Source organism: Yimella sp. NH-Cas1 (assembly GCF_022359705.1).
GTDB classification, from domain to species: domain Bacteria; phylum Actinomycetota; class Actinomycetes; order Actinomycetales; family Dermatophilaceae; genus Yimella; species Yimella lutea.
In genome coordinates this window covers 2746321-2975403 of sequence record NZ_JAKSGG010000003.1, presented here as the reverse complement: position 1 = coordinate 2975403, position 229083 = coordinate 2746321, and the positions used below count along the sequence as shown (strand labels likewise).

Sequence of the window (229083 nt, the reverse complement as noted above, 5' to 3'; positions counted from 1 at the left end):
GACCGGGACGGTTGCCGTCGTCGCTCCGGTCCAGCCCCGCTCGAAGTTGACCGCGGACGTCCACGGCTTTGCCTGTCCGGTGGCGTACGCGGTGATCCAGCCGGTGGCCGAGGTGTCGATGGCGGTGATGTTGACGACGGCAGCCTTCACACCGACCGCCGGAACACCCGATGTCCCAGCGACCGGGACACGCAGCGATCCGCCCTTGGCGACCGGACCGGAGGACAGGCGGGTGTCGATCAGCCGGGTGGCGGCGGTCTTGTGGAACCGACCCTCGTTGGTCTGGGTGTCGGCTGACGCGTGCGTCATCGGAGCAGAGACGGAGAACGCGAGCGCGCAGGCAGCTGCGACCGTGAGGAGTGTGCGAGGCATACCTGGAGCATGAGGCCGTCTCAGCACCCGGTCAAGCGGTTGCGGAAAACCCGTCACTGCGATCGCAGTTGAACGACTGACTCAGTCAAAAAGGTCCCGCGGACAGAGAGCTTCAGGCGACCGACACGACCACGCACACCACGAGAAGCGGACTGTGTGAGACGTCGCGCAGTCAAGGTGCAGGCGAGCGGACGAACGAAGTGAGTCGCTCCGCCAGCGAACTGACGGAGCGACTCGAGCAATCAATATGTGGAGGTAAGGGGACTCGAACCCCTAACCCCCTGCTTGCAAAGCAGGGAGGATAGTCAAGTTTTGCCTGTTCGAGGGTTCCTGAAAGCCTCGGGGCGCACACGGGGCGCACATCCCTTCTTGCTCCCGAAGACGGGTTCGATCGACGGCGTCCTCGTTCCTCCGTCAACGCTTCCGATCACACGGCAAACGCCGACCCGCAGATGAGGCAGTAGAGAGTCCCGGTGTGATCTTCAGGGACCTTCACCGGCTCGAAGTCATGGCAGGGCGAGGTCACGATGACCATGTCGTCGGGTTCAACGAGTGGTTCGGCCGGCTCCGTCACCTCATCCCGCCCGCGCTGGTACGTGAATCCCTTCGTCCTGCGGAACATCGACTCAAGCTCGTCCTGCACGGCCTCGAGCACCACAGGCATGGCCGCCCGTTCGAACAACTCGACCTGCTCTGGGGTGTTCCACGAGTCATCGGCGGCCGGCTGACCGCACAGTGGGCAACTGTAGGCCGCTGGCCGGGCATGGTTCTCTGCCTCCTCATTGGCAGGCCCGTTGTGCCATTTGAACTGCCGCCCGCAGTGCGGGCACTCTCGACGCAGGAAGCCGTCTGCGTCGAGCGGGACCGACACCTGGATCGTGTACTCATCGTCCACTTACGAACTCCTCAGCTCTGATCTCCACACCATCGGCTGTCTTCCCGGTAAGCACCACTGTGAAGTAGGCAGGCGATGACGACGCCATCGAAAGGAACCGGGCAGCACTTACGGACTTCCCAGCTGGCAGCCTCGGTACCGGGAACCCCTCCTCGCGCCACTCGCGCGTGCTTTCTCGGTCGTCGGCCAGAGCGAAGTCGAGGTCATACACATCGCCGGGCCCGTGGTTGGTGATGGTCATGCGCTCCTGGCTCTTGCCTGACTTGCTAAGGGTCACCTCAAGGCGCGGCTGGCCCGACGTCTGGGATGAAGGAAGCTTGCGACCGAGCGGCAGCCCGCCGCCTGGCGGGGCCGGCGGTGTCAGGTCACCCTCGGTGTGCCAATCGGTTCCCCCTAGGTTGACGGCGCATCCGGCGGTCCCCAGGCGCTGGGCAAGTTGCTGGCGCTTCGCCGTGCTGTTGTCGAGACGAACCACGTGGCGACCGTGAATGTCGCTGAAGCTCTTGATCTGACCGAGCTCGACGATGATGGTCCGGTCCGCATCGCGCGCCAACGCCATGCCCGCCTCGAAGAGGACATTCGGACGAGGCTGCATCTGCGGGCTTGTCTCTGGGTCGCCAGGGTAGGTCAGCGACTCATGAAGGTGCGCGACGTCGTCTGGCGTCTGAAGCACAACCACAGCCTGGGCCGCTCCGAAGGCGACGTTGAGGACGTCCCCGATGTACGGCGATCCCTGTCCGGTCATCGAGATTGCCTCGGACCACTCAATAGGCTCCAGCCCAATCGAGCGAAGAAAGGCGAATAGGCCCTTTCGCGCGGGCTCATTCCGCCCGTGGATGACGAAGACCGCTCGACGGTCGGCCTCCGGTCGTGCTTCTGTCACTGGCAGTCCCTCTCGTCCGACTTGTGTCCAAGCCTAGATGGCCGCACCGACAACGATGGCTACTCGGGGAACGCATCCCGGTCGGGTCAGCCCGATCAAGACATGGTCGCGACGATCGCGTCGATCTTCCCCATGAGCGGCGCGAGACCCTTCTTCGAGAGGTGCCCGTACCGGTCGAGCGTGATCGACGGGCGGGCGTGACCCATCGCCTGCGAGACGCTCAGGAGGTCGGCACCGGCCTCGGAGAGGGAGATGGCGGCGAAGGTGTGCCTCAGCCCGTGGACGGTCAGCCGAGGGATCGGTTCCTGCCGACTCTCGTTTGCCTTCGTGATCGCTCGAGTCAGGGCCTGGTTGGGGAACTGCATGGCGATCGCGCAACCTGCCTTGCGGGGGCTCGGAAACAGCCAGTCGGACTTAGGGCGATCGCCTGCGAGGTCGACCAGCCAGGGAAGCACTGTCATCGGGATGGGGAGCACCCGCCGTGAAGCTCTCGTCTTCGTGGTATCGGTGCCGGCCCCGCCGTTCTTCACGCTCAGGTGTCCCTCCCTCAGGTCGCCAACGAGCAGGGATCGTGCTTCCTCCGATCGCAGGCCCATGAGCCCGAGGACGCCCAGGAGCGCCCGCTCCAGATCGGACGATGCCGCACGCAGGATCGCCATGAGCTGGTCCGACGAGTACGACGGCAACTCCCGGTGTCCGAGGGACACAACGATCCCCTCGGTCGGATCAGTATCGACGAGTCGGTCGCGGATGCCGCGCTTGAGGGCCGCCCGGAGGATCTCGACCTGCTTCTTCCTCGACTCAGCGGCGACGCCAGGCCGCACCGACCAGATCTCAATCTGGGTGGTGTCGAGCGTCGAGACATTCCGGTCCCCGAAGACGGTGCGGACGTGGCCGGCGTGCCTGGTGTCGGCTTCGATGGTCTTTGGCGCTCGGTCGGCCTTGGCGGACAGGTGTCGGTCTAACAACGTAGAGGCCGTGACCGATCCTCGAACGACGGCACGCGCCCTCGGCGTGTGCATCTGGCTGCCGTCATCGATTAGGGCCTGCGCGCGCTGGGCCTCACGATGGGACTGCTTCCGCTGCGTGGCGTTGCGCCCTGTGCCATCTCGCCAGCGGCGTTGCCACCGTGGCGCGTTCCGGGCGCGCAGGTCGGCGATCTCGCTCTTGGTCTTGCCCTCCCACAGATCCTTGACCGTCACGGCTGACCCGCGTCGGCTCGCAGGTCGGCAAGCAGCTCAGCCTGCACCTCGCGGTCGTTTGCCTCGTTCTCGGCACGCTCCCGGCGCTCCAGCTCCTCGCGCAGGTCGTCGGTCGCGAACGCCGCCAGGACAGCGCGGGCCAGAGCGCTGCGGGCAGCCGCCGCGGAGCGCTGGGTCGTCGACCTCGACGCCCAGACGATCGAGTTTTCGAAGTACAACCGCCTCGGGCGGAAGCTGGCGTCGGTGAAGTCAGTGTCGGTCGAGCCGACCAAGGTCGCGCAGCCGCAGCCGGGTGCGACGACCGTGACCGCGACCTGGCCGGGTGGGAACTCGAACCCCCTCTATCCGTTGTCGGCGAGCCCAACCACCGACTTCGAGATCCGCGACAGCTACCTCGCGCCGCGTCACTCGCTCGACACGGCGACCACCAGCACGGAGGTCGCCACCAGCGCATTCCTATCGGACTAGAAGGACGTCGCGGGTGCCATCGCCGGCTTCGTGCTCTGATGAGGGACACGTCAGTGAACACCACTCGTGAGAGCACCGTCGAACGTCACCTGCTGATGAGGTGCCGCGAGCGGGGACTGCTGAGCCTCAAGCTGATCTCGCCCGGCAGGGCCGGGGTCCCCGACCGCGTCATCGTCGCGCCGGGCGGCACCGTCTTCGTAGAACTGAAGCGACCCGGCGGCCGACTGCGCCGACTCCAACACCTGACCATCACAAAGCTGCGTCGCGACGGCGGCGAGGTATTCGTCGTGGAGACCACGACTGCCGCCGACGAGCTGGTGGAAGCGCTGGCGAGCAGGGTGGCGGCGGAATGATTTTCGGCTACACCCGCACCTCAACCCGGGACAAGCAGACCGACGATCTGCAGCGTCGGGCGCTCGTCGACGCCGGGGTGCCGGAGGCGCAGATCTACTTCGACCAGGTGTCTGGCTCCAAGGCGACCAGCAGCCGACCCGGATGGTCTGCGCTGGAGGCGAGGTTGCGCGCTGGCGACGAGCTCATCGTGTGGCGCATCGACCGGATCGGACGGTCGATGATCGACGTCATCACCACCGTGCACGAACTCGTTGAGCGGGGCATCATCGTCCGGTCACTGTCCGACGGGATCACGCCCACCACCAAGGAAGGGCGGCTACTGCTCGCTCAGATGTCCGCATTCGCTGAGTTCGAGCGGGATCTCGTCAGGGAACGTGTCCAGGGCGGCGTTGACGCCGCCAAGGCCCGCGGCGTGCGCTTCGGACGGCCCGAGGTCGACCCAGCCGACGTGGCGCGGAAGGTGCGGGCCGTCGAGCACCTTGTCGACACCGAGGGAATGACAGTCGAAGCCGCCGCCAAGCTGGTCGGCTGGTCACGCGCGACCTACTACAGGCACCGGACTAGTACGGGTCGTCAAGACGCCTGAGCAGCTCCTCGGTCTCGTCGTGGGTCAGGCGCATGTCGTAGCGCCGACCGTCGATGTGCAGGCTGACCACAGCGGCTTCATCGTCTCCGTGACCTTCGTCGTCAGAAGGCTCGCGGAGTTGATGCCGGCGTCCTCGATGCCGACGACGACCCGCCCGATCCGCCACACGAGGTTGTGGACACGCAGGTCGCGAACACGCAGCTCGAGCACCTTCCTCGCCTGCCCCTCAGGCACCTCGTCCCACGCGGACCACATCTGCTCGAACTCCTCGGCGATCGCGGCGTACAGCCGCGTATCGGGGTCGAGCCATCGGTCGGCGGCTTCCTCGCCGTCGCGGGCCTCGACCAAGACCTGCGCGACGGCCCGCCGGGAGAGATGTGTGCGCGGGCGACGACGCTTGGCCCGTGCTCCCCTGGCCCGTCATCGACGAGAACGACCTCGAACTCGCAGGAGAGCATCGACGCGTACGGCAGCTCGTCGCCCTCGGTCAACTTGGCCTCCACTCGTTCGAGCTCGGTTTGCAGAAGGGCATCCATATCCGTCATCTCGCCACCGTGTCACGGCGGCGCGTCTCATAAAGTCGGTCAGGCTGATCAGCCGGTCGTGAGACACCCGGAAGCCCTGTGCCGATTGCCCCGAAGGTGCCGAATACGGCGTCTCGTATAGGAGATGTATATGAAACACACTCTGTGTAGCTACACCGCTAGTTGGTGGACTTGTTTGGCACCAATGAGTGAGGGCCGATCAGTCCGACGTGAACTTTTCCGGTCGACCCACCTGTGTCATCGTGAAAGTAGATTCGCGGAGCCAGCGGACCGCCTCCCTCAGACACCTTCAAATGAGACAGCATCGTGATCTCACCGGCGGCCTCTACTGCGGGATCGACCTTGAATACACGTGCGCGACGCAACTTATCGTTGTTCTGGACCGTTTCCCCTTCTGTCATCGCAAGCTTCTTAGGCGTTGCCGGCCAGCCGAGAAGGGGCCCGGAAGCGCACCACTCCCAGAACCCCCCGTGATCCCAACCGCCTGCCCGGTCTTGTGCGTATGCCGCAAGAGCGCGAAGACCACCCCACGTGCGGTTCCCCCAGGCAAAGGCCGTTGGTGCCGTGTCGACATCTTCCAACTCGCGTATCGCAGAATCGGGCACGGTCAACCATTCAGACAAGTAGGTTTGGGCCGCCAGCGCAGCCTCAGATGCGTCCTGCACCTCGTCGGGTATCGAGGTCCCTGGCTCGTGCTGCGTACCCCACAACAGATTCGTGAGTCCGTGAGCGATCAGCTCTTCCTTCAACCGAGCCAGATGACCGTTCGCGTGCGCGAGCTCCTCTCGACCTCGCTTCGCTCCTCGAGGGCTAGGTCCGTCGCGAACTCCCACTGCTCCCGTTCCTCATCCAACCGCTCTGCCGGGACAATATGGCTCTGAGCATGCACAGAAAGGCCCGCCTGTTCGGTGAACACAGCGAAGACCTCAGGGACGCGACGGCGAGCCGAGAGCTGGGCGACCGAATACACGATGCGGTCGGTAGTTGCTTGGGGCGCGTCCTCAAGGCGTTGGTTCAGGAAGTACCTGTGCCGCCAACCGTCGGACTCCGCGACGACCGTCCCCGGCGCGTAGATCCTTATGCCACCGCCCCAGATAGCCAACAGATCGAGGGCCCTTTTAAACTCAGTCACGGCTGCCTCGTCCAACGTGACGACAATCGCCACACCTTCGGTGCGCGTAGCTATCCGGTTCGCCCGGTCGAGCCATTCGCCCTTGTGAGCACCTGGAGGCTCGGAGCAGACGATCACCGGTAGCGTTCGATTTGGATCGGCCAACAGGTCCGTGAGGATGGGGACGCGTTCCGCCGGGATTGCCTGCGACCCGGTTAGGATCACGCTGCCTCTCAGACAAGGCTTTTCAGAACCTGCCAGAAGGTCGTGCACGATCCGAGGGCGTCCAATGGAAACGCGCTTGGTCACATCGTCTGACTCCATGCCGTTCTCGACGAGCGAGTAGATGTAACCGTCGGACGCGCGAACGCGGATCGTGGTCGTCCACTGAGTATCATCGCCGGGCGCTTGGTCAGTCACCGAAACTTCGAAAGCGTCGGTGCCGAGCCGTCGAAAATATATGGTGCGGTCGCGCCCCGAGACGGTGAGGCGACTCTCCCCCTCGGTGAGCGGTTCATGGGTTGGCGAGCCATGAATCCATGAAGCAACCTGTCGGAGTTGGCTAGCAACAATCATCTCCGCCTTACCGTTCACCCTGTCCGACCAGACGGCCCGATAAAGAACGCTCATTACGACACCCCTCCACCACGATGGCCGGAACCGAGACCCGGCCTGACGACTACTCCACTCGACACCGCACATGCGATCCCGCGTGCATTGGCGACAGCATTGCAGACGAGTCCGACAACCTCACGAATTCGAGGTGACCGGTCCCTGCCGCTAGGAGAGTGAGCGGAATCTACCGACGAGTGACCTTCGGCACCCGGTCCCAGGTGACGGTACTGACGGGCAGGCCGAGGTGAGCGTCGCCGTCCGACCTAGGCGAGCACGATCTGGTCGATCGCGATGACGAGTAGGTCCACCCGCGGCGCGGTTCCTGGACCAGCCAACCGTCTACCTCGAGCTCCTCCTCGAACATGGCCTCGTCCTGCTCCTCGCCAGGCCGAGGAGGTCGGCCAGCTGACAGCCAGCGTCCAAACGACTCCGCGCGATTCGGAACAGCTGGAACATCGAGGCGCGGTGGTGGGCCCAGTTGTGCGGCGTCCGCCCCAGATCGATGATGGAACAGATCGTGAGGAGGTGAAGGTCCATGACGATCAAGGTGACCCGGACCAGGTCGACAACGCGAAGCTCCTGTTGGCGCTCGACAAGGCCCGTGGCCGGACCAGCGCTGAATGGCTCATCCGCCTGGCGAACGCTAAGCAGGCACAGCCTCCCACTGACGAAGATGTCTCGACGCTGTCTGCTCAAGCGGTCGTGAAACCCGCTGACTGACCTGCGCCCAGTTGGACCAACCTCAATTGGCACAGCAACTTGAAGCCCCATTCGACGACCCCTCCAGTCAGGATGGCGAGTCATGGACATGCCTGCTGCCCTGTTCGCCGCCCGATCCCTCGACAGCGACCACGACCTCGTGCCGTTGGTTGCGGTGTTCAACGCACTCGGCCACAAGCACCGGTTGAGCATCCTGCGCGCGTTGCTGCAGGCGGCCGAGCCGCTGTCGGTGCCGGAACTGCGGGTGCTGGTCTCGGGTCCGGCGACGGTGCTCGAACACCTCAAGACGCTGAAAGCGGCCGGCTTCGTCGAGATCGTCGGCCAGGGTCGGGCATCGAAGTGGCAGGTGGTGCCGGGCAGCCTGGACCGTGCCGCGACGTTGATTGCATCAGACGGTCGCCAGATCCCGGAAACAGCTGTGTAGCAACGATTTCAGCAGTCCTCGGGCGCAGGGTTCTATAGCGCTGCACACTGGACGTTCTTTCCCCCTGGACGTCTCCTGGTTCTGTTTCGTCGGTCGTTGTCGGCAGCAATGCGTAGCCTGCGTCCGTGATCGAAAACCAGGGCGTGGCACCGACCGCAACGCAGCAGGCTGCGATCCACCGCGGCATCGAAACCATGGGCCTAGAGCCGCGGCACGTTGCCGTCGTGTTCGCGCGTGACTTCGATGCGACGGTTCGTCAGATCCTTGCTTCGACGACCTACTCCGCGGACCGCGGAACCGGAACCGTAGCCGCCAAGACGATCCGCACCGGCAGCGAATCTGTCATCGTCATGAACGCAGCCACGGTGGACTCAATGGACGATGCCGGTGTCGAGCGGCTCGCGGCCCATGAGAGCGGGCATGTCCTGTTGCACAACCGTGACGAGTACTTCGGCGGCCCGCCGTACACCGAGGTCAGCGAGTGGCGGTATGCGCTGGCCGCGATGGGCGCGCTTGCCCTCGAGGAGTTTCGCATCGAGAAAAGTCTCGCCGTACGTGGCTACCCGGCGTCGCCGTCGTGCGCCCCAGACCACGTGGCGACGCTCCTGCACTGGACCAACGTCGACCTGATCAACGTCTCGACGGACGCCGCGTCTACTGACGTTCGGTACTTGTATAACGGCGTGTTGGCGATCGCCGATTGCCTCACCAAGGTCCTCGCGTACTCAGTCGCCTTCGACGCCGACGGTGGCGAACCGTCAGGCTTGGTGCAGGAGGGCAAGTACGCCGTCGAGGGGTGGCACGATTTCGTGGCACCCTCCTGGGGGTCACGGTGCCGGGCCTATCGACGGTTGCCGTCGGCGGACCATCCCCTGTCGCGAACGAAGTGGCGAACGGCTGTCGCTGCGTGTGCCGAGGTCGAGCGTTCACTCGTGCGGAGCATGGGTTATGAGTTCCGCGACAGTGCGGACGGCGGCTGGGGCTTCCATGCACGATTGGGCGACGCAGCCTGGCAAGCACACGTGGAACGTGCTCTTGCCCAGGACGCGATGTACACCGACTCCGACCCGCTTCCATAGCGTCCACAGCATGTTCGCCATCACAGGGCAGGCGGTCGCGACGGGGTTCAGTGTCGGCGACTGGCTGATGTCACCGGGCTTTGGCGGGGCGGCCGCGGTTGTGGCGGCATCACTGGCATTTACCGGGGCCTGGCTGAGCCGGCGGAGCGAGAACAACCGCGCCCGTGAAGAGCGGTGGTGGGCAAAGGCCCGCTGGGCCACCGAGTTGGTCAACACCTCTGGCACCGAGGCACTCGGGATCGCAGCACTCGACCAACTCGTTGACGAGGCGTCGGATGTGGAGGCTGCAAAGTTCGCTTCGATTGCTCTGGAAGAGATCCTGTTCCCGGATGACGAGGTCGAGATCGTAGACGGAGCCCCCGACCACGAGGCAGAATCGATGAGTACTGAGAGTGAGGACTCGTGATGGCGAAGATCAAGAGGAGTACGGCTGCGCCAGCCGCGGTGCGTACCGAGCGGACGATCTCCAAGCACGAGGCCAACCGCATCGCCGCCGCCAAGGTGTACGTCAAGGCCCGCCGCAAGGCCGGGCTGGCTGTGCCCGCCTCGATCGAGGAACTGGCTGCTCAGTCCCGGTGATACCCGCCGGGTGCTCTGCCTGCTCTGCCCGGCTTCTTGCGTGCCACGACCATCCGATCAAAAAGTCGTTTCTGCCTGGCGCAGCGTGACCAGGGAGCCCTGACTTCCGTGCCTACCAACTCGGCCCATGGTCGCCGGTCGGGCCGCACGCGTCGTGCTCGCTGCAACCACTGGGGCCTGCGGCCCGTCCGGCACTACCTCTGCGTCAACGTCGACGTCGGGAGCCGAGTCTCGACCACGCAGTCGTCGCCTCGTGCGAGCACTTGATGCAGCAGACCTAGTCAGCCCAGTCCGATTGACTTTGGGAACGCCTGACACTCAGTGGATTGCGGGTCGGCACAGGCAGCGACATTGAACGGTGCCTCCACCTGATGCGACTGCCCATCGGAGCGGTCATGGACGACGAACCCGCGAGCGGTTTCCACCGCGCGCCGCGGCGACATTTGCATGCGGAGCTCATACGACCCGGCCACTCCCTGTGCGCAGGTGTGCGTCAGCGCCGGCCGTTCAGCGAGGTGATGAGCGTCGAGCGATCCGTCGGCATCGCCCATGCCCGTTCGCCCACGCGCCAGCTGGTTCTCCCGGTAGGCGAAGTCGGTCACCGCGAGGGTGCCGCCCTCGGCGGTCACCGAGGTGATCGTGACCCCGGGCCTCGTCACACAGAAGTAGATGTCGCCCACGACATGCGGTGAGCCTGTTCTCGCAAGGAAACCCGTGGCGGACCTATCCGCGTGAGCGCGGTCGACGAGAGGACGCAGCACGGCCGCCGGAGACGGTGTTGGCTCGACAGACTCCGAAGCGCAGCCCGCCGCAGATAGGACAAGGCCAGCGAGGAAGGCTCCGCGAAGGATCACGCGACTATTTTGCACTGAAGTGAGTGGAGTCGGCGCTCCGGCAGGTGATCCAGTCGAGCGAGGGCCTGACTCGGGCGAGGTGCCCGTTCAATCCTGGCGGGCAGCCTGGTCAGCTGGGTGGGTAAATCTCAAGACTCAGGCTTGTGGGCTCTTCGTCGAGGTGGTCGATCAGCCTTCAGTGTCCCACTCGTTCGGTGAGATCTTCTGCATCGAGCAACCGGTCGACGTAATCGCTCACGCGAGTTTTAACAGCGGACCACGCGTTGGGGTCGGCCGGGAACGCGGTGTTGCGGGCGATCGGCCACAAGAGGCTGGAGACATCAACGGCTTCTGTTGCGCTCGAGGCTTTCCAGAGCAGATGGAACGCACCACCGGTTCGCCACTCCCCGTCGGTGGCAAGGAGGTACCCGGCCCCGGTGTCGAGGTTGAACCATTCGATGTGACCGATGCCGCCGTGTGGCCTGAAGCGCTCCGTGTCTTGCGGATTCCATCGATCGGTGGTCTTGCTGGTGCCGGTGCGGATCCAGGTCATCGGTGTGTCCCCTTGCGGTTGTTGGTGGGCGAGCAGTTCTCCCCTGACTCGAGGGTAATCAGACCAGGGTCTTGAGTGGGGTCTCGGCTGCCGGCTGCTCACGCGACGGTCCATTCGTCCATGGCCGGATAATGGCACTTATCAGAAACCTACGGTGTCCTTCGATGAGCAATGCTGGTCTCATGAGCACCGTGTCACCGTGGGTGAGGGCTCGAGGGATAGGTCGCCTCCTCGCCCAGGAAACGAACATCTCTGACCTCATTCAGTACCTCAGCGACCGCGACCCATCACCATGGGCGGACCTCGTCGGCTTTGTCCCCGACCGGGTCAACCGCGAGGCTCGCGAGGCGAACCATGCCGACCTGCTGTTGTCGAGCACCGCACGATCTGCGGTCATCGAGGTCAAGCTCGGGCATGTCATGGGTGCCGAGCAGCAGCAGAAGTACGAGGCTCTGACCGCCCGTCCCGATCTCTACCTGGCGGCGCTGAGCTTTGACGCCGGGAGGGTTGATGCCGACGCCGACCGCTGGCGCTTCCTCGGTTTGAGCGATCTCGTAGCCGCGTGGCAGGACAACAGCGACGAGCCAGCTCGCGTGCTCGCACGAGAGATGGCAGCCGTCCTTCGCAGCTGGGACAACTCAATCGCCAGCGTGTTCGCCGACAGCAGCACCGAGGACTCGCTGCCACTCGCGACGCTTGACCAGAAATTCCTTGCGCGCGTCGTGACGCGTCGGATCGCCTCCGACATCGCCAGCCGAGGACGACTTTCCTGGGCTGGCGTCACCAGCGGTGGTGGGCTGCCGATCGTGCAGGCGTGGACTCCGGTCCGCAACGAGACAAGCGACAGGGCGTTCATCGCGGAGGTTCGCTGGTGGGAGGCCAAACCTGGTGGCGAACTCCGCTTCGGCGTCGACTTCGACCCACGGCCCGAGGGGGTCGAGGACGAAGAGGTTCGCCGCGCTGCCTACGACCTCGCGATGAGCATGGATGCCGATATCAACTCCACGAGTCTGAAGGCTGCGATCGCCGAGTCACGACCTGACCTCGGCGAACTCCTCCGGCGCGACCGTCCGAGTCGGCCGAAGACGAAGGGCGACTGGGAGCCGGTCATCACCCACGGATTTGCCAACGCCCCACTGCCCGACGGACGCAAGAACAACCGTCAGCGCACTGGGCCTGGGTTCTACGGCGACGGAGCGCTGCGTTTCCAAGCCATCGCCGAGATCGACTTCGGGACAGCCACAGCGCGCGATCTGGTCGATCTCCTTGATGTGACGCTGACGTACCTGACAGAGCGCCAACCAGGGGCCTGATGAGCTCGCCGCCGCCCCCGGGGATGCGGAGCACGGCGTACAACGGCAAACGGACGAGTCTGCAGGCACCCCGCGAGCCGACGGCTTCACCAAGATACTCGTACACTTGTTCGATGGGACAGTCGAAGGCAGAGCGCACCTGGCGCACTCCTCGCTCGACCCGGCACGTCTGGGTGCGCCTGCACACGACCCATCCGCACGAGCCACCGCGCCAAGGGCTGGTCGTCGCCTGGCGCAGGCAGTCGTATGAATGGTCATGTTTGGTCGTGCTGATCGACGATGCTGTCGCGCCCGGCGAGGACCCCTTTGTCGTGATGCGGTGGGTCCCAGCCGCGATCGTCAGGCCGCTGCCAGCCGACCCGAATCGGGCGTTCGGTCTGCGGTGAGCCTCGCGCGCGGCTTGTCCCCCTGCCGAACGCGCTTCGGCGATCACGCCCAATGTGCAGGTCTAGCAGCGGTATTCGGCCGCAACCCAGTGATGTGCGCGATCACCTCGGGCATGGCCGCCGCGTAGGTGATGCTGCCGCATGCGACGCCTGGACCAGTTCCGGCGAGCGACACCACGGACAGGTTCACGCCGCCGTCCAGTTGCTTGGCCAGCTGGCGGGCCTTGGCCTTGTCGATGAAGCCGATCACCTCGTTCGAGCCAGCAGCGGTAACCGCCACCGCGTGAGCGTCGTGCGGGTTGTCGGACTGCCGGACGAGCACGAGCCGGCGGCCTGGCCGGAGGTCTGCTCGTCGAGCGGCGTCGGCGTAGTGATTCCTCCCGCGCAGCTTGCCGGCCCAGATCCCGGCAGCAGTGAGCCGCCGCGCCTCAGCAGTCATTAGCTCCCCGCTGGCGTCATCACAGAACCGCAGGACCACCTCGCCGTCGTACACCTGCTCGACCAGGTGCACCTGCGGCAGCCCATCCGGGCCGATCAGGTCGGTGCGTTCTCCCTCGCCCAGATAGATATCGCTGGACGGGCGGTCGTTCTGCGGGTGCGGCATGGAATCGACCTAGAGCGTGTTCGTTCCATGCCGCATCCCTTGTCCCGGAGGCCGCAATCCACCGATGATGGTTGGGGACGACGTGGGAGGCAGAGCGGGTGACGATTCGGGTGACCCAGGACCAGGTGGACAATGCCCAGTTGCTTGAAAGAGGTCGCCTGAACCCGGGTCGTGAGAGCCGCCGAGTATCCCGTTGGCGGCCATACTTGCGATCATGAATGTTGCTGCCGACGAGGACACCGACGACACCTGGCTGTGTTTCGGGTGCGGGGACTGTCAGGTCCCGGATGACCAGGACGAGTGTCCTGAATGCGGGTTCGACCGGACGGCCCTCGACCCCGACGACCCCCATGCCGGCGAGAACGCTGGGTTCCAGTTCGACTGACCCGCTACCCGGCGTGGTGACTCGACGTCCACCTCGAACTCGCGGGCCTCAAGCTCGTTGGTCGTCGGCTTCCGGGCTTGTTCCGCCGCTTCGCGCTTGCGGCGACGACTGAGGGGCCGCGCGTGAGGCTGCCGGTCGAGTGCGTGATTGTGGCTTTTGCCGGGACGCACGGGCGCACATGGTCGGATCGCCGGTTCACCACCCGCGTCATCCCGCGGATCTCAGGACGCACGAGACGCAGCCGACCCAACACAGACTCATACCGATATTCGACCAATCTAGTACCAATGCGCATCGGTCACCGAACCTCGGGGACGACGACACGGGTGCAGCAAAGTGCCGCTGACCTGCACCGATGCTTACGCCGAAGGCCCGCACCATCCCTGGTGCGGGCCTTCGGTTTCGGGTGGAGGTAAGGGGACTCGAACCCCTAACCCCCTGCTTGCAAAGCAGGTGCGCTACCAATTGCGCCATACCCCCAGGGTGGGCCACCCGCGTCCGAAAACCCGCGTGACCCGGGACGTCAGCTGGCGGTGCCAGTGGCGTCGAAGCTCTTCTCGCCGGGCTTGTCGGAAGCCTTGGACCACATGTCCTTACCGACCTGACCCTGCTTGTACTTCTGGCTCGCGAACGCGGCTGCGCCGGCAGCTGCGATGACCATCAGTGCTTTCCTCATGGGTTTCTCCTTGAGTTGTTCGAACGGTGGTGGGCCTAACAGGACTTGAACCTGTGACCTCTTCCTTATCAGGGAAGCGCTCTAACCGACTGAGCTATAGGCCCGTCCGCCATTCGGCGAGTTGCCCGTTAGGGCAACGCCGAATGAGGTTACCCCATGCGTGCGCAGGGCTCCAAAACGGTGCCTAGTCGTCCGTCAGCGTGAGCTGCAAACCACCGACAAGGGAGGCACAGATGTTGTACAAGAACGCCATCAGTGTCGCGATCGCCGTCATCAAGATGACGTCGATCACCCCGATCAATACTGACAGAGACAGCACCTTGCCGAAGCCGATGTAGTCCATCAAATCGAAGTTCGACCCCTCGCTGTCGAGGGTGCGCAGCAACTCGTTGAGGTTGTCGAAGACACCCATGCCGGCCAACACCGTCCACAGCACGCCGACCATCACGACGGTGGCGATACCGATCGCGACCGACAGTAGGAAGCTGATCTTGAACACCGAGAACGGGTCGATCCGCGAGACCGTAAGGCGGACGCGCCGGGGAGTCGCACGTCCCGGCCGCTGCGCCGGACGACCGGTTGCAGCAGGACGCTGACCCGGCCGTTGCGCGGGTCGCTGACCGGCCGCAGCCGGGCGCCGCTGACCGGTGCCGCGCTGTTCGCTGCGCGAGCCGGCCGGCAACCTCTTCGCCGCGTCGGCCGGGGTGGTCCGGCGACCGCCGGTGGGGGTGCTCACTCCTGGTCTCCAGTTCCGTCGGTCTCAGGTGTTGCGTCGTCGGCCACGTCATTCATGGCCTCGTCCGCGGGCTCGTCCGTCGGTGCGACGGCGAGGTCCTGCGTCGTCCCGTCGACCAGAGCTTCTTCCTCCGGCGACTCGGTCGAACCTACAACTTCCTCGGCGACAACGTCGGTCTCGGCGTTGCGCGCCACGGCAACAATCGCATCACCCTTGTCGGGAGTCGCGAACTGCACCCCCTGCGTGGAGCGGCCGGTGCGGCGCACCTCGTCCGCGCGCGAGCGGACGATCTTGCCCTTCTCCATGACCACGAGCACCTCGTCGCCCTCCTCGACGGTGAGTGCGCCGACGAGTTCACCGCCGCGCTCGGAGATGTTGGCGACCTTCACACCGAGCGTCGCGCGTCCCTTGACCGGGTACTCCGACGCCGCGGTGCGCTTGGCGAGACCGTTGACGAAGACCACGAACAAGTCGGGATCGGTGCCCTCGTCGACGACCGAGATCGACAGCAGTTCGTCGCCCGCGCGGAACTTCATGCCCGTGACTCCGGACGTGGAGCGTCCCATCGGACGGATCGTCTCGTCGGTCGCGTGGAAGCGGACCGACTGACCCTTGCGCGAGACCAGCAGGATGTCGTCCCTGGACGAGCACAGGCCCGCGCCGACGAGTTCGTCGCCGTCTCGCAGGTTGACCGCGATCAGACCACCCGAACGCGGGGAGTCGTACTCGGTGAGGCGGGTCTTCTTGACCAGTCCGCGACGGGTGGCCAGCACGAGGTAGTCGGACGCCTCGTAGTTGGTCAGCGCCATCACGCCGGCGATCTTCTCGTCGGGCTGGAACGCGAGCATGTTCGCCACGTGCTGGCCCTTGGAGTCGCGGCTGCCCTCGGGCAACTCGTACGCCTTGATCCGGTAGACCCGGCCCTTGTTGGTGAAGAACAGCAGCCAGTTGTGCGTGCTGGTGATGAAGAAGTGACTGACGACGTCGTCGCCGCGCAGGGTGGCCCCGCGCACTCCCTTGCCGCCGCGACGCTGCGCACGGTACTCGCTGACCTTCGTCCGCTTGGCGTAACCACCCCGGGTGATGGTGACGACGACGTCCTCGGCCGGGATCAGATCTTCCATCGACATGTCGCCGTCGAAGGGGACGATCTGGGTACGGCGGTCGTCGCCGTACTTGCCGACGATGTCGGCAAGTTCGTCACTGACGATCTGCCGCTGGCGCTCCGGCTTGGCCAGGATGTCGTTGTAGTCGTCGATCTTGGTCTGCAACTCGTCGTGCTCGTCGATGATGCGCTGACGCTCCAGTGCGGCCAGCTGACGCAACTGCATCGCCAGGATCGCGTTGGCCTGGATCTCGTCGACATCGAGCAACTCGATCAAGCCACTGCGTGCGGCATCGGCCGACGCCGAGCGCCGGATGAGGGCGATGACCTCGTCCAGCATGTCGAGCGCCTTGAGCAGACCACGCAGAATGTGGATGCGCTCCTCGGCACGCGCCAGACGCCACTTGGTACGGCGGACGATGACGTCGATCTGGTGGTCGACCCAGTGCCGGATGAACGCCGAGATCGGCAGCGTGCGCGGCACCCCGTCGACCAGGGCGAGCATGTTGGCGCCGAAGTTCTGTTGCAGCTGGGTGTGCTTGTAGAGGTTGTTCAGCACCACCTTCGCCACCGCGTCGCGCTTGAGGACGACGACCAGGCGCTGGCCGGTGCGCCCGGAGGTCTCGTCGCGCAGGTCGGCGATGCCGGCGATCTTGCCTTCCTTGACCAGCAGCGCGATCTTCTCGGCGAGGGCATCGGGGTTGACCTGGTAGGGCAGTTCGGTGATCACCAGGCATTGGCGGCCCTGGATCTCCTCGACGTTGACGACCGCGCGCATCGTGATCGACCCGCGGCCGGTGCGGTAGGCGTCCTCGATGCCCTTCTTGCCCAGGATCAGCGCGCCGGTCGGGAAATCGGGGCCGGGGATGATCTCGAGCAGCTTCTCCAGCAGTTCCTCGCGGTCGGCCTCGGGGTTGTCGAGCAACCACTGGGCACCGGCGGCGACCTCACGCAGGTTGTGCGGCGGGATCTGGGTGGCCATACCGACCGCGATACCGGCCGAGCCGTTGACCAGCAGGTTCGGGAAGCGCGCGGGCAGCACGGTCGGCTGCAGCGTCTTGCCGTCGTAGTTGGGCTCGAAATCGACGGTGTCCTGGTCGATGTCGCGCACCAGTTCCATCGCGAGCGGCGCCATCTTGCACTCGGTGTATCGCGGGGCGGCCGCACCGTCGTTGCCCGGCGAACCGAAGTTGCCCTGGCCGTCGATCAGCGGGTAGCGAAGCGACCACGGCTGGACCAGGCGCACCATCGCGTCGTAGATCGCCGAGTCACCGTGCGGGTGGTACTGACCCATCACGTCACCGACCACGCGCGAACACTTGTTGTAACCGCGGTCGGGGCGGTAACCACCGTCGTACATCGCGTAGATGATCCGGCGGTGCACCGGCTTCAGGCCGTCGCGGACGTCGGGCAGCGCGCGGCTGACGATCACGCTCATCGCGTACTCGATGTAGCTGCGCTGCATCTCGGTGTTCAGGTCGACGGGGTCGACCCGGTTGCCGGTCACGACGCCGTTCTCGTCCATCGTGTTGTTTCCGGTGCCGTCATTGTCAGTCATTGAATTCCCATGTCAGAGAAGCGAAATGCGTTGAGGTTTGCGTGGCGCGTCACCGTGGTTTCGGCACCTGCGGAGTTGGTCAGTTCTCGCTGGTCCGCGGCGGAACCGCAGTGCATGAACTCAGATGTCGAGGAAGCGGACGTCCTTGGCGTTGCGCTGGATGAACCCGCGCCGGCTCTCGACGTCCTCGCCCATCAGGATCGAGAAGATCTCGTCGGCCGCGGCGGCGTCGTCGAGCGTGACCTGCAGCAGGGTGCGGTGGTCGGGGTCCATGGTGGTCTCCCAGAGTTCCTGGTAGTTCATCTCGCCGAGACCCTTGTAGCGCTGCACCCCGTTGTCCTTCGGCATCCGCCAGCCCTGCGACAGGCCCTCGCGCACCGCAGCGTCGCGCTCCTTGTCGGAGAACACGAACTGGTGCTCGTGGTTGCTCCACTTGATGCGGTACAACGGCGGCTGAGCGAGGTAGACGTAACCGGCCTCGATCAGCGGACGCATGAACCGGAACAGCAGGGTCAGCAGCAGGGTGCGGATGTGCATGCCGTCGACGTCGGCATCGGCCATCAGCACGATCTTGTGGTAGCGCGCCTTGCTGATGTCGAAGTCCTCGCCGATGCCCGTGCCGAAGCCGGAGATCAACGCCTGCACCTCGTTGTTGGCCAACACCTTGTCGATGCGGGCCTTCTCGACGTTGAGGATCTTGCCGCGGATAGGCAGGATCGCCTGGTTGTAGGGGTTGCGCCCCTGCACCGCCGAGCCGCCGGCGGAGTCGCCCTCCACGATGTAGACCTCGGAGATCGTGGGGTCGTTGCTCTGGCAGTCCTTGAGTTTGCCCGGCAGACCACCGGACTCCAGCAGGCCTTTGCGGCGGGTGGCCTCACGCGCCTTTCGGGCAGCCATCCGGGCGGCGGACGCCTGGATCGCCTTGCGGACGATGTTCCTGCCGTCGTTGGGGTGCGCTTGCAGCCAGTGCCCGAACTCGTCGCGCACAGCGGCCTGGACGAAACCCTTGACCTCGGAGTTGCCGAGCTTGGTCTTGGTCTGTCCCTCGAACTGCGGCTCGCCGAGCTTCACCGAGATGACCGCGGTCAGACCCTCACGGATGTCGTCACCGGTGAGGTTGTCGTCCTTCTCCTTGAGCAGCTTCTGGTCGCGGGCGAAATCGTTGACCAGCTTGGTCATCGCCGCGCGGAAGCCTTCCTCGTGGGTGCCGCCCTCGTGGGTGTTCACCGCGTTGGCGTAGGTGTGCACCGACTCGCTGAACGAGGTCGTCCACTGCATCGCGATCTCGACCGACAGCATGCGCGAGGTGTCCTCGGTCTCGAACGCGATGATCTCGTCGTTGACCGGCTCGTTGCGCTTGGAGCTGTTGAGGTGCCTGACGTAGTCGAGCAGACCGTTGTCGTAGCGGTAGGTGACCGTGCGCTTCTTGTCCTTGGCGGAGGCCTGCTCCTCGGAGGCGTCGGACGCCTCCTCGCCGATCTCCTTCAGGTCGTCCAGACCCTCGTCGTCCCCGGCGTCGGCCTGCACCCGGGCGTCGGTGAGCGAGATCGTCAGCCCCTTGTTCAGGAAGGCCGTCTGCTGGAAGCGGGAGCGGATCGTCTCGAAGTCGTAGTCGGTGGTGTCGAAGATCTCCTCGCTCGCCCAGAAGGTGAGCGTGGTGCCGGACGGTTCGTCCTTCTCCATCGCGCGGACGTCGGCCAGCGGCGCGTCGGGCTCACCCTTGGTGAACGACATCTCGAAGACGCGGCCGTTCTGGCGCACCTGCACATCGAGCCGGGACGACAGCGCGTTGACAACCGAGGAACCCACACCGTGCAGGCCACCGGAGACCTTGTATCCGCCGCCGCCGAACTTGCCGCCCGCGTGCAACTGAGTGAGCACGAGCTCGACGGTGCTGATGCCGTACTGCTCGTTCATGCCGGTGGGGATACCGCGACCGTGGTCGGTGACCTCGACACCGCCGTCCTCACGCAGGGTGACCAGCACGCGGTCGTTGTGCCCGGCGAGCGCCTCGTCGACCGCGTTGTCGACGATCTCCCAGACCAGGTGGTGCAGGCCACGCGCACCGGTCGAGCCGATGTACATGCCCGGACGTTTGCGGACAGCCTCCAGCCCCTCGAGCACCTGGATCGCGGACGCGTCGTAGACGACTTCGCCGTCGGGCCCCACGTGAACGACAGCCTCTTCGACCGTGTTCTGCGGAAGGTCCTCCGGATCGTCCTGCTTGCCATTGCCCTGCTGCGAACTGTCGGTCACAGTGCTCCTCGAATAGACCTGACCCAAACCTTGGAAAGTCTACCTTGTCGCCATCCCCAGGACACCCTCTGACGCGCTGCAGGGCACCCAGAAGCCATTTTCAGGACCGTCTCCAACTCCCGATACGTCGACCGGGGGTTCAGAACGCTCTGGGCGAGTTCTGTGCGATCGGTGCTCGATCGGTGGTCGTTGAAGCAAACCTCATGTTTGCGGCCCGGCCGTTGACAGCGCCGACCGAAGGACCATATCTTCCGTAGTGCGAACATTGATTCCACGATACGGAATGAGGCTGGGATGCAGGGAAGGGTACAAGTCGGTGGGCTGAGCGTCGCGGAGCCGCTGCACCGCTTCATCACCGAGGAGGCACTGCCGGGCTCCGGCGTCGAGCCGTCGGCATTCTGGTCGGGCGCGGACGCGCTCATCCACGACCTCACCCCTCGCAACCGCGCTCTCCTCGCGCGCCGCGACGAGCTGCAGGCGCAGATCGACGAGTTCCACCGGTCGCGTCCGGGCGTGCCCGACCCGCAGGTGTACACCTCCTTCCTGCGCGAGATCGGGTACCTGGCCGACGAGCCCGCCGACGTCCAGGTCACCACCTCGGGCGTCGACACCGAGATCACCGGCCAGGCCGGCCCGCAGCTGGTGGTCCCACTCCTGAACGCCAGGTTCGCGGCGAACGCCGCCAATGCCCGGTGGGGCTCGCTCTACGACGCCCTGTACGGGACCGACGTGATCCCCGACGAGGGCGAGCTGGCGCGCGGGTCGTCGTCGTACAACCCTGCTCGCGGCGCCGAGGTCATCGCCCGCGGCCGCGCGCTGCTCGATGAGCACTTTCCCCTCGAGGGTGGCTCGCACGCGGACGCCACGGGGTACGCCGTCGACCCGGACGGCCTGGTCGTCCAGGTCGGGGACCAGACGCTGCGGCTGGCGTCCCCGGGCCAGCTCGTCGGCTACCGCGGTGCGCCGGAGACGGTGGACGCGGTGGTCCTGGTCCACCACGGGCTGCACGTCGAGATCCTCATCGACCGAGACCACCCGATCGGGTCGCAGGACGCCGCAGGCGTCAAGGACGTGGTGCTGGAGGCGGCCGTCTCCACGATCATGGACCTCGAGGACTCCGTCGCCGCCGTCGACGCCGGCGACAAGGTGGTCGGCTACCGCAACTGGCTCGGGCTGATGCAGGGCACGCTGCAGGCCGAGGTCGCGAAGGACGGGGCGAGGTTCGTCCGCGAGATGAGCCCGGACCGCTCCTGCGTGTCCCCGTCGGGCGAATCCGTCACCCTGCACGGCCGCGCCCTGCTGTTCATCCGGCAGGTCGGTCACCTAATGACCACGGACGCGGTGCTGGACCGGGACGGCAACGCGGTCCCCGAGGGGATCCTCGACGCGCTCGTCACGGCTCTCGGCAGCGCCCACGACCTGCGCGGCAACACCCGGCTGCGCAACTCCCGCACCGGCTCCATGTACGCCGTCAAGCCGAAGATGCACGGCCCGGACGAGGTCGCCTTCACCTGCGAGCTCTTCACTCGGGTGGAGCAGACTCTCGGGCTCCCCCGCAGACGATCAAGGTCGGGATCATGGACGAGGAGCGGCGCACGACGCTGAACCTCAAGGCGTGCATCGCAGCCGCCCGGGATCGCGTGGTCTTCATCAATACCGGATTCCTCGACCGGACCGGCGACGAGATCCACACCTCCATGCACGCCGGGCCGATGGTGCGCAAGAACGACATGCGTAACGAGGCGTGGATCCGCGCCTACGAGGCGAACAACGTCGACGTCGGCATCGCCTGCGGTCTGCGGGGGCGGGCCCAGATCGGCAAGGGCATGTGGGCGGCGCCGGACAACATGGCAGACATGCTCGCCAAGAAGGGCGAGCACCCGCGCGCCGGCGCCACCTGCGCCTGGGTACCGTCACCGACGGCCGCCACGCTGCACGCGATCCACTACCACGAGACCGACGTCTTCGAGGTTCAGCAGCGGGTCGCCCGCCGTGAGCCGGCAAGCAGGACTGATCTGCTCACGATCCCGCTGGGCGACCCGGCGTCGTGGTCGGAGCAAGAGCGTCGCGCCGAGCTGGACAACAACGTCCAGAGCACGCTGGGCTACGTCGTGCGCTGGATCGACGCCGGCGTCGGGTGCTCCAAGGTCCCCGATCTCAGCGGCACTCCGCTCATGGAGGATCGCGCCACCTGCCGCATCTCCTCGCAGCACGTCGCCAACTGGCTCCTCCACGGCGTCGTCACCACCGAGGAGGTCGACGAGTCCCTGCGGCGAATGGCCCGCGTCGTCGACACTCAGAACGAGGGCGACCCGACCTACCAGCCGATGGCACCGGCGTTCGACGGGGCCGCCTTCCTCGCGGCGCGCGAACTGTTGCTCGCGGGCGGCAGCCAGCCCAGCGGCTACACCGAACCGATCCTCCACCGCCACCGTCTCGCCCACAAGGCCACCACCAGGAGCACCCGATGAACATCGACCTCGAGACCGCCCGGACGATCATCATGCAGGGTCGCAAGTACGCCCGCGACCTGGACTGCAAGCCCATGACGGTCGTCGTCATCGACGCGGGCGGCCACGTCGTCGCCGTCGAGCGTGAGGACGGGTCGTCGAACAAGCGCTTCGAGGTCGCCCTTGGCAAGGCGCACGGGGCGCTGTCCCTGGGCATGGGCTCGCGGGCGCTGATGGAGCGGGCCGAGCAGCAGCCCTACTTCATCGCCGCCGTCACGTCGGCGATCGGCGGCTCGCTGGTGCCCGTCCCCGGCGGGGTGCTGGTCCGCGATGCCGACGGGCGCGTCCTCGGCGCCGTCGGCGTCTCGGGTGACACCTCGGACCGTGACGAGGCCGTCGCCGTCGCCGGCATCGAGGCGGTCGACCTCACTCCCGACCCGGGGTGACCCCGGGGTGATTGGGCTTGGGCGCCGCGACCGATGCCCGGCGCCTGGGTGATCTGGGCGGTCGGGCTGTCGGCCTATCTGGTCGCGGTCTTCCACCGCTCCTCCTTGGCCGTCGCCAGCATCTTTTCGCCGGTACCTCGACCTGGGATGCCGGGAGGCGCTCTCAGCCAGGCACGACGTAGACCGTCGGACGGCGTCCGTCGTCGGGCTTGGAGGTGCCCACACAGGTGATGAAGGAGCCGTCCGGATGGTTACAGTCGAAGACGTACTGCTTGCCGGTGGCGGACGAACTGGCGCCGATCTGTTGCGAACTGCCGGCCTGGATGGCGCGGGCCTGCGATGCCACTCCGGAAGCGAAGGCACAGGTGACCCCGGGGCTGGTGGAGAAGGCGGCATCGCCACAACCGGTGTCGCTGCCGGCCGGAAGGGCGATCGGCGTGCTGGGGCTGGACGTCGGGCTGCTGGGTTGCGAACTCGTACGCGGGTCCGTGCTCGGTGAACTCGGCCGGTCGGTCGTCGGGGCGCCCGTACCCTCCGGGGTGCTGCTGGTGGCGGCAGGTGCAGAATTCTGGTTTCCGGACGCGTCGCTCTTGTCGTTGTTGACCAGCAACAGGTAGCCGACGAAGGACAGAACGCCGAGCGAGGCCAGCAGGATCATGAGTGGCAGCAACAAGGCTGCCTTGCGACCGGGTCCCTGCTGCGCAGCGGGCGGTTGCTCGAGGTAACCCGAACCCTGGTCAGGCTGCTGGTAATACTGTGCGCCCGCCGCCGGAGCCTGCTGAGTGCGTTGATCGGCGTACGGCGCGGACGGGACGCCGGGGTCGGTGGCGTCGTCGTAGCCGCGTCCGTCATTCGAGCCGTCATCGAAGCTGTCGTCGCGGCGCGGGCGGAAGAACTTGTCGAAGGTGTCGTCCGGTCGGCTGTTGGCGTCGTTCGGGTCGGTCACGATCGCGGTCCTGCTTTCTCCTCGATTCGCCGACTGCTGGAGCCGGCGTTCCCCGGGGCTACATCCTTTCGAGTCTACCCACCAAGGCCCGATCAGCCATATGTGTCGCGAGGGCCACGTCCGCCGTGCACCTTGCGCGGCCCCTTGCTCCAGGACGGCGCGGACGGGCCCAGGAAACGCAGCTCGGTGACGATGTTCGGACCGATCGTCTCCTCGATACGGCCCAGGATGGTCGAGGTCATGTAACCGAGTTGGGTGCGCCAGGCGGTGGAGTCGGCGCGGACGGTCAGCACGCCGTCCTCGAACCCGGTCGCCTGCGCGTGCGCGGCCACTTCGTCGCCGACGATCTCGGGCCACTTCGCGAGTACCGAACCTGCCGCGACGTCGACCTTCCACCCGCGCTCGGACAGCATCCGCTCCATCTGGTCACCCAGTGCGGACGGGTCACGGCCGTCGTCCTTGGTGCGCGCGGCTTCGCCGAACGGACGCCGACGCACCGGCTGCTGCCCCGGACGCAACCCCTTCTCCCGTGCCGATCGACGGGCGCGGGCCAGCGCCTCGCGGGCCGCGTCACGCCAGTCGACGTCGTCCGGCTCGTCGCCGGTGACGTCCTCCTGCTGCGCATCGCTCGCCTCGGTCACCTGCCCAGCGTACGACCGTCCCCCGATCGGGCCATGTCAACCAAGGGTTGACACTTGGACGGTGGACGCGCACAGTGGAAGTCATGACGGCACGAGGCGAGAAGACTGTTACGACGAATCCCACCGTCCCCAACCTGCTGGTCGGCACTGCGATCGCAGCGGTCACCGGCATCGCGATGTTCGTGATCAACGGCGGCGACGGTGACATGTGGTGGGCCTACCCACTGATCGGGGCGATCCTGGCGCTCGCGCTGTGGGGGATGCTCCTCGCCGGCAGCTATGGCCACAAGGAGCGGCGCGGCATCGTGGAACCGAGGTCCTACGCGATCGCCGGTCTGCTCGGCGTGGTCGCCGGATCGATCGTCGGAGCACTCACCGGCGAGAACTCCTTCTGGGCTGTCGGATTCATCATCGCCGGCGTCCTCCTGCCGGCCGCCTCGGCTTCCACCGGGAAGGACCGTTCCTGACCGTGCCAGATGCCGACCGGTCGCTTGACCGGGTCCTGGTGGCCGACCAACGTCTCAACCACGCGCGGATCGCACTGGACGAGGCGGTTGCCGCGGCCCGGGCGGACGGTGCCTCCTGGCAGGCGATCGGGCAGGTACTCGGGATGTCGCGCCAGGCGGTCTTCAAACGCTTCGGGCGGCCCGACCCACACACCGGCGCAGCTCCGGTGCGGGCTGTGCAACCACTCATCGCCGCCACCGAAGCGGTGTTCACCGACCTGGCGAACGGTCGGGCCGCGTCGCTGGTCGAAAGGATGACGCCGGTCGCGGCCGCCGTCCTCGCGGTGCGCGACATGGAAGCGACCTGGGCCGCGGTTGAACGAGCCGACGGCCCGCTGGTGCGCTGCCGGGACCTTGCGGTCCGGACGCCCGCCGACACTGGTACCGAACTCGCAGGGGGCGTCGTCGTCGCGACGACCCTGGAGTGTGAATCAGGCTCCTGGCACGGACGCGTCGCCTGGGACGGGTGGGATCGCATCGCCGGCATCCTCATCGTTCCCGACGACCGGCCCGGTCTGCCCTTCTGAGCTCCTGTCCGCAGCCGAGACCTTGCCCCTCACGACGTCGAACCGCTTGCCGCTCAAGGCTTTCGGGACGTCGTCCGCGACAGCCGCGGTGATCAGCACCTGTTCGGCGTCGCCGACCATCGCCGCCAGCCGGGCCCGGCGGCCGGCGTCCAACTCGGCGAAGACGTCGTCGAGCACCAGCACCGGGTCGGTGCCGAGATCGGTGCGCAACAACTGGAACGCGGCCAGCCGCATACCGAGCGCGAACGACCAGGACTCGCCGTGCGAGGCGTACCCCTTCGCGGGCAGGTCTCCCAGACCGAGCACCACCTCGTCGCGGTGCGGGCCCACGAGCGTGACTCCACGCTCGACCTCGGCACGACGCATCTGACCGAACGTCTCGTGCATGCCGGCCGCAATCTCCTCGACCGGCGGCACCTCACCCGACCCCAGTTCATCGGACAGTTTCACGTGCAACGAACTGCGGTAGGTCAACCGCGCATCGCCCTGCCCGGCGCTGACCTCGTCGTACGCGTCCGCGATGAACGGACGCAGGTCGCGCAGCAGGCGCAGACGCGCGTACGTGAGGTTGGCGCCGACCGTGGCGAGGTGTTCGTCCCAGACCGGGAGGGTCGCGTCGAGTGCGCCGCGGTCCTGGCCGGTGCGCGCCGCCTTCAGCAGCGCATTGCGTTGCTTGAGGATCTTCTCGTAATCGCTGCGCGCGCCCGCCCACTTCGGCTGACGGGCAACCAGCAGATCATCCAGGAACTGACGGCGGGTCGACGGGTCACCCTTCACCAACGCCAGATCCTCCGGCGCGAACAGCACCGTCCGGATCGTTCCCAGGATGTCGCGCGGACGCGTGGACGCCGCCCGACCCAGACGGGCCCGGTTGGCCCGTCCCGGGTTGATCTCGAGTTCGAGTTGCTGCTCGTGGGTCTCACGAACGACCGCCGCCCGGATGTACGCCTTCTCCGCGCCGGCCCGGACCAGGGGCGCGTCGTTGGAGACACGGTGCGAGCCGAGCGTCGCCAGGTAGCCGACCGCCTCGACCAGGTTCGTCTTGCCCTGGCCGTTGAGTCCGACGAATGTCGTGATGCCGGGTGCCAACGCCACCTCGGCTTCCGGATAGGACCGGAAGTCGATCAGGGACAGATGGCGTACATGCACTGCGTCAGAGTAATCGCGGGCGGGTCGCCTGGACGATCACGACGAAGCAGCGGGCGCCGAGTACTCGATCGGTCGCCCATGCGTCTGCGTTGTTCGACCGGCGTCGGGCGAGTGCTCCGTCGAGCGAACCCGGTTTCGGCCCTACGGATTCGTTCCTCATCCGTAGGGCTCAACCAGCCACAGGATCAACAGCGCTGCTTCGCAGCGGCGTCGTTCAGTTGTCCGACTTCTTCGCGCCGGGGGTCGCCTCGCCGGACGTGTCCTTCTTCTCCGCGGCGGGGCTGACCTCGGCCTGGCCCTCCTTGGCGGCCTTGCGGTACGGCTCGTCGCCGAACTGCATGACCTCGTGACCGCCGAACTGTCCGCGCAACGCGGCGATCGCCTGCATCTGCGGGGAGTTCTCCTGACGCGAGGTGAAGCGCGCGAACAGTGCAGAAGCCAGGACGGGCATCGGGACCGCGAGGTTGATGGCCTCCTCCAGCGTCCAGCGTCCTTCACCGGAGTCGGTGGAGTACTCGCTGATGCCCTCGAGGTGCGGGGTCTCCTCCAGCGCCTTGACCATGAGGTCGAGCAACCAGGAGCGCACGACGGTGCCGCGGCTCCAGGCGCGGAAGCAGCCCTCGACGTCCTTGACGATGTCCTTGGCCTCGAGCAGTTCGAAGCCTTCGGCGTAGGCGTGCATCATGCCGTACTCGATGCCGTTGTGGACCATCTTCGCGTAGTGGCCCGCGCCGACCTCGCCGGCGTGCACGAAACCTTCCTCGCGGGGACCCTCGGGGCGCAGCGCGTCGAAGATCGGCATGAGGCGCTCGACGTTCTTCTCCGCGCCGCCGCACATCAGGCCGTAGCCGTTGTCCTTGCCCCAGATACCACCGGAGACGCCGCAGTCGACGAACTCGACGCCGTGCTCCTTGAGCATGTCGGCGTTCGCCTGGTCGTCGGTGAACTTGGAGTTGCCGCCGTCGACGATGATGTCGCCCTCGTCCAACAGCTCGGCCAGCGACTTGATCGTGTCGCGGGTCGGGTCACCGGCCGGCACCATCACCCAGACGGCGCGCGGGGCGTCCAGCTTGGAGACGAGGTCACGAAGATCCGTGGCGTCGCTGATGTCGGGGTTGCGGTCGTACCCGACGATGTCGTGACCGGCGGCCTTGAGGCGGTCACGCATGTTGCCGCCCATCTTGCCCAGACCGATGAGACCCATCTGCATGTTCTTGGCTCCTTGCTTGTGGTCGACGTCGTGGTCGGTTTGGTGCGGTGCGTCGTGCGGCTGCGTCAGCTGGCGAAGCGGACCGGCATCAGCACGTAGCGGAAGCTCTCATCGGCCTCGCCGTCCTGCTCGGCCTGGCCCGACATCACGGCCGGACGGCTGGGCTGGGTGAACGACAGGCGGACGAAGTCGGTGCCGACGGCGCCGAGGCCGTCGAGCAGGAACTGCGGGTTGAACGCGATCTCGATGTCCGGGCCGGTGAGCGTGGCCTCGACGGCCTCGCTGGCCTGGGCGTCGTCGCCCTGACCTGCCTCGATGACCAGTTGTGCCTCGCTGAAGCGCAGGCGCACCGGAGTGTTGCGCTCGGCGACCAGCGAGACGCGCTTGACCGCCTCGGCCAGTTCACTGGTCTTGATGACGGCGCTGGTGTCGACGCTGGTGGGGAAGATCGAGGTGACCTTCGGGTACTCACCGTCCAGCAGCCGGGTGGTGGTCTGGCGCTGACCGGCCTCGAACCCGACCAGCCCCTCGCCACCGGCGGCGGTGCCGAGCGCGAGGTTGACCGAGCCGGAGGCTCCGAGTGCGCGGGCGGTGTCGTGCAGCGTGCGGGCCGGGATGAGTGCGACGTGCGAGGCGTCGGTGGCGGCCGGCTGCCAGGTGAACTCGCGCATCGCGAGGCGGTAGCGGTCGGTGGCCAGCAGCGTGACCTTCTCACCCTCGATCTCCATCCGGACGCCGGTGAGGATCGGCAGCGTGTCGGAGCGGTCGGCCGCGATTGCGACCTGCGACACGGCGCTGGTGAACACGTCACCGGCGATCGTGCCGGAGGGCTCGGGCGAGGTCGGCAACGTCGGGTAGTCGGCGACCGGCATCTGCGGAAGCGCAAACCGGCTCGTGCCACACACCACTTCGACCTTGTTGCCATCGGCGGTGAGCGTGACCGGCTTGTTCTTGAACGAGCGCGAGATGTCGCCGAGCAGCTTGCCGGGCACGAGCACGGTGCCGGGCTCGTCGACGGACGCCGCCACGGTGACCTTCGCGGACACCTCGTAGTCGAACGCCGACAGGGTCAGGCCGTCCTGCGTCGCTTCCAGCAGCACACCGGACAGCACCGGCACCGGCGGACGCGGGGACAGGCCACGGACGGCCCAGGTAACGGCTTCGGCCAGGACGTCGCGTTCGACCTGCAGCTTCACGTCATTCCTTCGATCGGGGTTGGGTGCCCGGGTATCCGGGTTCGGGCGATCTCGTCGATGGCTCGAACCGAGCGCGGGCACCACACAAACTGGGCGCCGATGGTAGTCACATCGTCGCAGGCCGAGACTAGCCCTTCCGGCTCGTGCGGACACCACTGCGGGATGACTTCGGATCTGCGCTGATCGCATCCCGGACCTGTCGTTTGTGCACAGCCGATCGCAGTTCGCGGAGCACGGATCGATGGTTGGTAGAAGGTTGGTCGTAGTAGTAGCACCTGTGAAACCTGGGGATGAAGCCCGTTTGTGCAGGTCAGCGGCTCTGTCGGGGTGTTGGTAGTCGTGTGGAAACTTCGTCGGTGAACCACCATCGGCTGTGGACGACGATTTCGGCTCCACACCGAGTCTGCCGATTCTGTGGATAACCTGGGCCGCTTTCCACAGTTTCACGTGGTTATCCACAGGTTGGGTGTGGAACAACGCAGTTCTATCCATGCGGCTGAGTGCCGGTGGAGCGGATCCGGTTCTCCACAGGGTGTTGATGACGCGGTGAGTGGTTACTCGGATATGGCACGTCGGACGCGTCCTGTTGCCCGGCCGTTCAGTGTTCTGCGCTGCGGACGATGATCCGCACCGTTTCGGGAGTTTCGCCGCCCCGACGCGGGTGGGAACCGAGAACTTCGCGACTGGTGGCCATGGTGACCCACGGGTACCCCCACCTGGGGATAACTGTGTGCACAACTCGGGAAAGAACCCCGGCGACCGGATGCGAGCGCGGTTCGGGTGTTGCCCTGGGCTGCGGGTTCAGCGGCGTCCGAGCTCGTTCGCGGCGCGACGGATGTTGGACGTCAGCTCGGTGATCTGGTCGAACAGGTGCGGCTTGGTGCCGATCAACTGACGGATCTTCCGGTCGGCGTAGAGCACGGTGGTGTGGTCGCGTCCGCCGAAATACCGGCCGATCGCCGGCAGCGTCTCGTCGGTGAGCTCGCGACACAGGTACATCGCGATCTGGCGAGCGTTCGCGAGCGTGCGCGAGCGGGAGGAGCCGCACAGGTCGTCGATCGTGACGTCGAAGAACTCCGCGGTCTTGTCCATGATCAGCGACATCGTGATCTGACCGGCGGCGTTGCCGACCATGAGGTCCTTCAACACCTGCGAGGCGCTCTCGACCGTGACCGGCTGTTTGGAGACCGACGCGTACGCGGTCACCCGGATCAGCGCGCCCTCGAGCTCACGGATGTTGGTCGCCACCTTGTCGGCGATCAACGTCAGCACATCAGCCGGCAACTGCATCTTCTCCGCGTCGGCCTTGCGGCGCAGGATCGCGATACGGGTCTCCAGATCGGGCGGGGTGACGTCGGTGGTCAGGCCCCACTCGAAACGTGACCGCAGCCGGTCCTCCAAACCATTGAGCTTCTTGGGCGGCTGGTCGCTGGACAGCACGATCTGCTTCTGGCTGTTGTGCAACGCGTTGAAGGTGTGGAAGAACTCCTCCTGCGTGGACTCCTTGCCCTGCAGGAACTGCACGTCGTCGATCAGCAGGACGTCGACGTTGTCGCGATACCGCTTCTGGAAGGAGCGGCCCGCCTCGTCACGGATCGAGTTGATGAAGTCGTTGGTGAACTCCTCGGAGTTCACGTACAGCACCCGAAGCTGCGGGTAGTAGCTGCGGACGTAGTTGCCGATCGCGTGCAGCAGGTGCGTCTTGCCCAGACCGGAGGACCCATAGACGAACAACGGGTTGTACGACCGTGCCGGCGTTTCGGCAACCGCCTGCGCGGCGGCGCACGCGAACCGGTTGCCGTGCCCGACCACGAACGTCTCGAAGGTGTAGCGGGGGTTCAGGCGGGCGTCGTCCAACTGGTTGACGGTGACGTTCTGGCGGGGCGCGGAGGTGGAGACCTGGAGTTCGGTCTGACCGATGTGCTCGTCGTCCTGCTCCGGTTCGACCAGGCTCGGGCCGTCCGGTTCGTCCTCGGGCTCGAGGGTCGCGAGCGAGGTGTCGACGGTCACGGCAAGGCGCACCGGGTGGCCGAGTTCGGCCCCCATCGCCTCGCAGACGGGGTCGTTCAGCGTCTGTTCGACGAAGACCTTCGTGTGGTCGTACGGAACCGCCAGCAGCGCGGTCTCACCGACGATGCCGACCAGACGGGCGATGCGAAGAAAGGCGCGATCGCGAGCCGGAATTCCTGAATCTTCAAGTCCCAGCAGTGTGGCGTGCCATACGTGGGCCAGGTCGACATCAGGTTCGGTCAAGGCCGGACTCCCCTTCGATTCAGGTGTCTCGTGACGTGCCGAAACCTGGGCTTCTTCGCTGCTTGCACAGGCGGAACATCGGTGACCGGATCTCGGCCGGCAGCCATGGTACGACGATTATCCACAGAGTTATGCACAGAGTGTGAGTAAACCGTGACCTGGGCCGGAAGCGCCGACGCTAACAACTCGGACCGGCACCCTGCAACCCGTTCCGGAAGATTCGCGGGAAGTTCACGGCGTGTCGGTTTTGTCGACATGTCGCGAGGTGCTCCGATGGTTCGTTCGGCTCTGATTCCGGACCGGCGCAACTCGGTTTGACCGGCGTGCCGGGCGGGCCGTAAAGTTGTCGACTGACCTTTTGTGTCGTCCCCACATCGCAGTTTCGGCGGTGGCTGACCGCGGTCAGTGTGCGACGGAACGGCACACCACAAGCCAGTAAGACGGGCCCCGGCCCGACCCATGTGACGGAGTAATGACGTGAGCAAGCGCACCTTCCAGCCGAACACCCGCCGCCGGTCCAAGACCCACGGCTTCCGCCTGCGCATGCGCACCCGCGCCGGCCGCTCGATCCTCGCCTCGCGCCGTCGCAAGGGCCGCGAGAAGCTGTCGGCCTGAGCCACATCAGCCTCGGCTGTTCGCCGGCCCGGCTCGTATCGGCCGCCTGATCGTGCTGCCGGCCGCGCACCGGATGCGCTCCAGCGCCGACTTCGCAGCTGTCCTGCGGTCACGCACCAGCGGACGCGCCGGTAGCAAGCTGCTGGTCGTGCACCTGCGGATGCCTGAGACCTCACTCAACACCGATGTTGCCGACACGGTCCCGTGCCGTGTCGGCTTCGTCGTGTCCAAAGCGGTCGGTAACTCAGTGGTGCGGCACCGCACGCAGCGTCGGCTGCGCCATCTGATGAACGCTCGACTGGACCGGCTGCCTGCCGGGTCACTGATCGTGGTCCGTGCTCAATCGGGTGCCGCGACGGCGACGAGCGCCGAACTGGGCGCTGAACTCGACCGCCTGCTGCCGCGAGTCCTGGCCGGTGTGCGATGAACCTCAACAAGATCCTTGCCGCACCACTCATTGGGTTGGTACAGATCTACCGCAAGCTGATCTCGCCGATGCTGCCACCGACCTGCCGGTTCACCCCGTCCTGTTCGGAGTACGGCTTGGTGGCACTGCAGCGATTCGGACCGATCAAAGGCAGCTGGTTGACGATTCGCCGGCTCGGTCGTTGTAACCCGTGGAACCCCGGTGGGGTCGATCACGTGCCCGAAAAGCCCGCCAAGGGCGTACCGCATACTTCATGACATCCGCTGACTGAAGGACATCATGCTCGACACTCTGCTCTTCCCGCTCGAATGGTTCGTCGCCTTCGTCATGGTGAGCTTTCACAACCTGTTCACCGCCATCGGAATGCGGGCGGAGTCCGGCTGGACCTGGGCGCTGTCCATCGCCGGTCTCGTGGTCGTGCTGCGAATCCTGCTGATTCCGCTGTTCGTCAAGCAGATCAAGAGCTCGCGCCGGATGCAGCTGATCCAGCCCGAGCTGCAGAAGATCCAGAAGAAGTACAAGGGCAAGAAGGATCCGGAGTCCCGTCAGAAGATGACGGAAGAGACGATGGAACTCTACAAGCGCACGGGCACCAACCCGTTCAGCTCTTGTATGCCGATCCTGCTGCAGTCGCCGTTCTTCTTCGCGTTGTTCCGCGTGCTGAACAACCTGGACGAGATGGCGGCCGGTAAGCGTGAGCCGATCGGTCTGCTGACCAAGGAACTCGCCAGCCAGGCCGAGACGTCGACGTTGTTCGGCGCGTCCCTGAGCTCGACCTTCCTCGGTTCGGACCAGCTGTCGGTGAAGATCCTCACGGTCGTGATGATCATCCTGATGTCGGTGTCGGTGTTCATCACCCAGCACCAGCTGATGCGGCGCAACATGCCTGCTGCGGCCCTCGACAACCCGATGGCCAAGCAGCAGAAATACATCATGTACATCATGCCGGTGTTCTTCGCTATCACCGGTGTGAACTTCCCCATCGGTGTCCTCATCTACTGGGTGATCACCAACCTGTGGACGATGGGCCAGCAGTTCTACGTGATCCGCCGCATGCCCACCCCTGGTTCGGACGCCGAGAAGGCCCTCGAGGCGCGTCGCCGCGCCAAGGGCAAGGAGATCAAGAAGCTGTCGATCCCGGGCCTCAACTCCTCCCCGGACGACGATGACGATGCGGTGGAACCGGACGGCGAGAAGGTGTCGCTGACCAAGACCGGCGCCGGATCGTCGGCTGCGAAGAAGAGCGGCCAGCGTGTGCAGCCGGCCAGCAACAAACGTGGCAAGAACCAGAAGCGCCGAAAGCGCTGACCCGATCGACCCCCGGTGGGCGCGTCGGCGTCCGCCCTCATTCCTGATGTTGGAGCGAGTGATCAACGATGATCACCGGCAGAATGCGAGCTGACCATGAGTGACCAGAAGACCCAGACGGACAACCCCGCCGAGATCCTGGAGCGTGAGGGCGAGATCGCCGCCGACTTCCTGGAGAACCTTCTCGACATCGCCGACCTGGACGGCGACATCGACGTCGACGTCGACGGCGACCGCGCGATGGTCTCGATCGTCGACTCCGAGGAGGGACGCGTGCCGCGTCGCCTGGTCGGCAGTGACGGCAAGGTGCTCGACGCGCTGCAGGAACTGGCTCGCCTCGCGGTCCAGGCCGAGACCGGCAACCGCAGCCGGCTGATGTTGGACATCGCGGGCTACCGCGCACAGAAGCGTGAGGAACTGGTCTCACTCGCCAAGGATGCGGTGGCGAAGGCGAAGGACTCCGGAGAGAAGCAGTCACTCGATCCGATGAGCGCCTTCGAGCGCAAGGTGGTGCACGATGCCGTGCTGGCCGAGGGCCTGTCCTCGGAGTCCGAGGGTGCCGAGCCGCGTCGCTACGTCGTGGTGCTCCCCGCCTGATTCACGTGAAACCCGATCGCGAGGTTGAACCCCTCCCCGAGGCGCCGGCCACTGCGGCTGCGTACCTCGGCGATCGTTTCGCGCTCATGCAACGGTTCGCCGAGCATCTGGCTGACACCGGCGTATCGCACGGATTGATCGGTCCACGCGAGGTACCGCGTCTGTGGGAGCGGCACGTACTCAATTGTGTGGGCGTGCAGGAACTCATCGAGCCCGACGCCCACGTGGCCGACGTCGGCTCGGGTGCCGGGTTGCCGGGGTTGGTCATCGCGATCGCGCGACCGGATCTGCAGGTGACGCTCGTCGAACCGATGCTGCGCCGCGTGAACTGGCTGGACGCTGTGCGCTCTGATCTGCGCCTGGACAATGTCACCATCGTCCGGTCGCGAGCCGAGCAGTGCACCGACCTGGAAGTCGACGTCGTGACCTCCCGTGCTGTCGCCCGACTGGAGACCTTGTCCCAGTGGTCCCTACCGCTGCTGCGCTCAGGTGGTCGGATGCTCGCACTCAAAGGCAGCTCAGCCCAGGAGGAGGTCGACGAGGCACGCTCGCAGATCGAGTCCATGGGAGGCTCGGATGTCGAGGTGCTGACCTGCGGAGCTGCGGTGGTCGACCCACCGACCTCGATCGTCAGTGTTCGAGTACTCCACCGCCTGGAGCGACGGCCGGCCCCATCCAGGAAGTCCCGGGCGGGCAAGCAGTCGGCCAAGCGAGGTCCCGACCGACAGAACAGGCGGAAGTGAGATGACGGTGCAGAGGCAGACCCCGACCGGATGGCAGGGATCGACTGCTCCCGCTTCACCGACACCGACCGGGTGGCAGGCGCCCGTCGTCACCGACGACGTCCACCACGTTCCTTCCGCTGCGCCGACGCACGACGTTCCACGTGAAACGCCGTTGGCGGACGAGCAGGCCTCCGAGGATCCGTCCGAATCGGTCGAGCCGACCCGCGCGGCCCTCTCATCGGACGACTCCACGTCCGTCCCCGAGGTGCCTGAGACTCCGGTGACGGACGAGGCCGCCGACTCCCCCATCCTCGCCGCGATGGCCGACCAGTCGGTCAGGCGGCAGAAGGTCCTGGCAACAGACGTCCCCCGTCCCGCATCGACCCGGATCATGACGGTGGCGAACCAGAAGGGTGGCGTCGGCAAGACAACGACCACGGTCAACATCGCCGCCGGCCTCGCGCAGAAGGGTCTGCAGGTACTGGTCATCGACATCGACCCGCAGGGCAATGCCTCCACCGCGCTCGGTATCGATCACCACGCTGAAGTGCCGAGCATCTACGACGTGGTCGTGGAGGGCGAAGAATTGGCCTCCGTGATCCAGCCGTGCCCCGATGTCACGAACCTGTGGTGTGCACCGGCGACGATCGATCTCGCCGGCGCGGAGATCGAACTCGTCTCCTTGGTCGCACGGGAGAGCAGACTGAAGACTGCCATTGCTCGTCACTTGGAGTCGATGTCCGACGAGCAGCGATTCGACTACGTGCTCATCGACTGTCCTCCCAGTTTGGGTCTGCTGACGGTGAACGCGTTCGTGGCGGCGACCGAGGTGTTCATTCCGATTCAGTGCGAGTACTACGCGCTGGAGGGTCTGTCACAGCTGCTCAACAACATCGAGCTGATTCGTAAACACCTCAATCCGGCGCTGACGGTCAGCACGATCCTGATGACGATGTACGACGCACGGACCCGACTGTCCGCCCAGGTGGCGGCCGAGGTGCGCGAGCACTTCCCGGAGCAGGTGCTCAAGACGCGCATCCCCCGCTCGGTCCGTATCTCCGAGGCCCCCAGCTTCGGACAGACGGTCATCACCTACGACCCCGCTTCGACCGGCGCCCTGTCCTACCTCGAGGCTGCCACCGAACTCGCTCAGGCCGGAGTCGCACCCGCCTGACCAACCGCTGCTTGTTCTTACGTGAAACAGGACAGTTCTGTAGCGCCGACAACTGAGAATCTGACACCCAGCTGATCCCTCCGACAGACATCGCAAGGGTTCGCACAGATAGCGTGTACGCAGCGAGGACGCGCCGGTGTCCGGCGGAATCGTGCGGCGAAAGTGCTGCGTTCCTGTCGCGGCGCCCTTGCTCGTGGTCCGGTTTCACGTGGAACGGGCCGGAGGAGCGCCGTCGACGACGCCGCGTAAACTTGCTCCTCATGAGTGACAAGCGGCAGCGCGGACTAGGTCGAGGGCTCGGAGCCCTCATCCCCACCAGCGACGGAAGTCCGGCGCCGGCTCGGCCGAGTGACGTGTTCTACGGCTCTGGTTTCACGGGAAACCATGCGTCGAACCACTCGTCCGAAGAAAGAACCGCCGAGAGACCGGCTCCTGAAGAACGATCGGACGGCCTCCAGCAGGTGCCCGGCGCCAGTTTTGCCGAGGTACCCGTCGCGGCGGTTCGTCCCAACCCGCGCCAGCCGCGTGAGGTGTTCGACGAGGACGACCTGGCCGAACTGACCCACAGCATCCGTGAGATCGGTGTGCTCCAGCCGATCGTGGTGCGTCCGCTCGCCGAACCCGAGGGTTCGATCACCCATGAACTGATCATGGGTGAGCGCCGACTGCGTGCTTCGAAGGCAGCCGGTAAGGAGACGGTGCCGGCGATCATCCGCAGCACCGGCGACGACGATCTGCTGCGTGACGCGCTGTTGGAGAACTTGCACCGCAGCCAACTCAATCCGTTGGAAGAGGCGGCCGCGTACCAGCAGCTGTTGGACGACTTCTCCTGCACCCACGACGAGCTCGCCAGTCGAATCGGCCGTTCCCGTCCGCAGATCTCGAACACCATCCGGTTGTTGAAGCTGCCCCCGCTCGTCGCCCGAAGGGTGGCGGCCGGTGTGCTCTCCGCCGGGCACGCCCGGGCACTGCTCGCGCTGCCGGATGCTGCGGCCATGGAGCGTCTGGCCCAGCGCATCGTCGCCGAAGGCCTGTCTGTGCGTAGCACCGAGGAGATCGTGTCGCTCGGTGGTCAGCAGGAGAAGGCCAAGCGTGCATCGTCGACGCGTAAGGATGTGCCGGAGTATGACGACATCGCTTCGGGACTTGCGGACAAGCTGGACACGCGGGTGACCATCACTTCGGGCCGCTCCCGGGGCAAGCTCACCGTCGAGTTCGCCGGAGCGGACGACCTGCACCGCATCCTGGACGCACTGGGCGTCAAGACCGACTGAGCGTCCGACCAGTTCGTCCCGAGAAACACCGAAGGCCGCTGTCCCCCAGTGGGATTCAGCGGCCTTCAGTGTTCGGTTGGTCGAGTTCAGCCGAGGTAGTCGCCGAGTTCCTTGACGAGCTTAGGTTTCGGCAGCGCGCCGACGAGGGTCTTCACGACCTCACCGTTGACGTACACATTCATCGTCGGGATGCCGGTGATGCCGTACTTCGCCGACACCTTCGGGTTCTCGTCGGTGTTCAGCTTCACGATCTGGATACCGTCGTGGTCCTTGGCGATCTCCTCCAGAATCGGGGCAACCTGGCGGCACGGGCCGCACCACGGCGCCCAGAAGTCGACGAGAACCGGCTTGTCGTTCTTCAGCACGTCCGCGTCGAAGGTCGCGTCCGAGGTCTGCTTGATAGCACCCATGGGTGAATCTCCAATCAGTTGGTCAGTGAAAACAGTTGTGGATGAATGGAATTGGGAAGATCAGTGGCCGACTGTGTCGGCGAGGTAACGCTCTGCGTCCAGCGAGGCGGCGCAACCGGAACCGGCGGCGGTGATCGCCTGACGATAGGTGTGGTCGACCAGGTCGCCGCACGCGAAAACGCCGGGGATGTTCGTATGGGTGGAACGGCCCTGCACCAACACGTAGCCCTCGCCGTCGGTTTCGACCTGTCCGACGACCAACTCGCTGCGCGGGATGTGCCCGATGGCGACGAACAGGCCGCTCACCTCGAGTTCACTGGTGTCGCCGGTGACGGTGTCGCGCAGGGCGAGCTTCTCGACCTTGGAGTCGCCGGTGATGCCAACGACCTCGCTGTTCCACGCGAACCGGATATTGTCGTTGGACAGGGCTCGCTCGGCCATGATCTTGGACGCGCGCAGTTCGTCGCGACGGTGGATCATCGTCACCGACTTGCCGAAGCGGGTCAGGAAGGTCGCTTCCTCGACTGCGGAGTCACCGCCGCCGACCACTGCGATGTCCTTGTCACGGAAGAACGCACCGTCGCAGGTGGCGCACCAGGAGACGCCGTGGCCGGACAGGCGCTTCTCGTCCTCGAGCCCGAGCTCTCGGTAGGCCGACCCCATTGCGAGGATCACCGCGTGTGCCTTGTGGACGTTGCCCTCACCGTCGGTGACGGTCTTGATGTCACCGGTGAGTTCCATGGCGGTGACGTCGTCACGCACGAGTTCGGCGCCGAAGCGCTCGGCCTGCGCACGCATCTGTTCCATCAGGTCGGGGCCCATGATCCCGTCGCGGAATCCCGGGAAGTTCTCGACCTCTGTGGTGTTCATCAGCGCGCCGCCGGCAGTCACCGAACCCTCGAAGACGAGGGGTTCGAGGTTGGCGCGGGCGGCGTAGACCGCGGCGGTGTAACCGGCCGGCCCTGATCCGACGATGATGAGGTTGCGCACCAGGTCGTTGCTCACGGAAGAAATGCCCCTGTCGGATCGGCTGAAGACGGCGATGTGCTCAACCGATGGTAGGCGCGAATCATTCCCCCACCGATCACCGGGTGAGCACCCGCGAGCAGGTCAGACCTGGGTGGGACCGGCGACCGGCGCCTGGTTGGAATCGCAGTTGCGGTTGAGCACCCAACCGGTCGACTTTCCGTCCTTGGTGACGACGACGACCAGGGCCGGCTTGCTCTCGTACCGGGCGATGTCGACGGTGATGCGAGAGGACTCGTCCAGCACTCCCTTGCCGATGGCGGACGCGCAGCTGAGCGCGCCGTCCTTGGTTGCCACCGACCCCAGCTTGTTCGCGTCCGCGGGCGCCAGGCCGGGCCCGACGTCCGCCTCGGCGAGCGCGGCCGCGTCGGTCCGGAACGACGCCGCGGTGTAGTTCTTCTCCGAACTGGTGACGTGCACCTTGTCGGCGACGTTGGTGCCGTCGACCGACTTGGTGGGCACAGCCTGGGTGGGCGGAGCGTCGTTGTCCATCGACTGGAAGGCACCGAAGGCGATCACACCCGCGACAGCGGCCGCAGCCGCGCCACCGACCAGCCGCAGCATGCCGGTGCGTCGAGTCGCCGGCGGTGTGGACGCCGCCCGGGAACCACCGGTACGGCTGCGCAGCGGGGTCACGTTGTCCGGGCGCTCGTCGCGTCGGCCGGCTTCATGGGCCAGCGCAGCCTCGACGCGGTCGGCGACCGAACTCGGCATGGGCCCGGGGTCGGGCAACTCGCGCAGCAGATCGCGCATTCCGGTCGGGTCGGCGTCGTGCGCAGTCGCGCGCTCGTCGGCCAGTGCGAACTCGATGCGCTTGGACACCGCAGTCGGCATCGGACCCGGGTCGGGCAGTTCACGCAGCAGGTCGCGGATTCCACTGGGATCGGCGTTCTCGTCCGTGCTGTCGTCGGTCGACCGGTGGCCCGATCGCTGCGCGGCGAACGCGGCGAGGATGCTGTTGGTGACGCCTGCGGGCATGGGGCCGGGGTCGGGCAACTCGCGCAGCAGTTCACGGACGCGCTCGTCATCGGACGGTGCGCCGTAGTGGTCGATGTCGACGCCATGCAACTCGCCATCGGCAGGAGTGCGCTCCTGGGCGAGCGCGTCACGAATACGGTCGGACACGTCGGCGGGCATCGGGCCGGGAGCAGGCAGGCCGCGCAGCAGTTCGCGGACGCCGTGCGGGTCGTCCTCGAACGCAGCGTCAAGCCCCTGAGGTGGCTTCATGCTCACGTCGTTCCTTCCGTGATGTCCGTCGTCCCGGCGCGTTCACCGGTCCGAGTGACTGCAGCACAAGGGTGTGCTCCAGGCCTGTCAGGTGGTCCGACGTTCCCAGGTTCCGGTTCGGTTCCGTGCGGGTTCAACTTTTTTGTCGTCCGATGTCATCGGCCCGCCCGCGACGATCCGCCCGGGGCCGTCAACTCCGATGCGTCAAGCCGGCAATGGTTCCCGTAACGCCGATCACCAAGTCTTCACGATCGCCTTCTTCGACGTTTCCTACCTGCCCGAGGTGCGCGATGTGACGGTCGGGGCAATGCCGGACCTGGTCACCTTCACCCGTCCGGCGACCGCGTGCTGGTGGCCCACGAAGGCGAGCCGTAGGGCTACTGCGCAGGTCAGACCGGTCAGCGGACGTAACCCTCGCCGTGCTTGTCGACCAGCAGTTCGGCCAGTGCGGCACGTCCGCGCGCACAGCGTGACTTGATCGTGCCCTCGGCGACCTCGAGCACCTCGGCCGCCTCGGCGACCGACATGCCCTGCATGTCGACGAGCGTGAGCGCCAGCCGTTGCGCCTCCGGGATCTTGCCCAGAGCTTCCTGGACGTCCAGTCGGACGACCGTGCTGGAGTGCTCGTCGCGGCGGTCGGCGAGCTCGTACTCCGGCAGTTCGGAGGTCGGCTTCACCCGGCGCAACCGGTCGAGGCAGGCGTTGACGATGATCCGGTGCAGCCAGGTGGTCACCTGCGCGTCGCCACGGAAGGAGTCGGCCCGCCGGAAGGCGGAGATGAAGCCGTCCTGGACGGCGTCCGCCGCCAGTTCCGGGTCGCGGCAGGTGCGTACGGCGACAGCCCACATGCGGTCCTTGTGCCGCTTGAACAGCTCGCCGAAGGCGTCTGCGTCACCGGCACAGTGAGCCGCGAGCAGGTCACGGTCCGTCCGCTGCGCCAGATCCTCCAGGTGCGTCACGAAAGAACCTCCACCTCTGCGATGCGCTCCCGGAAACCACCAAGGTTGCCGGCGGCCAGTTTGGTCACCCAAAGGATGACGTACCGGCCGGTCACCGGGGTCTTTCCCGTGACCGTGTATTCGCCGACCTTGTCCGTCATCTCACCGAACGGCTGCAGCCCTTCGACGGAATCCTTCCGGTCGGTCACGAAGACCTGGATGGTCGACGGGTTGTTGACGGTGTGGATCTTCACCGATCCGACCTGTGTCGGCTTGCCCAGGTCGAGCAGCAGTCCGGCGCCCTTCTTGCGCCCGCCCTGGTAGTCGGCGCGGCCGTAGACCTGGGACATCCACACCGTGTCGACGTTGCCGTCGAGGACGTTCCTTGCCAGTTCGTTGCGCTCGTCACCATCGCCCTGCGGGTCGAAGCTGGTGACCGACTGAACGGGAAGCTTCTGACCACGGGGAGTCGACGGAGTCGAGGGTGACCCAGCGCCGGACGTGCCGGATCCGGACGGCGCGGACGTGGTGACGCCGGGACGCTGTGAGGCACTGTCGGCGTCGTCCCCACCACCGGTGAACAGGCCTCTGATACCGATGATGCCGAGCACCAGCGCAGCCACCAGGAATGCCGCGACGATCGCCAGAGCCAGCTTGCTGGTGTCGTGGTCGGGGTCGTCGTGGCCGGTGTTGAGCATCGGCAGCGGCGGGTCGAGTTCACTGAACGACGGGTCGTAGTCGTCGTCCTCACGGCGCCGGTCGGCCATCGCCGTCGCGTCGAACGTGTGGGTCGCGTCCGGGTCGGTCGGCGCGGGGGTGAAGTGCGCGGTGTCGTCGCTGCTGTCGTCGCTGCTGTCGTCGTCGCTGCCGTCGCGGTCGGAGCCACCTGCCACCGAGGACGGGCGACCCGTGGCGGCGCTCGCACCCAGCGCAACCGCACCGGCCGCACCGGCGGCGCCCGTCTTGCCGGCGCCGGTCTTGCCGGCACCAGCCTTGGACAGTTCGTCGGTGTTGTCGGGTTTTGCCGCGACGCTTTTTTCCTGGGGTTCGTCGCGCACGATCTCCGACGACCACGGCGCCAGTTGTGCGGCGAGTTCGCCCGGCGTCCGCGGACCCGCGTCGTCGCCGAGCACCGCGAGGCACAGGGAATTCATGTCCTTGGGGACGTTGCGGCGTAGCGAGGTCGCCGGCGCGACGTCGCCGTCGGAGTTTCGGGCCGCGGACGGCACTCCGCGAACCTCGTCCTCGCCCGGCCACTTACCCGTCAGGGCCGCGTACAACACCTGGACGAGCCCGACGGTGTCCTGGCGGGACGCGTCGGCCGACGGCACGTCATCCGCACCGGCGAGCGCGGACTCGGTGGCGGTACCGAGCACGTAGACCGAACCGTCGCGTCCGCGGACGATCTCGTGCGGTGTGAGTGCGAGGTGGTGCAGACCGCGACCGGCGGCAACGTGCAGACCGGTCGCTGCCTCGCCGACCATGCGGCGTGCCTCCTCCGCCGGCAGCGGCTCGAACTGGAGCATCGACGCGATCGATTCCGAACCACCGAGCGCTTCGGACACGACGTAGGAGATGTCGTCCTGGGTGCCGACGTCGAGAACTCGCGGCAGGTGGCGGTCCTCCACGGCGGCTGCGCGGCGCGCGGAGTCGAGTGCTGCGGCAGCGTGTTCGCCGTTCGCGTCGAACACAGTGACCGTGACGTCGCGGCTCAGCGTCTGGTCCGTCGCGGTCCAGACCTGCTTCAGATCGGTGGACGCGAAGACCTGACGCACGAGGTAGCGGCCGGCCAGTTCCTGGCCGGACTCGATGCCCTGCACGTGTTCTCCCTCATTCGTGGACCGGTTGGTCGCAGCCGTCTCGTGAGCACCTGTCGGCGTCTCCCCTGCCGCAGCCTGGCCCATCCTAAGGTTCGTCGGCGCGTCCGCCGCGGACCGTGGGTTCTCCGGAGAGCCGTTCCGGGTGTGGCTCGGAGTGTGATCGTCGGAGTTCGGCCGGTCGACGCGGGCAGTCACCCGCGGCAACGGCATCCGCAGGTCGAGCGGACGGGCCGAACCCGAGTAGTCCTGGCCGCCCACGGGGACGGTCTGCGTGGAGTCGGCGTCGGGGGCGAAGTAGCGCCGTTCCGGTGGAATGGCCGCCGCAGCGACCGTTTCACCGGTCGCAGCCTCGTCCAGCATCTGTTCTGTCTGTTCGTTCTGCTCGGGCGTACCGGACTGCGGTTCGGCCGGTGTGGCGGCGGGTGTGGAGGCGGGTCGTGCGCGGCCGGGGATTCGGGACAGCACCGGGTCGAGCAGCTGGTTGATCTCGCTCACCCCGAACCGGCGGCCGAGGGTCATGTAGACCAGCAGGAACAGCCCGCCGCCTACCAGGACGGTGACCATGTTGCCGGTGCGTCCGTCGCCCAGCACCGACTCGATACCGAAACGGGCGATCGCGGCCACCAACGCCGCCACGATCGCGGCGACCGTCAGACGCAGGTAGGTGCGTACGGCCCCGGTGATCGGGATGTGTCCGATGCGGCGCTGCAGCAGGAACCAGCCCATCACCGCCTGCACCAGGTAGCTGACCGATTGCGCGAACGCGACGCCCGGGCCCATCCAGGCGTTCGGCAGCAGGAGCGCGAACATGGTCAGCACCACGGCCACCGCGGTGCAGCCGAGCTGCATCCAGAACGGCGTCTTCGCGTCCTCGTAGGCGTAGAACACGCGCTGCACCAGCACGCACACGGTGAACGGCACCAGACCCAGCATCATCGCGATGGTCATGGTGCCGATCGCGCCGCCGTCGACCGGACCCCAGACAGCCTCGGTGAGCGGACGCACCAACACCAGCGAGCCGACGGTGACCGCGATGCTGGCCAGCGACGACAGTCGCAGCCCGGTGTCGAGGTCGTCCTTGACCGCCGTCGTGCGTCCTTCGGCGGCCGCGTGGGACAACCGCGTGTACAGCGCGGTGACCAGGCTGATCGTCACGATCGAGTGCGGCAGCATGAACAGCAGGAAGGCCGTCTGCTGGGCCAGGGTTCCGCCGAACCCCTCCGGCACGGCGTTGAGCACGTTCGTGCTGACGATCAGACCGAACTGTTGGACGATGACCGCGGCGAACGCCCAGATCGCGATGGTCGAGGCCGTGCGCAGCCCGACACCGCGGAAGTGGAAGTTGGGTCGGAAGGTGTACCCGGCACGGCGCAGCGGGATGATCAGCACGAGCGCCTGGGCCACGATGCCGAGCGTGGCGCTACCCGCCAGGACCGCGATCATCTTCCAGGTCCACCGCTCGGGGTCGGCGACCTCGTCCGGGTGCGTGCCCAACCAGAACCAGACCAGGCCCGCGATCGCGACGACGTTCGCCAGCACCGGCGACCACATGAACGCACCGAACCGGCCGCGCGCGTTGAGGTTCTCGCCCAGCAGCGTGTAGATCCCGTAGAACATGATCTGCGGAATGCAGATGTAGGCGAACGCGATACCGAGCGTCGTCGGTGTGGCGCCCGAGAAGTCCATGACGAAGTACGCCAGCGGGGCTGAGACCGTGAAGACGATCGTCACCACGAGCAGGATCGACATCGCCAACGTGAGCAGCTTGTCGGTGTAACCCTGGCCGCCGTCGTCGTGCTTGAGCGCCCGCGCCATCTGCGGCACGAGCACGGCGTTGAGCACCCCGCCCGCGAGCAGGATGTAGATCATGTTCGGCAGCGTGTTCGCGGTCGCGAAGGCGTTACCGACCGGCGTGGTCGCGCCGAGGACGCCGGCCAGGAGGATCGTGCGGACCAGACCCAGAACTCTGGAGACCATCGTCCCCGCGGCCATCACCGCGCTCGAACGCAGAACGGACGGTCTGGATGCCTCAGCGCTCATCGGGTGGTGATGCCTTCGTGGTCGGGGACTCGTCGTCGGGGTCCAGCTGCCCGATGCGACTCGGCGCGGTCGCGACGATCGCGTCCGGCGGGGTCGCCTTGGTGCTGGTCGGATCGAGCGTGGTGCGTCGCGGGCCCTGGCGCAGGCTGCGCCACAGTCCGAAGATCAGCACCAGCCCGCCCACGATACCCAGCACCCAGTAGATCCAGGTGGACGTCGGGCGCACGTTGATCTCGAGTTGGGTCACCTCGTTCGCGTTGCCTATCGGTGCACCGTCGGCGTTCGTCAATTGGGCGTCGACCTGGACGCGTCCGGGCGAGATCGCCTCTACCTCGCTGCGGACGGCGATCCGGGAGTTTGCCGGCAGGTCCAGCGGCGCGGGCTGACTGCCGATGCGCAGCAGGTACTTGCGGGGTTGGAGTCGTAGGACGACGTCGTGCACGTCGCGATTGAGATCGTTCACGATCGTGATCGCCAGGCGTCCTGAATCGGCGAAGAAGTTCACCGTCGAGGGGTTGACGCTGACCTTGCCCGAGATCGCTCGCAGCGAATCGGACTGGGTGCGGCTGACGATCTGCAGGGCGCCCGGGTGGCCGCGCCACCGTGTCGAGCCGATGACATCGAGGGCACGGTGACGGGCGTCGACCACATCACCGGAGTCGACCAGGATGGTGCCGAGGGTGTTGACTCGCCGGCGCTGACGCCCCAGGCGGTCGATCAACTCCGGGCTGAGGGCACTCGCAGCCACGGGTGGGTAAGCGGGCCCTCTAGCCGGTGCAGGAAGCAGTGCGGTCGGGCGGGCCTTGGGATCCGTGCCGTTCATGGCACCACCGGCCAGGTCGAAGATCCATGCCGAACTGCGGATCGCCCCGATCGTCGCCTTGATCGCCGCCGGGGACGTCGTGCCCTGCCTCGGGACGGCGACGGTAAGGCTCCGGTCGCTGCCGGGCGCCTGCTGGTAGATCGCGATCGACGACGCAAGGAACTTCGCCGCCCGCAGTCCGGGGTCGCCGCCGGCCGAGCTCACGGTGGCGCTGAGGTCCTCGTGGTACAGCACGACGCCTCCGGTTCCCGCCACCTTCCGGACGCTGCCCGTGACCGGTGCGCTCGGGTCCGCCGCGGCCCGACGCGGCAGCACCACGATCGGGGTCGCCTGTCCGGCCGACGTCCATGCGCCGGCGATCCGGCGCACGTCGCCGGCGCCGACCTCACCCTGGGGCCACACAGCGCGCTGCGTGCTCAGTGCCCGCAGGGCGGGGGGCAGCGGACGACGCAGATCCCGTTGCAGCAAAGCGGGATCGCGCTGGAGCAAGGTCAGCACGTCCGGGTCGTCGTAGCCGCTCCACCAGATCGTCTGGTCCGACGGCAGGCCACGCAGCTTGGTCAGCAGCTCGGCGGTGAGGGTCTCGACGGTGTTGGACGGGATGGGGTCCGCCGGCGGCGGGTCGGTCGGGTCCGAGGTCGGTGTGGACTCGCTCGGATCCGGTTCGCCGCTCGACGCCGTCGCAGAGGCACTCGTGGACGGGCTCGGGTCCGCCGACGCAGCGGGCGACGAGGTGGGCGACGAGGTGGCGGACGGTGTGGTCGACGAGCCGGCGGACGGCGTACTGGAAGCAGTGGCGGAGGGCGTGGGGGATGCGTCATCACGCCGGGCCTGGTCGGATCCCACCGAGGTGTCGGTGGACGTGGCCGGGTCGTCGATGGTGCCGGCCGGGACGTTGTCGTCGGCTGCGGCCGGTGGGTCGAGCAGGATCGGGTCGATGAGCCAGGTGACCGGTTGGTCGGCCAGCCCGGTGATCAGCTGATCGATCCTGGAGCCCGGCCCGATCGCGCGGGCCCAGGCCTGGTCACGATCCGGTCCGCTCGGGCCGAACAGCGCGGGATCGGCGGGCAGGGTCAGCGGGATCACCCAGCCGATGTTCAGCGGAGAATCGACTGCGCCGCGCTGCATCTGCAGGGTGGTGCGGGTGAAGGAACGGGTGGACGCGGAGGTGACCGTGCGGCCCTCGGTCAGCCGTAGGGTCATCGGCAGTGCTGCCAACTGGTACTTCCACGGGATGCGTGCCGCCGCAATCTTCACCCGGAACTGACGGACGGCGCCCGGTGCGATCGCGCCCACCGACACGCTGGCCACCGTCTCGGGTTTTGCCTGGGAGCGTCCGGCCTCCCATGTCGAGACGGCCCCTGGTGTGTCGAGCAGAGCTCCGGACAGAGCCACGTGCACAGTGCCGTCGTCGATCGCGGTGTCGGAGTCGTTGCTGATCGACCCGACGACGTCGACACCGTCGTCCCCGGTGACGATCGGCACGGCGGTCGGATCGAGTCCGATGCGGATGTCGGTCTGGGCCGCCGCCGTCGCAGGTTTCGTGGCCGCGAGCGTCGGCGGGACGGACAGCGCGCCGAGCACCACAAGACACATGACGAGCAGGGACAACGTCCGTGCCCGTCGCGGGAACGAGGAGGGGTGCACGGTCTCCGCTCGCGGGTCGATCGGCCGGTCAACCGGCAAGCCGGCGCCAGGCCATGTGGGCGATACGGCGCTCGTTGGCGAAGGTCAGCCGGGAATCGACCTCGTCCAGCCGGAACCAGGCCGCGTCGACGGCTTCCTGGTCGGGGTCGTTCTCGACCGTGATCTCGCCGTCGAGTGCCTCGAGAAGATAGTGGTGCACTCGCTTGTGGATCCGAAATCGAGGGGTGCTGAACCAGTAGTCGATGGTGCCGAGCGTGACCAGGGCGCGACCGTAAATGCCGGTTTCCTCGGCGACCTCGCGCACTGCTGTCTCGACCAGCGTCTCGCCGGGCTCGACGTGACCCTTGGGCAGGCACCATTCCAGGCGTCCGGCTCGGTTGTAGCGGGCAATCAGCGCCAGCCAGGCGGCTCCGGAGCGGACGTCGATCACCACTCCACCCGCGGAAATCTCCTCCAACGACGGCAGTCGCCGCTGCGGGCGACTGGCTCGAGGAACTTGGAGGGTCATTTGTTCACTGTAACCAGGCGATGCGGCCCGGTAGAAGACTTCGACCTAACCTTTGGAGGTGCCCGATCAGCAGTCCCCCTCCCCGACCCCAGAGTCCGCCGCGCCGTCCGCAGCACAGTCAGCGGCGTCGTTGCGCGTTCTTCGCGAGCGTGCGGTCACCCACCTCGCGCCCCATCTGAAGGTGCTCACCGAACTCGGTGAGATCTTCACCGGTGCCGGCCACGAACTGGCGCTCGTCGGTGGTCCGGTGCGCGATGCGTTCCTGGGGCGCGGAAGCGTCGACATCGACCTCACCACGTCTGCCTCGCCGCAGCAGACCGAGGCCTTGCTGAAACCGTGGGCGTCCACCACCTGGGACGTCGGCCGTGACTTCGGCACGATCGGTGCGCAGAAGGGGCAGTGGAAGGTCGAGATCACGACCTACCGCGCGGACGCGTACGACGGCGTGACTCGCAAGCCGATCGTCGCGTTCGGCGACAACCTGAACGACGATCTGATCCGCCGGGACTTCACGGTGAACGCGATGGCGATGCGGCTGCCGTCGCTGGAGTTCATCGACCCCTACGACGGACTCGGTGCGCTGGCCCGCAAGGAGTTGGTCACGCCTGCGCCGGCCGAGGTGTCCTTCGGCGACGACCCCCTGCGGATGATGCGCGCAGCTCGGTTCGTCGCACAGCTCGGCTTCACCGCCGCGCCGTCAGTGGTCGAGGCCATGACCGAGCGTGCGGCCACGATCAACATCGTGTCGCCCGAGCGGGTTCACGACGAGCTGGTGAAGCTGATAGTGGCGCCCGACCCGCGCGCCGGCCTCGAACTGCTGGTCGACACCGGTCTGGCCGAGCAGGTGCTCCCCGAACTGCCCGCGTTGAAGCTCGAGATCGACGAACACCACCGTCACAAGGACGTGTACGAACACTCGCTCACCGTGCTTGACCGGGCGATCGCGCTGGAAGGTCCGCGGTCGGTCGAGGCTCTGGAGTCACCCGCGGTCGTCGATGGACCCGACCTGGTACTGCGGTTGGCCGCGTTGCTGCACGACATTGGCAAGCCGGCGACGCGCAGGTTCGAGTCCGGTGGCGGGGTGTCCTTCCATCATCACGAGATCGTCGGCGCCAAGCTCGCCCGTAAGCGGATGCGGGAACTGCGTTTCGACAAGGACACCATCCGCGATGTCACCAAGTTGATCGAGTTGCACCTGCGTTTCCACGGCTACGGCGGCGGCGAATGGACCGACTCCGCGGTGCGCCGTTACGTCACCGACGCCGGGTCGCAGCTGGCGCGCCTGCACCTGCTGACCCGCTCCGACTGCACCACCCGCAACCGGCGCAAGGCCGCCACCCTCGCGGCGACGTACGACGATCTTGAGCGCCGCATCGCCCGCCTGCTCGAGCAGGAGGAACTGGGCAAGGTGCGTCCGGAGCTGGACGGCAACCAGATCGCGTCCGTGTTGGGGATCCCGCCCGGCCCAGTGCTGGGCCGCGCGTACAAGCACCTGCTGGCCTACCGCCTGGACGCCGGCCCGGTCGGCGAGGACGCTGCGCGCGAGGAGTTGTTGCGCTGGTGGGCCGAGCAGCCCGAGTCCTCGCGAACCTCCTAGTTCCGCGCGGGGTTGTCACTCCAGGACGACGAGGATGTCGCCCTCCTGGACGACGTCGCCCGGCACCACGCGGACATCGGTGACTGTGCCCTCCCATTCGGGCACCACCGGAATCTCCATCTTCATCGACTCCAGCAGCACCAGTTCCTGACCGGCCTCCACCTTGTCGCCGATGGCGACCTGCACCTGGGCGACGTTGGCGACCAGATCGCTGACGATGTCCTGGCGGGCGGGGCGTTTGAACGGGGCCATGCCGGCCATCGTGGCACGACGGGAGCTTTACCCGCCGGTATCAGTCATTGATCCGGGACGGCGGTCGATGCTCAATTGTTCTGACAAATCCTTGACACCCTTCCGGACGGCCGAAAAGCTTGGGAGTGCGGCGCCGCCGGGCGCTCCACTGCTTCGAACGGCTCGGAAGGACACCCCATGCGCATCGGCCTGACGGGAGTGGGACGCATCGGTGCGTTCCATGCCGCCACGCTCCACTCCCTTGCATCCGTCGACGAACTCGTGCTCTACGACTTCGTCGGCGACCAGGCGCGCAAGGCCGCCGATGGGATAGGCGCCGAGGTGGTCGACAGCGAGGACGCGTTGCTCGCTGCCGGTCTGGACGGGTTGGTGATCGCGACCCCGACGCCGGGGCACGCGCCGATGCTGCGCAAGGCGATCGCGGCCGGCGTCCCGACCTTCTGTGAGAAACCGGTCGCCGCCACGCTGGACGAGACGATCGACCTGACCCGCTTGGCGGAGGCGTCCGACACCCCGGTGCACGTCGGTTTCCAGCGCCGCTTCGACCACGGCTACCAGCGGGTGCAGCAGGCCGTCGCCGCCGGCGAACTCGGGTTCATCCACACGATCCGCAGCCACACCCTCGACCAGAACCCGCCGCACGCGTCCTACATCCCGACATCCGGTGGCATCTTCCGCGACTGCAACATCCACGACTTCGACGTGGTGCGCTTCGTGTCCGGACGCGAGGTCGCCACCGTCTACGCGACCGGCGGTAACCAGGGGGCCGAGTTCTTCAAGGAGTCCGGCGACTACGACACCGGCGGCGCGATGCTCACGCTCGACTCCGGGACCGTCGTCCAGATCTCCTCCACCCGCTACAACGGCCAGGGTCACGACGTGCGCACGGAGGTCTTCGGCAGCAAGGGTTCGATGTGCGTCGGGCTCGACGACACCCTCGCGATGGTCTCGGCCGAGGACGGCGTCGACTTCCCCAAGGGGCCGGTGCACACCAACTTCATGGACCGCTTCCTGCCCGCCTACCAGGCCGAACTCACCGCGTTCTTCGACGTCGCGTCCGGGCTGCGGGAGAGCCCGTGCACGGTGCGGGACGCGTTGGAGGCGTTCCGGATCGCCGAGGCCTGCGAACTGTCGCGGATGCGTGGACGTCCGGTGTCGATGGACGAGGTCGCCACGGCATGAGCGCCCTCGCCTCCCGCATCGCCGGCGCCCCGATCAGCTGGGGTGTGTGCGAGGTGCCCGGCTGGGGCTACCAGTTGCCGCCCGAAGTGGTGCTCGAACAGATGCGTGGAATCGGGCTGCAGGCAACGGAGTTCGGCCCAGACAGTTTCCTGCCGCAGAACCCGGACGCGAAGGTCGAGACGCTGGTCTCCTACGACCTGCGGGCGGTCGGCCAGTTCGTGCCGGTCGTGCTGCATGACCCGGACCACGACCCGCTGCCGGAAGTGCTCAGCGCGATCGACTCGCTGGTGTTGGCGCAGGCGTCGACCGTCGTCATCGCCGCCTCCACCGGCCAGGACGGTTACGACGCCCGTCCGGTGCTGGAGCAGGAGCAGTGGGGATCGTTGCTGCACAATCTCGATCGCATCGACGCCGCCGCGACCGAGAACGGTCTGTGCGCGACGCTGCACCCGCACGTCGGCACGATGATCGAGAGCGGGCAGGAAGCGCTGCGGGTGATCGAGGGTTCCTCGATCGCGCTCTGCCTCGACACCGGGCACCTGCTGATCGGTGGAGGCGACCCGGTGGCGATCGCCGAACAACACCCCGACCGCATCGGGCACGTCCACCTCAAGGACGTGCGCCTCGACCTCGCCCGGCAGGCGCAGGACGGCTCGCTGACCTACATGCAGGCGGTCGCGCAGGGGATGTATGTGCCGCTCGGCGACGGTGATGTGCCGATCGATCGCATCGTGCGCAGTCTGGAGGCGTCCGGCTACACCGGTTGGTACGTGCTCGAACAGGACACGATCCTGGACGTCGATCCGGTCGGGTCGGATCTGGAACCCATCGGCGACGTCAGCCGGTCGGTCGGTTACCTGATGTCGATCGCGCTGGACTGATACGGAAGGGGAGGGCGCCACAACGTTCACGCAACGGTCGGTTATCTTCCCGTGTCGATTCGACCGCCGGAACGCGGCGACTGAGATAGTCGCCAGCAGACAAAGTCCCACTTCTTCATCGCCGTCCCAAGGACGTGACGGAAAGGAACAGCCATGACTGGCAAGGCTGCAATCAAACTGGCGGCCGTCGGTGCCGCCGCAGCGCTCGCGATCACCGGGTGCAGCAGCGACTCCGGTGGCAAGAAGGCCACCGAGTCGGCGTCCTCCAAGGCGGCCGGTGGCAACGGTGGCGTCGACACCCCGTCGATGACCGTCGCCCTGGTCACCCACTCCGGTCCCGGCGACACCTTCTGGGACATCGTCCGCAAGGGTGCCGAGACGGCCGCGAAGACGTACAATATCAAGCTCGAGTACTCCGCCGACCCCGACGGCACCAAGCAGGCATCGCTGGTGCAGGCCGCCGTCGACAAGAAGGTCGCCGGGGTTGCCACGACCCTGGGCAAGCCGGACGCCATGAAGGGCGCCGTCGGCAACGCCACCAAGGCGAAGATCCCGGTCGTCGGCGTGAACTCCGGCAGCGACAAGGCCAAGGAGTTCGGTCTCATCGGGTTCTTCGGTCAGCCGGAGAAGACCGCCGGTGAAGCGGTGGGCGACAAGCTCAAGGCCGCCGGCGCGACCACCCCGCTGTGCATCATCCACGAGCAGGGCAACGTCGGCCTCGAGGACCGCTGCGCCGGTGTGAAGGCGAAGGTGCCCTCGACCCAGACGCTGTACGTCGACGGCAAGAACCTGCCGAACATCGTCACCAGCGTCCAGGCCAAGCTCTCGCAGGCCAAGAACATCGACTGGATCATCGGACTCAACGCCGACGTGTCGCTGAACGCGCTGAAGGGCCGCGACGGGGCGTCGTCGAAGGCGAAGGTCGGCACGTTCGACACCAATGCCGAGCTGGTGAAGGCGATCAAGGACGGCAAGATCGAGTTCGCGATCGACCAGCAGCCGTGGCTGCAGGGTTACCTCGCGATCCAGTCGATCTGGCTCTACAAGTACAACGGCAGCACGGTCGGCGGCGGTCAGCCGACGCTCACCGGGCCGGCGTTCATCGACAAGAGCAACGTCGACGCGGTCGAGAAGTACGCCTCGCAGGGCATCCGCTGATTCATGAGTTCCACACCGACGACGAAGGGTGACGACCGGGTCAAGGCCCGGTCGCCGCTCAGCGGTCTGCTCAGCACGCCCGAGGTCGGAGCGCTCATCGGAGCGGTCGCCGTCCTCGTCCTCTTCCTGACCGTCGCGCCCCCGTTCCGTTCGGTGGCGGCGATCGGCACGATCGGGTACCTCGCGTCCACCATCGGGATGATGGCGGTGCCGGTGGCGTTGCTGATGATCGGCGGCGAGTTCGACCTGTCCGCCGGTGTGGCCATGACGACATCGGCGCTGGTCGCGTCGATGTTCGCCTGGCAGTTCAGTACCAACCTGTGGGTCGGGGTGATCGTGGCGCTCGCGGTCGCGTTGCTCGTCGGCTTCCTCAACGGGCTGTTGTTGGTGCGGACGAAGCTGCCGAGCTTCCTGGTGACGCTCGGCACCTTCTTCATCCTGCAGGGTTTCAACCTGGCGATGACCAAGAAGATCACCGGCGGGGTCACCTCGCCGCGGATCTCGGACATGGACGGGTTCGACGCGGCGCAGAACATCTTCGCGGCCTCGCTGACCATCGGCCGGGTGAACCTGAAGATCACCGTCCTGTTCTGGATCCTGCTCACCGCGCTCGGTGCGCTGGTGCTCGCCAAGACCCGGCTCGGCAACTGGATCCTCGCCTCGGGTGGCGACGCGGACGCGGCCCGCGCGGTCGGCGTCCCGGTCACCAAGGTGAAGATCGGGCTGTTCATGTTCGTCGGGTTCTGCGCCTGGCTGCTGGGCATGCACACGCTGTTCAACTACGGCAGCGTGCAGTCGAACATCGGTGTCGGCGACGAGTTCATCTTCATCATCGCCGCGGTCGTCGGCGGGTGTCTGTTGACCGGCGGTTACGGCTCGGTGATCGGTGCCTCGCTCGGCGCGCTGATCTACGGCATGACCAACCTCGGCATCACCTACGCCGGCTGGAACCCCGACTGGTTGAAGACCTTCCTCGGCATCATGCTGGTGCTCGCCACTCTGGTGAACACCTACATCCGGCGACAGGCGGAGAAGCGATGACCGACATCGGTGCCCCTCTGGAGGAGAAGACGCCGGACGCGTCCGGACGCGGCCCGGTGGTCGAGCTGAAGGACGTCGGCAAGTCCTATGGCAACGTCGAGGCGCTCGCCGGCGTCGACCTGGTCGTGCGGCAGGGCGAGGTCACCTGCGTGCTAGGCGACAACGGCGCCGGCAAGTCGACGCTGATCAAGATCATGGCCGGACTGCACGAGCACACGTCCGGCGAGATGCTGGTCAACGGCGAGCCGACCCGGTTCAAGTCGCCGCGGGAGGCGCTGGACGCCGGAATCGCGACCGTCTACCAGGACCTCGCGCTCGCACCGTTGATGTCGGTGTGGCGCAACTTCTTCCTCGGCAAGGAGATCCGTGGCCCGCTCGGGTTGATGAAGATCGCCGAGATGAAGAAGATCACCGGCGCCGAACTGTCGAAGATGGGCATCCGGATCCCCGACCTCGACCGACCCGTCGGTGCGCTGTCCGGTGGCCAGAAGCAATGTGTGGCCATCGCCCGCGCGATCTACTTCGGCGCCAAGGTGATCATCCTCGACGAGCCGACCGCCGCCCTCGGTGTGAAGCAGTCGGGCGTGGTGTTGAAGTACATCATCAAGGCTCGGGACGCCGGCCTCGGCGTCGTGTTCATCACCCACAACCCGCACCACGCCTACCTCGTCGGCAGTCACTTCGTCGTGCTGAAGCTCGGCGGTGTGGCGCTGGATCGAGAGCGTTCGCAGATCACGCTGGACGAGCTGACGGCGCAGATGGCCGGCGGCGAGGAGCTGGAGCAGTTGTCGCACGAGCTCGAGCAGTTGGAGTCCTCGCCGCGCGACTGACCGCCCGTCCGTCCTGCCCCCGCAGTTCGCAACTGTTGCGAGCCGGGCTCCACCAACTCGATCAGTGGGGCCTCACCGGATTCGGTCCGATCACCTCCATGCGGACGTGGTCGTCGCGGTACTGCACGACGACGCGCCGCCCTTCTCCGCTCAGGCGCTCGATCGCGGCGTTGTGCACGACCTCGCCGTCCATCGGCCATCCGTCCGGCTGCGGGAGCCAGTGACACAACAGCACCTCGCCGCCCTCGGTCAGACTTTCGCGAACGCGGTCCAGCAAGGCGTCCCAGCGGCGCGGGCTCAGGAAGTAGCCGACCTCGGACAGCACGACCAGGTCGAACCTGCCGTCCGGCCAGTCCTCGGGTGCATCGCGCTGCTGGATTTCGGCATTCACCGGTACGCGTGCGGTTGCGGCGCGAACCGCGTGGGCGCTCGCGTCGATACCGAGTACGCGGTCGCAGCGTTCGGCCAGATCAGTGGTCAGTGCACCGATCGAGCAGCCGACCTCGAGCGCCGACTCGTACCGAGCACGCGTCAGCAGACCGAGCGTCACCGCTCGCTTGCGCCGTTCGTACCAGGACTCGTCGACGTTCCACGGGTCCGCCTGCTCGTCGTGCAGGTCGTCAAGAGCTTGATCCTGAATCACGTTCTGCGACAGCAGGATCTCCTGAGCACGTGCGAAATGCTGCAGCACGTGATCTGGCAGGAGCGCCTCGTCGCCTGGGGCGTCCGACAGCGGCTCGACCTGACTGGTGTGCGCCGCGATCGCCGTCCGCTTCCATTCGACGGTCGACGGGGTCAGATCGATGGAAACGGCTGACTTCCAGGCGAACTCGTCGACCGAATTCCAATGCCAGGCCCAGATCGGGTAGCCGAGGTGGGTTGCGTCCGTGCGGTGGGCGGCCAGCGCGGCCGCCTGCGCCGCCGCAGCGTGGTCGGGGTGCCGGTCGGCGTGCCAGGGTGACAGCAACAGCGTGGACGCGCCGTCCAGACCGATCGTCTCGACGATCGCGTTCACCGGCTTGTCGCCCTGCTCGGCCAGCGCGCCGTCGGGCAGGCCGAGCGTGACGACCGACGCGTCCGGAGCCAGCGACGACACGGCGTGACGCACCTCGGCCTCCCGGATGCGGCGCAGTTCTTGCGGAGAGTGTGTCGGTGAGTTCGGATGTGACGCAGCGCCATCGGTCAGAACGACGACCGTGATCCTCAGCCCGAGAGCGGCTGCAGTAGCCATCAATCCGCCGGCGCCGAGGGTCTCGTCGTCCGGATGCGCGGCCACGACGACGAGGTGCTCGAAGGCCCTCAGATCGAGCGTCGGAAGGTCGCGCGACGCGAGAGCGGCGAGCCAGTCCCGCTCGGGAGTGCCCGGGTCGGCGAGGTCGAACGTCTGCGTCATTCCTGCACCACGGACGAACCGATCGCGGCGAGGTCCCGCTCGGCATGCCACTGACGCACGTACAGGTGCAGGTCGGCGACCCGGGCGGCGTGCTCCTCGTTCCCGACGAGGGGCCCGGGGCCGAGGCCGTGGTCGACGGCGGTCATCACCGTCTCGCAGGTCTGAGCCACGATCGTGCGCACCCGCGCCGCGAGCAGACCGGGGTCGTCCACGGAGCCCGCATCGATGTCGGCCGCAGCTTGCCGCAGGGTGCACCGGGCCGCGTGCAGCGCGGCGTCGCAGCGCCCGATGTGCATGAGGGCGATCTGGTCGGGCTTACGTTTCCCGGCGGCGGTCGTCAGCGCGGACGCAAGCGCCACCGCGGCGCCGAACCACACGGCTGCGACACCGATGCCGCCCCACGCGAACCCCGGCCGGCGCAGGTACCAGCCCGCGTCACCGACGGGCGTGGCCGCAACCCCGGCGAACTCGACGGACTCACTCGTCACCTGCGGCAGACCGCGGGCGACCCAAGTGCCGCTGGTGGCGGTCACTGCGTCCTGTTGCAGGTCGACGGCGAACAAGCCGCGTTGCGAGTCGTCGACCCACGCGGTGACCAGCGCATGGTCGAGGTGTGCAGCCAGCGAGCACCACGGCTTGACCCCGTCGAGTCTCCACGCGTCCCCGTCCGGCGACGCGGTGAGCCGGACGCCGGGACCTTCCGCAGCGAACACACCCCAGGTGCCGGAGGGCGCGTCGTCGCCGGACTCGGCGAGGATCGCCCGCGCGTCCAGCTGCGGCTCGATGGTGCGTGCCACGGTCAGATCGATCATGCCCAGACGGGCGAGGCCCTCCCACAGTTCGATGGTCGATCCCGACCCGGGCAACGGCAGCGCCTCGGCGATGCGGGGCGCTAGCGCCAGAGCCTCAGCCGCGTCCCCTGCTGACCGCCGGGCCTGCTCGTAGAGATCATCCGGTCCGGCGTCCGGCGCCAGTCCTGCGCGAGCCTGCGGGTCACTCATCGGGGTCTCCCTCGTCTACGTCCACCCCTGCGGGCGAAAGTGCATGCATCATTGGGTTCGGCGGCAAACTTCGCGCGCTGCCAACGGCCATTTGACCACTGCGAGGTGGCACCGTGTGCCCAAACGCATTGTCCTCCGAAACGAGAATCGACATCGAAACCTGTCCCCGCAACATCCTTGTCGTCGTGCCGGCGCGCGACGAGGAGGCGCTGCTGCCTGCCTGCCTCGACGGCCTCGAAGCTGCGATCGAGCGGTTGAGCGTCGAACGGCCCGAAACCCGGGTGACCTGCGTGGTCGTGCTCGATCGGTGTACCGACTCCTCCGCCGACATCGTCGCCTCTCGGCATTGGGCGCACGCGTTGGTCAGTGCCTTCGGCCAAGTCGGGGCAGCCCGTCGCGCCGGTGTCGAGCACGCCGCGGCGCTCGCCGGCGTGCAGGACGCCCGTGCCGCCTGGGTGGCCAACACCGACGCCGACAGCGTCGTCCCGGACCACTGGCTCACCCGGCAACTCGAACTCGCCTGTGGAGGGGCCGATCTGGTGCTAGGGACGGTGGTGCCCGATACGCTCGGCGTCGATCCGCGCGTCATCGAGGCATGGCATGCGCGACATGTCCTGGCGGAGGATCACCCGTACGTGCACGGAGCGAATCTCGGCGTCCGGCTCAGCACCTACCGCCGCGCGGGCGAGTTCCCGGAGCTGCCGGTGCATGAGGACGTCCGACTCGTTGACGCGATCCGGCGCGATGGTGCGGCGGTCGTCGCCACCGCGACGGCGCCCGTGGTGACGTCCGGACGATTCGTTGCACGAACGCCGGAAGGTTTCGCGGGCTACCTGCGCGGCCTCGCCGAACCGCCGGACAAGATCGTCTCGGCTTAACGCAGCATACGGACATCGAGAGCTCTCTCGAGCGCCTCGTCGCCGCGCCGTTCGACCCGGAATGCCGGGTGACCGTCCTGCTCACCGATGGCTTCGAGGAACTCGCCGTCGCGGAAGACCAGGGCGGTGTGATCGTCGACCGCCCACCCGTCCTTCAACGCGCCGGAGGCGACCCAGCCGAGGTACTGATCTCGGCGCTCGGACTCCCCGAGATAGTGCGGGCACGCGCTCCCGGGCAGAAAACCGAGATCGTCGTCCAAGGGCGCGAGCGGTCCGAAGGAGTCGGTCGACGACTGCTCGAACCAGCAGTTCATCCCCGCGCTGATACCGGCCAGCACAGTGCCGTGCGCCGCCGCGCGCCGCAGGATGTCGGGGAGTCCGTGCAGGCGCCACACCGCGAGCAGGTTCGCGGTCGACCCGCCGCCGACATAGATGAGGTGCTGGTCGAGCAGCATCTCCGGGTCGAGGTACCCCCACGGATCGTGGCAGAACAGCGACAGCACGGACGTCGTCGCGCGGCCCGCGAAAGCCTCCTCGAAGCGCTGCGAGTACCCGTCCGCGTCCCCGCTCGCGGTCGGCACGAAGCAGACCTTCGGCGTCGAGGCTCCCGTCAGGTCGAGCAGGAAGTTGTCGATCGCGGAGTCGCGGTGTGCATCCGAGAACCCGCCGCCGCCCAGAGTCACGATCGTCCCGTTCATGTTTCGACCCTTTCGGTCGTGGAGTCCCGGCGCAACTCGGTGTCTGCCGCGGCATGCAGCTGGCCGAGCATCCCTGGTCGGACGTGCCGCCGAACTCGGGTTCACCGACGTCATCACCCACTGGCCGCGACAGGACACGGTCTACGTGGGTTCACGTGAAACCCTCGAGACGGTTGCGACGGATGTGATTCCGCGGCTGCGGTGAAGCTTCGGCGAACCGTCACCTGCGGTTGGCCCGCCCGCAACCCGGGGGCACGAGAGTGAAATGTCCCCAATGACGTCCCTTCCCCCGGGAGTTCTCGTGCTGCGTACCCGTTCCGTCCTCGCCGGCTCACTCGCCCTGGCTGCCACCGTCACCGTGCCCGGTGTGGCCGCGGCCGATCGGGGCGGCGTGCCGGACGACCGATCCGCTTACACCTTCGCGCTGATCGGCGACGTGCCCTACGGCGCGACGCAGATCGCGAAGTTCCCCAGCTGGATCAAGCAGATCAACGACGACCGCGGGGTGAGCTCCGTGGTGCACGTCGGCGACATCAAGAACGGTTCGAGCGTCTGTTCCGATGAGTACTTCGCGATGATCAAGCAGAACTTCGACGCCTTTCGGATGCCGCTGATCTACACCCCCGGCGACAACGAGTGGACCGACTGCCACCGCCAGAACAACGGCGCCTACAACCCGCTCGAACGCCTAGCCAAGCTGCGCTCGGTTTTCTTCGCCGAGCCGGGCAAGAGTCTCGGGCAGAAGCAGATGAACCTCACCTCCCAGGCGTCCCAAGGGTTGCCGGAGAACGTGCAGTACCGCATCAAGGACGTCTCGTTCGCGGCGATCAACGTGCCGGGCTCCAACGACGGCATGCAACCGTGGAGTGGACTGGGGTACACCGCGCCGACACCAGAGCAGACAGCGGGCTACAAGCAGCGCACCGCCGGTGCAATTTCGTTGCTCCGCAGCACGTTCGCCGACGCCAAGCGCCGTGGTGACCGAGCCGTGGTGGTGATGCAGCAGGCCGACATGTTCGACCCGACCTACACCCCGACCCCCGATGACATCAGCGCGTTCACGCCGTACGTGCAGGAGTTGGCCAAGCAGGCTCAGGGTTTCGACGGCCAGGTGTACCTCTTCAACGGCGACAGCCACATCTACGACTACGACGAGCCGCTGGCAGCCGGGTCCAAGTGGCTGAATACCTACGGCGTCGCGGGTTCGGTCGACAACCTGCAGCGTGTCACCTGCGACGGTTCCAACAACAACAAGGACTGGTTGCGGGTCACGATCACCAAGAAGGGCTCGCCGAACACACTGACCTGGCAGCGGGTCGCCTACGCCGGCTGAACCCGATGGAGGATCGGTGCCGTTCAGGCGGCACCGATCCTCCGTCGACGGGGCGCCCGTGCGCCATAGGGTCGAACCATGCGTTTCGGCATCACGATCCTCCCCGAGCACCCCTGGTCCGAAGCCAAAGAACTGTGGCAGCAGGCCGAGGGCTACGGCTTCGACCACGCCTGGACCTACGACCACATCACCTGGAGCGGGCTGCCCGACGGGCCGTGGTACTCGGCGACCACGACCCTCACGGCGGCGTCGACCGTCACCGCGCTGATGCGGCTGGGCATGTTCGTCGCCTCGCCGAACTTCCGCCACCCCGGCGCGTTCCTGCGGGAGATCACCGCTCTCGACGACATTTCCGGCGGACGCTTCCTACTGGGTCTCGGCACGGGCGGCGATATCGATGCGCGCATCCTGGGCGGGCCCGAGCTGACGATGAAGCAGCGAGTCGACCGCTTCGAGGAATTCGCGCAGGTGCTCGACGTGCTGCTGACCAACGACAAGGTGAGCCACGAGGGGGAGTTCTTCACGATCGACGGCCTGGCGACCGCCCCCGGGCCCCGGCAACGGCCGCGCACCCCGTTCATCATGGCGGGTAACGGGCCACGCTCGATCCGCATGGCCGTTTCGCTCGGGGCCGGGTGGGTGACCACCGGCATCAAGGGCGAAGACCAGGACGACTGGTGGGCCTCTCTGAAGGACCTCAGCGGCAAACTCGACGCGGCGATGGAGAAGGCCGGGCGCGACCCGTCGGGTTTCGGGCGCTTCTTGAATCTCGATGCGGGACATCGGTATTCGTTGGAGAGCGCGGCGCTGTTCGAAGACACGGTGGGCCGGGCGGCGGAGCTCGGCTTCACCGATGTCATCACCCATTGGCCGCGTGAGGACACCGTCTACGTGGGTTCACGTGAAACTCTGGAGACGGTTGTGACAGACGTCATCCCTCGGCTTCGTTGAGACTCAGGTCGGCGTTTCACCCGCAACCGTCGGCGTCTTACCGGGCGGGTAGGTGCCGAAGCCGGACGGGGGCGCCTCACCGTCCTTCACGCATACGGAGCCACCGGTATTGGTGCCCGTGCCGGTCACCGGATACTCGCCGTCCGAGCAGGGCCTCTCGGTCCAACAACCCGTCAGCACACTCGACCCCAACAACGCAGCGGCGATCGCCACGAACACTTGACGCATGGTTTCCTCCTGCTCCCCGAGATGCGCCGATCATGTCGCATCCGCGTCGATTTTCAAGGCAGCCCCGCGCCGCTGGCACCATGGACGCCGTGAACATCCCCGAGTCCGGCGTGCACATCGCCTTCATCGGATCGGCGTTGTGGGGACTGGTCGCGGGCTTCGTGCTGTACGCCGTCCTGCGGCACCGCTGAGAAGAGAACATGTGGAAACAGGTGGGTCGGCGCGCAATCGCGCCGACCCACCTGCTCAGGACCAGAAGACCGGCTTGCCGCCCTCCGACGAGTACGGACTCTTGTCCTGGCCGTCGTAGCGCACCTTGGTCAGCTTCTTGCCGGGGAAGAGCACGAAGACCAGGCACGAGCTCGCGGTTGTGCCGTTCTGGACAGTTTCGGGCAGCTCGGCCATGGCGCACTTGTCGAAGGCGTAGCTCTTGTCTCCCCAACCGACCTTCGCCGACGCGGAGCTGTCGTAGCCGGTCTGGTCGATCGAATCCAGCGAGAGGCGCTCGGGCACCGAGTTCTCATCGCCCAGATTCTTGGCGGCCGCCGCGTCGACCGCGTCGTACCGCACGGTGTACCGCACGAAGTACGCGGTGGCCCCCGACGGGTAGTCGAAGTCCTCGATCTCACGGATCTTCGCCAGGTCGTCTTCGCTGCCCTGTTCCGGCTGCTGCACCGTAATGGTCGAGCGGTACTTGCCTTTGTCGATCGTCGTGCGCTCGAAGGTGCCGGCCGTGCCGAAACGTAACTGCGACCCCGGTGGGGTGGTGCCGTCACTGTTGTGTGACGCCTGGGTGCTCGAACCGGTCGACGTGCCCGATTTGATGGAGTTCGACGTGGTGGAGCTGGACCCGATCGTCTCGCTCGACCCGCCGCAGGCGGCGAGAACGAGGCTGGAGGTGAGTGCGATGCCGAGCGCTGCCGTCCGCAGTGGTGTGTTCATTGGTTGTTTCTCCTTTGAGTGGTGTGAGCGAAGTACCTCGACACTCACCAGACGGTGACCGTGAGTCCGACGACCCGGTCGCCGCATGGGCAGGTCTTCCCATGCCACGGCGGGAACCGATGACCACCCGACACCGTCGTCGGCCACGCTCACAATGGCTCGCTCGCGTCTGGACCAGGGCTGGCCAGAAAGAGATCGAGATTTCGCGCAGCCTGCGGCCGCTGGCACCATGACCGGGTGAGTTCCGGCGTCCACATCGCGTTCTACCGCTTCGTCCGCATTGACGACGTTGATGCGGTGTGTGCCCGTCTGCGCGCGCTGGCCGACGGTCTGCTCGGCACGATCCTGGTCGCCGGCGAGGGAGTCAACGGGATGCTGGCCGCGTCGGCCGAGCAGATCGCGACCTTCCAGCAACGCGCCGCCGCCGACGAGGTGCTCTCGAGCGCGTTCGCCGCAATGACCTACAAGCAGACCGCCTCCGAGCGAATCCCGTTCTCGCGCATGATGGTCAAGGCCAAGCGGGAGATCGTCCCGCTGGGCGTCGACGGGCTGGACATGCCGGCCAGGGTCGATGACGTCGCCGCGACCGATGTCCCGCCGCAGCAGTGGCGAGAACTCATTCGGCGCGACGACGTCGTCGTCCTCGACAACCGCAACTCCTTCGAGTTCGAGGTCGGTCGTTTCCGCGGAGCGGTCGACCCCGGAGTGGTGAACTTCCGCGATTTCCGCGACTTCGTCGAACGACACGCTCCGGAGTGGAAGGCCGAGGGCAAGCAGGTCGCGATGTACTGCACCGGCGGCATCCGCTGCGAGAAGTCGAGCCCCTGGATGCAGGACCTCGGCCTGAAGGTGCACCAGCTGCAAGGCGGAATTCTCAACTATTTCAAGGAGATTCCGGACGCGGACGCCGACTTCGACGGTGAGTGCTTCGTCTTCGACAACCGGGTCACCCTCGACACCAACCTGCGCGACGTCGGTCGCCAACGCTCCGACATCGACGGCTGAGCGTGCCCACCCGTCGAAGCGTGTTGGCTTCGTCCGCGGCTGCTTCGCTTCTGAGGGCGCCCCACTCGCCGACCCCGGAACGTTTCGCCGCCGGGTTTCGTCGCAGGCCCGGGCATCAGCCAGGATGGTGCCGACCAGGGAGGGTGAAATGGCAGAACTCGTCGCGCGTTCGTCGCGCGTCATCGAGGCCAGGTTGCAGAAGTCGTCGGTGCGTGCGATCAGCGGGTCGATGGTTTCCTACCAGGGCCAGGTGCAGTTCAAGAACGCCGGATTCGGCGGTGGCGCAGGCGTATTGGCCGGCCTCAAGCAGAAGGCGACCGGTGAGTCGCTGACCTTGATGGAGTGCGCCGGCGACGGCGTCGTCCAGTTCGCCGTCAACGCGCAGTACGTCACCGTGCTGCCGCTGAACAACGAGACGATGCAGGTCGAGAGTCGCCAGATCCTGGCGCTCGCGGGCAACCTCAACACCAACGTCCAGTTCGCCGGAGTCGGTGGGATGAGCAGTGGGCAGGGCTTGTTCACCACGACCGTCAGCGGCACCGGTCAGGTCGCGCTGCTGAGCGCGGGCGGCCCGCTGATCCACCTTGAGGTCAACCCAAACCTGCCGCTGGTCGTCGACCCGGACGCGTTCGTCGCGGCCAAGGGACAACTGCAGCAGTCGTTCGTCACCGACGTCTCCTGGCGATCCGCGGTCGGGCAGGGCGGCGGCGAGGCGTTCTCGCTGCGCTGGCAGGGCCAGGGCGTCGTCTCCATCCAGCCGGCGGAACGGTGATCGGCATGTTCGAGAAGATCAACAGCAAGGTCGTGAAGGCCGACCTTGGGCGTACCGGTCCGATCGTGTCGCGCCGCGGTTCGATGCTCTTCTACTCCGGCCAGGTGCACTTCGCGCCGCACCAGATCCCGGGCGCCGGCGGCGCACCCGGGGGCATGGGCGCGATGGTCGGCTCCATGATGCGCAGTGAGCACGAGCGGACGATGATCGCTCAGGGCAACGGCCAGGTGCACTACGGATTCCAGGGGCTGGCACTGCACGTCATCGACCTGCCGCAGGGCGGACAGGTCACTGCCGACATGTCCCGGATGCTCGGTTACACCGCCGGGATGCAGGCGTCCATCGTTTCGACCCAGTCCCAGCAGGGCGGCGGAGGCGGGCTCCGCGGAGCACTTCGCGGGGCAGCCACCGGTGCGCTCACCGGCAACGGGATGTTCACCACCCAACTCAGCGGCGTCGGTGCGGTCGTGCTGGTCGCTCACGGCGAACTCATCGAGATCCCGGTCGGCAACGGCCCGGTGGTCGTCGATCCGCAGGCGTTCGTCGGCACGGTCGGCAACGTCCAGACCCAGCTGCAGTCGGCGATGAGCTGGCGGGACGCGGTGGGTCGTGGTTCGGGTGAGGCGATGCAGTTGCAGTGCAACGGTCAGGGAGTCGTGCTGGTGCAGGCATCGGAGGAGAAGCTGTGAGCAATGTTCTGAATCCCGGTGTGCTGCAAGGCAACGACAACATCCCGGGCAACGAGTACGCGTACTACTTCACGCTCGACCGTCCCTGGTTCATGAGCAAGGGCGCGATGATCGCCTACTACGGTCAGGCGAGCTTCCACGCGCTGACCGCGGGCATCGGAGCGGGCCTGCAGCAGATGGTCGCCGGCACTTTCAGCGCCCCGATGTACCAACAGGACTTCGTCGTCGTCGAGGGCCAGGGCACGCTGATCATCGGCGACCGTGGCTACACGATCAACAGCTACGACCTGGACGAGGGCAACCTCACCGTCCGCGCGTCCAACCTGCTCGCGTTCGAGCCGGGTATCCAGCTCAACCAGTCGATCGTGCCCGGCTTCCTCACCCTCATCGGCACCGGCAAGTTCCTCGCGTCCTCCAACGGACCGGTGATGTTCGTCGAGCCGCCGCTGCGCGTCGACCCGGAGGCACTCGTGGGCTGGGCCGACTGCCCGTCCCCGTCGCTGCACTACGACCAGAACTGGGTCAACAGCTTCATGTCGTCGGGCGCGGCGATGCTCGGCATCAACTCCGGTGAGGAGCGGCAGTACGACTTCACCGGCGCCGGCACCGTCCTGATCCAGAGCAGCGAGAAGGTCGTTGACGACCACCACGTGGTGCGCAACATCGAGCAGCAACTGCCGCTCGTCTCGCCGGCTGGCTTGGCGATGTTGCAGCAGCGGATCACGGCGCAGCAACAGCAGCAACACCGCTGACGTCGGTGCGGAAAGGGCTCGACGTACCCTGACGGGTGACCGACCGCACCCGTTTCGGCATCGCGCAGCGCCTCGTCGCGCTGGTGACGATCGTCCTTGCGGCCGGGCTCATCGCCGCCGGTGCGACCACCGGACGGTGGTCGAGCAGGCGTCACAACGGTGGTCGAGTAGGCGTCGGAACGGTGGTCGAGCAGGCGTCGGAACGGTGGTCGAGCAGGCGTCGGAACGGTGGTCGAGCAGGCGTCGGAACGGTGGTCGAGCAGGCGCCAGAACGGTGGTCGAGCAGGCGTCACAACGGTGGTCGAGTAGGTGCGGAGCGTTAGCGGAGTGCCGCGATCGAGACCACGTGAGTTGTCCTCGGGCGCAACTTCTTCGTGGCACGCCGCTGCAGGATCTTGCTCAGGTCGGCCGACGGACGGTCGATGATCACCGTTGATCTTTCGTGCCCCCCGGGTCCCGGATCTGGTGCGTGCGCAGCTGGGGGACTTCGCGGCGGGCGCGGGCTCTCGACCGCAGTGGCGGCAGACTCTCACCGCAGGTCGAAGGAGTGCCCGTGGCTTTGAGCGTGGGCAGTCTCTGCGTGGCAGTCGACACCACCACCGGTCGCCGGTTCGACCTGTACCGCGTCGAACGACGCTGAGCACCGGGCGGTCGTCATTGCGGCCACTTTCCTCCCACCACGGGTGTAGTGGAGGCTGAGCTGGACGGGACCTCGAGCGTCGGGGAGCGACTCCTACGCTGACGTCCCATGAGTTCGAGCACGACGCAGCCGGTGACGGCCTCGGTCATGCCCACGGTCATGGCTGGCATCGTCTGTGGGCTCGTCGGTTTCACCTCCTCGTTCGCCGTCGTGCTGACCGGGCTTCGCGCGGTCGGTGCATCGCAGGCGCAGGCAGCCTCCGGACTCATGGCGCTCTGCCTGACGATGGGTCTGGGATGCGTGCTGTTCAGCTGGCGCCTGAAGATGCCGGTCACCATGGCGTGGTCCACGCCGGGTGCCGCGCTGCTCGCGGCTGCGGCCGCACCGCACGGCGGATTCGCTTCTGCTGTGGGCGCATTCATGGTCTGCGGCATCCTGCTCGCGCTCTGCGGGCTCATCCGCCCGCTCGGTCGGCTGGTCGAGTCGATCCCGGCCCCGCTCGCGTCCGCGATGCTCGCCGGGGTGCTGTTGCAACTGGTCATCGAACCGGTGTCCGCCGTCCAGGCGGACCCCTGGGCGATCGGACCGGTGATCCTCACCTGGTTGGTGCTCACCGCGCTCGCTCGCCGATGGGCGGTCATCGGTGCGCTGCTCGCCGCGTTCGTGGTGATGGCGGTGCGCGGCGTGTTCGGACATCTCGATCTGTCCAACGCCGCACCCAGCCTGAGTTTCGTTGCACCGCAATGGGACACGGGAGCCATGTTCGCGATCGCGATCCCGCTGTGGATCGTGACGATGAGTTCGCAGAACATCCCGGGCATCGCGGTGCTGTCGTCCTTCGGTTACAAGCCGGGTATGCGAGGTCCGCTGCTGTACACCGGCGGTGCATCGGCGGTCGGTGCGCTCGCGGGAGGTCACGCGATCAACCTCGCCGCGATCTCCGCCGCGCTCGCGGCGGGCCCCGAGGCGGGACCGGACCCGAAGCGCCGGTGGGTCGCCGGAATCTCCTGTGGGCTCACCTACCTCGCGTTCGGCCCGCTTGCCGGACTGGTGTCCGCCGTCGCCGTCGCGGCCCCGAAGGGGATCGTCGAGACCATCGCCGGACTCGCGCTGATCGCCACCTTCGCCGCTGCTGCCTGGTCCGCCCTGGCCCAGGAGAGCGCACGGGAAGCCGGTGCGATCGCGCTCGTAGTGGCGGCGTCCGGCATCACGATCGCCGGGATCGGTTCGGCGTTCTGGGGGTTGGTCGCGGGGCTGGTGTTGTACGTCGTGCTGCGTCGCCGGCCGGCCTGACTACCCTCGGGTGAGTGAGCCGAACCGTCGAACTTGCCCAGCAGATGAGCGACGACCTTCGTTCGTTGCGCCGCGACTTGCACCGCATCCCGGAGATCGGCCTGCGGTTGCCGCTGACCAAGGCGCGGTTGCTCGAAGCGCTCGACGGTCTGCCGATCGAGATCCACCTGAGCGACAACCTCGACTCGGTCGTGGGCGTGATCCGTGGCGGTGCCCGCACCGACGGACCCGTGGTGCTGCTGCGCGGCGACATGGACGCGTTGCCGGTGCAGGAACTTCACGAATCCGATTACTGCTCAACGCATCCCGGGGCCATGCACGCGTGCGGGCACGACATGCACATCGCCGGTCTCGTCGGTGCAGCCCGCATCCTGTGCCAGCTGAAGGACGAACTGGCCGGTGACGTCGTCCTCATGTTCCAGCCCGCCGAGGAAGGCCCGGGCGGTGCCGAGCCGATGCTCAATGAGGGTCTGCTCGACATCGCCGGACGACCTGTCGAGGCGGCGTACGCGATGCATGTCGCCTCCGCCACCTTCCCCAAGGGCACCTGGTGGACGACCCGCGGCGCCTGCATGGCGGCGGCGGAAGACGTCCACATCGTCGTCCGGGGCGCGGGTGGTCACGGCTCCCAGCCGCAGGTCGCCCTCGACCCGGTGCCGGTCGCCTGCGAGATCGCGCTTGCGATCCAGACCGCCGTCACGCGCCGGTTCGACGTCTTCGACCCGGTCGTGGCGACCATCGGACGCATCGCGGCGGGCACGAAGTCGAACATCATCCCCGACACCGCCGAGCTCGACATCACCTTGCGGTCGCTGTCCCAGGAGTCGCGAAAGCGTTTGCGCGAGACGGTGATCCGTCTGGCCGAGGGAATCTCGCAGGCGCACGGTCTGAGTGCCGAACATCAGGTGGTCGAGTCCTACCCGCCCACCGTGAACACCGATGCCGACTACGACCTGGGGCGGCAGGTGGTCACCGACCTGTTCGGCGCGGACGCCTACGTCGAGCGCGAGGAGCCCGAGATGGGCGCCGAGGACTTCTCGTTCGTGCTCGAACGCGTCCCGGGCGCCTACTTCTTCCTCGGCTGCTGCCCGACGGACGACCCGAAGACGGCCGCCGACAATCACTCCCCACGGGCAGCGTTCGACGACGACGTCCTGTGGCAGGCGTCCGCCTGGCTCGCCGAGATGGCCCTGCGCCGCACTCAGCAACTACGCCCTTGGTCAAGGAAACGGGTTGCTACCGCGACCAGTTCTCGAGCCTCGACAAGTGGTCGCTGTGACGATCGGAAACTTTGACTACGGGGGTAGAGGTGTTCGGTCGGGAACGCGGGCCAATGGGCAGAGCGTTCCGCCTAGAGTGGGGAACCAAATGGGGGAAGCCCCGCACGCAAGCGTGACGAGAGAGGCAATCCATGTCCGACCTTGACCTCGGCGGCCAGCCGACCAAGCCCACCCAGACCGCGACGAGCGCACCCGGCGGTGAGGGACTCGTCCTCGAAGCGCCCGCTGCGGTCGCCGTCGTCGAGGAGAGCCAGGCGGTGCAGGCCGTCCCGGTGAACGCCGAGGCGCAGTCCGAACTGGACAAGAAGGCGCAGGCGTACGTCGAAGACCTCACCAGCATGGACATGAAGTCGCCGGCCTTCACCGAGAAGGTCAACTCCATCGTTCTCATGGGTGACAGCGAGATCCGCAAGAGCTCCGAGGTCTCCAACCGGATGCTGCAGCGCCCGGCCGCCCAGGGCGGCAAGGACTCCGCGCAGGGCAAGGTGTCGGGAACGCTGGTCGACCTGCGTCGCACGATCACCGATCTCGACCCGAACCGTGCGGACCTCAAGGGCGCCAAGAAGATCCTGAAGTGGATGCCGGGCGGCAACAAGATCGAGAACTACTTCATGAAGTACCAGTCGGCGCAGAGCCACCTGGACTCCATCATCCGCAGCCTCGCCAGCGGCCAGGACGAACTGCGCAAGGACAACGCGTCCATCGACGTCGAGCGCACGAACATGTGGAACGCCATGCAGAAGCTGGGCGAGTACAACCAGCTCGCAACGGCGCTCGACAAGGCCGTTGAGAGCAAGATCGCCGGACTCGAGGCCGAGGGCCGCACCGAGGACGCGCAGATCATGAAGTCGGACGTGTTGTTCGCGGTGCGCCAGCGCCGGCAGGACATCATGACCCAGATGGCCGTGGCGGTTCAGGGCTACCTGGCGCTCGACCTCGTCCGCAAGAACAACGTCGAGCTCATCCGCGGCGTCGACCGCGCCCAGACCACCACGGTCGCGGCGCTGCGCACGGCGGTCATCGTCAGCCAGGCGCTCAGCCAGCAGAAGATCGTCCTCGACCAGATCACCGCGCTGAACTCCACCACGTCCAGCCTGATCGAGAAGACCAGCGAGCAGCTGAAGACGCAGGGCGTCGAGATCCACGAGCAGGCGGCGTCCAGCACGATCGAGATCGACAAGCTGCAGCGCGCGTTCGACAACGTCTTCCAGACGATGGACGCGATCGACACCTTCCGCTCGCAGGCCACGCAGAACATGGCGACCACCGTCCAAGCGCTCGAGGGTCAGGTGCAGCGCGCCAAGCCGTACCTGGAGCGTTCGTTGCGCAACCAGGGTGTGGACGCGACGACCTCGGCGCAGTTCCAGCCGCCGCAGCAGCGCCCCGGAATCCCGAACAACATCCAGCAGCAGGGTCCGCGGCAGGGCGAGCAGCCGCCGTACCCGCACCAGGGCGGAAACCAGTAAGTGGGGCTCCTGTCACGACTGTTCGAGCCCGGCCAGAACGGTCAGGCTCAAGGCGGTCAGGCCGCGCGCGGTTCGGTGATGTCGGACCGCGCGCGGGCGCAGTCCCAGCGAGGTGGCCGGGCGGTCGACACCACCGCGCCCGCGCCGCCGCCCAAGCCGGAAGGGGATGACGTCCCCTCATTGCTGCGGCACAACCAATCGCTGGTGCTCGAGATCAACCGGAGCGCTGCGCACCTGCCCGGGCTCGGCGTCGTGCTCGCGCGCTCGGTCACCGACACCGTCCGTACCGTGCTCACCTCGCCCGAAGCGAACATGCTCGACATCTCGGTGCGGGTCGCGATCTTCGGCGTGCTGACCGACTACCTGCCCAGCACCATCCGGACGTACGTCGGCGCGTCACGCGCGGCGGCCCCGGGTTCGCCGGAGATGGCCGCCGCCGACGATCAGTTGGTAGAGCAACTCACCGCGCTGCGCCGCTCCGTGGGTGAGTTGGCCGAGGCGAGTCGGATGCGCGATGTGCAGGCGTTGCAGGTGCACGGGCGCTTCCTGGAGTCCAAGTTCGGTCAGTCCGACCTCGACCTCTGACCCGAAAGTCCGCAGGACGCGCGGGTCAACTCACCGATCCTGCGGACTTACGGGGGTCAGGTGGTCCAGGGCGCGAGGGCGTCTGCCTCGGCCCGCAGTCGTTCGGCCCGCTCATGCTGTCCGAGGCGCTCGCACGATGCGGCCTCTGCTTCGCGCAGATCGACCTCGGTCTCGATGATGAACTGCACTTCGTGCGGAGTGAGCTCGTGCCGTGGGACGTCGGTGGCGCCGGCCCCGCTCGGTGATTCCTCGATCGACCCACCGCGATCGTCCGCAGGCACCGCTGCGGCGTTCTGCAGCGCGGAGATGGCGGCCCGTAACGCCATCACGGCGGGCTGATCGCGGTCGTGCATCGCCTCGTTCAGTGCGGCTCGTAGCTGGGCCAACGTCTCCTCGAGTTCCATGCACCCATGGTGTCGCCTCGGCGCTTGTTCGTTGCGCAAACGAGTCACGTGGACTTGCGAACGGGCACCCATGTCTGTCTTGAATAGATGCTTCAGGCACGACAACTGCATCGACGGACGACGGGGGCACTTTGTGCTACCGCCGACGAGGAGACCGATTCATGAGTTCATCGACACCGCCATCGACCACCACCGACAGTCCGCCGGGGGACGGCAAGAAGCGCTTGGTGGAGGCGCCACGGGTCTTCTGGCCGGCCGCGATCATTCTGCTGTTGTTCGTAGCTGCCGCGCTCATCATGCCGAGCCAGATGAACGACGTGCTGACCAAGGCGAACGACACGGTCGTCCGCGATCTCGGTTGGTTCTACGTCATCACCGTGACCGGGTTCGTGTTCTGGGCACTCTGGCTGGTGTTCTCGCCGATGGGCAACATCGTCCTGGGTAAGCCCGAGGACGATCCGGAGTTCTCGCTGCCGTCATGGTTCGCAATGCTGTTCGCCGCCGGCATGGGCATCGGCCTGGTCTTCTGGGGCGTCGCCGAACCGCTCAACCACTTCTCGTCACCGCCGCCCGGCACCGGCACCTCCGAGCCCGCCAGGGCGCGCGCCGCGATGGACACCACCTTCCTGCACTGGGGCCTGCACGCCTGGGCCATCTACGTGGTGGTCGGTCTGTCCGTCGCCTACGCGGTGCACCGCAAGGGACGCAGCATCTCCATCCGTTGGGCGCTCGAACCGCTGCTCGGTGACCGGGTGAAGGGCTGGCTGGGTGACGTCATCGACGTCCTCGCCGTCGTCGGCACCCTGTTCGGCGTCGCCACCTCGCTCGGGTTCGGCGTCTCGCAGGTCGGCGCCGGCCTGGGACACCTCGGCGTCGCTGAGACCGACGACTCCGGCACGGTCAGCACCTGGCTGCTGGTCGCGCTCATCATCGGCATCACCGCCGTCGCGACGATCTCGGTGGTCACCGGCGTCGACAAGGGCATCAAATTCCTGTCGAACCTCAACATGGGCGTCGCGGGACTGCTGATGCTCATCGTCCTGGTGTTCGGACCCTCGATGTTCCTGATGGCTGACTTCGTGCAGCAGCTGGGCTCCTACCTGCAGAACTTCCTCTCACTCAGCTTCCGCACGCTCGCCTTCGAGGGCGACGCCGGCAAGGACTGGCTGTCCGGTTGGACGACGTTCTACTGGGGTTGGTGGATCAGCTGGTCACCGTTCGTGGGCGTGTTCATCGCCCGCATCTCGCGCGGACGCACGGTGCGCGAGTTCGTAGCCGGCGTCCTGCTCGTCCCGACCCTGCTCGGGTGCCTGTGGTTCGCGATCTTCGGCGGCTCCGGTCTGCACCGCGAGATCTTCGGCGATAAGGGTCTGATCAAGGACGGCAAGGTCTCGACCGACCTGGCCATGTTCCAGTTGCTCGACGGACTGCCCGCTTCGACGCTGCTCAGCGTCATCGCGATCGTCCTCGTGGTGGTCTTCTTCGTGACCAGCTCCGACTCCGGTTCGTTCGTGGTCGACATGATCGCCTCGGGCGGCAACCCGAACCCGCCGGTGTGGAGCCGGGTGATGTGGGCCTCGCTCGAGGGCGGCATCGCCGCAGCCCTGATCCTCACCGGTGGAGCGGGAGGCGAGGGCCTCGCCGCACTGCAGACGATGGCGATCCTGGTCGCGCTGCCGTTCAGCATCGTGCTGATCCTGATGGCGATCTCGACCGGCAAGGAGCTTGTCGGCAAGCACGCCGAACTCGTGCACGGTCGCCGTCGCCGGTTCGAGAAATCGATCCGCGACGAGATCCGCAGCGAGTTCGATGCCATCCGGCAAAACCCCAACCGGGGAAGCGACGCCGGCCGTCGCTGAGCGACTCACCACGACGGACGCGTCACCGGTAGGTGGCGCGTCCGTCGCTTTCCCAACCACCCGCGCAGGCCACCGACGACCCATCGTCCGCGTCTCCCGATTAGGGTGGCGAGCGTGAGTCCGATGGCGAAGGGGGCCAATGTCGCCCTCACCCGTGAAGTGCCCGGCCTGAAGGGCCTGGTCGTCGGCGTCGACTGGGACGCCGGAGCCGAGCGTTTCCTGCACGACAGTCTCACCCTGCTCACCGTGCTCTGCGGCAGCGACCGCAAGGCACTCAGCCAGGAGCACGTCGTCCACTTCAACCAGATGGTCTCGGCCGATCTGTCCACTGGACACGTCGCCGACACGATGGGCGACGACGACGAGCAGGTCGAGGTCGATCTCAGCGGCGTGCCGGACGAGGTGCAGCGCATCGTCTTCGTTCTCTACGTCAACGAGGGCGGCGGCGGACGCCGGACGCTCGGCCAGTTGCGGCGCCTGGTCGTCCGAGTGCTCAACCTCGACGGCGGAGCATCCGTGGTGACCACGAACGATTTGGTCCCCGGCCTGCGCGGCGAGACCGCGCTGTCGCTCGTCGAGCTCTACCGCCACTCGGGCGACTGGAAACTGCGGGTGCTCGGCGCCGGCTACTCCGACGGGCTCAAGGGAGTCGCGCGCGACTTCGGGGTCAACCTGTGAGCGACTTCGGTTTCCTTCGGGCCCGTCGCCGCGAGCAACCGCAGGCGGCGCCGCGACCGGCATCGAACGGTTCGAGCGCCTCACCGGTCGCCGACTTCCTGACCGGACGCGCGGCGCGCCCGGGCCGTGATGCCCCTTCAGTCCAGTCACCGGTCGCCGATCGGCCTGCAGCGCAGTCGAATCCGCTCGACCTGTCCCGCCCCGAAACTCCCGCACCCGCACCGTCGCCCCCTCAGCCACAGGCCTCGTCCGCCGGAAGGAACCCGCTCGACCTCGGCGGATCGGACCCCACCCCGCCGAGCCGGCCGTCTGCGCCGCGCTCCAACCCGCTGGACCTCGGCGGATCCGAGCAGCGGGTTGAGCAGAGGGTCGAGCCGCCGAGCAGAAACGCGCCCGTCCCGACGAGCAACAACCTGCTCGACCTGTCCGGTCCGTCCGGATCGGCGCCGGTGCGGGCTTCCACCGGAAGGTTCGCCCCCTTGGTCAACCACGAACTCGGCCTCCCCACCCTCGACGAAGGAGAACGACGCATCCTCACGGTCGAGGACCCCGTCGTCCACCTCACCCGTATGCAGTCGTCCGCAGGCGCGTTGGAGTTCACCGCTGCGACCGCGCAGCCGAACCAGTTGCTGCTGGGCTGCCTGTTCGAGACCGTCGACCAACGTGAGTCGATCGTGCTGCCGGGCATGCGTCCGCAGGGTCCCGACCCGCACAGTCCGATCTTCCGCTCGACCACCCAGGGCGTCACGATCAACCTGCGCGGGATCAAACGTGCCGCGAGATTCTTCGTCATCGGGCTGCCGCAGACGTCCGACCGGTCGATGCCCGGCGGTACCTTGGTGGTGCAGACCTACGGGGGGTCGCGGTTGGAGGTCGTTCTCGACCGTTCGGCCACCTTCGGGGCCAAGGCGCTGATCACCGGTTACGTCGTGGAAGGAAGAATCGTGCTCCGAGCGGAACACGACCCCTTCAGCGGAACGTTGCAGCAGGTGGCCGGCGTCTACGGATACGACCAGATGACTTGGCGCGATCCGTTCACGCCACTGTTCTGAAGACTTCAGGACCGTTCGAACGACCATCAGGCATCCGCGCCTGAGCAGAAAGGGAAGAAACATGGCAGTCAGCCTCAGCAAGGGCGGCAACATCTCGCTGGCCAAGGCCGCACCCGGCATGACGACGGCGATCGTCGGTCTCGGCTGGAACCCGCGCACCACCGACGGTGCCCCCTTCGACCTCGACGCGTCCGCGCTGCTGTGCGGCGCCGACGGCAAGGTCCGCAGCGACGCCGACTTCGTCTTCTACAACAACCTGCAGGCCGACAACGGCGCCGTCACCCACCAGGGTGACAACCGCACCGGTGAGGGCGACGGCGACGACGAGCAGATCCAGGTCGACCTGACCCGTGTGTCCGCAGACGTCGAGAAGGTCGTCTTCATCGCCTCGATCGACCAGGCCGACCAGCGCGGCCAGAACTTCGGTCAGGTCGCTGACGCCTACATCCGCGTCTTCGACGCCGACGACCCCACGAACGCCGAGAAGGGCGTTCGCTTCGACCTCGGCGAGGACGCCTCGACCGAGACCGCGCTGATCTTCGGCGAGCTGTACCGCAACGGTGGCGAGTGGAAGTTCCGCGCCATCGCCCAGGGCTACTCGAGCGGCCTCGGTGGCGTCATCACCGACTTCGGCCTCTCGGTGGGCTGATCCACCGCTTGAACCACCACTGATCGCAGCCGCCTCAGTCACGCTGAGGCGGCTGCGTCGTGCCTGAACCCCCGTCACGAAAGCAGAAATGAAAGCTCTTCGGCACTTCACTCCGGACCTGATCGTCGCGGCGATCGTCCTGATCGTCGCCTTCTTCTACGACGGCTGGGCAGCCGTCGTCCTCACCGCCATCCTGATCCTCGTCGAGATCGTGTTCTCGTTCGACAACGCGGCGGTCAACGCCAAGTACCTCGTGCGACTGAACGAGTTCTGGCAGAAGATCTTCCTGACGATCGGCGTCCTGATCGCCGTCTTCGGTATGCGGCTGGTCTTCCCGTTCCTCATTGTCACCCTCACCGGTGGCATCGGCCCGATCGAGGCGGTCAATCTCGCGCTGGAGAAGGGCAACCCGGAAACCCCGGGCACCTACGGCTACATCCTGAACGAGGCACATCCGAGCATCGCCGCCTTCGGTGGAATGTTCCTGCTGCTGCTGTTCCTGGACTTCCTGTTCGACGAGCGCGACATCCTGTGGCTGAAGTGGATCGAGCGTCCGCTGCAGAAGCTGGGCAAGCTCGATGTGCTGTCGGTGATCATCGCCGGTATCGTGTTGCTGCTTGCCGCGGAGTACCTCGCCGAGACCACCGAGATCCGCAACCAGGTGTTGTTCGCCGGCCTGCTCGGCATCGTCCTGTACCTCTCGGTCAACGGCCTGTCGTCGATGATGGAGGCCCGCGAGGAGGAGAAGGACCACGAGTTCGAGGAAGCCGAGTCGCGTGGTGAGGTCGTCAAGCTCGCGGGTAAGGCCGCGTTCTCGATGTTCATGTTCCTGGAGGTCCTGGACGCCACGTTCAGCTTCGACGGAGTCATCGGCGCCTTCGCCATCACGCCCGACCCGCTGATCATCATGATGGGTCTCGGTGTCGGTGCGCTCTGCGTCCGTTCGATGACCATCTACTTGGTGCGCGAAGGCACACTCGCGGAGTACCGCTACCTCGAGCACGGCGCCCACTGGGCCATCGGTGCGCTCGCGATCATGCTGATCCTGACCATCCAGGCGCACCTGAGCGAGTTCATCATCGGCGGAGTCGGCATCGCGTTCATCGCGGGAGCGTGGATCTCCTCGGTCGTCGCCAACAAGAGGGACGATGAAACCGACGACTCCGGCCACCCGTTGGCTGAGAAGACAGCAACAACCAACAGCTAGGAGAAGCACGATGAGCATCAACCTGAGCAAGGGTCACACCGTCAACCTGGCCAAGCAGGACGGCGGCCAGTTGTCCCGCGTACGGATGGGCCTGGGCTGGGACACCAAGATCGTCACCAAGAAGGGTCTGTTCGGTGGCAGCAAGCAGGTGCAGAAGGACATCGACCTGGACGCGTCCGCGCTCCTGATCGGTGGGGGACGCGTGCTCGACACCGTCTACTTCGGCAATCTGCGCAGTCAGGACGGTTCGATCCAGCACACCGGTGACAACCTCACCGGTGCCGGCGACGGCGACGACGAGTCGATCGTGGTCGACCTGACCGCCGTCTCGGGCTCGGTCGAGCACATCGTGTTCGTCGTGAACTCCTTCTCGGGTGAGAACTTCTCCGAGGTCGACAACGCGTTCGTCCGGGTCGTCGACTCGAACGCGAACGACACCGAGTTGGCCCGCTTCCAGCTGTCGGGTTCGGGCACGCACACCGCGCTGGTGATGGCGAAGGTGTCGCGTCAGGGCGGCGGCTGGACCTTCACCGCCGTCGGCCACCCCGGCAACGGACGCATCGCCCGCGAGTTGGAGCCCCTGGCTCTGCAGGTCGTCTGACCCGCGAACCTACTGTTCACGTCGAACCCACCAGGCCCGCCTGGTGGGTTCGACGTTTGTTAGTAGGTTCGGGGGTGCGTGCCGAAGCAATCAGCCTGGACATCTGGGGGACGCTGCTTCGCAGCGACCCCGACTTCAAACCTGCCCGCAACGAGATGCTGCGTCATGCTCTCGCCGCGGACGTCGACCCCGACTGCTTCGACGAGGCGATGCGGACGATGGACCGCGAGGCCGACGAGATCTGCATGGCCCGCGGCACGGACGTCGGGTTCGCCGAACGCGTCCAGCTGACCCTCGCCCACCTGGCCCGACCAGCCGCAGAACACGCGGATCAGGTCGTCCATCTCGCTGACATTCGCGAGGACGTCGTCCGGGAGCTGATGGAGCAGCAGGCGCAGATGGCCCGCGAACACCACCCGATAGCCCTCGACGACCGCATCCCCGCGCTGGTCGCCGAGCTGGCCGAGACGCGTCCGGTGATCCTGACCAGCAACACCGGGATGCTGCCGGGCGTCCTGATGCGTGACCTGCTGGCGCTGGCCGGATTCACCGGGAATCTCGGCATGGTCTTCTCCAACGAGGTCGGTTGGGCCAAGCCGGACCGGCGAATCTTCGAGAAGACTCTCACCCTCGCGGAAGCAACCAACGGGGAACGTATTGCGTCATCCTGCGTTGTACACGTCGGCGACAATCCGCTCGCCGACGAGCAGGGTGCACGTGACGCCGGAATGACAGCCGTGCTGGTCGTGCCTGACGGCAAGAGCACCGTGGACGCGTTGGAAGCGTTGCGGTGAACTGACAGCAGTCGCGCGGGGGCGCGGCCGACGTGAGGGGACACGATGAATTCGACCTGCGTCACCACCGCGCGCCTGATCGGCCCGGTCGACGCCGTCCGCACCAGTGACGGCGCACCGTTCGACACAGACACCTACTCCCGGATGAAGCACGGTGACGCGGACGCGATCCGCGCGCTGGGCGACCTGCTCGCCGACGCGCTCATCGAGCAGTGTCCGCACCTGATCACCGACGACGCCGTGCCCACCTTGCCGGTGGCGTACCTGGCGGTCCGCCCGTCCTGCTGGTTCCTCGCCTACGCTGTGCTCGACCGCCTGAACGCCGAGCGGGCGAACCGCGGTTTGCCCGGTGGGCGCATCGTGCAGGTGCACAAGGACTCTGTCACCCACACCGACTACGCCGCCTCCACGCAGGCCGAGCGTGAGGCCGAGTTGGCTCGTATCGGGTTCGTGCTGGCCGAGCCGATCGACGGCACGAACTGCGTCGTGATCGACGACGTCCGCGTCACCGGGCTGGCCGAACGCACCGTGCTGACTGCCCTCGAGGCGTCCGAGCCGAAGAGCCTGGTCACCGGGTACGTCGCGATCTGCGAACCCGAACTGGCTGCGTCCCCACACGTCGAGTCGGCACTCAACCACGCCAGCATCACCTCGATCCTGCAGATGGTGCCGGCCGCGCAGGCCGGACGCTTCCACCTCACGATCCGCTTCCTCAAACGCGCACTCGCCTCGCCCGAACTGGAGCCCTTCCTCGTTCAGGTGCCGCAGGCGCTCGTGCAGGAGATGTACGACGGCGCGGTCGCCACCGGCGAGATCTTCATGGCCGGTTACCCCGAGGGCATGGCCACGCTGCGAGCCGCCCTCGAACGGGAGGTCGTCCATGTCTGACCGAATCGCGCTGCACACGCTCGCCGCCGACGCCTGCGTCCTGCCGTCGGACGGCGTTGTCCCGGCCATCGACTACAGCCGGTTCAAGTACGGCGACGGCGTCGCGTCCATCGCGTTCGGCCGGGCGCTCGCCGACCGTTTTCACGCGATCGTCGCGCCGCGCGACGGTGAACGGATCTTCGTCACCTCCTCCGGGTACGGAGCGGTCCCGCCGGCAGCCCGGTCCCTGGTGTCGCCGTTCGTCGCGCGCATGCGCCGTCTGGCACCCGGTGTGGAGCTGAAGCCGCTGCGGGTGCACCGTCTCGGTGTCTCGCCCGGCGACTACGCCACGATGGACGCGGCCGCGCGTGAACTCGCGGTCGGCGCGAAGTCGATGCACGTCGACCCACGCATCGACGTCTCCGGCGCCCGGGTGATCGCCCTCGACGACATCCGCGTCACCGGCACGCACGAGCTGGCGATGGACGGCTGCCTCAACGAGGCCGGTGCGTCCTGGATCGACCATCTGTACATCGTCGACGCGCACAGTGCTGCCGGGCGTCCGTCGCTGGAGTCCGACCTCAACGGGGTCGCCGCGTCGAGCGTCGAGGATCTGCTCGTGATCGTCGACTCGCCCCGCTTCGTCCCGAACGCCCGGTTGGCGAAGAAGATCACCACCCTCGGCCGGTTCGACCAGGAGCGCTTCCTGGCCGCTGTGCCGCCGACCGTCGCGGCGTGGATCCTGGACGCCGTCGAGCGCGACGGCCTGAGCCACGTGCCCGCGTACGCCACCGGCTTCCGCCGCCTGCAGCTCACGGCGGAAGCCCTGGCGAAGACCACCGCCACCGCGTGATGCCCGCCGGCACCTGACCTCGCGGCGATTCAGCGGCGCATGATCTTGCGCGACAACGCGTTTCCGCTGAACTGCGCGACCTGCACGATCACCACGATGATCGCGACCGCGACCCAGGTGACGGTCCAGTCGAAGCGCTGGTATCCGTACGTGATCGCGAACTGACCCAAACCGCCACCGCCGATGGCGCCGGCGATCGCGGTCATGTCGACCACCGCGACGAGGGCGAAGGTGTAACCGAGCACCAGCGGGCCGAGCGCCTCGGGGATCAGCACCGTCCGGATGGTCCGCCACGGTGACGCACCCATCGCCTCGGCCGCCTCGATCACGCCGGGGTCGACGGAGACGAGGTTCTGCTCGACGATGCGCGAGATGCCGAACGTGGCAGCCAGCGCGAGTGGGAACAGCACGGCACGCGTCCCGACCGTCGTCCCCATCACGTTGAGCGTCAGCGGACCGACCGCGGTGATGAAGATGATGAACGGGATCGGCCGGACGATGTTCACCAGCAGGTTGAGCACGGTGTAGACGGCGCGGTTGGCCAGGATGCCGCCGGCGCGGGTCGTGTAGAGCAGCACGCCGAGGACCAACCCGAGCCCGCCGCCGACGACCACGGTCACCGCGACCATCAGCAGCGTTTGCCAGATCGACTCCTGCAGAATCGGCGACAGTACGCCCCAGTCGGTGTCGTTACCCATCAGGCGACCTCCCTCACGGTGGCGATGCGGGCGAGTTCGTCGACGACGGTCTGGACGTCGGACTCCTGCCCGGTCAGGTTGAGCGTGAACGTGGTGAGGTCGTCGCCCTTGATCCGGGTGACACCTCCGTGGACGAACTCCAGCCCGACACCGCGCTCACCGACGCGTCCGATGACTGCGCCGAGGTTCTCGCCCGGGTTCGCGGTGACGGTGATCAGACGTCCGCGGTAGGAGGCTTCGAGTTCGTCGATCTCCTGCTCGTCCGGTTGGGTGTCCAGCGTCGCGCCGACGATGCGGCGGGTGGCGTCGGCCTTCGGTGCGGAGAAGATCTCTCGGACGCTGCCGTGCTCGACCATGCGTCCGGCGTCCAGCACCGCGACGCGGTCGGCGAGCGAGCGGACGACCTCCATCTCGTGGGTGATGACGACGACGGTGGTGCCGAGCTCCTCGTTGGCCTTGCGCAACAGCGCGAGGACGTCGCGGGTCGTGTCCGGGTCGAGGGCACTGGTCGCCTCGTCGGCGAGCAGGATGGACGGCCTGGTGGCGAGTGCGCGGGCGATGCCGACCCGCTGCTTCTGCCCACCGGACAGTTCCTCGGGATAGGACCAGGCGCGCTCGGTGAGACCGACGAAGTGCAGCAGTTCGGTGATGCGCTCGTAGATGTCGCGCTTGCTCCACCCCGCGAGTTCGAGCGGATAGGCGACATTGCCGTAGACGGTGCGCGAACGCAGCAGGTTGAACTGCTGGAAGACCATCCCGATATCGCCGCGAACTTCGCGGATCTTCTTGGGGGACAAACGGTTCAACGTATCTCCGTGCACGGTGACGGTGCCGTCCGTCGGTGCTTCGAGACCGTTGATCAGGCGCACCAGGGTGCTCTTGCCCGCACCGGAGAAGCCGATGAACGCGAAGATCTCACCGGCCTCGATGTCGAGAGTGATGTCGTCGAGAGCGCGCACGGACGACTTGCCACGCTTGAAGGTCTTGCCGACGCCTTCGAAGCGGATGATGGACTCGGTCATTTCGCCGCGATGTCCTTCTCGAGCCGCTGCAGGATCTTGCTCAGGTCGGCCGCCGGACGGTCGATGATCACCGCGGTGTTCTTGGTTTCCTTCTTCTTCGCAGCGAGGACCTCGGGGTTGTGCCAGATCTTCACGACCTTGGCGTAGGTCGCGTTGTCCTTGTCCTCGGCACGGGAGACGACCACGTTGATGTACGGCTCGGCGTTGCGCGACTTCGGGTCGTCCTGGAACAGCGCCTTGTTCGGATCGAGGTCGGCATCGAGCGCGAAGTTGTTGTTGATGATCGCGCCGTCCACGGAAGGCAGGGACGCGACGGTCTGTGCGGCGTCCACGGGCACGACGGTCACCTTCGAGGCGGCCTTGTCGATGTCGGCCGGTGTGGACAGGGCGTTGCCGCCGTCCTTGAGGGTCAGCAGTTTTGCCGCCTGCAGCACCAGCAGCGCTCGTGCCTGGTTGGTGGCGTCGTTCGGGATGGCGATCTTGCCGCCGGCCGGGATCTGGTTCAGCTTCTGGTGCTTCTTGGAGTACAGCGGGAGCGGAGTGATGACGGTCGCGCCGATGGGCGTGAGGTTCTGCTTCGCCTCGACGTTGTAGCTGCCCAGGAACTGCAGGTGCTGGAACAGGTTGAGATCGATCTGTCCCTGGGACAGGGCCGGGTTCGCCTGCGTGTAGTCGCTGAAGCTGACCGGCTCGATGTTGAGGCCCTCGGCCTTGCCCAGGCGCTGCATGATCGGCCAGATGTCACTGTTCGCCTCGGTGGTGCCGACCTTGACGGTGGTCAGCTTCGGGCCGCTGCCGTCGTCACCCGCGGTGGCTCGGCCGATGCCGAACCCGGCGGCGAGGGCGAGTGCGCTGGCACCCGCGATGAGGCCGAGCCATCTGCCGCGGTCGTGGCCCGGGTACGGCGGCAGAGGCGGGATGGCGGAGTCGGACGCAGGCACAGCGAAACCCTTCGAACATAGATAACTCTTAACTATGCAATGAATAACAGAACGCTATGGAAGAGCCAGGCCATTGGTCAAATTTTTGGGCTGTGAGGGCGGTCACGGCGGGCGGGCCAGGTCTTGCTGTTGACGGGAAGGCGATTAACGACGCGGAACGCCGTGGCTACTGCATAGTAGGGAGGCATGGGACAGCGAGTTCATGCCTTCACCGACGACGCCCTTGGCGGCCTGGACGCGACCGGGGTCGCCGAAGCGATCGCGTCCGGATCGATCTCGGCGAACGAGGCGGTCGAGGCCGCCATCGCGCGCGCCGAAAAGCTGAACCCCACGCTGGACGCATTGATGCGCGATGACTTCGCACGAGCCCGTCGACGGGCCGGGGAGAGCCGAACCGGCGCGTTCGCGGGGGTGCCGGCGGCGTTCAAGGACAACATCCCGGTGGCCGGCCTTCCGATGACCGAGGGATCGGCGGCGTTCCCGCGCACCCCGCACCAGAAGAACGGCGCTGTCGCGGCGCAATACCTGGCCACCGGCCTGATCCCGATTGCGACCACGACCATGCCCGAGTTCGGGTGGACCTGTTCGACGGAGTCGCGCACGTTCACCACCCGAAACCCCTGGGACACAGATGTTTCCGCAGGCGGGTCGTCCGGTGGGTCGGCCGCGCTCGTGGCGTCCGGCGTCGTGCCCATCGCCCACGGGAATGACGGCGGAGGGTCTGTGCGCATCCCCGCAGCAGCCTGCGGACTCGTCGGGCTCAAGCCGACGCGTGGACGTCTGCGCCTCGGTGACGCCGGCAAGATGCCGGTGCGCATCGTCAGCGACTCGGTGCTCGCCCGGTCGGTGCGCGATGTCGCCCGCTTCTACGCCGAGGCTGAGAAGACCTACAAGAACCGCACGCTGCCGGCCATTGGCCGCATCGAGCGCCCACTCGAGCGGCCACTGCGGATCGGCCTGATGCTCGACTCGCCGGTCGCCCCGGCGACCGACCCCCAGGTGCGGACTGTGGTGGAGACCTTCGCCGCGTCCCTCGAAGCGCTCGGGCACACTGTCGAGCCCTATGCGGTGAACGTGCCGCAGTTCTTCGCCGACGACTTCTCGCGCTATTGGCAGTTCCTGGCGTTCATGGGTTCGAGCCAGGGGGAGAAGTTGTTCGGCAAGGGATTCGACGCGTCCAAACTCGAGCCGCTTACCGTCGAACTTGCCCGCCGAGGCAAGGCCTCGTTGCCGAAGGCGCCGCTCTACATTGCGCGCCTGCTTGCCTCGAGTGCTGCGAGCCGCCGGGAGTTCCGGCGCGGCCCGGACGTCGTGCTCACTCCGGTGCTCACGGCGCCCACTCCCGAGTTGGGTTTCCTCGGACCGGAGGTCGACCCGTCGGTGCACTTCGATCGTCTGCTCGACCTCGTCGGCTTCACCCCACTCGCCAATGCGTCTGGAGCTCCTGCGATTTCGTTGCCGGCGGGGGTCGACGACCGGGGTTTGCCGGTGGGCGCGATGCTGTCGGCCACCCACGGCGCCGAGCGGTTGCTGCTCGAGCTCGCACTGCAGGTGGAGCAGGCGCATCCTTTCGAGCGGATCCAGGATGCATTCCCGGGCGCCGAGCAGTAGCCGGGGCCGGCGCGCCGGTGCGGCACTGTGCAGCGACCGGTAGAACTGTCTGCGTGACCGTGTTGATTCTTGGCGGGACGGCCGAGGCGAGAGCGCTCGCCGACGGCCTGGTGGCCGCCGGCGTGCCGCTGATCTCCTCGCTCGCCGGACGCGTCCAGCACCCGCGCCTGCCGGCCGGACCGGTGCGTTCGGGCGGGTTCGGCGGGGCCGAAGGGCTCGCCCGTTACCTGCAGACGGAGCAGATCGAGTTGCTCGTCGATGCGACCCATCCCTACGCCACGGCGATGACGGCCAATGCGGCGCAGGCGTCGCGGCTCGCCGACGTGCCGGCGGTGCGGTTGGCGCGGCCCGGGTGGGCGCACCACCCTGACGCCGACTCGTGGACGTGGGTCGACGACCACCAGGAGGCGTTGCAGGCAGCCGAGGACCACCTGCGGCACACCGGCGGCGTGCCGTTCCTCAGCACCGGTCGGCAGACCTTGCCGCACTACGCCGCTTGGCGTGAGATGCCGGTGCTGGTGCGGGTGGTCGAGCCGCTCGACGACGCGCCGCCGGCATGGACGGTGGTGCTCGACCGTGGCCCCTACACGCTCGACTCAGAGCGAGAACTCTTGCAGCGCAACAACATCGGCGTGCTGCTCAGCAAGGACTCCGGCGGTGCCTACACCGCCGCCAAACTCACCGCGGCCGGCGAACTCGGCGTGCGGGTGGTCGTCGTCCGGCGCCCGGACGTGCCGTCGGGGCTGGTCGAGGAGCCGAGCGTCGAGGCCGTGCTCGGGCGGATCGTCGCCGGACGCTCAGCCACGGACTGACCGTCATCGAGCAACCGCGGTGCATTCCGCGTGGTCCTTGTTGTGTCATGTGCTCTTATGGCAACAATGGTGGCACCCGATCGTTCTAGGGAGTTCCAACGTGGAGGTCCACGTGAGCGAGGAACTTGAATGGCGGCCCGAAACCTGTCCGAACCGAAGCCGCTGCCGCTGTACTTTCCTTCGGGATCGGTCTCTTGTTCGAGGCGGCCGGGAGGATTTCCTTTCTTTGTGGGAGTCTCTCTCGGAAGAGGAAAAGGAGAAGTATCGGCAGCGCGCGCGGATCGGTGGGTAGGGCTACTCGCAATAGCTCACGGATCAACGAGCGCAGCCCGGCGCCGGCGCCGAAGGGTGTCACGTGGCCCAAGCTTCAACTGAAAATGTGATCTTCGGCGACCGGCGGCAGAGGTTTCCGGGTTACCTGGAAAGCCAATGCCAACTCGTACTATCGGGCACGACAGATTGAGTACGGCTATATCTACGGTTACACCAAGCGCTGGGGACACTGTCCTCCCGGACAGATCCGTTCATGCAAGTAAGGAGGGGAAATTAAAGGGCTCTTCGCGCTTGAGCGGGGTGCCCGGTAGTTGATGGGGCTCGTGGCCCCGACATGCTGTTGGTCTCTCACAACGCGACAACAGCGAGGCCACGAGCATGAACGAGGGTACGTCAGTGCTGCTCGGGCTGGAGGACGAGTTCACCGTCCTGCAGCTCGAACGAATCGATGCCGACACGGTGCGTGTCGTCATCGAGGTCATCGACCCGGAGGGCGCCTGCCCCGAGTGCGGGGTGCTCACCTCAAGGATCAAGGAGCGGCCACTGGTTCGAGTCAAGGACTTGCCTGCCTCCGGCCAAAGAACCGATCTGTGGTGGCTAAAACGGCGCTTGGTGTGCCGCGAACCGGCCTGTGGGACAGCGACATTCACGCAGCAGTCCCGCGCTGTGCCGGCACGGTCGCGGCTCACGACCCGGCTACGAGAGAAGATCGGTTCGGCGATCGCGTCGGGCAACCGCGCCGTCAGCGAGGTCGCTAGCGATTACCAGGTGGCGTGGTCGACCGCGCACCCGGCGCTCATCGCACTGGCCAACCAGTGGCTGCCCGAGCCGGAACCCACCCGCGTGCTCGGCATCGACGAGACCCGCGCCCGGTCGGTGCGCTGGGTGCTCGAAGAGGCCGGCTGGACACGGTCGAACCCGTGGATGACCTCGTTCGTCAACGCCGACCCACCCTGCCCGGGCACCTTCTCGGGCTGACCCCGGGACGCTCCGGGGCGTGCGTGATCGACTGGCTCGCGCTGCAGACACCCGCGTTCCGGGCCGGCATCGACCTGGTCGTGATCGACCCGTCCGCGCCGTACGCGGGCGGGATCCGCACCGCCCTGCCGGACGCGCGGATCGCAGTCGACAAGTGGCATCTCGTCGCCCTCGCCAACCTCATGGTCACCCAGGTCCGTCAACGGATCACCCGGCAACTGCACGGCCGCCGCGGCACCGCCACCGACAAAGTCTGGGCCAGCCGGCAACTGCTGCTCACCGGCTACGAGCACCTCACCGTGAAGCAAAAGGCCCGGTTCAACGCCGCCCTCGCCGCCGAGGATCCGACCAACGAGATCGCCGCCGCGCATGCCGTCAAGGAACGCCTGCGCCTGCTGCTGGCCGAACACCAGCCGCACCAGATCCGGCGCAGGCTGTACGACTTCTACGACGCCGCCGCCCGCGCCGACATGGAGGAAACCAGCCGCCTAGCGACCACGAGCGACACCTGGTGGCCAGCGGTGCTCGTCGCGCTCACCGAGGACGTGACCAACGCCCGCACCGAGGGCTTCAACCGGATCATCAAGCAAACCAAGCGTGTCGGATGCGGCTTCACCAACATGGACAACTACCGAAGGCGCATCATGGTCCACATCGCCCTCACCCGAGGGCAGAGACCAGCAGCATGAAATCAGCACACGCCCCGCTCAAATGCGGAGAGCCATTTATCTCTGCAGTAGACGCCCGGCCCGTCTTCGGCGCCTCGTGCCACACATGCCTTCCCGCTCGGGTTGCGGCGGGCCATAATTCGCCTTTCACGTGCCCGGCTTGCCGTCTTCGGAGCTGGGCCTTGACACCCCTGCACCGGGTACCCCCGCATCAGTACCGCACCTGCCGCTGGGCAGTCGATGCATCACCTGTCCGAACGGAATCGACCGGCCCCACGCTGATCACTGCTCTCACACCGCCGAAGCACTTCAACCGATCCGTCACTGCAGCATCATCGAGAAGCCGTCCTCGACACCGGCAGGTCCCGGGCCCGCTGGCTGTGATGTCTTCGCGCTGGCGGCGTCGGCGGGGAGAGGATTTCGCAGTGAGCAGCACCGCTCTTTCCGGGATCGAGGCGACCACCGAATCCGGCCCGCGGTGCTGCACGAAACCTTGGGGGCTCCATCGAGCCAGTGGCAATCCGGCCCGTGGTTGCCTCATCATGGAGCGGTGACTGCTGAGCGTTGCCGATCCACCGCCGATCCTGCCGAACCCCTTTCCGATGCCGAGCTGCTCATCGGCCTGGCGGTCTCACCATCCCTGAGTGCGGTGCTCGGCCCCGAGGTCACCACCTCGGTGCGCAAGATCTTGGTGCAGCGGTATCCGGGAGTGCGCTGGCAACTGAAGATGGCCGAAGACCGGCTGGTCGATCCACCCACCGAGACCTTGGACCTGCTGGAGGCGGCCCGAAACCGCGTGCTGGAGGACAACTGGGATTTGGCCGTGGTGCTCACCGAGATCCCCCTGAAGACCGGCCGACGTCCGGTGCTCACCCAGCTCAGCCCCGTGCACGGGGTAGGACTGGTCTCCGTCCCAGCCCTGGGAGCCGTGCACGTGCGGCAGAAGGTGCAAGAGACCACCGTGCACGTGGTCGGGCAGCTCCTGGGCTACGACGCCGAAGACCTCAACGCCCAGCGGGATCTTGCTCGAAGAGCCCACCAGCTGTCCACCGATCTCGACGAACGCCCGGACGACAACGTCGTGCAGTTCACGGCCCGAGTGCTGAGCGGCAACGTGCGGTTGCTGCTGGGCATGATCCGCGCCAACCAGCCTTGGGCCTTCGTGGCCCGGCTCTCCCGGGCGCTGGTCGTGGCAGCGGCCACCGGCATGCTGACATTGGTGGCCTCGGACCTATGGGTACTGGCCATGGCCTACGGGCCGGTGCGCCTGGTCCTGCTGGCGGTGATGGCGATCGGGGCGGTGAGTGCCACCCTGATCCTGGGAGCCGACTTGTGGGAGCGCCCACGGCGGCGAGCCCAACGTGAGCAGGTGATCCTGTTCAATTTGGCCACCACCGCGACCGTGGCCATCGGGGTTGTGGTGTTCTACCTCGTCTTATTCATCCTGTCCTGGGTCGGCGCGCTGCTGCTCATCGACGAGCAGGTACTGGCCGGTGTCGCCGGTCACCCAGTGAACGCTTTGGACTACGCGAAGATCAGCTGGCTCACCGCCAGCCTGGCCACCGTGGGCGGAGCACTAGGAGCTGGACTGGAGGACGAAGATGTGGTGCGCGCCGCTGCCTACACCCGGTCCAGCACCTGACACAGCCCCAGCACAGAAGAACTGAAACATCTACGCGTTGATGCCACGTCTATGCAGGTGTCATTGCCGGTCGCGATGACTTGGTGGGCTCAGCGCAGTGCGCTGCCTCGTACTCGGCGGGTGGGGCGTTGCCGAGGCGGGTGTGCGGGCGGGCGCTGTTGTACCTGTCGATCCGGGATCCGCACCGCCCTGCCGGACGCGCGGATCGCAGTCGACAAGTGGCATCTCGTCGCCCTCGCCAACCTCATGGTCACCCAGGTCCGTCAACGGATCACCCGGCAACTGCACGGCCGCCGCGGCACCGCCACCGACAAAGTCTGGGCCAGCCGGCAACTGCTGCTCACCGGCTACGAGCACCTCACCGTGAAGCAAAAGGCCCGGTTCAACGCCGCCCGCGCCGACATGGAGGAAACCAGCCGCCTAGCGACCACGAGCGACACCTGGTGGCCAGCGGTGCTCGTCGCGCTCACCGAGGACGTGACCAACGCCCGCACCGAGGGCTTCAACCGGATCATCAAGCAAACCAAGCGTGTCGGATGCGGCTTCACCAACATGGACAACTACCGAAGGCGCATCATGGTCCACATCGCCCTCACCCGAGGGCAGAGACCAGCAGCATGAAATCAGCACACGCCCCACTCAAATGCGGAGAGCCAATTAAAGTGCCCATGCTCCAGGAGTTACAAATATGGCCCGATGCTCCAATAGCCATGACTGACGCAAAGTGGGGAGAATTACTCAACAGCGATGGGAACATGAGCCAGTTCGGTATAGACGGAATGCTTTCGGCCGGAAACCTAACTTTATGGGCCCGGTCAAACCCAGTCAGATGCGTGAAGCGGGGGTCATCTCGGTTGATCCTGAACAGAAGCTCGCTTGTTCCCCTAAAGGAGTGGGATCCGGAAAAGCATCAGCCTATGGCACCTGATGGGAGTGTTGGGACACTCTTTTTCCCAACCGATTATTCCGCCCTACAAGACGCGCAAAAAAAGTCTTTTTTTCGCGCCGCATGGCTTAGAGCACTAGGGGCCATTGGAGCCGATTCCACACCCGATAATTTCCCGAATGGGATTTTTGATCCCATTTGCATTTCGGTTCCGCTACGGAACATATCTCCTCGCCACGGGATCAGAGCTGTGGGCCGCTTGGATGCTAGCGGAAGGGCGGCGATAACTTTTTTCAAAACGCATAAGCATGGAGGCGATGAGTTCGTCATATTCGGGCAGGAAATGGGTCCGACTGTCACCGATTGGCTGAGCTTCGGGCGGCTGTTGAAGCTCCGTAACGGAGCTGCTGTAATCGACGCTCCTTACGCCGATTCTATTCAGCTATTCGATGTTTAGAGGATCTTCAAAATTGAGGGATCTCCTATATTGCGGCGCGCCAGCGCTCAATTGCCCACGGTGATCGACCCGACGGCCGCGCATTGCACGGGATAATGTATGGAATGCCGTGTAATAGGCCGTGGGAGTGCGTCATGCACGCGCTGACCAACTCACCTCCGACGCCCTCAACGCACTCTGTCTCGGGGACGGTCGCACGGGCACCAGCGGCCACGGATGCGGTGCAGTTCACGGCACCGAAGCTGAATTTGTGGCCTTCCACGTTCCGGTAACCCTCACCGGTGCCCGGCCACCGCGCTGAGCGTCTGTCTCGAGCCCGCGGCATCACCAGCGGGCCTTTTCCAAGGAGTGACCAAAGGGAACAAGCCGACTGGTCGGCCCTTGCACCCGGAATCGATCAGCACCCTCGTCCAGGGGTACGGCAGAGGAGTGATCGCAGCTCCAGCGAGATCGAAAACAGTGAGGCGTTGTCCCAGCGGCCGCCGCAGAGACGGTCCGCGCGTCGCCATCAGCTTCGCAGCGCTGAGACGCCGAGCGACGCGGCAACGCTCAGCGCAAGAGCTGCGCCGCACACTCGGCGGTGCAGCCGGACGACGCGCAGCAGGTCATCGGGCGCGACGGCCCGTCCGTCGCCGAGCACACCGCGGTGCTCGACCGCGCCGTGATAACTGTTCGTGCCGCCGAGTCGCACCCCGAGGGCGGCAGCGTATGCCGACTCCACCGGGCCGGCGTTCGGGCTGGGGTGGGCGGGCGCGTCGCGCCGCACCGTGGCCACGATCGAGCGCGCGCGGCGGGGGTGCACCAGCATGGTGCACAGCACGCTCACCCGCGCCGCCGGCCAGTTGACGAGATCATCGAGTTTGGCTGCGGCCCAACCGAACTGCTCGTAACGTGGACTGTGGTGGCCGATCATCGCGTCGAGCGTGTTGATCGCGCGATGGGCAAGCAACCCCGGCGTGCCGGCCAACGCACCCCAGAACAGCGGCGCGACGACGGCGTCCGAACCGTTTTCGGCCACCGACTCCACCGCGGCGCGCGCCACCTGGGCTGCGTCGAGGCCGCTGGTGTCGCGACCGACCAGGTTGCGCACCCGCACCCGCGCGCCGTCGAGGTCGCCGCGGGCCAGCAGGTCGTGCACCGCGAGCGCCTCACGCTCCAACGATCGGCCGCCGAGCACCGTCCAGGTGGCCGCCGCGACCACCACCGTGTGCCGCGGCAGCAACCGTCCGGCGAACGCCACGGCACCGACCAGCACGCACACGTGCACTGCTCCGGCCACCCGCGTCGGTCGGTAGGTGAGCTTCTCCAAGGCGGCTGCGGTGCAGCCGAATCCGGCCACCGGGTGCAGCCGCCGCGGATCGCCGAGCACGCGGTCGGCGAGGTAGCCGGCGAGCAGACCAGCGGCACGTCGCGTATAGGGGCGCGTGCTCACTTGATCACCAGCGACTGTCCGGCGACCACCAACACCACGCGGTCGCAGACGGCCGCCACTCGTTGATTGAGCCGGCCCAGGCTGTCGGCGAAGATGCGTCCCGACCGGTGCGGGGCCACCAACCCCAGCCCCACCTCGTTGGTCACGAGCACCGCGGGTTGCGGCGGGCGGCGAGCGCGTCGGCCACCGCGTCGAACTCTGCGTCGAGCGCCCTCGCCCACTCGGCGGACGGCGCGTCCCACACCGCGAGGGCGTCGAGCCGGGCGGTGAGCCAGGTGCCGAGGCAGTCGACGAGCAACGCCTCGGTGCGGTCGGTGAGCACGGCGGCCAGGTCGGTGGTCTCGAGCACGGGCCACTCCGTGGGACGCCGCTCGCGGTGCGCGGCGATGCGATCGGCCCAGTCGGGGTCGTCGGTGGTGGGTCCGGTGGCCACGTAGACGACGGCACGATCGGCCGACATCGCGGATACGGCCGCCTCGGCCGCGGCGCTCTTGCCCGAGCGCACCCCGCCGGTGACGAGCGTCTTCATCGCAGTGCGCCCGCTGCTAGCACGAGCAGCGCGATGGTGGTGGCCAGCTCGATCGCGGCGCCCATGACGTCGCCGCTCACCCCGCCAAACCGGCGGCAACACACCCACAGCAGCCACAGCACGCCGAGCGCCGCGAACACTCCCGTCAGCGCTGCCTGCCACCAGGGCAGACCGGCCATCGTGGCCGCGCCGGCGAGCAGCGCCACGGAGACCGACTGCACCGCCGCGGCGACCGGCCACGCCACCGTGCCGGCGACCGTCGCACCCATGCCGGTCGGGCGGGCTGAAGGGATGCCGCGCAGACAAGTGAGCACCGTCGAGGCCCGCCCGACCACGACCCCCGCGGCGATGAGCAGAGCGCCCCACGGGAGTAACGCGAGACTGCCGATGAGGGCCGCCTGTAGACCCAGCGCGAGCACGAGCGCAACGACGCCCATGGGTCCGATGTCGCCGGAGTGCATGATCTCCAGCGCGCGTTCGCGGGTCCATCCGCCGCCGAGGCCGTCGACCGTGTCGGCGAGTCCGTCGAGGTGCATCGCACGGGTGGCGAGCGAAGTGGTCGCCACGGTGCACAGGCCCACCGCCAGTGGCGGCAGGTCGAGCCAGGTGCCGGCCCACGTCACCGCGGCGGCGCCGAGGGCCACCGGCAGCGCGGCGACCGGAGCAAGGGCCATCGCCCACCCTGCGGTGCGGCGGTCGATGGGGCCGATGTCGCCGGTCGGCACCACGGTCAGGGTGCCGACGGCAAGCCGGAGACCGGCCCCGGCCGGCGAACGCCTCGCCCTCATCGGGCCGCTGCGAACCGGACGACGCTCGCGGCGTCGAGCGCATCCACTGTCGCCCCGATGACGGTGACGGCGGGGGCGCGGATGTCGGCGGCCTCGGCGTCGGCCGCAATCGAAGCGAGCGTGCCGCGCACCGACTGCTGACTGGGCAGGCCGCCGTCGCTGATCGACGCCGCCGGGGTGTGGGGGTCGAGCCCCGCATCGATCAGACGACGACAGATCGCGGGCAGGGTCGCCACGCCCATGAGCACCACCAGGGTCAGGCCGCTGCGGGCGATGCCGTCCCAGTCGACGGTGCTGCGCGGATCGTCGGGCGGCACGTGGCCGCTGACCACGGCGAAACCCTGCGTGATGTCGCGATGGGTCACCGGCACACCAGCGAGAGCCGGCGCCGCGAGGGCGCTGCTCACCCCGGGCACGACACGCACCTCGATGCCTGCCGCACTGCAGGCGTTCCACTCCTCACCGCCACGCCCGAACACGAAGTTGTCACCGCCCTTGAGCCGCACCACATTTCGTCCGCGGCGAGCGTGCTCGATGAGCAGCCAGTTGATCTGCTCCTGCGGGGTGAACTCGCCGCGCGGGATCTTGCCGACGTGCACGATCTCGGCGCTGATGCCGGCCAACGCACCGAGCGGGGCGAGCCGGTCGCACACGACGACGTCGGCCTCCCTCACGGCGGCGAGTCCGGCGACGGTGAGCAGCTCGGTGGGTCCGGGGCCGCCGCCGACGAGGGTCACCCGTCCGGGCCCGGTGCTGCCGGTGGGCGCGTCGGTGGGCACGTCAGCGCGGCGGACGTCGTCGCGCAGCACCACCGCGTAGTCGTCGAGGTCCGGGTGCGGCACGATCCCGACGAGTCCACGCGACTGCAGGTCGAGCAGCCGGGGATCGGGTGTCTGCGTCTCGACGTCGACGAACAAGCCGGCCTCGAGCAGACGGTGCACGGCGTAGTCGGCATCGGCGCCCGGCCGGCGCAACAGGGCACGGTCACCCGGCTTCCAGAAGGTCATGCGGGCACCTCTTCGGGAGTGGCTGCAGCGGGGCGAGAGGTACGCGCGAGGGTCTCGTCGAGCGCCCTCAGGAAGGTGTCGATGGTGTGCGGGTCGCGCACGGCAATGCGGATCCACCGATCGGACAGGCCGGCGAAGGTGTCGCAGCGCCGCACGGCGAAACTGCTGTGTCGCAACGCTTCCCGCACCCCTTCGCCGACTTCGACGAGCACGAAGGGTGCCACCCCGGGCACCGGACGCAGCCCGCGGCGCTCCAGGGCGCCGACGAGATGCTCACGGGCGGAGGTGAGGTCACGGGCGGCCTGCGCCGACTCGCGCAGCGCACGGTCGGACGTCGTCGCGAGCATCACGGTGAGAGCGGGCGACGACACCGACCAATGCGGCTGTTGGCGGCGCACCAGCTCGATGAGTTGTGGGTCGCCGATCACGTAGCCGGCACGCAGTCCGGCCACGCCCCAGGTCTTGGTGAGCGAGCGCACGACGAGCATCGACTGCAGCTGCTCCGGGTCGGGCGAGATGCACGACTCGGTCTCGCCGGGCACGGCGTCGGCGAACGCCTCGTCGATCACCAGCACGCGTCCGCGGCGGCGCAGTGCGTGCAGGGTGGCGCGTGGGTGGAGCACACCGGTGGGGTTGGTCGGATTGCCCACGAACACCAGGTCGGCCGCGGGGTCGACAGCGGCCGGGTCGAGCACGAACCCGTGTTCGGCGCGCAGCACGAGCCGGTCGGCGGTGCGCCCGGCGGCCGCGAGCGCCTGGGCGGGCTCGGTGAACTGCGGTTCGACGATCAGCGGAGTGCGGCCCTCGATCGCGCGGGCGATGAGGGTGAACGCCTCGGCACCCCCGGCGGTCGGCAGCACCATCGACGGGTCGACCCCGTGTCGGCGGGCGATCGCGTCGCGGGCCGCCGTCGCGTCGGGATAGGCGCCGAGCCCGGCGATGCCGTCGGCGAGTTCGCCGGCCAACCAGGCGGGCGGCGCGGGCAGGCGCACGTTGACCGCGAGGTCGACGAGGTCGGGGCGGTCGCGGATGTCGTCGTCGCCGTGGTGTGCGTCGCCGTGGTGTGCGCCATGGGCGTCGGGCAACTCGAGAGCATCGGCCGCCGGACGCGGATCGACGGGGCGCGGGCCGCCGGCGGACACGTCGCGCATCGGTCGGGCGTCGGCGACCGGTGCGAACTCGTGCACCGCATCGGCGAACGCCGCCGCAAGCTGCGGGGCTCCCGCCCAGTGCGTGTGCAGGTAGGAGGCGTGCACGGTGGCGCGACCGGTGCGGGCCGGGTCGAGGGCGAAACCTTCGGGACCGCTGGGGAAGTGCCAGGCCGCCGCGGTGCCGTGACCGGGGTCGGTGCGGGTGCGGTGGAACTCGTGGCCGCGCGCGGTGGTGCCGGCCGGTCCGAGCAGGCTGTCGACGGTGAGTGTGGCGTCGCGGTAGCCGAGGGTGAGGCGCGGCTGCATGGCGGCGCGCGCGGGCAACACCCCGACCATCGGCCGGCCGTCGAGCGATTCGCACAGGTAGAGCAGGCCGGCGCATTCGGCCACCGTCGGCAGTCCCGACGACACCGCGTCGCGCACCTGGGTGAGCAACGGGGTGTTGGTGGCGAGCGCGCCGAGGTGTGCCTCGGGAAACCCGCCGCCGAGGTAGAGCCCGGTGGTGCCGGACGGCAGCTCGCGGTCGGTGGCGGGGTCGAAGCGCACCGGCTCGCAGCCGGCGGCCGCCAACATCTCGGCGGTCTCGGCGTAGTGGAAGGTGAACGCCCTTCCGCCCGCGACGGCCACTCGTCGGGCGGGTCGGTCGACGACCGGCGGAGCCCAGGGTTCGGCGTCCAACTGCTTTGCGGTGCAAGCGATCTCGAAGACCGCGTCGATGTCGATGTGCCGTGCGGTCTGCTCCGCGAGTCGGTCGAGCGAGGCCTGCGCGTCGTGCCGCTCCGACGCCGGCACCAGCCCGAGGTGGCGCGACGGTGCGCTGATGCCGGCATCGCGCGGGAGCACACCGAGCACCGGATATCCCTGCTGCTCGACGGCGCGGCGCACCTCGGCGGCGTGTCGGTCGCTGCCGGCCTTGTTGAGCACCACGCCCGCCACCCGCACCGCCGGGTCGTGGGTGGCGAGGCCGCGCACCAGCGCGCCGACCGTGCGCGCGGCCGAGGAGATGTCGACGACGAGCAGCACCGGCGAGTCGGTGAGCGCCGCGACGTGGGCGGTGGAGGCGAACCCGTCGGCTCCGAGCCGTCCGTCGAACAGCCCCATGACGCCCTCGATCACCGCGACGTCGGCAGGCGTCGGGTGCAGGCACCCGCGCAGGAACAGCGGCGCGACGAGCTCGGGCGAGGTGAGCCACGGGTCGAGGTTGCGGCTCGGCCGACCGGTGGCGAGTTCGTGGTAGCCGGGGTCGATGTAGTCGGGGCCGCACTTGGCGGGGGCGACGGCCTGACCGTGCGCCCGCAATGCGCCCATGAGGCCGACCGACACGGTCGTCTTGCCCTGGCCCGACGCCGCGGCGGCCACCACCAACCGCGGCTGGGTCACCATTCGATGCCCTTCTGGCCCTTCTGACCCTGGTCGAACGGGTGCGCGATCTTGGTCATCTCGGTGGCCAGGTCGGCGATCTCGAGCAGCTTCGGGTGGGGGTCGCGTCCGGTGATGACGACGTGCTGAAAACCGTTGCGGTCGTTGAGAGTTCGCACCACGTCTTCGACGTCGACCCACCCCCACTTGAGCACGTACGTGAATTCGTCGAGCACGTACAGGCCGTGGGTCTGCTCCTGCAGTCGCCGCTTGATCTCGGCCCAGCCCTCGCGGGCCGCGGCGGCGTGGTCGTCCTCGCTGCCGGTCTTGCGCGACCACGACCAACCCGAGCCCATCTTGTGCCACTCGATCGGCCCGCCCTCGCCGGTCTCGCGGTGCACCCGGTCGAGCGCCTCGAGCGCGGCCTGCTCGCCGATGCGCCACTTGGCCGACTTCACGAACTGGAACACCCCGATCGACCAGCCCTGGTTCCACCCGCGCAGCGCGAGCCCGAAGGCCGCCGTCGACTTTCCCTTGCCGGCCCCGCTGTGCACGATCACCAGCGGACGGTTGCGCCGCTGCCGGGTGGTGAGGCCGTCGTTGGCCTCGACGGGCGTCTGTCCTTGCACCATCAGGCGGCCTTCCCGGCGCCGGTCGACCGGCGCACCATATCGACGATCTCGGTTGCGGCCACCCGCTCCAGCGGCACGTATTCGGCGCCCATCCGGGCCGCGAGGTCGACCGCGAGCCCCATCCGGAAGCGTCCCGATTCGCAGTCGACGACCACGGTCTGCAGGCCGAGGGTCGGCCAGGCCGTCGCGATCTCACGAGCGCGGACGAGGGCGTCGGGCCCTGCGGTCGCCCTGCCGTCGGTGAGCACGACCACCAAGGGGCGCCGGTGCGGGTCGCGCAGCCGCTCGACCTGCACCGTGGCGAGAGTGCGCAGCAGCCCCTCGGCCAGCGGGGTGCGACCGCCGTGGGGCAGGTCGCTGAGGCAGCGCGCCGCCGCCTCGACCGATCCGGTGGGCGGCAGCACCAGGTTGGCGCCGGCGCCCGCGAAGCTGATCACGCCCACCCGGTCACGACGCTGGTAGGCGTCGACCAACAGGCTCATCACGGCGGTCTTCACCTCGCTCATCCGCTGCCGTGCGCCCATCGACCCGGAGGCGTCGACGGCGAAGAGCACGAGGTTCGACTCCTTGCCCTGGGTGATGCGCAGGCGCACGTCGTCGGTGGCGAACCGCAGCCGACCGTCGCGGCGTCCGCGTTCGTGTTGTCGGGGGGCCGCGGCGGTGATCGTGGCCGGGAGGTGGAGGCGCTGCGCACCGTCGGCGCGGCGGGTCGACCCGATGGTGCGACCCGCCGACGTGATGGCGGCGCTGCGGCGTCCGGCAGACCCGGTGCCGATGCCGTGCACGGTGAACGTGCGGGCTCGGAACGCCGAGTTCGGAGCGGCGACGCCGACGGCGCTGGGGCGTTCGGTGGGTGCGGCGTTGTCGCTCGCGTCGTCTCCTGCTGGGCTGTCGGCCCGGTTGTCGGAGTTGTCGCCGGCAGGGCCGGACGCGGAGGGCGTGGTCGACCGGTCGTCGGCGGGCTTTCCCGGCGAGCCGCCGTCGCCGGCGTCCCCGCTCTCGGAGGACTCGTCGCCGGATTCGTCGGCGGATTCGTCGCCGGACTCGTCCGGTTGCGGGCCGTCGGGCTCCGGGTCATCTGGGCCGTCCGGCTCCGGGCCGTCCGGGTCGGGGTCTTCATCGAGCAACCGGTCGAGCAGTTCCTCGTCGAGGCCCGGTGCGTCGAAGGGGTTGCGCCGACGCCGGTGCGGCAGCGCCAGCCGGGCGGCCACGCGGATGTCGTCCTTGGTCACCTCGTCGCGCCCGCACCAGGCGGCGTGGGCGCGGGCTGCGCGGGCGGTGACGATGTCGGCGCGCATGCCGTCGACGTCGAACCCGGCGCACACCCGGGCGATGGTGGCCAGCGCGCGGTCGCCGAGGCGCACCGAGGCGACCCGGGCCGACGCGTCGTGCAGTCGGCTGCGCAGCTTCTGCTGCTCGGGGCGGAAGCGGTCGGTGAAGGCGATCGGGTCGGCGTCGAACGCCAGCCGCCGGCGCACCACCTCAGCGCGGTGCTGCGGGTCGCGGGAGGCGCGCACCTCGACGGTGAGCCCGAAGCGGTCGAGCAGTTGCGGGCGCAGCTCACCCTCCTCCGGGTTCATCGTGCCGACGAGGGTCACGCGGGCGGCGTGAGAAACCGAAACTCCATCGCGCTCAACGGTGTTGCGGCCCATCGCGGCGGCGTCGAGGAGGAGATCGACGAGGTGGTCGTGCAGCAGGTTGACCTCGTCGACGTACAGCAGGCCGCGATGCGCCTGCGCCAGCAGACCGGGCTCGAAGCTGGTCTCACCGGCAGCGAGCGCCTTGCCCAGATCGAGCGAGCCGACCACGCGGTCCTCGGTCGCGCCGACCGGGAGTTCGACCAGTCGCGCCGGGCGCATCCGGGTGGGCGCGTCGTCGTGCGGGCCGTCGGGGCAGCGCTCGTCGCGGCGCGGGTCGCAGCCGAAGCGGCAGCGCTCGACCACCTCGACGTCGGGCAGCACCTCGGCGAGGGCGCGCACCATGGTCGACTTCGCGGTGCCCTTCTCGCCGCGCACCAGCACACCACCGACCTCGGGCGAGACGGTGGTGAGCACGAGAGCAAGCGCCATGTCGTCGGCACCGACGATGGCCGCAAAAGGAAACTGCGACAACGAGATCGAACCTCCTGACGAGTTACCACGCTCGTCATAGCGGTGGACCCACGCCGGGTTCGGCCGGGCCGACACCGCTGACGTCCTGGCTTGCTGTCGGCGTTGACCGACGGCTCACAGTGGCGGGACCGCTCCGGATTTGCACCGGATTCCTCGTTGGTGTCCGGGTCATCATGGCACAGCGACCCTGACCTAGGGTGAGGCCCCATGATCGACGTCGTGGGGGTCACCGATGCGGGTTTCGCCGACCTTCCGCAGCGGTTGCAGCGTCTTGTGAGTGACGCCGCCGTCGTGCTCGGCGGACGCCGCCAACTGGCTTCCCTGCCCGCTGCCGAAGGCCAGGTCAGACGGGTGTGGCCGTTGCCGCTCCGGGCCGAATTGCCTTGTCTCCTCGACGAATTACCGGCGGGGCGAGTGGTCGCGCTGGCCAGCGGCGACCCCACGCTCTCGGGCATCGGCAGCACCCTGATCGACTTGCTCGGCGCCGATACGGTGCGGTTGCATCCGGCCGTCTCGTCGGTGGCGTTGGCCCGGGCGCGGGCAGGCTGGTCGGCCGAGTCGTGCGAGGTGGTGACTGTCGTCGGTCGGTCGCTGCACCGGGTGCGGCGGCGCCTCGCGCCGGGCGCCCGATTGATCGTGCTCTGCTCCGACGGCACCACCCCGGCGGCGCTCGCCGACCTGCTCGTCGACGCCGGTTGTCCCGACGCGGCGATGACCGCGTGGTGGCATCTCGGTGGCGCCGACGAGGGGTGCCGGACGGCGACCGCCGGCCGTTGGGACGGCGAACGCACCCCCGATCTGGTGCTGTGCACGGTGGCGGTGCCGACCGACGCCGTCCTCGACGGGCCGGCGCCGGGGCGCGCCGAGGTCTGCTTCGAGCACGACGGCCAGATCACCAAACGCGACCTGCGGGCCTCGGCCGTCGGCCACCTGCGACCGACGCCCGGCGCGCTGTTGTGGGATCTCGGTGCCGGTTCGGGCAGCGTGGGCATCGAATGGTGCCTCGCCGGCCGCGACGCCCGGTGTGTCAGCGTCGAGCAGCACCCCGAGCGCGCAGAACGGCTGCGCCGCAACAGTGTTCGCCTCGGCGTCGACGATCTGCTGGAGGTGGTGGAGGCCCGGTCGGCCGACGCACTCGACGAGCTCGAGACGCCCGATGCGATCTTCGTCGGCGGCGGACTCACCGCCGACCTTCTCGAACGAGGATGGCGGCGGCTGCGCGGAGGGGGCCGCTTCGTGGCCCATGCGGTCACCCTCGACACCGAGCAGATCCTCGTCGCGGCCGCCGGCAACTACGGCGGCGAACTCACCCGCATCAGCGTTGAACTCGCCCGCCCCCTCGGCCGCCACCTGTCGTGGACGCCGGCCCGGCCGGTCGTGCAATGGAGCGCCGGCAAGCCCAAGGAGACCCCATGACCGTCCACTTCATCGGCGCCGGCCCCGGCGCCGCCGACCTCATCACGCTGCGTGCTGCGAACCTGCTCGGGCAGTGCACGGTGTGCCTGTACGCCGGCACGTACCTCGACGACGAGGTGCTCTCGCACTGCCCGCCGGATGCCGAGCTGGTCGACACCCAACACCTCGACCTCGACGACATCATCGCGGTGATGGTGCGGGCGCATGCCGCGGGCAAGGACGTCGCGCGGTTGTGTTCGGGCGACCCCACGATCTACTCGGCCGTCGCCGAGCAGACCCGCCGGCTCGATGCGGCGGGGGTGCCTTGGCAGATCACGCCGGGCGTCTCGGCGTACGCCGCAACGGCAGCCGTGGTCGGCCGCGAACTCACCGTGCCCGAGGTGGCGCAGTCGGTGGTGCTGACTCGGGCACAACGGGATTCGACGAAGATGCCCGAGGGGGAGGCGCTCGCGAACTTCGCCGCCACCGGCGCCACCCTGGTGCTGCACCTCGCGATCCGACACGTGCGCCGGCTGGCCGACGAACTCGTGCCGCACTACGGCGCCGATTGCCCGGTGGTCGTCGGCTCGCAGGTGAGCGGTCCGCACGAACTGGTGCTGCGAGGCACGCTCGCTGATATCGCCGACCAGGTGGAGGCCCACGGGCTGCGGCAGGCCGCCGTCATCATCGTCGGGCGGGCGCTCGCCGCGCAGGAGTTCGTCGAGTCGCACCTCTACTCCAGTCGCCGCACCCGACCCGCCGTCGGGTAGCCTCCGGAACGTCCATTGCCGGACGGATCGAGGAACCCCGTGGAAGTCGGGGACGGTCGCGCCACTGTGAGCAGCCAACGCTGCGAGTCAGGAACTCCCCGCCGGCAGTTCTTCGTCGGGACGCGTCATCCCGAGAGAGGTGCGGTGCTTTGCACATCGCCGACGGCTTCCTGCCACCCCTTCACTGTCTTGCGTGGACCGCTGCGTCCGCGCCCTTCGTCGTGCACGGCGTCCGCCGGATCAGACAGATCGTCGACGACGACCCCGAATCGAAACTGCTGCTCGCGGCGTCGGGCGCGTTCACCTTCCTGATGTCGGCGATCAAGCTGCCATCGGTGACCGGCAGCTCGTCGCACCCCACCGGCACCGGTGTCGGCGCGATCATCTTCCGGCCGCCGGTGATGGCCGCGCTCGGCACGGTCGTGCTGATCTTCCAGGCGCTGCTGCTGTCGCACGGCGGCATCACCACGCTCGGCGCGAACGTCTTCTCGATGGCCATCGCAGGACCCTGGATCGGCTACCTGTGCTTCCGGGTGCTGCGCCGCGTGCACCCGTGGATCGCGATCTTCACCGGTGTGGCGCTCGCCAACCTGTCGACGTACGTCGTCACCTCGGCGCAGCTCGCGCTGGCCCACCCCGACCCGGGGTCGGGCATCGTCGGCGCGTTCGGTCGCTTCCTCGCGATCTTCGCGCTCACCCAGGTGCCGCTCGCGGTGATCGAAGGACTCGTGGGCGTGCTGTTGTTCCGGGCGCTGCGCGACTGGGCGCCCGAGCAGCTGCGGACGGTGTTCGCGCCGGCCGCCGAACAGCCCGCGGCCGAGCCGGAGGTGGCGGGTCGTGCGTAAGCATCTGGTGACGGTGGCGATCGTGCTCACCGTGGTGGCGATCTTCGTCGTCGCACTCATGCTCGGAGCCGGCCACGGCGACCAGGGCGGCACCGACGCCGCGGCCGGTGCCGCGATCGAGAGCAGCGGTTACCGACCGTGGTTCGAGCTGCCGTTCCGCATCCCCGGCGGCGAGGTGGAATCGGGGCTGTTCGCGATGCAGGCCGCCCTCGGCGGCATCGTGCTCGGGTTCGTCGTGGGCAAGCTGCACGAGCGGCGCAAGGGCAAACGCGCGTGACGAGGTTCGCCCTCGACGACGCGGCCTGGACCAACCGCTGGCGTGCGCGCTCGGTGGCGGAAAAGGCCGTTTTGTCGGGCGGGCTGCTGCTGGTGGCGGTGTCGGCCACGGCACCCGTCGTGCCGATCGGCATCGGGTTGTTCGCGCTGCTTGCCGCGGTGGCCTGGGCGCGGGTGCCGTGGCGTACCTTCGTGGCGGCCTGGACCGGCCCGCTGATCTTCACCCTCATCGGGCTGGTCGGCGTGGTCGTGTCGGTCGGCACGGTGCCGCACCCGGTGCTCACCGCCGGGCCGTTGGCCGTCGACGAACGCAGCGTGTCGTCGGCCGTGCTCATCGGATCACGCGCATTCGGTTGCAGCGCAGCGGTGTTGCTGCTCGCCTCGACCACCCCGATCGTCGACGTCTTCGAATCGTTGCGGCGGTTGCGGGTGCCGGAGGTGATGCTCGATCTGGCCGGCGCGATGTACCGGCTGATCTTCGTGCTCGGGGCCACGCTCACCCGCACCCGAGAGGCGCAGGCGGCCCGACTCGGCTACGCCCGTGGTGCCTGCGCGCGCCGGTCGGTCGCGGCACTGTTCGTGCGCACGCTGGTGCACGGGTGGGACCGCGCCGCACGACTCGAACGCGGCCTGGCCGGTCGCGGCTACAGCGGGTCGCTGCGCATGCTGGCGCCCGAGCGGCCCGTGTCGTGGCCCTTCGTCGGCTCGTCGGCGGCGGTCGTCGCCGTGGCCGCGGCGGCGTCGGTGGTGCTGCGATGAGCGACCGATCGCAGCCACCGGTGCTGGCGTTGCACGGGGTCGACGTCGGTTACCCCGGCGCGCCGGAGGTGCTCGACCACGCCACCGTCGAGGTGTACGCCGGCCGTCGGATCGCGGTGCTCGGCGCCAACGGTTCGGGCAAGACGACGCTGCTGCGCACGCTCGCCGGAGCACTGCGCCCGACCGCAGGGCAGGTGCTCTGGCGCGGAACGGCGTTGCAGCACAGTCGATCTCGACTGAACGATCATCGGCAGCGGGTGCAGTTCGTGGGGCAAGACCCCGACGACCAATTGGTGAGCGCCGACGTGCGGCGCGATGTCTCCTTCGGCCCGACGAACCTCGGCCTGCCGGCGCCGGAGGTGCGTGCCCGGGTGGAGGAGGCGCTCGCGCTGCTCGACCTGCTGCCGCTCGCCGACCGCCCGGTGCATCACCTGTCCTACGGGCAACGCAAACGGGTGGCGCTCGCCGGGGCGATGGCGATGTTGCCGGCGGTGATGCTGCTCGACGAGCCAACGGCGGGGGTCGACGACGTCGGGGTGCGTGACGCCCTCGACGCACTCGCCCGGCTCGAACGAGCCGGCACCACCGTGGTGGTGTCGACCCACGACAGCGACCTCGCTTGGGCGTGGGCCGACGACGTGGTGCTACTGCAGCAGGGCGGAATTCGACAGGGTTCGTGCGCCGAGGTGATGTCGGACGCCGACGCCCTCACCGCCTCGCGGGTGGCCGTGCCGGCCGTTGTGCGGGTGGGCGCCGCGTTGGGGCTCGACCTGCTCGCCGACAACCGTCCGCGCACCGCCGACGACCTGGTCGGGTTGGTGCACGCCCGCGGCTGAACTCACTCCACGTAGCGCGGGGTCCACACGTGGCCGGTGGGCGACACGCGGGTGCTCGAGGAGCCGATGATCACCAGGCACTTCATGTCGACGGTGGCGGGGTCGAAGTCGCCGAGCGTGGTGACGGTGGCCGACTGCTCCGCTCGGCCGACGTCGCGCGCGACCACGACGACGGTCGACGGGTCTTTCACCTCGAGCAGCACATCGCGGGCTGCGAACAACTGCTCCGGACGGCTGAGCGAGCGCGGGTTGTAGAGCGCGATGACCAGGTCGACGGACGCCGCGGCGCGCAACCGGTCGGCCACCACCTGCCACGGCTTCAGCCGGTCGGACAGCGACATGATCGCGAAGTCGGCGCCGAGCGGGGCGCCCACGAGCGCCGCGGCGGCCTGCGCGGCCGAGACGCCGGGGGATACCTGCACCGGCACCTGGGCGTAGAGCGGGTCGTTGGCCACCGCGTGTTCGGCGGCCTCGAACACCGCCGACGCCATGCCGAACACCCCGGCGTCGCCGCCGGACACCACGGCCACCTCGTCGCCGCGGGCGGCGAGATCGAGTGCCAGCCGGCCCCGCTCGACCTCCACCGTGTTGCCGCTGGCGTGGCGGGTGAGGCCCTCTCGCTGCGGCACGCGATCGACGTACGGCGCGTAGCCCACCACGTGATCGACCCGTCCGAGCAGCTCGGCCACCTCTGGAGTGAGCCAGCGGTCGGGACCGGGGCCGAGACCGACGACGTGCACGGTGCCGGGTGTGCTGCCGGTTGCTGTGTCGGGATCGGGCTCGTGTCCCTCGTCGGGCCGGGCGTGTTCACCGATCTGTCCGAGCATGCCTAGACCCTATGCGGGTGCGTCCGGACCGAACGGCATGGGTTCGGTCGGACGCGTTGTCGCGCGAAACCAGCGTCCTGGCGCCGCGTCTGCTTGCGAAATTTGCGGTCCTTCGTCTCGGCGTGTCGCGTGTCTCAGTGATTTCACAGGCTGTTTGATGCCGTCAGTCTGCACCGTTCGGGCGTTTCTGCCGTGACCGTTTCTGGTTCGGAAGGATGTAGGTATGCCACGAAAGTTTGATCCTGCGTTGAAGGAACGAGCGGTGCGGATGGTCGCCGAGCAGGTCCACGAGGTCGGGACGGTGACCAAGGCCTGCGAGGTCGTCGGTGCCCGTCTGGGCGTCGGTAAGGAAACCGTCCGGGGGTGGGTGCGGAAGGCGCCATCACCCGGCGACAGTGACCCGACGGTTCTGCGCAAGCCGGACACTCCTGAAGTCAAGCAGTTGAAGCGGCGGATCCGGGACCTCGAGGAAGACCTCGAGATCGCGAAGAAGGCCGCAACTTTTTTTGCGGGGGAGGTCAAGTCCCGGGTAGTTGTGTATCGGTGCGTGTTCCTTCGATGGGTTGGTTCAGGCGGTGAGTGCGGGCAGGGTGTCGGCTCCGATCTCGGGGTCGGTGGTGGTGAGGTTGGCGCGGCAGCGGCTCAGGACTTCGAGGCCGAGGTAACGGCGGCCTTCGGCCCATTCGTCGGTTTGCTCGGCCAGGACCGCTCCGACGAGGCGGATGATCGCGGCCCGGTTGGGGAAGATCCCGACCGAGTCGGTACGACGGCGGATCTCGCGGTTGAGGCGTTCGGTGGGGTTGTTCGACCAGATCTGGGACCACACGTCTTTGGGGAACTTGGTGAACGCGAGGATGTCCGCGCGGGCGGCATCAAGATGGTCGTGGACCTCGGGCAGCTTCGCTACGACATAGTCCAGGAGCCGGTCGAACTGAGCCTGCACACTGACCGCGTCAGGCTGGTCGTACACGCTGTGCAGCATCGCTTTGACCGCCGGCCACATGCTCTTCGGCGTCGCGGACATCAGGTTCGCGGCGTAGTGGGTGCGGCAGCGTTGCCAGGACGCACCAGGCAGGTTCGCCGTGATCGCCTCGACCAAACCGGCGTGGGCGTCGGAGGTGACCAGCCGCACCCCGGTCAGGCCGCGGGCGACCAGATCGGCGAAGAACCCGTTCCACGCCGTGTCCATGCTGGCCCGGTTTCGCTGGTGGCCACGCGCATGCCGAGGACCTCGCGGTGCCCGTCGCCGTTGACGCCGGTGGCCAGGAGCACGACCGCGTTGATGACCCGGCCGCCCTCGCGGACTTTCATCGTCAACGCGTCCGCGGTCACGAACGTGAACGGGCCCGCATCACCCAACGGGCGGTGGCGGAACTCCTCGACGAGCTGGTCCAGGTCGGTTGCCATCGGGCTCACCTGTGACTTTGACAAGGAGTCGATGCCGAGCTGCTTGACCAGCTTGTCCATCCGGCGGGTACTGACGCCGGCCAGGTAGCAGTCGGCCACGACGGTGATCAGCGCGGACTCGGCCCGTTTACGGCGTTCCAGGAGCCATCCGGGAAAGTAGGTCCCGGTACGGAGTTTGGGGACGGCGACGTCGAGGGTGCCGACCCGGGTGTCCAGGGGTCGGTGGCGGTATCCGTTGCGTTGGCCGGTGCGGCTGGGGGTCGGTCGCCCGTACTCGGCGCCGACGACAGCGTCGGCGTCCGCGGACAGCAACGCATTGATCACTGACTGCAGCAACGAACGCATCAAGTCAGGACTGGCCTCAGCGAGGGCTTCACCGAGCAGGCCGGCAGGGTCGACAATGTGTGGTGCGGTCATCGTGATGACTCCATTCGAGAGTGCTGTGAGAGGTTCACTCGAAGGATCACGCGGTGGCCGCGCTCACGTCCACAACCAGGACGATCACAGCGACCGCGCTACACCACTATGCGGGACTCAACTTTCCAGTGACGAGGCGTAACCGGTCTTGAGCCGGCAGGAGCCTCAGGGTGGCGCCGGGGGAGAGGGTTGTGAGGCGTTCGCGGACATCGCGCAGCGCGACCCCGTTGACGAGGACGGCGGCGACAAGGGCGAGTTTCAGATCGGTGAGGGCACTAGCTAGGTCCGGTTTGAGGAGGGACCCGGTGACGATGAGGCCGGTGAGGCCAAGCCATATGAGCGATTCGAGGCCACCGGCAACGCCGGGCCGCAACTTCCGGTAGTCGCTGGCGTCCGGTGAGCCACGCGAGCCCGTACCAGTCGACGCTGAGGACTGCGCCGAGTCCAACAGTCAGGCTGATGACGTGGAGGGCGACGACACCGGGACGGAGATAGTCGCTGACGGGAATGAACCAGCACCATTGGTCGCCATTGGCCGCGGCCCGCCCCGTAGCAGGCACGGGCGTCGTCTCGCTTGCCTAGCGCGTCATCGCGGGCGCAACCGCGCCCGGCTCCACGACCCGGCCTCAAAAAACCGACCAGTGCGTATACTTCCGCCACGGTCAGGAGCCACAAGGGGAAATCATGCGCGAAGCGCATCAGGCAGGCGGCTGGCATGGGGTGGACCGTCGACTGGTCCACCGCAGCGCCAACGCGGAAGTGTTCGTCACCGGCACGCGGGCGAGTGAGGACCACATCATCGTCACCGCGCAATGGCCGAGAACACATTCACTGTTCATCGGCGACGGCGAGTACGACCTGTCGATCCTGATGGAGACATTCCGGCAGGCGGCGATCTTCGCAACGCACACCCACCTCGGCGCACCCGCGGCGTCATCGTTCGTGATGGCCGCCATCCGCGTCGACCTACACGCTCGGGATGCGCTGGCGGTCGGGGTTGCCCCGGCCGAGATCGACATGGTGATGCGGGTTGACGGCGCCCGCACGGGCGACCGGTGGCGACGGTGGGTCGACTGGGAGGTGAGCTACCTGCGTGACGGGGCACCGTTTGCGACGGCTTGGGGACGGTGTCGAGCGCATCGAACGGAGGACTTCCGACGACTCCGCCAACGGATGGCGTGCATGTGGAGCTCGGATCTTCCAATACCCGCCGGTGATCCGACCCGGTGCATCGTCGCTGCTGGTAATCGGTACCGCCTGCGGGTCGACCCGGCGGACCCGGTCCTTTTCGACCATCCCTTGGATCACGTGCCCGGGATGCTGCTGATCGAGGCGGCGTTGCAGATTGCGGCCGACCGTGGGCTCAACCGGCGCACCGTGGGGCACGTCGCCGCGGACTTTTCCGGTTTCGTGGAACTATCCGACGTGTGCGAAGCGAGCGTCACAGCGACCGACCCAGGCATCACCGTGCACTTCGAGCAAGCAGGGGTTGTCCGTGCGGAGATCGCTGTCCGGACGATGACCGCAGGCGATGGACTGCGTGATGGGTAGGTGTTAGAACCTCAGGGCAGCGAAAGCGTCGGCGGTGAACAGGTTCGGCCCGATCATCGTCCAGAACGACCGGAGCCGATCGGTCATGTCGACGTAATTGCTGTAGATCAGTGACGACAACTGGATCCCGTTGGCGCACGCGGTGAGGGTCGCGGCGACTGCGTCTGTCGTCCACGTCGGTTGCGCGCTGCCGTCGGCGACCGCTCCCGTTGCCAGCATCTTGACGGTGCGCAGCCATGCGTCGAATGCTGCGCGTTGTTCGGCGTCGAAGCCGTGTCCTTCAGTGGTCATCCGGACGGAGGCGCGGACGAGCTTGTCGTGTTGGAGGGCTTGCGCGAAGGTGTTGCCAAGGTCGACGAGTTGTTGTGCGCCACTCGTGGTGGGGTCGAACGTCACGGTCTCCAACCAGTTCGTCTGCAGGACGAGGATGGTGCGCCCGAGGTCCTCTTTGGATTCGAAGTGGAAGTACAACGCTCCACGGGTGACGCCGGCCGCTTTGAGGATGTCGTTGATGCTGGCCCCTTCGTAGCCGGTTTCGGCGAAGACGTCGGCCGCACCATGGAGGATTCGATCACGCGTTTCGATTGCGCGGGCCTGCTGTGCCATGTGAGGTGGCGGCTCCTTCGGGCTGGTCGACTGGCTCGTTCGGGCTCGCTGGCGAAGGCATCACAGACCGCGTGGTCGCTATGTTCGAGCCCTACGGGTGCCGTTTGGAGCAAAGCCGTAGGAACACCTTGCCATAGGCCGGGACCCGCCGGACCACCTTGGTCCTGTGCTCGAAGATGCCGGGTGACCGCCCAGGATGCGTTCGATGACGCGCTGGCACGGAAGGATGGCGACGCGACCTGTTTTCACTGGCCGGTGATTCGCACGGTGGACAGTCGACGATGGATTGGGCGGCTCCGATTCGACAATGTGGGCGGTTCCCTGGCTGGCGCCGCGGATCCACGCGGGGCAAGGGGAGTTCGCCCGTCGGCGTCGGGTCGCGAGGGTACGCGCGCTTCTCTGAGGGGCTTGGTCGGTGGGCCCCAGCGGGACACGCGGTCCTGACCGTAAACTCGTAGTCGTTAGTGAAAATCTCCCATCGCACAATAAAGACCGATCGGTATTATTTAAGGTAGGTTTGCGTCGCTGAACCGCACGCCTGGGTCACCCGGACGGATGCGGACCGGCACACGAGGGGACGCACTCGGCGGACCTCAACACAGGGAGGACAACACGACCATAAAGGCAGTACGACTCGCGATCGCGACAACCATGATCGCCGCTGCAACCGGTGTCACCGCAATTACGGCGGCCGACGCATCCGATGCGTGCGGTGCAAACCGGGCGTGCTTGTACGGTAACAACGACTACAAGTGGAAGCTCAGCGAGCGTGCCCCCGGGTACGGTCTGTACAACCTGACCTCAGGGGTGAATGACGAAATGGACTCCTGGATCAACCTGACCCGCACCAACGCTGCAGGCTACGAGCACGCCAACGGTGGCGGCGACTGCCAGACGTTCGCTTGGGGCTCGCGTGACAACAACGTGAACTTCGCCAATTCGGACGAAGTGTCCTCGTGGCGCACGAACCGGGGCTGCTGAACCAGTAATGAGCGACGCGCCCGACCCGTTGTCGACCGACGTTGTCCACGCCGTCGAACTGACGAGACGATTTTCGTCCGGACCCGATGTGGTCACCGCAGCGGACGGCATTAACTTCGTCGGGAAACGCGGAGAGTTCGTGTGCATCCTCGGAGCCAGCGGGTCGGGCAAGTCAACCTTCATCAACCTCATCGCTGGGCTGGAACAACCTGACCACGGCGCCATCACCGTTCATGGTGAGCGTGTCGATCGCATGGACGAAGCCGGACGAGCCCGGTTGCGGATGGAGACGGTCGGTGTTGTCTTCCAGGAGCACAACCTCATCGAGGAGTTCACCACCCTCGAGAATGTTGCGCTCCCTTTGGAGATTCAAGGGATCAGTGAGACCGACGCGCAGGACCGTGCGGCGAGCGAACTGGCGCGGGTCGGCCTGTCCGCCCAACGCAACCGCTTCCCACGTGAACTGTCGGGTGGGCAGCGGCAACGCGTCGGGATAGCCCGCGCACTGGTGGGAGACCGGAGCGTCCTGCTCGCCGACGAGCCCACGGGTGCCCTCGACACCACCAACTCTCGAGCGATTTTCCAACTGCTGCGCGACCTCGCCGACTCCGGCGTTCTCGTTGTCGTCTGTACCCACGACCTTGACTGCACCACCTACGCCGACCGTGTTCACGAAATCCGCGACGGTCACCTCGTGGTGGCGGACCGTGCCGCGCTGCGATGAACCTTCCTCTGCGCCTTGCCCGCCGTTTCAGCCGGGCAGCGTTCATCCGGTGGGTCCCGACGATCGTCGCAGCGGCCATGGTTTTCATCGTCACCATCACCCTGGTCGTCCAGGCGTTGACTCTGACCGGAGAGCAACGCACCCAGCGCGATCACGGTCGCATGGGCTGGCGAACGGACTTGAGTCAGATCGAGCAGAAGGGTCATCTGCCACGGCAGTTCGCTTCGATGGCGGCCGCGCTGCGGCACAACGGGGTTTCCGACTACGACATCGAATGGGCGACGTTCGACATCAAACCGTCGGGTGCTCCGACCGAGTTCACCGAGTTCCTCGAACGGGACTGGAGGTCGAACCCGCTGCCGGGCCGATTCGTCCTGACCAGTGGCCGGATGCCACAGGCGCCGGGTGAAGTGGTCGTCACACATGCCACCAGCGGACACGTCGCCAACGGGACGTTAAGTGTCCTGTCCGGGACGGCGCGCCTGTCGGTTGTCGGGATCGTGGATGACAGGTACACGCGAAAATCACAGATCCTTGCAGCACCCGGCACGGCCGCGCGGTTCAGCGACGCAACCTTGGCGGCGTTCCCAACACTCAGCGGCCTCACCGCCGTCTACTGGGACGGTGATTCGATCGATCGGGTCACCTCAGCCCTCGCACCGATCGTCGCCCGCGTGACCGGCCAACAGCGCCCGGCTGTGGTTCGTAACTTGTCGGCAGCAACAACATCACGGGCCGAGTCCGTGGCTAGGCCAGCGCCAACGTTCACACACCGCTTCCCCCTGATCGGGTGGGTCCTGGTAGCCGGGTTGCCGCTCGTCGCCGGGATCGCAGCCGCCGGTTCAGCGCGCCGACACCTCCACCGGCGAACCCTCACCCTCCGATCGGTCGGGGTCGACCGGCGCACCGCGATCACCGGCCTAGGTGTTGCGCTCACCCTCAGCACCCTGCTGTGGGTCACCGTCGGAACAATCATCGGCGTTGCACTCGCAGCGTTGCTGCGGGTCGTGATCGCACAGACCTGGGCCTACCAACCGCTCGCGCCGCTGCGTTTGCCGACCGGGTCGGTCCTGGTCGCGGCGAGTTGCGCCGTCGCAGGCGTAGTCATGACCGCACTGCCCGGGTTGGGTGCCACACCCGCGCGTCGAGCGAGTTCGGCCGGTGCCTCGTGGCTGACTTTCCTGCGGCGAGTCACGGCGGCAGCAGGGTGCGCCGCGGTGATCGCGTTAGCGGTGTCGACGAACACGACGAAAGAGTCGATGATCCTGGTCGGTGCGTGTCTGGGGGTGGCAGTGTTGGTGATGCCGGACCTCGTACCACTCATTCTCCGACGGGTACCCGAAGGTGCCCCCAGTCAACGCCTCGCGGTGCGACAACTACGCGCGGACAGCAGCCGCGCCCAAGCCGCAATCCTCACGTTGGTCGTCGCTGTCGCTGTCCCGGTCGCGTTCTTCACCCTCGTATCGACCGTCACCCACGCCGGCAACGACGCTCGTGTTGCGACTGTGCCCCGCGGGCAAATCATGGTGAGCGACGGTCAGAGCGGCATCGGCGCACCGAGCACCGACGTCGTCAACGTGGTCAGGGCGAACCTGCCGGCCGCGCGGACCGTGGTCCTTGGCGCCGCGTCCGGCGCGGCGGGACCAGTCGCGATCGAGAACGCACCCGCAATGGGTGTGTGGACGGTGAACGGGCCCGCAGACGCGGAACGGCTCATTGGTTCGCCCTTGACCGAGGCGCAACGCGTCACTCTGGACCGGGGCGGGATACTCGTGTGGGACGACAAACCGGCCGGAACCCGCCGCCTCACATCTTGGGCGCAAACCACTTCGGGTCCGGACGGTGCGCATGTCGCGGCTGTCGTGGACGCGACACCGGCGGTCATCGACCCGTCGTGGCAGCGAAACGCGTCCGGGCTCATCACCCGTGCGGGCCTTGAGCGGCATGGGCTGCGTAGCGACGGTGGGCTGGTCGTGTTCACCGGTGTGTCAGACGGTGACGCGCAAGCGGTCGCGCGGGATGTGGTGGCCCGCGGGATCGACATCAGCCAGGTCGTTGTGCACGAGGAACCGAACAGTGTCGTCGTGCCGTTGGCGTTCACTCTCGCGGCCATCATGCTCGCTGCGGTCGTCGGGTTCACCGCCTTGGTGCTGTTCCGGGGCCAAGCCCGCACGATGAGCCGGTACCTCGCGAGTCTGGTTGCGATCGGTTTGACGCCGGTGTGGGTTGGCAGGGTGCTGCTGCGACAAGCGGTGATCATCTGCGTCGTCGGCACCCTCATCGGCGCTGCGATCGGTGTCGCCAGCGTCATCGCATTCAGCCGAGCCCACCAAGGCCTTCCACTTGTCGTCCCGTGGGTCCCGATCATCGCGACGACAGGGTTGGGTGTGAGCGCCGCATTGCTGTCCTCGGTGCTGTCCGGACGGCGCGTCCGTGCCACCGATCGGTTCACCGACTGATCTAGCCCTGCACGTGCACCGCGCACTGCGCCGCGCATCAACATCACGCACCAACAACGTCTGCTCGGGGAATGGAGACACATGCACCGCCGGATCGTCGCGACCTGCTCAATCGTTCTTTCGGTCTCGTCGCGGTCATCGGCAGCGTCCTCACTGTCTTCAACGACCGGTCGTTCCCGACGAGCCTCGGCGCGACCACCAGCGTCCGACTCGACTTCGCCCGTTCATCACTCAGCGACGGCGACGCGTTCCACCAGCTGCAAACCATGGACCGGCAGAGCCACCTCGGACTGATGCGCGTGGCACCCGACCTCGCCGGGCGCGGACAAGACCGGGTTTACATCACCGTCGGAACCCGACACGCGCCGCGGACCATCACCGCGTTCGACCCGAACGTCCGCAGCCAAGTCCTGAAGCGCCCCAGGTTTGATGCCGCATCTTTCTGAGTTGGAAGGATGTTGTTCATGCCGAAGAAGGTTGATCCCAAGTTGAAGGCTCGGGCTGTGCGGTTGGTGCTGGAGCACCGCCGGGAGTACCCGTCGTTGACTGCCGCGGTAGCGGCGGTCGCTGGGCAGCAGGGCGTGGGCCAGTCCCTACGCCGGTGGGTCGCCCAGGCCCAGGTCGATACCGGCGACCGGCCCGGGGTTACCACGCACGAAGCCGACGAGATCCGACGGTTGCGTGCCGAGAACCGGCGGTTACGGGAGGACGTCGCGGTCTTGAAGGCGGCCACGACTTTCTTCGCGGGGGAACTCGACCCCCGCAGTCGATGATCATGAGGTTCATCGAGGACATGCGCGATCAGGGCTACGCGGTCGAGTCGGTCTGTCGAGTGCTGCGTGAGCAGGGCTGTCAGATCGCCGCACGCACCTACCGTGCCTGGATCACGCGGCAGGCACCGTCGCGACGGACGGTCGGGGACGCGTTCGTGATCGACGCGATCCGATCGATCGTATGGACCACGGACGAGGACACCGGGAGTGTGCGGATGACTCCCGAGGGGTTGTACGGGCGCCGCAAGATGCTGGTCGAGGTGCGTAAGACTTATCCGTGGGCCACGCCCGGCTCGGTTGATCGTGCGATGAAGTCGTTGGGACTCAACGGTGTTCGCCGCTCGAAGGGAGTACGAACCACGATCCCCGCCGCCGATGGAGTGCGTGCAGGAGACCTGCTGAACCGGGACTGGGACTGCTGAAGGTTCGGTTGACACCTAATCTGTGGGGACATGAGGTCCCCGCTGGAAGGATATCGACATGCCTGCCAGTTCCGTGCTCGGCCCTACGTCGCCGCTTTGCACCGGGCCGGACTGGTCGGGTCGATGGGACGGGTGGCCTCCAGCGCGGACAACGCCGCGATGGAGTCCTTTTTCGCGCTCCTGCAGAAGAACGTCCTGAACAGCCGCCGGTGGAGCAGCCGCGCTGAGTTGCGGCTGGCGATCGTCACCTGGATCGAACGGACCTACCACCGCCGACGCCGGCAGCGCGCCCTCGGCAAGACGACACCGGTCGAGTTTGAGACCATCTACTGGCCGACGAAAGCGGCCTGAACCACCACACCGTGTCAACCGAACCTTCAGCAGTCCCCTGTGACTCTGGAAGAGAATGACTTCGCGTGCCTCACGCCATGCCCACAGGGGCGGCAAGCCAGATCAGGCGTCCCTCATCCGGGCAGCCGGTTTCGCGCCGACGGCCCGCCCCGCAGAGTCGGCTCGACGGTCGAGCCCGGGCACCACGATCAGCGACATGTACGGCACGGTCGCCGGGTCGACGTCGGCCACGGGCAACACCCGCTGACCCTCGCGGGAAGCGCGTTCGACGTAGACGGCGCGATCGAGCACGCCCGCCTGGCGCAGCGCTTCGCGCACTCCGGTGAAGGTGCGGCCGAGCTTCATCACCACGGCTGCGTCGCTGTCGGCCAAGCGGCGCGCAAGCTCCGGCACGGGGAGGGTGCCGGGCAGCACGGTGAGCACGTCCTCGTGGCGCGAGATCGCCTCGGCGGCAACGGCCGTCGCGGCGGCGAAGGCGGGAACGCCGGCTACCACCTCGGTCGGGTAGCGGTCGGCCAGCCGCTCGTGCAGGTAGGTGTAGGAGCCGTAGAGCATCGGGTCGCCCTCGGCGAGCACGACCACCGACCGGCCGGCGTCCAGATGAACAGCGAGGCGCTCGGCGCATTCGTTGTAAAACTCGGCGAGCTGCGCGTGGTAGCCGTCCGGGTGGGTGGCCGCGCCGGTGGTGACCGGGTAGCGCAACTCCTCCTCGATCGCCGCGGCCGGGATGAGCTCGGCGGCGATGGCGCGCGCGTTGGAGGTGCGGCCGGTGCCGGCGTGATAGACGACCACCTCGGCCGACGCGATGAGCTCGGCCGCGCGGCGGGTGATGAGACCGGGGTCGCCCGGCCCGACGCCGACGCCGTACAGGCGGCCGGATTCAGCTGTGGCGGAACGCATGTCAGATCTCCGAGGTCGAGGCGAGCGCGTTGACGGCGGCTGCGGCCATGGCCGATCCGCCACGATGACCGTGCACGGTGATCCAGGGCACGACGTGACCGTCGGCCAGCCGGTGTTCGGCGAGCGCCACCTTCGACTCGGCCGACCCGACGAACCCGACCGGCATGCCGACGATCGCTGCCGGTCGCGGCCCGCCGTCGTGCAGCCACTCGAGCACGTGGAACAACGCGGTCGGCGCATTGCCGATGGCGACGACGGCGCCGTCGAGTCGGTTGCCCCACAGCGACACCGCAGCGGCCGCGCGGGTGGTGCTCCACCGCCCCGCGAGAGCCGGCACCCGCTCGTCACGCAGGGTGCACACCACCTCGTTGTCGGCGGGCAGGCGGGTGCGGGTGATGCCGGAGGCGAGCATCACGGAGTCGGTGAAGATCGGTGCGCCGGCGCGCAGCGCGTCGCGGGCGGCGCGCACGACGTCGTCGTGGGCGGCCACGCACTCGGCCACCGCGGGGTCACCGGCCGCGTGCACCACCCGCGCGACGACCGGCTCGGTCTGCGCCGGGAACGCCGACAGGTCGGCGAGGTCGCGGATCATCGCGAACGACCGGCGGTAGATCTCCGGTCCGTCGGTGAGGTAGTCATACCGGCGCGCCGGCGGAAGTGACTGCGGATCAGGCAAATCGAGGTTCACGGCAGGATCTCCTGGACGGTTCGGGGCGCGATCACGAGGCGGTGCTCACCGGCGGGTCGGCCACAGGCGCGCTCGCACCCGACGACGTGGGTGCGCGGACTGTCGATCGGCAGCGAGCGCGCCGCGGCGGTAGTGAGCGCGATGGTGGGTGTGTCGGTGCGACGGCACCACGGCGCGCCGACGCATGCGGACAGGGTGGCCCACGGTGAGTGCGCCGCGACCGCGAAACCACCGGCCTCGAACACGTCGAGATCGATGTCGTCGGTGCGCACGACGATCGACCGCCACGGCGTCACCACAACTTCCTCGGCAGCGCTTTGCAGCAGATCAATCTGCTCGATCGTGAGCATTCCCAAGGGAACTCCGAGCACGAAGGCGCCGTGACGTGCACCGTCCGGCGTGTGGCGACCAGGGGTCGGTGGCGGCGCGGCGTCGATGTTCATGGGGGCAAGGCCGGCGAACACCGGCGACTCGGGCGGCAGGTCGCGCACGTTCCAGTGCGATTCGTCGTCGCGGGCCCGCAGGAAGCACCGAGCACGGTCGAGCATGGCTGCGACGGCGTCCTCGGGTGCGCAGTCGACGCCCATGCCTCCGACGAGTAGCCGGCCGCTGGTCTCCGACAGCCGCTGGAACGCGACGTCGTAGGGCTCGCCGAGCACCTGCCCCTCGCGACCGGCCACGGCGAACAGCCAGCGCCCGGAAAGCCCGGCGAGCAGCGGGTCGGCGATCAGCGCCGCATCGAGTGCGGCGACCAGTGGCGGCAGCGTCTCGTCGAACGGGTCGGCGATGACGTTGCGCACCCGCTCGTGACTCGCCGATGGCAACAAACCGGTCGCCTCGATCTGCGAAATCAGCTGAGGTATCAACGGATTCGGCAACGAACGCAACTGCAGGTTGCCTCGTGACGTGAGCTGCACGAAGGGCGCGCCGTGCTGCTTGCTGATGTCGCCAAGCCGATGCAGCGTGGCGGTCGACAGCCGTCCACCGGGCAGGCGGAGACGTACCAGGGCGCCGTCGTCGGCGAGGTGCGGACGCAGCAGGCCGGGGCAGCGGTCGGCGCCGGAGCGATCGGTGGGCACGGTCACGCGGTGGAGGATACGCAGGTCGACCGCCGCGACCGTCGGGGTAGGGTCGTCTCGGCCCCAGCAGACGGAACCCGGTGCGAATCCGGGACGGTCCCGCCACTGTGAACCCCGAAGGGTGAGTCAGGAACGCCTGCGGAGCCGGCCGATCCGATCGTGATCGGTCCCGATCGTTCCGGGGCGCGGACCCCGCGAAGGAGTTTCGCCGATGGCGCGTATCGCCCTGCTGTCCACGTCCGACACCGATCTGCTGAGCGCGCGCGCCAGCGGCTCCGAGTTCGCCTGGGCCAACCCCGCCCGCACCCCGATCGGCCCCGCGGTCGAGGGCGCCGACATCGTGATCGCCCGCATCCTCGGCAGTCCCGACGACGTCGCCGACGAGATCCGGGCGCTCGGCGAACGGGTGCCGCTGATCGTGCTCGGCGGCGAACTCACCCCGAACGCCGCGATGATGCAGCTGTCGCGCCGGGTGCCCGCCGGAGTCGTCAACGAGGTGCACCGCTACCTGGTCAACGGCGGCCCCGACAACCTCACCAACCTGCACGCGTTCCTGTCCGACACCCTGCTGCTCACCGGCGACGAGTTCGCCGCGCCGCAGGAGCTGCCGACCTGGGGTGTGCTCGATCGCCTTGCGGCACGGGAGGATTCGGGCGCTCCGCGGGTAGGGGTGCTCTTCTACCGGGCGCAGTACGCCGCCGGAAACACCGACTACGCCCACGCGCTCTGCGACGCCATCGACGCCGCGGGCGGGGTGGGGGTGCCGATCCACGCCGCGTCGTTGCGCGACGCACCGGACGATCTGCTCGCCGAGCTCGGCACGCTCGACGCCCTGGTCACGACGGTGCTGGCGGCCGGAGGCACCAAGCCGGCGCACGCCCAGGCGGGCGGCGAGGACGAGACCTGGGACGTGCGTCCGCTGGCCGCTCTCGACATCCCGATCATCCAAGGGCTGTGCCTCACCTGGAGCCGCGAGGTGTGGGCGGCCTCCGACGACGGCATGTCGCCGCTCGACGTCGCCACCCAGGTGGCCGTGCCCGAGTTCGACGGACGCCTGATCACGGTTCCGTTCTCGTTCAAGGAGATCGACGCCGACGGGCTGCCCGCCTACGTCGCCGACCCGGAGCGCTGCGCACGGGTGGCCGGCATCGCGGTGAAGCACGCGCGCCTGCGGCACACCCCACCGGAGCAGCGCCGCATCGCGGTCATGCTGTCGGCCTACCCGACCAAGCACTCCCGCATCGGCAACGCGGTCGGGCTCGACACCCCGGTGTCGACGATCCGGTTGCTGAGGGCCATGCGCGAGGCGGGTTACGACCTCGGCCCGCGCGGCGCGCTGCCCGGGCTCGACGACGTGGACCCGGTCGACGGCGAAGCGCTCGACACCACCGCCGGCAACGCGCTCATCCACGCGCTGATCGCGGCCGGCGGACAAGACCCCGACTGGCTCACCCAGGAGCAGGTGAGCAGCGCACAGGTGCGCATCCCGGCCACTCGCTACCGCAGCTGGTTCGAGACGCTTCCGGCCGCCCTGCGGGAGTCGATGACGGACACCTGGGGCGAGGCGCCCGGCGAGCTCTACGTCGACACCTCGCGCGACCCCGACGGCGAGATCGTCTGCGCCGCGATCCAGGCGGGCAACGTCGTGCTGATGGTGCAGCCGCCGCGCGGCTTCGGCGAAAACCCGATCGCGATCTACCACGACCCCGACCTGCCGCCGACCCACCACTACCTGGCCACCTACCGCTGGATCGAGCAGGAGTTCGGCGCCCACGCGGTGGTGCACGTGGGCAAGCACGGCAACCTCGAGTGGCTGTCGGGCAAGAACCTCGCGATGTCGGCGTCGTGCGGCACCGACGCCGCGCTCGGCTCGCTGCCGCTGATCTACCCGTTCCTGGTGAACGACCCGGGCGAGGGCACCCAGGCCAAGCGTCGCGCCCACGCCACCGTCGTCGACCATCTCGTGCCGCCGATGGCGCGCGCCGAGAGCTACGGCGACATCGCCCGACTCGAGCAGTTGCTCGACGAGTACGGCAACGTATCGGTGATGGACCCGGCGAAGGCGCCGGCGCTGCGCGGCGAGATCTGGACGCTGCTGCAGGCGGCCCGGATGGACCAGGACCTGGGAGTGAGCGAACGCCCCGACGACGACAGCTTCGACGACTTCGTGATGCACCTCGACGGCTGGCTGTGCGAGATCAAGGACGTGCAGATCCGCGACGGCCTGCACGTGCTCGGACAGGCGCCCGAAGGCGACGAACTGATCAACCTGGTGCTCGCGATCCTGCGCGCCGGGCAGGTCTTCGGCGGACGCGGCGACGGCATCCCCGGGCTACGGCACGCGCTCGGGCTCACCGACGACGCGACGTCGCAGCAGACCGACCGCGTCGAAGAGCTGGCCCGCACCCTCGTCACCCGGGTCGCCGAGGCCGGCTGGAACGCCGCGGACGTCGAGCGGATCGTCGCCGAGGTGACCAGTGAGCCGAACCCGGCGGCGACCGCGTCCCTGCGGTTCGGGTGCGAGGAGGTCGTGCCCCGGCTGCAGCAGACGACGCGCGAGATCGCGATGGTGCTGCATGCCCTCGACGGCGGATACGTGCCGGCGGGCCCGTCGGGTTCGCCGCTGCGCGGACTGGTGAACGTGCTGCCCACCGGCCGCAACTTCTACTCGGTCGACCCGAAGGCGATCCCGTCGCGCCTGGCCTACCAGACCGGGTCGGCGATGGCGGAGTCGCTCGTGCGGCGCTACCGCGACGAACACGGCGAGGTGCCGGAGTCGGTGGGCCTGTCGGTGTGGGGCACCTCCGCCATGCGCACCAGCGGCGACGACATCGGTGAGGTGCTCGCGCTGCTCGGCGTCGTGCCGGTGTGGGACGAGCAGTCGCGTCGGGTGGTGGGCCTGGAGGCACTGCCGCTGCCGGAACTCGGCCGCCCGCGCATCGACGTCACCGTGCGCATCTCCGGCTTCTTCCGCGACGCCTTCCCGCACGTGATCTCGATGCTCGACGACGCGGTGGCGCTGGTGGCCGGCCTCGACGAACCCCACGACCAGAACTTCGTGCGCAAGCACGCGTCCGCCGACCTCGCCGAGCACGGCGACGAACGTCGTTCCCGCATAAGGATCTTCGGCTCCAAGCCGGGCTCCTATGGGGCGGGCATCCTGCAGGTGGTCGAGTCGGGCACCTGGCGCGACGACAAGGACCTCGCCGAGGTCTACGCCACCTGGGGCGGTTACGCCTACGGCCGCGGACTCGACGGTGCACCGGCCCGCGGCGACATGGAGCGCAACTACCGGCGCATCCGGGTGGCGGCCAAGAACGTAGACAACCGTGAGTCGGACATCCTCGACTCCGACGACTACTTCCAGTACCACGGCGGCATGGTCGCCACCGTCCGCGCGCTCACCGGCGCCGATCCCGAGGCGTACGTGGGCGATTCGACCTCACCCGACAACGTGCGCACCCGCACGCTGCAGGAGGAGACCAACCGGGTGTTCCGGTCGCGGGTGGTCAACCCGCGGTGGATCAAGGCGATGCAGCGGCACGGCTACAAGGGCGCCTTCGAGCTCGCCGCGACCGTCGATTACCTGTTCGGCTTCGACGCCACGGCCTCGGTCGTGCCTGACTGGATGTACGAGTCGGTGGCCACCGAGTACGTGCTCGACGACACCAACCAGGCCTTCATGCGGCACGCCAACCCGTGGGCGTTGCAGTCGATCGTGGAGAAGCTCGCCGAGGCCGCCGATCGCGGGCTGTGGCAGGAGCCCGACCCCGAGCTCATGGCGCAACTGCAGCAGGTCTACCTCGAGGTCGAAGGTGACCTCGAGGAATGAGCGAGCAGCCAGCGCCGCAGCGCCCGGTGCCGCTGGTCGGCGACACGACCTCGGCGCAGCAGCGCCGCGACGACCCCGCCGGCTGGGCGATGCCGCCCGAGGTGGTCGACGCACTCGCCGCAGTGGTCGCCGGACGGCGCGACATCCGACGGTTTCGGCCCGACCCGGTGCCCGACGAGCTGCTGCGGCAGGTGCTCGAGGCCGCGCACAGCGCGCCGTCGGTGGGCCATTCGCAGCCTTGGCGCTTCATCGTCGTGCGCTCGCCGGCCACCCGAGATCGGGCCGCCCATCTCGCTGACCGGGCTCGGCTCGAGCAGGCGTCGGAGCTGACCTCGGAGCGGGCCGCGCGGCTGCTCGACCTCAAACTCGAAGGGCTGCGCGAGGCGCCGGTGGGCGTGGTCGTCACCTGTGACCGGCGTACCCCCGCGGCCGGGGTGCTCGGGCGCGCCACCTTCCCCGACGCCGACCTGTGGTCGTGCGCCTGCGCGGTGCAGAACCTCTGGCTCACCGCCCGCGCGCTCGGCCTCGGCGTGGGCTGGGTGACGCTGTTCGACCAGGCCGAACTCGCCGACCTGCTGCACCTGCCCGACGGCGTGGTGACCCTCGGTTGGCTGTGTGTGGGGTGGCCCGACGAGCGTCCGCCCGCGCCCGGGCTCGAACGCGCGGCGTGGTCGCGCAAGGCCCCGCTCGACGACGTGGTGTTGCAGGAGCGCTGGCCCGACGATTCAGCCCCGCCGGCGCCACCGACCTCGCATCTGCGCGGGCCCGAGCCGGGGCGCCGGGTCGACGGCACCGACGACACCGACCGGCTGCTCAGCCCGCCGGAGGCGCTCGGCGCGCTCGATCGCGCGCTCCACCTGGTGCGTGCCGCGGCCGGACCCGACCTCGACACGGGCACGCTCGTGCTCGTCGGCGCCGATCATCCGGTGACCGCCCACGCCGTCAGTGCCTACGACCGGTCGGTGACCCGTGACGTGCTCACCAGTGCGGTCGGGGGCATTTCGCTGGGCGCCGCTCATGCCCGCGCCGCCGGGCTCGACGTCGTGGTGGTCGACGCCGGAGTGGGTGAGGCGCACGTCGAGGGCGCTGTCGACGTGCGGCCGCACGACCCGCGTGGAGACCTGGTGACGACCGACGCGATGACGGCCGCCGACGTCCGCCGATTGATGGACGCCGGACGCCGGCTCGGTGCCGGTGTCCCCGGAATCGCCCCCGGACTCGTCGCACTCGGCGAGGTGGGGGTGGGCAACACGACGGTGGCCGCTGCGCTCACCTGCGCGCTCACCGGCACACCCGCGGCCGACGTGGCGGGGCTCGGATCGGGCGCCGACGCCGACATCGTGGCCCGCAAGACGGAGGTGGTGGCCGCGGCGATCGACCGCCTGGGCCACACGGACGACGTGCACCGGATGCTCGCCGCGGTCGGCGGACCGGAGTTCGCGGTGCTGACCGGGGTGGTGCTGGGCGCAGCCCGCGCCGGACGACCGGTCGTGCTCGACGGTCTCGCCACCAGCGTCGCCGCGCTCGCCGCGGTCGGCATCGAACCCTCGGTGCAGGCGTATCTCATTGCGGGACAACGCAGCCGGGAGAAGGCGCACGGACTCGTGCTGCGGCGGCTCGGCCTCGAACCGTTGCTGCAACTGCGGCTGCGCGCCGGCGAAGGGGTGGGTGCCTGCCTCACGGCGGGGATGGTGCTGCAGGGCATGGCCGCCCGGCGGACGACGGTGCGAACCAGCGCGCGAACGGCTCAGCGCAACGCGTAGACGTCCATGATCCAGCCGTGCTGCTCGCGCAGCCGCGTCCTCGTGGCGACCAACTCGTCGATCACATCGGTCAGTCGGCCCGAGCGCAGCTCCTGCTGCGGCATCCCCAGGTAGGCGCCCCAATGGATCTGCAGGTCGGGTGCCCGCTCGACCAGCTCACGGCAGGCGAGCGCGCCGTCCAGCATCACCACGACGGTGCCGAGGTCGGGCGACCACTCGCCCGCCAGACGGCGTCCGGTGGTGATGTGCACCGGCTCGCCGATCTCGTGCAGCACGATGCGGTGCGCGGCAGCCAACTCCTGGATGGCGCTGATTCCGGCGAACACGCTGACCTGCAACGGCATTCGGGTGGCGACGGCGTCGACCACGCGGATCGTGCTGTCGTAGAACGCCGGGTCGCCCCACACCAGGAACCCGACCACGGTGCCCTCGGGCAACTCGCCCAGCACGGCGGCGTACGCGTCGGCGCGGGCGGCGTGCCAGTCGCGCACCGCGGCGCCGTACTGGACGCGATCGCGGCCGGCGTCGGGGCCGCGCTTCGGGTCGGGCACCGCGACGAACCGGTAGCCACCCTCGGGCACGAACCGGTCGAGGATCGCGCGTCGCACCTGCAGCAACTCGTCAGCGGCGGCGCCCTTGTCGGCCACGACGAACACGTCGACGCAGCGCAGGGCGTCGGCGGCGTCGGCGGTGACGTGGCCGGGCGAGCCCGCACCGATGCCGATGATCTTGACCTGCAACGGAATCGGGTCAGTGCTCATGAGATTCCCGTCGGGCGAGGTCGAGCAGCCGGTCGAGGTCAAGGTGTTGCTCCACGGCGTCGGCGAGCGTGTCGATCATCGCCGTCCGGCGGTCGGCGAACCCCGGGCCGGGCTGCGGGCTCCAGGTGGAGCCCGCCTGCTGCGCGACCACGGTGAGCCAGGCCTGGCGGAAGGCATCATTCTCCAGGGTGCCGTGCCAGATCGTGCCCCACACCGGGCCGCGGACGCCGCCGCCCGGGAACGACCCGTCGTCGACCACGCCCTCGACGATGCCGTGGTGAATCTCGTAGCCGGACACCGCATTTCCCTGCCAGGTGGAGTGCGGCCGGGCGAGCACCTTGTCGGCTGCGAAGTGCACCACACCAGGCAGATGCCCGAGTCCGGGAGTGACGCCTTCGCCGCTCTCCAGCGAGTCGTCGATCGACTCCAGCAACATCTCGTAGCCGCCGCAGATGCCGAGCACCGGACGTCCCTCGCGCACCCGCTCATCGACCACCGCGTCGAGCCCACGCGAACGCAACCAGGCGAGATCGCTGACCGTCGCCCGTGAGCCGGGCAGCACCAACAGGTCGGCTTCGCGGCACCATGACGGGTCGGTGGTCACGCGCACCTCGACACCGGGTTCGGCGGCCAGTGCGTCGACGTCGGTCGCGTTCGAGGTGCGCGGCAGGCGGACGACCGCCACGGTGAGCGAATGTTTTTGTGGCGCAGCGGGTTTCCAACGGCCGATGGAAAGGGCGTCTTCACCGTCGAGCCACACGTCGTCGAGCCAAGGCAGCACGCCGACACACGGCATGCCGGTGCGTTCGACGATCGTGTCGAGGCCGGGGTCGAGCACCGAGCGGTCACCACGGAACTTGTTGACGCACCACGCCCGCAGCACCGCCCGGTCGGCGTTGTCGAGCAACGCCCAGGTGCCGTAGGTGGCGGCCAGCGCGCCGCCGCGGTCGATGTCGGCCACCAGCAACGCCGGTAGGCCGAACTGCCGTGCCAGACCGAGGTTGACGTAGTCGCCGGCGCGCAGGTTGATCTCCGCCGGTGACCCGGCTCCCTCGCACACCACCACGTCGACGGACGCGGCCAACTCCTCGTACGCGGCGAACGCCGCCTCGCGCAGGTGGGCGCGTCCGGTGGCGTACTCGCCCGCCCGTAACTCGCCGGCCGGGCGGCCGCGCACGACGACGAACGCGCGCCGGTCGGACCCCGGTTTCAGCAGCACCGGGTTGTGCAGCGAGGTGGCCTCGACGCCGGCCGCCTCGGCCTGCAGGTATTGCGCGCGGCCGATCTCGCTGCCGTCGGCACAGACCATCGAGTTGTTCGACATGTTCTGCGCCTTGAACGGGGCGACGCGCACTCCGCGTCGGGCCCAGGCACGCAGAATTCCGGTGACCAGCAACGATTTTCCGGCGTCCGAGCTCGTTCCCGTCACCAGCAGCCCCGACATGGGGCACGAGTCTACGATCGGCCTCATGCCCTCCGTCCACCTCGTCCGCCACGGCCGGTCGACGTGGAACGAGCAGGGGCGCATTCAAGGGCAGACGCCGCACCCGCCGCTCACCGAACTCGGCCGCACCCAGGCGCTCGCGGCAGCCCGAACGCTGCGCGCAGCGATCGGCGCGCAGTCGGCGCAGATGCTCAGCAGCGACCTGGTGCGCGCGCAGCAGACGGCCCAGATCATCGGCGCCGCGCTCGACCTGCCGGTGCGCACCGATGTGCGGCTGCGGGAGCAGGCCCTGGGGGAGATGGAAGGGCGGCTCGCCCGCGAACTGACCGCGCAACCCGCACCTGAAGGCGTGCCGGTCGAGGAGGTGCGCTGGGGCGGGGGCGAGAGCCTGCTCGACGTGCACCGCCGGCTGAGCGCGCTGATGGCCGAACTGGCGACGGCGCCCATCGAACACCTCGTGCTGGTCACCCACGGCGACACGCTGCGGATGGCCCTCGCGGTGCTCGCCGGCCGCACTCACCGGCAACTCGACTGGCGCCTCACGATCGACAACGGCAGCGTGCACACCACCGAACTCGACCCCGCGGCCGCTGCGCTCAGCCGCTGAACCGCACCTGGCCGCCGACGACCGTCGTCAGCGCCCGCGCTTCGTGTGCGCGCTCGGGCGTCGCGATGAGATCGGTGTCGACCGCGACGAAGTCGGCGAGCATGCCGGGGGTGAGCGTGCCCACGTCGTCCCAACCGGCTGCGTAGGCGGCCCCGCGCGAGTGGGCGGCCAGCGCCTCGATCATGCTCACCCGCTCGTGCGGCTGCCAGCCGCCGGCGGGAGTGCCGTCGACGCGCTGTCGGGTGACCGCCGCGTGCAGGGCAACGAACGGATTCGGGTCTTCGACGGGGGCGTCCGACCCGAACGCCAGCGGCACCCCGGCGTCGAGCGCCGACCGCCAGCCGTACGACACGATGTCGTGGCCGTCGAGCAACGCATCCACGAGCTCGAAGTCGGTGGTGCAGTGCACCGGCTGCATCGAGCCGACCACACCCAGCCGCGCCATGCGGGCCAGATCGGCCCGGCGCAGGTGCTGGGCGTGTTCGATGCGCAGCCGAAGGTCTGAGCCGGTCGCCCCGAGCACGTGCTCGTACGCGTCAAGCACCTCGGTCGCCGCACGGTCACCGATCGCGTGGGTCGCCACCGCGATGCCGGCCCGCACCGCGAGCTCGGTGTAGACCTTCAGCTGCTCCTGGGTGAGCGTCGGCACGCCATGCCCGCCGTCGTGCCCGTCCTCACCGGCGAACGCCTCGGTCATGTGGCAGGTGTGCGAACCGAGCGCGCCGTCGGCGAACAGCTTCAGCGGCCCCACCCGGATCCAGTCGTCGCCCTCGCCGGTGCGGCGCCCCTGCTGCATCGCCAGCGGGAGGTCTTCGTGTCGAATCGCCTTGCTGACCCGCATCTTCAGGGCACCTTGCTCGTGCAGCGCGCGCAGCGCCACATGGGCGTCCTCGTGATCGATCTCGGTGATGCCGGTCAGCCCCACCGCGAGCAGGTCGTCGATCGTCTGCGCCATCAGCCCGGGCAGGGCGTCGGCGTCGTCGATCGGCAGGTCGTCAAAGGCGGTGCAGGCCGTCTCTCGCAGCACCCCGGTGAGCTCACCGTCGGCGTCGCGTTCGAGGCGTCCGCCGGCCGGGTCGGTGGTCTCCGGGCCGTAACCCACCAGCCGCAACGCGGCGGAATTCGCCCACAGCGAGTGGTAGTCGGCGCTCGCCAACACCACCGGACGCGGCCCCGTCACGACATCGAGGGTGCGCCGGTGGGGCTGCCGACCGCCCCACTGGTTCGCGTCCCACGCGCCGCCCCACACCAGACCGGTGCCCGGATTCGCCGCGAGAAAGCGCGCCACCCGCTCGGCCGCTTCGAACTCGTCGGCACAGCCACGCACGTCGACCTCGGTGCGCACCCGCGCCAGCGACGCGGCATGGATGTGCGCGTCGTGCAGACCCGGCACCACGAGCGCACCCGGCAATGTCTCGATCTGCGAAACAGTCTGTGCGGCAAGGGATTCGGCGTCGCCGGTCGCGACCACGCGCCCAGCCTCGACCAACACGCCGGTGACGAATTCGGTTCCGGTCCAGATCTTCTCGCCACGCCACAGGGTGCTCACCCGCACAATGTAGTGCGGGCCTCCAACCCTGCGGACGGCGCGGGCAGGCGGCCGGCACCGGCGCCGGCGACCGTCCGGACGCTGGTTCACCGGGTAGGTTCAGGACGGCCCGATCCGAACAGGAGCAGCACGAAGTGACATCGACAACCGGCGCGCGCGTGCGCCGCACCCCGGCGCCGTGGTGGATCGCCGCGTTGTGCGGCATCCCGTTGATCTTCGGGTTCGTCGGAGCCCAGGCGAGCAAGGGCGCGATCCAGGACGACCTCACCGAACGCGCCCAGCAGGTGCTGCAGGGAGTCGGAGCGAGCGACGCCACGGTGAGGTTCGACGGACGCGACGCGACGCTGCGCACCGCCGACGGCGCCGACACCACCCGGGCACGCGACGCCTTGGCAAAGATGTCCGGAGTGCGCACGGTCGTGGTGCAGGGGAGCGCGCAGTGACCTGGTTGACGATCCAGACCATCGCTTGGTGCCTCGTCGGGTTCGCGGTCGGTGCGCTCGCGGCCTGGTTGGTCGCGGTGATGTTGTTCCCACATGAGGCGCAGGTCGCGGCGCCGGGTGCCGGCGAATCGCAGGTCGACGGGTCGTCCGCGGCCGACGGCGCCCCCGCCGGCGAAGCGGGAGACGGCGCATGACCTGGCTGTTCCCGCACATCTGGTTGTGGGTGCTGATCAGCACGCTTCTCGGGTTCGCGATCACGCTCTACGCGACGATCGGCGGTTCGTCGCGCCCGCAAACTCCCCGTGCGTCCAGGGCCACTCGCCGGAACCGGGCCGACGCGCCGACGCCGGACGAACCGGTCGGCGAACGTACCCGCCATCGCGCCGCGATCGCCGACCAGGCGAGCCCTGCGGCCCCCGCTGGCAGTGCGGCTGCGGCTGGCAGCGGTGCTCGCCGGCGTCGGCGCTACGAAGTCGAAGACGTCGAGGTCGAGGAGTGGGGGCCTGGGCAGGTGTTCCCGGTCGAGCCGTCGGTCCCGTTGCGTGACGCGGCGGCGCGGGGGTCCGAACCGAAATCCGGCACCGCATCCGGCGGCACGTCCGAGATCGCACCGGACACCCCCACGGGCACCGGCCAGCGCTGATGCGCCTGCCTGCCTACGACGTGCCGGTGACGCCACTGCGTCGTCGCGCGCTCGTGCACGAGACCGTCCTCGTCCTGCTCCTGAGTCTCGGCGCGTCGGCGATCTACTCAGTGCTGTCGATCATGCGCAGCCTGTCGACCGACGTCGCGCTCAACAAGCAGACGACCACGATGAACCGCAGCCAGGCGAGCGCGTCATGGCTCGACCTGGTCTACCAACTCGTCGGCGTCGGTCTCGCAATCGTGCCGGTGCTCCTGGTGATCCATCTGCTCAACCGTGAAATGTCCTCTGCGACAACGTGGCTGGGGCTCGACGGGAGACGCAAAGGACCCGATCTCGCGCTCGGCGCAGCCCTTGCTGCGGTGATCGGCATTCCGGGTCTGCTGCTGTACCTCGCGGCTCGAGCTTTCGGACTCAATACGACACTCGCCGCGTCGGGTCTTGGCGAGCACTGGTGGGCGATCCCTGTGCTGGTGCTGGCAGCACTGCAGAACGGACTGCTCGAAGAGGTCATCATGATCGGCTACCTCTTCACCCGCTGGACGCAAGCCGGCTGGTCGTGGATCCAGGTGCTCGTCGTGTCGGCGCTGATCCGGGGCACCTACCACCTTTATCAGGGCTTCGGCGGGTTCGTCGGAAACGTCGTCATGGGGCTGGTGTTCGGGCTCGTCTACCGCCGCACCAAGCGGGTGATGCCCCTGGTCATCGCGCACACGATCCTCGACATCGTCGCGTTCGTGGGTTACGCGCTGCTGAAGTCGCACGTCTCCTGGCTCTGAAGGGTCGCACCACCGTGAAGTCGTGGTCGGTTTCGACCGCACCGCCCCGAACGCCGGGAACGCGAACTAATCTCGGCTTATGACCAATCTCGCCTGCAATCTGCAGAACACCGCTGCCCAGCACCCCGACAACGTCGCACTGCGGATGGGCGAGCACTCGATGACCTTCGCCCAGCTGGCCGACGCGGCCGGACGCGTGGCGAACCTGTTGAAGGACAAGGGGATCCAGCCGGGCGATCGGGTTGCCATTTCGCTGCCGAACGTCTTCGACTTCCCGGTCATCCTCTACGGTGCGCTCCAGGCCGGCGCCGTGGTCATCCCGATGAACCCGCTGTTCCGTCCGCGCGAGGTGGAGTACTACCTGTCCGACTCCGGCGCCAAGCTGATGTTCGGCATGCCGGGCGACGCCGCCGCAGGGGCGGAGGAGGCCGGTGTCCCGTTCATCGAGGTGCCGTTGCCCGCCGGCATCGGTGAGTCGATCAAGCAGTACGAGCCGAGCACCGAGTTCGTCGACCGCGACGACAGCGACACCGCCGTGATCCTCTACACCTCCGGCACCACCGGTCGTCCGAAGGGCGCCGAGCTGACCCACTTCTCGCTGAACAAGAACCAGGAGGTCGTCGCCCGCACGCTGATGGCGATCACCGCGGACGACGTGATCGCCGGCTGCCTGCCGTTGTTCCACGTCTTCGGCCTGACCTGTGGCCTCAACACCTCCGTCGCCACCGGCGCGACGCTGGCCATGGTCCCTCGTTTCGAGCCCGGCGCGGTGCTGGAGATGCTCGACAAGGCCGGCGTCACGATCTTCCAGGGCGTGCCGACGATGTACCAGGCGTTGCTGGCTGCGACCGCCGATCGGGAGGTCAACTTCCCCAAGCTGCGGGTCTGCGCCAGCGGCGGATCGGCGATGCCGGTCGAGGTGATGAAGAAGTTCGAGCAGAAGTTCGGCTGCGTCGTGCTCGAGGGTTACGGCCTGTCCGAGACCTCGCCCGTCGCGTCGTTCAACCACCCGAACGCCGAGCGCAAGGCCGGCTCGATCGGCACCCCGCTCGAGGGCGTCGAGATGCGCCTGGCCGAGCCGGACGGTTCGGACACCGCCAAGGGCGAGATCGGCGAGATCGCGATCCGTGGCCACCTGTTGATGAAGGGCTACTGGAAGCGTCCGGACGCCACTGCCGAGGCGATCCGCGACGGCTGGTTCTTCTCCGGCGACCTGGCGCAGATGGACGACGACGGTTACTTCTTCATCGTCGACCGCAGCAAGGACATGATCATCCGCGGCGGTTACAACGTGTACCCGCGCGAGGTCGAGGAAGTGCTGTACGAGCACCCGGATGTCGCCGAGGCCGCCGTCATCGGCGTCCCGCACGAGCACTACGGCGAGGAAGTGATCGCCTACGTCGTCCGTACCGGCGACTCGCAGCTGACCGAGCAGGAGATCCAGGACTTCGCCAAGGAGCGCCTGGCCGCCTACAAGTACCCGCGCGAGGTGCGGTTCATCGGCGAGCTGCCCAAGGGAGCGACCGGCAAGATCCTGAAGCGTGAACTGCGGGATTCCTCAGAGGGCTGAGCGATGAGCGACATACCCGCGGACGACCTCGGTGCTCAGTTGTTGTCGGCGGTGGCCAAACTCAACCGCTGGGCGACCAAGCATTCGGAGTTGCCGATCCCGACCGGTCAGGCACGTCTGTTGAGCCTGGTCGAGGCGCACGACAAGGCCCGGGTGGGTGAGCTCGCCGCGGCCGACCACTGCAGTCAGCCGACGATGACCGCTCAGGTGAAAAGGCTCGAGCAACAAGGGTTGTTGGTCCGTGCGAGCGACGAGGACGACGCCCGTGCGAGCCTGATCTCGCTGACGGACGCCGGACGCCGGGTGCTCGACGAAGCGCGGCGGGCGCGGTCGGCGACGATCACTCCGGTGCTCGCCGGACTGTCCGAGCAGGATCGCGAAGTGCTGGTGCGGGCGAACGAGTTGTTGCGACAGATCGCGTCCGAGCGTCCCTGACAACCGGTCGCGATAACGACCACCTCCCTTGAATACGCCAGTAATAAGGAGACCGGCCGTTATGACGACCGTCGGGCGAGGCGTCGTGACATCTGTCATCGAGGCTGGACTCCACCCTTGACAGGGTGTGATGTGCGTCCCTACGGTTCCATCAGTCGGTATCCAAATTTCGCATTGCGAAATGCACCTCAAAACCGAGTCTTTGGGTGTCCTGGCCGCGGAGGGCGCCCCTACCAAGGAGCAGAACCGATGGCGATCTCTCTCGGAAGCAACCAGTACGGCAAGGCGGAGAACCGTGTGATGCGGGTCTACCGCGACACCGACCGTCACTCGATCCGTGACCTCAATGTCTCGACCTCGCTGCGTGGCGACTTCACCGCCGCCCACCTCGAGGGCAACCAGGGCGACGTCCTGCCGACCGACACCCAGAAGAACACGTCCTTCGCGTTCGCCAAGGAGGTCGGCATCGAGTCGCCGGAGGCGTACGGCGTCGCGCTCGGCAAGCACTTCCTGACCGCCGCTGCGAAGGCGACCGGATCGCAGATCCGCATCGAGGAGTACGCCTGGGACCGCATCCAGGTCGACGGCCAGGGTCACGACCACTCGTTCGTGCGCCGCGGCACCGAGACCCGCACTGCGATCATCACGGTCGAAGGTCGCGGCGCCGACCAGAAGGTGTGGGTCGTCTCCGGCCTGGAGGACCTCATCGTCCTGAAGTCGACCGGCTCGGAGTTCAAGGGCTTCCTCAAGGACAAGTACACGACGCTCGAGGAGGCCGACGACCGCATCATGGCGACCAGCCTCACCGCGCGCTGGCGCTTCAACACGATCGACGGCGTGAACTTCGACGAGGTCTACGATGACGTCAAGAAGCTCTGCCTGGCCGCGTTCGCGACCACGTACAGCCGCGCGCTGCAGGAAACCCTCTACGCGATGGGCCGCGACGTGCTCGAGGCGCACCCGGAGATCGACGAGATCAAGTTCTCCGCGCCCAACAAGCATCACTTCCTCTACGACCTCGACCGGTTCGGCCTTGAGAACAACGGCGAGGTCTTCATTGCCGCCGACCGCCCGTACGGCCTCATCGAAGCGACCGTCCTCCGCGACGGTGCCGGCGAGCCCGGCGAGGCGTGGACCGCGGTTCCGTCCTTCATCTGAGTTCCGACACGACTGCACCGCTCGCCGAAAGGTCTGCGGCACAGTCGTTTTGGTTTCACCCGTGACATGAAGGCGCGACAGTCGTCCGTTACGCCGCGGTACGGACGTGCACCAGGGCGTAACGCGCGACTGTCGCGCTTTCGTCGTCCCAGAGCTGTTCGCCGGGAAGTGGGAAGTCAACCCTCGAGCGCCTGAATCGCGAGCAGCACCGCAGCCCCGGTCCAAGCGAGCGGCGCCACCGCGGCAGGCTCACCCGTCTCCAGCACCTTCTCCGGGTACGAACCACCGATCGTGCGATGTTCACCGAGCCACTGCACCATGTCCCTGGCCCGCTGCGTCTGACCAGATGCACCCAGAACAGCTGCGACAGTAGCGGTTTCGGGCGTCCAGCTGATCCCGTCCCGGTGCCAACTCGAACCCGGTGCCAACCCGCCGGCCGGTCGTTTCAGCCGGGGCAACAGCGAGACCAGACCTTGCAGCGCATGCTCGTTCACCGCGTGCCGGAAGGGTGGAAGCAGGAAGGCAGCGCCGATGTCAGGGTCGCTGCGTCCGGGGTGGCGCGGGTAGCCGTACCGGCCGTAGGCGCTCATGATCGTGGCGTCCAACCGAGTCAGCGCACGGCTGGCTCGCTCGGCTCGCGCAGTGTCGCCGAGTGCGGTCAGCAGACGCACCGACGCTTCGAGGCCGGCGGCGAGCACCGCGCACGTGGCCAGAGTCGGTGACCGTTCGGTCACCTCCCAGTAGTCCGGGGTCGCCGGCGGCAACCCGGACGAGGTGTTCGTCGCGGAGATGATCCGGTCGGTGCTGCGCACGATCAGCGATCTCCAGGACGCGACCTCGACGCGAGCCCGGTCCGCCGGCAGACGCGCTCGTACCTGGTCGGCCGCCCACAGAGCCCATCCCGAACCGTCCAACTGCCGTGCCCGGCGGTCGGGGCTGCGTGAGGTGCCGGGCACGTATCGAGCCTCGAACCAGCCGTCGTCCGATTGCGCCGACCGCAGGAAGCGGATGACTCGCACGGCGGCATCGGGCTGACCGGTCATCGCCTGAGCCACCGCGACGAACGCGCTGTCGCGAGGCCAGCTGAACCGCCAGTACGGCGTCCACGCGGCGACCGGACTCGGCAGACCGTCGGAGAGCACGAACACGTCCTGCAACGCCGAGCGCGCGAACTCCTTGAAATCACCGGTGCGCGACCACTCCGGAGCGGCAGCGAGCATGATGTTCTCGGTGGTGAGCAGGGCGGACGCGTCCGGTGCCGTCTGCAGGACTCGGCTGTCCCGGATCAACAGGCTCACTTCCCCGGACTGGACGAGCGTGCGGTCTTCGCCGGGCACCGGATCGCCTTGCGGTGCAGGCCCTTTGGCAACGGTTGCGGAGTACAGCGGCACGTGGCGGGGGTACTCGCGGCGGGGCCAGGCCTGGTAGCCGAGCAGGCCGCCGGCGCCGGCGGTGGTGGCGACGGCCGCGGCCACGAAGGTGCGCCGGGTCGGACGCGCTCGCTCGCCGTTCACCACGCGTCCAGACTAGGCGGGACGGTTCGCCTAGGGTGTTGCCCATGGGTTCGATGCACCCCGCCGCCCGCGCCGAGGACGCGTTCAACAGTGTGCTGGGCAGGTTGCTGTCGCGACGTGGATTCGTCACGCGCGTGTTGGCCTATTCCGGCTACGCCAGCAGTACCCAGGCACGGGTCATGGGACGCATCGTGCTCTCACGCGTCGACGCCGCCGACCAACCGATCGACCCGATGTACGCCAGTGTGCGGCGCGGCATCCGGGTCTTCATGGCCGCCCCGCAATCCCGGCAGCCGGTACAGGTGCGACTCGGAGATGCGGTCGTGGACACCCACTCCGATCGCGGTGGCTACTTCGACGTCACTCTGCAGGGCCACGGACTCGAGCCGGGTTGGCACCACGCCCGGGTGCGCTGCGGAACGGTCGAGAGCACTGCCCCGGTGCAGGTGATCGGCGACGACATCCGGTTCGGGATCATCAGCGACATCGACGACACCTGCGTCGTCACCTCGCTCCCGCGTCCGATGCTCGCCGCGTACAACACGTTCGTGCTGCCGGAGACGGCCCGCCGAGTCGTGCCCGGGATGTCGGCGCTGTATCGGTCGCTGCTCGCGCACAATCCCGGATCGCCGATGTTGTACCTGTCGACCGGAGCCTGGAACACCCAGCCCATCATCAATCGCTTCCTGCAACGCCACGGGTTCCCGACCGGCGCGTTGCTGATGACCGACTGGGGTGCCACCGAGACCGCCGTCTTCCGGAGCGGACGCGAACACAAGCGTTCGCAATTGCGCCGACTGGCAGTCGAATTCCCGAACATCCGGTGGCTGCTGGTGGGCGACGACGGGCAGCACGATCCGGAGATCCACGACGAGTTCGCCGCCGAGATGCCCGACAACGTCCGGGCGATCGCGATCCGACAGTTGACCGTCACCCAGCAGATGCTGTCGCACGGTCACCCACTGTCGCGCGACGACGGACGCGAGTCGCCGACCTTCAAGGTCGAGGGCGGCGACGGGTACGCCCTCTTCCAGGAACTCTCCTGCCTGCGCACCCTCGATACCGGCGTCTCCCATGCCTGAGTTGCCCGAGATCGAGTCCCTCGTGCGCTTCCTGCGCTCGCGGGTCGAAGGCGTCGCGGTGGCCGACGTCGAGCTCGCCTCGTTCAGCGTGCTCAAGACCTATTCACCTGCGCCGCAGGCACTCTGCGGACTTTTCGTCACCGACGTGCGCCGGTTCGGCAAGTGGATCGACCTCGACGTCGACGGCATCCACCTCGTCTTCCACCTGTCCCGCGCGGGCTGGTTGCGTTGGTATGAGAAGGCACCGGCCACCCGGCTACGTCCGGGCGGCAAGTCCCCGGTGGCGCTGCGGGTCTCGTTCGAGGACGGCTCGGCGTTCGACCTGACCGAGCAGGGCACGCAGAAGCGTCTGGCCGCGTACATCGTCAAGGACCCCACCACCGAGGTGCCGCAGATCGCCTCCCTCGGGCCGGACGCGTTGTCCGACGAGTTCACGCTCGAGGTGTTCGCGCAGTTGCTCGCCGCGAAGAAGGGGCAGATCAAGGGCGTGCTGCGCGACCAGTCGGTGATCGCCGGCGTCGGCAACGCCTACTCGGACGAGGTGCTGCACGTCGCGAAACTGTCGCCGTACGCGAAGGCGGATTCCCTTGATCCCGAAGCGGTTTCGCGGCTCTACAATGCGATGCGGGATACCCTCAACGGCGCGATCGAAGCCTCCGCAGGCAAGCCCGCCGCCGAACTCAAGGACGCCAAGCGCTCCGGGATGCGGGTGCACGGACGCGCGGGCGAGAAGTGCCCGGAGTGCGGCGACGTGGTGCGCGAGGTGTCCTTCGCGGACCGCTCGATGCAGTACTGCGCGACCTGCCAGACCGGCGGCAAGACGCTCGCCGACCGGCGCATGTCCCGCCTGCTCAAATGATGCTCACCTGACGCCGAGTGGCCGGGCTGTGAACCAGCGTCCGGGCTATAGCCCGTCCACCAGTTCACAGCCCGGCCACTCGGTGAAGGTCTGTGTGTCAGATGACCGTGGGTTCGACGTTGTGCTGGGTGACGACGGGCTTGCCGTCGAACTCCCACTGCTTCATCCCGCCGACGACGTTCGCGACCTCGAAGCCCTGCGCCTCCAGCCACTGAACGGCGCGGCTCGACCGGTTGCCCGAACGGCAGACCACGGGCAGCGGCTCGCCCTCGGGCAGGTCACCCAGGCGCTCCGGAATCTCTGCGAGTGGAATGTGTACCGAGTTGGGTGCGTGGCCCGCGTCCCATTCGTCCTGCTCGCGGACGTCGAGAATGACCGCGTCGTCGGCGATGTCCTTCGGCTGCAGTTCTTCGCTCATGGTGACCAGCGTAGGGATCGTCGTACACCCGTGCTGCAGTTCGGCGCGGCCCAGAATCCTGGGTCCGGGATTGCACGGGTGTGACGCCTGCGCACCGACGAACTGCAGCACAGGTGTACGGCACGGCCGTACTAGCATCGCGGGAATGAAGATCCTGTCGATCCAGAGCTCGGTCGCCTACGGCTACGCCGGTAACTCCTCCGCCGTCTTCCCGTTGCAGCGCCTGGGGCACGAGGTCTGGCCGGTCTACACCGTGCACTTCTCCAACCACACCGGTTACGGCGAGTGGCGGGGACCGGTCTTCGAACCCGAGACCGTGCGTGACGTGATCACCGGCATCGAGGAGCGCGGCGTCCTGCCCGAATGCGACGCCGTGTTGTCGGGCTACATGGGCGCCGACCCGATCGGCACCGTGATTCTGGACGCCGTCGCACGGGTGAAGGCGGCGAACCCGAAGGCGATCTACTGCGCCGACCCGGTCATGGGCGACGTCGGACGCGGGTTCTTCGTGCGTCCGGGGATCCCCGAGTTCATGCGTGACAAGGTCGTGCCGGCCGCCGACGTGATCACCCCGAACCAGTGGGAGTTGCAGTACCTCACCGGTGAGCGCGAGATCCACTCCGTCGCCGAACTGCTGGACGCCGCGCGCTCCATCCGTGAACGCGGCCCGGAGACTGTGCTGGTCACCTCGGTGCAGACCGACGAGACCCCGGCCGACTCCGTCCAGCTGGCCGTCGTCAACGGGGACGGCGCCTGGATCGTCACCACCCCGTTGCTGCCGATGTACGTGGTCGGTGCCGGCGACGCGACCACAGCGATCTTCCTGGCGCACCTGCTCACCGAACCCGCCGAGCAGGCGCTCGCCGCGACCGCCGACTCCGTGTTCGGCGTCATGGAGACCACCCACACCGCGGCCACGCGTGAGATCCAGATCGTCGGCGCTCAGGAACTCATCGCCCACCCGACGGGGCGGTTCGAGGTCACCCGGCTCGACTGACGGATTCGCCGAAGCCCCTCCCGCATTCGCTCGGCCACTGCCACCATGGACAGTACGCGTCCACCATCGCCATGAAGGGCCTGGGCGCGTTGCCGCTCATCGACGTTGTGATCCCGGTTGCGACGTACTACCTGTTCCGGGCGTTCGACCAGAGCCAGACGGTCGCGCTGCTTGTGGCGACGATCGCATCCGCCTGCGCAACATCCAGGTCATCGTCAAGCATCGTGAGGTGGACGGATTCGCGGCCTTCATGTTCGTGATTCTCAGCGGCTGTTCCCACCGCGGCCTGATGTCTTCCGCTAGCGGCGTCTAGTCGAATTGCTAGATAGGCAGATAAGACCCGATCAGAGGCGTCGAGCCATCGCCACGTCGTCGACCTCGCCCCAGCTGAACCGCAGACCTCCCGGCAGGCGCCCGGTCTCGACGTAGCCCAGTTGTTCGTAGAACTTCTCCAGTCCGGTGCCCCCGCGGTAGCTGATCTCGCAGATCTCGACGCCGTCCCGGCGTGCCTGCCCGTGCAGGGCGCCCATCAGGATGCGTCCGAGATTCCGCCCGCGCTCCTGCGGGTCCGTCATCACGCGGTAGAGCGTGGCGCGGTGCGCGGTCGAGAACCACGTCGCGCGCTGGATGAAGCCGAACCCGAGCAGCGGGCCGACCTGGGACGGGTCGTTCCAGGTCTCCTCGTTCGGCGCGTGTAGGCGCAGAAGTGTGCTTGCTTCGGCGGACAGGTGACGGTCGAGCACCGTCGCCACCTCGTCGCGGGGTGCGGCACCCTCCCAACCGACCGCACCACCGTCCGCGTTCACCCGGCACCACAGGTCGAGCACCTCGTCGTAGGCCTCGCCGATGCCGATCCGCGCGGTGGGCGACTCGAAGAGCAGGTTGTCGGGGAGGTGCTCCGGGTCTTGGGGCATCCGGAATGGGCCGAGGTCTTCCATTCCGGCGCGCTCGGCGATGCGCAGGGACGGCTCGTTGGCCGGTGCGATGCGGGTGATGACCGGTCCCGCCGTATAGAACTCCTGCGCGTATGCCGTTGCCGCACAGGCTATCTCGCTGCCGAAGCCGCGGCGCCACGACTGCGGGTCGAGCCGGTAGTAGAGATTGAGGTGCGGGTGGCTCTGGTAGTTCATAGCGCGCACCCCGCCGATGCCGACCGGCGTGCCCTCGTGCTCGGCGATCCAGTAACTGATGCCGTCGGCGTCCCACCCCTCCCGCCAGGTCTGCAGCGACTCGACCGCGTCGTCACGGGTGCGCGGCGCCTCCGACATGAGCTCGTACCCGGCCGGGTCGGTGTGCCAGCCGATGATCCGTTCGTCGGCGACATCGGCGTCGGTGATCGGCCGCAGGGTGAGGCGGGCGGTGTGGATCGTGGTCACCGCACCATCTAATCCCGTCGCCGCGCGAGTCGGCGACGGGATTACGGCGTCAGACGACGGGCAGGCGCGGCACGCAGGGCACGTAGACGTTGCCGGCCGGGTTGAGCGCTTTCTTTGTGAGGCCGATCAGGCGCCACGAGTAGAGCATCGACAGGTGGTCGCTGAGGTCGACCGCGCAGCCGTCCTGCAGGGTGATGTTGTTGACCGTCGCGCCAGGTCCGGCGGTGAGGAAAGTGCGGGTGTAAGGCGTGGTGACCTCGTCGTACTTCGTGCCGATCACCGTGTAGTTGACGCCGGGCACGGTGTCGCCGTTGGCGTTGAGCTGCTGCTGGAACGGCGAGTCGATGGTCTGGTCGACGGCGGCCTGGCCGAGTGCGGCCGGCGTGAGGTTGAGGATCCCGAGCTGATCGGCGGGCGTCGCCAGACCACTGAGGGTGGTGCCGTGGTTGGTCGCGCCGTACTGGATGAGGTTCTTCACCTTGTTGGCGGCGGGATTCGAGGCGTTGGCGCCGCCGTAGAACTGCAGGTAAGAGCGGGCCGCGATGCCACCCTGCGACCAGCCGACCATGTCGACTTGCGCCGCACCCGTGCTGCCGAGCACCTGGTCGACGAACTGCGAGATCTCGGCGCCGGACGGCTTGATCGCGGCAGTTGCGTAGACGCCGGGCAGTTTGCCGGCGATCGAGTCGTTCTCGTCGCCGTAGTTGAGGCCGAACACGCAGTAGCCGGCGCGCTTGAGTTCGGGCGACAGAAGCGCGAACGAGGCGTAGCGGTTCGCCCAGGTGCCGTGCACCAGCACCACCGGACGCGGGTGTGCGGCGCTGGGCTTGCAGTCCCAGTCGTTCATGCCGGGCGCTACGGCGTTGGGGGAGAAGGCCGACCATGCGAGGGCGGCGGGGAAAGACAGCTGGGTCGGTCCGACCGGGTCGGACGCGGCCTCGGCCTGCTGCGGAAGGGTGATCGAGAGAGCGAGGGTGGCGGCCACGGCGGCGCTCACGGACAGCATGCGCTTGGACATCGGAGCACTTCTTGTCGGCGGCAGCAGGGGGCGTGCCGGCTGCGGCAGACCGTTGCGTACTCTCGGTAATGTGTCAAGGGTCACATTCATCAGGTGAACAAGCATGCACGTTGTCACTGCGCGCCAGTGCTGTGATGAGGTCGACTAGGCGACTATCGCAATTGCAATAGATTTGATGAGACTTCCTGATCGCGGGATTGCGACCAGCTCCGGTGGATCCATCGGACTCGCTAGCGAAATATCGGGTGTTCGGTAGAGATGCGCATACAGTCCTCGCATGGACCCGATCCGTAATCCGTACGCGCCGGGCGCCGGCCAACGTCCGCCCGAGCTCGCCGGCCGTGACGAGCAACTCGACCAGTTCAAGGTGGTGCTCCAGCGCATCGCGCGCGGTCGTCCGGAGCGGTCGATCGTGCTCACCGGACTGCGTGGCGTGGGAAAGACGGTATTGCTGAACGCACTTCGCTCCGAGGCGGTACGGGCGAAGTGGGGCACCGGCAAGTTCGAGGCTCGGCCCGACCAACGGCTGCGCCGACCGATTTCGAGTGCGCTGCATCAGGCGGTCCGCGAACTGGGACACCCACAGAGCGAGGACGTCGACCACGTCCTGGGCGTCATCAAGGCCTTCGCCCAGCGCGACGCGGCACCCAACGCGAAGCTGCGGGACAAGTGGAGCCCGGGCATCGACGCGCCGGCCGTGAGTGGGCGCGCCGACTCCGGCGATATCGAGATCGATCTGGTCGAACTGCTCTCGGACGCAGGCGGATTGGCTGCCGACATGGGACGCGGTATCGGCATCTTCATCGACGAGATGCAGGACCTGCACCCCGAGGACATCTCTGCATTGTGCGCGGCGTGCCACGAGATCAGCCAGTCCGGTCTGCCGGTCATCGTCGTCGGCGCCGGCCTGCCGCACCTGCCGGCCGTGCTGTCGGCGTCCAAGTCTTACTCCGAGCGGTTGTTCCGTTACGCACGGATCGATCGCCTTCCCCGCGAGGCGGCCGACCGTGCACTCCAGGGTCCGGCGCAGGACGAGGACGCCGAGTTCGAGCAGGGCGCTCTCGATGCGATGTACGAGGTGACCGGCGGCTACCCGTACTTCATCCAGGCGTACGGCCAGGTGGTGTGGGAGTTGGCCCCCAAGTCGCCGATCACCGCGTCCGATGTGGCCGTCGCTGCCCCACAGGCCGAGGCCGACCTCGCTGTCGGATTCTTCGGTTCACGCTACGAACGTGCGACGCCGGGGGAGCGGGAGTACCTACGCGCGATGGCGGAGGCCGGCGGCCGGCTGCCCGATTCGGAGAAGGACGAGGTCGGCTCGGTGCTCACGTCCGATGTCGCCGACGTCCTCGGCCGCAAACCCCAGTCCCTGTCTCCCGCAAGGGATGCACTGTTGAAGAAGGGGCTCGTCTACTCCAACGAACGCGGACGTGTCGCGTTCACCGTCCCGCACTTCGGCAAGTACCTGCGCAGCGTGAGCTGAGACCAAACCAAATCGGCGTGAGTTTCTGCCCTTCGCCAGGGACGGCCAAGGGCAGAAACTCACGCCGATTCGACAGATGCTTGATCGGCGACGAAGACGGCGGTTGGCGCCCCCACGCCTCCGACGAGCGTTGCGGCCAGTGCGAATTTGGCGATCTTCTTCATGATCTCGCCTGAATCTCTGTGTGTGACAACGCCTTTTGCGTTGCCCCGAGGGGTCCGGCGAACCAGTGCCGAACCGGGGGAGTGACGTCGATCCTGCCCGCCTCCGTTCCGTAATGGCGATGAAGTCCGGACAAATTACATCGTTGTAGTTTTATCCACAGGTGTGAACAACGCTGTGGATGAAGCGGATTCGCGGTGCAGACAGCGGTGCCCACAAACCGAGGTCCGTGGGCACCGTGCGTGGAACGACCAGGTCAGCCGGCGTCGGGGGCCACGAACTGCGGCAGCTTCGCGTCGAATGCTCGCGCGAAGTCCATCGACGGCATCACGTTGGACCGCGGCTTGGTCGCCAGAGCGAGGTCGGACGCCCAGTTCGCAGCGCGCAGACGCTGGTTCGGGGTGCCGTGGTGGCCGTCGGAGGTGAACTGGCAGTCGCCGACGTTGTAGAACGCCATAGCGTCCTGCACGACGAGGTGCTTGTTCAGCGCTTGACCCTTCTTGTGGGTCATGAAGTACGAGCCGTAGCCGTCGGCCATCAACTCGGTGCGACGAGTCGCCTCCGGTCCGGTCAGCGGTGAGTCGAACAGGTTGTTCTCGTACTGCACGTGGTGCCCGAACTCGTGCGCGAGGATCGAGCGGGGCGCGGTGCGGCCCAGGCCGATCGCTGCCATGCCGGCGAAAACGCCGTCGCCCATCACGATGCGGTCGGAGATGCCGAGCTGCTCATTCGCAGGCGCACCGTCCTCGGTGTACGCGAACGCGTTGAAGGTGAAGATGGGGTGGTCGCCGCCCTTCAGTGCCGGGTCGGCGGCGAACAGGATCGGGTAGAGCGCGGCGATCGCGTCGCCTGTGGCGGGCGAGATGCCGAAGGCCAACTGCAGGGTAAGCGACACCTGCTTTTGGTCGGTGAACGAGGCCGCGCCGTGCATCGGCATCAGCGAGATGTCGTCGCTCTTGATGTCCCAGAAGCTGCGCAGGTCGCGCATCGTGCGGTTCATCTCGTTGGTGTACTCGCCGCTGTAGCCGAACCGGTCGCCCTTGCTGGCCTGACCGAAGATCAGCGTGCGGTACGCCGGGATGTCGAGCGCACCGAGCCGGTTGAGCGCGATCAAGTTCGGCATGTTGACGTTCGCGAGCTGACCGTCGAGCCAGCCGCTCACCGGGGTGTCGGCACACTCGTACTGGGACGGGTCGATCGCGCCGTTACGCGCGTTGTTCCACTCCGAGTCGGTGGCGGCCGCAGCAGCGCCACGTGGCGTCAGGGTGAGGCCGGCGGGAAGCTTCGCAGCGAGCGCACGGGCCTGGGTCTTCTGCGCCGGCGACAGCGAGGACGCGGCAAGGTGGGCCTCGATCGCGCTCCGCAGGTCGGTGGTCCGGACCGACGAAGGGGCGGACGTGGCGGCCTCGGCCGACACCGCCGGCGCGGCCAAACCGATGGCGAACGCGGCTGCGGTGGCGACGGACATGAGCTTGTGCATGGGATTCCCCGGGTGTCGTGGATGTCGATGCGACCGTGAAACGAACAGTGGTCGCGACGTGGTCGACTTTAGGCGCACGCGCCGACAACGGGAGGAATGTCACGAACGTACGTCCGAGACGTAACCGTCCGGGTGCTCAGCTCAGCTTCGAGGGCCACCACACCTTCGGACCGACGATGCTCCACAACGCGGGGATCACGACCGTGCGCACCAGGAAGGTGTCGAGCAGGATGCCCAGGCCGACCACGATGCCGAGCTGGGTGAGCACGATGAGTGGCAGCACCCCGAGCACCGCGAACACTGCGGCGAGCACGACGCCCGCACTGGTGATCACCGCACCGGTTGCCGATACGGCACGCACCATCGACTCCCTGGTGCCGTGGTTCGCGTTCTCCTCACGCGCCCGCGTGACCAGGAAGATCGTGTAGTCGACACCGAGTGCCACCAGGAACAGGAACGCGAACAAGGGGACGCCGTCGTCCAGCGCCGGGAATCCCGCGACATTGGTGCTGATCCAGCTGCCGAGACCGATCGCTGCGACAGCGCTGAGCACCGTCGACAACATCAGCAGGACGGGTGCCACGAGCGCTCGCAGCAGCACCACCAGCACGATGAACACGACCAGCAGGATCAGCGGGACGATCAGCTTCAGGTCACGTTCGGCACCGGTCGACTGGTCGAGCGCTTCGGCGTCCGGACCGCCGACCATCGCCTCGGCCTGCGGAACACCCTTCAGCGCACCCCGGATTCCGCGGACGCTGCCGGTGGCTCCGTCCGTGCCGGGAGGCGCATCCAGCACCACCGTCCAGGAGGAGAGTCCCGCCTCGGAACGACCGCTCGGACGCACCGAGCGGACTCCATCGACGCCCTGAACACGCTGCTGAACCTGCTGCGCTGCAGCGGTTTTCGCAACGATCCGGGTGGGGTTCGCCTCACCGGCGGGGTAGTGCTTCGCCATCGTCTCGACCCCGTCGGCGGACTCGGCCGCGACACGGAACTGCTCGGTCTGCGACAGGCCGACCTTCACCCCGAACAGACCGGCGGCGCAGATCAGCAGGACGAGCACACCGGCTCCGCCGTAGATCCACGGTTTGCTCGAGACGCCGTCGGCGAGACGGTGCCATACGCCTTCCTTCTCGTCCTTGTGGTCGCCCGGTTTCGGAACGAACGGCCAGAACAGCTTGCGTCCGCACAGCGCGAGCGCCGGCGGCAACATCAGCATCACGAAGACCAGTGCGACCAACAGGCCGACGGCAGCGCTCAGACCGAGGACGCGGTTGCTGGGCAGGATCGCGAACAACAAGGCACCCAGGGCCAGCACGACGGTGAGGTTGGAGGCCAGGATCGCCGGACCGGCATGTCGGACGGCGGTGCGCAGGGCGACTCGGTGGTCGGTCTCGTGACGCAGTTCCTCGCGGTATCGCGAGACGAGCAGCAACGCGTAGTTCGTGCCCGCTCCGAACACCAGGACGCTGGTGATGCCGGACGTGGAGCCGTCGCTGACCAGTCCGAACGCTTCGACGACACGGCCGGAGACGATGGATGCGACCCGGTCGGCGAGCGCGACCACGATCAGCGGCACCAGCCACAGGATCGGGGAACGGTAGGTGATCAGCAGCAGCACGGCGACGACGAGCGCGGTGATCAGGATGAGCCGAAGGTCAGCTCCGGCGAATGCGTTGGCGGTGTCGGCGCCGAAGCCCGGGCCGCCAGTGAACTCCATCTTCAGTGCCTGGGGCAGACCGGAATTGGCGGCCTCACGCACCCCCTTGACCGAGTCGACCAGGGGGAAACCGGTGACCGAACCGTCGAACGGGACGAAGGCGATCGCGGCCTTGCCGTCCGGCGAAGGCACGACCGGCGGGCCCGAGGATGGTGCGTTCTTGACCGCGTCCCCCCGGTCGACGGCGAGCATCCGCTCACGCATCTGGCCGATCGCCGAGAGGTCCTGGGGGGACAGCTTGGCGCCGTCCTCGCGGGTCACGACGGCGACGCCTTGGGACAGTTCACCGCCGGGAAAGCTCTTCAGGGTCTCGCGAACCATGGCCGACTCTGCTCCGGCGGGCAGCGACACCGGAGCACTCGAACTCGAGGTAGCGCCCATCGCGAAGGCGAGACCCGCCAGCAGAACGGCCAGGATCAAGGACCACCAGGACCGACGACCGGAAAGTGCGGAGGCGATGCGATCCAAGAGGGGTCCCATCGCGCGATTCTTTCACGATGCAAGTATTCGGCGGCGACGGGTGTTCAAGGTGGGACGCCCTCAAAGCCGGACGTGCGGGTCGCCGGTCGCCGGACCGAAAACCCCCACCGGCAGATTCGCGACCAGTACGTTGAACGGATGGGACACCAGGACGTCAGTTACGACCAGGGGGACGACGAGCGCGGCGAGTCACCCGGCGAACGGCTCGATCGCAACTGGAACGAACTGCTGCAGGAACTGCGTGTCACCCAGACCGGCATCCAGATCCTGTTCGCCTTCTTGCTGACCCTCCCGTTCCAGGCGCGGTTCGACATCCTGCAGGGGCAGCAGATCCATCTTTACGTCGCGATCGTCGGCCTGATCACGGCGTCCACGTTCTGCATCATCAGCCCCGTCGTCATCCACCGCATCCTGTTCCGGCGCCGGGCGAAGGATGAACTCGTCAAGGCCGCGAACAAGCTCACGATGGCCGGCCTGATGATGCTCGGGCTCGCGCTGGTGTGTGCGACCGCATTGATCGTCGACGTAGTGATCGGCCGCACAGCCGGCTACATCGCGGCCGTGCTGTGCGTCCTGCTCGTCATCGCGTTGTGGGTGGTGCTGCCACGAATCCTGTTGCGCCGCAGCGACGACCAGTACGAGTGAGGTGATTCAGGCGCGGAAGCCGGCCAGGTCGATAGTCGCCCAGTAGCCGGTGAATTGATGTGCATGCCGGGCCCCCGCCCCTTGAACCTGAACCCTGATCACTGCGCTGGAGGCTCGGTCGATCCGCGCAGTTGGGCCGACGGTGATCACGCTGTGATTACGGTTGTCCCCGGCGCAAACGGTTACTCTCGAGGAATGAGCCGATTCCCGGACGTCCCTGTCACCGACCTTCCCGACGATGCGGTGTTCCTCGACATCCGTGAACAGCACGAGTGGGACGCCGGGCACGCACCCAACGCCGTCCACATCCCGCTCGGTGAGTTGTCACAGAACCTCGACCACATCCGCGACCTCGCCGGCGACCGCCAGCTGATCGTCACCTGCAAGGGCGGCGGACGCGTCCGGCGCACGTTGCCCTCGCTCGCCGAGTTCGGTCTCGATGTCGCCAACCTCGAGGGCGGCATGAAGGCCTGGCACGAGGCGGGCAAGCCGATGGTCTCCTCGGACGGATCGGAACCCACCGTCGCCTGAGCGGGGTGTTGCTCAGAGCGTTCCTGGACCGCCTGACCCGCTGAGCCCACGCGAATCCGCGCGTTCCGCTGGTCGAGCTATGCGGATGAGGAACGAATCCGCATGCGCCGAAACCGCGGGACCTTGAACGCAATCGCGGGCACAAGCCGGTGTGGTTCAGCTGTCGCTGGACCGCTTCCAGATGTTGATGCCCGAATCGACCGCGTGTTTGTCGATCGCGCTCAGCTCCTTGTCGGTGAAGTCGAGGTTGTCGAGTGCCCTGAGGCTGTCCTCCAACTGCCGGACGCTGGACGCACCGATCAGCGCCGAGGTGACCCGCAGGTCGCGCAGCACCCACGAGAGTGCCATCTGAGCGAGGGTCTGGCCACGCTTGCCGGCGATGCGGTTCAGCTGCAGGATCTTGACCGCCTCACGCGTCTGCTGCCCGCTGTAGGAGGAGATGCCGACGTACAGCGCCTTGCCCGACCGGACGATCAAGTCCAGCGCGCCCATCGTCTCTTCCAGCGGCGTGGTGTCGTCGAACCGGTGGCTGTAGAAGATGTCGCCGTACTCGACGCCCATGCGCTTCAGCCACTGGTCGAGTGAGGAGATCAGGTACTTCCGGCTGCCGCCGCCCTGGCCGTAGGGCCCGGGCCACATGTCGTACCCGGCCTTGCTGGACAGGCTTGGTAATCGTCCGCGTGCATCGTCATTGCTCCATCCTGCTCTTCGCCTAGGCTCGAATGCATGACTGCACCCGATTTCTTGAAGCAGGCGTGAGCGCGCGGATGTTCGTGGCGGTGGTGCCGCCGGAACCGATCAAGGAAGAACTCAGCGAGTTTCTCGCGCCCCGCGACGGCATGCCGTGGATCGACCCCGAGCAGTGGCACCTCACGCTCGCCTTCCTTCCGCAGGTGGCGCAGCACAGGGCCGACGATCTGGTCGAGGCGCTGGAACGCACTGCCGCCAAACACGAGTCCTTCGAGCTGTCACTGGCCGGAGCGGGCGCCTTCCCGGACGAGTTCACCGCCAAGGTGCTGTGGCTGGCACCTGCTGCCGACATGAGTCGCCTCGCCGCCGGCGTCCGCAACGCGTGCAACAGCGCCGGTGCGACCCCGGACGGTCAGCGCTTCGTCGGTCACCTCACGATCGCACGGCTGAAGCGATCGCTGGACGCGCGCAAGTGGCTGCAGGTGCTCGACACCTTCCGGTCCGCGCCGTGGCTGGTCGAGGAGGTCGAACTGGTGCATTCCCACCTGCGGGAAGGCCAGTCGGGCAGGCCGCGCTACGAGACGGTCGCGTCCGTTGCGCTCGGCAGCGCGTAGTCCCATTGCCGCCATGCCTCGTACACAGCGATCGCCGCGGTGTTGCTGAGGTTCAAGGATCGGCGTCCCGGCATCATCGGTACCCGCACCTGCGCGGTGATGCGCGAGTGCGACAGGACCTCCTCGGGCAGGCCGTCGGCCTCTCGTCCGAACAGCAGCACATCACCGGTCTCGTAAGCGATCGAGCTGAAGACGGTGTCGCCGCGTCCGGTGTAGGCAAAAACCCGAGCGCCGGGCAGATGCGACCAGAAGGCATCCAAGTCGGGATGGACGGTGACGGTCGCCAGGTCGTGATAGTCCAGACCGGCGCGGCGCAACCGGGCCGACTCCATCGAGAAGCCCAGCGGCTCGATCAGGTGCAAATGCACCGGCGTGCACGCAGACAGGCGAATCGCGTTTCCGGTGTTGGGCGGGATCTGCGGCTCGAAGAAGGCGACGTGCAACATGCTCGTGAGTCTGACGCACCGAATGGTTCATCGGCGAATTGGATATGGCGACTCCCCAGAATTGCGCGTCTTCGCGTGACTGGACGACTGTCCAAATCGGGCGCTCGACTATCCGATGAAGAAGGTAAAGGTATCCCATGAAGAAGGTCAAGACTTTTTATAGAACGCTCGCGCGATCTAAAAAAAGAAGGCGGATCTGGCTAGCTTGGTGGCGTGAACCTGGACTACATCTTCCACCGGCGACTGCGGATGTCGGTCAGCGATGTCGTCGTTGCATGGACTGACCCCCGCGTCATGAGTGAGTGGTTCTGGCCCCACATCGACGACGTCAGCTACGACCTTCCGCGCCGCGGACGCGGTGACGCCTACCGCATCTCCAGTGCGTCCACCGGTGTCACGATCTCCGGCACCTGTCTGCACTGGGATCAGCACGGTTTCGACCTGACCTGGCGCGTCGACGGTGCCGACTTCGTCCAGGAGGGCCTCGACACGCTGTCGGTACGACTGCTGCCCATCGAGGGCGGAGGGTGCGAGCTCGTGCTCACCTACGCCGTCAACAGCAACGTCGCGGAGCACCTGACCCGCATGTGGGACCCGACCCTCGACCGGCTCGCGGCGCTGCAGATCACGACGAAGCGGGTCGCCTGATCACTGCGTGCTGATCACTGCGTGCTGATCACTGCGTGGGCCCGGCCTCGCTGAGCTCCTTCTTCTCGGCCTTCTTGCGCGAAGCGATCAGAGATGCGACGACGGTGATCACGAGGACGCCGACGATCACGCCGAGCGAGACCGGTGTGGTGAGTTCGATGACGTCCACTGGCTTGCCGTCGTTGATGAACCCGAGCGAGTTCTTGTGCAGGGCGTGCAGGAGCAACTTCACGCCGATGAAGCCGAGGATGACGGCCAGGCCGTAGCTGAGGTAGATCAGGCGGTCGAGCAGTTCGTCGATCAGGAAGTACAGCTGCCGCAGACCGAGCAGGGAGAACGCCGTCGCGGTGAACACGATGTACGGCACCTCGGTCAGACCGTAGATCGCCGGGATCGCGTCGAGGGCGAACAGGATGTCGGTGCCGCCGATGACGATCATCACCAGCAGCATCGGGGTCATGACCCGCCTGCCGTCGATCCGGGTGAACAACTTGTCGCCGTCGTACTCATCGGACGCCTTGAAGAACTTCTTGGCGATCCGGCTGACGATGTTGTCGGCGGAGTGCTCCTCCTCGCCTTCGGGCTTGAGCATGTGGCCGGCGGTGACCAACAGGACGAGGCCGAAGAAGTAGAACGTCCAGCTGAACGTGTTGATCATCGCGGCGCCGACGAAGACGAAGGCGGCACGGGCCACCAATGCGATCGCGATACCGACGAGCAACACCTTCTGCTGGTAGGCCCGTGGCACCTTGAAGCTGGCCATGATCACCAGGAACACGAACAGGTTGTCGACGCTCAGCGCCTTCTCGGTGATGTAGCCCGCGAAGTAGTCGCCGCCGTGGCCGCTGCCTGCGACGAACCAGAGGCCGGCGCCGAACACCAGGGCGACGCCGACGTACAGCGCCGACCAGGTGGCCGATTCGCGCAGCGTGGGTTCGTGCGCCTTGCGCACGTGGAAGAAGAAGTCGAACAGCAGCAGACCGATGATGCCGGTGATGGTCAGGGTCCAGACGAGCGGGGTGACGTTCAAGCGGGGTCCTTGTTCGGGGGTGGGCCTCGGGTGACGGTTGTGGTTTCAACGTCCCGGACGCGCAGCATTCTCCCCGATGTGAGGTGGCCGGCGTCACACGGCCCGGCACGCACTGACCGACACGAAGGGTCCCGTCCGATCGGACGGGACCCTTCGTCGTGCTGCGAATCCTCAGTCGGTGAAGACCTGCAGCTCCTCGATCGAGTAGCCGTAGTTCGTCGCGCGCTCGGTGGCGTGCACCCGGATGTACCGTGCCGCCGGCATGGTCTTGCCCGGTTCGTTGAACACATGGACGTCCAGTGCGCCGTCACCGTCCGTCACGGTCGAGACCGTGCGCCAGGTGGCGCCGTCGTCCGACACCTGCACCTGGTAGCCCTTGGCGTAGGCCTTTTCCCAGTCGATCGCGACCCGGCCGATCTGCCGGCGCGAGCCGAGGTCGACGCGCAGCCACTGCGGCGCGGTGCCCCAGTTGCCGCTGGCCCAGCGGGTGTCGATGCGTCCGTCGGTGGCCTTGGCCGCGGCCAGGCCGTTGAACAGCGCCCGCTCGTTCGAGCTTGCGGTGGTCGGCTTGTTCAAGGCCAGGTTGGCGGTGCCGGAGTAGCTCTGCGCGCCGGCGTAGGTGCGCAGGTAGGACTCGGCGCCCTTTGCCAACTCGTCCTGGATGCCGGAACCGCCGATGCCCTTCACGTCCTCCAGCCAGTCCGGAACCTGCCCGTATTGCGCGACGCCGTCCTTGTTGTAGTCCCAGACGCGCTCGCCGCTGACCTGGCGGTCCATCACCGTGCCGCCAAGCGCGACGAACGGGTAGCTGATGCCCCTGCCGGCGGTCGTCGTGAGCGACTTGCCGAGGTTGGAGGTGGAGTCGGCCGAGGGTGTCGCGCGAGCCATGAGCGGCGGACGCGGGGTGCCGCCGAAGCCGTTCATGTCCATGCCGTACCCGGCGCCGACGTTGTACTTCGCCCGCAGCGCGGCCGTGGCCGGGTCGTGCAGGTCGGCCGCGTACTCACCGGCCGAGTGACCGTACGGGGTGACGAATCCGCCCAGGCGGTAAAGGCGCTCGGTGAACGTGCGGTCCATCCAGGAGTGCGACGACACGACCCCGGGGTAGTTCTGCTGCTCGAGGATGTCGAGCGCGCTGTTCGCCGACTTCACGCTCATGTGATCGACCTCGACGATCATGCCGCGCTTGATCATGCCCTTGAGTGCGTACTCACCCAGATCGGTCAGACCCTTGGTGTTGCAGTGCGGACCCTTGGGGTAGACCGGCAGCGCGGTGCCTGCAGGCAGGTACTTCAGCACCTCGTTCGGGATGTCGGTGTTGGCGATCGTGTTGTCGTGCTGCGGGCCGGTGCAGACGGTCGGCTTCCACCACTGGCCGGTGTTGATGAAGTTGCCGACGTTGACCAGCACGCCCTGCGTGCCCTCGTCGTAACGCACCCCGCACAGGGCGTTGTCGAACTTGTGACACAGGAACATCGAGCTGACACCGAGGCTCTTGAACTCGTCCAGCCCGCGGTCGATGTCGCCCTTGCTGCACCGCGCAATGCCGAGCGTGGTGGTGCACCCGAACGGGTTCGACACCTCGACGCCGATGATCACGGCCATCTTTCCCTGCGCGACGAACTGACGGGCCTGCGCCGGGGTCGCCGCGATGCGGAACCAGCCCTTGCCCGGACCGCCGTACTGGTTGTCGATGAAGGTCTGCAGATTCTTCGTCTCGCTGATCTGGCGGCGGACGGTGTCCATGTCGTCACAGCTGTACTTGTTCGCCTGCAGCGGCAGACCGCACAGCACGTTGTTGTTGACCGCGTCGGCGACCATGATGCGTTGGCCGCCGCGCCAGGCCCGTTCCACCCACTTGTGGTACATCTGCTGGTGGGTGAGGGAGGACCACTTCGGCCAGTCCTTGAAGGTCGGCCAGCCCGTGGTGTCGTGCTTGTCGAACGGGCCATTGCCCTCGAGATTGGTGAGGTTCTCCAGCACTCCGGTCGAGCCGTCCGTGCCGTGGCTGCCGCAGTCCTTCAGCGCTTGCGCCGGTCCGTGCTCGTGGTGGGTCGCGCCGCAGACGATCGAGCCACCGAAGCCGACATTGCTCATCAAGTGGGTGTGCGAGTCGATGTAGCCGCGGACGGTGCCGTCGGCCTGCGTGCCCCGGAACGGGGCACCCGTGGCGTTCACCTCGGAATCAGGAGTTTGCGGGTTGGTGGCTTCGTACCACTGCGCAACTGCGGTGACGGATGTCTCGGCGCCCGCCGCCGGGAGTGACAGCGCGACGACGGCCGCGGTCACCGCGGCGAGCACGGTGCCGGTGCGCGCGGTGGCTCGGATTGCTCTTCGGGTGGGGCGACGGCGTACCGACATGGCTGCTCCTCGGGGGCGATGAAGTGCAAATGTGACCCAGGGCACATCGAGATTTCAGCAGCGTAGCGAGGAACCAGCCAGAGTTGAACAAGTGATCAAGTAAATTTTCGACAGGTGGTCAGACGCGTTCGGCCAGACCTGCGACGGCCGCGTCCATGGTCTGTTCCACAACGATGTCCTTCAGCGTCGCCTCGTGGACGAAGTCGTTCGCGACCATCGCCCGCAACACTTCGAGCATCGGCTGCCAGAAGCCGCCGGTGTCCAGGAAGCCCACCGGCTTGTCGTGATAGCCGAGCGTGCGCCAGGTCCAGACCTCGAAGATCTCCTCGAGGGTGCCCAGCCCGCCGGGCAGGCACAGGAACGCGTCTGCATGGTCCGCCATCAAGGCCTTGCGCTCATGCATGGTCTGGACGACGTCGAGTCGGGTGAGGTCGTGCCGACCCCATTCGCGGTCGATCATCGACTGCGGGATGACGCCGATCACTTCGCCACCGGCGTCCAGTGCGCCACTGGAGACCGCGCCCATGAGACCGCTGCCCCCACCGCCGTACACCAGGCCGATGTCGTTGCGGGCCAGCCAGTTTCCGGCGTCGTATGCAGCCTTCATCAGCGAGTCGTCGATCCCGGGTCGGGATGCGCAGAACACGGCGATGCGTCGCAGCGGTGAAGTCATCCGGCAATTGTTCCAGGCGCCGGTTGCCGGTCGGGGACGGCGAACAGCCGTCTGCGTGACGGGTATCACGCGGTGAAAATCCAGTACAGGTAGCGGGCAGTACTACTAGGAGTAGTATCTGACTCGGCGACACGGGGACCACCTGTGTCCGGACCCGGGAATTTCAGGAGTACGCCCAGTGGATGCGCTTGATCTGGCGAGATGGCAGTTCGCCATCACGACCGTCTACCACTTCTTCTTCGTGCCGATCACGATCGGCATGTCCGCCGTCGTCGCCGGCTTCCACACCGCGTGGTTGCGCACCCGCAACCCGGAGTGGCTGCGCTTGGCGAAGTTCTTCGGCAAGCTGTTCACGATCAACTTCGCGCTCGGCCTGGTCACCGGCATCGTGCAGGAGTTCCAGTTCGGGATGAACTGGTCGGCCTACAGCCGGTTCGTCGGGGACATCTTCGGCGCCCCGCTCGCGTTCGAGGCGCTGCTGGCCTTCTTCCTGGAGTCGACCTTCCTCGGCCTGTGGATCTTCGGTTGGGGGCGCATACCCGAGAAGCTGCACGTGATGTGCATCTGGCTGGTGCACATCGGCACCGTCCTGTCGGCGTACTTCATCCTGGCCGCGAACTCGTTCATGCAGAACCCGGTCGGGTTCAAGTACAACGAGTCGAAGAACCGCGCAGAACTCACCGACTTCGTCGCCGTCCTCACCAACAAGGTGCAGCTGGTCACCTTCCCGCACGTCGTGTCCGCCGCCTACATGACCGGTGGCGCGATGGTCATGGGAGTCGGTCTGTGGAAGTTGATGAAGGGACGCGCGGAAGTCGACCGCGGCATGTACCGCAAGAGCGCCCGCGTGGGTGCCTGGGTGACCCTGGTCGCCAGCGTCGCGATGCTCATCTCCGGCGACATCCAGGGCAAAATCATGACCGACGTCCAGCCGATGAAGATGGCTGCCGCCGAGGCGCTGTACGACACCGAGCAGCCGGCGAGCTTCTCGGTGTTCACCATCGGATCTCTGGACGGCAGCAAGGAGGAGTTCGCCGTCACCGTCCCCAAGGTGTTGTCGTTCCTGGCCACCGGTGACATGAACGGCGAGGTCGCCGGCATCAACGATCTGCGTCGTGAACTGCCGGCTGCCATCGCGGAGAAGAACAAGGAATACGGCGTCCCCGAGCACTACATCAGCCCCTCCAGCTACGTGCCGAACATCCCCGGCTCCTACTGGTCCTTCCGGTTCATGATCGGCCTGGGCATGGCGGCGATGGCCGGCGCAGCGCTGGTGCTGTGGAAGACCCGCAAGGGCGGTACTCCGACGAGCAAGCTCTTCATCTGGATCGCGGTGCTGACCCCGTTCGCGCCGGTGTTCGCCAACAGCTTCGGCTGGATCTTCACCGAGATCGGTCGTCAACCGTGGTTGGTCTACGGCGTCATGACCACCGAGACGGGTCTGTCCACGGCCGCCTCGACCGCCGACGTCGCGATCTCGCTGATCGTCTACACCCTGCTGTACGCGGTGCTCGCCGTGATCGAGGTGAAGCTCTTCCTCGACTACATCAAGAAGGGTGCCGAGCCCTTCGAAGAACCCAAGATGCTCGAGGACGACGACCAGTTGGCGTTCGCCTACTGACCGCCGGACATTCGCGAAAAGGACTGAGAACACATGTCTCTCGAAACACTCTGGTTCATCATCATCGGCGTCCTGTGGACCGGCTACTTCGTGCTCGAAGGCTTCGACTTCGGGGTCGGGATGTCGCTACCGATCCTCGGCAAGGGCTCGGACAAGGCCGACACCGACAAGCGTCGCCGCGTCCTGCTCAACACCATCGGCCCGTTCTGGGACGGCAACGAGGTCTGGCTGCTCACCGCCGGCGGTGCGATGTTCGCGGCGTTCCCGGCTTGGTACGGCACGCTCTTCAGTGGTTTCTACCTGGCGCTGCTGCTGATCCTGGTCGCCCTGATCGTGCGCAACATGGGCTTCGAGTACCGCCACAAGCGTGACTCGGACGCGTGGCGCAAGGGCTGGGATCTGTGCATCATGATCGGCTCGTTGCTGCCGCCGCTGCTGCTCGGTGTGGCGCTGACCAACATCGTCGCCGGTGTGCCGATCACCCAGGACCGGCACCAGGAGTTCATCTTCACCGGCAACCTGTTCACGCTGCTGAACCCGCTGTCGCTGCTCGGTGGCCTGGTGTTCGTCGGCCTGTCGCTCACCCACGGCGGCCACTTCATCGCGCTGAAGACCGCCGGTCAGATCCGCCACGACGCCCGGGCCTTCGCCACCAAGGCCGGCCTGGTGACGGCGGTACTGGCCGTCGTGCTGCTGCTGTGGGTCGGCCTCAAGACCGGCAACGTCGGCTCCTGGATCACCACGGCGATCGCGGCGGTGTCGCTGCTCGCGGCGATCTTCTTCAACACCAAGGGTGCGGAGGGCAAGGCGTTCATCGGCACCACCATCACCTGGGCGATGGCCGTCGCGACCTACTTCCTGGCGATCTTCCCGAACGTCATGCCGAGCACGACGGACGATCGGTTCAACCTGACGGTCGAGAACGCGTCCAGCTCGCACCTGACGCTGCAGATCATGACCGGAGCAGCGCTGATCTTCACCCCGATCGCGCTGGCGTACACCGCGTGGAACTACTGGGTGTTCCGTCGCCGGATCAGTGTCGAGCACATCCCCGGCGCCGTCGACCCGCTGAAGATCCAGGACGAGGTGGACGCCTGACATGAAGCCGTTCGACCCCCGACTGGTCAAGGAAGTACCCGCCACCCGAGTGCCCGTTGTGGTGCTCGGTGTGCTGGGTGGCCTGTCGGGGGTCGCGGCCATCTCCGGTGCGTTCGCGATCGCGGCGCTGGTGGTGGCTCTGGTCCGCGGGCACTCGCTGACGGGCCCGGCGGTCGCGGTTGTTGTCGTCTTCGTAATCCGCGGTCTGCTGTCCTTGCTCACCGAGCAGGTCGCGTCCTGGGCGGCGACCCGCATCTCGGGTGCACTGCGTCGCGACTACCTGCGACGGATGCTCGCGGCGCCTGCGGACGAGCGTCCGGACGCCGCCCGTCTGATGACGGTCTCGACCCACGGGGCGAGCGCGGTCGAGCCGTATGTCGCCCGCTACCTGCCCTCCTTGGTGGCGGCTGCCGTCGTGCCACCGCTCGCCGTCCTCTGCCTGCTCTTCGTCGACTGGAGCAGCGCGCTCATCGTGGTGCTGACGTTGCCGCTGCTGCCGGTGTTCGCGGCTCTGATCGGACGCTTCACGCAGGACGCCACCGAGAAGCGGTGGAAGACACAGACCCGCTTGTCCGGTCACTTCCTCGACGTGATGCGCGGACTGCCGACGCTGGTCTCCTACGGCCGCGCCGAGCACCAGGCCGAACAGGTTTCCGCGGTCGGCGACCGGCACCGGGTCGCCACCGTCCGCACGCTGCGGATCGCGTTCATGTCGTCCGCAGCCCTGGAACTGCTGGCCACCATCTCGGTCGCGATCGTCGCGGTCTGGACCGGCATGCGTCTGGCATGGGACGAACTGGAACTCGGTGTCGCGCTGACCGCGATCCTGCTCGCGCCGGAGGCGTACTGGCCGATCCGTCGGGTGGGGCAGGAGTTCCACGCCGCCGCCGACGGTGTCGAGGCGATCGATTCGTTGCTTCCGAGCGCGCCGCCCGACCGCTGGTCGTGCCGTTCGGATGAGGAACGAAACCGCACGCGCCGAAACCAAGGTGCTGCGGACGCAGGAGCCGCAAGGAGAGCGCTGGTGCTGGACGGCGTCCGCTATCGCTACCCGGGCACCGACCACGACGTGCTGGACGACGTCTCGTTCACGGTCGAGCCGGGCCTCACCGTGCTGGCCGGACCCTCCGGATGCGGCAAGACCACGCTGCTCGAACTGCTCGCCGGACTGCGCACACCGACGGCCGGCACCATCGAGCGTCCGACCACCCACCTGGTCACCCAGACCCCGTTCATCGCGCCGATGAGCGTGCGCGACAACCTGCTCTTCGGTGTCAGCGACACCTCACGTCTCGACGAGGCGATGTCTGCCACCGGCTTCGAGCGCATCCTCGGCACCCTCCCCGTCGGTTTGGAGACTGCGTTGGGAGACAACGGCTTCGGCCTGTCCGCCGGCCAGCGCGCCCGTCTCGTTCTCACCCGAGCCTGGCTGAGCGACGCCGACGTGCTGCTCGTCGACGAACCCACGGCGCACCTCGACCCCGAGGCGGCGGACGACGTCCGCGACCTGATCGTCGATCTCGCCGCGCGGCGTCCGGTGGTGGTCGTCAGCCACGACGACGAACTCATCGACCGCGCCGATCACACCATCCGCCTCACCCACCGGGCGGTGGCCCGATGAACCAGTGGACCCCGTACGGACCATCGATCAAGAAGCAGTCGGCTCCGTCACGCGCCAAGATCGTGATCGCCGGAGTCATCGGCGGCCTCGCCGTCGGATGCGGGGTCTTCCTGACCGCCACCTCGGGCTGGCTGATCGTGCAGGCGAGCAAGCACCCGGTGATTCTCACCCTGCTCACCGCGGTCGTCGGCGTTCGCGCGTTCGGCATGGGACGCCCGGCGTTCCGTTACGTCGAGCGGGTCATCTCGCACGACGCCGCGTTGAACTCGTTGCGGCACGAGCGCACCGAGGTCTACCGGCGACTCATCCCGCTGACCCCGGCCAGGCTCGGACGCCGGCGTCGCGCCGATCTGCTCACCGGCGTCGTCCGCGACCTCGACGATGTCGTCGATCTACAGGTGCGCACCGTCGTGCCGTTGATCGCCACGCTGGTCGCGTCGGCCGCTGCGGTGATCGTCGCATTCGTGCTGAACGCAACAGCCGGGTGCGTGCTGGTGGTGTTCTGTGCTTCAGCCGTGCTCGTGGGGGCGCTCGACCTCGCGCTGGAACGCCGTGGGCAGGCGCAGGTGCTCGAAGCACGCGCGGCGGTGCAGCGCGCGGCGCACCTCGTGTCGGCCAACCCCGCCGAGCTCCAGGCGATCGGGGCATCCGACGAAGCGCTGCGCTGGATCGACGAGGCGCAGGCCGAGCTCGAAGGCGCGAGTCGCCGGCAGGCCCGCGGGCGCTCGGTCGGTCTCGGACTCTCGTTGGCGCTCACCGGGACTGCCACCGTCGCACTCGGCTACCTGTTGTTCGACCCGGTGCGTAGCGGTGACCTGGACACGCCCCTGGCAGCCCTGCTCGTGTTCATGCCGTTGGCGCTCGGCGACGTGCTCGGCCTGATCCCGGACGCCGTCGGCGCGCTCGCCCGCGGCCGAGCTGCCACGAAGCGGCTGAGCGTCCTGCTCGACCAGGCCCCGGCGGTCGTCGCGACTGCTCACGACGAACCGGGCACGCACACGACTGTCGAGCTACGCGATGTCAGCGCCGCGTGGACCGACGATGCGGTGCACCTGGCGCCGCTCGATCTGGTGATCACTCCGGGCGAGCACGTGACGATCACCGGCCCGAACGGCTCCGGCAAGTCCACGTTGCTCGCGGTGCTCGCTCGTCACCTCGACCCGGCGTCCGGGTCGTACCTGATCGGCGGACGCGACGTCCGCAGCCTGTCGCTCGACGCCGTCCGTGACCTGTTCGCCGTCGTCGACGACGAACCCCACATCTTCGTCGGCACCGTGCGCGCCAACATGCTGCTCGCTCGTCCGGGAGCGTCCGACCAGCAGGTCGCGGGAGCCCTGGTGCAGTCCGGGCTCGGACACTGGCTCGCCGCCCTGCCCGCCGGCCTCGACACCGAACTCGGCGACGGCAACCGAGGCGTCTCCGGCGGAGAACGAGCCCGACTGGGGATCGCACGCGCCGTGCTGTCGGGTCGGCCGATCGTGTTGCTCGACGAGCCGGTCGCTCACCTGGACACCCCGACCGCACGCGAGGTGCTCGCCGACCTGCACAGCGCGACCAGCGGCCGCACCGTGATCCTCGTCGCGCACCAGCCGGTGGGAACCATCGGTGCCCAGCGCGTCGTAAAATTGAATGATCACTGCTCTTACGAGCCCGCACCACCGGGATGGACCTCATGAATCGTGACAACGTCAGCGCCAACGGCCTCGGCGACCTCGAACGCGCGATCATGGAGTGCCTGTGGGCCACCGAGACTCCACTCATCGTGCGTGAGATCGCCGAACGCCTCGAACAGACCGACGGCAAGAAGCGCGCCTACACGACGGTGATGACGGTTGCCGACCGTCTGGCCAAGAAGGGCCTGACCGAGCGCGTCCGGGACGGGCGTGCCTGGCGCTACAGCGCGGCGTCCAGCCGTGAGGAGCTCACCGCCCAGGCGTTGCGCGAAACGCTCGCCGACTGGGGCGGCTCGGCCGAGTCGGACGCCGTGCTGCACTTCCTGCAGGACATGCCCGACCGCGATCTCGCCCGCGTCCGCAAGGCGCTGGAGGCGCTTTGATCAGCTGACGAGAGTCGCAACGATGAGCAGCCCGGGCAGCTGCAGCACGAACATCGCGGTCAACACCGTCCCGAGAGCCAGTCGCCGGCGGTAGGTGCCGTACGCCAGCTGCTCGACGCGGATCACCGCATCGTCCGTCGCGCCCAGCGCCGACGCCGGGTGTTGTCCTTCGGCGAGCGCCAGCATCGCGGTGGCGACCGGCCGCTTGCCGGTCACACCGACGGCCCAGCGGTCGGCGAGTAACTCGATCAGCAACTTCACCTCGCGCAGCCCGGCAGTGCTGCGCACCGCCACGGGCACGGCGGTGTGCAACACCGTGAAGAACTCCAGGACGAGGTCGTGCCGCTGTCGCAGATGCGAACGCTCATGTGCCAGAACGGCCTCCAGTTGATCCGCGTCGAGAGCGTCGAGCGTTCCCTGGGTCAGGACCACCCGCCGGCTGGAGCCGGGAACGCAGTACGCCGTCGGTGTCGGGTGAGCCAACACCCGGACGTTCTCCCCGAGGGCCGCGTCATCGATGCCGATGAGGTCCACCAGTTCGGTGTGCTCACGGCGTCCGCGGCGTAGGTCCGTGCCGATCCGGTGGCCCTGCAGCAGCAGGCGAGCCAGCAGGAAGCCGGTGACCGCGAGACCGGCCAGCAGGAGTGTCACGTGCTTGCCGGGGTCGGGATCGTGATGTCCGGAGGTCGCTCGGGCGTACAGAAGGACGGCCAGCGGGGCTGCGAGCAGTCCGGAGGCGACGGCGGCGAGCGATACGCTCTGCCACAGCAGCAGGGCGGCCGCGGGCACCGAACGCAGTGCGTTGAGCCGGGGGAGAAGACGGGGCATCGGCCAAGCCAGCAGCACCGCCAGCAGGATCAACGCCACGACGAACACGCGTCCCATTATCGCCAGGACGGCTCCTCGCCACGAAGGTCGGTCGGCAAGCGCGTCGAAGGCGGGTCGGGCGCCCGTTGCTAGGCTCGTCGGGTGAGGCTGAACTCCGCTGCAATTGCAACCGTTCTGAGCACCGAGGTGCCGGTCGAGGGCGACTTCACTGCCGTGACCAATGCATCGAACCAGGTGCAGCCCGGCGGGGTTTTCGTCGCGATCAAGGGGTTCACCAGCGACGGTGCCAAGTACGCGCCGGACGCGATCTCCCGCGGCGCACGACTGGTCGTGGCGCAGGAACCGATCGACGGCGTGCCGACGGCTGTTGTGCCGGACGCCCGGGTGGCCCTGGCACAGTTGGCGTGTGCGTTCGCCGGGGATCCGTCACATGAACTGACCGTCTACGGCGTCACCGGAACGAACGGCAAGACGACGAGTTCGTATGTGCTGCACGGGATTCTGTCGGCCGCGTACGGCGAGGACGCGACTGGCCTGCTCACCACTGCCGAGATCGTGGTCGGCAGACACCGCGAACCGGCGGTGCGGACGACGGGCGAGGCACCTGTCGTCCAGGGCAACCTGCGTCGCATGCTCGACGGCGGTGCGAAGCATGTCGTGCTGGAGACCAGTTCGCACGGTCTCGCGCTGCACCGAGTGCTCGGCACCCGTTACGCGGCAGCCCTTTTCACCAATCTCACGCGGGATCACCTCGACTTTCATCCCGATATGGAGGACTACTACCGCACCAAGCGCAGGCTGTTCGAGCGCACCGACGGACCCAAGCTGGTCAATGCCGACGACGAGTACGGTCGCCGCATCGCGGGCGAGGTAGACGGCACGCTCACGTACGGCGCTTCCGCGGACGCCGATTACCGCATTTCGGACGTGCGGCTTGAGGGGGCCGGGACGGCGTTCACGCTGAAAACCCCCGCCGGGCAGTCACTCTCGTTCCGTACTCCGCTACTGGGTGACTACAACGTGCACAATGTCGCGGGCGCGTCGGCGTTGCTGCTGGAGATGGGCATGGACGCCGACACGCTCGTCGCGGCGGCGCAGACCATCCCGCAGGTGCCCGGCCGGTTCGAGCGGGTCCCGGCCGCTGCGGATCGCGGGTTCGAGGTGATCGTCGACTACGCCCACACCGACGATGCACTCCGCGCCCTGCTCGAGGTGGCCCGTGAGGTGACCTCGACGCGAGGTGATGATGCCCGGTTGATCGTGGTGTACGGCGCTGCGGGAGAACGGGATCCGGCCAAGCGTGCACCGATGGGGACGGTGGCCTCCCGACTGGGCGACATCAACATCATCACCACCGACGACGCGTACTCCGAGGACCCGCAGGCCATCGCCGACGAGGTGATGAGCGGTGCCGACAGTTCGAACACGGCGGTCGTGCTCGAACGCCGCGAAGCTATCCGTCAAGCCCTTGACGAGGCGCGTCCGGGCGATGTCGTGGTCGTCGCCGGCAAGGGTCACGAACGCGTCCAGCACCTGCCCATAGGTGACATCGACTTCCACGACCCGACCGTCGTCACCGAGCTGCTCTCCGACCGTTGATCGGGTGCTTCGTTGGTGCGGGCGGTTTCGGCGCACGCTGATTCGTTCCTCATCGGCGTGGCTCAACCAACGGGAGTTGTGTGGGTCAGCGTCCTGCCGCCGGTCGAGCCCATACCCTCTCGCTGGTTGAGCCCTACGCATGAGGAACGAATGCGTAGGCGCCGAAACCGCTCGCATTCGTCGGTGTTCCGGCACAGCGGAGGGCAGCGGGCGGCGCACGGTGGAATCCCGATCAACGCTGTGGTGTTGGTGTGGTCATGAACGTGAGCCAGATCCTTCCCCGCGGCGTCGAGTTGCCGGCCGCGGGCACCGTCACGCTGTTCTCCACTGGGTGGTGTGGCTACTGCCGCCGGTTGAAGGCCGGCCTCGACCGCGAGGGCATCGGTTACACCGAGATCGACATCGAGCGCTCACCCGCCGCGGCCGAACTCGTCGAGGTGATCAACCACGGCAACCGCACTGTGCCGACCGTGGTCTTCCCGGACGGGGACTGCGAGACCAATCCCTCGCCGGCACAGGTGCGTTCACGCCTCGACGGAAACTGAGTCGTGACGAGAGTCCTGGTGCTGGCCGACACGCATGCGCCTCGCTTCTGGAAGACGGTGCCGCCGGCGCTCGTTCCGCTGCTCGAGCAGGCCGACCTGATCCTGCATGCCGGTGACGTGTGCGTCCCGTCGGTGCTCGACGAACTGGCCGCTTACGCGCCGGTGCGAGTGGTACTCGGCAACAACGACGGGCCGGACGTGGCGGCGTGGAACGACGGGGTGCCAGAGACGCTGGAGTGGGAGATCGACGGTCTGCGGGTGGCGATGATCCATAACTCCGGTGCGCGCCAGGGTCGTGGCCGCCGGATGCGGCGTCGTTTCCCGGACGCGGAGCTGGTCGTCTACGGGCATTCGCACATCCCGATGGACGTGGTCGACGACGGGTGCCATCTGTTCAATCCCGGATCGCCGACCGACAAACGCCGGCAGCCGCGTCCGACTGCAGGGATGCTGGAGATCGAGGCCGGCGCACTGGTGCGCCACGACCTGATCACCCTCTGAACTGCACCGGGGCATCGGCCTCAGTCGAACGCTGCGTCGACCTCGTCCTTCGGAACGTCGTCGAGCGAGGCGTGCGTCCACTTCGGGGCACGGTCCTTGTCGACCAACTGCGCACGCACGCCCTCGGCGAAGTCGGCGTGGTGTGACACGACGCGGGCCAGTCGCAGGTCCTGGGCCAGCACCTCGTCGACCGTTTCCATCGAGGCCGCCCGGCGCAGAGCCGCGAGCGTGACCGAGACCGACCAGGGCGAACGCTGCGCAATCAGTTCGGCGGCCACCCGGGCCTGCTCGACGGACGAGGTGCGAAGGCGTTCCAGAATGACGAACGCGTCATCCCCCGCGTAACACTCGTCGATCCAATCCTGTTGTCCAGCAAGTTCGCTGCGCACGTGCTGAGCCTCATAGTCAGGTGCGCGTCCGTCGGCGAGCGAGGAGACGACGGCCGGCCACGACGCCGAGTCGATGACGGCGTCCGAGAGTCCGGCGTAAACCGCGTCCGCACCGGAGATCATCTGCCCGGTCAGTGCCAGGTGGGTGCCGATCTCGCCGGGCGCCGAGGCGAGCAGGTGCATCGCGCCCACGTCCGGGAAGAAGCCGATGATCGTTTCCGGCATCGCGACCTTGGTGCGTTCGGTCGCCAGCCGCAACGAGCAATGTGCCGACACCCCCACGCCGCCACCGAGCACGAACCCGTCCTGGAAGACCACGATCGGTTTGGGGTAGGCGGCCAGGCGGGCGTTCATCGCGTACTCGGCCCCGAAGAAGTGCTGACCGTCCTGGCCGTCGAGGATCTCCGTGCGCACTGCGACGACATCGCCGCCTGCGCACAGCCCACGCTCGCCGGCGCCCTCGATCGTGAGCGAGCTGATCGCTTCGTCGCGCTCCCACTGCTGCAGTTGCGCATCGACGGCCTCGACCATGGGCAACGTCAGTGCGTTGAGTGCCTTCGGCCGGTCGAGCACGATGCGGCCGAGACGCCCCTCCACCTGGAACTCCACGTCAGTCATAACGCCACCTTCTCAGACGGACGCGTCCGCTAGGCGTAAGGAGCGACGATCACGCCTTACGCCCGGGCACGAGTCCGTACCACGGCGTAAGGCGCGACGGTCGCGCCTTGGTGCGGGGTGGCTGTTGAGTGCGGCAGGATTGCAGTCGTGCGTGAGACACCGCCCCTGGTGATTGCCCATCGCGGATCGAGCGAGGCTCACCCCGAGCACACACTGAGGGCGTACGAACAAGCCTTCGAGGACGGCGCGGACGGCGTCGAGTGCGACGTCCGGCTGACGTCCGACGAGCAGCTCGTGTGCGTCCACGACCGCACACTCCACCGCACCAGCAGCGGCACCGGCGTCGTCTCCCAGTTGACGCTGGAACAGTTGCAGGAGTTCGAGTGGGGCTCCTGGAAGGGCGAGGGTCACACCGGCTCGCTGCTCACCCTCCGGGAACTGATCGAGACGCTGCTCGACGGGCCGCGCAAGCTGCAACTGGTGATCGAGACCAAGCACCCGTTCTGGCAACCGGCTCGCATCGAGGAAGTGCTCGCCGAGGTGCTGGAGGAGTACGGACTGCTCGATACGGCGACTGCCGATCTGCAGGTGCGACTCATGTCGTTCTCGTCCCGGGCAGTCGCGCGCTTCGTACGGTTGGCGCCAGAACTCGAGCGGGTGCAGTTGGTCGAGACCGTGCAACTGCTTCGCTACCGCACCTGCGTCGGTCCGAATGCCTCGATCGCCGGTCCCGGTATCGGGTTGCTGCGCCGGGACCGCAAGTTCGTGGCCCGCCATCACGCGGTCGGCAACCACGTGCACGCCTGGACCGTCGACTCGCCCGAGGACATCCAGTTGTGCCTCGACCTCGGCGTCGACGCGATCATCACCAACCGACCCGCTGCAGTTCGAGAGGCTGTCGAGCGCGCCTACTCCTGAGATGACAAACTTGCGCGCATGACCGAAGACGGCTCGACCAACGACTCCTGGGTGCGCACCGTGCGCCTTGCCTTCACCAGCGACTCCGTGCCGGAGGTGCGGCGTGTGTTCACCGAGGACCTCGCCGGTTCACTCGTACCCATCGAGGTCATCGAGGAGACCGAGACCGTCGTCTCCGAACTCGTCGCCAACGCGTTGCTGCACGGCCGCCCGCTGCCCGACGGCACCATCCGAGTGCACTGGAAGGTGCGGCCGCCGCGCATCGAGATCGAGGTCAGCGACGGCGGTGGTGAGCGTTCGCCCCAGCCCAAGCCCCAGACCCCCTGGGCCAACAGCGGCCGCGGCCTGCGCATCGTGCGTTCCCTCGCCCACGAGTGGGGCGTCGCGGACGAGGACAGCCGCACCACCGTCTGGGCTGCCATGGGTGGCCCGAGTCGTCGCCGGGTCTGACCGGTAGCTCACCTGCGGGCCACCCACCTGCGCTGGTTGAGCCCTACGCCTGACGAAGGAAGGCGTAGGCGCCGAAACCAAGGTGACGCGAGGAGCGCATTGAGCCCGGGACCGATTCGGTGCCACGGGTAGGTACGCTGACCCACCATGGGCAAGGCTTCGCGACGTAAAGCACAGAACAAGGCCGCCGGCATCAAGCCGGCGAAAGTACAACCGGCACCGTACGTCGCCCGACCCTTCGAAGGCCTGCCGAACCAGGCCCAGTGGGTCGCCATGCGCGAGATCGTGCCGGCCGCGTCCGCCCCGGTGACCGTCGAGGTCGACGGCACCAGCCACGACATCACGCTCGCCACCGTCCTGCCGATGGGTTGGCCGGCGATGAAGCGCGACACCGGCGAGATCTTCGTCGCCCTGCAGTCGCTCACCGGCTCCGGTGATGCCAGCCGCGACCTGGCCGAAGTCGTCCGCGCCGCAATCGAACTCGAGGCCGGCATGCCGCTCGAGGACGCTCCGCGCACCACCGCCGACAGCCCCCGGATGCAGGACTTCGTCAAGAGCGACGACCTCGAGGTCACCGTGCACGACGGGTTCGACTTCTGGGTCGAGGGCCAGGACCTCGACGAGGCCGGTCGTGCGTCGATGGACCGTGCGAACGAGTCCGTGTCGCCGACGGTTCGGATGAAGGACGTCCCGTCCGCGTACTGGTGTCAGATCGGTCAGCGCACCTATGTGCGTTGGATCCTCGAGGTCGACGAGGACAAGGCGACGGATGCCCTCGCGCGTCTGCACGCTGCCGGTGAGAGCGGCCTCGGCGAGGGACGTCTGCTCGGTGCATTCCGTGCGTACGGCCTGCTCGTCCCGGTGTGGGAGGTGGACGCGTCCGTGGAAGCGTCCGCGCACGACGCCGAGATGAAGGCGCTCGCCGCCCGTTTCGACAAGGCTGTGAAGAACGACGCCGCGCTCACGCCGCAGGAGCGTCGCGCCCGTAACGGCGTCGTGAGTCGCCAGATCACGCTGCGCTGATGCCGGTCCGGCAAGGGGTCATCGCGATCGTCCCGGCCAAGGACGAAGCGGCAAGGATCGAAGCCACGGTGCAGGCGGTGTTGAGCCTGCCCGAGGTGCTGAGCGTCATCGTCGTCGACGACGGGTCCGGCGACGGAACACACCAATTGGCAGCGGACGCAGGCGCTTACGTGTTGCGGCACCCGCGCACGCTCGGCAAGGCGACCGCGATGGACAGCGGTGTCGTCTACGCCGAGCAGCTCGGTTACGGCAGGAGCCCCGTGCTGTTCGTCGACGCCGATCTGGAGGACTCCGCTCACGAGATCACCCCGCTCATTGGGCCGATCCTTGCGGAGGAGGCTGACATGACCATCGCCACGTTGCCTGCGCAGAAGACCTCCGGTGGTGGCACCGGACGCGTCGTCCGACTGGCTCGTGATGGCATCCAGGAGGCCACCGGGCGACGTTTCGAGCAGCCGCTCTCCGGACAGCGCTGTCTGAACCGGGAGGCCCTCGACGAAGCTCTGCCGTTCGCCACCGGCTGGGGTGTCGAGGTCGGGATGACGATCGATGTCCTGCGGGCCGGTCTGCGCGTGCAAGAGGTGCCGGTCGCCCTGCACCACCGGGTCACCGGCACCGATCTGGGCGCGCGGTTGCATCGTGCGAATCAGTTCAAGGACGTCTGGATCGCGCTTCGCCAACGGCGGGCCAAACGGTGAGGCTGCTTCGGCAATCACGAATCCCGTTGCTGCTGCTTGCGTTCGGCCTTGTTCTGTTGGTCGGCGCCGGCCGCACCTCCGCAGCCAAACCTCCTCTCGGACCGGGCGAGTTCGCGCCCGGCCCTTTCGTTCCCTGGTATCCCAGTGCCGCCGTCGTCACGACGATCCTGTTCGTCGCCTGCATCGCCGGAACCATCGGCGTTCTGCTCGGCCTGTTGCGGATGCCTCCGCGTCCGGCCCGGTGGTGGGCCGTCGCGCTGCTCGGCGCGGGAGCGCTGCTGACCGGACCGTTCGGTTCGGCTGACCACATCAACTACGCCGCCTACGGTCGCATCGCCGTCAGTGGTGACGACCCGTACGTCGAGTCACCGATCAAGTGGCATCAGGGCCTCGACCCGGTGGCCAGTGCCGTGCAGGCGCCGTGGCAGGACACCCCCAGCATCTACGGGCCTATCTCGAGCGCGCTGCAGGCGGTCTCGTCCGCGGTCGGCGGGACGAACCTGCGCGACACCGTCTGGATCTGGCAGTGGTTCGTCGTCTTCGCCTGGGTCGCCGTGCGAATCCTGTTGCTGCGCATGGCCGCCGACGATGTCTCCCGACGCCGCGTGGACGTGCTCTGGACCTTCAACCCACTGGTGTTCAGCGTCCTGGTGCTAGGCGCCCATGTCGACCTCATCGCCGGAGTGTTCGTGCTCGGCGCGCTCTGGGCGATGCACAAGAACCCTGTGGCGGCAGGGATCTTCGTCGGTTCAGCCTTCGCGACGAAGGTGACCTACGGCGTCGTCCTGGTGGCGATCCTGTGGGCCTGGCGGACGCTCGACCGCGAGCGACTGAAGTCTTCCGTGCTGCGACTGTTCGGCGGTTTCGCATTGGTCGTCGTACCTGCGTATCTGATCGCCGGGCCCAACGTGCTGCGCCAGCTGAAGGCGGCCGGCGGTTCGTTCTCGTACGCGTCCCCGTGGTCGCCGGTTATCCGGGGGCTTCGCCATTTCATGCCCGAATGGGCCGTCACCGCAGTCGTTTTCGGTCTGTCCGCCGCCGGCATGATCGCGTTCGCCTGGTTCGGCTATCGGCTGGCGTGCCGACTCGGACTCGGAGACTCGATCCACGACGACCGCACCCGCGACGCCGTCCTGGGGACGTTCGTGCTGATGACCGCTTACGTGCTGCTCGCGCCGTACACACTGCCCTGGTACGACGCAGTCACCTGGATGTTGCTGCCGCTGGTGATCCCGTTCGTGTGGGACGCGATCCTGCTGGTGCGCCACCTGTTCATGACGCTGGCGTACGTGCCCGGCCGCGCCACCGGGGTCGCGCCGTCCGTGCAGGAATGGACGCTCGGGTTCCGCACCAATGTCACGCCGTACGTGTGCTGGGCCTCGCTGCTGGCGCTCGCCGCTCTCGCGTGGCGCTCAACGAAAGCAACCGACCACACGTAGCGCAGAAACCGCGCCGGTCAGGCGTGGGTCGGGTACTCGTGACCGCCGTGCGCGGGTCCCTCGAACTGGATGGTCGAGTGCTCGATCGCGAAGTCGTCCCGGAGCCTTCGCTGGACGGCGTCGAGCAACTGCAGCGTGTGCGAATCGCGGAAGCAGGTGTCGTCGACGACCAGGTGTGCGGTCAACACGGGCATTCCGGTCGCAACCTGCGTCGCGTGCAGATCGTGCACGTCACGCACGTGGGGAAGGGCCAGGATGCTTTTCCGGACGGCCACGAGATCGAGACCCGGAGGCGTCGACTCCATCAACACGTGCACCGCTTCGCGGAGCAGGCGGACGGTGCGCGGCACGATCAAGGCGACGATGACCAACGAGGCGAACGCGTCCGCCCGGGTGAAGCCGGTGGTCGCGATCACCACAGCGGCAACGATCACCGCGACCGAACCGAGGGCATCGTTGGCGACCTCGAGGAACGCCGCTCGCATGTTGAGGTCGGCTGATCGCGAACCGGCCAGCACGGCCATCCCGATGGCGTTGCCCACCAGACCGACGATTCCGAAGACGACCATGACGGTTGAAGTGATCTCGGGCGGCTCGAGCAGTCGCTGGACACTCTCGACCAGGATGAACACCCCGACGGCGAGCAGGAGCATTGCCTGCGCAGCCGCCCCGACGATCTCCGCGCGCAGGAATCCCCACGTGCGGAACGGTGTTGCCGGCCGACGCGCGAGCGTGGCGGCGACCATCGCCATCGTCAGGCCGGCGACGTCGGTGAGCATGTGGCCGGCGTCGGCCAGCAACGCCAGGCTGCCGGACGCGATCGCGCCCACGACTTCAACGACCAGGACGGTGACGGTGATGGCAAGCACGGCCGCCAACCGTCTGCGGTGATCGACCAACCCGGACGCGTGGTCGTGGCCGTGCCCGTGTCCCTGCGCGCCGCTCACCGTTCGACCGGCTCGACACCCAATTCGCGCAGCAGCGTCCGCACCCGTTCCTTGATCTCGTCGCGGATCGGGCGAACCGACTCGACGCCCTGACCCGCCGGGTCGTCGAGCGTCCAGTCGAGGTAGCGCTTACCGGGAAAGAACGGGCAGGTGTCTCCGCAGCCCATCGTGATGACGACGTCCGAGGCCTGCACCGCTTCGGTGGTCAGGACCTTCGGCTTCTCGGCCGAGATGTCGATGCCCTCCTCCAGCATCGCCTCGCGCACCGCAGGGTTGATCGAGTCGGCCGGAGCTGAGCCGGCGGACCTGACCTCGACGGCTCCTGCGGACAGGTGGTGGGTGTAGGCCGCGCCCATCTGAGAGCGTCCGGCGTTGTGCACGCAGACGAACAGGACGGACGGACGGTCAGTGTGTTCGGACATTCGTGTTCCTTCCGGGTGGGCAGATCGGTGAATGCCCAGAGGATCTCGCGCAGCAGCGTAGTGACGCGCGCCTGGATGTCGTCGCGAATCTCGCGGACCGCCTCGAATTATGCGCCGGACAGGTGTTCGGCCAAGGCTGCCGCCATCTGGGAGCGACCGGCGTTTGTGCACGCACACGAACAGCAGTTCGGGCACCTTCTTGGCGACACGGCCTTCGGCCTGCGCTGTTGCCATGAGTTGTTCGCGCGCCTGGCGCGCAACGAGCACCGGTAGGTAGGTGTGCACGGTCGAGCGGGGAGCCAGCAGGCCCCACGTCGGTGACGGCGGCTTCGATCTTGTCGGAGTCGAAGACCCCGGAGTAGGAGTGGTTCATGTCGTCGATGAGTTGGCGGACGACGGTGTCGCGATCGAGTTGCATGGCGGGCTCCAGCGCGAGTGATGGGTTAGGTGGGTTGGTGGCTCGACTCGGTGAGTCGGCGGAGAGCCTGCGGGCCGTGGGGCTCGTCGGCGAGCATCGGGATCATCGCGGTGCGGTCGGCCCGTCGGCTGATTTGGTTCAGGTGTTGCTCCTCGGCGGCGGCGCGGGCGGCGAGGAACGGCGAGGTGGCGTGCGCTGCGGCCAGCGAGCCGTTCACGACCCAGGCCCACGGGTGGATCTCGGCACGCTCCAGGTCGTTCTGCAACTCGGTCGCCTCCAACACCGGGGTGGTGTCGGGCAGGGTCACGATCACGACCTTGGTCAGGTCGGGGTCGCGCAGTCGCATCAGCGGGGTGGTGTACGTGCCGGAGTCGCCCATGCTGCGGGCGATGTCTCGGTGATACGAACCGGTCGCGTCCATCAACAGCAGCGTGTGCCCCGTAGGCGCGGTGTCCATGACGACGAAGTGACGGCGGGCCCGGTTGACCATGTGGGAGAACTGCCCGAAGACGGCGACCTCTTCGGTGCACGGCGACAAGAGGTCTTCGGCCAGCCGTGCCCGGCCGGCGTCGTCGAGGTTCTTGCCCTTGCTCGCCATCACCTTGTCGCGGTACTCCTGCGTGGCCAGCTGGGGATCGATGCGCGACACCGTCAGGTTGCCGACCACCTCCTGTTCCAGCACCTCGTCCAGGTGTGCGGCCGGGTCGGTGGTCGTCAGGTGAACAGCGTGCCCGCGGTCGGCGAGCGCCACGGCGATCGCAGCGGCCACCGTCGTCTTGCCGACTCCGCCCTTGCCCATGCACATGACCAGCCCGTGATCGGACGTCGCGAGTTCGTCGACGAGCCCGGCCAACGGGCCCAGGTCCAGTTGCTCGCTGCTTTCGGCGCCGTCGGGAACCTCGATGTCGGATGCAAGAAGGTTTCGGACGGCGTCCACGCCGACGACCGTGTGCGCCCGTAAAGGAACGGTGGTCAGCGGCAGAGGCTTCAGGGCGGCGGGCAAATTCTCGATGGCGTCGGTCTCTCGGCGGTGGACCGCGTCGGCCAGGTCGTCACCGGTGGCGGCTGCGGGGAGAACAGCATTGACGACGAGGTGTTGGCTGGTGATGCCGATCTGTGCGAGTTCTTCGCTGGTGCGTGCTGCTTCGCGCAAGGTCGCCTGCTGGGCTCGGGCGACCAGCACCAGTCGGGTGATGGCGGGGTCGGCCAGGCGGCGGACGGCTTCGGCGTAGACCGCGCGGGTGCGGTCGAGCCCGGCCATCGGGCCCAGGCAGGAGGCGTCTGCCTTGCCGGCGTCCAGGAAGGAGGTCCACTCACCGGGCAGTTGCAGCAGTCGGATCGTGTGTCCGGTCGGTGCGGTGTCGAAGACGACGTGGTCGTAGTCGCTGATGCGTTCGTCGTCGGCCAGGAAGCTGGTGAACTCGTTGAAAGAGGCGATCTCGGTCGTGCACGAACCCGAAAGCTGTTCGGTGATCGAGTCGAGCTCGGCCTGGGGGAGCAGGTCACGGACCGGTGCGATGATCTTCTCCCGGTAGGCCTCGGCGGCCTCGTTCGGGTCGATCTCGAGCGTATCCAGTCCGGGTACCTGGGGTACGGGCGTGATTCGGTCACCGACGGTGAGGTCGAACACCTGCCCGACATTGGATGCCGGGTCGGTCGACAGCAAAAGGACGCGCTTGCCGGATTCCGCGAGGCTCACTGCTGTTGCGCAGGCCAGCGAGGTCTTCCCGACTCCGCCCTTGCCAGTGAAGAAGACGAACCGGGGGAGTCCTTCCAGAAACGTCAAGGTCATATCGAACTCCGTTCAGCAGCAGTCGGATTCGGCGTCGGGACCGCAGGCTTTCGCGGTCGAGGACAGGCCCACATCGGTAACGCCGGCGGGAAGACCGGCCGGTGCAGTGATACCGGTGAAACGCGAGAGTTCATCGCGGTCCGGATACCGCCCGGTCACGACGGTCACTCCGTCCACCGTCGTCAACGGCAGACCGGCTGAACCCGCGACCCGCAGAAAGTCGGCGACGACTTGGTTCGCGGCAAACGCCGATGGATCGTTCCCGAGGTTGTGCCGCTCTATGTCGGCACCCTGATGCTGCAGGTGATCGAGGTCGGCGGTGAAGCGCACCAACTCCTCGTCCAGTTCCGGCCCGCAGACCCCGGTGTTGCAGCACAGCGCAGGCTCGAAGACGCGGACGGCCGGGCCCAGGATGGACGGACGCGACTCAGACATGATTCTCCTTGGAACTGTCAGTGCTGGTAGAGCGGTCGAAGCGTGGACGCAGGGCGAGGGCGACGTAGACCAGAGCGACGAGCACGGGCACTTCGATCAGTGGACCGACCACACCGGCGAGTGCTTGGCCGGAGGTGACTCCGAAGGTCGCGATCGCGACGGCAATCGCGAGTTCGAAGTTGTTTCCGGCGGCGGTGAAGGCGAGCGTCGTGGTGCGCTCGTAGCTCATGTCGAGAGCTCGGCCGAGCAGGTAACCGCCTCCCCACATGACGACGAAGTAGGCCAGGAGCGGGAGTGAGATCCGGGCAACGTCCATCGGGCGAGAGGTGATCTGTTCACCCTGCAGCGCGAACAGGATCACGATGGTGAACAGCAGGCCGTACAGCGCCCACGGGCCGATCTTCGGCAGGAAGGAACGCTCGTACGCGTCTGCGCCCCAACGCTTCTCGCCGATCCTGCGGCTCAGGTATCCGGCAAGCAAGGGGATGCCGAGGAAGATCAGAACGGACTTGGCAATCTGCCATGCGGACACGTCGAGCTGGGTCTGGTCGAGTCCGAGCCAGCCCGGCAGGACAGACAGGTAGAACCACCCGAGAGCCGCGAACGCGATGACCTGGAAGACCGAGTTGATCGCGACGAGTACGGCAGCGGCCTCCCGATCGCCGCAGGCAAGGTCGTTCCAGATGATCACCATCGCGATGCAACGGGCCAGGCCGACAATGATCAGGCCGGTGCGGTACTCCGGCAGATCGGGCAGGAAGATCCACGCGAGGACGAACATCAGGGCCGGGCCGATGATCCAGTTGAGCGCGAGGCTCGCGCCCAACAAACGCCGGTCACCGGAAACGGTGTCGAGCCGGTCGTAGCGCACCTTGGCAAGCACCGGGTACATCATCACCAGCAGTCCAATGGCGATCGGAAGCGAGACTCCGCCCAACTCCACGGCGCCGAGTGTGGATCCGAGGCCAGGCACCAATCGGCCGAGCAGTAGCCCGATGACCATTGCGGCAAGGATCCAGACCGGAAGGAAGCGATCGAGAGTCGAGAGCTTGGTGGCAACCGATGGCTCGGACTTCGCGGTGTGCGTCCGCGTGTCGGTCATGGGCGTACCGCCCGGACGATCGCACCCTTGGCGAACTCGTGCACCTCGTGGGTGTAGCAGATCCCCACGTCTGTCCATCCGCTCGCTTCGAGCGCGTCTCGGTACTCGGCCTCGCTCAGAGGTGGAGCGAGCGGAGTCGGCGTACCGCTGCCGTACCTGTTCACGGATGTCGGACCGGTCGACCATGAGTTGTTCCTCGGATTAGATGAACGTCGATACAGCAACCCTGGCGGATTGCTTCGATATTTGTCAATATGGATGGATGACGAAGCTCGCGCCTGCTCCCGCCACCGACTGCTGTGCGCCTGGTGAGCCGGCCGGACTGTGCGTCCCGGATGCCGAGGCTGCTGCGGTGCTGCTCAAGGCCGTGGCCGACCCGGTGCGGCTTCGTCTGTTCTCCCGGATCGCCGCGGTTACCGATTCGCTGTGCGTCTGCGACATCCAGGACGTCGGGGTGTCCCAGCCGACGGTCTCGCACCACCTGAAGAAACTGCGCGAAGCCGGGCTCATCGACTGCGAGCGCCGCGGTACATGGGTGCACTACTGGCCGACCGAACTCGGCAAAGAGGTCAACCGTGCGGTGAGCACACTGGCGAGACTTCGGGCCTGACCGGCGCGGGGGCCAAGACAGCCCCGCCACGCGACCCGAGCAAGCTCGATATCCGAGGGCGGATCAGATGTGGATCGTCGGGTCCTGCTCGCGGCGAAGGGTCTGAGCCGCGAGTGCAAGAGCGAACGCCAGGGCGAGTCCGATTCCGTTGAGCAGCAAAGCGAGTCCGGAGTCGTTGAGCACGAACCCGAAGGTCCAGAGCACCAGCAGACCGATCAAGGTCTCGCGGCCGAAGCGGACGCGGGCAAGCGCGTCATCGAGCGCCCGGCCAGGACGTGAGGTCGGTCGGGCAATCATCCAGATCAGCACGGCGAGGGCGATGGGCACGAGCGGGCTGAACGGCGTCCCGAACACCAACCGCACGTTCGCACCGAGCTTGTCACCGACGACGCCGAGACCCTCGCCGTCGATCACCTGTTGCACGAATTTGCCCAGGTGGGTGCGGGATTCGGCCGGACGAAGCCAGTCGGCGAACGCGAGCACTGCCGCCACGGCCAGCGCGGCCACCCCGGCGAACAGCACCAGACGCAGACGCAACCGGGCGGCGAGCGCGAGCAGGGCCAGCACCACGGCGGCCAGCACGACGGCCGGCGGACCGCCGAAGTCCGCTCCCCAGCCGGGCCATCCGTCGATGATCACGGTGGCCAGGCCGGCGAGGGCGATGGTGACCGCTGCGAGGCGTCGTTCACCGCGGACGATCAGCGCGCCGGCACCGAGGCCGGCTGCGATCAGGGCGCTGGTGGCGAAGAGTCCGAACCCCACGTTGCCCATGCCGTAGAAGCGGCCGCCGTTGATCGGTTGCAGGCCGAGCAGCGATCCGAACTGAAGCCTCGAACCGTGCATCACGTCCACACCGATGATCACCCAGGTGGCGATCGCGACGGCGATGATCGGGCCGGTCGGGGTGCGGCGCCACCGACCGGCGTACGCGATCGACACGATGATGCCTGCGAACAGCAGCGTGAAGACCACCAGCCAGACCGGCGCCGCGGGCCAGGCCGCCCATGGTGCCAAGACGCTGAGGAAGGTGGCAGCCGGAACGGCGGCCCACACGGTGACGACTGGTGGCAGCCAGCCGGCGACACGAGTGCGGCTGCGCCACAGCAGGATCCCGAGGATGAGTCCGAGCAGCGCCCAGCCGGCGAAGAACGGGACGCTGAGGTCGAACACGCCGCGCAACTGGTCGTCGGCCTGCCGCGCCTGATTGACCAGCGAGGACGACGGAGTCTCATTGGGAGCCAGTTGCAACGGTGATCCCTGCACCTGCGAAGGCACGGGACCAAGTGGCGCGAGGAATGTCGCGGTCAGGTCGGGCAACTGGACGATGCCCGACTGGCGCACGGACGCCGACCACAGCGTGCCGTGCTTCACCGAGTTGCCGAGCACGAACAGCATCCGAAGCCGTGCGTCGCCGGGCTCCTGCTGGCCGGGTCCGTCGGAGAGACCGGTGACGATCACCGTCGCGGACGCGGGGATGCCGGCGAACGCCTCGTTCAGCTGGGCCATCGTGGTGCGCGCCGAACCACCGGATGCGTCGACGAGGGTGAGGGCGCACTTGTCGTAGCGAGCGCCTTTCACCGAGGGGGTGAACGAGTCGACCGTGCCGTCACTGCCCAAGGCGCCCAGGGCCGCGTCCTGGCCCACGGCAGCGACGCACTTGCCGGCTGCGCGGTAGCGGTCGGCGAGCAGGCCGATCCGGTCGGCCTCGTCGGTGTTCCACGACGACCGGTCGGCGAACCTGGCGCCGCTCCCGGAGACCGCCGGCTTCGGCGGATCGGTGCAGAGCGCAGGAACCGACACACCTCGTCCTGCAGAGACGCTGAGCCAGGCGTCCGTCGAACACGTACCCGTCTTGCCGCCACGAGGCGTGACCGAACCGATCGCGCCGTAGTCGAGCGTCTCCCGCAGATCCGGGTACGCGGCGCGGGTGACATCGGCCCAGCGAAGACCGGGTGCGGCGATCACGACGATCGACCGGTCGGCCTTCAGATCGGTGCGGTCGGGGGCGCGATCGACCAGGTTCACGAAACCCAGGAGAGCGGCGAAGGAGACCAGAGCAGCCAGGACGACGAGGGTGTACCGGCGGGTCATGCGCTCAAGGGTAGGCGTCCACCCGTGCTGCAGTTCGACGGTGCCGAGCTGCGACCGCCGTATGATCCCGGGACTCGGCTGCTGCCGGTGGACAGGCACAATGTCCGGGTGACCGATCAGACCCGCCGCCGACTCGCCTGGGTCGGTGCAGCGGCCCTGATCCTGGCCTCACTCGCACCGCTCGTCTGGCTGCACCTGATCGATGCCCGGCCGGGTCGCTGGCAGGTGGACCTGGAGGTCTACCGCAATGCCGGCATCTCCCACCTGATCGGCCGGCCGGTGTACGAGTCGATCACGCCGCCGCCGCAGCTGCTGCCGTTCACCTACCCGCCGTTCCCGTCGATGCTCGCGGTCCCGCTGGCACTCATTCCGTTCCACGTCGCCGGCGTGCTCTGGTACGCGCTCCAGGCACTGACCAATGTCGCGATCGTCTGGATCGTCGGACGGCGCTGGTGGACCAAGCCAGAATGGTGGCGTCCGCTGACCTTCGGTCTGGCGCTCGCGGTCGCCCAGCACATGCTGCCGGTCACCGACGGGTTCCGATTCGCGCAGGTCGGTGCGTTCCTGCTGCTGCTCGTGCTGGCCGACTTCACCCGGTGGCGTCCGGTGCGTCGGATCCCGTTCGGTGTGTTGACCGGGTTCGCCGCCGCGATCAAGCTCACCCCGGCGATCTTCATCGTCCATCTCGCGATCACCCGTCAGTGGCGCGCGTTCTGGACCGCGACCGGCACAGCGGCTGGGCTCACGCTCCTGGCAGCGGCGGTGGACTTCCAGACCTCGGTCGACTTCTGGTTCGGCGCGTTGCTCGACCCTCACCGGCTCGGTTCCAACGCCGGTGTCTCCAACCAGTCGATCCGCGGCATGATCTACCGCCTGCGCGGCGACAACCTGGCCGGGTCCTTGATCTGGATCGTGCTCGTGGTGGCCGTCCTGTTCGTCGGGATGCGGATCGCCAAGCAGGCCCACGACCAGCGCAACACTCTTGCTGCGGTCGCCGCGGTCGCCCTGGTCGGTGTGCTCATCTCGCCGGTGTCCTGGATCCACCACCACAACTGGCTGTTGGTGGTCTTCCCGGTGCTGATCAGCCTCGCGGGACGCGACCGCAAGCGGCTGGCGATCATCGGGCTGCTGTTCGTGACGTACACGTTCAAGTGGCCGTGGTGGGCGTTCTGGGCGATGAACTCCCCGGGCGACATCGCGACCGACTGGTCGCTCAACCCGTTCTGGCAGCTGTTGGCGAACAGCTACGTCATCGCTGCGTTCGGGGCTCTCCTGCTGATCGGGAAATGGCTGCGATCCGCGCCCGTTGCATCACGACCAGCGGAGCCAGCAGCATCAGCCCGGCCGGAGGGATCCCCGTCCCCGAGTCGTTGACCGCGAAGCCGATGATCCAGCACACGGTGACGGCTGCCATTCCGTTCTGCAGCACCGGCAGGTGCGCGAAGATCGGGCGCAGTGGTGCACCCAACGGGGTCTGCGGGCGCAGCAGGACGTAGCTCAGCAGCAGCGGGATCAGCGGCACGAGCAGCGACAACGGACTCTCGGTCAGCATGTTCCAGTTCGCCTGCCACACCCGTTCGGCGCGGGAGAAGTTGCCGTTCATCACGGCTTGGGCGAAGAAGTCACCCAGGTGGGTCCGTTCGGCCGGGCCGCGCAGGTAGTCCAAGGCCGCCATGCCGGCGACGACCAATCCCGCGGTCGCGCTGATGATCAGGAAGCGCAACCAGGTCAGGCGCAGCCCGGCGGCGTTGATCGTGAGGTACGCGAACGCGGGGAGCATCGCGATCGGCCCGCCGGCTTCGGCGCCCCACCCGGGGTAACCGTCGACGACGATCGCCGCCACGCCGACCAGGGCCACGGTGAGCGCTGCCAGTCCGTGACGTCCCTCGTCGTGCCGGGTGAGCGGGCTGGCGACGATCGCGGCGAACAACAGGGCCGCGGTCGCGAAGAAGGCGAAACCCACGTTGCCCATGCCGAAGAAGCGTCCGCCGTACACCGGTTGAAGTCCGAACATCGACAGCAGTTGCAGGTCGTCCCCGTGGGTGACGTCCAGGGCGATCACCGTTCCCGTGATCAGACACAGCGCGGCCGTCGAACCACCGAGCCAGCGCCGCCACGGCCCCAGCAGAGCGACCGCTGCCAGTATGACCGCGATGAGCACGACCCCGCCGACGAGAAAAAGTCTGGGCCGGTCGTGCCTCCACCACGGGTAGGCGTTGACCAGGAAGGTCGACACCGGCATTGCGACGGCGGTCGCCGCGACGAAGGCGACGAACTGGTGCGCTGCTCTGCGCAGCTTGTCGCGGCCGCGGGCGGCCAGCACCATTGCATACCCGGCAGCGAGAAGCACGACGATCACGACGTAGAAGCCGATGACGAAGTCCCGGACCGTCGCGTGCTCGACGTGCAGCGCGTGGCTGAGTTCAGCCGTACGCAGCACCGGAGCGGTCGGACTGCCGGACGGCTGGACCAGCAGGTTGCGTCCCTCGGGCAGGTTCGGGGCCTTGTCGCCTGCGCGGGAGAAGATGAATGCGGACAGGTCGGTGAGCTGGACGATGCCGCGCTGACGGGTCGAGGCCGACGTGAGCAGCCCGTGCTGGACGCCGGGGCCGACCACGACCACGGGGTGCAGGCGCTCCGGGCCGGCGTCGTCCCCGAAGGAGCCGACCACAATCGTCGAGCGCGGGGGAGCGCTGTCGAGAATGCGCCGCAGGAAGGTGTCGTCCGGACGGTCGAGGCTGATGAAGGTGATGTTGCATCGGTTGATGTCGACCGCGCGAGGGTCCGGGGAGTAGTGCCCGACGACGCCGTTCCTGTCGGCGGCGCCGAGGGCCGCGTCCCGGCCGCCGGCAGCGATGCACCGCCCGGACGTGGACTGGCTGAACAGGCTGCCGACGGCACCGATCGGAGCCGGTTGCTGGCGCGCCAGCGTGGTCCGTCGCCAGGACGGCCAGTCGGGGAAGTTTGCCGAACCATCCGGGTACGTTTCGGGTGCGGGCGTCACTGGGCACGGTTCGGTGGGTTCGCCGGGCGGGGTCGCGCGCACGGATTTCCACAGGGTGGTGCGGACCCCGGCGGAGAGGCTGAGCCAACTGTGCGGCGAGCAACTGTGATCGGACATGCCGCGGGTCGTCATCGCGCCGACCGCACCCTCCCGGGCGAGGTCCCACAGGGCGGACGTACGTGCGTCCGGACCGTCGGTCAGCGTCAGGCCGCGAGCCGAGATGACGATGAGCGGACCGGGTTGGTCGCTCACCGGCTGGACCTTTGGTCGGGCCTGGACAGCAGACCACGCGACCGACGCTGCGATGCACGCCATCACCGTGAATGCGGTGATGAGGATCCAGCGGCGCAGCATCAGGTCAGCCTAGGTGCCCCGCCTGTGCCGTACCGAAACGAAAGGCGGCCCCAGGTTCGATCGTGACGAACGCTTCACCCGCAGCTGGCAGCGTTGCTCACAGGGGCAGCCAGTGCGGCAGGTCGACCCCCGCCAGCTGCAGCGCCATCGTGGCGGCGAAGAACAGGCAGATGCAGCCGGCGATGCGTCGGATCGTGGCCAGCCGGATGCGCTGCAGCAAGGTGCGTCCGAGCAGCGCGGCCAGACCGGAGACCAGCGCCAGCGCAAGGAAGGCGCCGACGCCGACCGCCCACGGGTTGCCGCCGCGGGCCACGAACCCGGCGGTGGCGAGCTGGGACAGGTCGCCCCACTCGGCGAGGAACAGCACCAGGAAGCTGGTCGAGATGACCTTCAGGCCCTGGGCCGATTTCGTCGCCTTGGCGCCGAACTCCTCCTCGACCTCGTGCTCCTCCTCGTCCGCCCTTGATGCGCCCTTGAGCAGCAGCACACCGGCAACGAAGAACAACACCATGACGACGGCCTTGACCGGCGTTTCGGGCAGCCGTCCGAGCAGGCCACCGAACGCGACCGCGACGACCGTCTGCACGAGGAAGGCGGATGCGACGCCGACCCAGACCAGCAGTGGCCGGTACTTCGTCGACAACACCAAGGTGGCGATGAACGTCTTGTCCGGGAGTTCAAGGATGAAGAGCGTCGTGAAGACGGTGAAGGCGAGTGCGAGATCCATGTCCGCGCGAGTTTAGTGCCCGACTAACCTGCCCAGGTGACCTCCACCGCTGTGGCGCTGCTCGCCCTCGTCGTCGCGGTGCTCGCATTGGCGGGTGCTGCGGTGGCCGTCCTGAGTCTGCGCGCGGTGCAGCGCAACTTCGAGGTGCTCTGGGGCTCCAGCGAACGCGGTCACGACGTTGCGTCCGTGGTGAAGGCGGAGCACGACCGCATCAATGCACTCGACCAGCGGGTCACCGCACTCGCAGGACGCGTGGATGGAGTGCACGAGCACGTCGCCGCCGGGCTGCGACACGTCTCGGTGGTCCGTTACGACGCGTTCGGCGACATGGGCGGACGCCTGTCGTTCTCGGCCGCGATCCTGGACGACTCCGGGGATGGTCTGGTGATCAGTTCGATCCATGCCCGCGGTGAGTCACGCACCTACGCCAAGGGCGTGATCGACGGGCGCAGCGAGATCACGCTGTCACCCGAAGAGCGCCAGGCCCTCGCTGCGGCGCGATCGGACCACCGCGATGCCTGAGCGCCGATTCTTGCGACTTGCAACGGCACCCGCACCGATGAGGATCACATGAGCTACGGATACTTCGGACCTCGCGGCACCTTCACGCAGGCCGCGCTTGCCTCGTACCTCGAATCCAACGGCGCTGCAGCCGAGTTGGAGCGTTCGGTGCCGTTCTCGACCGTGCCCGCGGTGCTGGACGCCGTGATGTCGGGCGAGGTCGACTTCGGTGTCGTCCCGATCGAGAACTCGGTCGAGGGCGGAGTCTCGGCGACGCTCGACGCGCTCAACGCCCGCGAGGACCTGTTCATCCGGGCCGAGGTTCTCGTACCGATCACGTTCGTCCTTGCAGGGCGTCCCGGAACGCCGCTGGAGTCCATTGATGCGGTGGGTTCGCACTCACACGCCTGGGCACAGGTGCGCGGGTGGATGAGCACCAACACCCCTGCGGCACAGTACGTTCCGACCCTCTCCACGGCAGCTGCGGCCGAGGCGCTCGCGTCGGACGATGACGTGCCCTATCAGGCTGCGGTCTGTGCCCGGATGGCTGCGGAGACGTTCGGGCTGGAGGTGCTGGCCGAGGGAATCGGCGACAACGCGTCCGCGGTGACCCGCTTCGTCGTGGTGTCGGGGCCGGGCAAGCTGCCGGCCTCGACCGGGGCCGACAAGACGACGCTGATGCTCTTCCAGCACGACGACCACGCCGGTGGCCTGCTGGCGTTGCTCGAGCAGTTTGCCGCCCGTGGGATCAACATGACCCGTTTGGAGTCGCGTCCGACCGGTGTGGCGATGGGCTCGTACTGCTTCTCGATCGACTTCGAGGGTCACCTGGACGATGCTCGCGTGGCGGAGACCTTGAAGTCGCTGCACCGCGTGGCGGCGAAGGTGCGCTTCTTCGGTTCCTACCCGCGGGCCGACCGGCGTCCGGCAACTGTGGTGCCGACGGCGACGGACGAGGCGTTCGTTGAATCGCAGACGTGGTTCGAGATGTTGCGTGTGGACAGTTAGGACGCTGCCCCGGTGCTCCATTGCTGCACCCCTTCGTCGGGCTGATGCCAGGTCACGCCTTCATCGGTGACGGTCGCAGTCAGGTTGTCGCGGTGGACGATGCGGTGGTGGGTGCTGCACATGAGTGCCGAGTTGAGCAGCGAGGTCTCGCCGCCGTGCCACCAGTACTTCACATGGTGGACCTCGCACATGACCGGCGGTCTGGTGCATCCCGGATGAGTGCAGTGTCGATCTCGTTGAATCACTGCTGCGCGGAGTTCCTTGTCGACCAGTCGACGTTTTCGACCGACGTTCAACGGTTGGCTCTTCGATCCGAGCACCATCGGGATGATCTCGGCGTCGCAGGCCAGTTGTCTGACCGTGTCGGGCGTCATCCCGACTCCGCCTTGGCTGTAACCGAGGCCGGACAGGACTCCGGCGAGGTGTTCGTAGTTGATGGTGACCACGATTCTCGCGGTGCCGGCAGACTTGGTCTGACCGTCGTTGTCGACCGCCTGCGCGGCAATACGAATGAGTTCGGTGAACGCATCGGCGCGGCGCTTCCCGGGGGTGCGCAGATCGGGCTCGCCCTTGCTCTTCGAACTGTCGTGGTGAGCATCGCCGTCGGCCTCGTCCGTCCGATGGTTGTGGTGCACGTTGTCGCAGCACTCGGAGGCCGGCGAAGGGGCGGCCATCGCCTGGATCGCGTGCTTCACCTTCTCGGCGTTGTCGGGGCTGAGGTCGGCGATGAGCCGTACCAACCCGTTCGGCAGGTTGGACCACGACAGCGACTCGTGCCGCTGCATAGCGTCTTCCTTGGCATCAGGCTGGTCGTCGTCAGCGAAGCGGGCGACGATCCGGCGGGTGAGTTCACGGACTGCCTTCGCGCCGGACCCGGGCGGCAGGCAGAGGAACGCGCCCAACAACTCGTCGCGATCGGCGCCCGGCAGTATCGCGGTGACCGGTCCGATCTCGTGCAGTGCGGTCGCCGCGATGGCGGCGTTGGTGCGTCCGCTGATGATCGCGTCCAGCACCAGTGCGTTCTTGGGTGCACGACAGGCTTGGGCAAGCTTCGCCAGGCGCGAGCAGTGTCCGGGCTCCAGTCCGGCGACGACCTGGAGGGGTTCCTTCGGATCGGCGTCCGTCGCCGCGCTCGGCTCCTGACCGATCGGGACGAGAGGGCCGGCCGCGCCTGTGCCCGCCTCACCCATGACGGCGGTGATCGATTCGCCGCGGGACAGGCGGCCGATCCATTGCGCTGCGTCGGCTGCCGTGGAAGAGGCCACCAGGCCGCGATCGATCGCATCGGTCGTCAGGGCGACCACAAGCGCCTCGGTCTGTTGCATGTGCGCGAGCGCGGAGCGTGCGGCCGCCGTGAGTTCGGCGTCGGTGAGGTTCGTACTGATGTCGGCCAGGCGCCGCACGGCCGGCAGCGCACCGGCCACGGTGTCGACGCAGCCGGCTGCCTCACCGGGGCGACTGGGCGCAGCCTCGCGCATCCCGAACGCGATCGGGCCCTGGGCCAGCGGGTCGTGCGGCAGTGGAATGTCGTCGATGGCCATACCCGGTCACCCCTCCCCAGAAGTGCTCTACCTGATGCATTCATCGTACATGTGTTCGAAGATGAATGGAAGAGGCTCGGTTACGAATTTCGTTCGTCGACAGCGAAATTCACCTACCGGCGGGTATCCACAGCCCCTTGTTTCGGCGCTGGTTGTCCACAGGCCGCGGACGCCGGTTGACGGCGGCTACCGAGCCGGACGAAGCGCTTGTTCGACGATCGGCCACCAATGGCGCGCGTCCAGAGACTGACGCGCTGCATCGAGCGTGACCCACGTGCCCGCCACCACGGGTTCCACCTGCGCATCGACCACGATCACCGGCAAGTGAGCGTGCGGGACCGGGTGCGGATACGGACCTCGGCGGTGCTGCCGGCGGGGAGCCAGGGTGCGGACGGCGTTTCGCCGAGCAACTTCTCCGACTCGTGAATGGAGCAAAGCTAGGCGACGTCTGCAGCCGGTCGTGGTGTGGCGGTCGCCTGCTCCTACGAGGCGCCTGTTGAAGGCGCCTTCGGTCCCTGGGGCAGGACGAAGACGAAGCGACCCGAAGTCAGGCCGGACGAACCCAGACCACGTAGTTGTTCAGGTGGTGACCGTCGACGACCTTCGACGCACGGTCGCAGGTGATGAGCGCGACGACCGGGGTTTGCGAGGAGCCCCAGACGCGGGCGTCCCTGGTGAGTGCGGTCTTGTTGACCGACTGCCGCTCGGTGACCTTCCAGGCCAGGGTGCGTCCGTTGCTGCACTTCACCGAGACGGACGCGCCGATCGCGACGCGGTCGAGTTCGTAGAAGTCGTCCGGCCCGTCGTACGTCACGTGACCGGCGACGACGGAAACGCCCTTGTCGCCGGGCTGCGGCGATTTGTCGTACCACATGGTGGTGCGGGCGGGCGGGTAGATCTGGCCCTGGGAGTTCGTGCCCATGGCGACGATCGGCTCGGTGATCCCGACGCTCGGGACGTCGACCCTCGTCGGCACGCAGCCCTGTCCGGGGGTCGCAGCGATCGATGTCGGACGACTGTTGTCCTTCGGCTGGGGCACCACCGTCGACGTCGTCGAAGAGCCGGCCGGGCTGCTGGTCGCTGAGGTCGGAGTCGATACGGATGTCCCCGGGGCAGAACCGGATTCGGGGGACGAGGATGCACCGCTGGTGCCGCTGGAGGTCTGGTTCGTCGAGCCAGGATCGGCAGGGGCCGAACTGGTGCCCGAGACGCCGGTCGTCCCGGAGGTGGCCGACGTGGCGGCGCCGTCGCCCAAGTCGTCGGAGCACCCGGCGAGCAGTCCCGTCGCCAGGGCGGTTGCGGCCAAGGTGGCGGGAACGAGTGCGGAGCGCATCGGATCAGTCCTTGCTCGGGCCGGTCGGGACGCGTTCAGCCTAGGCGGTCGCGCGCTGCTCCGCTGCCGCCTGGTGACGCATCGCGTGGGCGATGCGTCCGGAGTCGATGCGCAGTTCCCGCAGGTTGCCGCTGATCGGGTTGGTGTAGCCGATGAACCACGTTCCCTCAGCACCGCAGCGCCCGGCGCCTGATGTCCGCGGGAGACGACGGGGCGTCCGTGCTCGTCCAGCACGCCGAGATCGCCGATGAGCGGTTCCAATCCCTGGGTGTATCCGGTGATCGAAGCAGGCTCGCTTACGTGCCGGGAACCATGAACCGCAGTTGGACGTCGCACTCCCGGTTCACACGCCCCGCGCGGCGGGGCCCGAGAGGGAGAAACCCCATGAAGAACACGGTTCGTACGCGGGCAGCGGCAGCGCTGGCAGTAGCCGGAATGGCGGCGGGGATCGGCGTCGTCGCCTCACCCGCAGCGCAGGCGGTCGACGACGACATCCAGACCTGCCGGGTCAAGACCAGTAGCGGCACAGTGATGGCGTCCTACAAGGTGACGCGATACAACGGCAAGCTGCGCGACAAGGTCGTCATCAAGCCGATCTACTACAAGACCAACAGCAACTACACCTTCCGCGGACTGTCCGCACTGATGATGCAGCACAGCTGGGCCGGCGGAAATCGGTGGGGGGCTACTACATCACGCGAGGTGTGTGGGACACGATCACGATGGAGTCCGCGCGCGGCACGAACGCCCGTGGGGCCGAGGTGCACATCCGACTCGACCACAAGAAGCTCGGGTCGTACGCCGACGTGGACAAGACCTGCAAGGTCTTCTTCTACTGACCGATGTTCAACAACGCCGGCACCTCACGGGGTGCCGGCGCTTCGTCGTTCCAGAGCGCGCATGCCTGCGCGCATCATCAGTCGATGGTTGAGGACGAGCACCGGTGCGCCGATGCTGGCTGCAACACCGTAGCCCCGCTTGGTGGCGACGGCCTCCTGGTCGTAGACCAGTCGGGCTCGTCCGGCTTCAGGGGAGACGACGAACTGCGTCCAACCGGTCAGGTCGCCGTCGAGCGAGGCCTTGAGCGTCCCACTGGTGGGATCTTCCACCATCGCAATCAGCTTGATTCGGAACGTGATCGGTAGTACTGAGCGAATGGCGACGTGGCCGCTGACGTCGTCGATGCGTTCGACCGAATGCACCTGCGGCCACCACAGCGGCCAGCTGTCGATGTCGCGCAATACCTCGAAGACCCGGCCGGGCGCGGCGTCCAGATCGAACTCGGAGTGGAACCGGAAGAGGCGGGTCACGAGGGTTGCGACGAACGAGGAACCCGCACCACGAGCGACTTCGGTTTGATCGAGATCCGGACGGCGAGCGCGTGCTCGTGCACCTCACCATCGATCTCGACGCGGGTCGGTTCCTCGCACTCGATCCGGATCGACTCCGCGGTGCGGTGCCGCACCTGGGACGTGGTCCGGGTCGAGGCCGACAGCACCTGCGTGATCAACGGCGCCCATGAGGCGCGCTCGGCAGACAGTTCGAGGACGTCCAGGACGCCGTCGTCGGGCTCGGCGTCCGGCATCAGGCGAACGCCACCGGTCAGGCGTCCGCAATTGCCGACCAGCACGGTTGTCAGTGGACGCTCATCCTCGAAGTCGTTGTCGTCCAATGCGATTCGCATCGGCGTGCGCCGGGCGTTGATGTGCCGCAGTCCCGCGATCGGGTAGGCGAGCCAGCTGGCTCGCGCTTTGAGGCGTTCGGACGTCGACGCCATGATCTCGGCGTCCAGCCCGCACCCGGTCATCACCGTGCAGATCGCGGACTCGTCCGCGACCCCGTCCCCGGTGGTGTCGATCTCCACGAACAGCGTGTCGATAGCCCGGTCGCGGCCGGCGAGCGCTGCCCGCAGCGCGACCTTGCGATTGCGGATCGGCAAGCCCAGGTTGCGGGCGAGCAGGTTTCCGGTGCCGGCAGGAAGGACCGCGAGCGGGATGCCACTTCCGAGGAGCGTGGTCGAGACGTTCCGGACCGTCCCGTCGCCGCCGAGGGCAACGACCAGATCGACCTGGTCGGAGATCGCCTGTTGGGTCTGACCGAACCCCGGATCCTCGATCGTGGTCTCGTGCCAGACGGGCGCCGCCCAGCCATGACGACGCATCACCTGCTCCACCTCGCGGTGCAGCAGGCGCATGTCCTTGATCTTGATCGGGTTGACGACCACCGCAGCGCGCTTCATGGCGGGCCCAAGCCTGCCAGCCGATGCGGCCTCGCGGTAAACCGGGAGGTAATGGGTCTGGCTCAGCGACTAGCCTGGCTCGCGTGATCGACATCAAGTTGCTGCGCGAGAACCCCGACGCCGTCAAAGCCAGCCAGCGTGCCCGTGGCGAGGACGAGTCCGTCGTCGACAAGATTCTGGACGCCGACAAGGCGCGCCGATCCTCACTCGGTGAGTTCGAGCAGCTGCGCGCGCAGCAGAAGTCGGTCAGCAAGGAGGTCGGCGCGGTGATGGGCCGCCTCAACAAGGCGAAGAAGGCCGGCGAGGACGTCAGCGAACTCGAGGCCGAGGCCGACCGCGTCCGTGGCGAAGCCGCCACCCTCGCCGCACGGGTCAAGGAACTGGACGCCGCCGCCGACATCGAGGGCGATGCGTTCACCGCCCTGATGCGTCAGGTCGGCAATGTCGTCATCGACGGTGTGCCCGCCGGTGGGGAGGAGAACTTCGTCACCATCGAGGAGCGCGGCACCAAGCCGACCTTCGACTTCGAGCCGCTCGACCACCTCGCCCTCGGCGAGACGCTGGGCGCCATCGACATGGAGCGCGGCGCGAAGGTGTCGGGCTCGCGGTTCTATTACCTCAGGGGTCAGGGCGCGGTGCTCGCCCAGGCGCTGATGGCGTACTGCCAGCAGATCGCCCGCGAAGAGGGACTCACCCCGCTGATGGTGCCCAACCTCGTGCTGCGCCGGACGATGGCGGGCGCCGGGTTCATCGACAGCCACGCCGACGAGGTCTACCTGCTCGAAGCCGACGACCTGTTCCTCACCGGCACCTCCGAGGTGGCGCTCGCCGGCTACCACGCCGACGAGATCCTCGATCTGAACAATGGTCCGCTGCGTTACTCGGCGACGTCCACCTGTTACCGCCGCGAGGCCGGTTCGTACGGCAAGGACACCCGCGGCATCTTCCGCGTGCACCAGTTCACCAAGACGGAGATGTTCATCTACTGCAAGCCCGAGGACGCCGAGGCCGAGCACGACCGCCTGCTGCGCATCGAGAAGCGGGTGCTGGACGGACTCGAGGTGCCCTACCGGATCATCGACGTCGCCGCCGGCGACCTGGGCGGGCCCGCCGCACGCAAGTTCGACTGCGAGGCATGGGTGCCCACGCAGGACACCTACCGCGAGCTCACCTCGACCTCGAACTGCACCACCTACCAGGCCCGCCGCCTCGGTGTCCGATACCGCGGCGCCGACGGCAAGCCGGAGGTCGCGGCGACGCTGAACGGCACGATGCTCACCGACACGCGTCCGATCGTCGCCCTGCTGGAGAACCACCAGCAGGCGGACGGTTCGGTGCGGGTGCCGGCCGCGCTGCAGCCGTTCGTCGGCACGGACGTCCTCAAGCCGATCGCCTAGGTCGAGCGCTTCTACCGCTACTTGTTCCAGCGCCGCGCGACGGTCCTGCACTAACCTCGCTCTGGGGAACCGTCGGTGCCCATCATCGGCGCTTGGATCAAGAGGAGTTGGACGTGTCCGACAATCAGGGAGCAGGCGGCTGGGATCAGCCGACTCACGCCATGCCGAAGTTGCCGCCGCAGGGCGGGCAGTCCGACCCTCAGCAGGGCGGTTACGGACAACAACCGCAGCAGGGCGGCCCCGGCTACGGCCAGGGTCAGCAGGGTGGCGGTCAGTACGCAAACCCGCAGCAGGGTGGCCCGGGGTACGGCCAGGGTCAGCAGGGTGGACCCGGCTACGGCGGCCCTGCGCAGGGTGGTCAGTACGGCGGCCCGCAGGGTGGTCAGTACGGCGGCCCGCAGGGTGGTCCCGGCTACGGACAGCCGCAGCACCCGCAGCAGGGCGGCCCGTACGGTAACCAGCCGCAGGGTCAGTGGAACCAGCCGCAGGGCGGGTACGGCCAGCCCGGCTATTCCGGTGCTTCCGCCACCACGACCCGTCCGAGCGGTCTGGGCAAGACGTTGGGTTGGGCGTTGCTCGCTCTCGGTCTGCTGCTCGCGCTGGTCACCTTCGGCACGTGGGCCAGCGCCAACGTGAAGATGAACACTTCCGGCTACAACCTCGACATGAGCTACTCGATCAACGGCTTCGGCAGCGAGTCCTACGAGGGCCTCCCGCCCGGCGCCGACAAGCCGGACGAGTCCGATCAGGAAGGTCGTGACCCGTTCGGTCTGCCGATCCTGTTGATGGGCATCGGTATTGCGGCGATGGGTGTGCTGCGCGGGCTCGGTAAGGGAGGTCGCATCGGCGGCATCGTCGCCGCTGCGCTCGGCGCCATCGCGACGATCTTGGCGTTGCTCGACTGGAGTGAGGTCAAGGAGGACATGGACAAACTCAAGGACACCGCAACCAGCGGTGCGCAGGTCGACATCAGCACCGGTTGGGGCCTGTGGATGGCTCTGCTGCTCGGACTGGCCACCATCGCGGTGGGACTGGTCTCGGCGTTGAAGAAGTAGCCGACGAACGTTTGCGGAAGGGCGGGGTGCCGGTCGGCGCCCCGCCCTTCGCCATGCACGCAGGGTCGTGCTCGTACAGTGACGACGTGACGAAACTCCTGGTCGGTCTCGACATCGACGGCACCACGATCCACTACGACGGTCACGCGTCCGACCGCGTCCGTAAGGCGGTGTCCGAGACGATCGCCGCCGGGCACGAGGTGGTCATCGCGACCGGTCGCTCGGTCACCGGCACGATGCCGATCGTCGAACTGCTCGGTCTGGAGGCGGGTTACCTCGTCTGCTCCAACGGTGCAGTGACGGCGCAGATCGACCCACAGGAACCGCACGGTTACCGGCTGATCGACAGCATCACCTTCGATCCGCGTCCGGTGCTCGACCGGTTGAAAGGTGCATGGCCGGACGGACTCGTCGCCATCGAGGTCATCGGCGAGGGTTACCTGGTCAGTGACCACTTCCCGGACGGCGAACTCGTCGGCGAGGTGCGCGTCGTGCCCTGGGAGGAACTCGCACAGCCGACCACCCGAATCACCTTCCGCTCACCGAGCGGCACCGCCGAGCAGTTCGTCGAGCTCGCCGAGGGCCTCGGACTGCACGGCGTGAACTACGGCGTCGGCTACACCGCCTGGCTCGACATCAACCCCGAGGGTGTCAGCAAGGCGTTCGCGTTGGAGAAGATCCGCAAGCACCTGGAGATCGACCTTGCCGACACCGTCGCGGTGGGCGACCATCGCAACGACCTGGAGATGCTCACCTGGGCCGGGCGTGGTGTGGCGATGGGTCAGGCGCCGGACGACGTGAAGGCTGTCGCGAACGAGGTGACCGGTACCGTCGAGGAAGACGGTCTCGCGCAGGTGCTGGAGTCGCTGTGAGCGATTCCGAGGCGAGTCATGGCTGAGTTGACCATCACGTCCGCGGCGAACCCACGCCTGAAGCAGCTGATCTCACTACGGCGCAGGCGAACTCGTGAAGAACTCGGCCTGACCCTGCTCGAGGGGTACGACGAACTCGTGCTCGCGCTCGAAGCCGGCGTCCGGTTACGCACGTTGTACTTCTGCCCGGAGCTGATGCTCGACGCCGACGTGCAGCAGCAGGTGGTGGACGAGGAACGCGACAACGGGGTCGAGGTGGTGCGGCTGGCGCGGCAGGCGTTCGAGAAAGTCGCGTATCGCGAAGGCGCGGACGGCTTCCTCGCTGTGGCTCCGTCCGTCCGACACGGGCTGGACCAGTTGGACCTGCCGGCCGACCCATTGGTGCTCGTTGCCGAGGGAGTGGAGAAGCCGGGCAACCTGGGTGCGATGTTGCGCACTGCGGACGCCGCCGGTGTCGACGCGGTCATCGCTGCCGACCCGGTGACCGACTGGGGCAACCCCAACGTGGTGCGCGGCTCGAAGGGCACGGTGTTCTCGGTGCCGGTCGCCTCCGCTTCCACGGATGAAGCTCTGAACTATCTGCATCGCAACGGTATTCACCTGCTCGCCGCAACGCCCGACACCGAGCTTCTGCATACCGACGCCGACCTCACCGGACCGGTCGCCATCGCGGTCGGCACCGAGAAGTACGGCCTGAGCGACGAAGTGCTGGAGCGGGCGGACGCGCGGATCAGGATCCCGATGGTGGGTCGCGCCAACTCGCTCAACGTCTCGACGTCCGCCGCGATCGTGCTGTACGAGGCGGTGCGTCAACGTGCCCGACGCTGAGCGCCCTCACCTGCGAGTGGTCCGACCAGGGGAGGCCCCCGTGAAGGTGACCCCGATTACGTTCCGGACTGATCGCAGTGGCACGATCTATGGCATGCGAGTCGACCATGTGGTTTATGCCGCTGAGGCCGAGGGCTTGATCCCCACGGCGAAGCGTCTGGGGGAGGCGCTGGGTGTCGAACCCGGCGACAGCGGGGTTCACCCCCGCTTCGGAACGCGCAACGTGATCATCCCGTTGGCGAACCGGCGTTTCATCGAGGTCGTCGAGGTGCTCGACCACCCGGCGTCCGACAAGGCACCGTTCGGCCAGGCCGTCCGCGCCCGTTCCGAGCAGGGTGGCGGCTGGCTGGGCTGGGTCGTCGAGGTTGCCGACATGGGGGCCGCCGAGAAGCTCGTCGGTCGCACCGCTGCGCCCGGCAACCGGCACCGTCCGGACGGCACCGAGGTCACCTGGACACAGTTGGGTGTCAAGGGTCTGATGTCCGATGCTCAGGTGCCGTTCTTCATCGCGTGGGACGGCAACGCGCCGCACCCGTCCGAGATCGGCGACACCGCTGCCGACCTGAGGGCAATGACCATCGCCGGTTCGCCCGACCGCGTGCGTGAGTGGCTCGGTCTGCTCGGTGAGCCGGGCGTCGACCGCGACGAGTGGGAGCCCGACATCGACTTCGAGTTCGTCGCGCCGCACGGCACGCCCTGCGTCCTGTCGGTCACGTTCGACACACCCGGCGGACGCGTCGAGATCTGATCAACCACGAACCCCGTCTCCCGATGAGGCGGGGTTCGTCGTTCTCGGCCCACCGTCGAAATACCCCGGAGGGGTATAGTGACTGCATGGTTGGTTACACCGGGACCAAGGACGACTACCTCGGCGGCTGCGCCGGATCGAAGGTCAGGTGCGCGGCATCCAGCGCATGGTCGAGGACGACACCTATTGCATCGATGTCCTCACTCAGGTCAGCGCGATCACCAAGGCGCTGCAGGCAGTCAGCCTCGGGTTGCTGGAGGACCACATCGGACACTGCGTCGTCGACGCTGCCCGTGAATCGGACGAGGCCGCCCAGGCCAAGGTACGGGAGGCGTCCGACGCCATCGCACGCCTCGTGAAGAGCTGACGAAGGAGAATTCCAATGGAAACCAAGAAGATCACCGTCTCGGGCATGACCTGCGGCCACTGCGTGGGTGCGGTCACGGAAGAACTCACGTCGATCGACGGTGTGCAGGACGTGCAGATCGACCTCGTCGCCGGCGGTGATTCGCCCGTCACGATCACCAGTGACGCCCCGATCGCGGACGCCGACATCGCGGCTGCTGTCGACGAGGCGGGCTACCAGCTCGCCTGACTCTCGCGCCATGGGTCGATGATCGGTACCCGCCGAGCGCTGCACGTCAGGTGCCGGAAGGAGCGGGAGTCACATCCAGGGACACCCCAACGACGGTCTCGGCTCGAGTTGGTGGCCGCCGGGTGAGTTGGTGGTCCTTGACGGACTTCGACCTGCGCCCATGGCCACCAACTCCGCCGTAGGCCACCACATCACGACCCCGACCTGGGCCTCAATCAGCGAGTTCTTCCGGAAGTTCGGCCACCTGCAACGCGCACCACGGACTCACGTCGCGTTCGCCGGAGAGCACCTGTGAACGGAAGGCGGCCCAGTCGTGCCACTCGATGGCGGCGACCTCAGCCGGGTCGGGGCTCAGGTCGTCCGGCTCGGTGCAAACGGCGACGTAGACCGGACAGACTTCGTTCTCGACGATTCCGTTGTCCATCACCGCGCGATACCGGAAATCCGGTAGAGCCGGGCGGAGATCGGTGAGTTCGATGCCGAGTTCTTGGCGGGTGCGGCGCCGGACGGCGTCCTCGACCGACTCGCCAGGAGCAGGGTGGCCGCAGCAACTGTTCGTCCACGCACCGGGCCAGGTCTCCTTGCGCAGCGCCCGTTTGGTCACCAGCACGCGTCCGGACTCATCGATGACGTAGCAGGAGAACGCAAGGTGCAGGGGTGTCGATTCGTTGTGCACCTCGCTCTTGGGGCAGGTGCCGACGGCGTTGCCGTGCTCGTCCAGCAGGACGACTTCTTCAATGGTCTGTGCAGTCATCTGCTGCCTCCTGAACTCGGGATACGGAGTACTGGTGCGTTCGGTGCCGGGCTCGGCGAAGGTGCCGAGGTGCTGGACGGACGCAGCTTCCGGCTCACCGCGATCGCGACGACGGCGACCAGCCAACCGACAAGCACATCGATGACGTAATGCTCTGCGGTGAGCACGAGCGTCACTGCCATTCCCACGACGTAGGTACCGAGCAGGACGCGTCCGCGTCGTCCGACGTGGGGCGCGAGGAACAGCGCCACCAGCAGCGCGGCTCCGGCGTGAAGCGACGGCATCGCCGCTACCGGGTTGCTGCCGTCCTGCAGACGTTCGAGCAGCTGCCCGATCGGTCGCAGATGCAGGTAGTCCCAGCCGCTGGCCGAGGTGCGAACGACCGGCCCGATCTCACCGCGGTCCGACGCCCACCACGGCGGCGCGGCCGGGTAGAGCACGTACCCGGCCATGCCGAGGGTGCTGAAGACCAGGACGGCGCCGATCCAGCGCGTGAACCGGGCGCGGATGCGGAACCACGCCACCGCCGTCACCAACGGGATACCCATGAAGTGGGTCACATAGATGACCGACGCGACGGCGTCGTACCAGTGCGGTTCCCCCGTCGCGAAGTGCTCCTGCATCCAGACGGTCGGCACCGCTGCGAAAAAGCTGCGGTCGACGTCCGCGGGGCCGGAAACCTGCAGTCCGATGCCGATGCGGTTGGTGGCGTGGGTCGGGTCGTCGAGCAGCGGCGCGGTGATCCAGTGGGTGAGCGCGTACCCGATCAGGATGAGGGACAGCGGCGACAGCGCGATCAGCAACTGGGCAATGGGCCCGTGCCGCGTTGGTTCGACCTCTCGCTCGGACGTCGGGGTCACGGTCGAATTCGTCATCGCGCCCGCCGCAGGAGTGGCTCAGTGCGGAAGCGGTTGTATCGCTGAATCGCTATGAACGGCAGGTTGATCGCGATTCCGTACCCGATGAGCACGGCAGCGATCGCGGGCGGGTTCCACAGCACGAACACCGGGCCGGCGAGCATCGCCCACCAGTGGCCGAGTTCGGCGCGGCGGGTCTCGCGGACGAACAGTTCCAGACCGGATTTGTCGAGGGCGGGCAGCTCGCGTTTGCTGACCCCGCCTGCGAACAGTGCGCCGGCCTCCGGCAGAGCGTCCTTCCACCGGTTGATCCGCAGCCGGCGGCGGTACCAGCGTCCGCCCTGCTCGAAGGCGAGCGGGCGCAACAGCCGGTGATCTCGGGCGAGCCACTGCGGGGTGAGTCGGTGGGCTGCGTATCCCGTCGCCGTATGGATGACACCCCAGGCGGCGATGTCGGCCAACACGGTCCAGCCCTGCGGCATGACGTAGTCGAGCATCACGCCCCCAACCGCACGGTCCGCCCGCGCCAGCGCACCGAGCCACGCAGGGTGTTCACGGTGGAGATTGCGAACAACAGGTCGAAGGTCAGGAGGGGCAGCGGGAACAGTGCCCAGGTCCACCAGCGGAAGGACCCGACACGGCGCAGAATGACCCGGAGTTGGAGCGCGAACACCACCCACGCGAGCAGCCATATGCCTGCGTCAAGAGCCTCGTCAGCCGTCCACATGGCGAGCAGTGTGTTCACGGCGACGAGGTGGTGGGCGCAGATCCACAGCCCGGTGGCAAGGCCGGCCCGCGGATCAGTGGCGGCTGCACCGGACGCCATGTTCTTGGTCCATCCGGCGACCAGCTGTCGAATCCCGGCGGGATAGCTGCGCATTCGGATCTGCGAACCACCGGCAACGCAGTACACCGACAGCCCGGCCTTTTCGTAGGCGGCTGCCAGTTCGACGTCGTCCAGGATCTCCCCACGCACCGCTGCGTGCCCGCCCGCGCGCTCGTAGTCGTCTCGGGAGGTGAGCAGACAGGGGCCGAAGGCCATCGGACGTCGTCCGACTCCGGACGCGAACACACCGCTGGCCATCACCGCGACGGCGTTGAAGTATGCCGACAGTTGCTCATAAGTGCGCTGCACACGGTGGTACGGCTGCACGGAGATCAGGCCGCCGAACCTTCGATGCAGGTCGACGATGCCGCCGAGGGCGCCGGACGCGAGCACCGTGTCGGCGTCCAGGAACAGCAGTAGTTCCGCGTCGGTGGAGTTGGCTCCGACGTGACAGGCCCACGCCTTGCCGGTCCACCCCGGCGCAGGGGTGCCGGGCGAGATCACCTCGACGCCGGCCTCGCGGGCGAGGGCGACCGTCGCATCCGTCGATGCGTCGTCGATGACGAGCACGCGCACCGGGACGGTCGACCGGTCCAAGGATTCGAGTAAGGCCGGCAAGGAGTTCTGCTCGTTCCGAGCCGGAATGATCGCGCACACGTCACCGGCGGCGCTTCCGCTCGCAGCGACGACGCGGAACCGGAGCAACAGCACGTAGCCGGCGAGTACGGCGGCGACGAGCACCACCGCGTACAGCACCTCAAGCATGGTGATCCGCAGGAGTCAGTCGCAGGGGCATCCCGCCGCGCGGATGCACAGCAACGAGCGTCTCCGGCTCCGGCCGCGTCCAGCCCGGAGGCGTGTCGAGCCGATAGGACGACAACAGTTCGCCGATCACCACGAGCATCTCGCCGAGCGCGAAGTCACGTCCGATGCACAGCCGCGGGCCCTGTCCGAACGGGATGTAACCCGATGTCGGAACGCCCTGTATAAATCGCTCCGGCCGGAATTGCGTTGGCTCGGGCCAGGATTCGCCTCGTCGGTGCAACAGCCACGGGCTGATGATCGCCAATGTGCCTGCCGGGAGGTCGACGTCACCGACCCGCTCGGCAGCGAGTGAACGCCGGGAGATCGCCCAGGCAGGCGGGTACAAGCGCAGAGCCTCGTCGATGGCGGCACGGGTGATCGGCAGTTGCTCGCGGGGGGTCAACATGGAAACCGGCGAACCGAGCGCGCCGAGTTCGGCGCGCATCCGATCCTGAATCTCGGTGTGCTCGGCCAGCAACATGAGCGTCCAGCTGAGCGCGGCGGCGACGGTCTCGTGACCCGCGATCACCATCGTGATCAGTTCGTCCCTGATCTCGACGTCGGTGAGCTCGCTGTCGATGAGCAGACCGAGCAGATCGTCGCCGTGAAAGTCAGGCGTCGAGGGCGCGGCGGTCCGGCGTCGAGCGGCGATGATGTCGGTAGCCACCGCGTCGAGTTCCCTTCGCACCGAACGCAATCGGAGGTTCGTGCGGGTCGGCGCCCACTGTGCGGTCGGCAGCACCGATCGACCGAGGCGGACGATGAACTCGGCCGCGCCGCTGGATGCGTCGAGGAGGCGTTCGGTGCTGGCGGTGAGGTCGCTGGAGAAGAGGGCACGGCCGACTGCGTCCAGGCCGATGCGATGCATCAGCGGACTGACGTCGACGACGGATCCCGAGTGGGCAGGAGGGGTTTGATCGGCGAGGACGGTGCGGGCGGCGTCGCGCACCTGCTCGCCGACTGCCTCCAGACGCCGGCGGTGGAAAGCCGGCGCGGCCAGGCGTCGGTGCTCGATCCAGTTCGGTTCGGCGCAGGCAAGCAGGCCGGGCCCGGTCACCCGGGCCAGCGCGGCGTACTGCACGGTCTGCTTGCCCCAGTTGCGAGCCGAGGTCTGCAGCACCTGGCGAACGTGAGCAGGGTCGTTCAGCAACACGGCCGGTGCACCGGGCACGGGGAAGGCGACGGTGTCGCCGAAACGTTCGGTCACCTCGGTCAGGAAGGTGAGCGGGTCACGACGGACGGACCGGAAGGCGCGCGCCATGTCGGCAGAACTTGGCCCTGGCACACCGATATCGGCCGGTTGCAGCGCTTGCAGCCGGGCAGCGAGGTTCATGCCGATGCCTTCTCCCGGCGTCCCGACCAGACCCACACCGCGCAACTGGTGAGCACCAACGCGAATCCGAAGGCGAGGTCCTCGACAGGTGCGAAAAGAAGGCGTCCACGTCCGAACGCCACGACCTCGGAGTCGCCGATGATGACGTCAGGGTTGTACTGCACGATGCGGCGGCCGGTCAGCCAACCGTTGGTCAGGATCTGGAAGAACACGATGATCGCGTACGACAACCACCACGTGCGGGACGTGGTCAACCGGGTGCGCAGACCCCAGCGGTCGACAGCGATGCTCGCCACGACACCGAGGACGGCCAGGACGGTGTACGCCATCAGCGTTCCCGTCCGTCGACCGGGTCGCGTCGGACCGTTGCGCGAATACCGCCGTGGCGCAGGACTGTTCGGACCCCTTCGAAGGTGATGACGCTGACGATGGGGATTACGACGAAGAAGAGGATCTCCTCCGGTGGCAGACCGCCGATACGCCAGGGCAGGGTCTGATCGGCGTCGAACCACCAGTGTCCGGCGTGGGTCACCAGCACGTCCCAGATCAGGAACGGAGTTCCGGCGAGGACCACGGTGAGCAGCAGCCGGCGCCACCTGCGGCCCAGCTCCAGCCCGAACGCGGGAATCAACGGCAGCGTCGCGCCCACGCAGAAGACCAGCATCGCCAGGTAGGCGAAGCGTTCGAGACTCATCGACCATCCACCAGGGTCGGGGAACTGGACCGATCGCCGGTGAGGCGCTTGAGCACGAGTTCGGCGCTGATCAGGCACATCGGTAGTCCGACGCCCGGCACCGTGCTGGCACCCGCGTAGTAGAGCCCGTCTACTTTCGACGACACGTTCGACGGGCGCAGGAAGGCGCTCTGGCGCAGCGTGTGCTCCAGACCGAGCGCGCCGCCGCGCCAGGCGTTGTAGTCGTCGGCGAAGTCGGCGGGACCGATGGTGTGCCGCACCACGATTCGTTCCCGCAGATCGGGTACGTCCGCCCACTGCGTAATTTGGTCGATGGCCGCATCGACGGCTCGCTCGACCTGCTCGTCGCCGGTGCCGTCCGGGCCGCCGTGGCCGATCTCGGTGTCAGCAGGGACAGGAATCAGCACGAACACGTTCTCGTGCCCCTCGGGGGCCACGCTCAGGTCGGTCGCCGACGGCTTGCAGACATAAATGGACGCGGGTTCGGGGACGCGCGCAGCTTTGCCGAAGATGTCGCCGAAATTCTGTTTCCAGTCCGCGGTGAAGAACAAGGAGTGATGTGGCAGCTGCGGCATCTCACCTTCCACACCGAGGAGGGCGAGCACCGCACCGGGCCCGGGTGAGCGCTTGGTCCACGCCTTCTCCGGGTGGGTCTGCTGCTTCTCGGGGAGCAGGGTGGTCTCCAGGTGGTGCAGATCGGTCGCACCGACGACGACGTCGGCCTCGATCACGGACGCTGCGCCATCCGCGCTGAGGTGCTCGACGCCGGTCACGGTGGGCTTGGTGGACCCGTCGGTCAGAATCCGGGTGACAGCCGATCCTGTGTGCAACCGGGCTCCGTGCTTCTCGGCAAGCGCCGCGATCACGCGGATGAGTTCGGTGAAACCACCCTGTGGGTAGAGCACCGATCCGGCGATGTCGAGCCGGCTCATCAGGTGGTACATGCTCGGCGTGCGATCCGGTGAAGAACCGAGGAAGACCGCCGGGTATCCCAGGATCTGACGAATTCGGTTGTCGCTGAAGCGGTCCGCGACGAACCCTTCGAGCGACTGGGTCAGCAACCGGGACAGTTTCGGACTGCGCCGGATGACGTCGGTGCCGAAGAACGACGCCGTCGAATCGAAGTTGGAGTAGAGGAAGCGGCGCATCGCCATGTCGTACGTGTCCTGCGCCGACGACAGGTAAGCGTCCAGGCTCTTGCCCGCGCCCGGCTCCAGCGACTCGAAGACGGCCCGGTTGACATCGCGGTCCGGACGGACGTCGACGGACTCGGGGTGATCCTGGAAGAACACTCGATAGCTCGGGTCGAGCCGGACCAGGTCGAGTTCGTTCTCGACGGTGGTGCCGAGAAGCTCGAAGAAGTGCTCGAACACTTCGGGCATCAGGTACCAGGACGCGCCGGTGTCGAACCGGAAACCGTCCCGCTCCAGGCTGCCGACGCGGCCGCCCAGTACGTCGTTCTTCTCCAACAGATCGACGTCGTGGCCCTGGGCCGCGAGCAGACCCGCAGTGGCCAGACCGGCGATCCCACCACCGATGACCACGACCCGTCGCGAACCGGTACCCGCCGTCATCGCAGGTCCTGACGAACGGCATTGCCGGCGATGCGCAGCTTGACGTGTCCGGGCACACGAACCCGTTCGCGTCGGATCTGCTCGGCCGGCGTGGCGCGTAGACGGACGCCGAGTTCGGCGAACGTGTCGTGTGCGGCCTGGACGGCTCGTCGGCTGGACGGGGGAGGTGGTCGATGGCGTTCTGGGCGGCCGCGAGGTCGGCGTCGATGTCGTTCAGGATGCGGTCGCGATCGGCGTCGGTGAAGTTGTCGGGGTCGACCCCGGGGAAGTAGCCACGGTCGAGGGTATCCGTGTCCTGGGCGAGGTCGCGCAGGAAGTTGATGTTCTGGAACGCGGCGCCGAGCCGTCGCGCTCCCGGCGCCAGTTCGTCGTACCGCGCGGACCGGTCCGTCTCGGTCGCCAGGAAGACCCGTAGGCACATCAACCCGACGACCTCCGCCGACCCGTAGACATAACGGTCGATGCTTTCGGGGGTGTGCGGTGCGGGGTCGAGGTCACGCGCCATCGATGCGAAGAAGGGGTCGATGAGGTCATCGCCGATGTCGCAGGCCCGAGCGGTCAGCGCGAAGGCGTGCACAATGAGGTTTGCGCTGTAGCCGGTGACCAGGGACTGGCGGACGTCGGCGAGGAGCGCGTCCAGCATGGCCGAGCGCTCGGTGCTGCCCAGGTCCGCATCCGGGTTGTCGACGATCTCGTCGGCGATCCGGACCAGTGCGTACACGTTGCGGACGTGGCCGCGCACCGGCTCACGCAGTAGCCGGGATGCCATCCCGAACGAGCTGGAATACCGGCGGATCACCAGGTCGGCACCGGCCCGGGCCACCGAGTCGTAGAGCTCGTTCGTGCCGTGAACACTCCTCATGCCGCTTCGCTGTCGTCGAGCAGCAGGGTGAGGCTGTCGGTGATGATCGACGGCAGTTCCGTGGGCAGGCCGAGCGCCGTGATGTGCGCCTGCGCGAGGCGCAGGTGCTCGTGCATCAGCCCGGTCGCGAACTCTCGGGAGCCGTTTCGGGTCAGCAATCGGCGCACTTCTGCCAGCTCGGCGTCGCCGAGGTCGCGTCCGAGATGACTGTCGATCTCGTCCCACTCGTCGGTGGAACGTGCGTGGCTCAGCAGCGGGGTCTGCTTGCGGGTGCGCAGATCGCAGGTCGTGCTCTTACGGGTCAGATCCGGATTGCCGAACACACCCAGCAGGTCGTCCGCGAGTTGGAAGGCGACGCCGAGGTGGCGTCCGACGACATCGCACTCCTGCACGATGTCGGGTCCGGCACCTGCGAGCAGTGCGCCCGCCTGCAACGGAAGGGAGAAGGAGTAGGCGCTCGTCTTGTGTTCTGCCATCGCCAGGCTGGCGTCGGTGGATGCCGGTTCCAGTCCGAGCGAGAGGCGGACGTCGGCCAGTTCGCCCGCGGTCGTGATCTGCAGCGCAGTGTCGAACAGGTCGAGCAGACGGTTCGTGACGGCGGGGGAGACGCCGCAGGTGGCGATCGCGCGCAACGCCGTGGCCATGGCCAGGTCTCCGGCGAGAATCCCCGCGGTGAGGGCGAGTTCGGCGGCTGCGTCCTCGTCCGCGCCGTGCTCTCGAGCCCAGGTGCGGAAGGTGCCACTGACGTTCGGACGCCCGCGACGGATGTCATCCCCGTCGATGACGTCGTCCTGGATGACGAAGGCGGTGTGCAGTAATTCGATCGCCGCACCGACCTGTGCGACAGCCTCGTGCTCGGTGCCGTCGAACGTGTCGTGAGCGGCACGGACGAGGGCCGGCCGGAATCGCTTTCCTCCGATGCTCGCGTCCTCGAGTGCATTCCACAGACGCGTGTGGTCCGGACTGCTCAAAGCGGCCCTGCTGCGCCCATCCCCGAGCATCGCCGAAAGGGTCCGGTCGGCGGCCGCGGTGTCCCGCCAATGACAAGCAGCCGGCCGAGTACCGGTCTGAGTGGCCATCGAGTCTCCTTGGTCGTGGATTTATCAGACTGACCGCCGTGTGATCAAGATGTCAAAGCTTTGTACAAGGTTTCGCACTGCTGTCGCACGCAAGAGGTTAGGTTGAGCCGGTGGCCAATCAAGCTAGCATCCGCATCGGGCGCCTCGCCGAACTCGTCGGCGTCTCGCGCGATGTACTGCGCGTATGGGAGCGCCGGTACGGGCTGTTCGAGCCCGAGCGCACGCCCGGAGGATACCGCCTGTACTCCGAGGCCGACCTCGACCTCGCACGCCGGGTGCTCGCCTTGCGGGAGAAGGGCGTGCCGATTTCAACCGCCGTTTCCGCACTCACCCAGGGCCGACCGATTCGCTCGGCGAGCGCGGAGCAGGGGTTGCGATTGCGCCGCGAACTCGAGTCTGCTGCAGGTGAATTCGACGAGTTCACGTTCGTTTCGGTGCTCGACCGCGCTATCGACGAGTTCGGTGTCGCCGATACCATTCACGACATTCTGATGCCGCACCTGCAGCAGGTGGGCACGGAATGGGAAGCGGGTCGGATCAGCGTCGCGCAGGAACACTTCGTCAGCCATATCGTTCGTCGAAGGGTCGGCTCGCTGGCCAGGCTGGTGGACGACGCGGACGCTCCCATCGCGGTGCTGGCCTGCCCGCCCAAGGAGTTGCATGACATCCCGCTGCTCGCGCTCGGCGTCCTGATGTCCGATGCCGGATGGCGGGTGCGTTACCTCGGCAGCAACACCCCGCTGAAGGACCTCTACGGAGCATGCGAACGACTCGACCCCGACCTCATCATCATGTCGGGCACCCGGCGCACCGTCTTCGAGGCCCGTGCAGGAGCCCTGCGTCGGCTCTCGCAACGCTGGCCGATGGCCATCGGAGGGCGAGGCGCGACGCCCTCGGTCGCCGCCGTGATCGGTGCCGACCGCTTGCCCGAACACCTCCGAGACTCAGCCGAATTCCTGCTGACGTCCCGGGATCAATATCGTCGGCCCGCCGCCGGTCAGTAGACACTCCCGGCGTCTGCCGGTCCGTTCACCACGATTGCCTCGGAGGAAGCTTATGAGCTCGTCCCGTCTTGCCCTGGTCACCGGAGCAACCGGCCACGTCGGCGGCCGTTTGGTGCCGGCACTCCTCGACGCGGGTTTCCGCGTGCGGGTGCTCAGTCGTCACCCCGATTCACTTGCGTCGGCATGGGCCGAGCGCGTGGAGGCAGTCGAGGGTGACGCTTGCGAACCTGCTGACCTGGCGAAGTCTCTCGCCGACGTCGATGTCGCGTACTACCTGCTGCACTCGATGGACGGCCAGGGTGACTTCGAGGAACGCGACCGAGAAATGGCGTCCAGCTTCGCCTCTGCTGCAAAGAAGTCCGGCGTCGACCGGATGGTCTACCTGAGCGGACTACACCCCTCTGGCGAATTGTCGCCGCACCTCGCATCGCGGGTGGAGGTCGGCAAGATCCTGCTCGACTCCGGTGTGCCGACCGCCGTGCTGCAGGCCGGCACCGTGATCGGCGAGGGATCGGCGTCCTTCGACATGCTGCGTCACCTGTCCGAGCGACTGCCGCTGGTCATCGCTCCCCGCTGGCTGAAGAGCAAGATCCAGCCGATCTGCGACGACGACGTCATCCATTACCTCGTCGGCGCGGCTGACTTGCCGCAGGAGGTGAACCGCGCCTTCGACATCGCCGGCCCGGACGTGCTCACCTACGCCGACATGATGCGCCGGTATGCGTCCGCAATCGGGTTGCCAAAGAGGCGGATTGCGACCGTTCCGGTGCTCACACCGAACCTCGCCGGTCATTGGGTCGGGCTCGTCACCCCCGTGTCGGCAGGGGTCGCCAAGCCGTTGGCCGGGAGCCTGGTGCATGACGCAGTTGCATCGGAGAACGACATCGACGAGTACGTGTCACCGCCCGAGGGTGGACTCGCCGGGTTCGAGGAGTCGGTGCACCGCGCGACCAAGGACGTCGACACCCGCGCGTGGTCGCGTTCGGTCAAGACCTCCGCGGCGATCGTGGGGGTAACAGCCCTCGTGGGTTCGTTGCTGACCGACCCGAACAGCCGCTGGTACAAGAGCCTCGACCTGCCGCCGTGGCAGCCGCCGACCTGGGCCTTCCCGGTCGCGTGGACGACGCTCTACACCACGACCGCGCTCGCGTCCGCCGCGACGATGGCTGAATCGCCTGTGGCGCAGACGAATTCGTACAAGAAGGCGCTCGCGGTCAACATGGTGCTGAACGCGGGGTGGAGCGGTGTGTTCTTCCGAGCACACAAGCCCGCGGCCGCGACGGTCGTGGCCGCTGCATTGGCCGTGAGCAGTGCCGACCTGGCCCGACGTGCGGACGTGTCCAACCGCGGCTTGCGTACGGTCGCGCTCGGTGCCTACGCGGCATGGTGCACCTTCGCCACCGCGCTCAGCGGGGACATCGCCCGCCGCAACTGACGCCGCGATACCGTCGGCGCGTGACTGACGACGTCCCGGTGCAAGGACTGAATGAGGTTCTCGCCCGCCGCTACCTGACCGGTGATGAAGCTCGTGCCGACAAGGTGGCCAAACGTCACGCCCAGGGACGGCGCACCGCCCGCGAGAACATCGCCGACCTCGTCGATGACGGGTCGTTCATCGAGTACGGGCGCTTCGTCACGCCTGCCCAGGAGCAGCGGCGTCCCCTCGCCGACCTCGTGGTCGAGGCGCCGGCCGACGGCATCATCGGCGGCACTGCGACCGTCGACGGTGCGCCGTGTGCGGTGCTGTCCTACGACTACCTGGTCATGGCCGGCACGCAGGGAATGCGCGGGCACCACAAGACCGACCGCCTGGTCGAGACCGCCCTTCGCATGAACGTCCCGACGGTGTTCTTCACCGAAGGCGGCGGGGGACGTCCGGGAGACACCGACCTGCCCGGGGTCTGCTTCCTCGACCTCGACCTGTTCGCGATCTGGGGCGCCGCACGCATCCCGAAGATCGCGATCGTCTCGGGACGATGCTTCGCCGGAAATGCAGTGCTCGCCGGATGTGCCGACCTGCGGATCGCCACTGCGGACGCGAACCTCGGCATGGCCGGACCGGCCATGATCGCCGGTGGTGGTTTGGGTCAGTTCGCGCCCGAGGAGATCGGTCCGGTCAACGTCCAGAGCGCGAACGGGGTGCTCGATGTCGTGGCGGAGGACGAAGAGGGAGCCGTCGAGGTCGCCCGGCGCATCCTGGGCTATCTCGGGGCCCGCGCCCACGAACCGGACGCGCCGTCCGAGGAGCAGAATCTCGCCCGGGAGATCCTGCCGCACAACGAACGGGAGTCCTTCGACGTCCATCGGGTTATCGAGACCCTCGCCGACACGGACTCGATCACCTGGCTGCGCTCTGGGTGGGCGCCTGAGCTCGTCACGTGCATCGCGCGTGTCGAGGGGATGCCGGTCGGTTTCATCGCGAACCAGTCGACGCACCTCGCCGGGGCGCTGACCACCGCGGCGTCCGCGAAGGGAGCGGACTTCCTCGACCTGTGCGAGCGTTGGCAACTTCCCGTGGTGTCGCTCGTCGACACTCCCGGCTTCATGGTGGGCCCGGACGCCGAGCAGGATGGACTGGTCCGTGAAGCGTCCAGGTTGGTGACCGCCGGCGCGCGGCTCACCACGCCGCTGGTGGGTGTGGTGCTGCGACGCGGGTACGGACTCGGAGCGCAGGCGATGCTCGGCGGGAGCACGCACCGCCCGCTGCTGACCGTCGCGTGGCCGGACGCCCACCTGGGTCCGATGGGTCTGGAAGGTGCCGTCCGCCTCGGCATGGCCAAGGAGCTCGCCGCTCTGCCGGCCGAGGAGCGTGAACAGACCGTCAAGGAAGAGACGGCTCTCATGCAGCAGCACGCCAAGGCGCTCAACGCCGCCCGGGTCTTCGAGATCGACGACGTGATCGACCCGGCCGAAACCAGGTCGTTGATCGCCCGCACCTTCGTTCGCGCACGCTGACTGCTGCGGCCGTGGTCGACCGCTGCGTCCAGGCTCAACCAGCGGTGGTGGATGAGCTCGTAATCTCGGCTGGTTGAGCCGTACGGATGAGGAACGAATCCGTACGCGCCGAAACCGCTCGCGTTCCTCGTTGTTCTCGCCCAGGGCGACTCCGCCTTCTCAGCGGTCTAGGTAGGCGACGAGCTGCGGGGCCAGGCCGACGTAGGTGGCGGGGGTGAGGGCGAGCAGGCGGGCCTGCACCTCCTCGGGCAGGCCGAGTCCGCGGACGAACTCCTGCAGGTCGTCGGAGTTGATCCGACGTCCGCGGGTGAGTTCCTTGAGCCGCTCGTACGGCTGCTCCATCCCGGGAACTCCTTGTGCGCCGAGGGCCCTCATCGCCGACTGGATCGGCTCACCGAGCACCTCCCAGTTCGCGTCGAGGTCGGCCGCCATGGCCTCCGGGACGGCGTCGAGGCCGGCCAGGCCACGTCCGGCGTTGTCGATAGCGAGCAGCGAATGGCCGAACGCGGTGCCGATGTTGCGCTGCATCGAGGAGTCGGTGAGGTCACGCTGCAGGCGCGACTGCACGAGGGTGGACGCGAGAACGTCCAGCAGTGCGCTGCTGACCTCGAGGTTCGCCTCGGCGTTCTCGAAGCGGATCGGGTTGACCTTGTGCGGCATCGTCGACGATCCGACCGTGCCCTGGCCGCGCACCTGGGCGAAGTAGCCCATCGAGATGTAGGTCCACACATCCGTGCACAGGTTGTGCAGGATGCGGTTGAACCGGGCGATGTCGCTGTAGAGCTCGGCCTGCCAGTCGTGGCTCTCGATCTGCGTGGTCAGCGGATTCCACTGCAGCCCAAGGCTTTCGACGAACGTCCGGCTGATCTCCACCCAGTCGGTGCCCGGGACGGCGGCGGTGTGGGCGCCGTAGGTGCCGGTCGCACCGTTGATCTTTCCGAGGAATTCCGCTCGCTCGATGCGCTTGAGCTGGCGGCGCAGTCGGTGCGCAAGGACCGCGAGTTCCTTGCCCATCGTGGTCGGGGTCGCCGGCTGCCCGTGCGTGTGTGCCAGCAGCGGAACGTCCTTGAGGTCGTTCGCCATGGTGGAGACGGCGTCCACCAATGCAGTCGCACGGGGCAGCCAGACCTGCTGGGTCGCGCCCTGCACCATCAGCGCGTACGAGAGGTTGTTGATGTCCTCGCTCGTGCACGCGAAGTGGATGAGTTCGGCCAGACCCTTGGCGTCGTCCTCGCCGACGATCGCGGTCAGTCGCCGCTTGAGGTAGTACTCCACCGCCTTGACGTCGTGGACGGTCTCGCGCTCGATCTCGGCGAGTTCAGTGACGTCGTCCTGGTCGAAGTTCTCGACGACGTCACGAAGTTGCTGCTGCTCGGACTCGGTGAGCGTACGGACGCCGGGCACCGCGCCCTGGGCGGTGAGATGGATCAGCCACTCGACCTCGACGTTGACCCGTTGCCGGTTGAGCGCCGCCTCGGACAGGTGGTCGACGAGCGGGGAGACCGCAGCGCGGTAACGACCGTCGAGTGCTCCGAGGGCGATGGGCGGCTGGGTGTCGGCGAGGGAACGCATGGCCCACATTCTTCCAGCGCTCCCGTACGCCGAGTGGCCGGGATATGAACCAGCGGCCGGGCGATAACCCGGCCACCAGTTCGTGACCCGGCCACTCGGCGAAAGGGGTCAGGCCTCTTCTACCTCGACGATGCCGAACACCTCGCCGTGCTTGGCCTGGATGATCGCCTCCGGACCCATCGGGGAGTCGAAGGTCATCAGGATGAATCCGTCGAGTTCCTGCGCCAATTGCGCCGAGGAGTCGCGGTCGGCGACGCCGAAGTGGGGCAGCCAACTGGCGGACGCATCGTCCGGCAACTGGTCGGCCAGGTGGATGCTGCAGATGCGGGTGCCGTCGGGCAGCGCCGCCACAACGCCGTATTCGTCGGCGTCGACGTAGGTGTAGCCGAAGACCTCGGCGTAGAACGCGCGGGCAGCGTCGAGGTCCTTGGTCAGCAGGGTGCTCCAGGCGACCGTGCCGGCCTCGCCGCTGATCCCGAAGCCGGGGTGCTCACCGCCCTGCCAGAGACCGAAGACGGCGCCGGTCGGGTCGCTGCAGAACGCCATGCTTCCCGATGCACCGACTTCCTGCGGTGGGAGGATGATTTGCCCACCCGCTTGGGCCACCCGCTGGACGAAGGTGTCGACGTCGTCCACCGCGAGGTAGGTGTTCCACACGGTCGGCGCGTTCTCGTCCTGGGTGAGCGTGATCCCCGCAGCCGGGTGGTCGTCCTTCAGACAGATCGCGTAGTCGTCGTCGCTGTCGACGACGCGCCACCCGAACAGGCGCCCGTAGAAATCCTTCGCGTGATGCAGTCCACGGTGTGCTTCCTGGTACGAGCAATCGACCCAACAGGGGACGCCGTTGGGCCAGGTGCCGGTGTGAATCGCCTGTAAGTCTTCGTCTCGGCTGGCCTGGGGCTGGCTGGCAGGGTTGGCGTCGGTCACCCGGTGCGCGTTGTGACTCCTGAATCGCCTGACCCCCTTGGGGGTGTCATGCCTGGGATCTGTCCAGCGTGCGCTGGGTGCCGGCGCCGACCCTGGCCCACAACGATGGCTTGATCAGAAGCATGTCCACCAACGGGATTGCCGTCCCGGTGGTGTGACTCATTACAGGCCCGCCTCGTCGTGACTTCTCACCCGGGCTGACGCCGGCAACGACGTCCAACCCGAACAAGTGAGGAGAACATCGCATGCCCAGTCTGCCGGTCACGGTGGCTGAGACCTACCGCTACGTCGTAGGGGTCGACACCCACGCCGCAACCCACAGCTACGCCGTCGTCGATGACCGCGGGGCACTGCTCGACCAAGCCACCTTCCCGACCTCCCCGGCCGGGCTGCGTCGCGCGAGGGACTGGATCGGTCGCCGCACCCAAGGTGATCTCGACTCGGTGCTGATCGCCGCCGAAGGAACTGGCTCCTACGGGGCTGTTCTCAGCGACGTCCTGTCTGATGCGGGCTACCGCGTGGTCGAAGCACCAACCCCTCGGCGCGAACGTGGCCGCGGGAAGACCGACGCTCTTGACGCTGTCCTCGCTGCCCGTGCCAGCTTGGTCATGCCGCTGGCCTCGCTACGTGATCGCCGCGCCGGTCAAGCGCACACCGCGCTGCGGGTCCTCACCGTCGCCCGTGAGCACCTCAACGTCGAGCGGACCAGGTGCATCAACGCACTGACCTCGATGCTGCGCAGTCACGACCTCGGCGTCGATGCCCGAAAGTCTCTGACTTCCCAGCAGGTCACCACCATCGCTGGATGGCGACGTCGCGAGGAAGGGATCGGGACGGCGACCGCCCGCGCTGAGGCAGTCCGACTGGCCAAGCGCGTGCTCGTGCTCGATGAGGAGCTGTTCGAGAACCGTCAGCGACTGACCGAGATCGTCACCGCCGAGGCGCCCGAGCTCCTCGAATTGCGCGGCGTAGGCGCCGTCACCGCAGCCATCATCCTGACCGTCTGGTCCCACCCTGGACGCATCCGTAGCGAAGCGGCCTTCGCCGCGATCGCCGGCACTGCACCAATCCCCGCCTCGTCCGGCAACACCGTGCGTCACCGCCTCAACCGCGGCGGCGACCGCCGGCTCAACCGGGCACTGAACACCATCGTGCTGACCCGCATGCGAACTGACCCAGACACCCGGGCCTACGTCCAACGGCGCCTGGCCGAGGGCAAGACCAGCAAGGAAATCCGACGCTGCCTCAAGCGCTACGTCGGACGGCAGATCTTCCGCACCCTCGCCGCGACCCACCCAGGACCAGAAGTGCTCGCGCCAGCTGCTTGACACGACATAGAAGCATCATGGTGCTCCTTCGTCCGATATCTCGTTCGACCCTATGTCGCGGGCGGGTCGAAGGTGTCGAATCGGTGCGGGTTTGGCGGATTCCGACTCGCCGACCTCCTCGAACTGCCTACCCTCGGAACATGCCTGCTGATGCCGCTACCCGGCGCCTGCTCGCTTCCGAACCCTTCGCGCGCTGCCGCCGGATGGCCGAAGACGCAGCCCGTGACGACCACCGACTCCGCGTGTTGCTCGCGGAGGTCGAGATGAAGGTCATCGAGTCGGAGTTCTTGCGGGCCAAGCCGATCGCGGTCAACATCGACATCGCCGCGGCGGTCGTCGAGGCGTTCCTGGAGAGCGGCGAGCCGTACGCGTCCCTGGACGCCACCCGCTCGGCCCGGCTGCGGCTGGTGATCGCCGGCCTGCAGTACCTCGTCATGCCGCACGACGCCATCCCAGATGACAGTAGACACGGCCTGATCGACGACCTCACCGTCGTGCGTTGGGTCGCCCGCGTGGCCTCCGGCTCCGAGGGGCACCCGGTCGACGAACTGGGAGAGTAGGCGCCGGCCGCACTGGGTGAGGTTGTCACCACACAGCGGAGAAGTCGGAGACAGCCAGCATCAAGTAGCCGCCGCAGGTGACCAGCCCGAGGAGCACCGCGGTCGAGACCGCGGAGGCGGTCTCGGTGAAGGTCGTTCTGCCGGCCCGGGTTTCGCCGCCGCCCTGCGTGTCGGGCTCAGCGCTGTGACGTGACGGTCTTCAGGTGCTCGACCAGGCCGCGGCAGGCGGCCTCGACCTCGTCCCGGCAGCGGTCGAATCCGACCCCGTCACCGAAGTAGGGGTCGTCGACCTCGTCCTTGTCGGCGTCCGGATCGAACTCACGCAGCAGTCGGATGTGCGCGCTGCCCTTTCCCGCCTCGACCATCTGCTCCACCTCGTCCAGGTGGCCACGGTCGGCCACGACAATGAGGTCGCGCTCGGTCAGGTCGTCAGCGCTCAATTGACGTGCCCGGTGCGCAGACCCGTCGTAACCGCCGGACGTGAGTGCGGTCAGCGTCCGCGGGTCGGCCGGGTCACCGACGTGCCACCCGCCCGTGCCGGCGGAGTCGACAATCACCTTGTCCGACAAGCCTTCCCGCTCAACGAGCTCACGCAGGATCACCTCGCCCATGGGGGAGCGGCAGATGTTGCCGGTGCAGACGACGCAGACGCGGTACGGATCGGTCATGCCGACGATTGTGTCTCAGACCCGCGTCCAGATGTACGGGGTCGTGGTGGTGACGGCGGTCAGGCCGCTGCGTTCGAGGATCGGCTGCGACATCGGGGAGCAGTCGCTTTGCATGAACTTCACTCCGGCTTGCTGTGCGTGCGCCGCCCGAGCCGCGGTCAGCGCGCGATAGATGCCCTGGCCACGGCGGGCAGCGTGGGTCACACCGCCCCAGAGGCCCGCGAAGTCGGTGCCCGGCACGATCTCGAGTCGTCCGGCACTGATCACCTCGTCGCCGTCCTCGGCCAGCCACATGGTCGCGTTGCCTCGGGACCGTTCGAGCCGATCGATGGTCTCGACAGCCGTCGCGTCGCCGCCACCGAAGCCGGCGTTCTGCAGGTGATTGGCGCGGGTCACGTCGTCGGTGAAGTCACCGGCCACCCCGGCCTGCCGGATGCGTACCCCTGGCGGCAGTTCGACATCCTGCACCAGATGTTCGACCGGGCCGACCATCACGGTCTCCAGTTCCTCGGCCTGGAAGCCCTGCGCGACCAGGCGTTGTCCGAGATCGGCCGGTTGATCGTGCCCCCTGGTCTTCCATTCGAAGCGGGCCACCTCGGTCTCGTCGCGGTAGTGCGCGATGGTGCGTTCGATGAGTTCGTCGAGGTCATCGACGCCGCCGAGCGAGCGGTAGGTCGTGAAGCCGCCCCAGCCGAAGACACCGCGTACGAGCGGTCCGTCCTTGGTGAAGGAGAGCGCGCCCACCACCTCCGCGTCCCGTCGAAGTTGGTCGTCGTACGCCTGCAGCAGTCGGGCGATGTCGTCGGTCATGGCGGCCATCATCCTCGCCGATCGGCCGCGAGCCCATCTCTTTTCGGGACGGCTCCCGTCAGAGGCGAATCCAGGTCGGGGCCTGCTCACGGAAGGTTTGCGGACGGAGGTCACCGGCGCCGCTCGGCACCGCGCCGAGCAATTGACCCTCGGCCAGCGTGCGCAGTCGGTCGACGTTGGTGCGTTCGGCGAGGTCGGGCTGGTCGGATGCCGACCCGATGACGACGCCGACCAGGTCGAGTCCGCGGTTGCGGAGTGCTTCCAGCGTGAGTGCCGTGTGGTTGAGGGTGCCGAGTCCGGGCCGAACCACCACGACATAGCCGGTACGGATCCCCTTGGCTTCCAACGGGATACCCAGATCGGCCAGGGTCGCGCCCTCACTGTCGAGCCGAACGAGCAGCCCGCCGGACCCCTCCACCAGTATGACGTCGTAGCGATCGCTCTGCGCCTGTTCGGCGACGCGTTCGGCATGTTCGCCCACCGTCGGGATCGAGGTCTCGGCCAGTTCGGCGGCCACGTCCGGAGCCAGCGGATCGGGCAGCCGCAGGTGCTCGTCGACCTCGACGCCGGCGAGCCGGGCGATCGTTTGCGCATCGCCGTCCTCGTTCTCACCCACGCCGGTCTGGGCGAGCTTGATCGCCAGGACGCGTTGGCCGCGGGCGGCCAGGGCGGCCGCAATGACCGCCGTGGCGACGGTCTTGCCGACCTCTGTGTCGGTGCCGGTGATGACGAGGACAGGTGTGCTCACGCGACCACTGTCGCACCTCGCCCTGCGATGACTCAGGCCTGTTGTGGTTCGCGGTACGAACGTTCCTCGAACAGCGTCATGCGACAGCCCGGGTCGCCGCCACCATGGCTGCGCCGATCTTCTCCACCTCGTCCGGGGAGCAGACGTACGGCGGCATCGCGTAGATCAGGTCTCGGAAAGGACGCAGCCACACGCCGTGTTCCAGAGCGACCCGGGACGCTGCGGCGTGGTCGCGCGGCGCGTCGAGCTGAATGATTCCGACAGCTCCGATCGACCGGACGTCGGCTACTCCCGGCAGTGCACGGGCGGGTTCGATCGCCGAAGACAGCCGTGAGCCAAGCGAATTCACGCGCTCGAGAAGGTCGTCGCCGAGCAGGTCGATGGATGCGGACGCGACCGCACACGCCAACGGATTCGCCATGAAGGTCGGCCCGTGCATGAGGGCGCCGGCAGGATCGGCCGAGACTGCGTCGGCGACCTGCGAGGTGCACAACACTGCGGCAAGGGTCAGATACCCGCCGGTCAACGCCTTTCCGACACACAGGACGTCGGGGACGACGCCGCACCGGTCGGCCGCCCACATCGTGCCGGTACGGCCGAATCCGGTTGCTATCTCGTCGAACACCAGCAGCGCGCCGGATGACCGGGCGAGGTCGTCGAGCACGCGAACCGCCGACGGTGGATGGATCCACATGCCTCCGGCTCCCTGGAGCACCGGCTCGACGATCACCGCGGCGATGTCGTCTGCGTGCTTTTCGAAGAGTGCTCGCGTCTCGACCTCCCAGGCGGAGATGTCGGCGTCCAACCCACCGGGAGGTTGTGGCGCGAAGATCTGCTGCGGCAGCACCCCTCGAAAGAGCGTGTGCATCCCGTTCACCGGGTCGGTGACGCTCATCGGGGACATCGTGTCGCCGTGATACCCGCCACGGATGGTGAACACCTTCGAGCGCGGACGGCCAGCGGCGGCGTGCGCCTGCCAGGCCATCTTCAACGCGACCTCGACGGCGACCGAGCCACTGTCGGCGAAGAACACGTGCTGCAGCGAGTCACCCGGTGCGAGGCGAATGAGCTTGTCGGCCAACGTGATCGCGGGCTGGTGGGTCAATCCACCGAACATGACGTGCGACATGCGGTCGAGTTGCGAGCGGGCGGCCGCGTCCAGTTCCGGTACCGCGTACCCGTGGATCGCGCACCACCACGAGGCCATGGCGTCGATGACCTCGTGGCGCTCGCCGTCGGCTGTCCGCAACCGAAGTCGCACGCCCGACGCCGACTCGACCAGGTGCGTCGTGGTGGGTCGGGTGGCGGATGCGTATGGATGCCAAAGGTGTTCACGGTCGAAGTCGAATAGGTCTGGCGACGGCACCCGCCCATCAAACAGTAGGAGGGTCCGGGTAGCGCCCGGACCCTCCTACCTCGAAGTAATGCGTCAGTCGCGCTTGCGAGTGAGCTTGGCGACGTTGACCGCCAGTTCCAGCAGGACGCGGGCGCCGAAGATCACGGCACCGACGATCGCCAGGTCGGCGAGCATGTTGAGGACGGCCGGGAAGACCTTCATCTTCATCGTGACGTCGTTGTCGCCGTCACCCATGGTGTCGCCCATGAAGCCGTGCAGGATGTCGGTCAGACCCCAGAGGATCGCAGCCGCGCTGATCAGCATGAAGGCGAGCGGCGCGATCTTCTCGGTGAGCGACTTGCTGAACTTGTCGCTGAACATCGCGCCGGCGCCGTCGCCACCACCGGAGTTAGCGGTCGGCTGGAAGCCACTCTGGTTGCCCGAACGGCCGGTGCCGTAGGCGGGAGAGTTGTCGCCGTAGGACTGCTGGCCGTAGGACTGCCCGGAGTTCTGTGAACCCTGGCCGTAACCCTGCGCGGCAGACGAACCGCCACCCTGGGACCCCCACTCCTGGGTGGACTGCGAACCGGCCTGGTTGTCGGCCTCGGGCGAACCCCAGTTCTGACCGAGCGAGCCGCCCTGGCCGCCTGCCTGCTGCTGACCGTAACCCTGGCTCGAACCCTGGCTCGAACCCTGGCCCGCGTCCCCTTGGCCCCAGTTCTGGCCGAGCGAGCCGCCCTGGCCGTCGTACGACCCGCCTGTCGGCTGTGACATCTGCTTCCTCCTGAAGTCGTGCGGCCTGCCTCGGCCGCTCGGATCAAACCTAGTTCGCTCGCCGCGCCGACGGTGAGGGTTTCCTCGGCGATTCCGCAAAACGGGTCGTTCAACCGCCCTCCAACTCACCGTGCTGGACGCAGGTCGCGCTCCAGTGTGTCGGGGTGACCTGCACCTTCATCCGGCGTTTGCACTTCGTACAGAACCGCGGAGGTTCCTCGGCCGCCAACCAGCGTGCGCACACTTCGTGGTCGCCCTCGGCCACCGGCTCACCGCACCGGGCGCAGTAGCGGTCGTCACTCACCACCGGCTCACAGGGAAGCGTTCAGTGCCTTGATCGGCATCTGCAACTCGTCGAGCAGTTCGAGGTCCTGCTTGGGATTGCGTCCCAGGGTGGTCAGGTAGTTGCCGACGATGACGGCGTTGATGCCGCCCAGCAGTCCGTCGCGCGTGCCCAGGTCACCGAGGGTCAACTCGCGTCCGCCCGCGTATCGCAGGATCGTCCGCGGCATCGCCAACCGGAATGCCGCGATCGTGCGCAGCGCGTCCTGGAGTCCATCGGTTCCAGGTCACCGAACGGGGTGCCGGGGCGCGGGTTGAGGAAGTTCAACGGCACCTCGTGTGGCTCGAGTTCGGCCAGCTGCGAAGCCAATTCGGCCCGCTGCTCCAGCGTTTCGCCCATGCCGACCAGGCCGCCGCAGCACAACTCCATGCCGGACGCCTTCACCATCTGGCAGGTGTCCCACCGCTCCTCATAGGAGTGGGTGGTGACGACCCGCGGGAAGAACGACCTCGCGGCCTCGAGGTTGTGGTTGTAACGGTGCACACCCATCTCGACCATCTGGTCGACCTGTTCCTGGGTGAGCATGCCGAGGGACGCCGCGACCTGGATGTCGACCGCTTCCTTGATCGCCTTCACGCCGTCGCGCATCTGCGACATCAGCCGCTCGTCCGGCCCACGGACCGCGGCGACGATGCAGAACTCGGTCGCGCCGGTGGCGGCGGTCTGCTGCGCGGCCTTCACCAACTCGGGGATGTTCAGCCACACGCTGCGCACCGGGGAGGTGAACTGACCGGACTGGCTGCAGAAGTGGCAGTCCTCGGGGCAGCCGCCGGTCTTGAGCGAGACGATTCCCTCGACCTCGACCTCTTCACCGTTGAACTTCAATCGCACCTCGTGGGCCAGAGCGAGCAGGTCCGGGAGCATCTCGTCCGGCGTGCGCAGCACCTCGACGATCTCGTCGTAGGTGAGTCCTTCGCCCTTGATGAGGACGCGGTCCCGCGCGCGTTCGAGGATCGAGGTGTTCGCTGTGGTGCTGGTCATGGCGCACGATCCTGCCGCAGGCCGGCACAGGGCTTTCGCCGGACCCGCTACTCGGCGGTCACCGGGCCGCCGTGGTGCAACTCACAGAGTGCAAATTTGCACCCTCCGCCCCCAAAGGGCAAATATTGGCCAGTGCCCGAATCCAACCTCCATGAGCTCAGCCGGCGCTCGCTGAACAAGCACCGCACCGCCCAGCGGATCACTCGCTGCGCCCAGCGGTTGGCCGCCGATCACGGTTACGACGAGTTCACCCTCGACCAACTCGCCGACGCCGCAGAGGTTTCGCGTCGGACGTTGTTCAACTACTTCCCCACGAAACTCGACGCCGTCCTCGGAGACGGTCCGCGCATCGACGCCGCCACCCTCGCGACGTTCAAAGCGGGTGGGCCTACGGGGGTCCTGATCGACGACTGCGTCGAGATGGTCAAGGTCATGTTCGACGACCGGAACTCGACCGGGCGGCCATGGTCAAGGTGACGCAGTGCTTCGAGCGCAATCCGAAACTCACCCATGAGGCCCTGCAGCGCGCACGTCACCACATCGGTGAGTTCGCCGGCGTGATCGGTGAACGAGAAGACCTACCGCCCGACCACCCGCGCGTCCGGGTCGCGATCGCCACTTTGCTGGCACTGGTCGAAGTGACCATGCAGCAGTTCGTGGCCGACGAGGGCGCCCACTCCTTCAACGAGTTCTACGCCGCCAATCTCCAGGTCGCGCACGACCTGCTCGGCCGCTGACCGCGATTCCCGACGACTTCCACCCGCACGAGAAGAAAGAAGCTATGGCTACCTTCCTGTACCGCCTCGGCAGTACGGCCTACCGCAAATGGCCGGTGTTCATCGCCGCCTGGCTGCTGGCCGTGATCGGATTCGGCGCGCTCGCCGGCGCCGTCTCCAAGCCGATGGCCGACTCCTTCAGCATTCCCGGAATTCCCTCGCTCCAGGCGCAGGACATGCAGAAGAAGCTGTTCCCGGACGCCAAGGACGTCGAGAACGCCGCCACGGTCAACGTCGTGCTGGCCGCGCCCGAGGGCCACTCGCTGCGCGAGGCGAAGTACCAGCAGGCCGCCGGTGCGCTGGTCAAGGACCTCGCCACCGTCCCGCAGATGCCGAAGACGCAGATCGCGCCGCCGGTGCCCGCAGCCGATGCGCAGTACAAGATGGCCGTCCAGAGCGCGATGAAGAACGGTGCTCCGAAGGCCGTCGCCGAGGCGAACGCGAAGGCGCTCCTGCCGCTCTCCGCAGACGGCCGGGTCGGCACGATCACCTTCGATTTCGACGTACCTGCCGTACCGGACGTGAAGCCGGCGACCAAGGACAAGCTGACCGAGGTGCTTCAGAAGCACGCGAAGACCAGCGGCATGCAGATCGAGGTCAACGGTCAGGGCATGCAGGCGATCCCGGAGACCGGCGGCAGTGCTGAGCTGATCGGTATCGCCGTAGCCGCGATCGTCCTGATCATCACCTTCGGCTCGCTCGTGGCCGCCGGTATGCCGATCATCGCCGCCTTCTTCGGTGTCGCGATGGGCATGATCGGGATGTACATCGCTACCGCCTTCACGACCATCGGCACCACCACGCCGATCCTCGCGACGATGATCGGCCTCGCGGTCGGCATCGACTACACGCTGTTCATCCTGGCCCGCTATCGCGCGGAACTGCGGCACACCGAGGATCGTGCGCATGCCGCAGGTCTTGCTGTCGGAAAGGCCGGTTCGGCCGTCGTGTTCGCCGGTCTGACCGTGCTGATCGCCCTGGCGGCGCTCGCCGTCGTCGGCATCCCGTTCCTGACCTCGATGGGTATGGCAGCTGCCGGCACGGTGTTCTTCGCGGTGCTCGTCGCCCTCACCCTGCTGCCCGCGATCCTCGGATTGTTCAAGAGCAAGGCCTTCGCCGGACGAGTCCGTCGCCACAAGGACCCGCTGGACGAGGACGGTCGCCCGCTCAACAACGGCGTCCGCTGGGCCCGTTTCCTGGGCAAGAAGCCGGCCGCCATCGTCGCTCTCGTGGTCGTGTTGCTCGGTGCGCTGGCCGTGCCGATGAAGGACCTGCACCTCGCGTTGCCCACCGACTCCACGGCCGCCAAGTCGACCACGCAGCGCAAGGCTGCTGACCTGGTCGCCGGGGCGTTCGGTGAAGGGCGGCAGTCCCCGCTGGTGACCGTCGTGGACGGTTCGTCGCTGAAGACCCCGCAGGAGCGCGTCGCCGCCTACAACAAGGTCGTCCAGTGGGCGGCCGGGCAGGACAACGTCGCGAACGCCCAGATGGTCGCGGTCAACAAGGACATGTCGGGCGCTCAGGTGCTCATCACGCCCAAGACCGCCGCTGACGACACGAAGACCGAGGACCTGCTGCACGCGCTGCGCGGCGGTGAGTCCGGCATCGAGTCGCAGACCAGGACCGACATCGGGATCACCGGTGTGACCGCCATCCAGACGGACGTCTCGGAGCGGCTGACCGAGGCGCTGCCGATCTACCTCGCGGTGGTCATCGGCCTGGCGTTCCTCCTGCTGTTGCTGGTCTTCCGGTCGCTGCTGGTGCCGCTGACCGCGACGCTCGGCTTCCTGCTGTCGGTGCTCGCGACCCTCGGTGCGACCGTGCTGATCTTCCAGGAAGGCACGTTCGGCCTCGTCGAAGGCGCACCGCTGGTGAGCTTCATGCCGATCATCCTGATCGGTCTGGTGTTCGGCCTGGCGATGGATTACCAGGTCTTCCTGGTCACCCGGATGCGGGAGGCGTACGTGCACGGCATGTCGGCCCGCGAGGCGGTGGTCGACGGCTTCCGCCACGGCGCCCGTGTGGTCTCCGCGGCTGCGGCGATCATGATCTCCGTCTTCGCCGCGTTCATCCTGCAGGACAACTCGCTGATCCAATCGATGGGCTTCGCGCTGGCGATCGCGGTCTTCTTCGACGCGTTCGTCATCCGGATGACGCTCATCCCGGCACTCATGTACCTGATGGGCGACAAGGCGTGGTCCTTGCCGAAGTGGCTGGACAAGATCCTGCCGTCGGTCGACGTCGAGGGCGAGAAGCTCGTCGGTATCCACCCGGAGCTGGAGAAGGAGCCGGTGCTCGAGGACGACTGATCCTCGGGCCACACAGCAGGCGGGGTCGCGCCCTTTTTCGGGGGAGGGCGCGACCCCGTCGTCATACCCGCCCCAGCCCCGGAAAGACGCACAATTCGGTCGGTTGCACGCGGCAGGACGGATGTGAGTCATGTCACATTCCGTGACCTTTCTGTAACACTCCGTCGACGTGTTGCGTTGATGCCCCTGACCGCATGGTTGCCCGACCGCTCGGACCAATGAGTTGCGTCGGGAGCTGGCACGTTCGCTCGCCGTACCTCCCAGGTGAACGTCGCGTCCGGAACTTCCGGAGCCAGACGAGGCGCCGCGGTGCATGACGAGCCGACCGATCGGAGGCTTGCGTGCGCCTGGTGAGGCAGCAAACCGAAGGGAAGCATTTTGCTCAACAACCGCAAGACCCGAATCTCCACCCTCGCCGTGACGGGCGCCGCTGCCGCGGCTGCCGTGTCGTTCGGTACCGCCGGCGAGGCCAAGGCCGAGACAGTCTGGGACCGCGTCGCACAGTGTGAGTCGGGTGGCAATTGGAGCATCAACACCGGTAACGGCTACTACGGCGGACTGCAGTTCAGCCAGCAGACCTGGAGCGGCTTCGGTGGCTCCGGCTCGCCGGCCAACGCCAGCAAGGCCGAGCAGATCCGTGTCGCCCAGCGCACCCTCGCGGTGCAGGGCCCCGGCGCGTGGCCGGTGTGCTCCGTGCGTGCGGGTCTGACCCGCGCGAACGGTGGCGCCGCCTCCTCGACCGCCCCGGCCCAGGCTGCGCCGCAGCAGCAGACCTCGCGCAGCGCGACGCGCAAGGCTCCGCAGCAGCAGGCTCCGACCTACCAGGCGCCGAAGAAGCAGTACCAGGCGCCGAAGAAGCAGTACCAGGCGCCGAAGAAGAGCTACCAGCAGCAGGCTCCGGTGCAGCAGCAGGCTCCCGTGCAGCAGGCCCCCAAGAAGGTCAAGCAGCACAAGCACGAGGTCACCCGCGCGACCCCGAAGGTGCAGAGCACCGGTGACACCTACACGGTGAAGTCGGGCGACACCCTTGGCAAGATCGCCGAGAAGCTCGGTCTGAACAACTGGAAGTCGCTGTTCCACCTGAACAACGACAAAATCAGCAACCCGAACCTGATCTTCGTCGGCCAGGTCTTCGACATCCCGGCGAACTGATCACCGGGTAGTCACCCCCTGAACGAATCCCCCGGACGCGTCACGCGTCCGGGGGATTCGTTCTGTCGCGGAACGGTCAGCGGGGCAACGGCGGCAGCGGCAGCGCGTACACCCATGCGTCGATCAGGTCGTCGATGCGGACGCCGCTGTGCTCGCCGGCGAACGCCACGAACTCCTGTGTGGACACGTTCTTCCCGTTGTAGGCCTTGACCCAGTCCTGCAGCATCGCGAAGAAGCAGGCGTCGCCCAGACGCTTGCGCACCGCGTGGACGGTGAGCGCGCCGCGCTTGTAGACGCGGTCGTCGAAGACGTCCGCCTGGCCCGGGTCGCCGAGCAACAGATCCTGCGGCTTGCGCGTGAGGCCGGCGTGGTGCTCGGCGGCACGCTCGTCGGTCGAGGGCCCGCCGGACTCCTGCGACCACAGCCACTCGGCGTAGCAGGCGAAGCCCTCGTGCAGCCAGATGTCTTTGAGCGAGTGCATGGTGACCGCGTTGCCGAACCACTGGTGTGACAGTTCGTGCGCGATCAGACGCTGGGCGTCCCATCCACGGTTGAGGAAGTTCGTGCCGAAGATCGACAGCGACTGTGCCTCGAGCGGGATCTCCAGCGGCTCGTCGGTGACCACGACGCGGTAGACGTCGAACGGGTACGGCCCGAAGAGACGGGTGAAGAACTCCAGCATCGCCGGCTGGTCGGCGAACGCACGCTCGAAGGCGGTGAGTCGCGCCGGCGGCACCGCACCGCTCATCGGCACATCGGCCGACTGCGGCACCTCGACGTACCGCCCGATCTGGACGGTGGCGAGGTAGGGAGCCATCGGCTCGCGTTGTTCGTAGGTCCACACCACGCGTCCGGCGCGGCGGCGGGAGGCGGTGCGGATCCCGTTGCACACCACCAGGTAGTCGGGGTGGGTCGCGACCGTGATGGTGTAAGTGGCCTTGTTCGACGTGCGGTCGTTGCAGGGGAACCAGCTCGGTGCGCCGCCGGGCTGCGCGGCGACGATCGCGCCGTCCGTGAGCTCTTCCCAACCGGCGTCCCCGACCTCGTCCTTCACCGGTACCGGCACGCCGCGGTAGGCGACCGTCAGGCGGATCTCCTCACCCTTGGCGAGTTCCTTGGCCAGCTTGATCCGCAGCCGTGAGTCGCGGTGGGTGTAGCGGGCCACCCGGACCCCGGAGATCTTGACGACCTTCAACGCGTGCAGGTCGACCACCAGTTCGTCGAGCTTCTTGCAGGCGCGGATGTGCAGCGTCGCCTTGCCGGCGAGGTTGTTGTTCTCGATCGCGTAGTCGAGGTCGAGGTCGTAATGGGTGACCTCGTACGAGGCATCACCGTGCCCGGGCAGGTAAGGATCGACGGGGCTCTTGCTCAGGGGGCTCAACAGGTTTCACCATCTACAGCGGTAGTCATCGGAAGTGGTTGCAGTAGCGACCGGTTCACGGCTGGTCGCCTTCGTTCCATGCGCCGATCGGGTTGCCCAACCAGCGGGTCTTGTCGGGCACCGACTCCCCGCGCATGACCAACGACACCGGGCCGACGGTAGCCGACCGACCCAGGGTTGCGGCGGGAAGTATCACGCCGTGCGGGCCGAGCGTCGCGCCTTCCTTGAGCGTCACCGTGTCCATCGACAGGACGCGGTCGTGGAACAGGTGGGTCTGGACGACGCAGCCGCGGCCGACCGTTGCTCCGTCGCGCAGTTCGATCAGGTCGGCCTCGGGCAGCCAGTACGTCTCGCACCAGACGCCGCGTCCGATCTTGGCGCCCATCGTCCGCAGCCAGAGGTTGAGCACGGGGGTGCCGGACGCCGAGCGGGCGAGCCATGGGGCGGCGAGCATCTCGACGAAGGTGTCGGCTAGTTCGTTGCGCCACACGAACGAACTCCACAGCGGGTGTTCACCGCGGCGGATGCGTCCGACCAGCACCCACTTCGACAAGGACGCCAGGCCGGACGCGATCGCGCCGCCGACCATCAGCACCGGACCGACCAGCACGATCATCGGCACGACGCCCCAGTGACGCTGGATCTCCAGCAACGCCGCGGCCACGGCGACACACAGCCCGAAGGCCAGCAACACCGGGACGATGCGGCACAGTTCGACGATGCCGCGGGCGATCCGCAGTCTGCGGGCCGGTCGGAACGTTCGGCTGTCGTCGGTCTTGCTGGACTCGCGACGCAGCTTCACCGGGGGACTGCCCAGCCAGGACGTGCCCGACTTCGGCTTCTCGGACTTGCTCGGTGCGGCGGACAGCACCGCGACGAGGCCGCGCTTGGGCACCTTGCGGCCGGGTGCGGCCATGCCGGAGTTGCCGAGGAAGGCGCGCTTGCCGATCTTGGTGCGGCCGACGCGCAGGCGTCCGTCATGCAGTTCGTAGGGGCCCACGAGGGTGTCGTCGGCGAGGAAGGACGCCTCCCCGACGGTGACCAGCTTGGGGATCATCAGGACGGTGGACGCCTCGACGTCCTTGCCGATGGTGGCACCGAGCGAGCGCAACCAAGCCGGGGTGAGCGCGCTGGAGTAGAGCGGGAACAGCCAGCCGCGCGCTTCGTCCATGAGGCGCAGGGTGCCCCAGGCGCGCAGAGCCTGCCCGCTGTGCACGGGGAACTCACCTTCCTGAAGCTTGGCCTGCAGCAGTCGGGCGAGCAGCCAGATCGACGCGGTGAGAAGGGTCAGTCCGGTCAGTCCACCGGCGAGGACCATCGGGACGGCCATCGTCCAGGCCGACCGGTCGTCGAGCACCAGGGAGCCGACGTAGATCGCGGCAGCTGTGGCAAGTACGGGCAGTCCGGCGATCAACAGGGCGAGCGTGCCGTACGCGAGGGTGAAGATCGGCCGGTGCGGAGGGCGGTCAATCTCCCGCGGCTTCATCCTGGCCAGCTTGGTCGCGGGTGCGCCGCTCCAGAACTCCTCGTCCGGCACGGTGCCGAAAACGCCTGAGCCCGGGGCGATCTCGCTGCCTCGACCGACGATCGCGCCCGGCGTGAGGGTCGACCGGGTGCCCACCCGGGAGTCCTTGCGGACATGGACCTGCCCGATGTGCAGGCGGTCGCCGTCGAGCCAGTGCCCGGACAGGTCGACCTCCGGCTCGATGGAGGCGTACTGACCGACGGTGAGCATGCCGGTGACCGGCGGGATCGTGTGCAGGTCGGCGTCCTTGCCCACCTTGGCGCCGAGCAGGCGGGCGTACGTCGTCATCCAGGGCGCGCTCGACAGTCGGATCGCACCGCTCTCCTCGGCGATCTTCTCGGCCAGCCACAGTCGCATGTGGATCTTGCCGCCGCGGGGGTAGTTACCCGGCTTGAGTCCGGCCAGCGTGATGCGAATCAGGCTGGTCGCCAGCAGGATTCGTCCAGGAGGCGTGAGAAAGATCAGCACCAACGGGAGGATCAGCCACCATGACGCCGTTGGGAGATCGCGATCGACCACGAAAGCGGTGAGCTTCGTACCCAGCAGCAACCAGGCGATCCAGCGCATACCGGCCAGGGCCCGGGTGCCGACCAGCCCTACGTGCTGCCCGATCTGTGTCTTGAGTGGAGTCGGCGGGACGGTGCGTTCCCGCACGTTTGCCGGAGCGGCCATCGAATCCAGTTGTGTGGCAAGGGCGCCCACCGTCGGATAGTCGTAGATGTCGGCGACGGTCACCTCGGGATGCGTCTGGCGCAAACGGGACACCAGCTGCGCCGCGGTCAGGCTGCCGCCGCCGGCCTCGAAGAAATCGTCCTTGGGTGTGGCGACCACGACGCCCATGACCTCCAGCCACAGGTCGGCGACCATCTTCGCGGTGCCTTCGAGTTCGACAGACTCCTGCCCGACCGGACGCAGCGTGGGCACGGGCCAGGGGAGTGCGTCGCGGTCGATCTTTCCGCTGGTGCGCGTCGGGAGGGTGTCGACCTCGGCGAGCCGCGGCACCATCGTCGCGGGCAGTTCCGCACGCAGCCGGTCCATCGCCACCGACAGGTCGAAGTCGGGCTTGGTGGTCAGGTAGCCGACCAGGATCTTGTTGCCGGTGCTTGTCGATCGGATCGCCGCCGCGCCGCCGTGCACTCCGGGCAGCGCGGTGAGGGCGGCGTCGATCTCACCGAGTTCGATACGGCGTCCGCCGAGTTTGATCTGGTCGTCCGCGCGACCGGCGAAGAGCAGTCCTTCGGAGTCCTTCACCACGTGGTCACCGGAGCGGTACGCCCGCTGCCAGCCGAGAGTCGGCATCGGTGCGTACTTCTCGGCGTCCTTGGCCGGGTCGAGGTAACGCGCGAGGCCGACCCCGCCGATGATGAGTTCGCCGGTCTCGCCCTCGGCGACCGGGTTGCCGTCGGTGTCGACGACCTCGAGGTCCCACCCGTCGAGCGGGAGGCCGATGCGGACGGGGCCGTCGCCGGTCAGGCGCGCGCCACAGGCGACGACGGTCGCCTCTGTGGGCCCGTAGGTGTTCCAGATCTCGCGGGTCTCGGTGGCGTACCGGATGCCGAGCTCGGGCGGGCAGGCCTCGCCGCCGAGGATGAGCAGACGCACCTTCGACAGTGCTTCGGCCGGCCACAGGGCCAGCAAAGTCGGCACCGTCGAGACGACCGTGATGTCGTTGGCGATCAACCATGGGCCGAGGTCCATCCCCGACTTCACCAACGACCGTGGTGCCGGGACGAGGCAGGCGCCGTACCGCCACGCCAGCCACATCTCCTCACAGGAGGCGTCGAACGCAACGGAGAGACCGGCCATAACTCGGTCGTCCGGGCCGATCGGGCTGTCCTGCAGGAACATTCGTGACTCGGCATCGACGAACGCTGCAGCATTGCGGTGCGTGACCGCGACGCCCTTCGGCTTGCCGGTCGAACCCGACGTGAAGATGATCCAGGCGTCGTCCTCGGTCGTCGGCGGCCCGACCGACTCCTTGGGTTCGGCCTCACGGCGGACGTCGATCGCCAGGTCATCGCCGAGCACGGCAGCCACCTGCGCCTCGCCGAAGACGGTGCGGGCGCGCTCGTCCGGGTCGTCCGCGTCCACCGGCACGTAGGCCGCTCCCGCGGCGATGATGCCGAGGATCGCGACATAGAGGTCGGTCGTGCCGGACTTGATTCGGACGCCGACGCGGTCGCCGCGTCCAACCCCGGCGGTGGCGAGCTGCTCGCTGAGTTCGGTGACCCGCTCGTCGAGTTCGGCGTACGTCAGTACCTCGCGCCCGTTGTCGAGGGCGGGCGCGTCCGGGCACTCCTGCACGGTCTCGGCGAAGATGTCGACGAGCGTGCGGGGTGCCGGGGCCAGATCGCCTCGCAACAAGGACACGGATCCATCGCTTTCGTCGGGAGCAGCGGCAATATTGTGCCGGGGTCAGGTGAACGCCGCTGTGTCGGTCGGCATTCGGCCTTCGATGGACGAGGCAGAACCGATTTGCTCGCGTCCATAAACTGATTCACATGGTGGATCCGATCGCAGCCCTGACCTCACACGTCCAGAAGGCCATGGTGGCTGCGCTGGGCGACGAGTTCGCGAGCGCCGATCCGGTGATCCGTCCGGCCAACAAGAAGCAGACGGACGCCGATCTTCAGGTCAACGCCGCGATGGCGCTGGCGAAGAAGGCCGGCAAGAACCCGCGCGAGGTCGCGCAGTCGATCGTCGACCACCTCGACGCGCCCGACCTCGTCGAGTCGGTCGAGATCGCCGGCCCGGGCTTCCTCAACGTGACGCTGAAGTCTCAGTGGATCGCCGCCGCCGCGGCGTCGATGATCGGCGACCCGTCGTTGGGCATGACTGCGCCGCAACAGGAAACGATCGTCATCGACTACTCCTCGCCGAACGCCGCCAAGGAGATGCACGTCGCCCACCTGCGCACCACGGTCGTCGGCGACTCCCTCGCCCGCACGATGGAGTTCCTCGGCCACAAGGTCATCCGGCAGAACCACCTGGGCGACTGGGGCACCGCGTTCGGCATGCTCATCGAGCACCTGCTCGAGGTGGGCGAGGGCAGCGACGAGGCGAAGCTGCTGCTCACCGACCCGAACGCGTTCTACCGGGCCGCGCGGGCGAAGTTCGATGCGGACGCAGACTTTGCCACTCGCGCTCGTGCCCGTGTCGCGACCCTGCAGGGCGGCGACGCCGAGAGCATGCGGCTGTGGCGGGAGATCCTCGAACTGACCAAGGGCTACCTGCGCCGCGTTTACGACGAACTCGACATCACGCTCACCGACGACGACCTCGCCGGGGAGTCGTCGTACAACGACGAGCTTGCCGAGGTGTGCAAGACGTTGGAGGACAAGGGAATTGCCGTCATGAGCGACGGCGCTCTGTGCATCTTCTCCGACGAGTTCACCGGACGCGACGACAAACCGGTGCCGCTGATCATCCGTAAGTCCGACGGCGGATACGGCTACGCGACGACCGACCTCGCGACGATTCGTCGCCGTTCGCTGCAGATGAAGGCCGACCGCGCGATCTACGTCGTGGGCGCGCCGCAGAACCTGCACTTCCGCATGGTCTGGGCCGCCGCCGACAAGGCCGGCTGGATCAAGGGCACCGAGCCCGTCCACGTGCAGATCGGCAACGTCGTGGGCACGGACGGCAAGATCCTGAAGACCCGGTCGGGCGACCTGGTGTCGCTGCAGTCGCTGGTCGACGCCGCGCTGGAGCGGGCCGCGACCGTGGTGGCCGAGTCGCGTCCGGAGCTGGATGAGCAGACCCGCGCCACCATCGCCCACCAGGTGGGGGTCGCCGCGATCAAGTACGCCGATCTGTCGGTCAGCCACGACTCCGGTTACACCTTCGACCTCGACCGGATGGTCGCCTTCCAGGGCAACACCGGTCCGTACCTGCAGTACGCGACCGCCCGTATTCGTTCGATCCTGGCCCGTGCGGACGTCGTCGACCCGAAGGGTCCGATCGTGCTCGGCGAGCCGGCCGAGCGCGACCTCGCCCTGAAGGTGCTGGAGTTCGGCTCGGTCGTCAACCAGGTCGGCGAGAGCCTCGAACCGCACAAACTCGCCGCGTACCTGTTCGAGCTGGCGACCACTTTCACCGCGTTCTACGAGGCGTGCCCGGTGCTCAAGGCCGAGGACGCCGCCGTCCGTGACTCGCGCCTGGCGCTGTGCCGGGTGACGCTCGAGGTGCTCACCCAGGGTTTGGACCTGCTGGGCATCGAGGCCCCCGACCAAATGTAGGCGCCGTCCACGGTCCTCCCGACGAGGGCACGCCAGATGCACGAGGGCACTCCGTATACGGAGTGCCCTGATGCATTAGGAGTGCCCTCGCCGGGACGGTCAGTCGCGCGGCGCGGTGTTCTTCGGCGTCAGCAACTCGTCCAGGACCGCTCCGAGGACGGCGAGCAGCGCCTTCTTCCATTGCGGCGTCGGGTCGACCGGCATCGCCAGCTTCTCGCCCTCGGGGTCGAAGCCGACCTTGTGCACTTCCTTGTCCTTCGGCAGCGCGATGCCGGGGCAGACCGAGTCCTTGTCCATCAGCTTGCCGTTCTGCAGGAAGCCGTAGGTCTGCTGCTCGACGCACAGGTTGTCGCTACCCAGCACGGCACCGTGGTTGCCCTGGTCGTTGACCGCGAGGAAGCGGGTGTTCTTGGACGCCTTGTGCGCCTTCAGCCCGCCTTCGTACGCGGTCGCCGGGTCGTTCTCGGTCTGCACCAGCAGCATCTGCGGCGCCTTCGAGGTGTCGACCTTCATGTCCTGTGCCTTGTAGGGCCAGTACGCGCACTCGTTCGCCATGTCGAAGTAACCGACGAGCGGGTACTTCTGTCCGTCCTGCTTGGCACGGTCGACGTACGACTTCTCGTCCTTGCTCCACGAGGTGTCGTTGCAGCGGATCGCCATGAACACGGTGTTCTGGTTGCGGGAGTCGTCGATGTCCTTCTTGGTGCGGCCGCCGCCGGCAGCGCCCTCGGCGGTGCGCAGCGCATCCGCGTCACCGTTCATCGCCTGCTTCAGCAGCGCCAGTAGCGCACCGGAGCTCTGGAAACCGCGGTCGCTGTACAGCGTCTGGGCGACGAGGTTGTCGATGATCATCGGCTCGAACTGGCCGAGCTTGCCCTCGCCCGCAGCCTTGCGGATGTCCTCGTAGGAGGCGTTGACGTCGTCCGGGGTCGAGCCGAGGTTGTAGGTGGTGTTCTGGCGGGCCAGCCACGGCAGCAACTGATCCTTGAAACGGCGCTGGAACGACATCGGCTGGGTGGCCCAGCTCGACTGCAGTGTGCCGGTGAACTCGGTGTTGCTGTCCAGCACGAAGCGTCCGACCTGCTTGGGGAACAGCGTCGAGTAGTACGCCCCGAGCCAGGTGCCGGCGCTCACGCCGTAGTAGTCGACGGTCTCGACCTTCAACAACTGGCGGACGAGTTCGTGGTCACGCGCAGTGTTGGCCGTGGTGATGTACGGCAGCAGATCGCCGTTCTCACGCGCGCACTCGTCCACGGTCTTCTTCGCGGCGGTCTGAAGGGCCGAGATGTCGGTGTCGGACAGGTTGCGGTAGTCGGTGACACCGCGCGCGGAGTACGACTTGCAGGTCAGCCGCGTCCCGCCGCCGACGCCGCGGGGGTCGATGCCGATGACCACGTGGCTCTCGCCGAGCGGGGACAGTGCCGCGGTGATCACCGAGAAGGCACCGGCCGGTCCGCCGGGGCCGCCGGGATTGGTCATCAGGACGCGGTGGTTCTCGCCCTTGGCCGGCTTGGTGCGGGTGACCATCACCTCGATCTCGCCCTTGCCAGGGTCGCTGTAGTCCTTCGGCACCTTGATCTTGGCGCATTCGCTGCGGTCGTTGACCGGGGCCAGGTCACGCAGACTGAAGGACTTGAGTTCCTTCACATCGTCGGCGCAGGTGTCCTTGCTCCACTGCATCTGCTGGGCGGTGTACTTGCTGAGGTCGGCGCCGGTGGGGGAGAGCTTGCCGTCGCCGGCAGTCTTCGTGTCGCCGCCACCGCCGTTCGCCGATGTCGAGGTCGTGGTCGTGGTCGTGGTCGACGAACCGGTGTTCTTCGAGCCTTCGCTGTCGCCGTTGCAACCCGCCAGCGTCGCCGCCAACGTGACCACCGTCGTCGCGGTCAACGCCCGCGTCCCCCACTTGTGCGCCATGTCCCCTGCTCCTGGTCGATTGAGTCCTGCCGGGAGCCTAGACGGGCTCGAGCGGGTAGATGGTTCCTGGTGCAGACCGTCAGCCGGGGAAGCCCTGAGGATTCGCCGACTGCCAACGCCAGGTGTCGGCACACATGTCCTCGATGGACTTCGTTGTGCGCCAGTCGAGTTCGTGCAACGCGCGGGTCGGATCGGCGTACGTCACCGGCAGATCACCGGCGCGGCGAGGTCCGATCTCGTACGGGATCTCGACTCCGGTGGCCGTACGGAACGCGTTGATCATGGCCAACACGGACGTCGGCACGCCGGTGCCGAGGTTGAACGCGCGTACCGGTTCGGCCATCGCGTCGATGTGCTCCAGTGCGGCGAGGTGCCCGGCGGCGAGGTCTTCCACGTGGATGTAGTCGCGCTCGCAGGTGCCGTCGGCGGTGTCGTAGTCGTCACCGAACACGGTCAGCCTCTCCCGGCGTCCGACCGCGACCTGGGAGATGAACGGCATCAAGTTGTTCGGGATGCCCTGCGGGTCCTCGCCGATCGTGCCGGACGGGTGCGCGCCGACCGGGTTGAAATAGCGCAGCAGCGCGACCCGCATGCCGGGTGTCGCACGGGCGACATCGCCGATGATCTGCTCGTTCATCACCTTCGTCCAGCCGTACGGGTTGGACGACTGCAGTGGTCGGTGGTCCTCCTGGGACGGCTGCGGGGACTCATCGCCGTACACCGTCGCCGAGGACGAGAACACCAGGCGGTGGACGCCGTGCGTCGCCATCGCGCGCAGCAGACTGAACGTGCTGTCCAGGTTGTTGCGGTAGTACTGCAGCGGCTTCTCGACACTCTCGCCGACGGCCTTGTGCCCGGCGAAGTGGATCACCGCGTCGAACCGCTCGGCCGCGAACAGCGCCTCGGTCTTGTCGGGGTCGCACAGGTCGAACGCGTGCAGCGGGATGTGGCCGCCGACAAGCTGCTCGACCCGTGCCACGGCGCTCGCCTTGCTGTTGTCGAAATCGTCGACGACGGTCACGTCGTGCCCGGCCTGCTTGAGCTGAACGACCGTGTGCGAACCGATGAAGCCGGCCCCACCGGCGACGAGAACATGCATGAGCGCACCCTACTTTCCATCGTCCCCGACCGGTTCGGGAACGACCTCTGACCGGCGTTCTGTTGCGTGCCGCTACCGTCCCCGTCGGCTCGGACGTCCTGACACTATGGACCGGTGAATTCCGTGCCGTGGACCCCGGAGCACGCCGCCACCGTGCGGCGCGCGCCGTTGTCGAAACAGCGTGGCGGCTACAACTGCGACGATGTCGACCGCTATCTGCAGCACGTCGTCGCCCTGATGCGCGCCCGCCGCGAGGTGCCCTCCGCGC

At 67.5% G+C, this 229083-nt stretch carries 215 protein-coding genes, 2 tRNA genes, 9 pseudogenes, 3 riboswitches and 1 other annotated feature (2 of these 230 cut by a window edge); of the genes and pseudogenes, 124 read left to right on the top strand and 102 right to left on the bottom strand.

The features are described 5' to 3' along the window. The 5 genes from MF407_RS14700 to MF407_RS14680 all read right to left on the bottom strand — a co-directional run. Positions 1-372, bottom strand: partial view of a hypothetical protein gene (locus tag MF407_RS14700; RefSeq protein ID WP_239702751.1) — the 5' end (the start) only. Its footprint begins 948 nt before the window's first position; 372 of the gene's 1320 nt are visible here — the first part of the coding sequence; it begins with the start codon at positions 370-372; its stop codon lies off the left edge, out of view. A 427-nt stretch (positions 373-799) separates the two neighbouring features. After that, complete coding sequence (locus tag MF407_RS14695) at positions 800-1267, bottom strand: phage terminase large subunit family protein (RefSeq protein ID WP_239702750.1); 468 nt, start codon at positions 1265-1267, stop codon at positions 800-802. After that, positions 1257-2150, bottom strand: a complete 894-nt coding sequence (locus MF407_RS14690) for a nucleotide-binding protein (protein WP_239702749.1) — start codon at positions 2148-2150, stop codon at positions 1257-1259. The genes MF407_RS14695 and MF407_RS14690 overlap by 11 nt, the downstream gene beginning before the upstream one ends. 95 nt (positions 2151-2245) lie before the next feature. Next, positions 2246-3352 (bottom strand): tyrosine-type recombinase/integrase, encoded by a 1107-nt coding sequence (locus MF407_RS15980; RefSeq protein ID WP_239702748.1) that lies wholly within the window; start codon positions 3350-3352, stop codon positions 2246-2248. Then, a complete protein-coding gene (locus MF407_RS14680; RefSeq protein ID WP_239702747.1) occupies positions 3349-3570 on the bottom strand; it encodes a hypothetical protein in 222 nt (73 codons plus the stop codon). Before MF407_RS14680 ends, MF407_RS15980 begins: the two co-directional genes overlap by 4 nt. Before the next feature lie 25 nt (positions 3571-3595). On the opposite strand from MF407_RS14680, the gene MF407_RS14675 reads away from it, so the two are divergent. The 3 genes from MF407_RS14675 to MF407_RS14665 are packed head-to-tail and all read left to right on the top strand — an operon-like array spanning position 3596 to position 4760. After that, positions 3596-3820, top strand: a complete 225-nt coding sequence (locus MF407_RS14675; RefSeq protein ID WP_239702746.1) for a hypothetical protein — start codon at positions 3596-3598, stop codon at positions 3818-3820. A 53-nt stretch (positions 3821-3873) separates the two neighbouring features. Beyond that, positions 3874-4173, top strand: a complete 300-nt coding sequence (locus MF407_RS14670; RefSeq protein WP_239702745.1) for a VRR-NUC domain-containing protein — start codon at positions 3874-3876, stop codon at positions 4171-4173. Continuing rightward, positions 4170-4760: a recombinase family protein gene (locus tag MF407_RS14665; RefSeq protein WP_239702744.1), complete on the top strand. Its 591-nt coding sequence runs from the start codon at positions 4170-4172 to the stop codon at positions 4758-4760. Before MF407_RS14670 ends, MF407_RS14665 begins: the two co-directional genes overlap by 4 nt. Positions 4761-4784: 24 nt before the next feature. Here the strand turns inward: MF407_RS14665 and MF407_RS14660 are convergent, their stop codons facing one another. Together MF407_RS14660 and MF407_RS14655 are read right to left on the bottom strand one after the other, a co-directional pair. Further along, a complete protein-coding gene (locus MF407_RS14660; RefSeq protein ID WP_239702743.1) occupies positions 4785-5108 on the bottom strand; it encodes a hypothetical protein in 324 nt (107 codons plus the stop codon). 942 nt (positions 5109-6050) lie between these two features. Then, the gene (locus MF407_RS14655) at positions 6051-7046 is read right to left on the bottom strand and encodes a hypothetical protein (RefSeq protein WP_239702742.1); all 996 of its coding nucleotides are present in this window, start codon (positions 7044-7046) and stop codon (positions 6051-6053) included. 510 nt (positions 7047-7556) lie between these two features. Here MF407_RS14655 and MF407_RS14650 point away from each other — a divergent pair. The 5 genes from MF407_RS14650 (at position 7557) to MF407_RS14630 (ending at position 9833) form a co-directional block, all read left to right on the top strand. Further along, entirely contained in the window at positions 7557-7751 is a 195-nt protein-coding gene (locus MF407_RS14650; protein ID WP_239702741.1) for a hypothetical protein, read from the top strand. 82 nt (positions 7752-7833) lie between these two features. Then, the gene (locus tag MF407_RS14645) at positions 7834-8175 is read left to right on the top strand and encodes a helix-turn-helix domain-containing protein (protein WP_239702740.1); all 342 of its coding nucleotides are present in this window, start codon (positions 7834-7836) and stop codon (positions 8173-8175) included. A 125-nt stretch (positions 8176-8300) separates the two neighbouring features. Next, positions 8301-9254 (top strand): hypothetical protein, encoded by a 954-nt coding sequence (locus MF407_RS14640; protein WP_239702739.1) that lies wholly within the window; start codon positions 8301-8303, stop codon positions 9252-9254. Positions 9255-9264: 10 nt separating this feature from the next. Continuing rightward, positions 9265-9660, top strand: coding sequence for a hypothetical protein (locus tag MF407_RS14635; RefSeq protein WP_239702738.1), 396 nt, complete (start codon positions 9265-9267; stop codon positions 9658-9660). Beyond that, complete coding sequence (locus MF407_RS14630) at positions 9660-9833, top strand: hypothetical protein (protein ID WP_239702737.1); 174 nt, start codon at positions 9660-9662, stop codon at positions 9831-9833. Before MF407_RS14635 ends, MF407_RS14630 begins: the two co-directional genes overlap by 1 nt. A gap of 281 nt (positions 9834-10114) precedes the next feature. Here the strand turns inward: MF407_RS14630 and MF407_RS14625 are convergent, their stop codons facing one another. Then, entirely contained in the window at positions 10115-10462 is a 348-nt protein-coding gene (locus tag MF407_RS14625) for a hypothetical protein (protein WP_239702736.1), read from the bottom strand. A gap of 400 nt (positions 10463-10862) precedes the next feature. Then, positions 10863-11219 (bottom strand): hypothetical protein, encoded by a 357-nt coding sequence (locus MF407_RS14620; protein WP_239702735.1) that lies wholly within the window; start codon positions 11217-11219, stop codon positions 10863-10865. 182 nt (positions 11220-11401) lie between these two features. On the opposite strand from MF407_RS14620, the gene MF407_RS14615 reads away from it, so the two are divergent. Further along, complete coding sequence (locus MF407_RS14615) at positions 11402-12532, top strand: hypothetical protein (RefSeq protein ID WP_239702734.1); 1131 nt, start codon at positions 11402-11404, stop codon at positions 12530-12532. 113 nt (positions 12533-12645) lie between these two features. Further along, entirely contained in the window at positions 12646-12918 is a 273-nt protein-coding gene (locus tag MF407_RS14610; RefSeq protein WP_239702733.1) for a hypothetical protein, read from the top strand. A 43-nt stretch (positions 12919-12961) separates the two neighbouring features. Here MF407_RS14610 and MF407_RS14605 read toward each other — a convergent pair whose 3' ends face one another. Next, positions 12962-13522 (bottom strand): HIRAN domain-containing protein, encoded by a 561-nt coding sequence (locus tag MF407_RS14605; RefSeq protein WP_239702732.1) that lies wholly within the window; start codon positions 13520-13522, stop codon positions 12962-12964. 214 nt (positions 13523-13736) lie between these two features. Here MF407_RS14605 and MF407_RS14600 point away from each other — a divergent pair, with 214 nt between their 5' ends. Next, entirely contained in the window at positions 13737-13907 is a 171-nt protein-coding gene (locus tag MF407_RS14600; RefSeq protein ID WP_239702731.1) for a hypothetical protein, read from the top strand. 407 nt (positions 13908-14314) lie between these two features. On the opposite strand, the gene MF407_RS14595 is transcribed toward MF407_RS14600, so the two are convergent. The 6 genes from MF407_RS14595 to gyrB form a co-directional block, all read right to left on the bottom strand. Continuing rightward, a tRNA-Ala gene (locus MF407_RS14595) sits at positions 14315-14387 on the bottom strand. A 43-nt stretch (positions 14388-14430) separates the two neighbouring features. Next, positions 14431-14583, bottom strand: coding sequence for a DLW-39 family protein (locus MF407_RS14590; protein WP_170221648.1), 153 nt, complete (start codon positions 14581-14583; stop codon positions 14431-14433). Positions 14584-14610: 27 nt separating this feature from the next. Next, positions 14611-14687, bottom strand: a tRNA-Ile gene (locus MF407_RS14585). Between the two features lie 80 nt (positions 14688-14767). Beyond that, a complete protein-coding gene (locus tag MF407_RS14580) occupies positions 14768-15319 on the bottom strand; it encodes a DUF3566 domain-containing protein (RefSeq protein WP_239702730.1) in 552 nt (183 codons plus the stop codon). Further along, complete coding sequence (gene gyrA / locus MF407_RS14575) at positions 15316-17982, bottom strand: DNA gyrase subunit A (protein WP_239702729.1); 2667 nt, start codon at positions 17980-17982, stop codon at positions 15316-15318. Before gyrA ends, MF407_RS14580 begins: the two co-directional genes overlap by 4 nt. A gap of 120 nt (positions 17983-18102) precedes the next feature. Beyond that, complete coding sequence (gene gyrB / locus MF407_RS14570) at positions 18103-20151, bottom strand: DNA topoisomerase (ATP-hydrolyzing) subunit B (RefSeq protein WP_239702925.1); 2049 nt, start codon at positions 20149-20151, stop codon at positions 18103-18105. Between the two features lie 381 nt (positions 20152-20532). Here gyrB and MF407_RS15975 point away from each other — a divergent pair. Beyond that, a pseudogene (locus MF407_RS15975) lies at positions 20533-22709 on the top strand (malate synthase G). Further along, positions 22706-23134, top strand: coding sequence for a heme-binding protein (locus tag MF407_RS14555; protein WP_239702726.1), 429 nt, complete (start codon positions 22706-22708; stop codon positions 23132-23134). Before MF407_RS15975 ends, MF407_RS14555 begins: the two are co-directional and overlap by 4 nt. A 163-nt stretch (positions 23135-23297) precedes the next feature. Here the strand turns inward: MF407_RS14555 and MF407_RS14550 are convergent, their stop codons facing one another. Both MF407_RS14550 and MF407_RS14545 read right to left on the bottom strand, forming a co-directional pair. Then, on the bottom strand, positions 23298-24080 hold the full coding sequence (locus tag MF407_RS14550; protein WP_129626383.1) for a hypothetical protein: 783 nt from the start codon (positions 24078-24080) through the stop codon (positions 23298-23300). A 92-nt stretch (positions 24081-24172) separates the two neighbouring features. Then, positions 24173-24721 carry a DciA family protein gene (locus tag MF407_RS14545; protein WP_129626381.1) on the bottom strand — a complete coding sequence of 183 codons (549 nt, stop codon included), beginning with the start codon at positions 24719-24721 and terminating at the stop codon, positions 24173-24175. Positions 24722-24804: 83 nt separating this feature from the next. On the opposite strand from MF407_RS14545, the gene MF407_RS14540 reads away from it, so the two are divergent. Further along, positions 24805-25188 (top strand): hypothetical protein, encoded by a 384-nt coding sequence (locus MF407_RS14540; protein WP_129626379.1) that lies wholly within the window; start codon positions 24805-24807, stop codon positions 25186-25188. Positions 25189-25226: 38 nt separating this feature from the next. Then, positions 25227-25754 (top strand): hypothetical protein, encoded by a 528-nt coding sequence (locus MF407_RS14535; RefSeq protein ID WP_239702725.1) that lies wholly within the window; start codon positions 25227-25229, stop codon positions 25752-25754. Here MF407_RS14535 and recF read toward each other — a convergent pair. The 4 genes from recF to dnaA form a co-directional block, all read right to left on the bottom strand. After that, a complete protein-coding gene (recF, locus tag MF407_RS14530; protein ID WP_129626375.1) occupies positions 25659-26903 on the bottom strand; it encodes a DNA replication/repair protein RecF in 1245 nt (414 codons plus the stop codon). The genes MF407_RS14535 and recF overlap by 96 nt on opposite strands. Before the next feature lie 214 nt (positions 26904-27117). After that, a complete protein-coding gene (gnd, locus tag MF407_RS14525; RefSeq protein WP_255407465.1) occupies positions 27118-28182 on the bottom strand; it encodes a phosphogluconate dehydrogenase (NAD(+)-dependent, decarboxylating) in 1065 nt (354 codons plus the stop codon). Next, positions 28179-29309 carry a DNA polymerase III subunit beta gene (gene dnaN, locus MF407_RS14520; RefSeq protein WP_129626371.1) on the bottom strand — a complete coding sequence of 377 codons (1131 nt, stop codon included), beginning with the start codon at positions 29307-29309 and terminating at the stop codon, positions 28179-28181. The genes gnd and dnaN overlap by 4 nt, the downstream gene beginning before the upstream one ends. Positions 29310-30110: 801 nt before the next feature. Next, positions 30111-31562, bottom strand: coding sequence for a chromosomal replication initiator protein DnaA (dnaA, locus tag MF407_RS14515; RefSeq protein ID WP_211345112.1), 1452 nt, complete (start codon positions 31560-31562; stop codon positions 30111-30113). A 477-nt stretch (positions 31563-32039) separates the two neighbouring features. Here dnaA and rpmH point away from each other — a divergent pair, with 477 nt between their 5' ends. The 8 genes from rpmH (at position 32040) to MF407_RS14475 (ending at position 37682) form a co-directional block, all read left to right on the top strand. Continuing rightward, a complete protein-coding gene (gene rpmH, locus MF407_RS14510; protein ID WP_129626369.1) occupies positions 32040-32177 on the top strand; it encodes a 50S ribosomal protein L34 in 138 nt (45 codons plus the stop codon). Between the two features lie 52 nt (positions 32178-32229). Then, positions 32230-32604 carry a ribonuclease P protein component gene (gene rnpA / locus MF407_RS14505; protein WP_239702724.1) on the top strand — a complete coding sequence of 125 codons (375 nt, stop codon included), beginning with the start codon at positions 32230-32232 and terminating at the stop codon, positions 32602-32604. After that, positions 32601-32861 (top strand): membrane protein insertion efficiency factor YidD, encoded by a 261-nt coding sequence (yidD, locus tag MF407_RS14500; RefSeq protein ID WP_239702723.1) that lies wholly within the window; start codon positions 32601-32603, stop codon positions 32859-32861. The genes rnpA and yidD overlap by 4 nt, the downstream gene beginning before the upstream one ends. A gap of 22 nt (positions 32862-32883) precedes the next feature. Further along, positions 32884-33912: a membrane protein insertase YidC gene (yidC, locus tag MF407_RS14495; protein WP_239702722.1), complete on the top strand. Its 1029-nt coding sequence runs from the start codon at positions 32884-32886 to the stop codon at positions 33910-33912. A 96-nt stretch (positions 33913-34008) separates the two neighbouring features. After that, a complete protein-coding gene (locus MF407_RS14490) occupies positions 34009-34509 on the top strand; it encodes a R3H domain-containing nucleic acid-binding protein (RefSeq protein WP_129626361.1) in 501 nt (166 codons plus the stop codon). A 5-nt stretch (positions 34510-34514) separates the two neighbouring features. Beyond that, positions 34515-35252 (top strand): 16S rRNA (guanine(527)-N(7))-methyltransferase RsmG, encoded by a 738-nt coding sequence (gene rsmG, locus MF407_RS14485; RefSeq protein WP_239702721.1) that lies wholly within the window; start codon positions 34515-34517, stop codon positions 35250-35252. Position 35253: 1 nt separating this feature from the next. Next, entirely contained in the window at positions 35254-36408 is a 1155-nt protein-coding gene (locus MF407_RS14480; RefSeq protein WP_275578276.1) for a ParA family protein, read from the top strand. Positions 36409-36668: 260 nt separating this feature from the next. Continuing rightward, a complete protein-coding gene (locus MF407_RS14475; RefSeq protein WP_129626357.1) occupies positions 36669-37682 on the top strand; it encodes a ParB/RepB/Spo0J family partition protein in 1014 nt (337 codons plus the stop codon). An 86-nt stretch (positions 37683-37768) separates the two neighbouring features. Here the strand turns inward: MF407_RS14475 and trxA are convergent, their stop codons facing one another. From trxA to MF407_RS14440, 7 genes are all read right to left on the bottom strand, one after another. Next, positions 37769-38092 carry a thioredoxin gene (gene trxA, locus MF407_RS14470; RefSeq protein WP_129626355.1) on the bottom strand — a complete coding sequence of 108 codons (324 nt, stop codon included), beginning with the start codon at positions 38090-38092 and terminating at the stop codon, positions 37769-37771. Between the two features lie 60 nt (positions 38093-38152). Next, positions 38153-39097: a thioredoxin-disulfide reductase gene (trxB, locus tag MF407_RS14465; RefSeq protein ID WP_239702720.1), complete on the bottom strand. Its 945-nt coding sequence runs from the start codon at positions 39095-39097 to the stop codon at positions 38153-38155. 105 nt (positions 39098-39202) lie between these two features. Continuing rightward, the gene (locus MF407_RS14460) at positions 39203-40345 is read right to left on the bottom strand and encodes a hypothetical protein (RefSeq protein ID WP_239702719.1); all 1143 of its coding nucleotides are present in this window, start codon (positions 40343-40345) and stop codon (positions 39203-39205) included. A 398-nt stretch (positions 40346-40743) separates the two neighbouring features. Further along, complete coding sequence (gene sigM, locus MF407_RS14455) at positions 40744-41295, bottom strand: RNA polymerase sigma factor SigM (RefSeq protein WP_239702923.1); 552 nt, start codon at positions 41293-41295, stop codon at positions 40744-40746. A 5-nt stretch (positions 41296-41300) separates the two neighbouring features. Beyond that, the gene (gene murJ / locus MF407_RS14450) at positions 41301-45143 is read right to left on the bottom strand and encodes a murein biosynthesis integral membrane protein MurJ (RefSeq protein WP_239702718.1); all 3843 of its coding nucleotides are present in this window, start codon (positions 45141-45143) and stop codon (positions 41301-41303) included. After that, positions 45133-47577, bottom strand: coding sequence for a DUF6049 family protein (locus MF407_RS14445; RefSeq protein ID WP_239702717.1), 2445 nt, complete (start codon positions 47575-47577; stop codon positions 45133-45135). Before MF407_RS14445 ends, murJ begins: the two co-directional genes overlap by 11 nt. Positions 47578-47641: 64 nt before the next feature. After that, positions 47642-48121 (bottom strand): NUDIX hydrolase, encoded by a 480-nt coding sequence (locus MF407_RS14440; protein ID WP_129626344.1) that lies wholly within the window; start codon positions 48119-48121, stop codon positions 47642-47644. A 58-nt stretch (positions 48122-48179) separates the two neighbouring features. On the opposite strand from MF407_RS14440, the gene MF407_RS14435 reads away from it, so the two are divergent. Continuing rightward, positions 48180-49718, top strand: a complete 1539-nt coding sequence (locus tag MF407_RS14435) for a CCA tRNA nucleotidyltransferase (RefSeq protein ID WP_239702716.1) — start codon at positions 48180-48182, stop codon at positions 49716-49718. Between the two features lie 15 nt (positions 49719-49733). On the opposite strand, the gene MF407_RS14430 is transcribed toward MF407_RS14435, so the two are convergent. Next, a complete protein-coding gene (locus MF407_RS14430; protein WP_129626340.1) occupies positions 49734-49970 on the bottom strand; it encodes a biotin/lipoyl-binding carrier protein in 237 nt (78 codons plus the stop codon). Between the two features lie 177 nt (positions 49971-50147). On the opposite strand from MF407_RS14430, the gene MF407_RS14425 reads away from it, so the two are divergent. The 5 genes from MF407_RS14425 (at position 50148) to MF407_RS14405 (ending at position 55062) form a co-directional block, all read left to right on the top strand. Then, positions 50148-51152 carry a Gfo/Idh/MocA family oxidoreductase gene (locus MF407_RS14425; RefSeq protein ID WP_129626338.1) on the top strand — a complete coding sequence of 335 codons (1005 nt, stop codon included), beginning with the start codon at positions 50148-50150 and terminating at the stop codon, positions 51150-51152. After that, the gene (locus MF407_RS14420; RefSeq protein ID WP_129626336.1) at positions 51149-52033 is read left to right on the top strand and encodes a TIM barrel protein; all 885 of its coding nucleotides are present in this window, start codon (positions 51149-51151) and stop codon (positions 52031-52033) included. Before MF407_RS14425 ends, MF407_RS14420 begins: the two co-directional genes overlap by 4 nt. Positions 52034-52186: 153 nt before the next feature. Further along, positions 52187-53191, top strand: a complete 1005-nt coding sequence (locus MF407_RS14415) for a substrate-binding domain-containing protein (RefSeq protein WP_129626334.1) — start codon at positions 52187-52189, stop codon at positions 53189-53191. A gap of 3 nt (positions 53192-53194) precedes the next feature. Further along, on the top strand, positions 53195-54232 hold the full coding sequence (locus tag MF407_RS14410) for an ABC transporter permease (RefSeq protein WP_129626333.1): 1038 nt from the start codon (positions 53195-53197) through the stop codon (positions 54230-54232). After that, positions 54229-55062: an ATP-binding cassette domain-containing protein gene (locus MF407_RS14405; RefSeq protein ID WP_239702715.1), complete on the top strand. Its 834-nt coding sequence runs from the start codon at positions 54229-54231 to the stop codon at positions 55060-55062. Before MF407_RS14410 ends, MF407_RS14405 begins: the two co-directional genes overlap by 4 nt. 61 nt (positions 55063-55123) lie before the next feature. On the opposite strand, the gene MF407_RS14400 is transcribed toward MF407_RS14405, so the two are convergent. Both MF407_RS14400 and MF407_RS14395 read right to left on the bottom strand, forming a co-directional pair. Then, a complete protein-coding gene (locus MF407_RS14400; RefSeq protein WP_239702714.1) occupies positions 55124-56455 on the bottom strand; it encodes a PIG-L family deacetylase in 1332 nt (443 codons plus the stop codon). Next, positions 56452-57456 carry an acyl-CoA dehydrogenase family protein gene (locus tag MF407_RS14395; RefSeq protein ID WP_239702713.1) on the bottom strand — a complete coding sequence of 335 codons (1005 nt, stop codon included), beginning with the start codon at positions 57454-57456 and terminating at the stop codon, positions 56452-56454. The genes MF407_RS14400 and MF407_RS14395 overlap by 4 nt, the downstream gene beginning before the upstream one ends. A gap of 185 nt (positions 57457-57641) precedes the next feature. Between MF407_RS14395 and MF407_RS14390 the strand changes: the two genes are divergently transcribed. Continuing rightward, positions 57642-58334, top strand: a complete 693-nt coding sequence (locus tag MF407_RS14390; RefSeq protein WP_239702712.1) for a glycosyltransferase — start codon at positions 57642-57644, stop codon at positions 58332-58334. Here the strand turns inward: MF407_RS14390 and MF407_RS14385 are convergent. Next, the gene (locus tag MF407_RS14385) at positions 58331-59032 is read right to left on the bottom strand and encodes a peptidase E (protein WP_239702711.1); all 702 of its coding nucleotides are present in this window, start codon (positions 59030-59032) and stop codon (positions 58331-58333) included. The genes MF407_RS14390 and MF407_RS14385 overlap by 4 nt on opposite strands. Positions 59033-59306: 274 nt before the next feature. Between MF407_RS14385 and MF407_RS14380 the strand changes: the two genes are divergently transcribed. After that, positions 59307-60365, top strand: coding sequence for a metallophosphoesterase (locus MF407_RS14380; protein ID WP_239702710.1), 1059 nt, complete (start codon positions 59307-59309; stop codon positions 60363-60365). A 78-nt stretch (positions 60366-60443) separates the two neighbouring features. Further along, the gene (locus tag MF407_RS14375) at positions 60444-61316 is read left to right on the top strand and encodes an LLM class flavin-dependent oxidoreductase (protein WP_239702709.1); all 873 of its coding nucleotides are present in this window, start codon (positions 60444-60446) and stop codon (positions 61314-61316) included. Positions 61317-61319: 3 nt separating this feature from the next. Here MF407_RS14375 and MF407_RS14370 read toward each other — a convergent pair whose 3' ends face one another. Continuing rightward, positions 61320-61544 (bottom strand): hypothetical protein, encoded by a 225-nt coding sequence (locus MF407_RS14370; RefSeq protein ID WP_239702708.1) that lies wholly within the window; start codon positions 61542-61544, stop codon positions 61320-61322. Positions 61545-61790: 246 nt separating this feature from the next. After that, positions 61791-62486 (bottom strand): hypothetical protein, encoded by a 696-nt coding sequence (locus MF407_RS14365; protein WP_239702707.1) that lies wholly within the window; start codon positions 62484-62486, stop codon positions 61791-61793. A 237-nt stretch (positions 62487-62723) separates the two neighbouring features. Here MF407_RS14365 and MF407_RS14360 point away from each other — a divergent pair, with 237 nt between their 5' ends. The 8 genes from MF407_RS14360 (at position 62724) to MF407_RS14325 (ending at position 70968) form a co-directional block, all read left to right on the top strand. Further along, complete coding sequence (locus MF407_RS14360; RefSeq protein WP_239702706.1) at positions 62724-63491, top strand: rhodanese-like domain-containing protein; 768 nt, start codon at positions 62724-62726, stop codon at positions 63489-63491. 148 nt (positions 63492-63639) lie between these two features. After that, positions 63640-64263, top strand: a complete 624-nt coding sequence (locus MF407_RS14355) for an AIM24 family protein (protein ID WP_239702705.1) — start codon at positions 63640-63642, stop codon at positions 64261-64263. A gap of 5 nt (positions 64264-64268) precedes the next feature. Further along, complete coding sequence (locus MF407_RS14350) at positions 64269-64952, top strand: AIM24 family protein (RefSeq protein WP_239702704.1); 684 nt, start codon at positions 64269-64271, stop codon at positions 64950-64952. After that, entirely contained in the window at positions 64949-65704 is a 756-nt protein-coding gene (locus MF407_RS14345; RefSeq protein ID WP_239702703.1) for an AIM24 family protein, read from the top strand. The genes MF407_RS14350 and MF407_RS14345 overlap by 4 nt, the downstream gene beginning before the upstream one ends. Positions 65705-66452: 748 nt before the next feature. After that, positions 66453-67637 carry a benzoate/H(+) symporter BenE family transporter gene (locus tag MF407_RS14340; protein ID WP_239702702.1) on the top strand — a complete coding sequence of 395 codons (1185 nt, stop codon included), beginning with the start codon at positions 66453-66455 and terminating at the stop codon, positions 67635-67637. Positions 67638-67651: 14 nt separating this feature from the next. After that, entirely contained in the window at positions 67652-68932 is a 1281-nt protein-coding gene (locus MF407_RS14335) for a M20 family metallopeptidase (RefSeq protein ID WP_239702701.1), read from the top strand. Positions 68933-69048: 116 nt separating this feature from the next. Then, positions 69049-70383: a toxic anion resistance protein gene (locus tag MF407_RS14330; protein WP_129626295.1), complete on the top strand. Its 1335-nt coding sequence runs from the start codon at positions 69049-69051 to the stop codon at positions 70381-70383. Continuing rightward, complete coding sequence (locus tag MF407_RS14325; RefSeq protein ID WP_239702700.1) at positions 70384-70968, top strand: hypothetical protein; 585 nt, start codon at positions 70384-70386, stop codon at positions 70966-70968. A 56-nt stretch (positions 70969-71024) separates the two neighbouring features. Here MF407_RS14325 and MF407_RS14320 read toward each other — a convergent pair whose 3' ends face one another. Continuing rightward, positions 71025-71372 carry a hypothetical protein gene (locus MF407_RS14320; protein ID WP_239702699.1) on the bottom strand — a complete coding sequence of 116 codons (348 nt, stop codon included), beginning with the start codon at positions 71370-71372 and terminating at the stop codon, positions 71025-71027. Positions 71373-71533: 161 nt separating this feature from the next. Between MF407_RS14320 and MF407_RS14315 the strand changes: the two genes are divergently transcribed. The 9 genes from MF407_RS14315 to MF407_RS14275 all read left to right on the top strand — a co-directional run bounded on the left by MF407_RS14315 (position 71534) and on the right by MF407_RS14275 (position 79932). Continuing rightward, on the top strand, positions 71534-73231 hold the full coding sequence (locus MF407_RS14315; protein WP_239702698.1) for a BCCT family transporter: 1698 nt from the start codon (positions 71534-71536) through the stop codon (positions 73229-73231). Between the two features lie 123 nt (positions 73232-73354). Further along, the gene (locus MF407_RS14310; RefSeq protein ID WP_205744774.1) at positions 73355-73909 is read left to right on the top strand and encodes a TerD family protein; all 555 of its coding nucleotides are present in this window, start codon (positions 73355-73357) and stop codon (positions 73907-73909) included. Then, positions 73906-74961 (top strand): hypothetical protein, encoded by a 1056-nt coding sequence (locus MF407_RS14305; RefSeq protein ID WP_239702697.1) that lies wholly within the window; start codon positions 73906-73908, stop codon positions 74959-74961. Before MF407_RS14310 ends, MF407_RS14305 begins: the two co-directional genes overlap by 4 nt. Before the next feature lie 61 nt (positions 74962-75022). Continuing rightward, positions 75023-75610 (top strand): TerD family protein, encoded by a 588-nt coding sequence (locus MF407_RS14300; protein ID WP_129626284.1) that lies wholly within the window; start codon positions 75023-75025, stop codon positions 75608-75610. Positions 75611-75698: 88 nt separating this feature from the next. Beyond that, positions 75699-76817 (top strand): DUF475 domain-containing protein, encoded by a 1119-nt coding sequence (locus MF407_RS14295; RefSeq protein ID WP_141927243.1) that lies wholly within the window; start codon positions 75699-75701, stop codon positions 76815-76817. A gap of 10 nt (positions 76818-76827) precedes the next feature. Further along, positions 76828-77418: a TerD family protein gene (locus MF407_RS14290; protein WP_239702696.1), complete on the top strand. Its 591-nt coding sequence runs from the start codon at positions 76828-76830 to the stop codon at positions 77416-77418. A gap of 74 nt (positions 77419-77492) precedes the next feature. Then, on the top strand, positions 77493-78212 hold the full coding sequence (locus tag MF407_RS15970; RefSeq protein ID WP_239702695.1) for an HAD family hydrolase: 720 nt from the start codon (positions 77493-77495) through the stop codon (positions 78210-78212). Positions 78213-78257: 45 nt separating this feature from the next. Then, entirely contained in the window at positions 78258-79100 is an 843-nt protein-coding gene (locus tag MF407_RS14280; RefSeq protein WP_239702694.1) for a phosphoribosyltransferase family protein, read from the top strand. Then, positions 79093-79932: a phosphoribosyltransferase family protein gene (locus tag MF407_RS14275; RefSeq protein WP_141927240.1), complete on the top strand. Its 840-nt coding sequence runs from the start codon at positions 79093-79095 to the stop codon at positions 79930-79932. Before MF407_RS14280 ends, MF407_RS14275 begins: the two co-directional genes overlap by 8 nt. Before the next feature lie 29 nt (positions 79933-79961). Here MF407_RS14275 and MF407_RS14270 read toward each other — a convergent pair whose 3' ends face one another. Genes MF407_RS14270 through MF407_RS14260 form a run of 3 tightly spaced genes read right to left on the bottom strand, consistent with a single transcriptional unit; the run spans position 79962 to position 82593 of the window. Continuing rightward, positions 79962-80630, bottom strand: coding sequence for a methionine ABC transporter permease (locus MF407_RS14270; RefSeq protein ID WP_141927239.1), 669 nt, complete (start codon positions 80628-80630; stop codon positions 79962-79964). Continuing rightward, entirely contained in the window at positions 80630-81652 is a 1023-nt protein-coding gene (locus tag MF407_RS14265) for a methionine ABC transporter ATP-binding protein (protein ID WP_129626270.1), read from the bottom strand. The genes MF407_RS14270 and MF407_RS14265 overlap by 1 nt, the downstream gene beginning before the upstream one ends. Then, positions 81649-82593, bottom strand: coding sequence for a MetQ/NlpA family ABC transporter substrate-binding protein (locus MF407_RS14260; RefSeq protein ID WP_239702693.1), 945 nt, complete (start codon positions 82591-82593; stop codon positions 81649-81651). Before MF407_RS14260 ends, MF407_RS14265 begins: the two co-directional genes overlap by 4 nt. Before the next feature lie 186 nt (positions 82594-82779). Here MF407_RS14260 and MF407_RS14255 point away from each other — a divergent pair, with 186 nt between their 5' ends. The 6 genes from MF407_RS14255 (at position 82780) to MF407_RS14230 (ending at position 89198) form a co-directional block, all read left to right on the top strand. Further along, the gene (locus MF407_RS14255; protein ID WP_239702692.1) at positions 82780-84204 is read left to right on the top strand and encodes an amidase; all 1425 of its coding nucleotides are present in this window, start codon (positions 82780-82782) and stop codon (positions 84202-84204) included. Positions 84205-84257: 53 nt separating this feature from the next. Then, on the top strand, positions 84258-85016 hold the full coding sequence (locus MF407_RS14250; protein WP_129626264.1) for a cobalt-precorrin-6A reductase: 759 nt from the start codon (positions 84258-84260) through the stop codon (positions 85014-85016). Between the two features lie 651 nt (positions 85017-85667). Then, positions 85668-86267, top strand: a complete 600-nt coding sequence (locus MF407_RS14245) for a transposase family protein (RefSeq protein WP_239702691.1) — start codon at positions 85668-85670, stop codon at positions 86265-86267. Next, positions 86210-86956, top strand: a complete 747-nt coding sequence (locus MF407_RS14240; protein WP_239702690.1) for an ISL3 family transposase — start codon at positions 86210-86212, stop codon at positions 86954-86956. The genes MF407_RS14245 and MF407_RS14240 overlap by 58 nt, the downstream gene beginning before the upstream one ends. A gap of 529 nt (positions 86957-87485) precedes the next feature. Then, on the top strand, positions 87486-88577 hold the full coding sequence (locus MF407_RS14235; protein WP_239702689.1) for a hypothetical protein: 1092 nt from the start codon (positions 87486-87488) through the stop codon (positions 88575-88577). Between the two features lie 51 nt (positions 88578-88628). Then, positions 88629-89198, top strand: coding sequence for a transposase (locus MF407_RS14230; RefSeq protein WP_345770875.1), 570 nt, complete (start codon positions 88629-88631; stop codon positions 89196-89198). A 1230-nt stretch (positions 89199-90428) separates the two neighbouring features. Here the strand turns inward: MF407_RS14230 and cbiB are convergent. The 7 genes and pseudogenes from cbiB to MF407_RS14195 all read right to left on the bottom strand — a co-directional run bounded on the left by cbiB (position 90429) and on the right by MF407_RS14195 (position 98929). Further along, positions 90429-91352 (bottom strand): adenosylcobinamide-phosphate synthase CbiB, encoded by a 924-nt coding sequence (cbiB, locus tag MF407_RS14225; RefSeq protein WP_239702687.1) that lies wholly within the window; start codon positions 91350-91352, stop codon positions 90429-90431. Next, positions 91349-91881, bottom strand: a pseudogene (locus tag MF407_RS14220) (bifunctional adenosylcobinamide kinase/adenosylcobinamide-phosphate guanylyltransferase). Before MF407_RS14220 ends, cbiB begins: the two are co-directional and overlap by 4 nt. Continuing rightward, complete coding sequence (locus tag MF407_RS14215; protein ID WP_239702686.1) at positions 91878-92669, bottom strand: adenosylcobinamide-GDP ribazoletransferase; 792 nt, start codon at positions 92667-92669, stop codon at positions 91878-91880. The pseudogene MF407_RS14220 and the gene MF407_RS14215 overlap by 4 nt, the downstream one beginning before the upstream one ends. After that, a complete protein-coding gene (gene cobA / locus MF407_RS14210) occupies positions 92666-93676 on the bottom strand; it encodes a uroporphyrinogen-III C-methyltransferase (protein ID WP_239702685.1) in 1011 nt (336 codons plus the stop codon). Before cobA ends, MF407_RS14215 begins: the two co-directional genes overlap by 4 nt. Further along, positions 93673-96210 (bottom strand): cobyrinate a,c-diamide synthase, encoded by a 2538-nt coding sequence (locus MF407_RS14205; protein ID WP_239702684.1) that lies wholly within the window; start codon positions 96208-96210, stop codon positions 93673-93675. The genes cobA and MF407_RS14205 overlap by 4 nt, the downstream gene beginning before the upstream one ends. After that, positions 96204-96818: a cob(I)yrinic acid a,c-diamide adenosyltransferase gene (gene cobO / locus MF407_RS14200; RefSeq protein ID WP_239702683.1), complete on the bottom strand. Its 615-nt coding sequence runs from the start codon at positions 96816-96818 to the stop codon at positions 96204-96206. Before cobO ends, MF407_RS14205 begins: the two co-directional genes overlap by 7 nt. Continuing rightward, a complete protein-coding gene (locus MF407_RS14195; RefSeq protein ID WP_239702682.1) occupies positions 96818-98929 on the bottom strand; it encodes a VWA domain-containing protein in 2112 nt (703 codons plus the stop codon). The genes cobO and MF407_RS14195 overlap by 1 nt, the downstream gene beginning before the upstream one ends. Positions 98930-98986: 57 nt before the next feature. After that, positions 98987-99128, bottom strand: a riboswitch (cobalamin riboswitch). A gap of 8 nt (positions 99129-99136) precedes the next feature. Between MF407_RS14195 and cbiE the strand changes: the two genes are divergently transcribed. The 6 genes from cbiE to MF407_RS14165 all read left to right on the top strand — a co-directional run bounded on the left by cbiE (position 99137) and on the right by MF407_RS14165 (position 103810). Further along, positions 99137-100345 (top strand): precorrin-6y C5,15-methyltransferase (decarboxylating) subunit CbiE, encoded by a 1209-nt coding sequence (gene cbiE, locus MF407_RS14190; protein WP_239702681.1) that lies wholly within the window; start codon positions 99137-99139, stop codon positions 100343-100345. Then, a complete protein-coding gene (gene cobM / locus MF407_RS14185) occupies positions 100342-101094 on the top strand; it encodes a precorrin-4 C(11)-methyltransferase (RefSeq protein WP_239702680.1) in 753 nt (250 codons plus the stop codon). The genes cbiE and cobM overlap by 4 nt, the downstream gene beginning before the upstream one ends. Continuing rightward, a riboswitch (cobalamin riboswitch) is annotated at positions 101071-101212 on the top strand. (Overlaps the previous gene by 24 nt.) 31 nt (positions 101213-101243) lie before the next feature. After that, complete coding sequence (locus tag MF407_RS14180; protein WP_239702679.1) at positions 101244-101939, top strand: energy-coupling factor ABC transporter permease; 696 nt, start codon at positions 101244-101246, stop codon at positions 101937-101939. Next, complete coding sequence (locus tag MF407_RS14175; protein WP_115921602.1) at positions 101932-102216, top strand: energy-coupling factor ABC transporter substrate-binding protein; 285 nt, start codon at positions 101932-101934, stop codon at positions 102214-102216. The genes MF407_RS14180 and MF407_RS14175 overlap by 8 nt, the downstream gene beginning before the upstream one ends. After that, positions 102213-102974 (top strand): cobalt ECF transporter T component CbiQ, encoded by a 762-nt coding sequence (gene cbiQ, locus MF407_RS14170; protein ID WP_239702678.1) that lies wholly within the window; start codon positions 102213-102215, stop codon positions 102972-102974. The genes MF407_RS14175 and cbiQ overlap by 4 nt, the downstream gene beginning before the upstream one ends. Then, positions 102971-103810, top strand: a complete 840-nt coding sequence (locus tag MF407_RS14165; RefSeq protein WP_239702677.1) for an ATP-binding cassette domain-containing protein — start codon at positions 102971-102973, stop codon at positions 103808-103810. Before cbiQ ends, MF407_RS14165 begins: the two co-directional genes overlap by 4 nt. A gap of 2 nt (positions 103811-103812) precedes the next feature. Here MF407_RS14165 and cobJ read toward each other — a convergent pair whose 3' ends face one another. Together cobJ and MF407_RS14155 are read right to left on the bottom strand one after the other, a co-directional pair. Beyond that, on the bottom strand, positions 103813-104637 hold the full coding sequence (gene cobJ, locus MF407_RS14160) for a precorrin-3B C(17)-methyltransferase (protein ID WP_345770874.1): 825 nt from the start codon (positions 104635-104637) through the stop codon (positions 103813-103815). 568 nt (positions 104638-105205) lie between these two features. After that, a pseudogene (locus MF407_RS14155) lies at positions 105206-106461 on the bottom strand (IS256 family transposase). Between the two features lie 148 nt (positions 106462-106609). Between MF407_RS14155 and MF407_RS15710 the strand changes: the two are divergent. Continuing rightward, a complete protein-coding gene (locus MF407_RS15710) occupies positions 106610-106744 on the top strand; it encodes a hypothetical protein (RefSeq protein ID WP_275578273.1) in 135 nt (44 codons plus the stop codon). 401 nt (positions 106745-107145) lie between these two features. Beyond that, positions 107146-108012, top strand: coding sequence for an AfsA-related hotdog domain-containing protein (locus MF407_RS14150; protein WP_239702676.1), 867 nt, complete (start codon positions 107146-107148; stop codon positions 108010-108012). A gap of 3 nt (positions 108013-108015) precedes the next feature. Here MF407_RS14150 and MF407_RS14145 read toward each other — a convergent pair whose 3' ends face one another. Further along, positions 108016-108618, bottom strand: coding sequence for a ScbR family autoregulator-binding transcription factor (locus MF407_RS14145; RefSeq protein WP_239702675.1), 603 nt, complete (start codon positions 108616-108618; stop codon positions 108016-108018). 651 nt (positions 108619-109269) lie between these two features. Between MF407_RS14145 and MF407_RS14140 the strand changes: the two genes are divergently transcribed. From MF407_RS14140 to MF407_RS14115, 6 genes and pseudogenes are all read left to right on the top strand, one after another. After that, complete coding sequence (locus MF407_RS14140; protein ID WP_168990122.1) at positions 109270-109599, top strand: peptidase inhibitor family I36 protein; 330 nt, start codon at positions 109270-109272, stop codon at positions 109597-109599. A gap of 7 nt (positions 109600-109606) precedes the next feature. Further along, on the top strand, positions 109607-110323 hold the full coding sequence (locus MF407_RS14135; protein ID WP_129624482.1) for an ABC transporter ATP-binding protein: 717 nt from the start codon (positions 109607-109609) through the stop codon (positions 110321-110323). Further along, positions 110320-112782: an ABC transporter permease gene (locus MF407_RS14130; protein WP_129624481.1), complete on the top strand. Its 2463-nt coding sequence runs from the start codon at positions 110320-110322 to the stop codon at positions 112780-112782. The genes MF407_RS14135 and MF407_RS14130 overlap by 4 nt, the downstream gene beginning before the upstream one ends. Before the next feature lie 71 nt (positions 112783-112853). Beyond that, positions 112854-113228 (top strand): hypothetical protein, encoded by a 375-nt coding sequence (locus tag MF407_RS14125; protein ID WP_129624480.1) that lies wholly within the window; start codon positions 112854-112856, stop codon positions 113226-113228. 18 nt (positions 113229-113246) lie between these two features. Further along, positions 113247-113968, top strand: a pseudogene (locus tag MF407_RS14120) (IS3 family transposase); the annotation flags it as partial. Continuing rightward, positions 113516-113647 (top strand) — a sequence feature (AL1L pseudoknot). (Overlaps the previous pseudogene by 132 nt.) Before the next feature lie 75 nt (positions 113969-114043). Beyond that, a pseudogene (locus MF407_RS14115) lies at positions 114044-114328 on the top strand (integrase core domain-containing protein); the annotation flags it as partial. A gap of 102 nt (positions 114329-114430) precedes the next feature. Here the strand turns inward: MF407_RS14115 and MF407_RS14110 are convergent. From MF407_RS14110 to MF407_RS14100, 3 genes are read right to left on the bottom strand one after another with little or no spacing between them, the layout of a single operon-like run. Continuing rightward, positions 114431-115228, bottom strand: a complete 798-nt coding sequence (locus MF407_RS14110) for a precorrin-2 C(20)-methyltransferase (protein ID WP_239702674.1) — start codon at positions 115226-115228, stop codon at positions 114431-114433. 1 nt (position 115229) lies between these two features. Next, positions 115230-115916, bottom strand: a complete 687-nt coding sequence (locus tag MF407_RS14105; protein WP_345770873.1) for a precorrin-8X methylmutase — start codon at positions 115914-115916, stop codon at positions 115230-115232. Next, positions 115913-117001, bottom strand: coding sequence for a cobalamin biosynthesis protein CobG (locus tag MF407_RS14100; protein ID WP_239702673.1), 1089 nt, complete (start codon positions 116999-117001; stop codon positions 115913-115915). The genes MF407_RS14105 and MF407_RS14100 overlap by 4 nt, the downstream gene beginning before the upstream one ends. A 21-nt stretch (positions 117002-117022) precedes the next feature. Further along, a riboswitch (cobalamin riboswitch) is annotated at positions 117023-117150 on the top strand. 56 nt (positions 117151-117206) lie between these two features. On the opposite strand from MF407_RS14100, the gene cobN reads away from it, so the two are divergent. Together cobN and bluB are read left to right on the top strand one after the other, a co-directional pair. Continuing rightward, positions 117207-120827: a cobaltochelatase subunit CobN gene (cobN, locus tag MF407_RS14095; RefSeq protein ID WP_239702672.1), complete on the top strand. Its 3621-nt coding sequence runs from the start codon at positions 117207-117209 to the stop codon at positions 120825-120827. Next, positions 120824-122590, top strand: coding sequence for a 5,6-dimethylbenzimidazole synthase (gene bluB / locus MF407_RS14090; RefSeq protein WP_239702671.1), 1767 nt, complete (start codon positions 120824-120826; stop codon positions 122588-122590). Before cobN ends, bluB begins: the two co-directional genes overlap by 4 nt. Here the strand turns inward: bluB and cobF are convergent. Together cobF and MF407_RS14080 are read right to left on the bottom strand one after the other, a co-directional pair. Next, on the bottom strand, positions 122575-123351 hold the full coding sequence (gene cobF, locus MF407_RS14085) for a precorrin-6A synthase (deacetylating) (RefSeq protein WP_239702670.1): 777 nt from the start codon (positions 123349-123351) through the stop codon (positions 122575-122577). The two genes, bluB and cobF, sit on opposite strands and share 16 nt — an antisense overlap. Next, on the bottom strand, positions 123341-124795 hold the full coding sequence (locus MF407_RS14080) for a cobyric acid synthase (protein WP_239702669.1): 1455 nt from the start codon (positions 124793-124795) through the stop codon (positions 123341-123343). Before MF407_RS14080 ends, cobF begins: the two co-directional genes overlap by 11 nt. A gap of 25 nt (positions 124796-124820) precedes the next feature. Here MF407_RS14080 and MF407_RS14075 point away from each other — a divergent pair, with 25 nt between their 5' ends. Further along, the gene (locus MF407_RS14075; RefSeq protein ID WP_129624472.1) at positions 124821-125402 is read left to right on the top strand and encodes a histidine phosphatase family protein; all 582 of its coding nucleotides are present in this window, start codon (positions 124821-124823) and stop codon (positions 125400-125402) included. Here MF407_RS14075 and MF407_RS14070 read toward each other — a convergent pair. Beyond that, positions 125392-126951 (bottom strand): amidohydrolase, encoded by a 1560-nt coding sequence (locus MF407_RS14070; RefSeq protein ID WP_168990120.1) that lies wholly within the window; start codon positions 126949-126951, stop codon positions 125392-125394. The genes MF407_RS14075 and MF407_RS14070 overlap by 11 nt on opposite strands. Positions 126952-127085: 134 nt before the next feature. Here MF407_RS14070 and MF407_RS14065 point away from each other — a divergent pair, with 134 nt between their 5' ends. The 7 genes from MF407_RS14065 to pucL all read left to right on the top strand — a co-directional run bounded on the left by MF407_RS14065 (position 127086) and on the right by pucL (position 131979). Then, positions 127086-127394: a hypothetical protein gene (locus MF407_RS14065; RefSeq protein ID WP_168990119.1), complete on the top strand. Its 309-nt coding sequence runs from the start codon at positions 127086-127088 to the stop codon at positions 127392-127394. After that, complete coding sequence (locus MF407_RS14060) at positions 127391-127588, top strand: hypothetical protein (protein WP_170221656.1); 198 nt, start codon at positions 127391-127393, stop codon at positions 127586-127588. Before MF407_RS14065 ends, MF407_RS14060 begins: the two co-directional genes overlap by 4 nt. Continuing rightward, positions 127585-128037: a hypothetical protein gene (locus tag MF407_RS14055; protein WP_129624469.1), complete on the top strand. Its 453-nt coding sequence runs from the start codon at positions 127585-127587 to the stop codon at positions 128035-128037. Before MF407_RS14060 ends, MF407_RS14055 begins: the two co-directional genes overlap by 4 nt. Then, positions 128037-128816: a CPBP family intramembrane glutamic endopeptidase gene (locus MF407_RS14050; protein WP_129624468.1), complete on the top strand. Its 780-nt coding sequence runs from the start codon at positions 128037-128039 to the stop codon at positions 128814-128816. The genes MF407_RS14055 and MF407_RS14050 overlap by 1 nt, the downstream gene beginning before the upstream one ends. A gap of 79 nt (positions 128817-128895) precedes the next feature. Then, entirely contained in the window at positions 128896-130386 is a 1491-nt protein-coding gene (locus MF407_RS14045) for a long-chain fatty acid--CoA ligase (protein WP_129624467.1), read from the top strand. 3 nt (positions 130387-130389) lie between these two features. Continuing rightward, positions 130390-130821 (top strand): MarR family transcriptional regulator, encoded by a 432-nt coding sequence (locus tag MF407_RS14040; protein ID WP_129624466.1) that lies wholly within the window; start codon positions 130390-130392, stop codon positions 130819-130821. Positions 130822-131070: 249 nt separating this feature from the next. Next, positions 131071-131979, top strand: coding sequence for a factor-independent urate hydroxylase (gene pucL, locus MF407_RS14035; protein WP_239702668.1), 909 nt, complete (start codon positions 131071-131073; stop codon positions 131977-131979). A gap of 176 nt (positions 131980-132155) precedes the next feature. On the opposite strand, the gene MF407_RS14030 is transcribed toward pucL, so the two are convergent. Beyond that, the gene (locus MF407_RS14030; RefSeq protein ID WP_239702667.1) at positions 132156-133496 is read right to left on the bottom strand and encodes a hypothetical protein; all 1341 of its coding nucleotides are present in this window, start codon (positions 133494-133496) and stop codon (positions 132156-132158) included. Positions 133497-133537: 41 nt separating this feature from the next. Between MF407_RS14030 and MF407_RS14025 the strand changes: the two genes are divergently transcribed. Both MF407_RS14025 and MF407_RS14020 read left to right on the top strand, forming a co-directional pair. Continuing rightward, positions 133538-134575, top strand: a complete 1038-nt coding sequence (locus MF407_RS14025; protein WP_239702666.1) for a phosphatase domain-containing protein — start codon at positions 133538-133540, stop codon at positions 134573-134575. Beyond that, on the top strand, positions 134568-135434 hold the full coding sequence (locus MF407_RS14020; RefSeq protein ID WP_129624462.1) for a DNA-formamidopyrimidine glycosylase family protein: 867 nt from the start codon (positions 134568-134570) through the stop codon (positions 135432-135434). The genes MF407_RS14025 and MF407_RS14020 overlap by 8 nt, the downstream gene beginning before the upstream one ends. Before the next feature lie 97 nt (positions 135435-135531). Here the strand turns inward: MF407_RS14020 and MF407_RS14015 are convergent, their stop codons facing one another. Next, on the bottom strand, positions 135532-135852 hold the full coding sequence (locus tag MF407_RS14015; protein WP_129624461.1) for a rhodanese-like domain-containing protein: 321 nt from the start codon (positions 135850-135852) through the stop codon (positions 135532-135534). A gap of 145 nt (positions 135853-135997) precedes the next feature. On the opposite strand from MF407_RS14015, the gene pdxY reads away from it, so the two are divergent. After that, a complete protein-coding gene (pdxY, locus tag MF407_RS14010; protein ID WP_239702665.1) occupies positions 135998-136849 on the top strand; it encodes a pyridoxal kinase PdxY in 852 nt (283 codons plus the stop codon). Positions 136850-137193: 344 nt separating this feature from the next. On the opposite strand, the gene MF407_RS14005 is transcribed toward pdxY, so the two are convergent. Continuing rightward, positions 137194-138225 (bottom strand): GNAT family N-acetyltransferase, encoded by a 1032-nt coding sequence (locus MF407_RS14005; RefSeq protein ID WP_239702664.1) that lies wholly within the window; start codon positions 138223-138225, stop codon positions 137194-137196. Positions 138226-138274: 49 nt separating this feature from the next. Beyond that, complete coding sequence (locus MF407_RS14000; protein ID WP_239702663.1) at positions 138275-139243, bottom strand: alpha/beta fold hydrolase; 969 nt, start codon at positions 139241-139243, stop codon at positions 138275-138277. A 277-nt stretch (positions 139244-139520) separates the two neighbouring features. Between MF407_RS14000 and MF407_RS13995 the strand changes: the two genes are divergently transcribed. Continuing rightward, complete coding sequence (locus tag MF407_RS13995; RefSeq protein WP_239702662.1) at positions 139521-140726, top strand: ATP-binding protein; 1206 nt, start codon at positions 139521-139523, stop codon at positions 140724-140726. Positions 140727-141144: 418 nt separating this feature from the next. Here the strand turns inward: MF407_RS13995 and MF407_RS13990 are convergent, their stop codons facing one another. Both MF407_RS13990 and MF407_RS13985 read right to left on the bottom strand, forming a co-directional pair. Then, complete coding sequence (locus MF407_RS13990; RefSeq protein WP_239702661.1) at positions 141145-142356, bottom strand: hypothetical protein; 1212 nt, start codon at positions 142354-142356, stop codon at positions 141145-141147. A 148-nt stretch (positions 142357-142504) separates the two neighbouring features. Continuing rightward, positions 142505-144571: an MMPL family transporter gene (locus tag MF407_RS13985; protein ID WP_239702660.1), complete on the bottom strand. Its 2067-nt coding sequence runs from the start codon at positions 144569-144571 to the stop codon at positions 142505-142507. Between the two features lie 138 nt (positions 144572-144709). Between MF407_RS13985 and MF407_RS13980 the strand changes: the two genes are divergently transcribed. Both MF407_RS13980 and MF407_RS13975 read left to right on the top strand, forming a co-directional pair. Next, entirely contained in the window at positions 144710-145216 is a 507-nt protein-coding gene (locus MF407_RS13980) for a DUF6328 family protein (protein WP_129624453.1), read from the top strand. Positions 145217-145411: 195 nt separating this feature from the next. After that, positions 145412-145747: a rhodanese-like domain-containing protein gene (locus tag MF407_RS13975; RefSeq protein ID WP_129624452.1), complete on the top strand. Its 336-nt coding sequence runs from the start codon at positions 145412-145414 to the stop codon at positions 145745-145747. A 156-nt stretch (positions 145748-145903) separates the two neighbouring features. On the opposite strand, the pseudogene MF407_RS13970 reads toward MF407_RS13975, so the two are convergent. Next, positions 145904-146410 (bottom strand): annotated as a pseudogene (locus MF407_RS13970) (aldo/keto reductase); the annotation flags it as partial. Positions 146411-146502: 92 nt separating this feature from the next. On the opposite strand from MF407_RS13970, the gene thpR reads away from it, so the two are divergent. Further along, positions 146503-147051, top strand: a complete 549-nt coding sequence (gene thpR, locus MF407_RS13965; RefSeq protein WP_129624450.1) for an RNA 2',3'-cyclic phosphodiesterase — start codon at positions 146503-146505, stop codon at positions 147049-147051. On the opposite strand, the gene MF407_RS13960 is transcribed toward thpR, so the two are convergent. Continuing rightward, positions 147012-147497 carry a tRNA (cytidine(34)-2'-O)-methyltransferase gene (locus MF407_RS13960; RefSeq protein ID WP_129624449.1) on the bottom strand — a complete coding sequence of 162 codons (486 nt, stop codon included), beginning with the start codon at positions 147495-147497 and terminating at the stop codon, positions 147012-147014. The genes thpR and MF407_RS13960 overlap by 40 nt on opposite strands. Positions 147498-147710: 213 nt before the next feature. Here MF407_RS13960 and MF407_RS13955 point away from each other — a divergent pair, with 213 nt between their 5' ends. After that, positions 147711-148145: an SRPBCC domain-containing protein gene (locus MF407_RS13955; RefSeq protein ID WP_129624448.1), complete on the top strand. Its 435-nt coding sequence runs from the start codon at positions 147711-147713 to the stop codon at positions 148143-148145. A gap of 28 nt (positions 148146-148173) precedes the next feature. On the opposite strand, the gene MF407_RS13950 is transcribed toward MF407_RS13955, so the two are convergent. The 3 genes from MF407_RS13950 to MF407_RS13940 form a co-directional block, all read right to left on the bottom strand. Further along, complete coding sequence (locus tag MF407_RS13950; protein WP_129624447.1) at positions 148174-149175, bottom strand: TerC family protein; 1002 nt, start codon at positions 149173-149175, stop codon at positions 148174-148176. Positions 149176-149346: 171 nt separating this feature from the next. Continuing rightward, a complete protein-coding gene (locus MF407_RS13945; RefSeq protein ID WP_239702659.1) occupies positions 149347-151536 on the bottom strand; it encodes a discoidin domain-containing protein in 2190 nt (729 codons plus the stop codon). 118 nt (positions 151537-151654) lie between these two features. Further along, entirely contained in the window at positions 151655-152209 is a 555-nt protein-coding gene (locus tag MF407_RS13940) for a TIGR00730 family Rossman fold protein (protein WP_129624445.1), read from the bottom strand. Between the two features lie 178 nt (positions 152210-152387). Between MF407_RS13940 and MF407_RS13935 the strand changes: the two genes are divergently transcribed. From MF407_RS13935 to MF407_RS13915, 5 genes are read left to right on the top strand one after another with little or no spacing between them, the layout of a single operon-like run. Next, entirely contained in the window at positions 152388-153830 is a 1443-nt protein-coding gene (locus MF407_RS13935; protein ID WP_239702658.1) for a cytochrome ubiquinol oxidase subunit I, read from the top strand. Between the two features lie 33 nt (positions 153831-153863). Continuing rightward, positions 153864-154928: a cytochrome d ubiquinol oxidase subunit II gene (gene cydB / locus MF407_RS13930; RefSeq protein ID WP_129624443.1), complete on the top strand. Its 1065-nt coding sequence runs from the start codon at positions 153864-153866 to the stop codon at positions 154926-154928. A gap of 1 nt (position 154929) precedes the next feature. Further along, the gene (cydD, locus tag MF407_RS13925; protein ID WP_239702657.1) at positions 154930-156549 is read left to right on the top strand and encodes a thiol reductant ABC exporter subunit CydD; all 1620 of its coding nucleotides are present in this window, start codon (positions 154930-154932) and stop codon (positions 156547-156549) included. Beyond that, the gene (cydC, locus tag MF407_RS13920) at positions 156546-158225 is read left to right on the top strand and encodes a thiol reductant ABC exporter subunit CydC (RefSeq protein ID WP_239702656.1); all 1680 of its coding nucleotides are present in this window, start codon (positions 156546-156548) and stop codon (positions 158223-158225) included. The genes cydD and cydC overlap by 4 nt, the downstream gene beginning before the upstream one ends. After that, positions 158222-158605 (top strand): BlaI/MecI/CopY family transcriptional regulator, encoded by a 384-nt coding sequence (locus MF407_RS13915; RefSeq protein ID WP_239702655.1) that lies wholly within the window; start codon positions 158222-158224, stop codon positions 158603-158605. Before cydC ends, MF407_RS13915 begins: the two co-directional genes overlap by 4 nt. Here MF407_RS13915 and MF407_RS13910 read toward each other — a convergent pair whose 3' ends face one another. Continuing rightward, positions 158606-159490: a M56 family metallopeptidase gene (locus tag MF407_RS13910; RefSeq protein WP_239702654.1), complete on the bottom strand. Its 885-nt coding sequence runs from the start codon at positions 159488-159490 to the stop codon at positions 158606-158608. A gap of 84 nt (positions 159491-159574) precedes the next feature. Between MF407_RS13910 and MF407_RS13905 the strand changes: the two genes are divergently transcribed. The 3 genes from MF407_RS13905 (at position 159575) to MF407_RS13895 (ending at position 162078) form a co-directional block, all read left to right on the top strand. Beyond that, on the top strand, positions 159575-161032 hold the full coding sequence (locus MF407_RS13905; protein ID WP_239702653.1) for a UDP-N-acetylmuramoyl-L-alanyl-D-glutamate--2,6-diaminopimelate ligase: 1458 nt from the start codon (positions 159575-159577) through the stop codon (positions 161030-161032). A 257-nt stretch (positions 161033-161289) separates the two neighbouring features. Continuing rightward, positions 161290-161577 carry a mycoredoxin gene (locus MF407_RS13900; RefSeq protein WP_239702652.1) on the top strand — a complete coding sequence of 96 codons (288 nt, stop codon included), beginning with the start codon at positions 161290-161292 and terminating at the stop codon, positions 161575-161577. A 3-nt stretch (positions 161578-161580) separates the two neighbouring features. Beyond that, the gene (locus tag MF407_RS13895; RefSeq protein WP_239702651.1) at positions 161581-162078 is read left to right on the top strand and encodes a metallophosphoesterase family protein; all 498 of its coding nucleotides are present in this window, start codon (positions 161581-161583) and stop codon (positions 162076-162078) included. A 20-nt stretch (positions 162079-162098) separates the two neighbouring features. On the opposite strand, the gene MF407_RS13890 is transcribed toward MF407_RS13895, so the two are convergent. Beyond that, positions 162099-163085 carry a 3-hydroxyisobutyryl-CoA hydrolase gene (locus MF407_RS13890; RefSeq protein WP_239702650.1) on the bottom strand — a complete coding sequence of 329 codons (987 nt, stop codon included), beginning with the start codon at positions 163083-163085 and terminating at the stop codon, positions 162099-162101. 147 nt (positions 163086-163232) lie between these two features. On the opposite strand from MF407_RS13890, the gene MF407_RS13885 reads away from it, so the two are divergent. The 5 genes from MF407_RS13885 (at position 163233) to MF407_RS13865 (ending at position 167613) form a co-directional block, all read left to right on the top strand. Then, complete coding sequence (locus tag MF407_RS13885) at positions 163233-164003, top strand: glycerophosphodiester phosphodiesterase family protein (protein ID WP_239702649.1); 771 nt, start codon at positions 163233-163235, stop codon at positions 164001-164003. Between the two features lie 18 nt (positions 164004-164021). Then, entirely contained in the window at positions 164022-164453 is a 432-nt protein-coding gene (locus MF407_RS13880; RefSeq protein WP_141927365.1) for an ATP-binding protein, read from the top strand. A 147-nt stretch (positions 164454-164600) separates the two neighbouring features. Continuing rightward, positions 164601-165476, top strand: coding sequence for a DUF5926 family protein (locus MF407_RS13875; protein WP_239702648.1), 876 nt, complete (start codon positions 164601-164603; stop codon positions 165474-165476). After that, positions 165476-166174, top strand: coding sequence for a glycosyltransferase family 2 protein (locus MF407_RS13870; RefSeq protein WP_239702647.1), 699 nt, complete (start codon positions 165476-165478; stop codon positions 166172-166174). The genes MF407_RS13875 and MF407_RS13870 overlap by 1 nt, the downstream gene beginning before the upstream one ends. Beyond that, positions 166171-167613: a hypothetical protein gene (locus MF407_RS13865; RefSeq protein ID WP_239702646.1), complete on the top strand. Its 1443-nt coding sequence runs from the start codon at positions 166171-166173 to the stop codon at positions 167611-167613. The genes MF407_RS13870 and MF407_RS13865 overlap by 4 nt, the downstream gene beginning before the upstream one ends. Before the next feature lie 17 nt (positions 167614-167630). Here the strand turns inward: MF407_RS13865 and MF407_RS13860 are convergent, their stop codons facing one another. The 5 genes from MF407_RS13860 to arsB form a co-directional block, all read right to left on the bottom strand. After that, on the bottom strand, positions 167631-168560 hold the full coding sequence (locus MF407_RS13860) for a cation diffusion facilitator family transporter (RefSeq protein WP_239702645.1): 930 nt from the start codon (positions 168558-168560) through the stop codon (positions 167631-167633). Continuing rightward, on the bottom strand, positions 168557-168982 hold the full coding sequence (locus MF407_RS13855) for an arsenate reductase ArsC (protein ID WP_129624429.1): 426 nt from the start codon (positions 168980-168982) through the stop codon (positions 168557-168559). Before MF407_RS13855 ends, MF407_RS13860 begins: the two co-directional genes overlap by 4 nt. Positions 168983-169425: 443 nt before the next feature. Further along, positions 169426-171192 carry an arsenical pump-driving ATPase gene (arsA, locus tag MF407_RS13850; RefSeq protein ID WP_129624428.1) on the bottom strand — a complete coding sequence of 589 codons (1767 nt, stop codon included), beginning with the start codon at positions 171190-171192 and terminating at the stop codon, positions 169426-169428. Between the two features lie 12 nt (positions 171193-171204). Next, the gene (gene arsD, locus MF407_RS13845; RefSeq protein WP_129624427.1) at positions 171205-171627 is read right to left on the bottom strand and encodes an arsenite efflux transporter metallochaperone ArsD; all 423 of its coding nucleotides are present in this window, start codon (positions 171625-171627) and stop codon (positions 171205-171207) included. After that, the gene (gene arsB, locus MF407_RS13840; protein ID WP_239702644.1) at positions 171620-172729 is read right to left on the bottom strand and encodes an ACR3 family arsenite efflux transporter; all 1110 of its coding nucleotides are present in this window, start codon (positions 172727-172729) and stop codon (positions 171620-171622) included. Before arsB ends, arsD begins: the two co-directional genes overlap by 8 nt. A 262-nt stretch (positions 172730-172991) precedes the next feature. Here arsB and MF407_RS13835 point away from each other — a divergent pair, with 262 nt between their 5' ends. After that, on the top strand, positions 172992-173339 hold the full coding sequence (locus tag MF407_RS13835) for a metalloregulator ArsR/SmtB family transcription factor (protein WP_239702643.1): 348 nt from the start codon (positions 172992-172994) through the stop codon (positions 173337-173339). Positions 173340-173402: 63 nt separating this feature from the next. Here the strand turns inward: MF407_RS13835 and MF407_RS13830 are convergent, their stop codons facing one another. Then, positions 173403-175430, bottom strand: a complete 2028-nt coding sequence (locus tag MF407_RS13830; RefSeq protein WP_239702642.1) for a hypothetical protein — start codon at positions 175428-175430, stop codon at positions 173403-173405. Positions 175431-175538: 108 nt separating this feature from the next. On the opposite strand from MF407_RS13830, the gene MF407_RS15965 reads away from it, so the two are divergent. Further along, positions 175539-176804: a glycosyltransferase 87 family protein gene (locus MF407_RS15965; protein WP_239702641.1), complete on the top strand. Its 1266-nt coding sequence runs from the start codon at positions 175539-175541 to the stop codon at positions 176802-176804. Between the two features lie 2081 nt (positions 176805-178885). Here MF407_RS15965 and MF407_RS13820 read toward each other — a convergent pair. After that, a complete protein-coding gene (locus MF407_RS13820; protein ID WP_129624422.1) occupies positions 178886-179515 on the bottom strand; it encodes a TMEM165/GDT1 family protein in 630 nt (209 codons plus the stop codon). A gap of 36 nt (positions 179516-179551) precedes the next feature. On the opposite strand from MF407_RS13820, the gene MF407_RS13815 reads away from it, so the two are divergent. Then, positions 179552-180037 (top strand): DUF4446 family protein, encoded by a 486-nt coding sequence (locus MF407_RS13815; RefSeq protein ID WP_239702640.1) that lies wholly within the window; start codon positions 179552-179554, stop codon positions 180035-180037. Between the two features lie 48 nt (positions 180038-180085). After that, entirely contained in the window at positions 180086-181024 is a 939-nt protein-coding gene (gene pheA / locus MF407_RS13810) for a prephenate dehydratase (RefSeq protein WP_239702639.1), read from the top strand. Here the strand turns inward: pheA and MF407_RS13805 are convergent. Then, a complete protein-coding gene (locus tag MF407_RS13805; protein WP_239702638.1) occupies positions 181021-182565 on the bottom strand; it encodes an HNH endonuclease signature motif containing protein in 1545 nt (514 codons plus the stop codon). The genes pheA and MF407_RS13805 overlap by 4 nt on opposite strands. Before the next feature lie 547 nt (positions 182566-183112). Then, entirely contained in the window at positions 183113-183487 is a 375-nt protein-coding gene (locus MF407_RS13800) for a class F sortase (RefSeq protein ID WP_239702637.1), read from the bottom strand. Between MF407_RS13800 and MF407_RS13795 the strand changes: the two genes are divergently transcribed. Continuing rightward, complete coding sequence (locus MF407_RS13795; protein ID WP_239702636.1) at positions 183486-184091, top strand: hypothetical protein; 606 nt, start codon at positions 183486-183488, stop codon at positions 184089-184091. The genes MF407_RS13800 and MF407_RS13795 overlap by 2 nt on opposite strands. A 484-nt stretch (positions 184092-184575) precedes the next feature. Next, complete coding sequence (locus MF407_RS13790) at positions 184576-184737, top strand: hypothetical protein (RefSeq protein WP_239702635.1); 162 nt, start codon at positions 184576-184578, stop codon at positions 184735-184737. Positions 184738-184761: 24 nt separating this feature from the next. Here MF407_RS13790 and MF407_RS13785 read toward each other — a convergent pair whose 3' ends face one another. Both MF407_RS13785 and MF407_RS13780 read right to left on the bottom strand, forming a co-directional pair. Next, complete coding sequence (locus MF407_RS13785) at positions 184762-185208, bottom strand: SRPBCC family protein (RefSeq protein ID WP_239702634.1); 447 nt, start codon at positions 185206-185208, stop codon at positions 184762-184764. Beyond that, positions 185205-186137, bottom strand: a complete 933-nt coding sequence (locus tag MF407_RS13780; RefSeq protein ID WP_239702633.1) for a diacylglycerol kinase family protein — start codon at positions 186135-186137, stop codon at positions 185205-185207. The genes MF407_RS13785 and MF407_RS13780 overlap by 4 nt, the downstream gene beginning before the upstream one ends. An 83-nt stretch (positions 186138-186220) precedes the next feature. Between MF407_RS13780 and serS the strand changes: the two genes are divergently transcribed. From serS to MF407_RS13745, 7 genes and pseudogenes are all read left to right on the top strand, one after another. Next, entirely contained in the window at positions 186221-187534 is a 1314-nt protein-coding gene (gene serS, locus MF407_RS13775) for a serine--tRNA ligase (RefSeq protein WP_239702632.1), read from the top strand. A 113-nt stretch (positions 187535-187647) separates the two neighbouring features. After that, a complete protein-coding gene (locus tag MF407_RS13770) occupies positions 187648-188589 on the top strand; it encodes a hypothetical protein (protein WP_129624414.1) in 942 nt (313 codons plus the stop codon). Between the two features lie 86 nt (positions 188590-188675). After that, positions 188676-189461 carry an HAD family hydrolase gene (locus MF407_RS13765; protein ID WP_239702631.1) on the top strand — a complete coding sequence of 262 codons (786 nt, stop codon included), beginning with the start codon at positions 188676-188678 and terminating at the stop codon, positions 189459-189461. An 18-nt stretch (positions 189462-189479) separates the two neighbouring features. Beyond that, a complete protein-coding gene (locus MF407_RS13760; protein WP_129624412.1) occupies positions 189480-190289 on the top strand; it encodes an RNA methyltransferase in 810 nt (269 codons plus the stop codon). Positions 190290-190383: 94 nt separating this feature from the next. After that, on the top strand, positions 190384-191037 hold the full coding sequence (locus tag MF407_RS13755) for a VOC family protein (RefSeq protein ID WP_129624411.1): 654 nt from the start codon (positions 190384-190386) through the stop codon (positions 191035-191037). A gap of 86 nt (positions 191038-191123) precedes the next feature. Further along, positions 191124-191404: pseudogene (locus MF407_RS13750) on the top strand (metal-sensitive transcriptional regulator). Between the two features lie 15 nt (positions 191405-191419). Beyond that, the gene (locus MF407_RS13745) at positions 191420-191632 is read left to right on the top strand and encodes a heavy-metal-associated domain-containing protein (RefSeq protein ID WP_129624409.1); all 213 of its coding nucleotides are present in this window, start codon (positions 191420-191422) and stop codon (positions 191630-191632) included. A gap of 211 nt (positions 191633-191843) precedes the next feature. Here MF407_RS13745 and idi read toward each other — a convergent pair whose 3' ends face one another. The 10 genes and pseudogenes from idi to MF407_RS13695 all read right to left on the bottom strand — a co-directional run bounded on the left by idi (position 191844) and on the right by MF407_RS13695 (position 200307). Continuing rightward, positions 191844-192386, bottom strand: a complete 543-nt coding sequence (gene idi / locus MF407_RS13740; protein WP_129624408.1) for an isopentenyl-diphosphate Delta-isomerase — start codon at positions 192384-192386, stop codon at positions 191844-191846. Beyond that, positions 192383-193261, bottom strand: a complete 879-nt coding sequence (locus MF407_RS13735) for a phosphatase PAP2 family protein (RefSeq protein ID WP_239702630.1) — start codon at positions 193259-193261, stop codon at positions 192383-192385. Before MF407_RS13735 ends, idi begins: the two co-directional genes overlap by 4 nt. Next, positions 193258-193740 (bottom strand): hypothetical protein, encoded by a 483-nt coding sequence (locus MF407_RS13730; RefSeq protein WP_239702629.1) that lies wholly within the window; start codon positions 193738-193740, stop codon positions 193258-193260. The genes MF407_RS13735 and MF407_RS13730 overlap by 4 nt, the downstream gene beginning before the upstream one ends. Beyond that, positions 193740-194834 (bottom strand): glycosyltransferase, encoded by a 1095-nt coding sequence (locus MF407_RS13725; RefSeq protein WP_239702628.1) that lies wholly within the window; start codon positions 194832-194834, stop codon positions 193740-193742. The genes MF407_RS13730 and MF407_RS13725 overlap by 1 nt, the downstream gene beginning before the upstream one ends. Next, positions 194827-196206 (bottom strand): cytochrome P450, encoded by a 1380-nt coding sequence (locus tag MF407_RS13720; RefSeq protein ID WP_239702627.1) that lies wholly within the window; start codon positions 196204-196206, stop codon positions 194827-194829. Before MF407_RS13720 ends, MF407_RS13725 begins: the two co-directional genes overlap by 8 nt. Beyond that, positions 196203-196535 carry a lycopene cyclase domain-containing protein gene (locus MF407_RS13715; protein WP_129624403.1) on the bottom strand — a complete coding sequence of 111 codons (333 nt, stop codon included), beginning with the start codon at positions 196533-196535 and terminating at the stop codon, positions 196203-196205. The genes MF407_RS13720 and MF407_RS13715 overlap by 4 nt, the downstream gene beginning before the upstream one ends. Then, entirely contained in the window at positions 196535-196900 is a 366-nt protein-coding gene (locus MF407_RS13710) for a lycopene cyclase domain-containing protein (RefSeq protein WP_129624402.1), read from the bottom strand. Before MF407_RS13710 ends, MF407_RS13715 begins: the two co-directional genes overlap by 1 nt. Continuing rightward, the gene (gene crtI / locus MF407_RS13705; RefSeq protein ID WP_239702626.1) at positions 196897-198474 is read right to left on the bottom strand and encodes a phytoene desaturase family protein; all 1578 of its coding nucleotides are present in this window, start codon (positions 198472-198474) and stop codon (positions 196897-196899) included. The genes MF407_RS13710 and crtI overlap by 4 nt, the downstream gene beginning before the upstream one ends. A 265-nt stretch (positions 198475-198739) precedes the next feature. Continuing rightward, a pseudogene (locus tag MF407_RS15960) lies at positions 198740-199243 on the bottom strand (squalene/phytoene synthase family protein); the annotation flags it as partial. Positions 199244-199332: 89 nt separating this feature from the next. Beyond that, complete coding sequence (locus tag MF407_RS13695) at positions 199333-200307, bottom strand: polyprenyl synthetase family protein (protein ID WP_239702625.1); 975 nt, start codon at positions 200305-200307, stop codon at positions 199333-199335. 218 nt (positions 200308-200525) lie between these two features. On the opposite strand from MF407_RS13695, the gene MF407_RS13690 reads away from it, so the two are divergent. From MF407_RS13690 to MF407_RS13680, 3 genes are read left to right on the top strand one after another with little or no spacing between them, the layout of a single operon-like run. Next, the gene (locus MF407_RS13690; protein ID WP_129624398.1) at positions 200526-201419 is read left to right on the top strand and encodes a MerR family transcriptional regulator; all 894 of its coding nucleotides are present in this window, start codon (positions 200526-200528) and stop codon (positions 201417-201419) included. 52 nt (positions 201420-201471) lie between these two features. Beyond that, positions 201472-202854, top strand: coding sequence for a tryptophan-rich sensory protein (locus MF407_RS13685; RefSeq protein ID WP_239702624.1), 1383 nt, complete (start codon positions 201472-201474; stop codon positions 202852-202854). 20 nt (positions 202855-202874) lie between these two features. Then, the gene (locus MF407_RS13680) at positions 202875-204374 is read left to right on the top strand and encodes a carboxyl transferase domain-containing protein (protein WP_239702623.1); all 1500 of its coding nucleotides are present in this window, start codon (positions 202875-202877) and stop codon (positions 204372-204374) included. 159 nt (positions 204375-204533) lie between these two features. On the opposite strand, the gene purB is transcribed toward MF407_RS13680, so the two are convergent. Both purB and MF407_RS13670 read right to left on the bottom strand, forming a co-directional pair. Then, on the bottom strand, positions 204534-205946 hold the full coding sequence (gene purB, locus MF407_RS13675; protein ID WP_239702622.1) for an adenylosuccinate lyase: 1413 nt from the start codon (positions 205944-205946) through the stop codon (positions 204534-204536). A 108-nt stretch (positions 205947-206054) separates the two neighbouring features. Further along, a complete protein-coding gene (locus tag MF407_RS13670) occupies positions 206055-206873 on the bottom strand; it encodes a VOC family protein (RefSeq protein WP_239702621.1) in 819 nt (272 codons plus the stop codon). 245 nt (positions 206874-207118) lie between these two features. Here MF407_RS13670 and MF407_RS13665 point away from each other — a divergent pair, with 245 nt between their 5' ends. Next, positions 207119-208201: an IS110 family transposase gene (locus tag MF407_RS13665; RefSeq protein ID WP_192912052.1), complete on the top strand. Its 1083-nt coding sequence runs from the start codon at positions 207119-207121 to the stop codon at positions 208199-208201. Positions 208202-208341: 140 nt separating this feature from the next. Continuing rightward, positions 208342-208761: a DUF1232 domain-containing protein gene (locus MF407_RS13660; protein WP_239702620.1), complete on the top strand. Its 420-nt coding sequence runs from the start codon at positions 208342-208344 to the stop codon at positions 208759-208761. Between the two features lie 176 nt (positions 208762-208937). Here MF407_RS13660 and MF407_RS13655 read toward each other — a convergent pair whose 3' ends face one another. The 7 genes and pseudogenes from MF407_RS13655 to bioB all read right to left on the bottom strand — a co-directional run bounded on the left by MF407_RS13655 (position 208938) and on the right by bioB (position 214421). Then, the gene (locus MF407_RS13655; protein ID WP_141927395.1) at positions 208938-209429 is read right to left on the bottom strand and encodes a low molecular weight protein-tyrosine-phosphatase; all 492 of its coding nucleotides are present in this window, start codon (positions 209427-209429) and stop codon (positions 208938-208940) included. Positions 209430-209444: 15 nt separating this feature from the next. Further along, the gene (locus MF407_RS13650) at positions 209445-210239 is read right to left on the bottom strand and encodes a GNAT family N-acetyltransferase (RefSeq protein ID WP_211345116.1); all 795 of its coding nucleotides are present in this window, start codon (positions 210237-210239) and stop codon (positions 209445-209447) included. Between the two features lie 58 nt (positions 210240-210297). Next, on the bottom strand, positions 210298-210987 hold the full coding sequence (bioD, locus tag MF407_RS13645) for a dethiobiotin synthase (RefSeq protein WP_239702619.1): 690 nt from the start codon (positions 210985-210987) through the stop codon (positions 210298-210300). A gap of 76 nt (positions 210988-211063) precedes the next feature. Next, entirely contained in the window at positions 211064-212353 is a 1290-nt protein-coding gene (locus MF407_RS13640; RefSeq protein ID WP_239702618.1) for an adenosylmethionine--8-amino-7-oxononanoate transaminase, read from the bottom strand. A 63-nt stretch (positions 212354-212416) separates the two neighbouring features. Then, on the bottom strand, positions 212417-213097 hold the full coding sequence (locus MF407_RS13635) for a hypothetical protein (RefSeq protein ID WP_239702617.1): 681 nt from the start codon (positions 213095-213097) through the stop codon (positions 212417-212419). Positions 213098-213206: 109 nt separating this feature from the next. After that, positions 213207-213401, bottom strand: coding sequence for a hypothetical protein (locus tag MF407_RS13630; protein ID WP_239702616.1), 195 nt, complete (start codon positions 213399-213401; stop codon positions 213207-213209). 7 nt (positions 213402-213408) lie between these two features. Further along, a pseudogene (bioB, locus tag MF407_RS13625) lies at positions 213409-214421 on the bottom strand (biotin synthase BioB). Positions 214422-214553: 132 nt separating this feature from the next. On the opposite strand from bioB, the gene MF407_RS13620 reads away from it, so the two are divergent. The 4 genes from MF407_RS13620 to MF407_RS15690 all read left to right on the top strand — a co-directional run bounded on the left by MF407_RS13620 (position 214554) and on the right by MF407_RS15690 (position 218658). Beyond that, positions 214554-214898, top strand: coding sequence for a TetR family transcriptional regulator (locus MF407_RS13620; protein ID WP_239702615.1), 345 nt, complete (start codon positions 214554-214556; stop codon positions 214896-214898). Further along, a complete protein-coding gene (locus tag MF407_RS13615) occupies positions 214886-215158 on the top strand; it encodes a hypothetical protein (protein ID WP_239702614.1) in 273 nt (90 codons plus the stop codon). Before MF407_RS13620 ends, MF407_RS13615 begins: the two co-directional genes overlap by 13 nt. Before the next feature lie 44 nt (positions 215159-215202). Next, positions 215203-217506, top strand: a complete 2304-nt coding sequence (locus MF407_RS13610) for an MMPL family transporter (RefSeq protein WP_239702613.1) — start codon at positions 215203-215205, stop codon at positions 217504-217506. A 378-nt stretch (positions 217507-217884) separates the two neighbouring features. After that, positions 217885-218658 (top strand): transglycosylase family protein, encoded by a 774-nt coding sequence (locus tag MF407_RS15690; protein ID WP_275578269.1) that lies wholly within the window; start codon positions 217885-217887, stop codon positions 218656-218658. Positions 218659-218734: 76 nt separating this feature from the next. Here MF407_RS15690 and MF407_RS13595 read toward each other — a convergent pair whose 3' ends face one another. Both MF407_RS13595 and MF407_RS13590 read right to left on the bottom strand, forming a co-directional pair. Next, positions 218735-220039 carry a M1 family metallopeptidase gene (locus MF407_RS13595; RefSeq protein ID WP_239702612.1) on the bottom strand — a complete coding sequence of 435 codons (1305 nt, stop codon included), beginning with the start codon at positions 220037-220039 and terminating at the stop codon, positions 218735-218737. A 55-nt stretch (positions 220040-220094) separates the two neighbouring features. Beyond that, a complete protein-coding gene (locus MF407_RS13590; protein ID WP_239702611.1) occupies positions 220095-223934 on the bottom strand; it encodes a Pls/PosA family non-ribosomal peptide synthetase in 3840 nt (1279 codons plus the stop codon). Positions 223935-224065: 131 nt separating this feature from the next. Between MF407_RS13590 and argS the strand changes: the two genes are divergently transcribed. Then, positions 224066-225802 (top strand): arginine--tRNA ligase, encoded by a 1737-nt coding sequence (argS, locus tag MF407_RS13585; protein WP_239702610.1) that lies wholly within the window; start codon positions 224066-224068, stop codon positions 225800-225802. A gap of 99 nt (positions 225803-225901) precedes the next feature. Here the strand turns inward: argS and MF407_RS13580 are convergent, their stop codons facing one another. Next, positions 225902-227716, bottom strand: a complete 1815-nt coding sequence (locus MF407_RS13580) for an alpha/beta hydrolase (protein WP_239702609.1) — start codon at positions 227714-227716, stop codon at positions 225902-225904. A 79-nt stretch (positions 227717-227795) separates the two neighbouring features. After that, complete coding sequence (gene galE, locus MF407_RS13575) at positions 227796-228815, bottom strand: UDP-glucose 4-epimerase GalE (RefSeq protein ID WP_239702608.1); 1020 nt, start codon at positions 228813-228815, stop codon at positions 227796-227798. Positions 228816-228929: 114 nt separating this feature from the next. Between galE and MF407_RS15955 the strand changes: the two genes are divergently transcribed. Then, positions 228930-229083: the start of a DivIVA domain-containing protein gene (locus MF407_RS15955; RefSeq protein WP_141927409.1), read on the top strand. The gene runs 410 nt beyond the window's last position; the window shows 154 of its 564 coding nt (coding positions 1-154); its start codon is at positions 228930-228932; its stop codon lies off the right edge, out of view.

Bases quoted from the DNA above. Each gene is read 5' to 3' on its own strand.
- MF407_RS14665 (WP_239702744.1), top strand. From the start codon at position 4,170: ATGATTTTCGGCTACACCCGCACCTCAACCCGGGACAAGCAGACCGAC.
- MF407_RS14655 (WP_239702742.1), bottom strand. From the start codon at position 7,046: ATGAGCGTTCTTTATCGGGCCGTCTGGTCGGACAGGGTGAACGGTAAG.
- MF407_RS14645 (WP_239702740.1), top strand. From the start codon at position 7,834: ATGGACATGCCTGCTGCCCTGTTCGCCGCCCGATCCCTCGACAGCGAC.
- MF407_RS14635 (WP_239702738.1), top strand. From the start codon at position 9,265: ATGTTCGCCATCACAGGGCAGGCGGTCGCGACGGGGTTCAGTGTCGGC.
- MF407_RS14630 (WP_239702737.1), top strand. From the start codon at position 9,660: ATGGCGAAGATCAAGAGGAGTACGGCTGCGCCAGCCGCGGTGCGTACC.
- MF407_RS14620 (WP_239702735.1), bottom strand. From the start codon at position 11,219: ATGACCTGGATCCGCACCGGCACCAGCAAGACCACCGATCGATGGAAT.
- MF407_RS14615 (WP_239702734.1), top strand. From the start codon at position 11,402: ATGAGCACCGTGTCACCGTGGGTGAGGGCTCGAGGGATAGGTCGCCTC.
- MF407_RS14610 (WP_239702733.1), top strand. From the start codon at position 12,646: ATGGGACAGTCGAAGGCAGAGCGCACCTGGCGCACTCCTCGCTCGACC.
- MF407_RS14605 (WP_239702732.1), bottom strand. From the start codon at position 13,522: ATGCCGCACCCGCAGAACGACCGCCCGTCCAGCGATATCTATCTGGGC.
- MF407_RS14600 (WP_239702731.1), top strand. From the start codon at position 13,737: ATGAATGTTGCTGCCGACGAGGACACCGACGACACCTGGCTGTGTTTC.
- MF407_RS14590 (WP_170221648.1), bottom strand. From the start codon at position 14,583: ATGAGGAAAGCACTGATGGTCATCGCAGCTGCCGGCGCAGCCGCGTTC.
- gyrA (WP_239702729.1), bottom strand. From the start codon at position 17,982: ATGACTGACAATGACGGCACCGGAAACAACACGATGGACGAGAACGGC.
- MF407_RS14555 (WP_239702726.1), top strand. From the start codon at position 22,706: ATGAACATCGACCTCGAGACCGCCCGGACGATCATCATGCAGGGTCGC.
- MF407_RS14540 (WP_129626379.1), top strand. From the start codon at position 24,805: ATGACGGCACGAGGCGAGAAGACTGTTACGACGAATCCCACCGTCCCC.
- yidD (WP_239702723.1), top strand. From the start codon at position 32,601: ATGAACCTCAACAAGATCCTTGCCGCACCACTCATTGGGTTGGTACAG.
- yidC (WP_239702722.1), top strand. From the start codon at position 32,884: ATGCTCGACACTCTGCTCTTCCCGCTCGAATGGTTCGTCGCCTTCGTC.
- MF407_RS14490 (WP_129626361.1), top strand. From the start codon at position 34,009: ATGAGTGACCAGAAGACCCAGACGGACAACCCCGCCGAGATCCTGGAG.
- MF407_RS14480 (WP_275578276.1), top strand. From the start codon at position 35,254: ATGACGGTGCAGAGGCAGACCCCGACCGGATGGCAGGGATCGACTGCT.
- MF407_RS14475 (WP_129626357.1), top strand. From the start codon at position 36,669: ATGAGTGACAAGCGGCAGCGCGGACTAGGTCGAGGGCTCGGAGCCCTC.
- trxA (WP_129626355.1), bottom strand. From the start codon at position 38,092: ATGGGTGCTATCAAGCAGACCTCGGACGCGACCTTCGACGCGGACGTG.
- MF407_RS14460 (WP_239702719.1), bottom strand. From the start codon at position 40,345: ATGAAGCCACCTCAGGGGCTTGACGCTGCGTTCGAGGACGACCCGCAC.
- murJ (WP_239702718.1), bottom strand. From the start codon at position 45,143: ATGAGCGCTGAGGCATCCAGACCGTCCGTTCTGCGTTCGAGCGCGGTG.
- MF407_RS14440 (WP_129626344.1), bottom strand. From the start codon at position 48,121: ATGACCCTCCAAGTTCCTCGAGCCAGTCGCCCGCAGCGGCGACTGCCG.
- MF407_RS14430 (WP_129626340.1), bottom strand. From the start codon at position 49,970: ATGGCCCCGTTCAAACGCCCCGCCCGCCAGGACATCGTCAGCGATCTG.
- MF407_RS14425 (WP_129626338.1), top strand. From the start codon at position 50,148: ATGCGCATCGGCCTGACGGGAGTGGGACGCATCGGTGCGTTCCATGCC.
- MF407_RS14420 (WP_129626336.1), top strand. From the start codon at position 51,149: ATGAGCGCCCTCGCCTCCCGCATCGCCGGCGCCCCGATCAGCTGGGGT.
- MF407_RS14415 (WP_129626334.1), top strand. From the start codon at position 52,187: ATGACTGGCAAGGCTGCAATCAAACTGGCGGCCGTCGGTGCCGCCGCA.
- MF407_RS14410 (WP_129626333.1), top strand. From the start codon at position 53,195: ATGAGTTCCACACCGACGACGAAGGGTGACGACCGGGTCAAGGCCCGG.
- MF407_RS14405 (WP_239702715.1), top strand. From the start codon at position 54,229: ATGACCGACATCGGTGCCCCTCTGGAGGAGAAGACGCCGGACGCGTCC.
- MF407_RS14400 (WP_239702714.1), bottom strand. From the start codon at position 56,455: ATGACGCAGACGTTCGACCTCGCCGACCCGGGCACTCCCGAGCGGGAC.
- MF407_RS14395 (WP_239702713.1), bottom strand. From the start codon at position 57,456: ATGAGTGACCCGCAGGCTCGCGCAGGACTGGCGCCGGACGCCGGACCG.
- MF407_RS14385 (WP_239702711.1), bottom strand. From the start codon at position 59,032: ATGAACGGGACGATCGTGACTCTGGGCGGCGGCGGGTTCTCGGATGCA.
- MF407_RS14380 (WP_239702710.1), top strand. From the start codon at position 59,307: ATGACGTCCCTTCCCCCGGGAGTTCTCGTGCTGCGTACCCGTTCCGTC.
- MF407_RS14375 (WP_239702709.1), top strand. From the start codon at position 60,444: ATGCGTTTCGGCATCACGATCCTCCCCGAGCACCCCTGGTCCGAAGCC.
- MF407_RS14370 (WP_239702708.1), bottom strand. From the start codon at position 61,544: ATGCGTCAAGTGTTCGTGGCGATCGCCGCTGCGTTGTTGGGGTCGAGT.
- MF407_RS14365 (WP_239702707.1), bottom strand. From the start codon at position 62,486: ATGAACACACCACTGCGGACGGCAGCGCTCGGCATCGCACTCACCTCC.
- MF407_RS14355 (WP_239702705.1), top strand. From the start codon at position 63,640: ATGGCAGAACTCGTCGCGCGTTCGTCGCGCGTCATCGAGGCCAGGTTG.
- MF407_RS14350 (WP_239702704.1), top strand. From the start codon at position 64,269: ATGTTCGAGAAGATCAACAGCAAGGTCGTGAAGGCCGACCTTGGGCGT.
- MF407_RS14340 (WP_239702702.1), top strand. From the start codon at position 66,453: ATGAGTTCGAGCACGACGCAGCCGGTGACGGCCTCGGTCATGCCCACG.
- MF407_RS14330 (WP_129626295.1), top strand. From the start codon at position 69,049: ATGTCCGACCTTGACCTCGGCGGCCAGCCGACCAAGCCCACCCAGACC.
- MF407_RS14320 (WP_239702699.1), bottom strand. From the start codon at position 71,372: ATGGAACTCGAGGAGACGTTGGCCCAGCTACGAGCCGCACTGAACGAG.
- MF407_RS14315 (WP_239702698.1), top strand. From the start codon at position 71,534: ATGAGTTCATCGACACCGCCATCGACCACCACCGACAGTCCGCCGGGG.
- MF407_RS14310 (WP_205744774.1), top strand. From the start codon at position 73,355: ATGGCGAAGGGGGCCAATGTCGCCCTCACCCGTGAAGTGCCCGGCCTG.
- MF407_RS14300 (WP_129626284.1), top strand. From the start codon at position 75,023: ATGGCAGTCAGCCTCAGCAAGGGCGGCAACATCTCGCTGGCCAAGGCC.
- MF407_RS14295 (WP_141927243.1), top strand. From the start codon at position 75,699: ATGAAAGCTCTTCGGCACTTCACTCCGGACCTGATCGTCGCGGCGATC.
- MF407_RS14290 (WP_239702696.1), top strand. From the start codon at position 76,828: ATGAGCATCAACCTGAGCAAGGGTCACACCGTCAACCTGGCCAAGCAG.
- MF407_RS14280 (WP_239702694.1), top strand. From the start codon at position 78,258: ATGAATTCGACCTGCGTCACCACCGCGCGCCTGATCGGCCCGGTCGAC.
- MF407_RS14275 (WP_141927240.1), top strand. From the start codon at position 79,093: ATGTCTGACCGAATCGCGCTGCACACGCTCGCCGCCGACGCCTGCGTC.
- MF407_RS14270 (WP_141927239.1), bottom strand. From the start codon at position 80,630: ATGGGTAACGACACCGACTGGGGCGTACTGTCGCCGATTCTGCAGGAG.
- MF407_RS14265 (WP_129626270.1), bottom strand. From the start codon at position 81,652: ATGACCGAGTCCATCATCCGCTTCGAAGGCGTCGGCAAGACCTTCAAG.
- MF407_RS14255 (WP_239702692.1), top strand. From the start codon at position 82,780: ATGGGACAGCGAGTTCATGCCTTCACCGACGACGCCCTTGGCGGCCTG.
- MF407_RS14245 (WP_239702691.1), top strand. From the start codon at position 85,668: ATGAACGAGGGTACGTCAGTGCTGCTCGGGCTGGAGGACGAGTTCACC.
- MF407_RS14230 (WP_345770875.1), top strand. From the start codon at position 88,629: ATGCAGGTGTCATTGCCGGTCGCGATGACTTGGTGGGCTCAGCGCAGT.
- MF407_RS14215 (WP_239702686.1), bottom strand. From the start codon at position 92,669: ATGAGGGCGAGGCGTTCGCCGGCCGGGGCCGGTCTCCGGCTTGCCGTC.
- cobA (WP_239702685.1), bottom strand. From the start codon at position 93,676: ATGACCTTCTGGAAGCCGGGTGACCGTGCCCTGTTGCGCCGGCCGGGC.
- MF407_RS14205 (WP_239702684.1), bottom strand. From the start codon at position 96,210: ATGGTGACCCAGCCGCGGTTGGTGGTGGCCGCCGCGGCGTCGGGCCAG.
- cobO (WP_239702683.1), bottom strand. From the start codon at position 96,818: ATGGTGCAAGGACAGACGCCCGTCGAGGCCAACGACGGCCTCACCACC.
- cbiE (WP_239702681.1), top strand. From the start codon at position 99,137: ATGATCGACGTCGTGGGGGTCACCGATGCGGGTTTCGCCGACCTTCCG.
- cobM (WP_239702680.1), top strand. From the start codon at position 100,342: ATGACCGTCCACTTCATCGGCGCCGGCCCCGGCGCCGCCGACCTCATC.
- MF407_RS14165 (WP_239702677.1), top strand. From the start codon at position 102,971: ATGAGCGACCGATCGCAGCCACCGGTGCTGGCGTTGCACGGGGTCGAC.
- cobJ (WP_345770874.1), bottom strand. From the start codon at position 104,637: ATGCTCGGACAGATCGGTGAACACGCCCGGCCCGACGAGGGACACGAG.
- MF407_RS14150 (WP_239702676.1), top strand. From the start codon at position 107,146: ATGCGCGAAGCGCATCAGGCAGGCGGCTGGCATGGGGTGGACCGTCGA.
- MF407_RS14145 (WP_239702675.1), bottom strand. From the start codon at position 108,618: ATGGCACAGCAGGCCCGCGCAATCGAAACGCGTGATCGAATCCTCCAT.
- MF407_RS14140 (WP_168990122.1), top strand. From the start codon at position 109,270: ATGATCGCCGCTGCAACCGGTGTCACCGCAATTACGGCGGCCGACGCA.
- MF407_RS14135 (WP_129624482.1), top strand. From the start codon at position 109,607: ATGAGCGACGCGCCCGACCCGTTGTCGACCGACGTTGTCCACGCCGTC.
- MF407_RS14130 (WP_129624481.1), top strand. From the start codon at position 110,320: ATGAACCTTCCTCTGCGCCTTGCCCGCCGTTTCAGCCGGGCAGCGTTC.
- MF407_RS14125 (WP_129624480.1), top strand. From the start codon at position 112,854: ATGGAGACACATGCACCGCCGGATCGTCGCGACCTGCTCAATCGTTCT.
- MF407_RS14110 (WP_239702674.1), bottom strand. From the start codon at position 115,228: ATGCGTTCCGCCACAGCTGAATCCGGCCGCCTGTACGGCGTCGGCGTC.
- cobN (WP_239702672.1), top strand. From the start codon at position 117,207: ATGGCGCGTATCGCCCTGCTGTCCACGTCCGACACCGATCTGCTGAGC.
- bluB (WP_239702671.1), top strand. From the start codon at position 120,824: ATGAGCGAGCAGCCAGCGCCGCAGCGCCCGGTGCCGCTGGTCGGCGAC.
- cobF (WP_239702670.1), bottom strand. From the start codon at position 123,351: ATGAGCACTGACCCGATTCCGTTGCAGGTCAAGATCATCGGCATCGGT.
- MF407_RS14080 (WP_239702669.1), bottom strand. From the start codon at position 124,795: ATGTCGGGGCTGCTGGTGACGGGAACGAGCTCGGACGCCGGAAAATCG.
- MF407_RS14075 (WP_129624472.1), top strand. From the start codon at position 124,821: ATGCCCTCCGTCCACCTCGTCCGCCACGGCCGGTCGACGTGGAACGAG.
- MF407_RS14055 (WP_129624469.1), top strand. From the start codon at position 127,585: ATGACCTGGCTGTTCCCGCACATCTGGTTGTGGGTGCTGATCAGCACG.
- MF407_RS14050 (WP_129624468.1), top strand. From the start codon at position 128,037: ATGCGCCTGCCTGCCTACGACGTGCCGGTGACGCCACTGCGTCGTCGC.
- MF407_RS14045 (WP_129624467.1), top strand. From the start codon at position 128,896: ATGACCAATCTCGCCTGCAATCTGCAGAACACCGCTGCCCAGCACCCC.
- MF407_RS14040 (WP_129624466.1), top strand. From the start codon at position 130,390: ATGAGCGACATACCCGCGGACGACCTCGGTGCTCAGTTGTTGTCGGCG.
- pucL (WP_239702668.1), top strand. From the start codon at position 131,071: ATGGCGATCTCTCTCGGAAGCAACCAGTACGGCAAGGCGGAGAACCGT.
- MF407_RS14025 (WP_239702666.1), top strand. From the start codon at position 133,538: ATGGGTTCGATGCACCCCGCCGCCCGCGCCGAGGACGCGTTCAACAGT.
- MF407_RS14020 (WP_129624462.1), top strand. From the start codon at position 134,568: ATGCCTGAGTTGCCCGAGATCGAGTCCCTCGTGCGCTTCCTGCGCTCG.
- MF407_RS14015 (WP_129624461.1), bottom strand. From the start codon at position 135,852: ATGAGCGAAGAACTGCAGCCGAAGGACATCGCCGACGACGCGGTCATT.
- pdxY (WP_239702665.1), top strand. From the start codon at position 135,998: ATGAAGATCCTGTCGATCCAGAGCTCGGTCGCCTACGGCTACGCCGGT.
- MF407_RS14000 (WP_239702663.1), bottom strand. From the start codon at position 139,243: ATGTCCAAGCGCATGCTGTCCGTGAGCGCCGCCGTGGCCGCCACCCTC.
- MF407_RS13995 (WP_239702662.1), top strand. From the start codon at position 139,521: ATGGACCCGATCCGTAATCCGTACGCGCCGGGCGCCGGCCAACGTCCG.
- MF407_RS13990 (WP_239702661.1), bottom strand. From the start codon at position 142,356: ATGTCCGTCGCCACCGCAGCCGCGTTCGCCATCGGTTTGGCCGCGCCG.
- MF407_RS13985 (WP_239702660.1), bottom strand. From the start codon at position 144,571: ATGGGACCCCTCTTGGATCGCATCGCCTCCGCACTTTCCGGTCGTCGG.
- MF407_RS13980 (WP_129624453.1), top strand. From the start codon at position 144,710: ATGGGACACCAGGACGTCAGTTACGACCAGGGGGACGACGAGCGCGGC.
- MF407_RS13975 (WP_129624452.1), top strand. From the start codon at position 145,412: ATGAGCCGATTCCCGGACGTCCCTGTCACCGACCTTCCCGACGATGCG.
- MF407_RS13960 (WP_129624449.1), bottom strand. From the start codon at position 147,497: ATGTTGCACGTCGCCTTCTTCGAGCCGCAGATCCCGCCCAACACCGGA.
- MF407_RS13945 (WP_239702659.1), bottom strand. From the start codon at position 151,536: ATGTCGGTACGCCGTCGCCCCACCCGAAGAGCAATCCGAGCCACCGCG.
- MF407_RS13940 (WP_129624445.1), bottom strand. From the start codon at position 152,209: ATGACTTCACCGCTGCGACGCATCGCCGTGTTCTGCGCATCCCGACCC.
- cydB (WP_129624443.1), top strand. From the start codon at position 153,864: ATGTCTCTCGAAACACTCTGGTTCATCATCATCGGCGTCCTGTGGACC.
- cydD (WP_239702657.1), top strand. From the start codon at position 154,930: ATGAAGCCGTTCGACCCCCGACTGGTCAAGGAAGTACCCGCCACCCGA.
- cydC (WP_239702656.1), top strand. From the start codon at position 156,546: ATGAACCAGTGGACCCCGTACGGACCATCGATCAAGAAGCAGTCGGCT.
- MF407_RS13915 (WP_239702655.1), top strand. From the start codon at position 158,222: ATGAATCGTGACAACGTCAGCGCCAACGGCCTCGGCGACCTCGAACGC.
- MF407_RS13910 (WP_239702654.1), bottom strand. From the start codon at position 159,490: ATGGGACGCGTGTTCGTCGTGGCGTTGATCCTGCTGGCGGTGCTGCTG.
- MF407_RS13900 (WP_239702652.1), top strand. From the start codon at position 161,290: ATGAACGTGAGCCAGATCCTTCCCCGCGGCGTCGAGTTGCCGGCCGCG.
- MF407_RS13890 (WP_239702650.1), bottom strand. From the start codon at position 163,085: ATGACTGACGTGGAGTTCCAGGTGGAGGGGCGTCTCGGCCGCATCGTG.
- MF407_RS13880 (WP_141927365.1), top strand. From the start codon at position 164,022: ATGACCGAAGACGGCTCGACCAACGACTCCTGGGTGCGCACCGTGCGC.
- MF407_RS13875 (WP_239702648.1), top strand. From the start codon at position 164,601: ATGGGCAAGGCTTCGCGACGTAAAGCACAGAACAAGGCCGCCGGCATC.
- MF407_RS13870 (WP_239702647.1), top strand. From the start codon at position 165,476: ATGCCGGTCCGGCAAGGGGTCATCGCGATCGTCCCGGCCAAGGACGAA.
- MF407_RS13855 (WP_129624429.1), bottom strand. From the start codon at position 168,982: ATGTCCGAACACACTGACCGTCCGTCCGTCCTGTTCGTCTGCGTGCAC.
- arsA (WP_129624428.1), bottom strand. From the start codon at position 171,192: ATGACCTTGACGTTTCTGGAAGGACTCCCCCGGTTCGTCTTCTTCACT.
- arsD (WP_129624427.1), bottom strand. From the start codon at position 171,627: ATGTCTGAGTCGCGTCCGTCCATCCTGGGCCCGGCCGTCCGCGTCTTC.
- arsB (WP_239702644.1), bottom strand. From the start codon at position 172,729: ATGACCGACACGCGGACGCACACCGCGAAGTCCGAGCCATCGGTTGCC.
- MF407_RS13835 (WP_239702643.1), top strand. From the start codon at position 172,992: ATGACGAAGCTCGCGCCTGCTCCCGCCACCGACTGCTGTGCGCCTGGT.
- MF407_RS13830 (WP_239702642.1), bottom strand. From the start codon at position 175,430: ATGACCCGCCGGTACACCCTCGTCGTCCTGGCTGCTCTGGTCTCCTTC.
- MF407_RS13820 (WP_129624422.1), bottom strand. From the start codon at position 179,515: ATGGATCTCGCACTCGCCTTCACCGTCTTCACGACGCTCTTCATCCTT.
- pheA (WP_239702639.1), top strand. From the start codon at position 180,086: ATGAGCTACGGATACTTCGGACCTCGCGGCACCTTCACGCAGGCCGCG.
- MF407_RS13805 (WP_239702638.1), bottom strand. From the start codon at position 182,565: ATGGCCATCGACGACATTCCACTGCCGCACGACCCGCTGGCCCAGGGC.
- MF407_RS13795 (WP_239702636.1), top strand. From the start codon at position 183,486: ATGGCGACGATCGGCTCGGTGATCCCGACGCTCGGGACGTCGACCCTC.
- MF407_RS13800 (WP_239702637.1), bottom strand. From the start codon at position 183,487: ATGGGCACGAACTCCCAGGGCCAGATCTACCCGCCCGCCCGCACCACC.
- MF407_RS13780 (WP_239702633.1), bottom strand. From the start codon at position 186,137: ATGAAGCGCGCTGCGGTGGTCGTCAACCCGATCAAGATCAAGGACATG.
- MF407_RS13760 (WP_129624412.1), top strand. From the start codon at position 189,480: ATGGCTGAGTTGACCATCACGTCCGCGGCGAACCCACGCCTGAAGCAG.
- MF407_RS13755 (WP_129624411.1), top strand. From the start codon at position 190,384: ATGCGAGTCGACCATGTGGTTTATGCCGCTGAGGCCGAGGGCTTGATC.
- MF407_RS13745 (WP_129624409.1), top strand. From the start codon at position 191,420: ATGGAAACCAAGAAGATCACCGTCTCGGGCATGACCTGCGGCCACTGC.
- idi (WP_129624408.1), bottom strand. From the start codon at position 192,386: ATGACTGCACAGACCATTGAAGAAGTCGTCCTGCTGGACGAGCACGGC.
- MF407_RS13735 (WP_239702630.1), bottom strand. From the start codon at position 193,261: ATGACGAATTCGACCGTGACCCCGACGTCCGAGCGAGAGGTCGAACCA.
- MF407_RS13730 (WP_239702629.1), bottom strand. From the start codon at position 193,740: ATGCTCGACTACGTCATGCCGCAGGGCTGGACCGTGTTGGCCGACATC.
- MF407_RS13725 (WP_239702628.1), bottom strand. From the start codon at position 194,834: ATGCTTGAGGTGCTGTACGCGGTGGTGCTCGTCGCCGCCGTACTCGCC.
- MF407_RS13720 (WP_239702627.1), bottom strand. From the start codon at position 196,206: ATGAACCTCGCTGCCCGGCTGCAAGCGCTGCAACCGGCCGATATCGGT.
- MF407_RS13715 (WP_129624403.1), bottom strand. From the start codon at position 196,535: ATGGCGTACACCGTCCTGGCCGTCCTCGGTGTCGTGGCGAGCATCGCT.
- MF407_RS13710 (WP_129624402.1), bottom strand. From the start codon at position 196,900: ATGAGTCTCGAACGCTTCGCCTACCTGGCGATGCTGGTCTTCTGCGTG.
- crtI (WP_239702626.1), bottom strand. From the start codon at position 198,474: ATGACGGCGGGTACCGGTTCGCGACGGGTCGTGGTCATCGGTGGTGGG.
- MF407_RS13685 (WP_239702624.1), top strand. From the start codon at position 201,472: ATGAGCTCGTCCCGTCTTGCCCTGGTCACCGGAGCAACCGGCCACGTC.
- purB (WP_239702622.1), bottom strand. From the start codon at position 205,946: ATGCGTTCCCTCGCCGACACCCAGCCGCCCATCGCCCTCGGAGCACTC.
- MF407_RS13665 (WP_192912052.1), top strand. From the start codon at position 207,119: ATGCCCAGTCTGCCGGTCACGGTGGCTGAGACCTACCGCTACGTCGTA.
- MF407_RS13660 (WP_239702620.1), top strand. From the start codon at position 208,342: ATGCCTGCTGATGCCGCTACCCGGCGCCTGCTCGCTTCCGAACCCTTC.
- MF407_RS13655 (WP_141927395.1), bottom strand. From the start codon at position 209,429: ATGACCGATCCGTACCGCGTCTGCGTCGTCTGCACCGGCAACATCTGC.
- MF407_RS13650 (WP_211345116.1), bottom strand. From the start codon at position 210,239: ATGACCGACGACATCGCCCGACTGCTGCAGGCGTACGACGACCAACTT.
- MF407_RS13635 (WP_239702617.1), bottom strand. From the start codon at position 213,097: ATGTCACAGCCGACAGGCGGGTCGTACGACGGCCAGGGCGGCTCGCTC.
- MF407_RS13615 (WP_239702614.1), top strand. From the start codon at position 214,886: ATGGTCAAGGTGACGCAGTGCTTCGAGCGCAATCCGAAACTCACCCAT.
- MF407_RS13610 (WP_239702613.1), top strand. From the start codon at position 215,203: ATGGCTACCTTCCTGTACCGCCTCGGCAGTACGGCCTACCGCAAATGG.
- argS (WP_239702610.1), top strand. From the start codon at position 224,066: ATGGTGGATCCGATCGCAGCCCTGACCTCACACGTCCAGAAGGCCATG.
- MF407_RS13580 (WP_239702609.1), bottom strand. From the start codon at position 227,716: ATGGCGCACAAGTGGGGGACGCGGGCGTTGACCGCGACGACGGTGGTC.
- galE (WP_239702608.1), bottom strand. From the start codon at position 228,815: ATGCATGTTCTCGTCGCCGGTGGGGCCGGCTTCATCGGTTCGCACACG.